This window comes from Amycolatopsis sp. NPDC041971 (genome assembly GCF_055588925.1).
Genome location: NZ_JBVJCE010000005.1, coordinates 113,440 through 288,458 on the forward strand (window position 1 = coordinate 113,440; position 175,019 = coordinate 288,458).

The window sequence follows — 175,019 nt, forward strand, 5'->3', positions numbered from 1 at the left end:
GACACCGGACTCGATCCGGCGCGCTGGCGGGACGCGGTGCTCGACCTCCCGCCGCTGGGGGAGCCGGTGGTGCTCTCGTGGGACGACGTCCCGAGAACGGGGACCGGGAAGGTGCGGCGACTGGAACTGCTGGCGCGGCTGACCGGGACGGCCGAAACGAACGGATCGGGAAGGTGGACGTGACAGACGTGTCGACGGCTTACGTATTCGACAACGACAGTGGACACGCCGTCGAACAGCATCGTTGTCTCTCCGAAGCGTACGACCCGGTCACGTTCGCACGGCTCGCGGAGACGGGCGTGGGAGAGGGCTGGTCCTGTCTCGAGGTCGGCGCGGGCGGCAGCGGCGTCGCACAGTGGCTCGCCGCCCGGGTGGCGCCGGCCGGGTCGGTGCTGGCGACCGACATCAAAACCGGCCATCTCGCCGCCGGGCCGGGGTTGACCGTGCTCAGGCACGACATCGTCCGCGATCCGTTGCCCCGCGGCGATTTCGACCTCATCCACGCGAGGTTGGTGTTGCAACATCTGCCTGAGCGGGAGGCCGTGCTTCGAAAGCTGGCGCGTGCCCTCAAACCGGGCGGCTGGATACAGATCGACGAGTTCGACATCTCCTACGGTCCGGTGTTGCTAGCCCCCGACGCGCGGGCCGCGGCACTCTACGAGAAATTCCTGGCGGCCAAGGAAAAGACGTTCACCATGGCGGGCGGGGACGGCACGTGGGGCCGCCGCGCCGCCGCGTCCATGGTCGCCGCGGGCCTGGTCGACGTCGATCCGGTGCCCGTGCTCTTCCCGTGGCGGGCGGGCTCACCCGGGCTCAGACTGCTGATCCATCACACTCATCACCTGCGGGACAAGCTGATCGCCGCGGGTATGACCGACGGCGAGCTCGCCGAGGTGCGCGCGGTCATGGCGGATCCGGGGTTCCGCGCGTCGTCGTGTGTCGTGTATTCCGTGCACGGCAGGCGCCCCTGATGAGCACCGCACTGGACACCGTGACCGTGGCGGGCCCCGTCGACCTGCCGCTGACCGGTGAGCTCGACGTGCAAGCCGCCTGCGGGATCATGCATGTACACGGCCGGAGGTCGGGCGGGCCGACCCGGCTGGGTCTCGACTACGCGTCCATCCTCGCGGCCGAACTCGCCGAACTGGGCGCCGTCGCGCTGAAGCTCGCCCACGGCCGGGGCATTCCGCTGCGCGGCGTGTCCACTTCACTGGCGCAGGCGGCTTTGCTGGCGATCTCGCAGTATCTCGCGGCGGCGACGACCGACGACGATCACCGGGAGCCGCTGGCGCCCGGCGGGCCGCCCTTCCGCTCGGCCGACGGGGTCTCCTTCGAGATCGAGACACTCGATCCGGCGGTGTGGCAACGGTTCTGGCCGAGTCTCGGCGTCGACGAGCGAACGACTTGCCTCGGCTGGCGGCCGTTCATGCACCGCTTCGCGACCGCGACCTGCCCCTTGCCGCCGCGGCTTCCGGAAGCCCTTGCCGCCCGGCCGATCACCGAGATCGAGGACGCCGCCGTGCGGGCGGGCATGACGCTGGTGCGAGTGGCGGACGGCCCGCTTGAGATCTCGCCCGCGTTCGTCGTGCGCGGCGAGGGCCGCGGGTACCGGCCGGTCCGGCCGGTGGAACCACTTCCGTTGTCCGGCTTGCTCGTGCTCGAATCCTGCCGCCGGGTCCAGGGCCCGTTGGCAGGACACCTGCTCCGGCTGCTCGGCGCGACAGTGCTGCGGATCGAACCACCGGGTGGTGATCCGATGCGGTGGGTTCCGCCGATCGCCGGGCGGACGTCGGCCAGGTTTCGCGCGCTCAACGACGGCAAGGAAGTCGTCGAAATCGACCTTGGCACACCGGACGGCAGGAACCACTTGCTCGAACTCGCCGCCGGGGCCGACGTGTTCCTGCACAACTGGGCACCGGGCAAGGCCGGGCAATGGTCGCTGCGCGCCCTCGATCTGGCGCGCGCCCGGCCGGGGATCCTGTACGCGCACGCGTCGGGATGGGGGACCGAACTGGGACCGGAACCACCGGTGGGCACGGATTTCGTCGTGCAGGCCCACGCGGGGGTCCCGTCGTCGCTGATGACGATCGTCGACGTGTTCGGCGGGGTCGTCTGCGCACACGGGATCGTGACGGGTCTGGCCCGTGGCGCCACCCGGGCCGACTCGTCGCTCCTGTCCGCGGCGGGCAGGCTCAACGCGGGCGCCCGGCGGTCCTGCGACCGCCCGTTGACCGTTCCGGTGTGCGACGACCTCGCCGCCCTCGCGGCGGATCCCCGCTTTTCCCGCGCGTTGATCCATGCCGACTGCGTACTCGTCGGATCGCCGTGGGAATTCAGGTCATGACCTGGGTGTCGGCGACCGGGGTGGTCCTGCGTGACCTCGTGCCCGCCGGGTTGCGCCGCGAATGGGTCCGATGTGGACACTGCCCGGATCGCGAGCTGTACTCGTTGTTCCGTGAGCGGGTGCGCGAGAATCCGCTTCGCCCGGCGGTGATCGACGACGAGGGCGCGCTCGATTACACGACGCTGGACGCGGCCGTGCGGAAGCTGGCGGCCCGGCTGTCGGTCGCCGGATGCGGTTCGACGGACATCGTCGCGGTGCGGGAACCCGACGGACGTGACGCGGTGATCGCCGAACTGGCCGTCCTCGCGCTCGGCGCCGTGGTCTTGCCACTGCCCTCCGGCTCGGACAGCCTCCTCGACCGCGCGGGTGTCCGGTTCGTCATCGAGAACGGGCGAGTGACGGGCTCGTCGGATCCGCGTCGCGCGGCTCACGTCCGTCCGCACCCGGACGCACCGGCCCGGATCCTGGTGTCGTCCGGCTCGGAGTCGGAACCGAAGATGGTCGCCTATTCGCACAACGCTTTCGCCGGCGGCCGGGCCAATTATCTCCGTGCCGTCCATGGCGGCACCGCGGTCCCCCGGGACCTGGTCCTCGTCTCGCTGACCTCGGGATTCGGCTCGTTCGGGGTGCCGGTGACGCTGTGCCGCGCCGGGGGCACGCTGCTCTTGACACGCCGGTTCGAGGCGGGCGCGGCGCTCCGGCTGATCACCGAGCACCGTCCGACACAGGTGTTCGCCGTACCCGCGATGTGGCGGCGCATGGTCGAGCACTCGCTAGACACAGTGGACACCTCCGGACTCGCGTCCATCGTGTCGAGCGGGGACACGCTGCCGCCTTCGACCCGCGACGCCTGCCGTCGGCGGTTCGGCGTCGGGATGATCGACATCTACGGCTCGTCCGACGGCGTCAACTGCCATACGACGCAACCCGAAAACGGTGTCGGCGTCCCGGACCCCGCCGTCTGCGAGATCCGCCTCGTCGACGGCGAGATCTGCGCACGAGGTCCCATGACACCGTTGTGCTACGTCGCCGCGCCGGAACTGGACGCCACGAACCGGCTCGACGGGGGCTGGGTGCGGACGGGCGACAACGGCCGCTTCGACGACCAGGGCAGGCTCCACGTCACCGGCAGGCGCAAACGCGTGGTGATCCGCGGTGGGTACACGATCAGCCCGGCCGAAGTGGAACTCGCGATCGGGGACCATCCCGCGATCAGCGAGGTCGCCTGCGTCCCGGTACCGGACACCGGCCTGGGCGAACGGCTCTGTGCCTGCGTGACCGTCCGTGGCGGACACTCGCCGACGTTGACCGAACTCACGGCGTTCCTCACCGCCGGGGGCCTCGCCGTCCGCAAACTGCCGGAGTTCCTGCTCACCCTTCCCGAACTTCCGCTGGGCCGGACCGGCAAGGTCTGCCATCGCACGCTGACCAAGGTCGCGGCCCGCCGCTGCCCGTCATGATTCGCCGGCGGCTCGCTCGCTTCCGCACCGGCTACGGCCTCACTTTCAAGCCGGCTGGGCGTCCGCCGATCGCTCGCTCAGGCCCCGCGTGGTGACGACGCGCGCGCTGCCGTCGGCCAGGTGATAGGACAGTCCGGCGACAGCGGCTTCCCCGGCGTCGATCTTGTCGGCGAGCACCCGTGAACGGTCGACCAGGAGGTCGACGGTGTGCCGGATGTGCTCGTCGATGATCTCGGCGTCGCCGGTGAGCCCGGCGGCGTGGGCGGCGAGGACGCTCGGGGTGACCCGTTCGATGACGTCGCGGACGAAGCCGTTGGTGCCGAGTCCTTCGGTCAGCGCCGCCCGAGTCGCGGCGACGGCGCCGCAGGAGTCATGGCCGAGCACGACGACCAAGGGACAGCCGAGGACGCTCACGGCGTACTCGATGCTGCCCAGCACCTCCGCACCGGCGACGTGACCGGCGGTGCGGACGACGAACAGATCGCCCAGCCCACGGTCGAAGATGATCTCGGCGGCGAGCCGCGAGTCGGAACAGCCGAAGAGGACAGCGAAAGGGCGCTGTCCAGGTGCTGTTTCGGCGCGGCGGGTGGCGTCCTGGTTCGGGTGCTCCGGGGTGCCGGCGATGAAACGCCGGTTACCGGCGAGCAGAAGGTCGAAGGCCTCGGAAGGGCTTGGCGGCGCGTCGCTCATGATCCGGACATTACCGGCTGCCGCCATGACCGGCAGCTCTGTTCCGCACGTGTGGTCCGCGTCATACGGTCGTGCCGGACAGGCAGGCGGCGCGTCACTGATCGAGGCGTCCGGCGACGGCGCGCATGGCGCGGCCGACGGCCTGGAGGTCTTCCGGCGCGATCACGTCCACGAAGTGTTCGCGGACGGTGCGGAGGTTGTCCGGTGCCGCGCGGCGCAGGGTGTCGTGCCCTTTGTCGGTGAGCCGGGCGCGGACGCCACGGCCGTCGTCGGCGGTCGATTCCCGCTGGACGAGGCCGCGGGTCTCCAGCCCGTTGACGCGATGCGAGAGCCGGCTGCGCGAGTAGTACGCCGATTTCGCGAGGTCCGCCATGCGCATCGACCGGCCGGTGGCTTCGGACAGTCGCACCAGGAGTTCGAACTCCGCCAGGGAAAGGCCGTGCTCCTCGCGCAGCCGCCGGTCGAGCAGGTCGATGAAGCGCACCGATCCTTCGATGAACGCCCGCCAGTCGCGCTGCTGTTCCGTGTCGAGCCAGTTGGTCACGGCCCACACAATAACAGTTGACGCCTTCAACCACTTCGGTCCAGCTTTGGTTGAAGACTTCAACTAGATAGGAGTGAGCACGATGGCGAACGAAGCGTGGGTGGTGCGCGAGGAAGACGCGGAGGTCATCGAGAAGCCCGCGTTGTGGTTGCTGGCCGACGGCGAGCACACGGGTGGGTTCCTCGGCGCGAACCGGTTGTCCCTGCGCGCCGGGGAACCCGGTACGAAACCGCACTATCACCGGAAATCCGCCGAAGCCTTCTACGTGCTGGAGGGAGCGCTGCGGATGCTGGTGGGCGCCGAGACGATCACGGTCGAGCGGGGTGGTTACGTGGTCGTCCCGCCGGGTGTCCGGCACGCGTTCGCCGCACCGCCGGACGTCGCCGCGGACGTCCTCATCACGCTGGCGCCCGGCGTCGAACGGTTCGGTTATTTCCGTGTCCTGCCCGAGATCCTGCGCGGGAACGTCGCGCCGGAGGAGGTCGAGCGCATTCACGAACGGTATGACGTCCACTTCGTCGACGCGCCGGAATGGGACGAACGCGGCCGTCGGCCGTTCGGTTCCGCCGGTTCGTACGGCGAACATGCTTCGATGTGAGCCCGGCGGGTTCCACGGGTGAGGAGGTCCATGGCGAGCGAAAGTGAGGTCCACCGGCACCCACTGACGAGTTACGTCAGCCGCGCGGACGACGAGAACGAGGTACGACGGCTGCTCGGCGCGGGACGCTTGGTCACCTTGACCGGGGCCGGCGGCGTCGGCAAGACACGGTTGGCCGCTCGGGTGGCCAGTTCGCTCACCCGGGCTTTCCCCGGTGGCGTGGCGGTCGCCGGATTGGGAGAACTGCGGGACGGACGCCTCGTCGCGCGCACGGTCGCCGACGGCTTGGGCCTGCACGACACGGCGGGGCGGACCGACCTGGAGGCGGTGGTGTCGTACCTGCGTCCCCGGCGGTCGTTGCTCGTGCTGGACAACTGCGAACATCTCCTCGCCGGAAGCGCGGAACTGGTGACGGCGTTACTGCGCGACTGCCGGGACCTCGTGGTCCTGGCCACCAGCCGCTGCTCGCTGGGGGTCCCCGGCGAGCACGTCCTGACGATCCCGCCCCTGGCCGTACCCGGCGAAGAGACCACGACATCCCAGGAGGCGCTCACGTTCGGCGCGGTGCGGCTGTTCGCGGAGCGGGCCGCCGACGTCGTGCCCTCGTTCGAGGTCACCGAAAGCAACGTCGCGGACGTCGTCCGCCTGTGCCGTCGGCTCGACGGCCTGCCGCTGGCGATCGAACTCGCGGCCGCCCGGATCCGTGTCCTGTCGCCTTCGCAGATCGCGGACCGGGTCGAGAACGACCCGGGTTTGCTCGCCACCGGCCTCCGGTCGCCGGTCGAGCGGCATCGGACGCTGCGCGCCACCCTCGACTGGAGCCACTCCCTGTGCACCGCGACCGAGCGGACCGTCTGGGCACGGTGTTCGGTGTTCGCCGGGCAGTTCGACCTGTCCGCGGCCGAGGACGTCTGCACCGGGGCCGGCGGGCTGGACGCCATGGCCGTGCTGGACGTGGTGGACGGCCTGGTCGACAAAGCGGTGCTGGCCCGCGTCGACGGCACGGACAGGGTGCACTACCGGATGCTCCGGCTCATCCGCGAATACGGCGGCGGGCGGCTCGCCGATTCCGGTGACGAGCTCGCCGTGGCGAGAAAGCACCGTGATCACTACGCCCGGTTGATCGAACAGGCCGCCGACATGTGGTTCGGGCCGGGGCAGGACGAGGCGTACGAGCGCCTGACCGCGGCGCACGCCGACCTCCGCGAGGCGCTGTCATGGTCGCTCCGCACCCCTGGGGAAGGCCTGGTGGCAGTGGAGATGGCCACTGGCGTGATCGAATACTGGGTGGCTCGCGGCGCGGCCTGGGAACTGCGTGACTGGATCGATCGTGCCCTCGAAACGGTGTCACCGGAAACCCCAGGCCGGGCCCGGGGCCTGGCGATCGCGGCCCTCTGCGCCGCGCTGCACGCGGATCTGCCCCGTGCCCGGAGGCGGCTGACCGCCGCCGAAGCGATCGAGGACGACGAAGCCGCGCCCTACATCGCCCACGCGAGTGCCTTCGTGAGGATGCTCTCCGCCGAGCCGAACACCATGGTCCGTGCGGCGGAGGCCGTCCGGATCTTCGGTGAGCGAGGCGACGTACGACGCCAGATGCACCCGATGTTCATCCAGGGGGTCGCTCTGGCCTACCGAGGGGATCTTCCCGGAGCGCGGGCGCTGCTGGGTTCGATGCGCCTGCTGTGCGAGGAAGCGGGGGAGTTCCGGTATCGCTCCATGGCCCTGTTCGGGCTGGGGGTCGCCGAGGTCTGCTTCGGCGGCGATCTCGACGACGGCGAACGATTCATCCGTTCCGCGCTGGAAATCGACCTCCGCACTTCCGACGTGCTGTCCGCGGCGTACCGGGTGGACGGTCTGGCCTGGGTTTCCGCGCGGCGCGGGGAATGGCTCCGGGCGGCGGAGCTGTTCGGAATCGCCGCCACGCTCTGGGACCGGTGCAACGCCGTGCCCGATGTGGCCGTCACCGCGACCCACACGGCGTTCTACGAGGCCACCCGGAAAGCCATGGGAGCCGAGAAGTTCGACGCCGCGTTCGCCGAGGGACGGCGGCGGAATCCGCATGAAGCCCTGACCGGACCGCAGGCACGCCCGGAAGTCCAGTCCGAAATGCTCGCACCGCTGACCCCGCGTGAGTCCGAGATCGCGCGGCTGGTCGCGGCGGGGCTGAGCAACCGGGAGATCGCGGCGAGACTGGTCATCGCGCGGCGCACGGTGGAGACCCATCTGCAGCACGTCGCGCACAAGCTCGACTTCGTCAACCGGACCCAGTTGGCCGTCTGGGTCGAGCAGCGAGACGCCGCCAACGGGCGGCCGTGATTCCGAAGCAGCCTCGGGGTCACGGCCGCCCACCGGACGGAGTGCTCAGCCGATCGGGCAAGTTCCCCGGTACACGGCGATCTTCGGATCGTTCGCCGGAAGCGGGCACAGGAATCGGTCGTACCTGGTGTCCTCGTCCACGAAGCGTTTCATCCACGAGATGCTGTACTTCGCGATGGTCACGTTCGGCTTCGTCGGCACCATATGGCCTGCCCCGGCCAAAAGCATGTACGCCTTGTCCAACGTCTCGGGAAGGCCTTGGTAGAACGGGCGGGAATAGGTGCCGTCCGGCGCGATGAAGTCGTTCTGGGCACTGACGACGAAGGTGGGGACCTTCAGATCGGAGAACGTCGTGCTCGGATTCCAGCCTGTCAAGGGGATCGCCGCCTTCAACGCCGGTGCCTTCTGTGACGCGATCAAGGCACCGCCACCGCCCATCGAATGCCCCATGACGGCGAGCCTGGTCCGGTCGACGCGGCTCTTGGCTTGACTCGTTTCGGTGACGTAGCGCAGTGCCGCGAGCAGTTGCTCGGACCGGTTGTCCGGGGTGTCCCAGTTGCTCTTCGTCGAGAACGTGATGACGACGAATCCCTGGGAGGCCAGGCGCGGGCCGTACCACGCGATCGCGGCCTCCGATTCCAGGAAACCGGGGGCGATCGCGATCGCGCCGAACGTGCCCTGACCGGTGTCGGTCGGATAGTGGATCGTCCCGGCGCCGAAACCCTGTCCGGCCGGGACCTTTTCGGAGGCGATCTCGAACGATCCGCGATCCGCTTCGATCGTGGCCGTGGTCGGCGCCGGGCCGCGGGCATAAGAGCTTTCCTCGGCCGCGGCCGGTACCGCCACCAGTAGTGCGGTCACCACGCCGACGACCGCGGCGGCCCACTGTGGTCCACGCTTCATTGCGCTTGTCCTCTCGGAAGAACCGTTCCGAGACTGGAACGGTTTCCCAGATATAGCGGGACCGCGGCCGGGCGCGCGTCGTGGAAACTACTGAGAGGTGACTGCCTCCTGAGCTCGCGTTCTCGGAATTGTCATGGGAAGGGGAGTCACGCGACGTGTGGGTGTCATGCCGGTGACATCGAGTTCAGGCTCCGGGCCGGTTCCCGGTGGGGATCGTGATGGGGGTCGTCGTCGGTGAAGTTCCCTTGTTGAGGAACAACATCGCCAGCGCGCGCACCAGTTGGTCGAACATGAGGAACCCGGCGGGCATGACGGGCAGCAACCCTTCCCGGAACGCGATGTAGGCGGGCCACGCGGTGCGGATGAGGGCGGTGGAAGCGTAGTCGCGGCGCAGTCCGAGCCAATCGCCGATCGCGTCGCTCAGCACGTAGCGCACGAACTCGTTGAGGAATCCGCGTGTGACGCCCAGGTCGACCTGTGCGGTCAGTCCGAGAAGTTCTTCGGCCAGTTCCTTGCCCTCGTGCGACGGGGAAAGGATCGGGGTGAGCACCTGCGCCGACTGCGCGTGCGCGGCGGCCCACGTCCGGGGGATGAACTCCTCCCGCACGCCGAGCAGATGGAGGGCGACCTGCCACAGGTGGAGGAAGGCGGCCTCGTCCGCGGCGGACATCGGGACCTTCCATTCGCGCAGCTTCCGGTGCACGAAGGTGCCGAGACTGTGGAAGGTGACCAGGATGTCGCCGTTGCTGATCGGGATGCGTTCGTCGGCGACGGCCTTCCACCGCGCCGACTGCGGCAGCAGATGACGTACCGCGGCGTGCACCAGCCGCGTCTTGGTGGCGGTGACCACGAACTGGCCGCCGGGTTCGAAAGCGTTGAGGTCGCTCAGGTCATAGCCGAAGGTGAAGGTCTTGGCGGCGCGGTCCCGCATGTCGGCCCCGCCCGCGGACCAGTAGACGGATTTGGCCTCGCGCGGGATCACCGTGCTCATGATGCCGCTGCCGAGCCCGTACAGCATGAACAGATAGGTGTCCTTGCGCCGGTTGAAATCGGCCGCGCGGCGCAGCTTCGCGGGATCGGCCCAGGACGGCAACTTGTCGACTCGTCGGAGGTACGCCGCCAGATCGGCGGGCAGGCCGCCGGGCAGCGGGTCGCCGTTGTCCACCCACGGACCCAGCGCGGCGTTGACCGCCGGAACCTGGCCGGACTCGAGGACCGCCGCCATGACGCGGTCGATTTCGTCGTCCCAGACCCACCAAGGATCGGCCGCCGACCCGGCCCGGGTCTCGCCCCAGGCGGGCGCGACACCCGCCGCGCCGACCAGGCCCAGTGCGACACCGAGGGACAGTGCACTCCTTCTGCTGAGATCGCTCATTTACTTACCTAGCTTCCTTGGTAGGTTCGGGACGCTTCCGTCGCGTCCGATGAGTGATTCCTGATTAACATAACGAAGCGGTCCGGTGGTCGGCAAGGGAAGCATCGAGCTGAATCGGTCCCCTTCGGCCGAGGTCAGGCGTGTTCCTCGTCCAGGTCCGGTTGAGAAGCGATGAGTCGATCGGGAATCACACCGTTGGCCGGTCATCGCCGGACAGTCCGGCCGTCGCTGATCCGGTTCGTGGTTGACTTCCCCGCATGGCCCTGTTCCCGCCCGCAGCCGTCCGGATCCGGCGATGAGCGCCGACTCGACCGCGGCCGTCCGACCCCGCAATCGCAAGCAACTGATCGTCGACGCGGCCGGGCGGATCTTCAGCGAACACGGGTACCACGCGGCGTCGATGGAGGAGATCGCCGCAGACGTCGGCATCACCGCGGCGGCCCTGTACCGGCACTTCCCGAACAAGTACGCGCTGTTCGCCGCGTGCGCGAACGTCATGGCGGACCGGCTCGCCGCCACCCTCGACGAGGTGCCGCCCGGTGCCCCGCTGGCGGACGTGCTCACCGCTGTCACCCAGGGCACGGTGACCCATCGCGCGTCGAGTGGCCTGTACCGCTGGGAATCCCGGTATCTCGACGGCGACGACAGGCACGCGCTGGGGGAGAAGTTCGGGAGAGTCGTCGACCACGTGACCGAGTCGGTGCGGCGGGAGTACCCGCTCCCCGATGCGGGACTGAGGGCGGTGGCGGCACTCGGGGTGATCGGGTCGATCACGATGCACCGGACCTCGATCGCCCAGCGCCGCGTCGAAGAGGTTCTGGTGGAGTCCGCCTTGCGGGTGGTCGCGACCGACCCGACGACGAGTGCCGCGGGCGCGGGCGCCGTCGAGTTGCCGTCCCGGCCCGTGCCGCGCACGCGACGTTCGGAGATTCTCGCGGCCGCCATCCCGCTGTTCGAGCGGGACGGCTTCGCCAACGTCACGAACGGCCGGATAGCCGAAGCCGTGGGGCTGGTCCCGTCCGCGCTCTACCGGTATTTCCCCGGCAAGGCCGACATTCTCGCCGCGGCCTGTCTCCAGGCCGCGGGGATACTGGCCCAAGCGGTGGAACAGAGCCTTCGCGGGGTCGACGGTCCGCGCGACGCTCTGCTCGCGTTGGCGCGGACCTATGTTGCCTACAGCTTCGAACACACCGCGCTCACCAGTGTCGCCAACGCCGAACTGGCGGGCCTGCCCGCCGCTCTGCGGCGGTCGTTGGTCGGCGCGCAGCGCGAGCACATCGCCGTCTGGGAGCAGCAACTGCGGTCGGCGCGGCCGGAACTCGATCAGCGGCAGGCGAGGGTGCTGGTGCACGCCGGTTTCGGCGTGGTGGTCGAAGCCGGCCGGAGGTTGCGGTGGGAGGACGTCCCCGCCAACCGTGACGCCGTCAGCGCGCTGCTCGTGGGCGCGCTGGGGGTTTGACGCCGGGCGGTCGGTGTTCGCGGTAGCCGCAGAGCGGCCGGCGGGCAGGTACGGCGGGTCGCCGAGACGCTGATGGCCCCGGCGATCGCACCGGTGGCGTCACCTGGTCGCCGGCACCGCGGCGGCCGCCACTCCGCTCGTCACCGAGGACAGCTTCGCCCTCGGCTTCGCCCACATGAGCGTGATCACGATCGCCGACCGCGGTGTGAGCAGTACTACACACATACCCCCTAGGGGTACTTGCGCCAGCCGCGTCCGGAGGTCTAGGTTCAGCTCCGTCAGATACCCCCTAGGGGTAAGTAAGTCTCGAAAGGACGGTCGTCATGGCGGAGACAACCCCGGACCCACGACGGTGGTGGGCGCTGGGACTCATCGCGTTGGCCCAGTTCATGGTCATCATGGACACCTCGATCATCGGCGTCGCTCTCCCCGCCATGCAGCAGGACCTCGGGTTCTCCCCGGGAGACCTGTCATGGGTGTTCAACGCCTACGTCATCGCGCTCGCCGGGCTGCTGCTGCTCGGCGGACGTCTCTCGGACCTGTTCGGCGCGCGGAAGATGTTCACCGCGGGCTGGGTGGTCACCCTCGGCGGTTCGGTGGTCGCCGCGGTCGCGGGCACCGCGTGGGTCGAACTGCTCGGCCGGGTACTGCAAGGCGCGGGAGCGGCCTTGATCGCGCCGTCCGCGCTGACCCTGCTGATGATGCTGTTCGGCGCGCGTCCCCGTGAGCTGACGAAGGCGCTCGCGCTTTACGGCGCGGCCGCTCCCGCTGGTGGTACCGCCGGGGTGTTCCTCGGCGGCGTGATCACCGAGTGGCTGTCGTGGCCGTGGATCTTCTGGCTCTACGTCCCGATTTCCCTGGTCGCCATCGCGGCGACGGGCAAGCTGATGCCGTCCGCTCCCACCCGGCGTGGTTCGGTCGACCTGGCCGGCGCCGTCGCGGCGACCGCGGGTCTCGGGCTGACCGTGTTCGGTGTCGTGCGGGCACCGGAAGCGGGCTGGGACGCGGCGGGCACCTGGGGCGCGCTGGCAGGCGGCATCGTGTTGCTCGCGGTGTTCGTGGTGATCCAGCGCAAACGGGAAGTTCCGTTGGTGCGGCTGGGTATTTTCCGGACGCCGAACCTCGGTGGCGCGAACCTGGCCCAGTTCCTGCTCGGTGCGGCGTGGATCCCGATGTGGTACTTCCTCAACCTGTACCTGCAGCAGGTCCTCGGATACGGGGCTTTCGCCAGTGGTGCGGCGTTGCTGCCGATGACGGTGCTGATCGTCGTGTTGATGGTTGCCGTCGCACCGAAACTGATCGGCCGGTTCGGGCCGAAGAAGATGATCATCGGTGGCTTGTGGGCGCTCGCGGCGGGTCTGGTGTGGCTGTCGTTCGTCAGCCCGACCGGCGACTTCGTCGTCGACGTCCTGCCCGCGTCGCTGGTCGCGGCACTCGGTCAGGCGCTGGCGTTCATCCCGTCGCTGGGCACCGCGATCTCGAGCGCGAAGCCGGAGGAAGGCGGTCTCGCGTCGGGCATCGTGAACACCTCGTACCAGATCGGGTCGGCGCTCGGTCTGGCCGCGATGACCGCGGTCGGCGTGTCCTTCGGCGCGGGGCGGATCGGTGACCCGGTCGCGCTGACCGGCGGGTACTCGGCGGCGTTCCTCGGGGCCGCGGGCATCGCGATCGCGGGTGGCTTCCTGGCCATGGCCACCCTGCGCGCTCCGAAGCCCGAGCCCAGTGATGTCGGCGGAGGTGAACCGGCGGTGCCGCGATGACCGGCACCCTTGGTCGCGTGCGCTGCCCCGGGTACGACGAGACACAGGTTCCCAATGTCGCATTGGAGACGCTGAGGGTCTCTGATGCGACATTGGGAACAGCGGACCGCGACGGTGCCGAGCCGACGTCGCGAGTGAGCGAAGTGAGACACATCTGGTCCACCTTTACGACAAACTCGGCGTCGACAAGCCGTGCCGTTGCGGTGGGCGTCGCCACGGAACGGAGGATCATCCGCAACCGAAGGAGCACCCATGTTCCAGCAGCAGTTCGTGGACGTCGACGACGTCACGCTCCACCTCCGGTCCGATGGGCCCGAAACCGGTCCGGCGGCCTTGTTCCTCCATGGCTGGCCCGACCTCTGGTTCACGTTCGAGCCGCAGATGACCGCGCTCGCCGAGCGGGGCTACCGGGTACTGGCACCGGATCAGCGGGGTTATGGCCTGTCGTCCAAACCCGGCCTGGTCGCCGACTACCGGATGCCCGAGCTGGTCAAGGACATCGTGCTGCTCATCGAAGGGCAGCAGGCGGAGCCGGTGCACCTGGTCGGGCACGACTGGGGCGGGGCGGTGGCCTGGATGGTGGCGATCGAGCGACCCGACCTGGTCCGTTCGCTGACCATCGTCAACTGTCCGCATCCGCATGTCTTCGCCGAAGCACTGATCCGCAGCCCCGCCCAGTTGCTGCGGAGCTGGTACATGGTGGCGTTCCAGATCCCCGGCCTCGCCGAAACGATCCTCGGTGCCCGTGACGGCGCGGTTCTCGCGGCGATGCTGAAACACGGCGCCCGGCTGAGCGACGCCGACGTCGACCGGCACCGCGCCGCCTGGCGCCGGTCAGGTGCGATCCAACGGCCCTTGTTCTGGTACCGCGCGCTGTTCCGGACGATCTCGCCGTTCGACCGCGCCGCGCGCGCCGAACTCGACCGGCCGGTCCGCGTGCCGACCCAGCTCATCTGGGGACGCCGGGACGGCGCGTTCAGCAGGCGTCTCGTCGAACCCAGTGCCGCCTTGTGCGAGGAATCCCAAGTGCACTGGTTCGACGCGAAGCACTGGCCGCATCACGAAGAGCCGGAACGTGTCACCGAGTTGCTGGACACCTGGTTCGCACGGCACGCGGACCGGACCTGATCCGGCCGGAGTTCCAGCGTGCAGCATTTGACGCTCCCGCCGCCCTTGAGCAGCTCCGAAAGATCGGCGCCGATCGGTTCGAAGCCGCGCTCGCGCAGCTGTGTGATCAACCCGGTCGCGGCCTGCGGCAGGATGACGTGCCGCCCGTCGGAGACCGCGTTCAAGCCGAACGCCGCGGCGTCGGCGGCCGAAGCGATGATGGCGTCCGGGTACAGCTGTTCGAGTTGCCGCCGGCTGTCTTCGGTGAAGGCCGGCGGGAAGTACATGATCAGGTCGTCGTCCAGGACGGTCAGGGCGGTGTCCAGATGGTAGTGACGCGGGTCGGTCAAGGTCAGTCCCACCACCGGCACCCCGAAGAACTCGGCGCCCTCGTCGTGTGCGCGGCGGTCGGTGCGGAAACCCGAACCCGCCAGGATCCGGGAGCCCGCGACCAGGAAATCGCCTTCGCCCTCGTTGTGCCACCGGGCCTGCCGCACGTCGCGGTAACCGTGCCCGGTGAACCAGTTCAGGTACGCCGCGGATTCCCGGCGGCGGTGCCGGTGGTGGAAGTGCGCGACCAGTACCTTGCCGTTCACCACGGTGGCACCGTTGGCCGCGTACACCATGTCCGGCAGACCCGGCACCGGGTCGAGCAGGTCCACCCGGTGGCCCAGTTCGACGTAAAGGTCACGTAGCCATTCCCACTGGGTGATCGCGAGCCGGGTGTCGGTGGGTTTGCTCGGATCCATCCACGGGTTGATCGAGTACTCGACGTCGAAGTACGCCGGCCGGACCATGAGGTAGTGCCGCATGAGTTGTTCTCCCCCGGGGGTGATCAGGCTGTCTGCAAAGATTTCTTGTTGCCCACCAGCCGGTTGACCAGCTGATCGCGGATGCGGGGCGGGATGTCCGGGGCGAACCGCCGGAGATAGCTCTCGGCGTGCACCGCGTCGTCCATCAGGAACGGCAGGTCGAAGACGACCAGTTTGCGGATGGCCAGCAACGGCACCGGCGCGCGCAGCGCCTTGAACTTCTCGTTCCACAGGCCGGGTTGTTCACAGACCGGATGGAACTGCCCGATCATCAAGCCGTCGTCGACGAACTTGTCCTTCGCCTCACGCTGCAGGTCGTCCAGTCCTGTCGCGTCCTGATAGTCCAGTTGCGGCAGGACGAGGAGAATCGTCAGCAGTTCCCGTTCGGCGGGCGAGGTCTTGGCGGAAAGCCTTTCGTACCAAGAACGCAGGCTCTCGATCGCGTCGCGGACGTCGGTCTCGCCGTTCGTGGCGGTCAGTGCCGCCAGATAAAAGAGTCCTTTGTGGATCGACGGTTGCGTGTAGGGGCACACCGGCCCGTTCCGGCCCAGTTCCGGATGCGGCGACACCAGGTAGCGGCCCGCCCAGGCCAGGATCTCCTGGGCGTAGGGTCGATGCTCCGCCGGCATGGCGCCGTTCTCGACCTCGGCCGCCGTCCAGATGAGGACCTTGTCGTCGCCGATCATGATCCGATGCTTTGCGAGAAGGTGAAGACGCCGTCGGGATCGACCCGATCCTTGATCGCCTTCAGTCGTGGGTAGTTGACGCCGTAATAGGCGGTGCGCCAGTCCTCGAGATCCGGGTCGATGAAGTTCTGGAAAGCGCCGTCGGACACGTATGGCGACAACGCGTCGCCCAGGTCCGCCAGCCAGCGGAGGTTGGCGTCGACCGCGGCGGGCTCGTCGTTCTCGGCCCACGAAGTGTCCATGGACAACAGGAAGAGCGCGTTCCGGTGGGCGAACGCGGTCTCCGTCGCGCCCACCCGGTTGATCGCGCCACCCCAGGAGAACAGGGCCGCGCCACCACCGTCCGGATTGCCGCTGGGAGGCAGCCGGTCGACGAACGACAGCATCGTGTCGATCGCCTCGTCCGGCAGTGGCTCGGTGACGATGTTGGTCCGCACCGAGAACGCGCCCTCCGCGGTCTCGTGCAGCAGATCGTCCTTGGCCTCCCAGAAGGTCCGGTCCGCGAGATCCATGCGGATCGGCCGGGCGACGGACAGTACGGGGTCGAGGATATCCCGCAACTCCTCGGCCGCGCCGAGATGCTGTCCGATGGCGGACACGACGGCGTCCGACCCACCCGGCTTGCTGACGCCGATCCTGACCGCGAATTCGTCCGGCGCTCGCCGTGCGACCTCCTGCAGCACCGAAAAGACCTTCGGCGCGTCGGCGCGGTCCCACAACAGCAGGTAGCTGGCACAGTCCGCCACCGGCCTCGCCTGAAAGGTGAAGGACACGTTGACGCCGAAGTTCCCGCCACCGCCACCGCGACAGGCCCAGAACAGGTCGGCGTTGTTCTCCGCGTCGCACCGCAGAACCTGACCGTCCGCGGTCACCAGCGTGGTCGCCACGAGCGCGTCCGCGGTCAGCCCGAGCGCACGGGAGGTGGCCCCGCAGCCGCCGCCCAGGGTGAGGCCGGCGATACCGACCGAGGCTCCGTTGCCCAGCGCGAAGGCCATTTCGTACGGCTGGATCGCGGCGTAGACGTCCGCCATCCGCGCGCCGCCCGCGACCGTCACGAGCCCTGTCGATCCGTCCGCGGACACGGTGTTCATCGGGCCGAGGTCGATGACCAGGCCGGTGTTGACCGAATGGCCCGCGTAACTGTGCCCGCCACAACGGGCGACGACGTCGACACCGGTGTCGCGCGCCCACTCGATGGCGGTTCGTACGTCCGCGGTGTTCGCCACGGAGACGACACCGCTGGGGGTGATCCCGGCGAACCGTTTGTTGAACGGCACGCTGGCGTCACGGAATCCGATTTCTCCGGGGCGCCGCACGCGGCCGGTCACGGCGTGGTCGAGGCGTCGCCAATCCGCCTCGGATGGGCTGCGGGACACTAGCTCACCTCGTCGAGGTAGGAAACGCCGGTGGCGGCGTGCGGGCCGTAGCGCTCCCACGCCTCACGCAGGCGGAGGTGGCCGTCTTCGGTCACCTCCGGGGTGTTCACCGTGTGCCCGCAGATCACCTCACCGGTGGCGAGCACCAGGGTGTACCCCAGATGCAGGACCCCGTTCTCCCGCTGGGCGCCGGTGATCGACCCTCGCCGCACCTCGCCCCCGGCGAACTCGGACCAGACGACGTCGCCTTCTTGCCGGTACACGGCGATCGCTTCGGCGTCCCCGCCCGCTTTGCGGAATTTCCGCCCGTCGTAATCAATCATGGGACTCGGCCCGGGAGATCTCGTGGGAGACGAACTCGTCCGACATCGCCCGGTCCCACCAGATCGCGTAGTAGGAGAAGTCCTCGTCGTGCTCGTTGACGAGGTTGTGTTCGATCCCCGGTTTCAGGAATACGAGGTCGCCCGCCATGAACTCGTGCCGCTTTTCACCGGCGATCACCGCGGCCCTTCCGGCCATTCCGATGAAGATCTCGTGTTCGTGATGGGCGTGGGACACCGATACGTCACCGGGGCGCAGGACACACCAAGCCCCTCGAAACGGTGCTGTCAAACCGTTCCACGGATAAAGCAGCTTCATCTCCAAGCCGTAGGCCCGCGTCAGGTCCTCGTGTTCCAGCCTGCGGATGTCCACGACAGCGAGGTCTTGGTCAGTCACATCCCACTCCGATCAGCGTGCTTTTTCCGGTCCGGCGTTCGGTGCTGATCGAGGCTATGTTCGGCCGTCTTCCCGGAGATAGGGGAACTATTCCCGATTGCCGGTGAATCATCCGCGCCCGAGACCCGCGTCCCGCGCCAGCACGATCGCCTGTGCGCGATCGGCCACCCCGAGTTTGCCGAAGACCGCGGAAACGCGATTGCTGATGGTCTTCTGCGCGAGCGCCAGTTCGCGCGCGATGGCGCCGTTCGACTTTCCCGCGGCGACGCGGTCGAGCACTTCCCGTTCTCTGGTCGTCAGCTGGGGAAAGGGGTACGGCTCCGGGCCGCCGGCCGACCACATCAAGGTGCTGAACCGGCCGGCGATCGCCTTGCCGACGATCGCCTCGCCCGCGGCCACGACCTGGACGCCGCGGACGACCTGATCCAGATCGGTGCCCTTGATCAGATACCCGCGCGCGCCCGCCTGGATCGCCGATCTGATGGCGGTGTCGTCATCGACCGTGCTCAGCACCAGGACCCGGGTGTCCGGTGCGACGCGCGACACCCGGCTCACCACGTCGATGGCCGCGGCCTCGCCGAGCTGCGGGTCGACGACCAGTACGTCAGGCCGGTGCCGGAAGGTTTCCGCGATCGTCGCGTTCGCCGTCGCCGCTTCACCGATGACGACGATGCCGTCGACGAGTTCGAGTGCGGAGCGAACCCGGTAACGAACGGCCGGTTGACTGTCGGCGAGGAATACCGTCACCCATTCGGTGTCGGTATTTTCTTCACCCCTGCTTTGTTCGGGCAGCAGGCGCGCGGTGCGCCGCTGGTCATGGAGTTCCGCCGGCCACAAACGGGCGGTGTTACCGACACTGACGTGATTGTTCATCATTTTCCCCTATGCCTGCCGCTACTGAGCCTGCCTGATCGGCTCCGTTCGGTGAAGTGCGATGAAGGTGCCTGGTCGACCATGACGGAGATGAGGCTCGTCGGCCGCGTGAAGAGTCTATGCACTAGGTATCGAACGGATCCATACGACCGTTATGAACAATTGATCGCAATCAATTCTTTCGCCGGTGCGGACCTGGTCGGTCAAGTGAGAAGAAGCGGCACGCTTTCCATGCTCGGCCGAATGCGGCAACGTGACGCTGCCTTACGGGGCAGGCGGCGGCGCCTCTTGGGGCAGCGGAGAGGCCAGTCAGGGGGCCTCCCTGGAAAAAGGGAAATCATCCCTTTCGCCGGGCGGCCAGGTGTGCAGAGGGGACGACCTCGTCGAGATTCCCGGTTCGGCGGGAAAATCGGCCCTGTCGCCGGGGAAATGCCGATCCTTAGTGTCGGCGACCTATTCTGGACGAACGGGGTGTATCTGTGACTGAAATACAGGTGGGTTTGCTGGCGATCGGAGCCGGACCGGCGAACCTGGCGCTCGCGGTGGCCATCGAGGAGTCCGGGAATCCGGAGCTCGCCGAGCAGACGCTGCTGCTGGAGCAGAGCCCGGACATCAAATGGCAACGTGATCTGCTGATGCCGTGGGCGCGCAGCCAGGTCTCCTTCCTCAAGGATCTGGTGACTCTGCGGAACCCGCGCAGCAAGTTCTCGTTCCTCAACTTCCTGTACCAGGAGAACCGGCTCGACGAGTTCGTCAACCTGGGCACCTTCCATCCGTTCCGCTGGGAGTTCTCCGACTACCTGCAGTGGGTCGCGAAGTCGCTGGACAAGGTCCGCATCCGGTACGACGCCAGGGTTCAGCGCATCGAACCCGTGCGCGGCACCGACGGTTCGATCACCGGCTGGACCGCGACGCTCGCCGGAGGGGACACGATCCACTGCCGTGACCTCGTCGTGGGCGGTGGCCGGGACGCGAACGTGCCGGACGTCTTCGCCGATCTCCCGGCCGACCGGATCATCCACAGTGCCCAGTACCGGCGCCGGATCGCGGAGCTGCCGCCGGACGCCCCGCTGCGCGCCGTCGTGGTGGGCGGGGCACAGAGCGCGGCCGAGATGTTCATGGCGCTGCACGACAATCTGCCCAACAGCACCCGCACCATGATCGTGCGTTCGATCGGCCCGCAGAACTACCAGACCAGCAAATTCGTCAACGAGCTGTTCTTCCCGTCGTTCGTCGACCGCTTCTACGACAGCCCGGCCGAAGTCCGGGAACAGATGCTGGACGAGATGCGCCTGACCAACTACGCCGCGGCGGCCCCGCCGTTCCTCGACCACATGTACACCACGCTGTACCAGCAGCGCGGTCTCGGCGTGCAGCGTTCGCACGTGCGCACCCTGACCGAGGTGGTCGGCGCCAGGATCGAAGACGACGAGATCGTCCTCGATCTGCGCGACCGGACCAGCGGCAAGGTCGAGGCGTTGCAGTGCGATCTGGTACTCCTCGGCACCGGCTACGACCAGCGGATGCCCGCGATGGTGCGTGACCTGGCCGACAGTGTCGGCCTCGCGGAGATCTCGGTCAGCCGGTGCTACCGGGTCGATCTCGGCGATTCCGCTTGGGGCGCGGTGTATCTGCAGGGCGTCAACGAGGCGACACACGGCATCGCCGACTCGTTGATCAGCGTGCTGGCCCACCGTTCCCGCGACATCGTCGGCGATCTGCTCGCCCGCCGTGGCGCCACCGAATCGAGGACCGCCTGATGAACCGGCTGGTGGTGATCTCGCCGGCCCCGACGGCGAACGGCGACCTGCACCTCGGCCATCTCGCCGGTCCGTTCCTCGCCGCCGACGTCTGCGCCCGGTACGCCCGCGCGACCGGCACGGAAACCCTCTACGGCACCGGCATGCATTTCACCCAGAATTACATCGTCACCGCCGCCGCGCGGCTGGGTGTGACCCCGGAAGACCTGCGGGAACGTTCGGCGGAGCAGGTGCGGCAGACATTGGCCGCGATGGGCATCGAGGTCGACGGCTTCGGCTGTATCGGTGACAGGTTCACCAAGCTGGTCATGGACTTCTACGATCGCCTGCACGGGATGGGCAGGCTCGAGTTGCGGACCGTGCGTTTCCCGTTCCTGCCGAGCACCGGCGAGTACTTGATGGACGCCTACGTCACCGGCGGCTGCCCGTTCTGCCTCGCCGACGGGTACGCCGGGATCTGCGAGAGCTGTGGGTTGCCGGTCGCCCCCGGCGAACTGATCGAGCCGCGTTCGACGCTGCGTCCGGACGAGCCGTTGGAGTACCGGGAGGCGGACATCCTCGTCTTCCCGGTGGAGCGGTACCGCGCGGAACTGGAGGCGTACTTCGCCCGGATCCCGATGCGGCCCGGCATGGCCCGGCTCATCGAGTCCGCGATGGCGGGGCCGCTGCCGGACTTCCCGATCACCCAGCCGACGTCGTGGGGTATCCCGGCGCCGTTCCCCGAGGTGGCAGGGCAGGTGATCTACCCGCATATGGAGGGCATGCCGTGGAGCATGTTCACCACCGCGCTGGCCGCCGAGAAACGCGGCGCGGTGCTGGCCGCCGATGACGAGCTGTGGCGGGCGGACTCCGGTTCGACCGTGGTGTACTTCCTCGGCCTGGACGCGACGTACCCGTTCGCGGTCGTGGGCACGGCGATGCTCACCGCGCTCGGCGGCCATGTGCTTCCGGCGCAGTACGTCACCAACGAGTTCTACGAGCTGGCCAACGAGAAGTTCTCCACCAGCCGCGGACATGTGGTGTCCGGCCGCGAACTGGCCACCGAGGTGCCGCGCGACCTCATCCGCTTCCACCTTTGCGCCACCAGCCCCGAATACCAGCGCACCGACTTCACCCACGAGGCGCTGCTCCGGGTCAGCGAGACGCGGTTGACCGGACCGTGGAACCGGATCGCGGCGGTGGTCGACGAGTGGGTGGACCGCGGTCCACTGCCGGTCTCCGGCGACGCCCGGCGGACGGCGAAGCGGATGACCGAGCGGTTCACCGACGGCTACGAGCTCGAGCGGTTCAGCCTGACCGCCGTCGCGTCGACGCTCGCCGAACAGCTGGGGCGGCTGGACCGGCTGGCCGCCGCGACGACCGCAGAGACCGCGGGCGACCTCTGCCACCAGGTTAACGTGTTCCTGCGCTGTGCCGCGCCGATCCTGATCGATCTCGCCGCGGCGGCGCTGCCCGACACGACGTTGCCCGGACCGGTGGACGCGGACACGGTCGTCGCCGAGAAGCTGCCGCGGCTGGCAGGCTGATGGCCTCGGTCGCCGTCGTCGGTGCGGGCGTCACCGGATTGGTGACCGCGATCGGCTGCGCGCGGGCGGGCCACCGCGTGACCGTGTTCGACCGCGGTCCCGTCCCGAATCCCGCGTCGGCGTCGTCCGACCAGCACCGCGCCCTGCGGGTGCTGCGTCCGGACGACGTCGACGGCACCCGGCGGATGGCCGAGGCCCGCCGTCGTTGGCTGGAGCTGGAATCGTTGCTGCGGACGGAGATCTTCCGGCCGGTCGGCGTGGTCACGGCGGGCACGCGGGACGAGCTCGCGTCGGCGTTCGACACGGCGGGCCGTCTCGGGCTTCCCGCGGTCGCCGTGTCGCCGGACGCCTTGGCGCCCGTGGTGTTCCCCGCCGGGACCGTCGGGGTGCTCGACCCGGGCGCCGGCGTGCTGCTGGCGGACCGGTTCCTGCGCGCGGCGGCCGAATGGCTCGCCGCGCATCCCGCGGTGACCTTGCGGCCGCGATGCGCCGTCGTCGATGTCGACGACCATCGGGTGTCCGCGGCCGACGGGACCGTGGTGGAGGCGGACCTCGTGCTGGTCGCGGCGGGACCGGGGAACACCGAATTGGTCGAGCGGCCCGCCACGCTGTACCGGCAGACCATGGTCTACCTGCGGCCGCCACGGGAGCTGGCGGGCTGGTGGACGTCGGCTCCCGGGGTCGGCCGGATCGGTGCGGGCCGTACGGCCTGGCTGCTGCCACCCGGCGGGGGCACCCTGCTCAAGATCAGCTCGGACGCGGTGTGCCGGGAGGTCGCGGCCACCACGGAGCGGGAACGCGGACCGTGGGCGGATCGGCTGCTCGCCGAGCCGATCCTCACCGACGCCGCGGACTACGCCGTCGTCGCCGTGCGGGACTGCCACTACGCGGCCGATCCCGTCGGCGGCGGACCGATGCTCGTCCGGATCCGTCCGTCAGTTTGGTCCCGTCCCGCCTGCGGCGGCACCGGTTTCGCCACCGCACCGCTCGTCGCCGAGGAGATCCTCGGCGCTGTCATGGAGGTCAAGGCTTGAACAAGGGGAGTGCATAGTGGAGTTCACGATTGTGGGCGCCGGGATGGCGGGTGCGTTCCTGGCGCTTTCGCTGGGCAGGCAAGGGCATGCGGTGACGGTGTACGACCGCAGGCCGGATCCCCGCGAGACCGCCAGCGCCGCGACGTCCATGAACCTCGGGCTGTCCCGGCGCGGCCTGGCGGCGCTGGATCGCCTGGGGTTGTCGGACGAGGTGAGACGGCTCGTCGTGCCGATGCGGGGGCGGATGCTGCACAACCCCGACGGCGGACTGCGGTTCTCGGCCTACGGCGAGGGCGGCATCCTGGCCATCCAGCGCCAGGACCTGAGCGCGGTCCTGGTGGACGCGGCCGGCCGGGTGCCCGGGGTGCGGTTCGTGTTCGACACGCGGTGCACCGGAGTGGACCGCGACCTGCCCTCGGTGTCCTTTGTGGACCCCGAGGGACGGGCACTCGTGGTGAAGCCGGATGTCGTGGTGGGCGCGGACGGCGCGTTCTCGGCCGTCCGTCGCTCCATGCACCACGAACAGCGTGCGGAGTTCTCGCAGCGCTATCTCGAATGGGGCTGGCGGGAACTGCACATCCCGGCGGCCGCGGACGGCGGCCATCGCATGGCCGACGACGTCTTCCATCTGTGGCCCCGCGGCGACATCATGATGTTCGCTCACCCCAACCGCGACGGCTCCTTCACCTGTTCCTGTGTCCTGCCGTTCCACGGTCCCCACGGTTTCGACTCGCTGAGGACCGCGGAGGACGTGGAATCTCTGTTCCGCCGCCATTTCCCGGACGTCCTGTCGCTGGTCCCCGACCTCGGCGAGGAATTCCTGCGGCGGCCCACCTTCAATCTCGTCACCGTCAGCACCGCTCCATGGATCCACGAGGGGAAAGTCGTGCTGATCGGGGACGCCTGCCACGCCGTCTATCCTTTCCTGGCCCAGGGAATGAACTCCGCCTTCGAGGACGCGCTGGAACTGACGGACAGCCTCGCCCATCACCCGGGCGACACGACGGCGGCGCTGACGAGGTACTACACCCGCCGCAAGCCGAACACCGACGCGCTGGCGGACATGTCCCACCGCAACTTCGCCGAACTCCGCGACACCGTGCGCTCGCCGGCGGTCCGCCTGGAACGAGCCTGCGACACGGTGCTGGAGAAACTTCTCCGGCACCGCTGGATGCCACTGCACGCGATGATCACCAACACCACCGTTCCCTACGCCGAGGCATCGCGGCGGGCGACCCGCCAGCACCGGATCCTGAAGTACTCGGGTGCCGCGATCGTCGCGGCCGGTGCCGCCGCGGTGGCCCGACGGCTTCGTCCCTGAGTCTGGGCTTGGTGCTGAGGTACATGAAGGCCCCCTTCCTTGCGCCTGACGCAAGGAAGGGGGCCTTCATGTACTTGTCTCAAGGCTCCGGGGTGACCTCGATACGGATCAGGCCGGCGGCCTTTTCCGCGCGCTGCAACGCTTCGGCGGGGCTGTCCGCGACGGCCATCACCAAACCCGTCCGGTCCCAGGAGCTGCGCAGCCCGGTGAACCGGTGACCCGGCTTGACCTGGATGTCCACCAGGAACACGCCTTCCACCCGCCGGGCCTGCTCGAGCCCGACGACGGCGTCGATGACGCCCGGCTCCATCGGCACGAAGCGGACAGCGGCGCCGCCCGTGGCGCGGCGAGGCAACTCGGGCAGCATTTCACCGCGCATCATCGCCACGTAGGAACGCAGCAGTTCCATCGAGTAGGCGCGGTCGATGGCCTCCATGATCCCGTCACCGGCGATCCGGCCGGCGCATTCCACCAGGTACGGCCGTCCGTCGGAGACGATCCACTCGCAATGCAGGATGCCGTCGGCGAATCCGACGGCCTCGACGACCTGGCAGGTCAGTTCCGCGAGTTCCTCGGTGAGGTCGCCGGGAATGTCGGCCGGCACGATATGGGCCAGCTCCACCGGCCGCGGGCCGGGGTAGAGCTGTTTGCCGGTGACATTGGCGAACAGCTGCCGCCCGTCGCGGACGAGCATCTCGACGCTGTACTCGGGGCCGGGCACGAACCGTTCGACCAGCATGGACAGTTCCATCGGCCGGTCGGGGACGAAGATGCCCTCGTCCTGTTCGACGCAGCTCGCCCAGGCCTGCTCGACCTCGCCGGGGTCACGGATGATCTGCGTGCCGACCGCGGCCTGCCGGTTCGCCGGTTTGAGCACCACCGGGCCGGGATGGGCGCGCAGGAACGCCAGCACGTCCGCCGGGGAGGTCACGGTGGCGCTCTCCGGGTTGGCCAGTCCGGCGGCCGCGCTGACCTTCCGCAGCATCGCCTTGTCCCGCAGGATCTGCGCGGCCCCCAGGGTCGCGCCCGGCAGGCCGTAGCGTTCGGCGAGCCGGGCGGCGAACGGGGTGGCGTACTCGATGAGCGGGATCACCGCGACCGGGTCCAGGTCCGGATGGGCGACGTAGAACTCGTCGGCCGAGCCGGGCCGGGCGTGTTCCCAGCCGATCAGTTCTCCGACCAGGGGAGATTCGGCCAGTCTGGTGCGCAGATCCCGTTTGCGGATGACGTCCGGCTCCTCGACGAGGACGACCGAACCGCCGGGTTCGGTGCCGGTCAGTGCCATCAGCACCGGCGTCACGAACCCGACGATCAGGATGGGCCGCTGCTCACGCATCGGACTCGGTCTTGGGCTTGTCGACGATGCCGAGCATGAACCGCATGGACGGCTTGGCGCCGACCAGATGCGCGCCGACCGTCTGGGTGACGCGGTCTCGCGCGGTCGGGTGCATGGCCATGGTCATCGAGTCCCGCAGCCACCGGTTCATCGGGTCGCCCGACCGGATGGCCGCGGTGCCGAGCAGATCACAGAGCCGCTGCACGACCCGCTTCGACATCTGGAAGGCCTGCCAGCCGGTCAGCGCCGGGGCGACCCGCTCGTCGGGGGTGAGATCGTCCAGCGTGCCGGTGCCGTCGGCGGTGACCTCCCATTGGCGCTCCAGCGCCTGGTACACGCCGGCCCGCGTCGTGCTGTAGTCGGCCTCGCATTCGGCCAATGTGATCTGGATGCGCTCGTTGTCCTTCCAAGCCAGGCCGCTCATCCGCCACGGCGAGCCCTTCAGCATGTCGACCCGTTCCATGGTGAGGCCGCGGACGTAGTCCAGCGCGGCCCTCGCCGTGCCGAGTGGGACGCCGCACATGCTGCGCTGGATCACGTCCGGCTGCACCAGCGGCCCGTTGGGCACCTTCGGATTGTCGAAGGTCAGGGTGTGGTTCTCCGGGACGAACACGTCCGTGATCGTGTAGTCGCTGCTGCCGGAGCCGCACAGGCCGAGGGTGTACCAGTTGTCGACGGATTCGATCTGGTCGCCGGGCACCATGAACAGCCGCGATTCGTGCGGGTTGCTGCCGTCCGGACTGGCGTAGGGCTCACCGTTTTCGAACACCATGGCCCCGGAGGCCACCCAATCGGCGTGTGTCGAGCCGCTGCCGAAACTCCAGCGGCCGGTGAGCCGGTAACCGCCGGGCACACGTTCCGCGTGTCCTGTCACGGGGAGCACCCCGGCGGAGTGCATGTCGATGCTGGTGAACATCCGGCGGGCTTCGTCCTGGTCGAGGAAGTTGGCGTGCAACCCGATGTCCGAGCCGAGTTTGGCGCACCAGCCGACGGACGCGTCGCCGTAGGAAAGCGCTTCGATCACCTCGGTCTGCTCCATCGAGGTCATCTCGGGACCGCCCCACTCCCGGCTGAAGCCGATCCGGAAGACACCGGCGTCGCGCAGCAACTCGACCACGTCCGCGGGCAGGCTCCGGTTCTTTTCGATTTCCGCCGCCCGCTCGCGCAGGATCGGCGCGAGCGCCTTCGCGTTCGCGAGGATCTGCGCGCCGGTCAGCGGCCTGTCGGTGCGGACGGGTTCGGTCATGGTCATGCGGAAACTCCCTCGTGTTCGTCGACGTCGAGCAGCCCGGCGGGCATCTCGAAGGCGGTACCGGGTGCTGGTGGGTCCACCGGATCGGCGTCGACCCGCACCAGGGCGGCGGCCGCTGCCAGTCGCTGGGCGCAGGTCTCCCGGTCATCGGCTTCGCACACCACGAACGAATGCCGGGCGATGTAGCCGCCGGGCGGCAGCCGCAGAGTGGTCCCCGGGTCGACCATCGGCGACGCGACGACCAGACCCGGCGTTTCGGCGGGGACCGTGACCTCGTGGACCAGGCAGTCGTGATCCGGGTAGCCGAACCGGATCCCGGCGACGGCGTGCCGGGTCGGAGCGATGACCGGCCGTTGCCCGGTCGCGACGGCGAACAGGATCTCGCCGGGGTCGAGACCGGTGGCGGTCCTGCCGAGGAACGGGATCAGGTCACCACCGAGGCGCCCGTTGATCTCGATGATCAGCGGGCCGCGGTCGGTCAGCCGGACCTCGGAATGGGTGATGCCGTCCTGCACACCGAGCGCGCGATGCGCCCGCGCCAGGACGTCCATCAGCTCGGTGTCGCGCAGCAGCGGATCGCCGGCGTCGACGACGTGCCCGATCTCCTCGAAGTACGGCTGATCACCGGTTTCCTTGCGGGCCACGAACATCGGCAGGTACTCGCCCTTGTGCACGGCGGCGTCGATGCTGATCTCGGGGCCGGAAACGTAGCCCTCCACGATCGCGCCGCCGCCGTAGCGGCTCTGGTCGACGGTGGCGGCGCCCATGGCGACCCCGAACGCGGCGTCCATTTCGGACTCGTCGGCGGCGTACACCACGCCGATGCTCGCGCCCATCGCCCTCGGCTTGAGCACCACCGGATACCCGATCCGGGCAGCCGCGGCACGGGCCTCGTCGAGACCGGTGGTCAGGGCGTATCCCGGCTGCGGCAATCCTTCCGCGGTCAGCACGGTGCGGGTGCGATTCTTGTCGCGGCAGCCGCGGACGCCGTCGACGCTCAATCCGGGGACCCCGAGCTCGGCGGCGAGTTCGCCCGCGGCGAGCACGACCGGTTCGTCCCAGCACATCAGGCCGGCGATCCGGTGCCGTCCGGCGACCTCGCGGGCGGCGGCGAGCATCTCGTCCGCGTCGAACACGTCGGTGTGGACGATCTCGTCGAAATACGCGTGCTGCCAGGTGGGTTTGAGATTGTTCAGCAGCACCAGGCCGAGTCCGGCCTCGCGGGCACACCGGTGGATGGACGAGACCAGATACTCGCGGTACAACTTCAGTCCGCTGCCGATGATCAGCAGGACACCGTTGGATTCGTTCATGGTCGCTCTCCCACGACTTCCGGCTCGGGTTCGGCCACCTTTTCCGCCACGGGTGGTTGTTTGAGGCCGTAGATGTGCATCGATCCGGCGATGACGGACAACACCGCGCAGAACCCCCAGAACCCCGGGCCGCCGAATTCGCTCCAGAGATACAGCCCCAGCACCGGCCCGATGGTCGCGGCCACCCCGGACAACGTCTCCTTCGTCGCGATGTAGCGGCTTCTCAGCTCAACCGGGAAAGTCGCCGGATGGGAGGCCGTGCTCGGTCCGTGGATCATCAACCCGGACACCGCCAGCAAGGCGCCGGCGATCACGAAGAACTGATGCTGCGCGATCAGCCCGTAGAGCGCGAATCCCAGCGCGCTCACCAGATTGCCGAACAGACCGGCGAGATTCTTCGGGATCCGGACGATGTAGGTGGTGATCTTCAGTTCACAGGTGATCAGCACGACCGAGGAGATCACCAGCACCGTGCTGTACAACCCCACCGGATAGCCGGCGTCGACGATGTTCAACGGCAGCACCGCGACCCAGCCGGCGTAGATCATCATGCCGAACAGGCCCGCCACCAGATAACACAGGAAACGGGTGTCCCGGATCATCGTCCCGTACACCGCGCGGGCGCTCAGCGCGGGAGGAGCGTCGGCTTTGGACTCGTGCGGGGTCTTGCTTCCCTTCGGCAGCAACACGAACGCCAGCAATGCCCACAGTGCCGCCGTCATACCGTCCAGCCAGAACAGCAGATCCCAGTTCACCTGGATGACCACGGCGGCGATCAGCGGTGCCACGGCCGCGCCGATGTTCAGCGCGATGCGCATCATCGAGAAGCCCATGACCTTGTGCTCTTCCGGCATGTACTCCGCGAGCAGCACCGCGGCCGCCGGCCGGTACGCCTGGATCGCCAGCCCGGACAGCGCGACCGCCGTGACCAGCGCCCAAGGCGTGCCCCGGACCAGCGGGATCGACGCGACGAGCGGCGCCGCGCACGTCATCGCCGTCACGATCGTCGCGCGGCCACCGAACCGGTGGGTCAGTTCGCCGCCGAGCATGGCGCCGAAGATCGCCCCCACGCTGTACGCGGCGAGGCAGACCCCGGCGAAACCGACCGAGGTACCCCGGAACGTCAGATACAGGATCAGGAACGTCTGGACGAACGCGCCCAGCTGGTTGACCAGCACGCCGCCGAGCAGATATCTGACGGGGGCCGGGGTGGATCGCAGTACCGCGAAGACGCCGGTCCTCGTGGCGCCGCTCATGCGGCCCAGCCCGGCTTCGCCCGGTCGCCGATCACCGATACGTCGACTTCTCGCTCAGTCACACATCCTCCAGAGTCGGATACCCGCGAAGTTCACGAGACGTACCGGCGCGGGTCCAGTCCATGAGGAGGTGGTGCCGACGTGGCCGACCGGTGACCGAAGGCTAATTTCGGATCTTGCCCGGGAGGTAGGGGAACTGTTCCCGTCGGTTCGGGAATCTGGAGCGCCTTAGGACACCTTCCCCAAGTACATGAAGGACCCCTTCCTGTACCTAGGCGCAAGGAAGGGGTCCTTCATGTACTTACGCGAGGACCCTTCCCTGCCCGCCGATGCGGTCCTGGGAACGCCGGGACAACGTCGTCAGCGGCGCGGTTCGATCGTCATGTCGCCGCGCGTCAGCGCGAGGGTCGTGTCACGGGCGAGCACGTCGTGCGGGAAGCCGAGTTCGATCGCACTGGCCTCGTCGAGGCGGGCCAATTGCGGGCCGGTGAACTCGACGTCCAGCGCGCCGAGGTTGTCCTCCAGCTGGGCGGGGGTGCGGGCGCCGATGATCGGTGCCGTCACGCCCGGGTTCCGCAGGGTCCACGCCAGCCCGATCTGGGCGGGTGTGCGGCCGAGTTCCGTGGCGACCTCCTGCACGACATCGGCGATGGCGAGGTTGCGTTCGGTGAGCGTGCCCCGGGCGAGGTTGAAGTTCCTGCGGGTGCCGTCTTCGGACGGCGCCAGGTTGTCGCGGCTGTACTTGCCGGTGAGCACTCCGCCGGCCAGCGGCGAGTACGGGATCACACCCAGTCCCATCTCGCGTGCCATGGGGATCAGGTCACGTTCCCCGGTGCGTTCGATCAGGTTGTACTCGATCTGCAGCGCCACCAGCGGCGACCAGCCGCGCAGGTCGGCGATCGCCTGCATCCGCGACACCTCCCAGGCCGGGACGTTGGACATCGCCACGTACAGGACCTTGCCCTGCCGGACCAGATCGTCCATCCCGCGCAGGATCTCCTCGACCGGTGTCGTGAAATCCCACACGTGCAGGTAAAGCAGATCGATGTAGTCGGTGTTCAGCCGCCGCAGGCTGGTTTCCACCGACGCGAACAGGCTTTTGCGCTGGCCGCCGCCGGAATTCGGGTCGCCGGGGCGGCGCAGTGTCGTGTACTTCGTCGCCAGCACGAGGCTTTCGCGGTTGTCGCGGGCGAATTCGCCCAGCAGCCGTTCGGAGCTGCCGTTGGTGTAGGTGTTGGCGGTGTCGACGAAGTTGCCGCCGCGTTCGACGTAGGTGTCGAACAGCTCGCGTGCCTCGTCCCGTTCGGTGCCCCAGCCCCACTCGGTGCCGAAGGTCGCCGCGCCCAGCGCCAGCGGGGAGACCCGCAGCCCGGACCGGCCCAGCAACCGGTAGGTGTCGAGGGTGAGCGTCATCGTGTCCTCCTGTGCTTGTGATCCGTGGTCGAAGACGAGTCTGCGACCACCGCGAGCAGGGGTTAAGGGAGAGGACTTCCTGGGAACACCGGTCCCACCCTGGCTGTTGGACCGGGCATGACGATCTCCACCGTGGACACGACGCGGGAGCTGGCCGCGTTTCTGCGAACCCGGCGTGAACGCCTGGACCCGGACGATTTCGGTTTGCCGTCACGCCACCGGTCCCGGCGGACCCCGGGGCTTCGCCGGGAGGAGGTCGCCGAACTGGCGGGGGTCAGCATCGACTACATCGTGCGGCTGGAACAGGCCCGCGGGCTGCGGCCCTCCGCGGACGTGGTGGAGGCCTTGGCGCGGGCACTGCGCCTGGCCCCCGACGAACGCGCCTACCTCTTCGATCTGGCCCGGCAGCGTCCCCGTAACGCCGACAAGCTCGCGACCACCGCGGCGCCGCCGCTGGCCCGGCTGGTCGCCGACCTGTCACCGCTGCCGGCCATGCTGATGAACCACCGCTACGACATCCTGGCCTGGAACGAGGAAATGGCGAGGCTGCTGGTGGACTTCGACACCTTGCCGCCCTCGCAACGCAATTCGATGTGGCTGTGCCTCAAACATCCCGAAATTCGCGAGTTCTACGCGGACCGTGAACGCGTCGTCCGGGAGGGGATCGCTCATCTGCGTGCCGCGTGGGCCGCGCATCCGGACGATCGGGCCTTGACCGAGCTCATCGTCGAATTCACCGCCGACGAGGAATTCGCGCGGTTGTGGGCAGAACGTGACGTGAAGGTCAGCGGCCGCGGGCGCAAGGTGATGCGGCATCCCGAAGCCGGTGTGCTCGAACTGCACTACGAAGTGCTCACGCCCTTGCAGGATTCGGACCAGCGGCTGGTGATCTACCGCGCACTGGCCGAAGAGAGCCGCTCGGCGCTGGACCGGTTGTTCACCACAGGCGGGCAAGAGCGTGACCTTCCACCGTCGAAACGGTGAAAGGCCACGGACGGTGAAACGTCAAGCGGTGACGAGCGACAGGCCGTAGGTCTGCAGGATCTCGTTCACCGGCTGGAACCAGGTTTCGCCGCCGGAACGACAGTTGCCCCAGCCGCCGGAGGTAACGCCTTGTGCCTGGTCGCCGGTGATGAAGGAGCCGCCGGAGTCGCCGGGTTCCGCGCAGACGTCGGTGCGGGTCATCTGGTGGACCGCGCCTTGGGAGTAGTTGACCGTCTCGTTGTGCCCGAGCACGGTGCCGCAGTGCCAGTGCGTCGTCGAACCGGACCGGCACACCGAGGTGCCGACCGGCGCGACCCACGAGCCGCGGACGAGCGCGTCGCTCACGGTGCCCCAGCCGAGTACGACCGGTGCGGTCCACCAGCCGTTGCCGATCCGGATGAACGCGTAGTCGTTGCCGGGGAAGGAGGAGCCGGCGAAGCTGCCCATCGCCGAGCGGTCCCAGCCGACGACCGAGCTGCCGTTGCCGCCGCAGTGGCCGGCGCTGACGAATCCGCCGTGGACGGAGAAGCCGATCGAGCAGCGGGTGTTCCCGTTGATGTAGTACGGGTCGCCGCCGACGGTGCCCGCCGCGAACGGTTCGGCCTTGGGTGCGGTGACCACCGTGACCGGACCGGCTTTCCTTGCCCGGGACAGGAATTCGTCGACGTCGGAACCGTGCGCCCCCGGGCGCACCGCGATCACGACGCTACCGCTGCGCGGGTCGGCACGCCAGCCGCTGACGGCGGCGGGGGCGGGCCGGGTCTTGGTCGAGGAGTCGATCTCGGCCTTCGCCGCGTCGAGCCGGGCCGCGCTGACCGCGACCGCGGTGGGTTCGGCGCCGGCCCGCCGGACGGCGGCGGCCGCCGCCGGGTCGGTCACCCCGACGACGAGTTTGCCTCGCGCCGGGTCGAACCAGGCGCCGCCGAACGCCGCACCGGCGGCCTGCTGGGCGCTGGGCAGCACCTGTGAGGCGGTCATTTCCTGGGTGAGCCGGGTCGAGGCCCGCGCGGCGGTGAGCCCCAGGTCCCGCTGCATGGCGGCGATCAGTCCGGGGGAAGCCTGCGCGGTCGGGGCGAGGGCGGCGGAAGCGAGACTCGCGGTCAGGACGGCGGCACCGCCGACTGCCAGGGCGATTCTTCGACGCATGGTCTAGTCCTCCAAGGTCGGGGGAAAGAAACACACTGCCGCCGAGTGTGCGGCCGGGACCGGGGAAAGGGCGAGGAATGTCCGGTCTTCTGTCCGGAATTCACAAGAGCGAACGCCGGCGGACGGGCCAAGCTTTGTCTACTTAGGACGGTTGTTCACGCGGGCCCTCCGAGCGTCCTCTCGGTGCGTTCCAGTACGTTGCCGGACATGACCGCGTCGCCGGAAGATGTGCCGGAACAGGTGTTGCGCACCTCGATCGTCGAGCGGCTGTTCGCTCGCGAAGCCGACCCGCGCTCGCTGTTCACGTATCAGGACCACGGCGCCGGTCTGGACCACACGGTGACCTGGACGGAGTTCGTCTCCCAGGTGCGGATGGTCGCTGGAGCACTGCGCCGGGTCACACGGCCGGGTGATCGCGCCGCCGTGCTCACCGGCCAGGACCTGAACTACCCCTTGGCGTTCTTCGGGGCGCTCGCCGCCGGACTGGTGGCCGTACCGCTGATGGCTCCGGGCAGCCCTGCCCAGCGAGGCAGGCTCACCGGTGTGCTGGCGGACTGCGACGCCCGGATCTGGCTGACCTCCTCCGCCGCCGCCGCGAAAGTGCGGAAGGCGGGGACGCCCGAACAGCTGGTCGTGGTCGACGAACTCTCCGGGCCGAGGGTCGATCCGCTTCCCGTCACCCCCGAGAGCCCCGCCTACCTGCAGTACACGTCCGGGTCGACACGGGAGCCCGCCGGTGCCGTCATCCCGCACCGGGCGGTCGCCGCGGCCTGCTGGCAGGCGAGCCGCGCCTACTCCGTCGACGAGAACACGACCTGCGCCGGCTGGATCCCGTTCTTCCACGACATGGGCTTGATCCAGCTGCTGTGCCTGCCGGTCCACGCGGGAGCGCGATCGGTGTTCATGTCGCCCGCCGAGTTCGTGCACCGGCCCGTGAGATGGCTCCGCCAGCTCGCCGATCACCCGGCCGTGTTCACCGCCGCGCCGAACTTCGCGTTCGACCTGGCCGTCGAAGCCGCCGAAGAGGCGGGGGACGAGCTCGACCTCTCCGACGTCCGAGTCGCGCTCAACGGCGCCGAGCCGATCCGGCCAAATACGGTCGCGCGTTTTCTGGAGGCCTTCGGCCCGCGCGGATTCCGGCCGGAAGCCCACCGTCCGTCCTATGGCCTGGCCGAGGCCACTGTGTACGTCGCGAGCGCGGGTGCCGAAGGTCCACGGGGCGCGGTGTTCGACAGGGACGCCCTCGCTCAGGGCCGGGCGGTCGAGGCGCCGGACGGCCAGGAACTCGTCTCGGTCGGCCGTCCGCTCGGGCAGCGGGTCCGGATCGTTCGAGACGGGGTGGCGCGGCCCGACGGAATGGCCGGGGAGATCTGGATCCACGGACCGAACGTCGCCGCGGGATACTGGGGCCGCGGCGACGCCGCCGCGTTCGCGGGCGAACTCGACGGCCTCGGTGGCTGGCTGCGCACCGGTGACCTCGGCGTGGTCCACCGCGGCGACCTCTACATCACCGGCAGGCTCAAGGATCTCATCGTCATCGACGGCCGCAATTTCCATCCGCAGGACATCGAAGCGGTGGCGGGGGAAGCGCATCCGGCGATCCGCCGCGATCGCGTCGCCGCCTTCGGAATCTCGGACGAAAGGGGCGAAGGGGCGATGTTGGTAGCCGAATGGGCAAAGAACGCCGAAGCCGATATCAAAGAAGTCATCAGAGTGGTATTGCGCGCGGTGTCACGGGAACATGATCTGACGTTGCGATCGGTACGTCTGGTTCCCTCCGGTGACCTTCCGCGCACTTCCAGTGGCAAGGTCGCGCGTGCGGCGGCGAAGGCGCGTTATAGTCGGCCCCGTGGGTGATCACCGCGCGGAGGTCGTGAAGGTCGTCAGCGAGACTTTTCGGCTTGATCCCGCCGAAATCGAGTTCGACGCACCACTCGAAGAGCTGGGCATCGACTCCAAGGGACGGATAAAACTCCTGTCGGCGCTGGAGATCTACCACGACGTGAGCATTGATCTGGACCAGCTGGACCGGTTCACCGACATCGGGTCGGTGGCCGAAGTCCTCGCAGAGGCACTCGGCGGTATTGCCGGCGGATCCGACGAAAGGCGCTGAAAAGAATGAGCGGGGGCTTCACCGCGGCGACCGATGCGCTTTCATCGGCGTCGAAGAACATCGGAAAGCTGACCGAGCAGTTGCTCGAGGACAATCCGGATCTGTCGAGCACGCCGGTGAACGCGGCGGGCTTCGGCCAGGCCCACGGCGACCACGCGAAGAAGTACACCGACGGGGTGGCGGCGTTGTGGGCGTCGGTCCAGGGGTACAGCACCACGCTCGGCTCGTTCGGCACGAACCTCGGCACCGCGGGCACCGCGTACGGCACCAATGAGGACGAGCAGAAGAACAAGATCACCAAGACGGGGATGCGCTAGTGGCCACCGAAACCACCTGGACCGATGTCAAGGCCGTCCTCGACGACCCGGCCGTTCCCGCCGACCAGAAGACCAAGCTCATCGGCTCGTGGATACGGACGCATCCGGCGCCCCCGCCGTGGGCGGACCAGGAGCCGGAGGAGATCAAGCAGAAGCGCAAGGAAGCCGAGAAATACGCGGCGTCCTACAACGCGCTTCCGTTCCTGCCCTACGACGACGACCTCGACAAGGTCTACAACGGCGCGAAGGGCGCGGGCGATCAGGCCAGCTTCAACCGGAAGGCGGATACGAAGGCCGTCGACGAGGGCAACAAGAAACTCGACGCCACCAAGGAACCCAGCGCCGAGGGCGCGGGGACCAAGACCTCGGACGAGATCTTCGACGCCGCCGCGCCCGCGCTCAAGGTCTTCGAAACCTTCGGCACCCTGCTGGGGAAGCTCCCGGAAGACTGCCGGGGCAACACTCGCGCGCTCGATTTCGAGAAGGACATCAAGAAGCCGTTCGACGAGCAGCGCGGCATCAGCTTCAAGAACTTCGTCGACGACGCCGCCCACTTCAAGACCGGTTCGAAGACCATCGACAAGGCCATCGACGACACCGGCTCCCAGCTGAACACCCTTTACGGGACCTGGACGGGAGAAGCCGCGGACGCCTCGTCGGAGAACTACAACGAGAAGATTCTTCCCAAGGCCAAGAAGCTTTCCCAGACACTGAACAACGCGAGCGAAGCGACGCTGCACACCACCGCCACGGTGTTCAAATTGTGCAAGGGCAAGGCCGACACGGTCATCGATCTCTACAAGGAGATCGTCGGCAAAGCGGACTTCCCGATGGCGCAGAAGGTCGTCGCCATCGCCGCCGGTGAGAAGAGCGGCGCGGAGGACCTCGGCGAGATCGCGGGCTGGATGGACGTCAACTTCGGCTCCAATCTGGTCCAGCAGCTGAACAACGACGGCTGCTGCGACGACGACGAGTTCAAGAAGGCGGGTCAGAACCTCGCCAAGCAGTGGATCCAGCGGCAGTTCATCCCCGAGATGTGGACCATCATCTACGAGGGCTTCGCCAAGTCCTGCAAGGAAACCAAGGATTTCGTCAACCAGGCCTACGACGAACTCGACAAGGTCATGGGCAAGGTGAAGAACGAGTTCGAAGGCGCCGGTGACGAGGGCGGTGCGGGCGGTCCTGACGGCACGGGTGGGGGACCTGACGGCACGGGTGGCGGACCCGGTGGCAGCGGCCAGGGTGGGCCGGACTTCACCGGTGGACAGGGCGGTCCGGGAGGAGGTCCCGGCGGCGGTACCGGTGGTGGCCCTGGTGGCGGACCCGGCGGTGGTCCGGGCACTGGTGGCGGTCCGGGCAACGGCTCGAACTTCACCGGTGGTCCGGAAGGTGGCCCTGGCGGTGGTCCGGAAGGCGGACCCGGCGGTGGTCCCGAAGGTGGCTCAGGGAGCGGACCCGGTGGCGGCTCGGAAGGTGGTGCAGGCAGCGGTCCGGGTGGTGGCCCTGGTAGTGGTCCGGAAGGCGGATCGGGCACCGGTCCGGGCGGTGGTGCTGGCCCGGGAGGCACCGGCCCGGCCGGTCAGGTCAAGCCTCCGCCGGTCCCCGAGGTGAACATCCCGGAGGGCGGCACGGGCGGAACGCCGGGCGGATCCGGCGGTGGCCCCGGTGGAGGTCTTGGCGGTGGGCCAGAGGCGAACAAGGACCAGACGTCGCCTTCGGGCTCGTCGCCGTCGAACGGCGACGAGCAGAAGGCCGCGGCCGAAGAGGCGAAGAAGCAGGCCGCCGCGGCGGCCGAAAACGCGAAGAAACAGGCTTCCGAAGCGCTGGGCAAGCTGGGTGACGGTCCCACCGGTGCCGACCTTGGCGGTTCCGGCGGCTCCGGTCCGGGTGGCGGCACCGGCGGTGGCCCTGGTGGCGGCGGCAACACGGACGCCGCTGCCGAGGCCAAAGCCGCGGCCGAGAAAGCCACTGAAGAAGCGAAGAAGCAGGCGTCCGACGCGCTGAACAAGATGGGCGACGCTCCCGGCGGTCTGGGCGACACCGATTCCAAGGACCCGGACTCCAAGGACACCGATTCCAAGGCCGCCGACGAAAAGGCCGCCGAAGAGGCGAAGAAGAAGGCCTCCGACGCCTTGGACAAGCTCGACGACGAGCTGTCCGGTAAAGACGGCGACAAGCTGACCGGTGACAAACCCGGTGAGGACGGCGACAAGGCCGAGGACGGCGAACGCGAGACTCTCAAGGTCAAGCAGGGTGACACGACCTTCGAGATGACCGAGCCGGACAAAGACGGCGAGATGGAGATCAAGGTCGGCGACGGTTCCGGGCCCGCCAAGGACTTCAAGCTCGACTGGACCGGCGACGGAGACGAGTCCGAACTGGGCTCCGCTCCCGGGTCGGACGACGGGAAACCGGACAAGGACGGCGTCCACCGCCCGGGTCCGGACGGCAAGATCCACATCCAGGACGGCGATGTGAAGATCACCGCCGAACGTCCCGACGGACCGTCCGGGCCGACGGTCGTCACCGTCGACGACGGCACCGGCAAGCCGACCACGTACACGCTCGGCGAGGAGAAATCGCTCGCGGACAAGGTGGCGCAGCCGCTCACTTCCGTCAGCGGCACCGCGCAGCCCGAGCCCCGTACGGCGTTCACCCCGCACCACGGTGGCGGCGGAACGGTCCCTGACGGCATCGCCGCCGGTGACGTCAGCGGCGAGGGTTCCGGCGGAGGTGGCGGGGGCGGTGGTTTCGGTGGCGGCGCCTCGTCGCCCGCGATGCCTTCCATGCCTTTCGAAACCGCGAGCCCCGCGACGGGCCAGTCGTTGTCCGAGGGCGTGCACACCGGCGGTGGCGCGACCCATCAGCCGCAACCCGTGGCTTCGGGTGCGCCGTCGGCCCCGATGGGCGGACCGGCAGGCCAGTCGTTCGGCGGCGCGATGCCGCCGGTGGGCGGCATGGGCGCCGGTGGAGCGGGCGGTGCGGGCGGTGCGGGCGGTGGCGACCAGGAACGGAGCAACCGCGCGTACCGGATCGAGGGCGAGGTGTTCGATCAGATCAACGAACCCACCGGCCGGATCACCGGCTCGTTGCTGGACGATGAGGATCAGTCGGTCACCCGTAAGCGGTGAGCCGGGTCAGGGGAGAACAGATGAGCGCCGATGACACCGCCGGTATGAAGGCGACCCTGGATGGTCTCGTCCGTGAACAGGCGGAGCGCCGGGCGCTGCGGGATCAGCGCGCCGGCGAGATCAAGGCCAGCGCGCAGGAGTTCATGACCAAACAGGTCCAGACCGCCCAGCGCTACGTCGAGCACCGGCGGGAATTGGGGCAGCGCAAGACGAAGTCCGGCTGGAGTACCGACCGGTCGCACGCGCAGCCGGGGGCGGGGTCGGCGTTCGGAGACGACCCGGTGGACATGGCGGCTCCGTTCGCGTCGGAGCCGCCACCTGCCCGCGCCGGGCGGGACACCCCCCGGCGTGCTCCCCGCGCGCGCCCGGCACCGGCGGACGACGAGGACGACGCCTTCCTCAACAACCGTTGGCGCGACTGACCCGTCCTCTCGGTCCGACGCCGCACCCGCTTCCCGAATCACCACTCAGACTTGGGTGGCGTTCGCCTGGATGGCCAGCCAGATCTCGTGTTGCTCTTGGGTCCTGGCCCACAGAGCCGCCAGCTCGTCAGTACCGAAGTCCTCCAGCGGGATACGGAATTCCCGCAGGGTCTCGGCGAATTCGTCGAGAGTGGACAGTGTGCGGCGGTCGGCGTCGCCACGTTTGACCGTGCGGGCGCGAAGGGCCAGCTCACGGCCGTCGCGATGATGTTGCGCCACGAGCACCCTGGCGAACGGGGAATCCGGCGACCTGGTCCGGGCCCGTTCGGCGAATTCGGCGAGGTCGCGGGGTTTCGTGCGGAAGTCGAAGGAGGCGGCCGTGCCGCCCGGATGGTGGTGCATCCGCCAGGTCCCGCCGTCGAGGCGTTCCATCCGGAACGGCAGTTCTCCTTGCCAGTGCGTGCCTTCCCGTAACGGCAGCGGCTCGAGGAAGGCGTCCCCGATCCCGGTGTCGGCGAGCCAGGTTTCACCGTCGACGTCGATCAGCAGGGCGATGTGGTTGCCCCACTGGCCCTCGCCGCGGGTCGCGCGCAGGACGGCGCCTTCCACGATGGTCACGGTGAACCCGGCCGCCCGCAGCAGAAGAGCGAGCGCGCCGTTCATTTCGTAGCAGAGCCCGCCCCGGCCGCGGCGCGCGAACTTGCCGGTCAGCGCGTCCGGGGTGAGCAGGATCGGCCTGCCCAGCTGGATGTCGAAGTTCTCGTACGGGACCCGCAGCCGCCACGCCCGGTGCAGCCTTCGCAACGTGGCGAGATTTGGCCGGACGGGATCGCGGTACTCCAACCGGTCGAGGAACGCGTCGATGGTCACGGGCCTCTCCTCCAGCTACAAGACTCACTCTAAAATTAGAGTAGCTCTAATTTTGGTTCGGCTCCAGTACGCTGTCGGCATGAGCGAACCGGTGGGCTTGCGGGAACGGAAGAAGTGGCGCACCCGGAAGGCGTTGATCGAGACGGCGTACCGGCTGTTCGAGCGGCAGGGTTACGACCGGACGACCACCGCCGAGATCGCCGCGGCCGCCGAGGTGTCGGCCGCGACGTTCTTCAACCACTTCGCGACGAAGGAAGACCTGGTCCTCACCGACGACGGTGAGCACATCCTGCGAGCGGGGCTGGACGTACTCGCGGCGCGCGAGGCGAGTGAGACGGCGTCCCGGCTTCTGCGGCGCGCGATGCTCAGGATGCTCGCCGAGGCGGGGACCGGGCCGCGCGATCCGGCGGCCGAGCCGGAGCGGATCCGGTTGGACTTGATCACGTCGGTGCCGTCATTGCGCGCGACGATGCTGCGGCGCGCGTTCGACGCTCAGCAGCGCCTTTCGGCCGCGCTGTGCCAAGCCTGCGAAGGCGAACTCGACGAGATCGACGCCGCGGCGGTCGTCGGCGCGGTCACCGGCGCGGTTTTCGCCGCCGGGCGAACGGCTCTCCTCCTCGGGACCCCGCTCGACGAGGCGATGCGGCGCGCGATCGACCTCGCGACCGCTTGACGCGCCGTCGAATCACGTGCGGTGCCAGGCGATCCCGCGATAAGCGGAGGTGTCCGCGGCGAAACCGTAGCCGGTGATGACGGTGCCGCTCGCGTTGATGTGCTGGGCCACGATCGCCGTGACGCCGCGAGGCGACGGGAGCGGGAACGGTATCGCGTCGGCGTCCCAGCGGACCGGGCGCACCGTTGCGTCGCTCCCGGATTCGCCGACGACCGTCCCGGCGTCGTCGATGTCGAAACACGTGCTGGCGAGGTCCGAGGGCAGGGGCCGGAGCACGGTGGGCCGTCCGTCGCGATCCCAGCGCGCGCAGGTGCCGTGCCGGTCCGGGGTCACGCCCCAGCCGATCGCGACACCGTGTCCGGTGATCCGGACGACCTGTCCGGCGCGGAACTCCGGTTCCCCGGTCAGCAGGACGGTGCCTCCGTCGCGGTTCCACACGACCCCGTCGCCGAGGATGGCGCCGGAGTCGGTGATACCGCAGGCCGTCGTGCGGCGGGGCGGGGGCAGTTTGCTGATCTTCCCCGCGGCCGTCCAGCGCACCGCGGTCCGGACTCCCTTGCCGTTCTTGGCCGATCCGACGACCTCGTCCAGCCCGTTCAGGTCGTGGCCCTGGGTCTCACCTCCCCCCGGCAGCGTGCCGAGTTCGACGGCTTCGCCGCCGGGCTCCCAGCGCAGCGCCCGCCAGCGGTAGCCCGGCCACATCGCGTTCCCCAGTATCGACCCGCGTTCGTTCACCCGGCACGTCGTACCGGAGAGCATGCCGGCGGGGAGTTCGAGCGCGTGCACCCGGCCGTCGGGTAGCCAGCACACTGGCAGGAGGTGTTCGCCGAGGTAGAGCGAGCCCGCGATGACGCCCGCGGCGTTGACGCTGACCGCGCGGCCACCGGAACAGCCGTCGAGGACCGGCAAGAGGGTCGGGCTTCCGTCGCGATCCCAGCGCACCGGCCGCGACCCCGACTCGCCCGCGATCGTCCCGGCGTCGTTCACGCAGTACGCGCCGGTGCCCTCGCCGTGGGAGAGCGGCCGCAGGTCGACAGCCGTGAACCCGGGTCTCTCGGTCTTGGGATCGGGCACGAGTGGGCAGCCTAGTGTGAGCGCGCACGCGATGGGGAAAAGTGCACTGACCGGGTGAACCTGTAGGCCTGTCCTCCACAAAGGACAGGTCTACAGGGTCAGCACGATCCTGCCGAACACTTCGCCGTCGTCCGTCTTCCGGTGCGTCAGCACGGCCTTCTCCAGCGGAAGCAGTTCGTGCACCACCGGGCGCAGTTCACCGCGTGCCGCCGCGGCGAACTGCGCCGCCTCCACCACGCGCCGATGCGCCTCCGGGATCGAATCCGCGCTGAAGGCCGCGAAGGAGAGGGGCTTGCGGAACGTCGCCATCAGCTTCGAGCCGAAGTCCGCCGGTGGCATACCCGCCACCACGCCGATGAGCACCAGCCGGCCGTTCGGAATCAGCCTGTCGAAGAAGGAGGGCATGTCCACACCGGACACGATGTCGCGCGCACACCACGGTCGACGGCGCGATCGTGGTGGCCATACTCGGCACCAGCGTGACGGCGCCTGGCCCGGCGACGACGGCGAGCTGGGTGCCGAATCCGCTGACGGTATGCCGTGCGACCGTCCATTTCGGACGGACTTCGTCAAATCGAGCCGGTGCGCAACGCGAAGGCGACGGCGTGCGTGCGATTGTGCAGGCCGTAACGCGACATCACCCGGTGGAGGACGTTCTTCACCGTGCTCTCCGAATAGGCGAGTTTGGTCGCGATCTCTTCCGTGCCATGGCCGTCCGCCAGCAGGCGGAGGACTTCGCGTTCCCGGTCGGACAATCCGGACAACGCGAGACCGTGGGGGACCAGCAGGTCCTCCTGTATCCGATCGAGCTGGGACAGCAGGCTGCCCTGCAAACGCGGCGGCAGGGCGCCGGCGCCCTGGCTGACCGCGAGAATCGTCCGAACCAGGTGCTCGCCGTCGAGGTCGCGCCTCGGCAGCAAAGCGGCCATGCCGCATTCGATCGCCGTCATCAGGACCTCGACCGGGAAATGGTCGGTGACGATCACGCATCTCGGTGGTGCCGGGAGTGACGACGCGGCGCGAACCTGGCGCAGGAAGGTGAAGACCCCGTCGCCGATCGAATCCCCGACCGTCACGATCACTTCGGCAGGCCCGAGGTCGGTTTCGGCAAGCACGTCCAGCCGTTCGCGGCACCGAGGATGCTCGTCGTGCCCAGCCCGGCCAATAGATCCGGCGCATGCACGGCGACTCTGACGCGATCGGTTCTCCTGCTGAGCTTCTCCCCGTGAATCATGATCGAAGTCCCCATCCGAAGCGCTCGGAAACCCTGAATCGGGCAGGCGGACCGGCCGCCGGCCGTCGGGTGCGCGGGCGGTCGATCCGCATCGTGAGTAGCTCTTGCTTTACTTATAAGCTATAACGTTACAACGTTGCATGTCAACCGTGGAAGCGTCGGCTTCCCATGGATGGCGGCAACGTCACAGGGCTAGACGCCTGGAAGGCGGGAAAGGTTCAGTGCGCGCGCGATCGGACTCGGGCGCACGCCGGTCACCGGGTCGTGAGGTCGTCCAGTTCGTCCGCGATCAACAGGTCGGGATCGAATTTCAGGCCGGTGAAATGGCCGGCGAGTTCGAGCGAGAGCACGCCGTGCAGGCGGGTCCAGAAGGCGAGCGCGCGATGCAGGGTCGCGGACGGGGCCGGATCGTCGCCCGCCCAGTCGCGATGGCCGTCCAGATGCTTGTCGAACGGGGTTTCCGGCTTGGCGGCGGTGATCGCGCGGCACGCTTCGAGCAGCACGGCCATGACTTCGCTCGAGATGGCGGTGGTGTCGTCGGGCGCGTGGTAGCCGGGGACGGGCGTGCCGTAGATGAGGAAGTAGCGCTGCGGGTCGCTCCGGGCCCAGTCCCGGATGGTGACGGCGAGCCCGGCGAGGTCGGCACCGGCGTCGAACGCGGTCCGGACCGTGTCGGCGAGGCTTCGGTAGGCGTCGCGGATGAGCGCGGTGATGAGGTCGTCGCGGCTGGCGAAATACCGGTACAGGGCGGGGCCGCTCATCCCCACCTGTTTGGCGATCGCGTTGAGCGACAGCGCGGGCACCCCGGCGGCGGCGATCTGCTCCCACGCGTGCTGCTTGATCTCCGCGCGCACCTGGTCGCGATAGCGCTCCCGCGGGCTCTGCCCGTCCGCGTCCGTCATCGGCCCTCCCGCTCCGTCGGCCCGCAGCTTAGTCGGCGCTTCGCCGTGCGCGGTCACTCGGGCAGGAGCGCCAGTTCGGCCAAAGCCTGTTCCCGACGGGCGGTGAACGACGGCTCGGGGGAGAGTTCGACGGCCAGGGTGAGGCACTCCCTGGCCTCTTCGAAAGCACCCGCTTCCCGCCAGGCCCGTCCTTCGCGGAACGCGCAGATCGCCTCCATCGCGTCGAAGCCGCCTTCCCACGAAAGCCACCGGCTGGTGCGGTAGTAGCCCGCCGCTTCCCGCCACTCGGCGAGGTCCCCGAGTACGTCGCCGATGGCGCGCAGGGACAGGGCCTCCAGCATCCGGCGGAGGCCGGGGTAGGTGTCGGCCGCCAGCCGTTCGGCGTCGGCGAGAACGCCACGGTGGACGGCGAGCGCTTCGGCGTGCTTCCCCGCCGCGCGCAACGCGTGCCCGTAGACGTTCCGGGCCGAGCTTTGCCCGTCCCAGAACGGTAATTCGTCCGCCAGCTCATAACCGCGTTTCGCGAAATCGAACGCTTCGGCGTCCTCCCCGACGTACCGCAGGACCTGGCCGAGGTAGATCGACGCCCAGGTCTGCTCGGTGCGGTCGCCGATCCGGACGGCGATGTCCAGCGCTCGGCGGTGCGCCTCGACGGCTCCTTCGGCGTCGTCGAGGCAGACACTGCACGCCCACCCGACGAAGTTGAGCAGTTTCGCCTCGTCCCGGGCGTTGCCGAGTTCCCTCGCCGCGGCCGCGCCGAGGGAGAAGATCTCCCACCACGGCCGCTGGGAGCTCCGCCCATCGGAGTACCAATGCAGCGCGATGGCGAGATCGCCGACTTCCCGGTGCCAGCCCCTCCGCGCCGCCATCCGGTGCGCGGCGATCCAGTTCCCGGCCTCGATGTCCAGCCAACGGGCGCTTTCGTCCCGCGAACCGAAGCGGCCGGTCTCGCTCGCCTTGGGGTAGAACAGCCTGGCCGCCTCGGCTGCCTTGTCGAGCAGGTGGGCGAGCACGACGTCTCGCGCGGCCGGGTCCTCCTCCGCCTCGAACCTTTCCTCGGCGAACAGGCGGATCAGGTCGTGGAACTGGTGCCGTTCCGGATCCGCCGTGGCCTGCAGGAGGCTGGCGTCGACGAGTTCGTCGAGCTGATCGCGGACGTCGGCGGGGGCCGCGCCGGACACGACGATCGCGAGTTCGAGGCCGAAGTCGGCGCCCGGCACGGTCGCCAGCCGCCGGAACAGCCGCCGCGCCCCTGCCGAGACCGCGCGATAGGACAGGTCGAACGCCGAGCGCAGCTGCAGGTCACCCACCGCGAGGGCGCGCAACCGGGTGCCTTCGTCGCGCAACCGGTCGGCCAGGTGAGCCAGTGACCACCGCGGCCGGGTCGCGAGCCGGTTGCCCGCGATCCGGACGGCGAGCGGCAGGTACCCGCACAGTTCGACGAGTTCCCGCGCCGCGGCCGGCTCCGCGTCGACCCGGTCGGCGCCGATGATCTTGGCGAGCAGGCCGCTCGCGCCGCCGTCCGAAAGCGGTTCGAGCCCCAGCCATCGGGCGCCTTCGAGCCCGGCGAGCGTGCGGCGGCAGGTGATCAGGGTGAGGGAGCGCGGCCCGGCGACCAGCAGCGGCCGGATCTGCGCCTCGTCGGCGGCGTTGTCGAGCAACAGCAGGACCTTCCGGCCTTCGAGCAGCATCCGCAGCAACGCCGACCGGTCGTCTTCGGCGGCGGGTACCTGTCCCGGCGCGACGTCCAGCGCGCGCAGCAGCCGGTCGAGCGCGGCACGGGCGCTCAGCGGTTCCTCGTCCATCCCGCGCAGGTCCATCGCGAAGACTCCGTCCGGGAATTCCGCGCGCCAGAGATCGGCCGCGGTCACCGCGAGCGCCGTCTTTCCGACCCCGGCCTGCCCGACGATCGCGACCACTCCACCACCCTCGGCGGCCTTCGCGGACAGCTGCGCCAGTTCGCGTTCCCGGCCGGACAGATCCGGCGGTGGGGTGGGCAGCGCGCAGGTCGCCGCGACCTGGGCGGCCAGCGCCGGGTTCCGGCGGCGTCCCTGTTTGGCGACGGTCAGGAAGAACTCCCGGTCACCGCCGGTCAGGCCGAGCGCGTCGGCCAGTACCTCGGCGGAGCGTTGCTGGGCGGCTCGCGCGCGGCCGCGTTCGAGCTCGCGCAGGGCACGGACGCTGATGCCGGAGGCCTCGGCCAGCCGCCCCTGCGTCCAGCCCGCGGCCCGCCGGTGTTCGAGCAGCAGCTTGCCGAACACCGACCGCGTCTCGCTCGCCTCCACCGGTTCCACCGCGGTCCATTCAACCGGCAGGCTTCCGCCGTCGAAAAGCTGCCCCCTGCTTCCGCTTGTCCCGGCTTCTCCGTGGCCGGTTACCTGGAACCCATGTCGACGATCATGACGACGCCCGTCCGCCCGGTCACCCGGACCGAAGGGCGCCGGGAGATCCTGGTCGCCGTGCACGCCGACGACCCGCTCGTCCGGGCGGGCCTGCGCAGCGCGCTCGGCGACGGCCCCGGCATCTCGTTGCGGGACGACCCGGCGCAAGCCGACGTCCTCGTGGCGGTCGCGGGTGACGAGCCACGCCGGATCCCCGCCGGGTCCACCCGGCTGGTACTGGTGGCCGATCAGCCCAACCAAGCCGAACTGTGGGCCGCGGTGGAACGCGGGCTCGCCGTCGTCGTCGCGCGTTCCGAGGCGACGCCGGGGCGGCTGCTGCGCGCGGTCGCCGACGCCTACGCCGGCCGCGGCGATCTGCCCGCCGATCAGCTCGGCAGCCTGTTGCGGGGGATTTCGCGGCTGCACAAGGAAGTTCTCAAGCCGCGTGAGCTCACCCTCAGCGGACTTTCGCCCCGGGAGACCGAAGTGCTCCGGTTGCTCGCGGACGGGTTCGACACCGGTGAGATCGCCCGGCGGGTGGCCTATTCCGACCGCACCGTGAAGAACATCCTGCACGGTCTGCTCAGCCGATTCGGTTTGCGCAACCGCACCCACGTCGTGGCGTACGCGCTTCGCGAAGGCCTCATCTGACGAGCGGCTTCAGATGACCCCTTCGCGGATCGCGTACGCCACCGCGTGCGACCGGTTCCGCAGGCGCAGTCTGTCGGTGACCGCGTAGATGACGTTCTTCACCGTTCGTTCCGAATAGGACAGTTCGGTGGCGATCTCCTGGGTGTCGAAGCCGTCGGCCATCAGCCGGAGGACGTCGATCTCCCGCGACGAGAGAGCCGATCCGGCGGGCCCGCTCGGCGCGAGCATCTCCCGGTGAAGCCGCTCGGCGTGTTCGGTCAGCCTGCCCAGCAGCGCCGACGGCGGGCTCACGGTGCCCGACGCGGCGACACGGACGCTGTCGGCCACGCGGGAATCGGTCATCGCCGACCTCGGCAGGATGGTGACCACCCGGCACGCCACCGCGGCCGCGAGCCCGCCCTCCTCGATCCGGTCGGTCACCAGCACGATCGGCTTGCCGACTTCGACGGCGACCTTTCGCAACGCGGTGATCGCGTCGGTCGCGAGCCGGTCGAAGGCCGCGACGACGACGTCGGTTTCGTCCCGTGTCCGGCCTTCGACCACCCTCACGGACGCGCGTGTGTCGAGGAGATCGACCATTCCGGCCTTCGTGATGGGGTCCAGGGCGCAGACGCTCACCCGAACTGCTCGCATGTGTTCCTCTTCTGCCGTGGACGGTCCGCTGTCCACTGTGGATCTTCGATTTGTCAAGGGCCGCCGGTACAGAAAGCGTTGCCCGCATGAGCGAGCGCACCTCTTGTACGGTGGGAATCGGGTGGCGGCCCGCCTCGGTGACCCCCACACCTGATGGTGGGTCGCTCCCTTTTTCCGCGCGGTTCGCGGCGATTCTCGTCGGCCGCGATGGGCCCCGGCAACGCAATCGGCCGCGTCGTGCTTCCCCCGCCAGCCGAGAATGGCCGAATGGGCATCCCCCCGCCGTGACCATGATCGGCGACTACGGAATTAAGCCTCCCACCTGCTGAAACGCCACTTTGACGCACTATGGCACCATCTCGCACTTGTCATGGCGCCAACATGGTGCCATGATGGCATCATGGATTTGACGCCCTTTGTGGACAACGTTCGCCGGGAGCTCGCCGTCGCCGCCGAGGTGGGGGGAGCCGAGGCGAGCGCGCTCGCCGAACGCCTGACCGCGCCGCTCGCGTCGGCCATCCGTCTCGCGCTGCTGGACGCGTTGTCCGCGGCGTCGGACGAGATCACCCGCGACCTCGCGCCCGGTTCGGTCGAAGTCCGGCTTCGCGCCGGGGAAGCCGGGTTCGCCGTCACGCTTCCCGCCGCCGAGCAGGACGGACCGGTCGCGGCCGCGACGCCGGAACCGCCGTCGCCCCCGCGGCAGCCGGTGCCGGATGAAGAAGGAGCCACGGCGCGGATCAACTTCCGGCTTCCGGAGCAGCTCAAGGCACGCGTCGAGGAAGCCGCCGCCGCCCAAGGCCGTTCGGTCAACGCGTGGCTCGTGCGAGCCGCGTCCGCCGCGCTCCAGCCGTCGGAACGGGTCGCACCGCCCGCCCCGCCGATCGGCGGCCACCGGGGAACACAGCGCTACACCGGCTGGGTCAGCTAGAACCCGCGTACCAGCACCAACATCGATCACACCACCTCTGAGGGGACAACCATGCCTTCTTTCGCTACCCCGGAACCCATTCTCGCGGACCTCGAACCGGTCGTCGGCAACGTCCGCATCGTCGCCGGCGACCGCGCCGACACGGTCGTCGAAGTCGCCCCGCTCGACGAGAACAACGCTTCCGACGTCGAGGCCGCGAAGCGGACTGTCGTCGAATTCTCCGGCGGCACGCTGACGGTCCGCGCGCCGAAGATGCGCCTGCTCGACTTCACCAATCAGACGAGGTCTATCGACGTCACGATCGAACTGCCCGCCGGTTCCCGGGTGCAGGGGAGTACCGGCCTCGGCGACCTGACCGCGACCGGGCGACTCGGTGCCTGCCGCTACAAATCCGGGACCGGGCACATCCGCCTCGACCACACCGGTGAGCTGAAACTGCACTCCGCGTCCGGGAACATCGTCGTCGAGCACGCCGACGGCAACGCCGACATCAGTACGAGCTCCGGCCGCGTGCACGTCGGCGGGATCGAGGGCACCGCGGTGGTCAAGAACTCCAACGGGTCCACCACGATCGGCGCCGCCGGTGACTCGATCCGCCTTCGTTCGGCCAATGGCGACATCACCGTGGAAAGGGCCGAAAGCGGCGTCGAAGCCAAGACCGCCAACGGTTCGGTCCGCGTGCTCGACGCCGCCAGGGGGACGCTCACGCTCGGAACGTCGATGGGGGACATCGAGATCGGCGTCCGCGAGGGCAGCGCGGCCTGGCTCGACGTGAACACCCGTTTCGGCCGGGTCCTCAACGACATGACCGCCGCCACCGCGCCCGACGACGCGACCGACAAGGTCGAAGTCCACGCCGGCACCTCCGTCGGCGACATCATCGTGCACCGTTCCTGACCCATCGGTCCTCACGCATCAGGGGAATCCACATGAGACACCCGGCCATCTCCGCGACCGGACTGCGCAAGTCCTACGGCGACAAGGTCGTCCTGGACGGCATCGACCTGCACGTCCCGACCGGCACCGTCTTCTCCTTGCTCGGCCCCAACGGCGCGGGCAAGACCACCACGGTCAACATCCTGTCCACTTTGATCGGTCCGGACGGCGGTGCCGCGACCATCGCCGGAGCCGACCTGGCCACCGATCCGGACGGGGTTCGCGCCGCCATCGGCCTCACCGGCCAGTTCTCCGCGGTCGACAATCTCCTCACCGGCGAGGAGAACCTGTTCCTCATGGCGGATCTGCACCATTTGCCCCGCCGCGCCGGGCGCAAGCGTGCCGCCGAACTGCTGGAACGGTTCGAGCTGACCGACGCCGCGAAGAAGACACCGGCCACGTTCTCGGGTGGCATGCGCCGCAAACTCGATCTGGCGATGACGCTGATCGGTGACCCCAAGGTCATCTTCCTCGACGAACCGACCACCGGTCTCGACCCGCGCAGCCGTCGCACGATGTGGCAGATCATCCGGGACCTCGTCGACGGCGGCGTGACGATCCTCCTCACCACGCAATACCTCGAGGAGGCCGACCAGCTCGCCGACCGGGTCGCCGTGCTCGACGGCGGCCGGATCGTCGCACTGGGCACCCCCGACGAGCTGAAGCGACGCGTGCCCGGCGGGCACATGCAGCTGAAGTTCCCTGACGCCGTCTCATTGCGCGACGCCACCCGCGTGCTTCAAGTGTCCACGTCGGACGAAGAAGCCCTGGCGCTCCGCGTGCCGACCGACGGCACTGTCACCGCCCTTCGCGCCGTGCTGGACCGGCTCGACGCCGAAGCGGTCGCCGTCGACAGCCTCACCGTGCACACCCCCGACCTCGACGATGTGTTCCTCAGCCTCACCGGTCACCGCACCGAACCGACCAAGGAGCCCGCCCGATGACCGCCCTGTCCCTCTCGATGCGCGACTCGGCGACCATGCTGCGCCGCAACATCCGGCATATGCAACGCTATCCGTCGCTCACCCTCATGCTGATCGGTCAGCCGATCGTGTTCCTGCTGCTGTTCGTCTACGTCTTCGGCGGCACGCTCGGGAACGGCCTCGGCGGCGGAGGCGGCAGAGCCGAGTACGTCGGCTACGTCACGCCCGCCATCCTGCTCGTCACCGTGTGCAGCGCCGCCCTCGGCACCGCCATTTCCGTGGCGACGGACATGACCGAGGGCATCATCGCCCGGTTCCGCACGATGGCGATCAGCAAGGCGTCGGTACTGACCGGACATGTCGTCGGCGCGCTCATCCAGACGGCGTTCGCCCTCGCCGTGGTCTTCGGCGTCACCCTGCTCATCGGTTTCTCGCCGACCGCGGGCGTCGGCGAATGGTTCGCCGCCGTCGGCACGCTGTTGCTGCTGACCGTCGCGCTCACCTGGCTGTCGGTCGCGCTGGGCCTGGCGGCCAAGAGTGTGGAGACGGCCAGCAACACGCCCATGGTCTTCATGCTGCTTCCCTTCCTCGGCAGCGGTTTCGTGCCCACCGACTCCATGCCCGCCTGGCTGCGCTGGTTCGCCGAGTACCAGCCGTTCACCCCGGTCATCGAGACCATCCGCGGCCTGCTGCTCGGCACCCCGATCGGCAGTAGTGGCTGGCTCGCGGTCGGTTGGTGCGTGCTGCTTTCGGCCGTGGGGTACGTGTGGTCGAAGTCTTTGTTCGCGAAGGAACGCGACCGCTGAGGTGGATCTGCCGCGTTTGAAGTACATGAAGGACCCCTTCCTTGCGCCTAGGTACAGGAAGGGGTCCTTCATGTACCCGGGAACGCCTTCACGCGCTGGCGGTGGCCCCAAAGAAAGCCCCCCAGCGGGCTAGAAGCATCCGACTCCAGACGGACGCCCGCACACCGGCCCCGCTCCTAACCTGAACCCACGATTACCGCTCGACAACAAGGAGCCCCGGATTGCCCAGCAAAACAGCTATCGTGGCGGCCCTCGTCCTGACCGCCGCGCTGACGACGGCGACGGCGACACCCGCCGCCGCGCTGACACCGTCGATCACCTGGCACGGCTGCACGATCGGTCCCGGCGACAGCCTGGGCGCCGAACTGGACAAGGCCGGTGCGCGATGTGGCGACGTCGTCGTGCCGGTCGACTACCGGCGCCCGCGGGGCCGCGTGATCACGGTCGCGCTGGCGCGGATCGAGGCCACCGATCCCGCCCGCCGCCGCGGCGCGGTGCTGCTCAATCCTGGCGGGCCGGGTGGTCCGGCGATGGAATTGGTCCTTGCCGGGTCGTCGATGCCGGAGATCGCGGCGCAGTACGACCTCGTGGGCATGGATCCCCGGTTCGTCGGGCGCAGTTCGCCGCTGCGGTGCGCTTGGAAGACCGATACGTTCGCGCGGTCGGCAGGGCCGGACGTCAGGTCGTTCGGCGAGAGTGTGGCCTTCGCGAAGGAGTTGGCGCGCGGATGTGCGGGGAACGATCACGAGCTTCTGCGGGCGGCCTCCACCCGTAACACCGCCAGGGACATGGACGTCGTGCGTGCCGCGCTCGGCGAGCGGAAGATCTCGTACATCGGCGCTTCCTATGGGACCTATCTCGGCGCGGTGTATCTCCAGATGTTCGGTTCGCGGGCGGATCGGTTCGTGCTCGACTCGTCGGTCGATCCTGAGGTGTTCGGGCCCGGCCTGCTCCGTCCGACCGCTCCGGCGCTCGACGCAGCGCTGAAGAATTGGGCGAAGTCCGCCGCGGGACGAGGTCTGGGTGAGCAGACCGTGCGGGACATCGCGCGAGTGGCGGATCAGCGGCCGCTCACCGTCGGGAAGTACACAGTGGACGGTCATCTGCTGCCGTATCTGTTCTTCGCGAACCTCTACGACGACCGTCCCGCGTCCCAGGCCGAGTTCGCCGCCACCGTGCGGACACTCCGCGATGCCGCGGCGGGGCTTCCCGTCGCGCCTTCGGAGTCGTTGAACGCGCTTCTGGACGGTCTGACGACCGGATCCGGCGCCGCCACCGACCGGGCCGGGACGCCGGTCGTCTGCGCGGATCGCGCGGCTTCCCGCAACCCCGCGACGTACTACCGGGACATCCAGGCGCATCGGTCAGCCGAGCCGTTGTTCGGTCCGCTGGCCCGCAACATCACGCCCTGCGCGTTCTGGCCCGTGGCCCCCGCCGAACCGGCCACCCGGATCCACAACAGCTCACCGGCCTTGCTCCTCGGCTCGACAGGTGACCCGGCGACGCCCTACGCGGGGCAACTCGCCATGCGCGGGGCGCTCGCCGGATCGCGCCTGGTAACGCTGGAAGGCGCCTACCGACACTCGGTGTTCCTGAAGGGCGACGCGTGCGTCGACGCGGCGGTGCGGGACTACCTGCTCGGCGGCGGGCTTCCCTCGGACCGCACCTGTCCCTGACTCCCACAGGCGAGATCGTGCCGCGGCCGCGCGCCGGTGACCAGGAAGTCCGTCGCGAGGTCGTTGGCGCACTTGTTGTCCTTGAACAGGTACGCCAGATGCCCACCCTGGTCGACGGTGACCATCCTGGCGCGGTCGCCGAAGGCCGCACGCAGTTTCCGCGCTCCCGCCAGCGGCGTGGCCGGGTCGCGGAGGTTCTGCACGATCAGCACGTTCGACGGGCCGCGGTCGGTGATCTTCACCGGCGGTTCGATCGGCTCTGACGGCCAGAACGCGCATGGTGTGATGTCCGCCGCCGCCGCGCCGAACTTCGGGTGCCGGAACCGGTCGGTCGCGACGTTGCGCCGGTACGTCCCGACGTCCTCCGGCCAGTCGGAGTCGTTGCAGATCACGTGCAGCTGGCTCGCGATGTAGTTGTCCGCCGGGTAGGCCGCGCCGGTGGACGACTGCCCGGCCGCGGCCGGCGGCACGGGTTTCCCGGTGTCGAGCGCGCGCCAGGTCTCGGCCAGATGCGGCAAGCTCTTGTCGTAGTAGAGATCGGCGAAGGTGACGTGACGGAACACCTGGCCGTTGTAGCCGTCCGGGCTCGGCGTCTTGTCCAGCCGCGCGGCGAGCTCGAAGTACTTCGCCGTCACCTGCGCAGGCGTCCGGCCCAGACCGAATTCGGGCTTCGAGGCGGCGAACTTCGCGAAGTCGGGGAATCGGTCTTCGACACCCCGCCCGAACAATCGGGAGAAGGAGGCGTCCCAGCCGCCGGGGCCGGTCGCGCTGTCGATCAGGAACCGGTCGCTGCGCCCGGGGAACAGCGAGGTGTACACCGAACCGAGGTAGGTGCCGTACGAGATGCCGAAGTAGTTCACCTTCCGCTCGCCGAGCGCTTCACGGACCCGGTCCATGTCCCGCGCGGTGTTGGCGGTGGTCATGTACGGCAGGAGCGGCGCGGTGGCCGAAGAACCGCATTTCGCGGCGACGGCGGCGACCCGCTGGGCCTCGGTCGTGACGTCGGCGGAGTCGCGGGCGTACCTCGGGATGTTGGTCGGATGCTCCGCGAGCGACAGTCCGCAGGTCACCGGCGTGCTGTTGTGGACGCCTCGCGGGTCCATCCCGATCACGTCGTAGGTGTCCAGCACCTCCTGCGGGATGTTCAGCTTCTTGAGGATGGACGGAAAGGCCAGCCCTTCGCCGCCGGGGCCGCCGGTGTTGGTCAGCAGCACGCCGCGGCGCTTTTCCGGCTTGGTGCTCGCGAGGCGCGAGATCGCGATCTCGATGGTCTTCCCGCCGGGGTCGCGGTAGTCCAGCGGCACATCGATGGTGCCGCACTCCAGTCCGAGGCCCGACGCCTCTTCCGGGCACGGCCCCCATTTCGGCGGGGGAGCGGTGGACGCGACGGCGGGGGTCGCGGCGGTCACCAAGGCGACCGCGAGAACGGGGAGAAGGGCTTTGCGCATGAGTGTTCCTCCACTTCGGATGGTCATCGGCGCGGTTCCCAGCGGAAGAGCCTGGAAGCCAGGACGGCGGCGACGACGACCCAGGCCAGCGTCGGGGCGAGCAGGAGCAGCGAATCGGCGACCGCGACGCCACCGTTCCAGGCGTTGACGGCGAGTTCGGTGGCCGAGCCACCGGGCAGCAGCCGCTTGAGCAGGGGCAGCTCGTCGGTGCCGGAGATGCCGACCCAGCTCGCCACGGCGAGGACGCCGAGGCTGACCGGCAGGGTGGTGACCTGGGCGTGTTCGGGGGAGTTGGTCAGGCCCGCGGTGGCGAGGCCGAGGCCGATCATCATGGCGACGGCGGCGAGCACCGCCACCACCAGCAGGCCGATGTTCGCGGGCCGTCCGGTGACCATGCCCAGCACGGTCATGATCACGGTCACCTGGACGAGCGCGATGACGGTGACCGGCAGTACCAGCCCGACCAGGATGGAGCCGTCACCGGCCGCGGTGGAGCGCAACCGCTTGAGGAACAGGTTCTGCCGTCGCGAGGCCAGCGTGGTCACCGAGCTGGCGTACAGACCGAACGCGCAGACGGTGAACATCACGATCGCCGCGATGTAACCGAGACTGCCGATCTTGGCGAACGTTTCGTGCTGGTAGATGAAGAACGCGGAGACGGCGACGGGCATCACGAAGCTGGTGATCAGGACCGAGCGGTTCCGGAAGATCTGGATCAGCTCGCCCCGGGCTATCGAAAACATGATTGAGTCCTTTGTGGAGGGATCGGCTAGTCGTTGTCGATGGCGCGGAACACGTCGTCGAGCCGGGTAGGTCCGGCTTCGAGGTCCTGCAACTCGATCGCGTGGTCCTGTGCCCACCGCAACAGGACGTGCAGGTCCTTCTGCAACCCGAAGGTCTCGATGACGAACTTCCCGTCATGTTCGCGCCTGCCTTGCAAAGGCAGCGCCGGAGCCGAGGGCGGCAGTGAGAACCGGATCACGGCAGGCAGCGTCCGCGTCAGTTCGGAGACCGTGCCCTCCTGGTGGAAGGTCCCACGGTGCATCAACCCGATGCGGTCGGCGCGCTGCTGCGCCTCCTCCAGGTAATGCGTGGTGAGCACGATCGTCGAACCGTCCTCGCGGAGTTTGTCGACGGCGTCCCACAGCGCGTCCCGCGACTGGATGTCCAGACCGGTCGTCGGCTCGTCCAGGAACACCAGCCGCGGTGAGCCGTACACCGCGGTCGCGAAGTCGAGCCGCCGCTTCTCACCACCGGAAAGCTGTGACACCTTCGTGCCGGCCTTGCGGGTCAGGTCCACGATGCCGAGTACGCGTTCGAGCCGGTCCGTGCGCCGGGTGAGCGTCCCGATCAGGCGGATCGACTCCTTGACCGTCAGATCCGGCGAGAATCCGCTCTCCTGCAGCATGATCCCCATCTCGGGGCGCACGGCGGCGCGGTCACGCGGGCTCTTGCCCAGCACCCGAACCGTGCCGGAGGTCGGGATCCGGTGTCCTTCCAGGGTTTCGAGGGTCGAGGTCTTCCCGGCCCCGTTCGTGCCGAGCAGGGCATAGAATTCGCCACGCCGGACCTGGAAGGACAGGTCCTTCACGGCGTGGAAGTCGCCGTATTTCAGATTCAGCCGCTCAACGTCGATCACTGGTGTCGAAGTCATACCCGAGATCTCACCCGCCGGGGCCCGGCCAGGGCAGTGCCGTCACGTCACGACCGACCCATGACGTGGTGTCACTGGTGCCCGCCGTCGCGGAGGGCCGATACTGGGCCCATGTCTGCTGTGGACACCGAGCCGGCGCAGGGAAAGCTGCGGAGGCTCAACCTCACCATGTTCTTCCCGCTGCTCGCCGTCGGCGGGATGATCGTGGTGGCGTCGGACGCGCGGACCTGGTGGCAGGCGATCGTCCTGGGCGTGGGCGTGGTGGCGGCCATGGTCGCCTTCGTGCGGTGGGCGGCGAGGGAGGTCTTGCGGGTCGCGATCCCGTGCCTGGTCCTCACGGCGGCCGTGTGGCCGTTCTCGGTGCTGGTGGTCGGCGGGAGCTCGTCGTTCTTCGGCGTCTTCTTCGTGGGCTCCCTGGTCGTTCCCCAATTGCCCCGTCACCGGGTCGCGGCGGCTGTCGCGCTCATCGCGTACATCGCGGCGGTGGGCGCCACGCGGCTACTGGTCTCCCACGAGGACGTCTCCGGCGAGCTGATCAGCTTCGTCTTCGTCCCGGCCGCGATCACCGCCGTGGTGCTCGGGCTCATGTTCCCCAACAAGCGGTTCTACGACGTCGTCAAGGAACTCGAGGAGTCGCGCGAGCGGGAAGCGGAGTTGGCGGTGATCCGCGAGCGTGTCCGGTTCGCCGGTGATCTGCACGACATCCAGGGGCACACGCTGCACGTGGTGAAGCTGAAGACCGCGCTCGCCAGGAAGCTGGTGGACATCGACGCCGAACGAGCCAAACAGGAACTGGGGGAGATCCACACGCTCGTGGCCGACACGATCACCCAGACGAAGGAACTCGCCTATGCCCAGCGCCGGCTCAACCTTTCCGCCGAACTGGAGAACGCGAGGAACCTTTTCGAGGCCGCGGGGATCCGCGTGCGCGTCAACCGAGAGGGCGACGTCGATCCGGAGGCGGGAAGGCTGCTCGGCCAGGTACTGCGTGAGACCACGACCAACATCCTCCGCCACGCGCAGGCGACCCGCGTGCGGATCACCCTGTCGGAATGGAGCATCGATATCGTCAACGACGGCGCCCAGCGAGGGCCGCTGCCCGAACTCCGGGGGCTGGCCGCGCTCCGGCAACGCGTCGCCGCGGACGGTGGCGAACTGAGAGTGGGGCAGGAAGACGGGCAGTTCGTGACGGCCGCGTCCTTCCCGGCCCGGGAGGAATCATGACCACGGTGGTGCTCGCCGACGACGAAGCCCTGCTGCGCAAGGCGATGGCCGCGTTGCTCCCGCTCGAAGGCGAGATCACCGTCCTGGCCGAAGCGGAGAACGGCGAGGAAGCCGTCGAGGCCACCCTGCGGCACGAGCCCGACGTCCTCGTGATCGACCTCGAAATGCCCGGCGTGGACGGCCTTGGCGCGGTCGCGGAGATCCGCCGCACCCGGCCGAACCAGGTCATCCTCATGCTGACCCGGCACGCGAAACCCGGCGTGCTCCGCAAAGCTCTCAAACTCGGGGTGCAGGGCTTCGTCAGCAAGGCGGCCGAACCCTCGCACATCACCTTCGTCATCGCCGCTCTGCATGAGGGCAAACGCTGGATCGACCCGGACGTCTCCGCACTCGCCGTCGTCGACGACTGCCCGCTCACCGAGCGGGAACTGGAGGTGCTGCGGGTGACCGGCGATGGCTATTCCGTCGCCGAGATCGCGGTCCGGCTCCACCTCGCGCAGGGCACGGTGCGGAACTATCTCTCGAACGCCATGCAGAAGACCCAGACGCAGACCAGGCACGAGGCGGCCAGGTACGCCCGCGAGCACGATTGGCTGTAAACGCTGTCCTGCGAGTCAGCTCGGCCGGACGTGGGCGCGCTCGCCCTGCGGTCCGAACAGGACGAGGGTTTCGACGGCGTGCCCGTCGGCCGAGCCGAGCCAATGCGGCAGCGCGGTGTCGAACTCGGCGGCCTCACCGGGCGGCAGCACGAGGTCGCGGTCGCCGACCACCAGCCGCAACCGTCCATTGAGGACATACACCCATTCGTAGCCGCCGTGCGTTTTCGGGCTGGGTTCCGCCGGTTCGTCGCGGCTGGGAATGAGCATTTTGAACGCCTGCACGCCGCCGGCCCGCCGGGTGAGCGGCAGGAACGTCATGCCGTGGCGGTGGATCGGCCGCAAATGGATCCGCGGGTCGCCGGTCCGGGGAGCGCCGACGAGGTCGTCGAGCGGCACGCCGTGCACGCGGGCCAGCGGGAGCAGCAGTTCCAGGGTCGGCCGCCGTCCGCCGCTTTCCAGGCGCGACAAGGTGCTCTCCGAGATCTCCGTCGCCGCCGACAATCCGGCCAGGGTCAGGCCTCGGTGTTTGCGCAGGGCGCGCAACCGGGGGCCCACCGAGTCCAGTACCTCGTCCGTCTCGTCCGCCATGCCGTCGATCTTGCCAGGTCGGCAAGTTTTCGTGCCAATTCGGATGCTCCGAGGCGAAGGTGGTGGTCATGAACGCGACGGACTTCTGGGACGAATTCTACGAACGGCGTGCCGCCGGAACGCCGAAGGTGAACGCGAGACTGGCGGAGATCGCCGGGCGGCTGCCGCCGGGAACCGTGCTCGACCTGGGCTGCGGAGGCGGGGGCGACGCGTTGTGGCTGGCCACCCGAGGCTGGCGGGTGACCGCGGTCGACATCTCCGGGGCGGCCGTGCGCGCGCTCCGGGAACGCGGTGAACCGATCACGGCACTCCGCGTCGATCTCGCCGAAGACTTCCCCGAGGGCACCTTCGATCTGGTGTCCGCGCAGTACTTCCACACCCCTTTCGAGCTGGATCGTGCCCGGGTGCTGCGCACCGCCGCGGGGGCGGTGAATCCCGGCGGGCGGCTGGTCGTCGTCGATCACGGCTCCGCCGCGCCGTGGTCGTGGGACCAGGACGCCGAGTACCCCACTCCCGGTGCCGTGGCGGCCGAACTGGATCTCGACCAGGCGAAGTGGTCGATCGACCGCGCGGAGGCGGCGGAACGCGTGGCCACCGGTCCGGCGGGCCGGACCGCGACCGTCGTCGACCACGTCCTGGTCCTCCGGCGGGCCGGGCGATGAGCCGCGAACGCGACGCCGGGCCCCCTTCGACCGGTTCTGGCGAAAAAGACGTACTCGCCGGGTTCCTCGGCTATCTCCGCACCGCCGTCATGGCCAAGGCGGAAGGGATACCGGAAGTGCAGGCCCGTGCTCCCGGCGTGCCGTCGGGGACGAACCTGCTGGGCCTGGTCAAGCACCTGACCCAAGTGGAACGGCATTGGCTGCTCGGCCATCGCGTCACCGACTGGAAGTCGACGTTCCAGCCGGGGCCGGAGGACATGACGGCGTCGATTCTCGCCGCCTATCGGGAAACCATCGCCGAGGCGAACGCCGAAATCGCGTCTTGGGACGACCTCGCCGCGACGGGGCCCCGCCGGGGATCGCGGCGCTGGACGCTGACCCATCTGATCGAGGAAACCGCACGGCACGCCGGGCACGCCGACATCCTGCGCGAACTGATCGACGGCGCCACCGGGCGCTGAAACGGAGACTTCCATGCTTCACCGAGCAGCCGCGTTAGTCGTGGCCCTCGTCCTGTCGGCCGCCTGCGGTTCGCCCTCGGCCGCCGTACGCCGCGCAGTTCCCCGGCGACCTGACCAAGCTCGCCTATCTCGACCTGCCGTTGCCGGGTCCCGCGCTCGACGCGACGGCCTACCGGAACCTGAGCTGGCACATCGCCTTCCACTCGCGGAAGACGGTTCCCGAAGCCGTCGTCGGCGACGACGGCCGCGAGTACCTGTCCCTGTTCTACCCCCAGGTCGCCTACTCGGGGACCGCGTTCGGTGGTCCTGGGGCGCCGTCACCCCTCGATGACGCCGAGATCGACGAGTACGCCCGCACCTACACCCGGCCGGAGGTTCTGCACGACGGCTTCGAGTTCTACCGCGCACTCGGCCAGGACGCGACCGCGAACGTCGGCGCGAAACCCATCACCACGCCCACCCTGGCGCCCCGTGTCGCCAACCTGGCCCGCGCGGTCGACGTGCCGCGGGCGGGGCATTGGCTCGCCGAGGAGAATCCGGAGTTCGTGAGCGCCGAACTGGTCAAGTTCCTGAAGTAGCGCATCTCGGTTGCCCGTGATCGAAGGCTTTTGAGATGCTTCGCCCGTGTCCTCTTCTCCGATGCCCTCGTTGGACGTCCTCAATCATCCCTTCCGCGAACAGTTCGAGGTGTTCCTCGACGAGCATCGCCAGGTGCTCGACGACTGCCTGGAGGGGCTGACCGAGGAGCAGGCGCGCCGGTCTCTCGTTCCCTCCCGTACGACCCTGCTCGGTCTGGTGAAGCACGCGACCTTCGTGGAGAAGGTGTGGTTCGACGAAGCCGTCACCTGCCGCCCGCGTGCCGAGATCGGCATCCCGGCCACCCCTGACGAATCGTTCATCCTCGACGAGGAGGACACGATCGCCACCGTGCGGCAGGCCTATCGCGAAGCCTGTGAGGCGTCGCGCAAGGCGTCGTCCGGCCTCGAGCTGGACGACCTGCTCCACGGCAACCGGCGTGGTCCGCTGCCGCTGCGCTGGGTGTACCTGCACATGCTGCGCGAGCTTGCCCAGCACGGCGGCCACGCGGACATCCTGCGGGAGCAGATCCTGAACGCGTGACAAAGCCCGATGGCGGGGAGCAGGCGCTCCCCGCCATCGGGCGTTCTTCGTCAGGAACGGGTCAGCGTGACCCCGTACTTGTTCGCCGCGTCCACGACCGGCTGGTAGTAGGAGTACGAACCGGTGGCGTTGGAGCCCTGGTTGTAGCCGCAGTCGTGCCCGTCGGCGGGGCCGCCGGAGGTCATGCCCTGAGCGGTGTTGCCCGCGATGTAGGCGCCGCCGCTGTCACCGCCCTCGGTGCAGACGGTCGACTTCGCCAGCCCGGAGGTGGCGACGCTTTCGCCGCTGTAGCGAACGGTCTGGTTGTAGGCGGTGATCTTGCCGCAGGTCCAGCCGGTGGTGTTGCCCGCCTTGCACAGCGTGGTGCCGACCGGCGCCTTCGAGCTGCCGGTGACCCGCACCGTGGTGCCCATGCGGGTGTCCACGTAGCCGCGGCCGGTGTCCTCGGCGTCGATGTCCATCAGGCCCATGTCGGCCGACGGGAACTGGGTGGCGACACCCCGTCCGATGTGGACGCCGTTGCGGTTCAGGATGTCCGGGTTGCCTTCGACGCAGTGCCCGGCGGTGAGCAGCACGTTGTTGCCGCTGCCGGTGGTGCCGGGGAAGCCGAGCGAACAGTTGGTGCCGGGGACGAGGTCCATGATCTGGCCGGGGATGACGTCGGCCTGCGTGGTGTTGCCGTTGGCGACACCGGTCTGGACCGACACCCCGGGCAGTGCCGTGAGCCGCCGGACGAGGGCGCTGTCGGCACCCGGCTGCACGGTGACGACGACCTGGTCGGCCGCGAGTTCCGGACCCCAGGCCTGCACCTGGCCGAGGTCCTTGCCGATCACCTCGCCGACGGTGGCGGCCAGGGCGTTCAGCGCGTTCTCGCCGCGGGCGCCGGTGCGCGGGGTCAGCCCGGCGGAGCGGAGCGCCTCGGCGGATCCGGCGTCGGCGGCGTTCACCACGAGGGCGCCGGCGTTGTCGAAGTACGCGCCGTCGGTGTGGAGACCGCGTGTTCTGATGCTCTCGAGCGAGGCGATCAGGTTTTTCTCGTGGTCCAGTTTCTGCGCGGCCTGAAGCGGGCTCACGCGCAGTTGGGCGGCGAGGGTCTCCAGCATCGTCTGGTCGTAGGCGGTGACCGGCGCGGCGGTCGCCGGGACGGCGAACGCGCCGATTCCGGCGCAGACGCTCAGCAGGGTGAGCATGACGGGTCCGCGAATTCGCATGCGAATTTCCTTCGATAAGGAGGGAACGACGAACCGCCGGAATATGGTTTAAAAGGCAGGGACCGGGCGGTTCATCTCGATGTGACGCACAGTACGAGCGCCCGTCTTCCTCGCCGTAGCGCCGAAAGTAGGTTCCGTGATCACGGTCCTACTTTCGTAGGCTCAAGGCGTGAATCGTCGCGAATTCAATTGCGCGGAAGTGTCATTGTCCCAAAAGTGTCAGCAGTCGAGGTAGGTGTTCAGCGCGGCGGCCCCGGAGAGCAGGGCCCGGCCCCTCGCCGAGAGCCGCGAGTGCCAGTCGCTCAGTGTCGACTCGAGCGGCACGACGCCGCCGGCCGAGCGGACCTGGTCGAGCAGCGGCGCTATCCGCTCCAGGAGGTAGCCGCCCCGCCGGAGCTGACGGGTCAGCTTGGCGTCGCGCACGTCGGCCGCGCTGTAGACGCGGTAACCGGTCCGCGGGTCGCGTTCGGGCCGGAGAAGGCCCGCACGCTCCCATTCGCGCAGCGTGGCGGGCCGGACGCCGAGTTTCCGGGCCAGCGGACCGACGAACATCTCGCCCCGCTCCTGCGGCACGGGTTCGAGATCGCGGAGTGCGTCCGCGACGGCTTGAAGGGTGCGGCGGTCTTCGAGCAATTGCGCGTGGCTCTCGTCGATGAGCCGGAACGCCTCTTCGACGGCGTCCCGGTTGACCGCCTCCATGATCGACGCCGCCGTCGCGTGGCCGTGCCCGGGCACGAGGGCCAGGAACGCGCGCAGGGCTTGGGCGTGCCGTGGCGTATAGGCGCGATAGCCGTGCGGACCGCGTTCGGCGGCGGGGAGGATGCCGTCCGCCTCGTAATTGCGGACGGCCTGCGTGGACAGGCCGTGCTCACGTGCCAGGTCGACCGGCCTGAGCCGCTCGCGGGTTTGAAGGTTTCGGCCCACCACCCCACGATATTCGTTCGCTAACCGCGCGAAGAATCCGCGCGTCGTTCGTACCGCGCGCGGGCGAGCCGGTAGGCCGTGCCGAGCAGCTCGCGGATGGCCGCTTCGCTCTTCGCCGCCGGGTTCACCACCGCCAGCCAGCCCGCGGTCCCGTACACGGGATGGGCGATCACGGTGTCTTCGACGGCTGGGTCGACGTCGGTTTCGGCCGCGTCCCGGGGAGCGCGGCCGAGCAGGCGGGCGAAGTCCTCCTTGCCCGCGTGGATGTTCACGCGGAACGCGCCCGGCCGGTCCAGCCGCGAGGTCTCGTCGCCGGGGTAGTTCTTGGTCACGACCGTCGCGAAGGGCTGGACGTTCGCCGGGACGACACCGTCGGGGGAGTAGTAGAAGAACGCGTCGCCCCAGCTGAGCTCCGGCCACTCGTCGCCCGGCCCCGGCGTGAGGGTCAGGACGCCGTCGAGGTCCGCTACGAGGCCGATGATGTCGTCGATGTTCATGTACTCAAGCGTCACATTAAAGTGCTTATGGAGGGTTCGGCCACGCTTTCGACGAGGTGAAGGTGTCAAGTCTCAAATCGATGCGTACGGCGGAGATCGCTCGCCGGGCGGGCTGCTCCGTGCAGCAGGTGCGCAATCTCGAACGTGACGGCGTACTGCCGGCGGCGACGCGGACGGCCTCGGGCTACCGGAGCTACGAGGAGATCCATCTCCGGTCCGCGCTCGCCTATCGCGCGCTCGCCGCCGGAGTGGGGCCGGTCGAGGCGAAGAAGATCGTCCGCGCTCTGCACCGGGACCCGCTCCCCGACGTGCTCGCGCTCCTCGACGCCGCCCACGCCGGGCTCGACGCCGAACGCGCGGACCTCAAGGAGGCCAGGGAAGCCGTCCGGGTGATCTCCCGCGAACCGCTCGAAGACGTCCGCGGCTCGGACTCGATGAGCGTCTCCGAACTCGCGTCGGCGCTCGGCGTGCGTCCTTCGACGCTGCGCCACTGGGACGCGGAACGGCTCGTCGTGCCCGGCCGCGATGAGCGGGGGACGCGGCGGTACACGCCGTCCCAGGTGCGGGACGCGCGAATCGTGCAGCAACTGCGGCTGGCCGGTTACCGCGTCGAGCCCCTTCGGGCACTGATGCCGGAGCTACGGCGATCCCGGCGGCTGGAGGATGTGGCGGCCGCGCTCTCCGTCCGGGACGCCGGGATCACGGCCCGCTCGCGAGCGCTTTTCGATGGCACCGCCGAGCTTTCCCGCGCGGTGGCCGTGAGTGGTTAGGCCGGGACACGCGTGATTGGCGGCGGAACACGCGTGATTGGCGGCGGAACACGCGTGATTGGCGGCGGGACACGCGTGATTGGACGGCGCCCGCTGACGACCGCGTCCGCTTCGGTGTACAGTCGTTCACTCAAACCGGGGTGAACGGGCGGGACACGGGTGCGACCAGACAACGACTCCACTGTTCGGGGCCGCGGGCAAGGGCCGTTCGGCTCCTGGCTGCTCGGTCCGCTCGATCAGGACGCGGCCGTGTTGCGGCGCCGCGTCCAGGGGCTGCTCACCGGGACGCTGATCGCGACCAACGTCATCGGCGCGCTGGTCGTGGTCGGGCTGGCGGCCCTGCTCATGCCCGCTCCCGGCATGTCCGGCGACCTCGTCCGGGTCACCGCGATCGCGGTCCCCGTCTACGTGGTCTCCGCCGTGGTCGTGGGCGCGTTGTGGGGCACCCGCGGCGCGTTGCGGACGTTGCGCTGGGCGGCCGACGGCCGGACGCCGACCGACGAGGAGCGCGCGGCGAGTCTTCGTGTCCCGTTGCGCCTGACGCTGGTCCAGGCGGTGCTGTGGGGCGTCGCGACCGCGGTCTTCGGCGTGCTGGCCGCGCTGGTGCAGCCGCGGGTCGTGCTCACCGAACTGCTCGTCGTCGCGTTCGCGGGCGTGGTGGTCTGCGCGATCGCCTACCTGGCGGGAGAGTTCATCCTGCGGCCGTACGCCGCCTTGGCGCTGACGGGCACCTCGCCGTCACGGCGGCTCAGCGGCGGGGTCAACCTTCGGATGCTGCTGTTCTGGTGCCTCGGCACCGGCGTGCCGGTGGCCGGACTGGTGGTCACGGCGGTGCTGGCGTGGGCGCGCGGCGACGTGTCGACCACGAAGCTCGCCGTCTCGGTCATCGTGCTCGGCCTGGTGGTGCTGGTCTTCGGTCTGCTGGTGACCGTGTTCACCGCCCGCGCCGTGGTGAACCCGATCCGGTCGGTGCAGCACGCGCTCGGCCGGGTGCGGGCCGGCGACTTCGCCGTGGAGATCCCGGTCTACGACGGTACCGAACTCGGTCTGCTGCAGGCGGGGTTCAACGGGATGGCCGCCGGTCTGGCCGAACGCGAACGTTTGCGCGACCTGTTCGGCAGGCACGTCGGCGAGGACGTCGCGATCGAGGCGATGCGCACGTCGGCCGAACTCGGTGGCACGGTGCGGACGGTGTCGGTGTTGTTCGTCGACCTGATCGGGTCGACCGCGCTGGCCGCGAGCCGTCCGCCCGAGGAGGTCGTCGGCCTGCTCAACCGGTTCTTCGCGGTGGTGGTCGACGAGGTCGACCGCAACCACGGGCTGGTCAACAAGTTCGTCGGTGACGCCGCGCTGGCGATCTTCGGCGCACCGGTCCGGCTGGCCGACCACGCCACTCTCGCGTTGTCCGCCGGCCGGGCCATCTCGCGCAGGTTGGCGGCCGAGGTGCCCGACTGCCCGGCCGGAATCGGCGTGGCGACGGGTGAGGTGGTCGCCGGGAACGTCGGCGACCCGCGGCGGTTCGAGTACACGGTGATCGGCGACCCGGTCAACGAAGCCGCCCGGCTGACCGAACTGGCGAAGAACGTCGAGGCCCGGCTGCTCGCTTCGTGGACGGCGATCGAGTCGGCGGCCGAGGACGAGGCCGCACAGTGGAAGGCGACGGTGGACGTCACCCTGCGGGGACGCACCCGGCCCACCACACTCGCGACACCCAAACGCATTTAGTCGACTAACTGCGGCACGTGCGAAGCGCCAGTTCTTGCCCGATTTCGGGCAAGAACTGGCGCTTCGGGACCTCGATGTGCATGATGGGCTCCGTGGAGGACGCGGACATCGTCGAGCAGGTGGCCTTGTCGACAGGTCTGTCGACGGCCATCGCCGCCCGTGTCGTCGAGGACGTCCTGGCGTTCTACCGGCAGCCGGTCGAGCAGTACGTCCGGGAGCGGCATGCCCGGTTGCAGGCCGAGGGCGGGAAGAACCCCGAGATCTTCCCCCGTATCGCCGGCGAACTGAGCCGCCGTCTCGTCGCGCCTCCCGATCTGTCCGAGCGGCAACTGCGCCGCATCGTCTACGGCTGACGGAGCACGCCCGTCTTCGCGTGCCCTGTCCGTTTTCTCTGTGAGGTTGACTCGTCATGTGCGGAATCGTCGGCTACATCGGTGGCCAGAACGCCGCCCCGATCCTGATCGAGGGGCTGACGCGGCTGGAGTACCGCGGCTACGACTCGGCCGGGATCTCCGTTCTGGGCGGTAAAGGCGCCCAGGTGCACCGGATCGTGGGCCGGGTGCGGAATCTGACGGCCGCCCTGCCCAAACGGCTCGCGGGCAAGGTCGGCATCGGGCACACGAGGTGGGCGACGCACGGTCCGGCGACCGAGGCCAACGCCCATCCGCACGTTTCCGAGAACGGCCGGATCTCCGTGGTGCACAACGGGATCATCGACAACGCCGACGCCCTGCGCGAGCAGCTCACGCAGGCCGGGGTGACGCTGACGTCGGAGACCGACACCGAGGTGCTCGCCCACCTCATCGCGAGGTCGGGTGCGAAGGCCCTTGAAGAAGCGGTCGTCGAGGCCGTTTCGCGGGTCACCGGTACCTACGCGATAGCCGTGACCGACACCGAACACCCCGACCGCGTCGTGGTCGCACGGAACGGTTCGCCGCTGATCATCGGCGTCGGCGACCGGGAGATGTTCGTGGCCAGCGACCTGTCCGCGCTGGTCCGGCACACCTCGCAGGTGGTGCACCTCGACGACGGCGAGTTCGCCAGCGTCTCGGCCACGGGCTACCGCACCTTCACCGTCGACGAGAGCGACACCGGCAAGGCCGCCACGGCGATCGACATCCAGGCCGACGACCTCGACCTCGGCGGGCACCGGCATTACATGTACAAGGAGATCCAGGAGCAGCCGGAATGCCTGGAGCGCATGATCCGGGGCCGTCTCGACGACCGGTTCGGTGTGTCCCGTTTGGACGGCCTGAACCTGAATCCCCGTGACCTGCGTGGTTTCGCGCGGGTGAAGATCCTCGGCTGCGGCTCGGCGTACTACGCGGGCCAGATCGGCGCGACCATGATCGAGGACCTGGCGAGGGTCCCGGCCGACGCGGAGGCCGCGTCCGAGTTCCGCTACCGCAACCCCATCATCGAGGCGGACACCCTCTACATCGCGGTCAGCCAGTCCGGCGAGACGGCGGACACCGCGTTCGCCGTCGAAGAGGTCAAACGCAAGGGCGGCCGGGTGGTCGGCCTCGTGAACGTCGTCGGCTCGACGATCGCGCGGGCCTGCGACGGCGGCCTGTACCTGCACGCCGGTCCGGAGATCGCCGTCGCTTCGACCAAGGCGCTCACCAACATGGCCGTCGGTTTCGCGATGATCGCGCTGGCGCTGGGCCGCGTCCGCGATCTGTCCAACGCGGACGGACAGCGGATCGTCGCGGCACTGCGCGCGTTGCCGAAGCAGGTCGCGGAGATCGTCGAGGCGGAGTCCCAGATCGCCGAGCACGCCAAGATCTGCGCGGACGCGCGGAGCCTGTTCTTCATCGGCCGGGTCCGCGGCTTCCCGGTGGCGCGGGAGGGCGCGCAGAAGTTCAAGGAGATCTCGTACCGGCACGCGGAGGCGTATCAGACCTCGGAGCTCAAGCACGGCCCGCTCGCGCTGATCGACGAAGAGCTGCCGACGGTCGCGATCGTGCCGTCCGACGACCTCGCCGACCGCAACCTGGCCGCGATGCAGCAGATCAAGGCACGCAAGGGCCAGGTACTGGCGATCACCCACGACGACGTGGACTTCGGCGATCTCGACGTGCCGCGGTTCGTGGTCCCGCGTTCGGAGCCGGAACTCGATCCGATCCTGCTCACGATCCCGTTGCAGCTGCTGGCTTATCACGCCGCGCTGATCCTCGGCCACGACATCGACAAGCCACGGAACCTCGCGAAGTCCGTCACCGTGGAATGATCTCCTGAGCCGTCGAAGGGGTCCGTCATGAAGCAGTACCTGCTCGCCGTCCAGCTCGACGAGAGCACACGGGACGCGCCCGAGGACGAGGTCCGGGCGATGATGACCAGGACGGGCGAGGTCACCGACGAGATGAAGGCCGCCGGGGCGTGGGTCTTCGTGGGCGGCCTGGAGCACTCGGACGTTTCCACGGTCGTCCGTCCCGAAGGCGGCACGACCACGATCACCGACGGGCCGTTCGCCGAGACGAAGGAACAGCTCGGCGGGTTCTGGGTGATTCAGGTCGACGACGTCGATCAGGCGCTGGTCTGGGCCGAGAAGTGCGCGCTCGCCTGCGGGCAGCCGATCGAAGTGCGGCCGTTCGGCGAACCGCCGCGTTGACGTCGATGGATTTCGACGGGATCTACCGGGCGGAGTACGGCCCGTGCGTGGCCACCCTGACCCGTCTCCTCGGCGACATCTCGCTCGCCGAGGAGGCGGTTCAGGACGCGTTCGCGACCGCGGTCGAGAAGTGGGCCGAGCCGCCGCCCAACCCGGGTGGGTGGATCGTCACCACCGCCCGCAACCGGGCGATCGACCGCCTGCGCCGGGAATCCACCCGCGAGGCCCGGCACGCGCAGGCACTGCTGCTGCACCAGCCGGACGAGCCGGCGGAGGTGGGGCCGGTGCGTGACGACCAGCTCCGCATGATCTTCACCTGCTGTCATCCGGCGCTTTCGCCGCTCGCGCGGACCGCGCTCACCTTGCGGTTGCTCGGCGGGCTGGAGGTGGGGGAGATCGCGCGGGCCTACCTCGTCCCGGAAGCGACCGTCTCCCAGCGGATCGTCCGCGCGAAGAAGAAGATCCGTGACGCGGGCGTTCCGTACCGGGTGCCGCGGGACGACGAACTCCCGGACCGGCTGGCTTCCGTTCTCACTGTGCTCTATCTCGTCTTCAACGAGGGGTACACGTCCACGTCGGGAGACCTGCTGCGGACGGACCTCTGCCTGGAGGCGATCCGCCTGGCGAGGGCGCTCGCCGAACTGATGCCCGACGAGCCGGAGGTGCTCGGGCTGCTGGCGTTGCTCCTGCTCACCGAAGCCCGGCGGCCTGCGCGGGTGGGACCTTCCGGTGACCTGGTGGTGCTCGCGGACCAGGACCGGTCCTTGTGGAACCGCGAACTGATCGCCGAGGGGCACGAACTGGTGCGGCGCTGCCTGCGCGTCGACCGGCCGGGCCCGTACCAGGTGCAGGCCGCGATCAACGCCGTGCACACGGACGGATCGTCGACCGACTGGACGCAGGTGCTGGCGCTCTACGACCGGCTGTGGCGGCTCACCCCGACGCCGGTCGTCGCGCTCAACCGCGCGGTCGCCGTCGCCGAGGTGCACGGCCCGGCGGCGGCGCTGGACGGGATCGCCGAGCTGGATCTGCCGGGCTACCACCATCTGCCCGCCACCCGGGCGAACCTGCTCGCCCGCCTCGGCCGGACTTCGGAAGCGATCGTCGCCTACGACAAGGCGATCGCCTTGGCCACCAACGACACGGAACGGGCCTTCCTGCAAGCGAAACGAGACAGCGCCTCGTGAGTGGTAAGGACGGTTATTGAGGAGAAGGTCGAACGTGTCGTGGTTGTGGGCGGGGGCGGAGGGGAGAGCGAAGGCGTAATTCGCGTGATCAGACACGTGACTCGCGTGTCTGGATGCCGCACTCGGGTGTTCGGCGGCTGATCACGCGAGATCCGTCTTCAAGCACGCGAGACTCGTGTCTGAGCACGCGAGTGCGGTGCCGCGTCACCCAGGTCATCTCGCCCGGGCCTTTTCCTCAATAGAACCGTCTTTACCACTCACGAGCTGTACTCGCTATTGTCGCGGTGATCGCTCATCCGCCAGGGCAGGAGGTGACCGTTGTCGCTCCACAGGTTGGCGATGAGATCACCGGGCAGGCGTCAAGGTGCTCACCGTTTGAAGCGTACGGGCGAGCGGCTCGCCGGATATCTGATGACAGCGCCGTTCTACGTCCTGTTCGGCGTGTTCGGTCTCTTCCCGTTGCTCTACACCGCCTGGGTGGCGCTGCACCACTGGCATTTGGTCAATGGCGACACCGGGTTCGCCGGTCTCGGCAACTTCGCCGTCCTGCTCCAGGATCCGAATTTCTACAACGCGCTCTTCAACACGGTCAGCATCTTCGTCCTGTCGACCGTTCCGCAACTGCTAACCGCTCTCGGGCTCGCCGCGCTCCTCGACCGCCCGTTGCGCGCGCGGACCCTGTGGCGGGCCAGTGTGCTGTTGCCCAACGTCGTCTCGGTGGTCGCGGTGGCGCTGGTGTTCAGCCAGCTCTTCGCCGAGGACTACGGCGTCGTCAACTGGGTGCTGGGCCTGGTGGGGCTCGACCCGGTGGACTGGCGGACGGACCGATTCGCCGCGCACGTCGCGATCAGCGTGATGGTCATGTGGCGCTGGACCGGCTACAACGCGCTGCTCTACCTCGCGGCCATGCAGTCCGTGCCGCAGGAACGCTACGACGCCGCCATGCTCGACGGCGCTTCGCGCTGGCGGACCTTCTGGTCGATCACCGTGCCCGCGATCCGCCCGACCATCGCCTTCACCGTCGTCGTCTCGACCATCGGCGGGTTGCAGCTGTTCGCCGAGCCGCAGTTGTTCGACGACACCGGGATTAACGGCACCGGCGGCGCCGACCGCCAGTTCCAGACGCTCGCCATGTACCTGTACGAGAAGGGGTTCGGCGAGTTCGACGCCGGATACGCGGCGGCCATCGCGTGGCTGCTCTTCCTGTTCTCGGCGGGCTTCGCGCTGGTCAATTTTTCGCTCGTGCGCCGGATGCGGGGCGGTGAGTGAGGCGTGGCGGCCAGGGAACGGACCGGATTCGTCGCCTACGGGCTGCTGCTCGCCGTCGCCGTCGCGTCGATCTTCCCGCTGTACTGGTCGTTCGTGGTGTCCTCGAAGGACAATTCCGCCCTCGGCGAGACGACTCCGCCGCTGCTGCCCGGCGGAAACCTGGTCGAGAACGTGGGCAAGGTCTTCGGGACCGTCGATTTCTGGCTCGCGATGCAGAACTCGCTGATCGTCGCCGGCACGGTGACCGTGTCGAACGTGCTGCTCTCCAGCATGGCCGGATTCGCCTTCGCACGCCTGCGTTTCCCCGGCCGCGACTCGCTCTTCCTGGTCGTCATCGGCACCGCGATGGTGCCCGCCCAGCTCGGGGTCATCCCGCTCTACCTGGTGGTCGGCGAACTCGGCTGGTACGGGCGGCTGGAGGCGGTGATCGTGCCGGGACTGGTCGGCGCCTTCAGCGTGTTCTGGATGCGGCAGGCGTGCGAGGAGGCGATCCCCGGCGAACTGCTCGACGCCGGCCGCGTCGACGGTTGTTCGACGGTGCGGCTGTTCTGGAATGTCGCCCTGCCCGCCATCCGTCCTCAGGCCGCGGTGCTCGCGATGCTGACGTTCATGACGGCGTGGAACGACTTCTTCTGGCCGTTGATCGTGCTCGACCCCAACGCGCATCCGACCGTCCAGGTGGCGCTGTCGCGGCTGGCCAGCGGTTACTTCACCGACTACTCGCTGATGCTCACCGCTGCCACGATCGGCGTGCTGCCCGTGATCGTGCTGTTCATCGTGCTGGCCAGGAAAGTGGTCGACGGCGTGATGCGGGGCGCGCCCCGGGCGTGATTGGACGGACGACTCACGTGATTTGATGGACGGCGTGAGACAAGCGGTAAGAGCGACTAGAGCCCGTTGCGCGCCACCACGTCCGCGTAGAAGCGGGCGCTGTCCTTAAGCACCCGTTCCTGCGTTTCGAAATCGACGTGCACGAGGCCGAACCGCTGTGTGTACCCCATGGCCCACTCGAAATTGTCCAGCAGCGACCAGGCCATGTAACCGCGGACGTCGGCGCCCTGTTCGATCGCGTCGTGCACGGCGGCGAGGTGCTCGGCGAAGTACCGCACGCGTTTCCCGTCGTGCACGCGCCCGTCGACGACCTCGTCCTCGAACGCGGCGCCGTTCTCGGCGATCACGAGCGGCAGACCGGGACAGTGTTCGCGCAGCCACAGCAGCAGATCGGTGAACGACGACGGCCGCTGCTCCCAGCCGAGCGAGGTCAGCTCGCCGCGCGGTCGCTGGACGTCCATCCCCCGCAGGCCGGGCAGCGGGCAGTTGCTGTCGCCTTCGGGGTCGTCGAGCGGCACGGCGCGGGCGGGCGCGTAGTAGTTGACGCCCAGGACGTCCAGCGGTTGCGCGATGACCTCGAGGTCGCCGTCGGCGATCGCCGGTTCCAGCGTGCCGAGATGCGCCAGATCCGCCAGCAGTTCGGGCGGATAGCCGCGGCCGAGCAGGGGATCGAGGAAGAACCTGTTGTGCAGGAAGTCGAATCGGCGCGCGGCCTCGCGGTGCGCGGCGTCGTCCACATCGGTCAGCACCGGGGCGAAGTTGAGCACGATGGACACTTCCTGCTCGCCGCCACCGGCGCGCAACGCCTGCGCGGCCCGGCCGTGCGCGAGCAGGAGGTTGTGCCCGGCGACCAGCGCCGCGCCCTCGTCTCGGAGTCCCGGCGCGTGGTCGCCGTTGCCGTAGCCGATGAAGGCGGCGCAGAACGGCTCGTTGATCGTGGTCCATTGCCGGACGCGGTCGCCGAGTGCTTTGTGGACGGTCAGCGTGTAGTCGGCGAACCGCTCCGCGAGATCGCGGTTGGGCCAGCCGCCTTCCGCTTGCAGCGCCTCGGGCAGATCCCAGTGATAGAGCGTCACCATCGGGTTGATGCCGTGCTCCAGCACCGTGTCGACAAGGCGATCGTAGAAGGCGAGGCCGCGGGGTTCGCTCGTGCGGCCGTCCGGCATGACCCGCGACCACGCGACGGAGAAGCGGTAGTAGGGCACGCCGAGTTCGGTCAGCAGGCCGATGTCCTCGCGATAGCGCCGGTAGTGGTCGCAGGCCGGTTCGCCGGTGGCGCCGTCGAGCACCCGGCCGGGCCGTGCGGTGAAAGTGTCCCAAATGGACGGTCCGCGGCCGTCGGCCGTCGTCGAACCCTCGATCTGGTACGCCGCCGTCGCCGTGCCCCAGCGGAACCCGGCCGGAAACCCGCGTGTCACGCCGCCCTCGCTCATTTGGCGGCCGCGGCGCGGCCCTCCGTCGAAGCCTGGTTCCAGGCCTCGTCGAGCGATTGCCTTCCCTCTTCGACGCGGCCGAGCGCGTGCCCGTACACGGGCCGCACCTCGCCGTCACGCAGCCCGCGGTAGTTCGGTCGCAGCGCTTCGGCGGAGGCGGCGAAGATCTTGCCGATCGGCGCGTCCCCGAAGTACTTGCTGGTGTGGGAGAGCACGGCGCTGTCCTGGTAGGCGCCGAGCGCGCTCGGCAGCAGGCCGCTTTCCAGGAAGATCCGTTTCTGCTGTTCGGGCGCGGTGAGCCAGACGGCAAGGTCGTAGGCCTCCTTGCGGTGCGCGCCCTGCTTCGGGACGGTCAGGAACGAACCGCCCCAGTTGCCCGCCTTGCCGGGAACCGAGGTGACGTCCCATTTGCCCGCCAATTCCGGTCCGCCCGCCTCTTCGATCTGGGTGAGCATCCACGCGGGACAGGTGATGGCGGCGAACCGGCTCTGCTTGATCGCCACCGTCCACGGCTGCGTGAACGTGGTGACCGCCGCCGTCTCCTTCTTCATCGCCATCCCACCTGCCAGCTCGAAAGCCTTGCGCACGTTGGGGTTCCTGTCCGCGACGAAGGTGTCGTCCTTGGCGAAGTAGTTCTCCTCCGCCTGGTTGAGCATCGCCGTGTAGATCGTGCCCGCCGAGTCGGCGAATTTGACGTCGTCCGGCGCCTTGGCGCTGAACCGCTCCCCGGTTTCGGCGAACTTCTCCCAGCTCGGCCACAGCGCGGCCACCTGATCGCGGTCGGTCGGCAGGCCGGCGTTCGCGAACAGGTCGCGGCGGTAGCAGAGGGCGAGGCTGCCCATGTCGGTGCCGAGGCCCATCACCAACTTTCCGCCGTCCGCGGTGCCCTGGTCCCATTTCCAGGCAGGCCAATTCGCCCGGAGGCCCTGCGCGCCGAATTCGGACAGATCGGTGAACTTGTCCGTGGATTGACGGAACTTGGGAAGGTACTGTTCCTCGATCGCGACGACGTCCGCGCTGCCGCGTCCGGCGCCGAGGCCGGTGGCGAGTTGCCGGTGGTGCGTCTCGAAGTCGGCCACCCGGTCCTCGACGGTGATGCCCGGATGCGCCTTCTCGTAGTCGTCGAAGAGTTTCTCGTACCCGAATTCGCCGAAGGTGGCGACGGTGAGCTTGATCGGGGCGCCGGATTCCGGCTCGCCCGAACAGCCGGTGAGCAGCAGCACGAAGGCCGTCAAGCCGGCCAGCACGCGGATCATGGTTCTCCTCGGTCGTACGGTGATGATGGCCTTCACGCGAGCCGTCTGTGTTATCGCCTTCACGCGAGCCGTCTGGGCAGCTGATCGCCGACGGTCAGCCGGGAATCCGCGTGCAGTTTGGTCAGCACCCTGGACACCAGCGACTGCACCGTCCTCCTCGGCAGGCTCAGCTCCGCGGCGATCTCGGGATTGGACAGTTTCGCCGCCACCAGCCGCGCGACCCGCAGTTCCAGCGGCGACAGCGCGCCGCTGTGCCGGGGTCCGCGCTCGGCGCGGCTCAGCACCCCGTAGCGGCGCAGCCGGTTTTCCGCCCGGCGGATGCTCCAGGCGGCGCCGACCGGCCCGAGCACCTCGCACGCCTCGGTGAGCGAGCGGGTGGCCGCCTCGAGGTAACCGGCGCGGCCGAGCAGTTCGGCGGCGTCCTCCAGCGCGGCGGCGAGCTCGATCGGCCGGCCGGCCTCGCGGTAATGATCGGCCGCGGCCAGCATGCCTTCGGGATCGCCGTCGATCAGCGCCCGGCATCGGGCGACGGCCGCGGTCGCCCTGGCGGGCACGGTCTCCTGGCTCGCCTCCTCGGCGCAGACGGCGAGCGCTTCCCGCGCGACGGCGTCGTTCCCGGCCGCGAGCGCGACGCGGACGACGTCGGGGAGCCATTGGTGGCGCAGCATCATCCTGGCGTAGTCGGGACGCAGCACCGGTGCGATCAACGTCAGCGCGTCGTCGAGTCCGCCGCGCTGTTCGGCGGCCATCGCCTGGGCCGCGAGGTAGAAGTCGCAGCTCTCCCGCTCGGACGAGTTCGACGGCGAATGCGCCTCGGCGGCTTCCAGATGGGCGCGGACCGAGACGCGTTCGCCCCGGTGGCCCGCGATGAGGGCGGCGACCCCGTGCAGCAACAGCGCGGCGGCGCCCGGCTCGCGCACCCCGTAGAAGGTGATCGCCGGGCCGTCTTCGGTGACCGAGTCCAGTTCGGCCAGTGCCTCGTCCCAGCGGCCGGTCCAGTAATAGTGCACGGCCGCCGAGACCTGCGGGCCGGTCGGCAGTCCGTGCCGGGCCGCCGTCTCGTACCCGGCGTGCAGCGTGGCGTCGGCCTCGTCGAGCCGGTCGAGGTTCTGCAGGGTGAAGAGGCGGTTGTCGAGCAGGTCGAAACGCAGGGTCGCCAGCTCGGCCTGATCACCGGTGGTCTCGAGCGCGGAGTCGATCGCGGTCAGCGCCCGGTCGTGCTCGCGGCGGATCGAATGCACGAGCCACAGCGTCTGCTGCGCGTGCGCGGCGGGATAGCGTTCGCCCGCTTCGACGGCTTCGGCGTGCAGGCCCCGGGCGATCCGTTCGGTCTCGTCGAGATCGTCGAGGGTGCCGCGCCGGAAGTTGGCGAGCAGGGTTCGGGTGCTGGTGCGCCACAGTTCCGGTATCGACGGGTCGTCCGCGGTGTCGGCGAGTGCCTCGATCGCGCCGGGCGTGTCGCCCCGGCGGTAGCGCAGCGCGGCGAGGAAATGCCGCATCTGCGCCAGATCCGCCTTGTCTTCGACCGTCTTCACCGCCTGCTCGGCTTCGGCCTCCGGTGCCTGTTCGAGGCGGAACAGCACCCGCACCAGCGCGGCGATCAGCGTCCCCCGCTGTTCGCGGGTGGGCACCCCGCCGTCGAGCGCGCCGCGGAGGAGATCGGCCGCGATATGCGGGGCGCGGTTGGACACCGCGACGTGGTTGGCGGTGAGCCAGCCCGCCAGCCACGGGTCGAACGGCACCGGCCCGGCCGCCAGCTGCTCGGCGACCCGTTTGATCGGCGCGCCCGCCCGCGCGAGCGACTCGGCGGCGCGCCGGTGCAGTGCGGCGCGGACCGGTTCGGCGATGCCGCCGTAGAGCGCCTGCCGCTGGAACGGATGGTGGAAGGCGAGTTTGTCGCCGGCGTACTCGATCACGCCCGCGGTGGTGGCCGGTTCCAGCTCCCGCAGGACCTCCAGCGGGCTCCTGCCCGCCAGTGTGGCGAGGTCCTCGACGGCGAATTCCGCACCCAGCAGCGAGGCGGTGCGCAGGATCTCGGTCGTGGCCGGGTCGAGGCATTCCAGCGTGCGGGCCACCGCCGCGAGCAGCGACCGGGGCGCGTTCTCGGTGCCGTCCAGCGTCACCTCGGCCACGCCCGCCTTGATCAGCAGAGCGCCGGTGCGCATCAGGTCGTGCGCGATTTCCCTGGCGTAGAGCGGGTTCCCGGCCGCGCGCCGGACCAGTGGGCGCAGGCTCGGCCCCAGCTTCGCCCCGAGTACCACCTCGAACACGGCGGCGATCTCGTCGTCGGTCAGCACCTCGACCGGCATGATCTCGCCGTCCCTCGCCTCGACCCCGCGACGCAGCCGGGCCAGGTCCGGGCGGCCGTGCCCGGTGCGCGTGGCGGCGACCAGCAGCAACGGCAGCTGGCGGCTGGCGGCGGCCAGCCGCTGCCACAGCAGCACACTGGCCTCGTCCGCCCAGTGGAGGTCGTCGATCACCAGCACCAGCGGGCCGGCCGCGCAGGTGTCGTCGACCAGTGCCAGCAGCTTGTCCACAGTGGACAGGATCGGGTCGGCGGGGCCCCAGTTCCCGTGCGCGGGCTCGGCGTGCAGCTCACCGGCCAGCTTGTCCTTGGCCGGATCCGCCGCGCCGTGGTGCACGCCGAGGCATTCCATGATCACCTGCAGCGGGAACCGTTGCTGGAGTTCGTCCGCCGCGGTCCAGGCGAGCTGGCAACCGCGGGCCGCGGCACCCGACAGCCCGGCGATCAACAGCTCCGATTTGCCGATGCCCGGTTCGCCTTCGAGCCAGACGGGACGCCCGCGGCCGGCGAGCACGTCGGTGACGAACCCGTCCAGCCGTTCGACCTGCCGGGTCCGGCCGGGCAGGTGGCTCTGGCCGCCGCGTTCGATCGCCTTGGCCACCGGCGGCGGCACGACCCGCACCGGGGGTGATTTCGAGTCGGTGACAGGCTTTTCAGTGCCGCTCAGGATGCGCTGGTGCAGGTCACGCAGCGGGGCTCCGGGTTCCACGCCGAGCTCGTCCCGGAGTATTCGCCTGGCCTCGCGGTAGGCGGCGAGAGCCTCGATCTGGCGTCCGCTGGCGTGCAGGGCACGCATGAGCGTCTCGTGCAGCGACTCGCGCAACGGATGTCGCCGCACCAGCGCGGTCAGCTCGGCCACCAGTTCACGGTGGTCACCGAGGCCGAGCAGCGCCGTGGCGCGCAGTTCGGTGCTGGTCAGCTGGAGTTCGGTGAGCCGGACGCGTTCCGCTTCGGCGAACGGACCCGGTACGCCGGAATAGGCCTCGCCGCGCCAGAGCCCGAGCGCCGTGGTGAGCCGCGCGGCCGCGCCACGCCGGTCGGCGTGGGCGAGCAGCCTCCTCGCCGCGGCGGCGTCCTGTTCGAACCGGTGGACGTCGAGCGACTCCCGGTCGAGCCGCAGCACGTAATTCGACCCGGACGAACGCAGCACCTCGTGCGCGTCGCCACCGGCCTTGCGGATCGCCCCGCGCAGACCGGAGACGTAGGTGTGAACACTGCCGGTGGCGCTGGCGGGCGCCGAGTAGCCCCAGACGTCCGAGATCAGCTCGCCGAGCGAGATCGCCTGTCCGCGGCGGGCGGCCAGGGTGGCGAAGACCGCGCGCTGACGGGCGGGCCCGAGCTTCAGTTCGACCTCGTCGAGCCAGGCACGAGGCGGCCCGAGCAGCTCGACGCGCAGCCCGTTCGTCACGCCGGCTCCATTTCTCGTCATGCACCGAAAGTGGCCGGATCACTACTGTGTCCCCGCAGTTTAGGACGTCCTCGGCGCGGTTCGGTCGCGCACCCGGGCGAGCGCGTGCAGCGGTGTGCACCAGGGCTGGGCGGGTGCGGCGTCCGTTTCGGGCAGCAGCAGCGCGGCGAGTTCGCCTGCCAGGTCCTGATGCTGTTCCTCGGTGAGATTCCGTTGGCGCGAAAGCAGATGGAGCAGTTCGACGGCGGGACCGTTGGGCAGCGCGCGAACGTTGTCGAGCACCCATCGCGGGATCCAGGGTGCTGTCAGTTCGTCACCGGACTGGAGCAGTTGCTCGGCGACGCGGTCCTCGGGCGCGCCGGAAGCCGCCATGGTCGCGGCGATCTCCTGGTGCAGTACGGCGCGGATGGCGGGCGGGGTGTTCGCGGCGAAGACCGAGGCCACCAGCGGAACACGGAACCGCAGGCGTTCTCCCTCGGATTCCAGCACACACGCGGCGAGCGCCTCTTCGACCGCTTCGCTGAGCGACGTCGGTTCGCGACCGGTGACGTCGGCAAGATCGGTGATCGTGAACGACGAGCCGAGCAACGCGGCCGAATGCAACGTTCGCTTGCACGCCGAGGAAAGCGTGGCGAGCTGGGCTTCCACCATGGAGGCGATCCGGCTGTGCGGCGCGGTGGTCGTCTCCCGGCCGTCCGCGAACTCGGCGAACAGTTCGCACAGGTAGCCGACGTTCCCGGCGGTGTACTCGGCGGCGAAGCCGAGGAAGTCCCGGCCGGGATCCCTGGCCAGTGTCTCTTCGGCGAGCGCGGCGACGGCCCGGGCGTCGAACGGCGGCAGCGAGACGATCTCACCGTCGAGGCGGGAGCGGAGGACGTCGAGCGGGTGGCGCCGGGGGAGCGGGCGCGCCGAGCCGATCAGCAGCAGCGGCAACCGCGCGGTGAGCCGGTGCAGCCGCTGCCAGGCGAGCAGGCTTTCCTCGTCGGCCCAGTGCAGATCTTCGAAGACGAGCACTCGCGGCCCGTCTTCGCACAGTTCGGTGACCGTTTTGCCGAGATCGTCGAGTGCCTCACCGCCGAGGCTGTCGGCGATGAGGTTCAGCGGGACCGCGCTGGTCAGTTCGTCGGCCGTGACCCAGCGCGTGCGGCTGGCCGCCGAGGCGAGGGCCTCCGACAGGAGCGTGCTCTTGCCGCTGCCCGCCTCGCCGTCCAGCCAGATCGTCCCGCCGCGGCCTTCGGTCAGCAGGGCGGACAGGTGCCGTCGCAGCCGGGCGAGTTCGAACTGGCGGCCGACGAAGATGGACGGCCGTCCGGGCAGCGTCGTCGTCGGCCGGTGCCGTTCGTCGCGGTGGTGCAGCGACGGATCGTCGTCCAGGACTCGCTGCCGCAGGGACAGCAGCTCCGGGCCCGGTTCGAGTCCGGACTGCTCGACGATCGTCTCGCGGGCGCGGTCGAACGCGGCCAGCGCCTCGGCCTGCCTGCCCGCCCGGAACAACGCGGTGACCAGCATGCGGTGCAGGCCTTCGCGCAGCGGATGGCGCTCGACCAGCACCGTGAGCTCGCCCACTAGTTCGCGGTAGCCGCCAAGGTGCAGCGCGACCTCGGCCTGGCGTTCGAGCGCGCTCATGCGCAGTTCGTCCAGCCGGGTGCGCTGGGTCTCGGCGAACGGGCCGGGGATCCCGTCCAGCGCTGACCCCCGCCACTGCCCGAGCGCGGAGCGCAGCGATTCCAGCTCCCGCTGACGCGCGCCGGTGAGCCGATGTGCGCGGGCGCGTTCCAGCTCGGCTTCGAAGACATGGACGTCGACCTGCTGCCTCGGCAGGTCGAGGCGGTAGCCGGCCCGGGTGGCGACGAGCGGTCCGCCCACCGGCTCCAACGCGCGGCGCAACGCGGAGATGTGGGTGTACACGATGCCGGTGGCGCTGTCCGGGGGCCGCTCACCCCAGACGGCGTCGATGATCTCCCGGCGGGAGACGAACTGACCGGCGTGCAGGGCGAGTGTGGCGAAGACCGCTTGCCGCTGAGCGGGCCCGAGGGCGATCTCGCCGGCGTCGGACCGGGCCGGGGGACCGCCCAGTAGCCGCACCGTCAGCGAGGAAACCTCGTCCATGACCTGCCGCCTGTGCGTCCGACTACCGAAAAAGGTCCTGCTCAGCGGAAAGCCTAGTGGCGCCGATGTGGGTTTCGCAATCAATCGGGCGGCCACCGTGTGGGTTTCGGCTGCCGGGCATTTACCGTTCTCGAATTTCGCCAATCTTGGACTGTCGGATGTCCGTTCATGTGCTTTTCACGGCCTGGACAGGTGACGGGCGAGCGGGCAGACCCGGACGTTCGCAGGGGCAAAGTGCCGTCCGGCGCTGGTGGAGGACATGCGCGGCTGTGCATGCTGTGCCGGTGAGTCAGGATCAGGAGCTGTTCGCCGGAGATGTCCTGCTCGGTCTCGCCCAGAACGGCAGGCTGGTGCTCGACGCCGACGAGGCCGAAGCGCGTATCACCGAGCTTCGGCGCACGCTGGCCTTCGGTCACGCCCTGCTCGCCGACCCGGACTACACCGGACCCGAGGCCAGGCTCCGCGAAATCCTCGACGAGCTGCCGAAGTACGTCCAGGCGTTTCAGCTGGCCACGAAGTCCTTCACGCCTCGTTGAGAACTCGTGGAGACTTCGTGAAGAGTTCCTTCGCAGACTGTGTCCCATCCGACTGGGGCCGCGGACAAGCGGAGGGGACGAAGTGGACACGGAAACCCGACAGATCACCGTGGCGGTGCACGCGCCCGACCCGATCACCACGGCGGGCGTGGCCAGCCAGCTGAGCACGCAGCAGGGGATCGGCATCCGGGACTGGGAGCGGCGCGCCGAGACCGACGTACTGGTGTTCGCCACCGAACGGCTGACGCCCGAGACCGTGCTCTGGTTGCGGCGGCTCGCCGCCGAGGACGGCAAACCGGTGGTGCTCGTGGTGAGCCAGATCGGCGAGGAGGAACTCGTACCCGCCATCGAATGCCGGGTGGTGGCGGTGCTGCCGCGTTCGGCCACGACCGGCGAACGGCTGGCGCACGCCGTCCGGGCCGCGGCCACCGGCGGTGGCGTACTCCCGCCGAGCCTGCTCGGCGAGCTGCTCAAACACGTCGAACGGCTCCAGCGCGAGGTGCTCGACCCGATGGGCGTCAACACCGCCGGGCTCACCACGCGGGAGATCGACGTGCTGCGGCTGATGGCCGAGGGTAAGGACACCGTCGAAATCGCCGGCGAGCTCAGCTACTCCGAACGCAGCGTGAAGCACATCATCCAGGGCATCACCGGACGGCTGAAGCTGAAGAACCGGCCGCACGCCGTCGCGTACGCGGTGCGGGCCGGGGTCATCTAAGGCCCTTACCTTCGTCAGCTGACGTGATTCGCGTGTCTGGAGACCGAACTCGTGTGATTGAAGACGGAACACGCGTGTTTGGCGAGCGAACACGTGTGTTCCGGCTGGAGACACGTGAGTTCCGGCTTCAAGCACGCGTCTTGCGGCGCCGTGCCGGTCCGGCGTTCGGTGACGACGGCCGGTTCGAGCGCGGGACACCGGCCCGAAAGCCGCGACGGTCAGGCCGCGAGTGGTCCGAAGACCAGGGTGCCCGGCGCCTCGGCGTCGTCACCTGCCCAGAACTCCAGCCACAGCGCGGCGAACTCGTCCCGGGACAGCATTCCGTCGCCGTCGGAATCCAGCAGCGGGAAGGTGGCTTCGGTGTCGGTGGGGCGGCCGTTCCACACTTCGATCAACTGGTGATATTCCGCCGCGGAGATCAGGTCGTCGCGGTTCTCGTCGACAGCCTCGAACATCGCGTCGGCGGTCGCGGTCACGGCCTCGGGCGTGTCCGGCAGCTGGTCCACCACCAGCAGGACCTCGTCGAGAGTCACCTTGTCGTCGCGGTTCAGATCCGAGGCCGCCAGCAACGTCGTCCACCAGCTCAGCATGATGCCGGTCAGGCGGCGCTCATCACCCGGCCCGCGCCGCCGCGCCCAGCGTTCGGCCAGCGCCTGGAAGTCCCGCTCCTGAAGGAAACCGTCGCCGTCGGCGTCCATCGCGGCGAAGACGCCCGAAATCTTGCGTCGTTGCAAGTCGCTAGCCATGCGTCCGAACGATAGAACCGGGCGCAGTAAGGCACATCGGCCATTCAGGGGCACGACGGGCCACGATCGGGGGAAGGCGAGGCCGAACGCCATTCGCGGCCGCTCATGCCCGGACCGCGTCGACATCGAAACTGCACCGGACGACGACGGTAAGTAAATGTGGTGGTAATGGCGAGGCAATTGCCGCGAGAAAGATGATCGATCCGCGTATTCGGGGAATCGAAATATGCGCCGCTGTGAATCGCGGAGCCGACAGGCGCGGCACACGCGGAACAAGTATCGCCGTACGCTGAACAGGGCCGAAAGTTCGTATAACGACCTACACCCGGAGGTGGCGGATGACAGCCGACATCGAGCGGGCGGCGCACGCCTACTGCCCCGTCTGCAACCCGGATCCCGGCATCGGCGAACGGGTCACCGCGCTCTGCGGGGCCGCCCATCCCTACTGGGGCCGTCGCGAACGGCCGGTGAACAACTGCCCGTCGTGCGAGGCCGTCGTCGCGAAGACGATGTACCCGTGCGGCCATACGGGTGGCGAGAGATGAGGGCCACAGTGAATACGCCGTTTCCGGAAGCGAAATCCGGGTACTCCGGAGGCAGCGGACAACGAAGGGAGGCCCTAGATGAACGACAAGGCCGAGAACAAGGTCGAAGAACTCAAGGGCAAGGCCAAGGAAGCCGTCGGGGACGCCACGGACAACGAGCAGTGGCAGGCCGAAGGCAAGGCTGAGCAGGGCAAAGCCAACGTCAAGCAGGCCGGCGAGAAGATCAAGGACGCCGTGAAGGGCGTCCGCGACTGACCTGCGGGCTGCTAGCGCGTGAAGGCCTCCTTCCCTCCGGCTCAGCCGAGGGAAGGAGGCCTTCACGCTGCGGTACCGTCCGGATCACGGACTTCCGGGATTTCGACGGCATCAAGGTGTCGCCCGGTCTAACGTCCTTCGCTGCCGGGCTCGGTTTCGCCTTGAGCGGAACGGCGTACGCGCGGCCCGGCGCGATGTCACGATGATCGTATGGCGGACATCCTCCCTTTCCAGCAGAAGCGCCCCGAACCGGAGCCGCTGTGGCGTGACGTCCTGGGCCGGAGCCTGCGCGCCGCCAGGGAGGAACAGGGCGGCCGCCTCGTCGACGTCGCGGAACGTGCCGGGATCTCGCCGCAATACCTCTCCGAAATCGAGCGCGGCCGCAAGGAACCGTCCAGCGAGATGATCGCCGCGGTCACCGGCGCCCTCGGACTCGATTTGGCGGACCTGCTCTTCGGTATCGCGGGCACGATCAGCCGGGGCGGCAGCACGGGCCTCGCGGTCGGCCGCCGCCCGCGAGGGCCCGTGCTCATGGCAGCTTGAGGCGCTAAGCACGTTCGTCGAGGACGCGGTCCGCGAGTCCGTAGGCGACGGCGCCCGCCGCGTCGAACACGCGGTCCCGGTCGGTGTCGTGCCGGAGATCCGAAACGGCACGGCCGGTGTGCGCGGAAAGGATCTCCTCCAGCTGCGTCCGCACCCGCACGACCTCGTCCGCTTGCAGGATGAGGTCCGGGATGGTGCCGCGACCCTGTGCGGCGGGCTGGTGCAGCACCACCCGGGTGTGGGGCAGCACGAACCGGTGCCCCGCCTCACCCGCGGCCAGCAGGATCGCGCCGGCCGCGACCGCCTGGCCGACACAGGTCGTCGCCACCGGCGCCTTGATGAAGCGCATCGTGTCGTACAGCGCGAGCATCGCCGACGGGTCGCCGCCCTCGGTGTTGATGTAGAGGTTGATCTCCTGCTCGGGGTTGTCCGCCTCCAGGTACAGCAGTTGCGTGATGAGGGCGTTCGCCACGCCGGAGTCGATCGCGGTCCCGAGATAGATGATCCGCTCGGACAGCAGATGCGAGTAGACGTCCATGATCCGCTCGCCGGCGGGACTGCGGGAGATGACGTTGGGGATGGTGTAGGTGCTCATGCGCCCGCACCCCTTTCCGTGCCGAGGCCGAGTTTGTGCGTGCGGACGGGGACGACCTGGTCGAGGCTCTCGACGATGTGGTCGATGAAGCCGTATTCGCGCGCCTGCTCGGTGGTGAACCAGCGATCGTGGAGGGAATCGGTGAAGAGCCGGTCGATGGGCTGCCCGGTGTCGTCGGCGATGAGGCCCAGCACCGTGTCCCGCGTGTAGCGGAGGTCGTCCGCCTGCACCTCCACCTCGACGGCCGAACCGCCGATACCCGCCGAACCCTGGTGCATCAGGATCCGCGCGTGCGGCAACGCGAACCGTTTACCCGGGGTGCCCGCGGAAAGCAGGAACTGCCCGGCACTGCACGCCAGCCCCAGCGCGAGGGTGGCGACGTCGCATGGCACGAGCCGCATCACGTCGCGGATGGCCAGCATCGAAGGGACCGAACCACCCGGCGAGTGGATCCACAACGCGATGTCCTTACGGGGATCCTCGCTCGCCAGTGACAGCAGCTGGGTGGTGAGGACCGTGCCGTTGTCGTCGTCGAGCGCGCCGTCGAGGACCAGTACACGCTGGCTGAAGAACCGTTCCCGGAGCCGTTGGTCGAAGAGTGGCTGTTTCTCGTAGTCGGTCATGCCCCGACCATGCCGCCGGGACGCGGGCGTCCGCCGGTTTCTCTGCTCTGAGCGGATCAGCCCACAGCAGGACGCTTGGCCGGGACCAACCAGACGACGCCCGCCAGGACGACGGCGAAGACGAGAACGAGGACATCGAGGGTGAGACCCGGCTGAACAGGAAGGCCGAGGTGATCCCGATCGTCGCCGAGGAAAGTCAGCAGACCCAGCGAGAGGAGCGTCAGCAGCGCGGAGACGCTGAGCATGAGCTGCCCCGCCCGGACCTTGGCGAGCAGGCTCGCGCCACCCGCCACCGCGGCCACGCCGGCGAGGACCAAGCAGATGTCTCCCAAAGAGATCAACGGATGCAAGAACTCGAAGAAGTAATACGCCTGATGCACCAGCATCGCGTTCGCGAGCAGTGCGAAGCCGAGCACCATGCCCGCCACCCCCGCCAGGACCGCGAACACGGAGGGCGTGGTCAGTCCGGGGCGCGGCGGCGCGGGCGGGATCGGCACGGGGGTTTCGATCCCGTTCGCGGCCTGGGCCAGCAGTGGGAGCGCGTGATCCGGCAGCATGCGCGCTTGCGGCGCCTTCGCCAGCAGCCCGCGGAGGACGTCCGCGAGCGGCCCGAACGTCCGGTCGAAGGACGGCTGCTCGTTGACGACGGCGTACAGCGTGGCCGCGACGTTCGCCCGTTGGAAAAAGTTCCTGCCCTCGCTCGCGCTGAGCAGGGTCACGCCGAGCGACCAGAGATCCGAGTAGGGAGTGCCTTCGTGTCCCGCGATCGTTTCGGGGGCGAGGAAGGCCGGGGTACCTGTCGGGTCGAGGGCCTTGGCGATCCCGAAGCCGGTCAGTTTCACCGCGCCGTCGGGCCCCACCAGGATGTTCGCGGGCCGCACGTCCCCGTGCACGATGCCCGCCGTATGCGCGGCGGCGAGCGCGCCGAGCACCCTTCCGCCGATTTCGGCCACGAACCTTGGCCGCATCGGACCCGAAGCCACCAGCTCCTCGAAGGTCCGTGCGTCCACCAGGTCCATCACGAGGAACGCCGTCCCGTCCGCCACCACGACATCGTGGACGGGCACCACCGACGGATGATCCACGACGACGCGGGCTTCTCGCTGGAGCCGCTCCACGAGGGCGGGCTCGTGGGTGGGAAGCGGCAGTTCCTTGATCGCGACCTGGCGGCCGTCCGGCCCGTCCTCGCCACGCCACAGCACGGCCGTCCCATCGCGACCCAGCTCCTCGAGCAGGGTGTAGCGCTCGGCGATCGTGCGTGAAACTGCCGTCACAGTGGCTCTCCTCGAAATTCCGCAGGGTCTTCGAGGCACGCTAACCAGCGCTCATGACAAAACGATGAAATGGCCGTTCATCCATTGAGGACGTACGCGGCTGGATATATTCACAGTCATGCTGACCCTGGTGGCCCTGGTCGACGACCCGGATCTCGAACTGCGGGTGGTCGTCCCCGGCCGCGACGGGGCGCTGACCGAGCAGGTGCTGTGGGTGCACAACACCGAGCTGCCCGATCCCGGTCCGTATGTGCGCGAGCACGAGGTCGTGCTGACCAACGGCCTGTGGCTGGACCGAGTCACCCCGGCGGAGTTCGTCGCACGAGTGGTCGGTGCCGGAGCGGCGGGGCTCATCTTCGGGCTGCGCGTGGAGCAACGCGACACCCCTCCGGAGCTCGCCGAGGCGTGCCGGGAAGCGGGGTTGCCGCTGCTGGAGATCTCGGTGGCGGTGCCGTTCACGGCGGTCACCCGCGCGGCGGCGGCGATCCAGGCCACGGACCGGCAGAACGCGCTGATGTCGCTGGTACGCCGAGGGGACGAGCTGACCTCGGCGCTGTCGAGGGGTGCGGGCACGTCCGGGGTGCTCGCGGTTCTCCGCCGTGAGCACGAACTGCCGTTGGCGGTCGTGGACCGGATGGGCCGGGAGCTGGCGTCCGCCGGCGCCGAACTGGACGCCGGCCAGTCGCGTGCCGCGGCGGAGGCCTTGGCCGGGCATCCGCCGCCGCTGGAGGCGGACCTCGGCGCGGGGACGCGGGCGGCGTTGTTCCCGGTGGGCGCGATCGGCGACGCGGACGCGGCGCTGCTGTGCCTGCGTCCCATGGCCGACCTGACGCGCGAGGAGCGGGACGCGCTGGAGCAGACCGCCCGCTACCTCAGCCTGGAGGTGGCCCGGCATCAGGCGGTGCAGGCGATCGAGATGCGGTTCGCCGTCGAACTGCTGGACATGGTGCTCTCCGGCGCGCAACGCGTCGCGGAGGTGCCCGGCAGGTTGCGTGCCTTCGGCGTCGACCCGGACGGGCCGCTGGCGGTGATCGCGCTGGCGTTCGCGGGTGACGACGCCGCGACCCCGCCGGGGATGGCGGAGGCCGTGACGGACTTCCTGCTGGCGGACGGGCTGCCCGCGGTCGTGGCGGCGGGCAGCCAGGACGTCGTCGCGGTGCTGCCGTTCCGGTCGGGAAGGCAGTCGCCCGCCGCGTTCGCGCCCCGGCTGGCGGCGGCGGTGTCGCACCGCCTCGACGGCGGGCGGGTGGTCGTCGGGCTCGCCGATCCCGTGTCCGGAGCGGCCGGACTGCGTGTGCCGTTGTCGCGCAGCCGCGAAGCCTGCCGCGTGCTCCGCGGCAGGCGTGGCGGGCCGGTGGCGGCGAGCTTCGCCGAGCTGGGCAGCTACCGGCTGCTGCTCGAGTCGCACGACGAGCAGTGGCGGCACACCTTCGCCGACGCCCTGCTCGGCCCGCTGCGCGAGCACGACCGCGTCCGCGACGGCGACCTGGAAACGACCCTCCGGGCGTTCCTCGATCACGACGGCCAGTGGGCGGCCACCGCCGCGGCGCTGTACGTGCACGTCAACACCTTGCGCAACCGGCTGGCCAAGGTCACCGAGCTGACCGGCCGTGACGTCGGGAGGACCGCCGACAGGGTCGACCTGTTCCTGGCGCTGGAGGCGGCTCAGTCCGGATAGACCGCCGGATCGATTTCGAGGCGCCGCAACGGTTCCACGGGCAAGGCGGGGTCGGCCAGCGCCGCGGCCGCCACGTCCCGGCACCGCGCGAACCGCACGTCGCCGAGGCCGAGCCCGAACTCGATGAGCGAACGCACCGCGGCCAGTCGTCCCGGCCTGCCTGACAGGAACGGATGCAGGCACAGGTTGAACAGGCAGCGATAGCGGCGCATCGCGTCCAGTTCCGCGCGCCACATCTCCAAAACCCGCACCGGGGAGGTGATCACCGAACCGATGTGCGGCGCGGGAAGGAACGCGTACTGCTCCCAGTCGTCGAGCGACCAGTGCACCGGCAGCTCCGCGATCCGGCCCGCCCCGGTGTCGATCAGGTACGGCCGGTCGTCGGCCATCAGCGACGAGTCGTAGCTCAACCCGTACTCGGCCACCAGCGCCGGAGTGTCCCAAGTGGACTCCCAGCCCGCCGCGCGATGCCCGCTGATCTCGATGCCCTGCGCGGCGAAGACCGCCATGCCCCGTTCGAAATCGGCGCGCTGCTCCGCGGCGGTCATCGCGGTCGGCGGCCGGTGGCTGTAGGAGTGGTGGGCCACCTCGTGCCCGCGCTCCACGATCGCCGCGGCGAGGCCGGGCCGCTGTTCGGCGACCCAGCCCGGTACGAAGAACGTCGCGGGCACGGCCAGTTCGTCGAGCAGGTCGAGGATGCGCGGCACCCCGACCCGGGGCCCGTACGCCTGGTGGGACATGGTCGAGAGGTGGTCGGCGTAGCCCCGCCCGCGCGCGAGGATCGGGGACTCCGCGTCCACGTCGAAGGTCAGGGTCGCCACCGCGGCCGCGCCGCCGTGCCAGCTTGGTTCCGTCACGCTTGCCGACTCTCCCGCCAGCGGCGCGCGTTCGCCACCGTGACCGTCGGGGAGACCATCGCCCGGTCGAACTCGGCCAAGGGTTCCGCCGCGGCGACGCGGGCGGGCAGATCGGGGTTGGCCAGCGCGCCGTGCCCGAGTGAGAGCAGGTCGGCGTGCCCGCCGACGAGGACCTCGTGCGCTTGGGTGAGGTCGTGCATCCCACCGTTGGCGATCACCGGCAGCCCGGTGACCTGCCGGGCGAATGCGGTGATGGTGCCGCCGTCGGCCAGCTTCGCCGTTTCGAGCCAGTTCCGGCCCTCGCTGGCGATGTGGAGATATTGCGCGCCCGCCTCGGCGACCGCGGCGAAGATCACCTCGGCGTCGTCCCGGCCGCCGGGCCAGCGGTAGGTGAAGTCGTTGACCTTCGTCTGCGACAACCGCACACCGGTCACCAGTTCGGGCACGGCCTCGGCGACGGCGGTCACGACACGGGCGGTCAGCCGGATCCGGTTCGCGACCGGTCCGCCGTAGGAGTCGGTGCGGTGGTTGGTGTAGCCGGTGAGGAACTGGTCGAGCAGATAACCGTTGGCCGCGTGCACCTCGACGCCGTCGAACCCGGCCTGGCGGGCACGCGCGGCCGCGGCCGCGAAGCCGTCGACGACGTCGTCGATCTCGGCGGTGGTCAGCTCACGGGGGACCGGCCACGGACCGGAGCCGCCGTACGCGCGCATCATCTCCCCGCGCGGCTGGACGGCCGAAGGAGCGACGGTGTGGTCTCGATGCGGATTTCCCTGGGAGATCGCCCCAGCGTGCATGAGCTGGGCGATCATCCGGCCGCCCGCCGCGCGTACTCCGGCGGTGACCACCCGCCAGCCCGCGACGTGCTCGTCCCGCGCGAGGCCCGGCTGGTTGAGGTAGCCCTGGCTGGCCGCGCTGTCGGGGTAGGTGCCCTCGCTGAAGACCAGTCCGAAGCCGCCGCGGGCGAATTCGGCGTAGTAGTCGGCCATCTCGCCGGTCGGGGTGCCGTCCGGGCTCGCCGAGACGCGGGTCATGGGGGCGACGGCGTACCGGTTGCGCAGCGCGAGGCCGCCGAGCGTGGTCGGGGCCAGCGCGGGATGGGCGTGTTCGACGGTCGTGGTCATGACGGGTTTCCTCCATTGTGGATGGTTTCGATGGCGAGCGGGGTGAGCCCGGCGTCGCTGATGCGCACGAGATCCTGCGGGCAGGCGGAGACCACGACGACGCAGTCCATCTCGGCGCGCAGGGTCACCGCGTCGCCGGGCCGCGAGTTCGCGGTCAGCCAGTTCAGGCGTCCGCCCTCGCCGACCGGGATACGCATGAAGACGTTGATCGGCTGCGGCGTCGGGCCCGTGAAGCTCAGGCCGGCCTCGTCCAGCGCCTCACGCAGGTTCGCGGCGCAGGACCGGTGACCCGGAGCGCCGAGCGCGGCGTACCGGGCGGGGTCGCAGGCCGGGATGAGCATGTCGTGCTCACCGGGTGAGGTGTCTTCGACCAGGGTCAGGATCGGGCGGCGCAGGTCGGTCAGGAAGGACTCGCCGACCGCGGGGAACAGCCGGTCGACCCCGGCGCGGGTGTGCGCCGCACTGTGGTGCTCGATCAGTTCGGCCCCGGTGTCGGTGAACGCGAACACGTCGCCGACCTGGCCCCCTTCGACGTCGACCACCCGGACGAGGTCTCCGGCGGCCACCCGGACGGCCTTGGCGGTGCCCGGTGGGACTTGCGTTCTGCTCATGCCACTAGCAAACCGGTGAGCGGGGGTTGCTCGCCATGGAGAAACCTCCATGGTTGCAAGTGACGGATGGAGAAATCTCCAGGTGAATGACTGTTCCTCGCTCGTCCATCGTCGACCAACGAGCTGGTCCGGAGCTTTCACAGATAGTTTCGACTTTGACCATTTTCGCGAAGCAGGGTTAGTGTTCGGCGATGGAAGACGTGGACGCGGCCGGGTTCGACTTCTGGTCGTTCGTGGCGCTGGCGAACCGGCGGCTCGCGCAGGAGTACGGCTTCCGGCACCAGTTGGCGACCGAGGTGCTACTGACCCTCAATCGCGCCTCCGACCTGGTGACCTACGACCTCGAAGCCGCGGTGCACCGGCCACGCGGCCGGTCGTGGTCGGCGTTCCGGCTGCTGTTCGTGGTCTGGCTCGCCGGGCCGCTCGAACCGACCGGCGCGGCCCGGCTGACCGGGATGAGCCGGGCGGCGGTGTCGAATCTGGTCAAGACGCTGGTCGCGGAGGGGATGCTCCACCGGGTCCCCGACGAGCGCGACGGCCGTTCGGTGCAGTTGTCGCTGACCGAGGCAGGGCACGAGGAGATGGTCTCGGTCTTCCGCGAGCACAACGAGCGCGAATTCGGCTGGACGAACGCGTTGACCGAGACCGAACAGCGCATCCTCGTCATGCTGCTGGGCAAGCTGATCACGAGCCGCGCCGAGTTCGGCACGCGAAGCCGCAAGTAGGCCTTCCCGTCGCGAAGACGACCGGACTACCCTGCCCGAAGGGTAGTCAAAGTGTGAACTAAATCGGCGAGGAGGAGACCATGGTGGACGGCGGACGGATTCCCGCGCTCTTCGCCGGGCTGTGCGACGACGCCGCGGTGTTCCCGCCGGGGCTGGCGCCGCTGCCGGACGCCGTCGCGGCGCACGACGAGCACATCTCCGCCTGGTACGCCGACCTCGTCGGGCCGCTGGTGGTCGCCGCCACTGCCCTCGGCGCCCTCGCCGAAGTCCTGGGTGATCGGGAGACCCCGCTGCCGGTCTCGGTGACCCTGCCAGGTGGGCCCGCCCAGCTCGACGGTGTGCTCGAAGCCGTCGCCTCGCTGCCGGTGAACCTCGACGCGCTCGAGATCGCAGTCCCGGAGGGAAGGGGACCGGAAGAGGTGCTCGCCGCGCTTTCCGGCGCCACCGCACCGGTTTTCGTCGAGATCCCGCGTGACGACCGGCGTCTCCCGCTGTTGACCGCCCTCTCCGGCACCGGCCACCGCGCGAAGTTCCGCACCGGTGGCGTCCGGGCCGACCTGTACCCCGGCGAAGCCGAACTCGCCGCCGCGGTCCGGGCGGCCGTCGGGGCGGGCGTTCCGTTCAAGGCCACCGCCGGGTTGCACCACGCCCTGCGCAACACCGATCCGGAGACCGGCTTCGAACAGCACGGCTTCCTCAACCTGATACTCGCCACCGACGCCGTCCTCACCGATGGTGACGCCGAGGCCGTTCTCGCCGAACGAGACGGCGCCGTCATCGCCGGACGGCTTCCGGCACTGGACGCGGATCGCGTCGCCGCCGTCCGCGCGGCGTTCACGTCGTTCGGCACCTGCAGCATCACCGACCCCCTGACCGAACTGGCCGGACTCGGCCTGCTCGAGGCACCCCGAGGAGAGGCATGACCACGATCGACATCCCCGCAGGCTCGCTGTTCGGGATCGACAACCTGCCGTACGGCGTGTTCTCCGTCGAGGGGGATTCCCCGCGCGTCGGCGTGCGCGTCGGTGACTCCGTTCTCGATCTGGCCACGGCGCTCGGCGAAGACGTCTTTGCCGCGCCGTCGCTGAATCCGTTCATGGCGCAGGGATACGACCGCTGGGTGGCGGTCCGGGAGCGGATCCGCGACCTGGTCAGCGGCGAAGTCCCCGACGGCGCGGTCCATCCCGTCGAACGGGTGACCCTCCACCTGCCGATCGAGGTCGCGGACTACGTCGACTTCTACGCCTCCGAGCAGCACGCCTCGAACGTCGGCAGGTTGTTCCGTCCGGACGCGGAACCGTTGCTGCCCAACTGGAAGCACCTCCCGGTCGGTTACCACGGGCGGTCCGGCACGGTCCTGGTCTCCGGTACGGACATCGTGCGCCCCAGCGGCCAGCGCAAGGCTCACGCCGACGCGGCGCCGGTGTTCGGTCCGAGCACGCGGCTGGACATCGAGGCCGAGATGGGCTTCGTCGTCGGCACCGGAACCCCGCTGAACACCCCGATCACCCCGGAGGCCTTCCCCCGCCACGTTTTCGGCGCCGTCCTGCTCAACGACTGGTCGGCCCGCGACATCCAGGCGTGGGAATACGTCCCGCTGGGCCCGCACCTCGGCAAGAGCTTCGCGACGTCGATCTCCCCTTGGGTGGTGCCGATCCTGGCACTGGAGGCCGCGCGGATCCCGCTGCCAGGCCAGACGGATCCGGAGCCGCTGCCGTACCTGCGGGAGAGCGACCCGTGGGGCCTCGACATCGACCTGGTCATCGAATGGAACGGCGAAGAGGTCAGCCGCCCGCCCTTCCGCGAGATGTACTGGTCGCCGGCGCAGATGCTCGCCCACCTGACGGTCAACGGCGCGTCGTCGCGCACGGGCGACCTCTACGGCTCCGGCACGATCTCCGGACCGGAGAAACACCAGCGCGGCGCGTTCCTCGAATTGTCCTGGGGTGGCAAGGAACCGCTCACGGTCAAGGGGGAGGAGCGCACCTTCCTGCTGGACGGCGACGAGGTCGTGATCACCGGGACCGCGCCCGGTGCGAACGGCTCGCGGATCGGGTTCGGCGAGGTGCGGGGACGGGTGCTACCCGCGAAGTGAGCTGAAGGTGCGTCGTCCTGTTGCGCTCTCGCGGCCGCAACAGGAAACCACTGCCGCACACCGCCTCAGGACGAGATCCTGGATGGGCCGGACCTCCCGGCACTCGTTCCCGGAAGGCGGACGCACCGTGAAACTCGTAGTCAGCGTGCTCGGCTTGGCCAAGTTCTTGTTCTGGCTCATAGCGATCGTCGTCGTGTGCGGCTTCGTCGCCGGCGCCGGTAGCGTCGGCGACGTTCACCCGGCGTCGTCCGACCGGCGTGCTGTTGTGCAGCCGACCTCCGGTTCCCCCTTCCCCCGTTAGCCGCGTGTCAGGAAGGCAGCGGTGCGAGCCGCACTCGAGGTCGCCACCCGGCGTCGTGAGGAAACCGTCGAGCGACTGGTCGTCGGTGGCAGAACGTGCCACAGCCAACGCTCAGTCACCTGGAATCCCGTTCGGCGGCGGCGCGTCGTTCGCCGCCGAGTCGTCCGCCTTGATGGGCGCGTCGCCGAGATCGGTCACCAGCACCGGCGTCAGATCCTTGCCGGCGCCGCCCTTGAGTTCGACCACCGACATACCGGAGATGCCCAGGTGGCTGTCGCCGGAGTAGCGGAACGGAGCCAATCCCGGTCCCTCGAACGTCTTGCCGGACTGCTGGATCACCTCGACGAGGCGCTCGCGCGTCAGGTCCTTTCCGGCCGCCTGCAACGTTTGGACGAACGTGTACGCCTGCGCCATCCCGTAGATGCGGTAGTTCGTCAGGTCGCCGCCCTTGCCGTGCGCCTTCCAGATGTTCTGCCACAGCTTGGTCCACGCGTTGTCCGGCGCGTCGACACCCGGCAGGTACTCGGTGGTGACCACGCCGTCGATGAGTGACGCGCCGTTGGTCACCTTGCCTTCGGAGAACCGCGCGAGCAGTGAGCCGACGAGCGCGGGATCGGAGCCGACGTTGCTGTAGAACCACTTCGGCTTGAACCCGATCTTCAGCGAAGCCAGCTGTGAAAGCGCGGTGTACGACGGAACGGTGAAGCCCAGCACCAGATCCACGCCCGCGGCCTTGAGTTTTGCGATCTGCGGCGCGATGTCGGTGTTGCCAGGGGAGTACTTCGCGACCTCCACGATCTGGTCGCCGAGATAACGCCGGGCGCCCTTCTCGCCGTCACGGCCGAAGTCGTCGTCCTGGAGGAACAGGCCGATCTTGGCGTTCGGCAGGTTCTTCCGCACCCAGTCGCCGACGATCTTGCCTTCGATCTCGTAGTCCGGCTGCCAGCCGAAGGTGACCGGCGCCTTCTTCGGATCGTCGCCCCAGCGCAGCGAACCCGACGACACGAACAGGTCCGGCACCTTCGAGGTGTTCAGGAACTCGACGACGGCGCTGTGCGTCGGCGTGCCGAGGCCGCCGACCATCGCGAAGATCTCGTCCTTGAGCACCAGTTCGTTGGTGACGGCGCTGGTGTTGGTCGGGTTGTAGCCGTCGTCCTTCACCACGAACTCGATCTTGCGGCCGTTGACGCCGCCGTTCGCGTTCACGTAGTCGTAGTAGGCCTGGTGCCCGCTCGGAATCTCGCTGTAGCCCGGCGCGGCGACGCCGGTCAGCGGGAAATGCGCGCCGATCTTGATGGTCGTGTCGGTGACGCCGACCGTCGAGCCCTTCTGTTCGCCCTCGGGTCTGCCGCCCGCGCCGCAGGCGGCGGTGACCGTGACGGCCAGGAAGACGGCCACGGCCCTGGTCCAGCGTTTCATGAACTTCTCCTCAAGTGGACGAGTTTCCGCAGCCCGCCGGCGAGACCGGCGGGGGCGAGCAGCACGATCAGGACGGTGACCAGGCCGTAGATCAACGGCGCCAGATGCGCGGCCTGCACGTCGGACAGGCCGAGATCCGTCCCCGCATCGGTCACCAGCGGTGGCAGGAAGGTCAGCAGCGCGGCCCCGGCGAGCGCTCCGGTGAGGCTGCCGAGACCGCCGAGCACCACCGCGGACACCAGCAGCAGCGACAACGTCAGCGCGAACCCGCTCGGCGCCGCGAGCCGTGCCGACAACGCCATCAGCGCTCCGGCCAGCCCCGCGCATCCCGAGCTGACGACGAACGCCCGCACCCGCGTGCGGCCGAGGTCGATCCCGGCCAGTTCGGCGGCCACGTCCTCGTCGCGCACCGCCCGCCAATCACGTCCGACCCGGCCGCGGGACAGGTTCGCCAGCAGTACGAACACGAGGATCACCGCGAGCCACGAAAGATAGGCGAGATAACGGATCGACGTGAGATCCTGGCCGGTGACGAAGTACGCGGCGTCGGCCAGCCGGCCGGGTATCTCCGGCATGCGCACGGGCAAGCCCTGCTCGCCGCCGAGCGCTTCGCCGAAGAACAACGGGATCCCAGGTACGGCGACAGCGAGCGCGAGCGTCGCCCCCGCGAGATACGGCCCGTGCAGCCTGGCCGCGGCGACCCCCACGAGCGCCCCGACGGCGAGCGTGATCACCATCGCCAGCAGCAGGATCACCGGCAGCGGCAAGATCGCCGACTTCAGCAGGAGCGCCGTCGAATACGCGCCGACGGCCATCAACGCGCCATGCCCGAGCGAGAGTTGCCCGTTGAGTCCGGTCAGGACGGTCAGGCCGCCCGCGGCGATCGCGAGGTACGCCATCGTGGTGAATTGCGCGGTGAGGAACGGTCCGGAGTTCTCCAGGACGAGTACGACGACGACCAGCGCGGCGAGCGCGCCCGGCAGATGACCGCGCAGCACGTCAGACCCTCCGTTCACGGACGCCGGCGAACAGACCACCGGGTTTGAGCAGCAGCACCGCCATGAGGAGCACGAGCGCGGCGAGTGGCACCAGTTCCGCGCCGACGTAACCGCTCACGAGGCTCAACGACAGGCCGAGGAAGACGCCGCCGACGACCGCGCCGACCGGGCTGTCCAGCCCGCCTAGCACGGCGGCGACGAAGCCGTACACCACCACACCGTCCATATAGGACGGATGGACGAGGCCGCCGCCGGCGATCAGCAGGCCCGACAGCGAACCGGCGAGAGCGGCCAGCGCCCAGCCGAGGGTGAGCATCCGCCCGACCCGCACACCGAGCAGGCGGGCCACCTCCCGGTCGAACGCCGCCGCCCGCATCCGCAGGCCCAGATCGGTACCGCGGAAGAGCACCACGAGCCCGATCAGCACCACGCCGACGGCGGCGATGGTGAACACGCCGAATCCGGTCAGCGCGATCGTCGTGTCGCCGACCCGGAACCCGGTGAGCCCGAACGGCGCCGGGAAAGACCGGTACCGCGAGCCGAACACCAGCGCAGCCAATGCGTGCAACACGATGAACAATCCCAGGGTGAGGATCACGGCGTTGATCTCGGCCTTGCCGTCGACGAAGCGGACGACGAAACGTTCCACCAGCGCGCCGAGCACGAGCCCCGAAAGCAGGGCCACGGCGAAACCGGCCCAGTACGACCAGCCCGCGTCGATCAGGACCAGCGCCACGTAGGTGGTGATCATCGCCATCGGCGCCTGCGCGAAATTGACGATCCGCGTCGCCCGCCAGATCAGCACCAGCGCCAGCGCGAACGCGGCGTACACCGCACCCAGCGTGAGGCCGGTGAGCGCGGTGGTGAGCAGTTGCTGCACAGGGCTCCCTTTCAGAATCCGAGGTAGGCGTGCCGGAGGCCGTCGTCCGCGACGAGCGCGGCCGCGTCCCGCCGGACGACGACCTCGCCGAGGTTGAGCACGACGCCGTGGTCGGCGATGGACAGCGCGCTGCGCGCGTTCTGCTCGACCAGGACGACGGCGAGTCCTTCGTCGTGGACGAGACCACGCAGCAGGCCGAAGATCCGCGCCACGATCCGGGGCGCGAGCCCCAAGGACGGCTCGTCGAGCAGCAGCACCTTCGGCCGGGAAAGCAGCGCGCGGCCGATGACCAGCATCTGCCGTTCCCCGCCGGAAAGGACGTGCGCGAGACCGTTCTTGCGGTCGGCGAGTACGGGAAAGAGGTCGTAGATCCGGCGGAGATCGGCCGCCGTCGCGCGGCCGTGTGCCCCGAGCGCGCCGAGTCGCAGGTTCTCCTCGACGGTCAGTTCGGCCAGCACGCCGCGGCCTTCGGGCACATGCGCGAGTCCGAGCGCGGGAAGGTCCTCTGTGGACACTCGGCGCAGATCGCGCCCCGCGAGCGAGACGCTGCCGCCCGTCGGCCGTACGAGTCCGGAGATGGTTCGCAGCAAGGTGGTCTTGCCCGCGCCGTTCGCGCCGAGCACCGCGGTGATCTCGCCCGCCGCGGCCGAAAGGCTCACGGAATCGAGCGCACGCACCGGGCCATAGCTCGCCGAAAGGTGCTCAACGGTCAGCATCGGCCACCTCCTCGCCGAGGTAGGCCGCCTGGACCGCAGGATCCGCGCGGATCTCGTCCGGTGTCCCGCGGGCGATGACCTTCCCGAAGTCCAGCACCACGATCTCGTCGCAGACACTCATCACCAGATCCATGTGGTGCTCCACAAGCATCACCGACATGCGTTCGGTCAGCCCGCGGACCAGTGCACCGACCTCGGCGATCTCCACCGCCGACAGGCCCCCCGCCGGTTCGTCCAGCAGCAGCAGATCCGGTTCGGCGGCCAACGCTCGCGCCAAGGCGACTCTTTTCCTTACCGGATAAGGCAGACCGGCGGGATAGCGATGTGCGAGGTCGGCGATGCCGAACTCCTCCAACCGTGCCATCGCCCGCTCGGCCAACGCCTTCTCGCTCTTCGTCATACCCAGCAACGAAGTCCAGAAACCGGACTTCGCATGTCTTCCCGCCCCCACGAGCACGTTCTCCAGTACCGTCATCCGGTCGAACAGGCCGAGTTCCTGCAGGCTGCGGGCGATGCCGAGACCGGCGAGGTGATGCGGACGCAGTCGCCGCAGTTCCTTATCGCGCCAGGTCAGGGTGCCGGTGTCCGGGCGGATGAAACCGCACGCGACGTTGAAGAGCGTGGTCTTGCCCGCCCCGTTCGGGCCGATCACGCCGAGCACCCGGCCTGACGCGACGCTCAGGGAGACGTCCGACAGCGCGACGAGACCACCGAAGGTCACCGACACGCCGGACATCTCGAAGGTCGACAGGGTCACGCAAGAACTCCCAACGGAGAGAGGAGGTCCCGGCGCGGGCGCGCCGGGAACCAAGACGCTCAGGCGTGCGGACACGTGTCCCGGTAGTCGCTGATCGTGCGGTCGTCCGGGGCGGGGCAGAGGAACTGCTCATAGCGCGTGTCGTTGTCCACGAACCGCTTCAGCCACGAGATCGTGTACTTGGCCATGGTCGTGTTCGCGGTGTTCGGGAAGAAATGGCTCGCGTTGTCCAGTTCCATGTACGCCTTCTCCGACGAAGCGGGAATGCTGGTGTAGAACGGGATCGAATGCGACGCGACCGGCGCGACCGAATCGGATTCGCCGCCGATGACGAACGTCGGCACCCGCAGTGAGGACCACGACTTCTGGGTGTTCCATGCCGCGAGCGGCACCGCCGCCTGCAGCGAAGGCCGGTCCTGTGCCGCTTCGAGCGAACCGCCGCCGCCCATCGAGTGGCCCGCCACCGCGAGCCGGGTGGTGTCGACGCGGGACCGGACCGTGCTGCGCTGGGTCAGGTAGTCGAGCGCGGCCAGCAGCTGGTCACCGCGGCTGTCGGGCTGGTCGTAGATCGTGTTGGTGTCGATCGTGAACACCACGAAGCCCTGCGACGCCAGCCGCGGGCCGATCCACGCGATACTCGACTGGGTCGCGGTGAATCCCGGCGAGATGGCGACCGCGCCGAACGTGCCCTGGGCGGTGCTGGTGGGGTAGTAGATGGTGCCGCCGCCGAACCCGGTGACGGCCAGACTCGAAACGGAGGTCTGCGACACCGCGAACGAGCCGCGGGAGGCTTCGATGCCGCTCTCCGTCGGGTCCGGGCCTCGTTCGTAGGGATTCTCGGCGGCGTAGGCCGTGGGAGCGATTGTGAGTGCCGCGACGGTGGCCAGTCCACAAAGGATCCGGGTCGTACTACGCATGGTGCCCTCTCCGTTCGCCGTTGAACACAGTCCTTGGTGATGGACTGTGGCAAACCGCCGGAGGAGGCTGCATCGGTGAAATCGCCAGTCTTGATCCGCGAGGAGTTCCCGCCGGGCGGTCGCCCGTACGATCGGTGATCGTGAACCCCTCAGCCGAGGACATAGTCCGCACAGCGGCGCGGTGGATCGATCGCGGCGTCCGCGTCGACACCTCCGCCTTCGCCCAGGACCTTGGCATCTCGCGCAGCACCCTGTTCCGCCGTGTCGGCAACCGGGAGGACCTGCTCGGTGATGCCCTCTATTACCTGTCCGAGCGCACCCTGACGACCGCCGTACGCACCTGGGAGCGCGAAGAGGGCGATGTGGTGCGCAACGCGGCCGGTGACCTGCGCTGTCTTTCGATCATGCGCGAGTACCGGTCCGTGCTGGCGGCGAGTGCCGGGTTCCGGCGCTTCCTGGACGACGAACCGGTGCTGGCGATCCGGCTGCTCACCGATCCGGACGGACGCGTCCAGCCGAGGGTGATCGCGGCACATGTCGAGTTGCTTCGCCGCGACGTCGAGGACGGCGGTTTCGTGCCCGCGGTCAGCCTGGACAGCCTTTGTTACGCGATCGTGCGGCTGGGGGAGGCGTTCCTGTACTCGGACGTCCTCGCCTCCAGGGCACCCGATCTCGACGCGGCGTCGACACTGCTCGGAGCCCTCGTGGAAGGACGGGTGCTGAGCAGGACCTTGTGAAACACTTGCTCCTGGTGTTTCATCGAGAGGGATCTCGAGGAGGCGCCGATGCCTGTGTACCCGCTGCGGGGCAGGGACGACCTCTTCGGCGGGTTGCGGTCGGTCGCCGGGCGTGCAGTGCTGGTCCACGGCACGGAGGGGCTAGGTAAATCGGCCCTGCTCACGGCGCTGCGCGCCACCCTCGGCGTCCGTCTCGTCGGGGTGCGGGGCCTGCGAGCCGAAAGCGCGCTGCCGTTCGGCGCCCTGCATCGGATGTTCGGCACGCCCGTCTCCAGCGGCGTGGAGGCCAGGGATCGGCTCGGCGCCGTTTCGGTACCGACGATCTGCTGGGTCGACGACGCGCACTGGGTCGATCCGGAATCGTTGGCGGCCCTGGGTTTCGCGGGCAGGCGGTTGGCCGGGGTCCCGGTCGGCGTGGTGCTCGCGTCACGAGCCGGGTCCGACGAGTTCGACTCCGTCGAGCTGCCGCCGTTGACCGAATCCGCCGCCGACCTGGTGCTGCGTGACCGCGGTGTACCGGCCGGGGTGCGCCCGCAGCTGGTCGAACTGGGCGACGGGAACCCCGCCGATCTGGTCGCGCTGGCGGCTTCGTTGACGCCCGCGCAGGCGGCGGGGCGGGAGCCGGTGTCGCCGATCCTCCGGGATCGCTTGCCTCGCTACGCGGCCGAGCTCGACGCGATGCCGTTCGACGAGCGTCTCCGGTTCCTCGCCACCTGCATGGACTCTTCCGCGAGGAAGGCGACGTGGTACGCGGCGGCGTCACCGGCCGACCGCAGGGCGGCGCACGCGCGGCTGGCCTCCGCCGAGGAGGGGCCCGACGCGCTCTGGCATCGCGCGATGGCGGCCGCCACGCCGTCCGCGCCACTCGCCGACGCGCTCGCCGCCGCACCGGCGGTGGATCGCGCGGCCGCGGCGCGGCAGCTCGAACGCGCCGCGGCCCTGACCGCCGATCCGGCCACGCGGGCGAACCGGTTGCTGGCCGCGGCGGATGCGGCCTGGCAGGCGGGAAGACCGGGGTGGGCACGGCTGTTGCTGTCCAAAGTAGACACCGAGCCGGGTGCGGTGGCGTTGCTGCACGGGGAGATCGAGCTGCGTGACGGCGATCCCGCCGTCGCGACCCACGAACTCGGCGCGGCGGCGGAACTGCTGACCGATCCGGCCGCCGCGCTCCTGCTGGCTGGTGAGGCGCGGCGGCTCGGCGGCGATCTGAGCGGCTATCGGGTGCTCGCGCGGACGGTTCCCGTCGGAGAGGGGCTGGCCTTCTCGCATTTCCGTGGTCTGACGTCGGTTTACGCCGGACGTCACGAAGACGCCGTCGTCCCGCTGAACGAGGCCGTCGGCCGGGGGATGGCCGGCGCGGACGTCGCCGGAGCCGTGTGGGCCGCCGAAGCCGCCTTCGCCCGCGGTCATGCCGAACGGGCGCACGAATACGCGGCCGCGGCCGTGAGCCGCGCGCGGCTCGGCGAACGGCACGTGGAACTGCCGTGGGCGTTGATCTATCTGTCGCTCTCGGCCATCGCGCTCGACCGGATCCCGTGCGCGCGAGCGGCGTCCCGCGACGGTCTGCACGCGCCCCACAACCTGCGGATGGAACATCTGACCTTGCTGGGGCTGGCCGCCGCGCTCCTCGGCGACCGCGTACCGGAACTGGACGAGGCGACCGAAGGCATCGCCGAACGCGGTCTCGGCAGGCCCGCCGCCGTCGCCTCGTGGGCGAACGCCTGCCTGGACCTGGCCGAAGGCCGGCCCGACGACGCCCTGAGCAGGCTCGAAGATCTCGCTTCCGGCGTCTCCGGCGACCAGCCGGTGATCCGGGTGCTGGCCACTCCACAACTCGTCGAGGCCGCTGTCGGCTCCGGCCGCACCGAACGGGCCTTGGCCGCGCTGGAGGTTTTCGACCGCTGGACCCTGGCTGGAGCGGAACCCTGCTGGCTCGCGCTGAGCCACCGCTGCCACGCGATGACCGCGCCGGATCCGCAGACGGCGGAACGGCGTTTCCGGCTGGCCATCGACGCGCACCGGCGGGCGGGCGGTGCGGTGGAACTCGCCAGGACCCGGTTCGCCTACGCCACCCTGCTGCGCCGTCACCGGCGCACCCGGGACGCGCGCGATCAGTTCCGTGATGCCTTGCGCGGCTTCGAAAACGTCGGCGCGAAGCGGTTCGCCGAACGGGCCCGCGCCGGACTGCGCGCCACCGGCGAGACCGTCGACGTGCCGCACCGATCACTCGCCGGACTCACCCCGCAGCAGGACGCCATCACCCGGCTGGTGGCGGCGGGGGAGACGAACAAGGAGATCGCGCGGCGGCTGGTGATCAGCCACCGGACGGTGGATCACCACCTGCGGAACATCTTCACGGCACTGGGTGTCCGGTCCCGCGTGGAACTCGCGCGCCGCGTCGCCGCCGGCGAATGACGAACTCACGTGCTCAAAGCCGTAACTCACGTGCTCAGAGCCGGAACTCGCGTGTTCCGTCTCTGAGCACGCGAGTTCGTCATTCGATCACGCGAGTTCCGTCTTCAAGCACGTGAGTCGCGGGCACGGTCTCGCGTCACCGGCAGGCGAGGACCGGGGCCTGCGGACGACCACCGCCCTGCAGGTCGCTCAGCGGAACCCTGGCCAGGCCGAGGATCGCCTGCGCGGTCGCGCGCGGGGCGGTCGCCGGGTTCAGGCCGGTGGCGTCGTAGGCGATCGCGCCGCGGTCCGCTTCGGCACCGGTGCAGCCGGTTTGCAGTGACCGCAGGAATTTCCGCGCCTTGACCGCGGCGGCGGGACGGTGACCGTCCAGCGCTTCGGCGGCGAGGCCGGTGCTGTTGGCGTTCGGCGCGTCGGTGCCGAAACCGAAGCCGCCGTTCGCGTGCTGTTCGGTGACGAGCCACGAAGTACCCTCGCCGGCGTTCACCGCGTCGCCGGTGGCACGCAACGCCTGCACGACCGTCGCGGTCGCGTCGACGTCGCTCGTGCACGTCGCTTCGCCGAAGTTCTGCGGGAAACCGCCGTCCGGGCACTGGCTGCCCGCGAGGAACGCCACGGCTTGCGCGGGGGCGCCGCCGGGGGTGCGGTCCAGCGCCAGCAACGCGAGCGACTGCGAGAGGGCGTTGGAGTAATCGCCGTATTCGGAGCGGTCGGAGAACCGGCCGGACGACGTGAGCAACGAGAGTAAACCCGCTTTCAGATCGACACCGCCGAACGACGCCGGGTCCTTGCCCCGGATCTGCGCGGCGAGCAGCAGTTTCGCGTGCGCCCCCGCGTAGGCCTCGGTGCCGCCGCCGACGTAGCCGGTGGTGATCTCCGGTTTCGCCAGCCACGCGATCGCCTTGCCCGCGTTCGTGTCCGACACCCCGGCCGCGGCGAACGCGAAGATCGCGTCGATCGTCAAACCCTGGTCGGGGAACTTCTGGCCGCCGAAGTCGGCCTCGAACCTTTCCCCGTCGGTCATCTGCCTGGCGAGCCAGCCCGCGGCGGCGTCCGCCTTGTTGTGAGTGGCCGCGGTCGCCGCCGGAGCGGCGACCAGCCCGACGCCGCACAGCATGGCGACAGCGAAAACCAAACGTCTCATGAGAACCCTTTCCCCCGACGACCGCGTGAACGACCCGAAGAGTCTCATCCCGGTCAAGCGCCGGGGTACCGCCGGGCGCGACGGGCCGATGTGATCCTGGCGACCGACCTGGTCAGCGGTGTCTGCCGGAGGTGATCGAGTGTTAACCTCGGCTGGCTCGACAACTGAACACCGCCGCCCGTGACGGGGAAGCCGGTCGAAATCCGGCGCTGTCGCGCAACCGTGGGCCCCTCACCAGGGCGAGCCGGGATACCGAACGGACGGATGAAACGAACCACTGTCGCGATCAACAGGGGTGACTGCGGCGTCCCGCGCCTGTCCTCCGTCATGCCGCAAGGAGGAGTCATGCGCCGCGGATACCTGGCCGCTGTGGCGTTCGCCGTCAGCGTCGGCGTGGTCGCCGCACTGCTCACCGGAACGGCCACAGCCGCGAACGACCCTGACGCGGCGAAGGCGAACTCCCGCTGGCTCGCGACGAAATTGCAGCCGGACGGCACGTTCGAGAACCCCGACGGTGGTGCGCTGCCCGACCACGGCCTGATGCTCGACGCGCTCTTCGCGATGTACGCCGCGGGCGAAGGTCAGCGCGCCGAGCCGATCGTGAAGTTCCTCGACGAGCAGGGCCACGCCACCGACTACTTCACCTGGGACAAGCTCGTTCCCGAGCCCGGATCCGACCAGGTCATCGTCGGCGGCTCGCTGGCCAAGACGCTGGTCGCCGCCCAGGTCTCCGGCCGGAATCCGCGGAACTTCGACGGCCACGACCTGGTCGCCGAGACCCAGGCCGCGATCATGCGCGAGGGGCCCGACAAGGGCCGTGTCAGCGACTATTCGAAGATCCCCGAGTTCGCCGACGCGGTGAGCAACAACGCGAACATGTTCGGCCAGGCGCTCGGCGTGATCGGGCTCGCAACGGCCGGTGTGAACGATCGCCTCGCCATCGACAAGCTGTTGACCCAGCAGTGTTCCGAGGGCTATTTCCGCGTTTTCTTCGGCTTCATCCAGACGACCGAGACGGGCGATCACGTCATCCCGGGCGGCTACAAGATCTCCTCGTGCGACGAAGGCAAGCCGATCGGCCAGTCGGCGCCCGACGGTGACGCCACCGGTCTCGCCCTTTCGGCGTTGCTGGCCGCGCGGAAGGCGGGCGCGACCGGCCTCGACGCCCCGATCACCAAGACGGTTTCGTGGCTCACCGCGAACCAGACCGCCGGTGGCGGCTGGGGCGGCGGCGTCGGCACCGAAGCGCCGAACAGCAACAGCACCGGGCTGATCGTCCAGGCGCTCGCCGAAGTCGGTGGAGCGACCGCGGCGGTGGACAAGGGCGTGCGGTACCTCAAATCCGCGCAGGCGAACGCCGCGGCCGACGCGGGCAACCGCCTCGCGGGCGACCTCGGCGCGATCGCCTACAACCCTGCCGCCTACGAGGCCGCCCGCACCTCGGGAATCAGGGGGCTCGACACCTGGATCCGCGCGGGCGCCCAGGCCTCGCTCGGGTTGGCGCAGGTCGGCTTCTCCACGCTCGCGAAGGGCGGCGGACTGCCACCGGCCAGCAGCGTCTCGACCACGCCGTCGGAAACGGGATCGCCCACCAGCACTCCGACTTCGACCACGAGTGATCCGGCACCGACCAGCACCACCGCGACGGCAACAACCACCACCACAACGACCACGACGACCACGACCACGACGACCTCGACCACCACGACGTCGGTGACGCCGACGCCCGGAACGTCCTCGACCGGCGCCCCCGCACCGAGCACGGTCACCGTCACGAGCCCCCCGCCCCCGGCCGGACCGCGGGAGACCAAGCCCGCTCCGAAAACCACGACGCCGAAGTCCAAGAAGGCCGTCACTCCCAGGGTGTCCACCGGTGCCCGGGTTCCGCCGCCGACCGCGATCGCCACCCCGGCCACGGCGCCACCGGCCTCCCGCCTCGGTGCCTACCTGACGAACCGGCTCGTCGGCGGCGACCACGTCGAGGTCACCGAGGACGGGAAGACCTACGTCGACTACGACGCCACCGCCGATCTGGTGCTGGCCCTGCGGGCGCTGGACCAGCGGCCGGACACGGTCGCCCGCGCGTCGAAGTTCCTGCTGGCACCGGAAGCCGTGCGGGCCTACGCCCACGGCGCGCCGTACGAACAGGGCGGCGCGTCCTACGCCGAACCGCTCGCGAAGCTCGTGCTCGTCGCCGAATTCGCCAAGGCGGACATCGCCGGGCAATTGCGTGCCGATCTGGTGAAGCTGCGCGACGCCGATGGCGAGTTCACCGACACCGGATCGTTCGCCGACGCCGACGAGACCGTGGAACGGCACGCTTGGGCGGTGCTCGCCACCGCGGCCGATCCCGGTCCCGCGGTCGAACTGCTCCTCTCGCGCCAGTGCGCCGACGGAACCTTCCCGAAGCATCTCGACACCGCGGAATGCGGTTCCGGGGACCTGGGGGCGACCGCCGCCGCGGTCACCGCGCTGGCCGCCCGTCCGCGCACCGACGCCGCGCCTTCGACCAGGCGCCCGGACGGCTGGAGCGAGCGGCGCGTGTCGGCGTTCGCCGCCGCGGTGGACGCGCTCGGCGTCCGGCCGACCGGCGAGGGCATGGTGACCGGCGAGGGCGGCGAGCCGGATGTCGTGCTGAGTGCCGCCGTCGCCGCCGCGCGGCAGGTCGCCGGTCTCGACGCGAGCGGAACCGCGCGTTCACTGGGCAACCTGGTCCAGGCCGACGGCGGGTTCGCCAAGGGACCCGTCGCGGCGAGCGACGGGAAGACCGATTTCCCGACCAGTCTGGCCGCCGCGCAAGGAGTCGCGGGCCGGTCGTGGCTCGCCGCCGCCGATTCACCGCTGTCGCCCGCGATCCGGCTTCCGCTGTCCGAGGCGAAGCCGGCCGATGCCGCCGCGTCCGGCACACCCACGCTGGCCGCGGCCCAGTCCGGCTCCCAGCCGTCGTGGCTGGTCTGGGGACTCCTCGGGTTCGCTGTCCTGCTGCTGACCGCCATCGCGTTCGTCCTATGCCGTTTCATCAAGAAAAAGGGGGCAACACCATGAAGAGACTGTTCGCCGTGACGTCCGTCCTCATCGGACTGATCGGGCTTTCCGCCGCACCCGCGAACGCGGTCGACACCACCAAGGGGTACGACGGCGTCTGCGCCGGGGCCGACGCGACCACCGGTGTCACCGTCGTGGTCGACTTCCAGGAACTGGACGGAAACGGCGGCACCGCCGCGCCGACGATCACCCGCTGTTCGCCCGACGCGGCCCCGGGCACCGCTCGCACGGGGATCAAGGCGTTGCAGGACGCGGGGATCGCGGTCGCCGGGACCGCCCGCTGGGGGCTCGGTTTCGTCTGCCGCCTGGAAGGCCGTCCGGCCGCGACGGAGACCCTCCCGCTCTCGACCAAGCCGAACTACAAGGAGCCGTGCGTCACCACCCCGCCCGCGGGCGCGTACTGGGGTTACTGGCACGCCGACGGTTCCGGTTCCACCTGGACCTACAGCAGCACAGGTGCCCTCAACCGCACTGTGACCCCCGGTGGTTTCGAGGGCTGGTCGTTCTCGCTGAACAAGTCGGCGGGCACCAATCCGCCGCCCCGTGTCACGCCGGCGGGTCCGACCGCCCCATGAAAAGGATCCTCGGCGTGGTGGCGGCGGTCTTCCTGATCGCCGCCACGGTGCCGTCCGCGCACGCCATCGACCAGGGCAAGGGGTATCCCGGGTTCTGCAAGGACGGCAACGGGGTCACCGTGGTGGTGGACTTCCAGCAGCTCGGCGGCACGACCATCGTGCGCTGCAATCCACAGACCACCCGCGGCACCGGGCTGGACGCGCTCAAGGGCGCCGGATTCCAGATCGCCGGGGTTCGGCGCTGGGGCGAGTCGTTCGTCTGCCGGGTCGAGAACCGCCCATCGGCGGCCGAAAACGTCCCGATCACCGGCCGCGACAAGTACCGGGAGCTGTGCGTGGACACACCCCCGGCGCAGGCTTACTGGTCCTACTGGCACGCCTCGAACAACTGCGCGTGGGACTACAGCCAGTGGGGCGTCAAGAACCGTGACTTCATCCCCGGTGGCTTCGAAGGCTGGTCGTTCTCCTTGAACGCCACAGCCGACGACAACTCGGCCCCGCGGATCTCCGCGGTACGGCCGGGCACGGAAAGCCGGCCGTGCGTGCCGCGTGAGGAAGCCGAGCCGGCCACCGGCGACCCCGGCGAGCGGCAGCAGCGACCGCAGCCCGGGAACGGTCAACCGGCCGAGGGTCCGCAAGCGACGACCGGCGCGGAACCCGGTGCGGGAGAGGTTCCGGCGGCGGGGCCGAGCTCCGGCGCGCTGCCGCCGCCCAAGCCACGTCCGAGCGCGTCGGCGCGGCCGAAGGCGAAGGACCCGTCGTCGAACGTCGCGTTCACCGGTGGGGAGAACGCCGAAGACGTCAACGCGGTGATCGAACGCGAGTCCGGGGCCAGCGACTGGGCGCCCTGGGCCGCCGGCGGCGCGGTACTGGCGTTGTGCGTGGCAGGATTCCTGGTGGCACGCAGACGCAAACGCGCACAAGGGGTTTGATGACGTCCTACTTCCTGCCGCGCGACCTGCATCCTGCCGCGTGGTGGGTGTGGGCGCTGGGGCTCGCCGTCGCGGCGACCCGCACGACGAACCCGTGGCTGCTGCTGACCATCGTGGCCGTCGCGGGGTACGTCGTCGCGGCCCGGCGCGGTGAAGCGCCGTGGGCGCTGGCCTTCCGGCTCTACCTGTACCTCGGCGCGTTCATCGTCGCGATCCGCGTGTTCTTCCGTGTCGTGTTCGGCGGTGCCGAGGGCTCCACGATCCTCCTGCGGCTGCCCGAGATCCCGCTGCCGGAATGGGCGGCGGGTATCCGGCTCTTCGGCGACGTGTCCGCGGAATCGTTGCTGGGCGGGCTTTACGACGGGATGCGGCTGGCGGCGATGGTGATCTGCCTCGGCGCGGCCAACGCGCTCGCGAACCCGAAACGGCTGCTCAAGGCGATGCCGCCGGCGTTGTACGAAGTGGGCACGGCGGTGATCGTCGCGCTGTCGGTGTTCCCGCAGCTCGCCGAAAGCGTGCTGCGGGTCCGGCGGGCACGCAAGCTGCGCGGTGGCTCGGGCAAGAAGAAGGTGAAGGTCCTGCACACCGTCCTCATCCCGGTGCTGGAGGACGCGCTTTCCCGTTCGCTGCAGCTAGCCGCGTCGATGGACTCACGCGGCTACGGTCGCGCCGGACTGGTCGAGGCGCGGGCGAGGCTGATCACGGGAACGCTGATGATCGTCGGCCTGATCGGCGTCTGCGTCGGTGTTTACGCCACTTTGGACGGTTCGACACCGCGATACCTCGCCGCACCGGTGCTTTCGGCGGGATCGGTGATCGGGTTGATCGGGTTCTGGTCGGCGGGCAAACGGGTGCGGCGCACCCGCTACCGGCCGGATCGCTGGCGGCTGCCGGAAATCGTCGTCGCCGTCAGCGGGATCGGCGTCGCGGCGATCCTGTTCGTGACGTCCAGCGTGAACCCGATGAACATGAACCCGTCGTTGATCGACCTGTCCTGGCCGGCGCTTTCGTGGGGGCCGCTGCTCGGAGTCCTGATCGGTGTGCTGCCCGCCTTCCTGACCCCGGTACCTGAACCTCCCTACGCCGCACTCGAAGAACCAGTGCTCGAAAAAGAAGTGCACGCATGATCGAACTCGACCACGTCTCCTTCACCTATCACGGCCGCTCCGAACCGGTGCTGGCCGACGTGACACTGTCCATCGGTGAAGGCGAACTCGTGCTGTTCGCGGGCCGCACGGGGGCGGGCAAGTCCACGCTGCTCGGCACGATCAACGGTCTCGTGCCGCATTTCACCGGCGGCCACCTCGAAGGGACGGTCTCCGTCGACGGTGTCACGACGCGATCCCGGCCGCCGCGCGAGTTCGCGCACCTCGTCGGCGTCGTCGGCCAGGACCCGCTCGCGGGTTTCGTCACCGACACGGTCGAGGACGAACTCGCCTACGGGATGGAACAACTCGGCCTGAGCCCGCAGGTGATGCGCCGCCGGGTGGAAGAGACCCTCGACCTCCTCGGCATCGCGGAACTGCGCAGGCGCGCGCTGCGGACGCTGTCCGGCGGGCAGCAGCAACGGGTGGCGATCGGCTCGGTGCTGACCACACATCCCAAGGTGCTGGTGCTGGACGAGCCGACGTCGGCGCTGGACCCGACCGCGGCCGAGGAGGTGCTGGCGACGCTGGCCAGGCTGGTCGAGGACCTCGGCACGACGGTGCTCATGGCCGAGCACCGGATGGAACGCGTGATCCCGTTCGCGGACCGGATGATCCATGTCCCGGGCACCGGGGAAGTGCTCGATGGAACGCCGCCGGAGGTGTTGCGGGACATGCCCATCGCGCCTCCCATCGTCCACTTGGGACGGTTGGCGGGCTGGGACCCGCTGCCGATGTCGGTGCGCGATGCCCGGCGGCGCGCGTCGACGCTGGCCCTCGGCACCCCGCCCGCGCGAAGCACGACGGACGGCGAAGAGTTGCTGACCGCGTCGGGGGTCGTCGTGCGGTACGGGCCGAAGGTCGCGGTGCGGGAGGTCGACCTGACCCTGCGCGCCGGCGAGGTGCTGGCGATGATGGGACGCAACGGTTCCGGCAAGTCGTCGCTGTTGTGGGCGGTGCAGGGTTCCGGTCCCCGCCAGGGTGGCGAGGTCACCGTGGAAGGCAAAGATCCGAAGACGTTGAGCAGCGCGGCGGCCCGTGCCCTCGTCGGCATGGTGCCGCAGACCGCGAGTGACCTGCTGTACCTCCAGACGGTCGCGGCGGAATGCGAGGCCGCCGACGCGGAATCGGGTGCCGAGCCGGGTCATTGCCGGGACTTGCTCGACAGGCTCGCCCCGGGCATCGATCCCGCGTCGCATCCGAGGGACCTTTCGGAGGGGCAGCGTCTCGCGCTCGTGCTCGCGGTGCAGTTGTCCGCCGCGCCGCGGATCATGCTGCTGGACGAACCGACCCGTGGCCTCGACTACACCGCGAAGTCGGCGCTGGCGCGGATGATCGCGTCGCTGACCGCCGAAGGCAGGGCGGTCGTCGTGGCCACCCACGACGTCGAGTTCGTCGCGACGATCGCGCACCGCGTACTAGTGATGGCGGAAGGGGAGGTCGTCTCCGACGGCCCGACCGGCGAGGTGCTCGGCGGTTCCCCGGCGTTCGCCACGCAGATCGCCAAGATCCTCGGGGAGCCTTGGCTCACCGTCGAAGACGTCCGATCAGCGCTGCCACGGGAGGTCTCGTGAGGACGGCGCCCGCGGTCCGGCTGGGTCCGCGCTCGGCGACGGTGCTCGGCCTCGCGTCGATCGCGGGGCTGATGATGTTCCTCTGGCCGCTTCTGGTCCGCGTCGAACCGCAGTCGATGCAGCACGGCCCGGACGCGCCTTTCGTGTTCCTCGGGATCCTGCCGATCCTGATCGTCATCGTGCTGGCCGAACTGTCCGAAGGGGGCATGGATTCCAAGGCCCTCGCGATGCTCGGCGTGCTTTCGGCGGTGAACGCCGCCCTGCGGCCCCTCGGCGCGGGGACCGCGGGCATCGAAACCGTGTTCTTCCTGCTGGTGCTGGCCGGGCGGGTGTTCGGGCCCGGCTTCGGTTTCGTGCTGGGCTGTACGTCGATGTTCGCCTCGGCGCTGCTGACCGCCGGGGTGGGACCGTGGCTGCCGTTCCAGATGATGTGCTCGGCGTGGATCGGGATGGTCGCGGGACTGCTGCCGCGCCGCGTCACCGGCAAGGCCGAGGTCGCGATGCTCGTCGCCTACGGGATCTTCGTCGCGTACGTGTTCGGATTCCTGATGAACCTGTGGTTCTGGCCGTTCATCACCGACGCCGAAGTGCCGTACCACGACGGGCACATCTCGTACGTGCCCGGCGCTCCGGTGCTGGAGAACCTGCACCGGTTCGCCGTGTTCACGCTGCTGACTTCGACGGCGGGATGGGACACGGGGCGCGCGATCACCAACGCGGTGGCGATCCTGGTGCTGGGACCGGCCGTACTCGCGACGTTGCGCCGGGCGTCGCGGAAGGCTTCCTTCGGGGTGATTCCGTCGTTCACCGATGGTCCGTCCCGCGTTTAGCCGGCTGAACGCGGGACGTGGTAGGCGGCGGTGAGCGCGATCGCGCCCCAGCGGGGTCGTGGTCAGCAGTGGGATTCGGCCGTGGCTTTGAGGTCCTTCAACCAGCCTTCGAGGCCCCAGCCGAGGAATTTGGTCGCGGTGGGCACATCGGCCTCGACCTGGGCGCCGGACCAGTTCTCCTCGGTGCGGACGAGGACACCGCCCTTGACCTCGGTGAAGTTCCAGACGTGGACGCCGTTGTCGATGCTGAGGCCCTCACCGATCGCGGGCCCGCTCCAGCGGAGGCACTTGCCTCGCTGGATCTGGTGGACGGTCGAGGTGATCGACAACGTGGTGGCGGGCGTCGTGGCCGTGGGCGGCACCGGGGTGGTCCAGTGGAACCGGGAGTTCTTCCGGAGTGGGCCCCAGTCCAGTCGCTCGTTGCTCAGCACCGGCTCCTGCCACGACGGCCAGCGTTCGACGTCGGTCTGGAGTCGCCAGATCTTGCTCAGGGGAGCGTTGATCAGGGTCTCGGTGCGGTAGTGGATCGGGGCCTTCGTGTCGATGGTCTTGCCCTGACAGGAAAGCGGCGCCGGGGAAGTGGTGGTGGTGGCCTGCGCGGGGGTCACGGCGCCGCCCAGCAGGCCGATCGCCAACGGGAGGGCGAGCGCGGCGGCCCTGGCGACGGTGCGGCGGCGGGTCTTGGTGTCCGTCATGTTCTTCTCCTTGTCCGGAGCGGCTGGTTATCGCCGCTTGCGATAGTTAGAGGCTATAACCAAGTGACGGTGAGTGTCAATAAGAAAAGTGATAACCTCTAACGCGGCAGGGCGGTGAGCCGGGAAGGAGCGGTCGATGGACACGGACGGGAAGACCTCGCGTGAGCGTTACCGTGCTCAGGTACGCGCGGAGATCAAGCAGTACGCGTGGGAGCAGCTGGCCACGGCGGGCGTGTCCGCGTTGTCCCTCAACGCGATCGCGAACCACGTGGGTATGAGCGGACCCGCGCTGTACCGGTACTTCGCCGGCCGCGACGAACTGATCACGGACCTCATCCGCGACGCCTATCGAAGCCTCGCCGACACCGTCCAGGCCGCCGCCGCGTCCGGCGGCGTGGCCGAAGTCGCTCGCGCCGTCAGGGAATGGGCACTGAAGGATCCGCAGCGATACCTGTTCGTCTACGGGACCCCGATCCCCGGCTATCGCGCGCCCGGCGACACGACGGAGATCTCGAACGAGATCATGGCCGCGCTGATCGAGGTCCACGCCGCTTGCCCGGACGACGGAAGGGCGACGCCGTTCGTCAGCCATCTCGAGGGCCATCTTGAATGGGCGGGTGATTCATCGGTGCCGTCCGCGGTTCTCCGCCGTGCCGTGACGTTCTGGACCCGGCTTCACGGTGTCCTGTCCCTCGAACTGGCAGGCCATTTCGACGGCATGGGATTCGACCCCGCCTTGTTGTTCGCGGCCGAGCTGGACGATTTGCTCGCCGGAGTGCCCCAACCCTCGTGATCGTTGTGCTAGCTTCCGGGGATGCGCGGAGGATCCAGGGTTCCTTTCGGTCGTACGCTCGCGGTGATCGCGTCGGTGCTCCTGGCTTCGCTGATCGGCCCCGGTGCCGTCGCGAACGCGTCGGGCGGGCATCCCTCGCGGCATGGCCGCGAATGCGCCACCCCTTCGATCGACCGGTTGCAGCATTGGCTCGCCTCCGGCGAGGGCACCACGATTCCGCCGGCCGGCAGCCTGCTCGTCCGCGAACGCGGCGGTTACGCGGCCAAGGTGACCTTCCTCAACGCCGAATGGCACGTGGTCGTGGTGTGGCTGGGGAATCAGTTCGAAGCGCAAGCGGATCTCTCGAAATCCGCCGGTTTCTGGATGACCTACAGCGCGACCGACGACCTCTACGTCCAGCTGCGCCCGGCCTCGCACTGGAGCGGCGGCGACAAGTGGCTCACGAAGGTGCCGTCGACCGGCGGGAAGATCGTGAAGAAGTTCTTCGGTTTCAAGGCTGACGCGTGGTCCACACTGCCCGAGCTGGGTACGCCCGCCTACTCCTTCGCCTCGGCGCTGACCGAGGCGCGCGGGCTGGTCTTCGTCGGCAAGACCCCGAACAAGCTCGACTTCCGCGGTCTCTCGATCGACCGCTACCGGCCGCCCTGCCGCTGAATTCCTCTCGGTATTCACCTGTCCGGAGTGGCGGCGGCAGCGCACCGTGACCGATTTGTCCTGTACGGTGAACCTTCAGCCGCCTTGCACGAACGATCCGAGGAGTACCCCAGATGAGCCTGTTCGACTCGCTGAAGGAAAAGGCCGCCGAACTCCTGGGTGGCGCGGGCGACAAGGTCAGCGAGTTGACCGGCGTCGACCTTTCCGGCGCCGCCGACCAGGCCACCCAGTCCGCCGGCGGACTGGCCGAGACCGGCCAGGGCCTCGCCGAGAACGCCACCACCGCGGGCCAGGGTCTCGCGGAGACCGGCCAAGGGTTCGCCGAGACCGGCCAGGGGTTCGCCGAGAACGCCACCACCGCGGGCCAAGGCGCCGTCGACTCGGCCACCGCGGCCGGTCAGGGCGTCGTCGACTCCACCGGTTCCCTCGGTGACACCGCCACCGGACTCGCCGGCGACGCGATCGACCCGAACGCCCGGCGCTGACCGCGGTCGTGAGTGTTTCGGTCGGTTAGCGCCGCCCGTATTCCCAGTACATGAAGGCCCCCTTCCTTGCGCCTAGGTACAGGAAGGGGGCCTGCATGTACCCTAACCGGCATTTCGGCGCTAACCTGAGGGAAACGACTTCATCTGCGGGGGAGCGGACATGGTCGGAATCTGGATAGCGCTCGGGGTACTCGTCCTGGTGATCGGCATCGCCGTCTTCACCGATCTGCGCGATCGCGGGCGCGGTGGGACCCGCGAGTTCATGTTGCCGGACTGGGCTTCCCGGCGTGCCGACTACACGGAGAACGACCTCGTCCACGGGCGCTGGGTGGAGAAGTCCCCGCGCGAGCGGGAAGAGGAGCTCCAGCGCCGGTACAAATCGGGCGAGGAGTGAGGGAAGGCCTCGTCGTCGGCCACGTGGCCGCGGATTCCCGTGCCGAATTCGATTCTTTCCGTGAATTCCGTGGAAAGAATGACGAAGCACCAATGCGGTGAAAAGGAGAAGGGGACTTCCCCCGCATCCGATGCGGGAAAAGTCCCCTTCACCCCGGCCCTGCTACGCCACCTACGACCAGTTCTGGAGCCTCACTCGCCCACGAGACCGGAGAACCGGCCCAGCGTCTCCTCGCGGCCCAGCGCCTGGGTGATCGAGTGCAGGTCCGGGCTCCGGGTCGAGCCTGTGATCGCGATGCGGATGATCTGCGAAGCCTCGCGAATGGAGCCGGGGAAGCCTTCGGGATTCTTCTTGAGTTCCTTGGCGTTCTTCGCGAAGCCGTGCTTCGCCGCGACCTCGCGGATCTGCTGGAACCATTCCTGGCCGTCGTCGAGCTGCCGGTAGTTCTCGACGAAGTCCCGCGCCACGGCCTGGACGACCGCGCGGTCGACGCCGAGGGCGGTGATCCGCTCGTCGTCGGGGCCCGCGACGGCGGCGTGCAGCCGCGGGAAGAAGAAGCCGTAGACGGCGCGGAACTCGCTCCACTTCTTCAGGTCCTTGCGCGGGTTCTCGGCGCCGTCGCGCTCGACGGCGAGGGCGCGGAGCGCGAGGTCCGGCTCGGCGTCGAGGACGGTCTTCAGCTCGGGGTCGAACCGCTCCGCCCAGGCACGGACCTCTTCGAGGATCTCGGCGCCGGACAGCGTGGCGATGTGGTCGGCCGAGATGTCGTCGAGTTTGACCAGGTCGACCAGCGGGCCGGCGACGCCGCATTCGTCCAGGTTGATCGGCTCGGCAAGGGCCTGGTCGAGCGGCATTTCGGCGAGCCGGCCGTTGGCGAGGCCGCGCAGGTAGTACAGGACGGCCTTGGGGGGGTAGCCGGACTCGATGTAGAAGTCGACGCTCGCTTCCGGGTCCTTGCGCTTCGACAGCTTGCGCTTGCTGCCGCCCTCCTGCTTCATCAGCGGGGCGATGTGCGCGTAGGTGATCGGGTCGAAGCCGAGCGCGTCGAACAGCTGCTGATGCACGGGCACCGACGAGATCCACTCGTCGCCGCGGATGACCAGGCTGACGCGCATGAGGTGGTCGTCGACGGCGTGTGCGAAGTGGTAGGTCGGCAGCCGCGGGCTCTGGTCGGAGCTCTTGAGGATGACGACGTCGTTGCGGTTGGCCTCGGCCTCCAGCGGGCCGCGGATGGCGTCGGTGAACCGGGCGCGGGCGCCGGTGTCGTCCGGCGCGCGGAACCGGACGACGTACGGGTCTCCGGCGTCGAGTTTGGCCTGGACGTCGGCGGGGTCGGCGTCGCGCCAGATGGCCCACGAGCCGTAGTAGCCGGTCGGCAGCTTCGTCGCCTGCTGCCGGGCGGTGATCGCCGCCAGTTCGTCCTTGGTGGCGAAGTCGAGGTACGCGCGGCCGGAGCGGAGCAGGTGACGGACGTAGGTCAGGTAGATCTGCTCGCGCTCGGACTGCTGGTACGGGCCGTAGTCGCCGCCGCGGTGGATGTCCTCGTCGGCGGCGAGACCGAAGTAGGCGAAGCCGCGCTCGAACTGGTCGATGGCGCCTTCGACCTCGCGGGAGCGGTCGGTGTCCTCGACCCGGACGAGGTAGCGGCCGCCGCCGCGGCGGGCGACGTCCTGGTCGATGGTGGCGACGTAGACGCCGCCGATGTGGACGAACCCGGTCGGCGAGGGGCCGAACCGGGTGACCTGGGCGCTCTCGGGGAGCTCGCGGGCGGGGTAACGCTGTTCCCAGTGCTCGGGCTCGGGCAGGTCGGCGGGGAAGAGGGCGTCGATGACTGCTCGGTCCAGCATGGCGGTTCAGATCTCCCGGCGTCGTGGTGCATGGCGGTTTTCGCCACCGAAGAGACTAACCGTCCGGCCTCCCGGCCTGGTGAGGGTGGGTCCCGAAGCCGGATCGAGACGTGCCTTTTCGTCGGTGCGTCCCGGTAAAATGGGCCTTGCCGGACATTCGGGGAGGAAATCGGTGACCACCGATAGCTCGCTTCGTGAAGAACCCCAGCTCACCATCCGACCAAAACCCTCGGCGTTCTTTCTTCGCCGTCGATTTCTCCGCACTTTCGGGCCCGCGCTCGCGCTGGCCGTGAGCGGCCTGGTCGCCCTGCTCCTGAGCGGGACGATCGTGGTGCCGTTCCAGCAGACCTTGGTTCTGCGCGGCAAGATGGGCTCCAAATCGGATCTCTTCGAGGACGCGAAGATCCAGGAAATCCTGATGCGTCACCACCTCCGCGTCCACGTGACCAGGGCGGGATCACGTGACGTCGCCACGCACGACCTCAGCCACTACGATTTCGTGTTCATGTCCGGCGAGCCGGCCGCGAGTCTTGTCCGGCGGTCGAGGGCGAACCAGTGGACGGGCAGCGCGCGACAGCCGTTCACCAGCCCGATCGTCCTCGCCACCTATCGTCGTTACGCGGAAACGCTGGCGAGCAACAAGATCGCCACGAAACCACCGGGACAGCAGAATCCGCTGTACTACACGCTGGACACCGAGAAGTTCATCCAGGCGATGCGGCAGGAGCGCACCTGGGACTCGCTGCGCGTCGGCGACTTCGGCGCGGGAAACGGGAACAGGGTGCTGGCGCAGACGTCGAACATCTGCGACTCCAACTCGGGCGCGACGTATCTGATCTTGGTGGCGTTCCTGGAGAACGGCCGTCAGGTCCCGGTCGTCGACCCGCGACCGGCGGGCGCGCCCGCCGGTCCGCCGAACCTGTCGAGCGCGAAAGCACTGGCCAACCGGGTGAAACCGCTCGTGGCGGCACAAGGCTTCCCGTCGGCGGATCTGTCCGAGTCCTACGCGAATCTGGCCGAGGGGGACAAGCCGATCGTCGTCATCTACGAGCATCAGTACCTCGCGATGCAGTTGCGCGCCAAGGCGCAGAGCGGGCAGCCGGACCACGACCGGGTCCTGCTGTACCCGAAGGACAACATCCTGACGAAACCGCAATTCCTGGCACTGAAACCGGAAGCGGAACGCCTGGGCGAACTGATCACCTTCGATCCCGAGTTGCAACGTCGCGCGATGGAGCTCGGGTTCGGCGTCGCGACTCCCGCGGGAAGCACGAAAAGCGCGCGGCTGTACGACTTCCTGCGCGAACAGGGGCTGGCGAGCCCCGAAATCGCGGACGACGACAGCACCACGCCGCTCCCGGACAATCCGGTGCTGGAAGAGATGATCAAGACCGTCGGGGACTGCCCGTGAAGCGGCTCCTCGCGGTCCTGTGCTGCCTGCTCCTGGTGGTCGCCGCCTGTACGAGCGGCGGGCAGAAGGTGAAACTGCGCGTGCTGGCCAGCTCCGAACTGGCCGATCTCGGACCGATTCTCGACGACCTTCGCGGGGAAACGGGAATCGAACTGGAAATGGATTTCCGGGGAACCGTCGACGCGAGCACTTCCCTCACGCCAGGGAAGGCCACGCACGATCTCGCCTGGCTTTCCACCGACCGGTATTTCCAGCTCAAGTACCGGCAGTCCGCGGACAAGGGGGAGCGGCCGCTCGCGACCAAGACCATGGTGTCACCGGTCATCGTCGGGATCACCCCGGCGAAGGCGGCGGAACTACGCCGCGGCAAGCCGGACGGGAAGCTCTCGTGGGCGGATCTGGCGGACGCGGCGGCCGGCGGCGGGTTCCGGTTCGCGATGGCGGATCCGGCCAAGTCGACCAGCGGGCTCACCTCGCTCGTCGGGGTGGCCACGGCCGCCTCGGGCACCGGAGCGGCGCTGCGGCTCCAGGACGTGAAATGCGACAAGCTGCAGGGCTTCCGCGCCGGGCACACGCTCACGGCGGACACCTCGGCCGCGGTGACCGACCGGTTCGCCGAGCGCCAGGACGTGGACGCGATCATCGGGTACGAGTCCACTTTGCTCACCCTCAACGCGAGCGGCAGGCTCAAGACGCCGTTGGAACTGGTGTACCCGAGGGACGGCATCGTCCAGTCCGACTACCCGCTCCTCCTGCTCGACCCGGCCAAACGGGAGGTGTACGACAAGGTCGTCTCCTGGCTGAGGAGCCCGGCGACGCAGAAAAAGCTGATGGAGCGGACTCTCCGGCGGCCCATCGCCGGGGACGTGGCGCTCGATCCGAGGCTGCCCGCCTCGATCGGGAACTCGCTGTACTTCCCCGACGAGCAGGCCGTCGTGGACAAACTGCTCGACGACTACGCGGCCCCCGCCGGCCGGACACCCGGACGCGTGATCTTCGTGCTCGACTTCTCCGGTTCGATGAAGGGGCCGCGGGTCGCCGCGCTCCGGGCGACCTTCACCGGGCTGAGCGGCGGCCCGGACGGGGGATTCGACCGCTTCTACCGCGGCGAGCGGCTCACGGTGCTCCGCTTCGGCGGGAAGATACTGGGGAACAAGGAGTTCACGATCGACGGACCCCGGGATCTCGACGCGCTGCGGGCCTTCATCGCCGCCGACGAGTTCGACGGCAACACGGCGGTCTGGTCGGCGCTCGGCGAGGCCTACGCGAAGGCCGGTGCCCATCGCCGCGCCGAGCCCGGCAGCGGCGTTTCGATCGTGCTGATGACCGACGGGGAGAGCAACACCGGCCAGGGCATCGAAGAATTCCTGCGCGCGCCAAGGGATCCCGGCGTGCACACGTACACGATCCGGTTCGGCGAGGCGAATCCCGCCGAACTCGATCGCGCGGCCGTGGCCACCGGTGGCCGGATGGTCGACGCGAACGCGACATCCCTGCTCGAGGCCTTCAAGGAGATCCGTGGCTGCCGATAATCTGTGGTGGGAAGTCTGGGGACTGTGGGTCGCGGTCTGGGTGCTGACCGTGGTCGCCTTCATCGTCGCGATCGTCGTTTTCGTGCGGCACTGGCGCCGTGCGCGCTCCGATGGTGACCAGGGGATGATCCGGGGCATCGGCTTCTACCTGCACACGAAGTCCGTCATGGGGCTGTACCAGTTGCATCGCTACAACGAGGCCCTGGAACAGGAGGTGGAGAAACGGAAGAGCCGGGGCTGGCGGTTCTGGGCATCGGGCGGGCTCGGTCCCCTCAGGGGGGAATCGGAACGCACGGACACCGACGAGGAGTTCCGGCGGTACATCCGCAAGGCCGAGCCGATCACGGTGATCGGCATCGTGACGAAGGTGCTGGAGAAGCACCACGACATCATCCACGTCGATCTGGCGAAGCAGGAACTCGTCCACAATCGCGCACTGGTGAAGGAACTCGGCTGGTCCGACGGTCCCGAAAACACCCGGCAGCTCAAGACCCGGCTGCGTGGTGTCGAGGCGTTCGTCTCCGTGAAGGGCCTGTTCCGGAAACGCTCCCAGACCGACACCGAGACGGTGTTCGTCGCGCCGTACGGCAATCCGGACGATCCGTCGAAGAGCAGGAGTATCCGCTTCACCTGTGTGACCGGCGACCTGCGGGACTCCGCCCCGGCCGGCGCCTTCCGGGCGCGGTGCCTCGGCAAGGTCGAGGATTGGGATCCCGAAACCGGGGAACTCGTCGTCCATCCCATCGCCATCTTCAAGTAACCTCCCGCGTTCGGCTGCTCCAGTCGCGCCACCCGGGTGAGGCGAGTGGAGCAGTCGAAAGCCACATGTCGTCCATGGCGCTTCGCACTGTCGGCCGATGGGGGTGAACCTGCACGATTTCGGTATCCAACACCGCAGGTTCGAGGGAGATTCTCCATGAAGAGCGCCGTTTCCGACGATATCCGCAGTTTCTTCGCCGACTCTGGCATCGATGTCACCGCGGCCGGACAGACCGACGTCGAGATCGTCATCGATCACTTCGACAACTGGAAGAACACGTCAAGCGGAGGCACCTTCGGCTGCTTCACCGGCGCCTGCTGCCTCATGGCCTGAGTGCTCGGCGCAGCGGCAACCGACGATGTCCAGCCCGGCGGCGGCAAGCCGTCGCAGCACTTCGATCCAGAGCCCGCTGATTCGCTCGTTCGTCCGGATCGCCGGAGCCGGGGTGTAGAAACACCGGCTCCGGGGAAGTCACCGGACATGCCGGACTCATCTCCAGAACCCGACGAGGCGACCGTCGATGCTGTCGGAAAGCTGGTCTTCGCGCTCGAAACGGTCGAACAGGCGCGCGGCCACCTGTACGCCTTCCATCACCTCACGGGAACCGCCGACTTCGCGCTCGGCGAGGCCGTCGAAGGGCTCCGGAAGGCCGGGCACGCCGACTGGGCCGAGCGGATCGAGACCGAACTGATCGGGCTCAACGTGCTGTCGGACCGGTGGACCTTCCAGGTGATCGAGGAGTACGACGACGGCTACTACCGGGCCTACCGCGATATGACCCGGGACGTCGCCGAAGACCTGACCGGAGGGCGGCGGCACCTGCACGAAGAACGGCTCAAGCGGCAACGGCGGACCGAGGGGCGGCCGGGACACGAGATGGGGCGGCCCAGCGCCTGAGCCGTCCCTCTTCGCTCACAACTTCTCCAGTGCCTCGGGCTTGTGCACCGCTTCGCCGCCGCTCTTGTCGCTGCGCACCAGGTACTGCGGCTCCTCTTTGGACGCGCGCACGGTGCGGCCACCCGCTTCGGTGTCGGAAGTGATCTTCTTCAGGACCTCACCTTCGGCGTGTCCGCCGTGGCTGTTCCAGCGGACCTTGTCACCTTTGCGAAAATGCTCGGTCATCGCACTCCTTCTAGTCGTGGACGGTCCGACGCCGGCCAGACGTAGGGCAGGTCGTCGGGGACGGCCGGGAACTTCGGGCGGTAGTGCTCGGGTTGTTTGCGGACGAGCGCGGACTGGTGGCTGCGGTGGAAGTCCGTGTCGCCAAGCCAGGGTGGAAGCTCTTTCGCGTCCGCGAGCCGGGCCTGGGTTCGGATCTCGTCCAGCCCGGTGGCGCGGAGCAGATCGAGCCGGAGCGTTTCGCGGCAGGTGTCCTGGCGGCCGGTCTCGCACCAGACCTCGCAGATGTCGAAGCCGTACCGGACCAGTGCCTCTTCGTAACCCGCCCACATCGCCGCGGCCGGGTGATGTCGCCAGCCGTACCCCGGCACCGTCAGCGCGCGCAGAACCTGAATCGTCTCCACGCGCTGCTTTCCGAGCCTCCGCTGGTCGAGCACGGAAGCGGAGGCCCGGAAATCAACACACGGAAGAAACGTCTGCACACCGACGGCTTCCCCGTCGTCGCGGGTTCAAACCGTTCAGAAGATCGACCAGCCGGTCAGGGTGGTGAATCTATCGAGCGCCGCGACGCCCGCGACGGAGTTGCCGCGCGGGTCCAGCCCGGGGCTCCACACGCAGATCGCGCACCGGCCGGGGACGATCGCGACGATGCCGCCGCCGACGCCGCTCTTGCCGGGAAGCCCGACCCGGTAGGCGAATTCGCCCGCCGCGTCGTAGGTGCCGCAGGTCAGCATCACCGCGTTGACCCGCTTGGCCGCGCTCCGCTCGAGCAACCTGGTGCCGTCGTTGCGAACGCCGTGGCGGGCGAGGAACACCGCCGCGCGCGCGACGTCGCCGCAGCTCATCGCGATCGAGCATTGGCGCACGTACTGATCGAGGACGGCGGGCACCGGATGACGCATGTTCCGGTACGACGCCATGAAATAGGCGAGCGCGCGGTTGCGATCGGCGTGCGCGGCCTCCGAAGCGGCCACCTCGTCGTCGATCCCGACGTCCGCGCGACCGCTTTCCTCACGGAAGAACCGGAGCAGTGTTTCCGCCGCGTCGCCGTGGTGCGCCAATTCGTCGGTCACCACCAGCGCGCCGGCGTTGATGAACGGATTGCGGGGGATCCCGTCCTCGTTCTCCAATTGCACGAGCGAGTTGAACGGGTTGCCGGACGGCTCACGGCCCACCCGTTCCCACACCCCGTCGCCATGGGAGAGCGCGAGCGCCAAGGTGAAGACCTTCGACATGCTTTGGACGGAGAACGGCACTTCCCAGTCGCCGACGCCGTGCACCCGGCCGTCCACTTCGGCCACCGCCATGCCGAACTGCCGGGAATCGACCCTGGCCAGGGCGGGGATGTAGGCCGCGACGGAGCCGCGGCCGATCTCCGGCGCGACGTCGTCGGCGATCCGGTCCAGCAGCGCTGCGAGGTCCACGGTCGTAGCGTAGAAGCGCGTCTTCTCGCGCGAGGATCGGGGTTCGCGGGTGAACTTGTCAAATCGGAACGGGAAATTCGGTTCAACCGCCGAAGTGACGTCCCGCACACGCTCTGGCGTCTGGCAACAATGGATCCTCGCTGCTCACTGAAAAAGGTGAAAGCTACTCAAAAGCGCTGGGCGACCGCCAGGTGCGGATGATCGCCATCGGCGTTGAGCTGTTCTTCGGTGCCGGTGGCAGGCTCCACCAGGGCTGACCACCCGCATTTCGTCCTCTCGATGCGCTGTCAACTGGACGTCGGGAAGTTGAACCCCGCCGCGCTGTGCGGCCACCGCGTCGTGACGACCTTCGCCCGCGTGTAGAACCGGACGCCTTCCCGGCCGTGGATCGGGCTGTCCCCGATGAGGGAGTCCTTCCACCCGCCGAAGGAGTAGTACGACATCGGCACCGGGATGGGCACGTTCACCCCGATCATCCCCACCTTCACCTCCCGCTGGAACCGCCGCGCCGCCTCACCGCTGCCGGTGAACACGGCGGTCCCGTTGCCGTAGGGATTCGCGTTGATCAGCGCGATCGCTTCGTCCAGAGTGGACACCCGGACGATCCCGAGCACCGGCCCGAAGATCTCCTCGCGGTAGGCGGACATCTCGGTGGTCACCTTGTCCAAAAGGGACGGGCCGACGAAGAAACCGTTCTCGTGGCCGGCGACGCTCAGTTCCCGGCCGTCGACCACCACGGTCGCGCCCTGCTCCGCCCCGAGGGCGACGGAGTCGATCACGCGCCGCCGTGCGGCCTCGGTGACCACCGGGCCCATGTCGTTGCCGGCTTCGTGCCCGGGACCGACCTTGATCTCGGCGGCCTTGCGCTCGAGGATCTCGACCAGCCTGTCACCCGCCGAACCGACGGCGACGCCGATGGAAATCGCCATGCAGCGCTGTCCGGCGGAACCGAACGCGGCGGCCGTGAGATGGTTCGCGGCGTACTCGAGGTCGGCGTCGGGCAGGACGACGGCGTGGTTCTTGGCCCCGCCGAGCGCCTGCACGCGTTTGCCGGTGGCGGTCGCGCGTTCGTGGACGTGCCGGGCGATCGGGGTCGACCCGACGAACGACACGGCGGCGATACCGGGATGCTCCAGGATCGCGTCGACCGTGACCTTGTCCCCGTTGACCACGTTGAACACGCCGTCGGGAAGACCCGCCTCGGCGTACAGTTCGGCGACCAGCCGGGACGCGGACGGGACCCGCTCGCTGGGTTTGAGCACGAACGTGTTGCCGGTCGCGATGGCGATCGGATGCATCCACAGCGGGACCATGATCGGGAAGTTGAACGGCGTGATCCCGGCGACGACCCCGAGCGGCTGCCGGAAGTCGTGCACGTCCACGTCGCGTGAGACCTGGTCGGAGAAGCCGCCCTTCAGCGCGTCGGCTATCCCGCAGGCGTACTCGACGATCTCGCGGCCGCGGACGATCTCGCCGCGCGCGTCGTCGATCACCTTGCCGTGCTCGGAGGAGATGATCCCGGCGAGTTCGTCCTCGTGTTCCACCAGCAACTCGCGGAAGGCGAACATCACCTTGGTCCGCTGAGAGAGCGACGAATCGCCCCATGTCTCGAAAGCCTTACCTGCGGCGGACACCGCCGTGTCCACATCGGACGGTTCCGCGAGGAGCACCTGTGCCTGCGGGCGCCCCGCGGCCGGGTCGAACACCGGCGCGGTGCGGGTGGAGCCCGCCGTGGCCGCGGTGCCGTTGATCCAGTGGTCGATGGTCTTCACGCGTTGTCCTCCACAGGTGTTCACAGCAGTCCGACGGCCGTGTCGACGGCCTTGGCGACGTCACCGTCGTGCGGGTAGAGCAGGGAGCGGCCGACCACGAGGCCTTGCACGGTCGGCAGCGCGAGCGCGCGTTGCCAGGCGGCGAACGCGGCGTCGGGGTCCTTGACCTCGCCGCCCAGCAGGACGGCGGGCAGCGTCGAGGCGGCCAGCACACGCTCCATGTCCTCCACCACCGGGAGTTTCAGCCAGGTGTAGGCCGACGAGCGGCCGAGCGCGGAGGCGATGGTGATCGACCGGATCACGGCGTCGGGGGAGAGGTCATTGCGAAGGCGTCCGTCGACCCACTCGGCGAGGAACGGCTCGACCATCGCGATCAGCTTCCGGTCGGCGAGGTCGTTGACCGCCTTCGCGGTGTTCTCGAGGACGCTGGGTGTCGCCGGGTCGCTCAGGCAGATCCTGGTGAGCGTCTTGCCGCCGTCGAACCGCATCCGCTCGATCGTTTCGGCGTCGTAGCAGGCGAACCGGTCGTCGATCTCGAAACTCGATCCCGCGAGGCCGGTGCGGTTCATCGACCCGATGACGGTCTTGCCATCGAGGGCGCCGAGGAGCAGCAGATCGTCGATGATGTCCGGCGTCGCCAGCACCCCCGTGACGCCGGGTCGTTCCAGCGCCAGGCCGAGGCGGTCCAGCAGTTCGCCGCGGTCGGCCATCGCGAGCGGTTCGGCGCCGACACCGTTCGCGCCGCGCGCCGGATGGTCCGCGGCGATGAGCATCACGGCGCCCTTGTCGTTGAACGGCGATTTCGCGCGGACCCGGGTGGCCGCGGCCACCGCGACGGCCCCCGGATCACGTACCCGCGCGGCGACTATCCGGCGCACTGTGTCCGACACTTTCGTTCCTCCCGGCTCGCGTGGTGCCTCGACCATGGCAAGCACTCGGAGACTTTGTCAAGACATATGGACATAAGGTCATAGTGGCTCGTCACGGTAGGCTCCGCGCATGAAACCCTGGGCACCCGGTGAGATCGTGGTGGATCCGAACGGCCCGGAGCCGCTGTACTCGCAGGTCGCCAGGCAGCTCGGTGCCGCGATCGAAGACGGCAGGCTGCCGAACGGCGCCAGGCTGGACAACGAGCTGGACCTGGCCGCACGGTTGCACCTGTCGCGGCCGACCATCCGCCAGGCGATCCAGTCACTGGTCAACCAAGGGTTGCTCGTCCGCAGACGCGGTGTCGGCACACAGGTCGTCCGCACCAAGGTCGCCCGCCCGCTGCGGTTGAGCAGCCTCTTCGACGACCTCAGCGAGCTCGGGGACAAGCCGGAGTCCGTGGTTCTCGTCAACCGGGTCGAGCCCGCGGGCGACGAGGCGGTCGAGCACCTCGAGGCACCGGCCCTGACCCACGTCCGGCGGCTGAAGCGAGTGCGCTCGACCGGTGGCGAACCGTTGGCGATCATGAACAACTACCTGCCTGACGGCCTCATCGACCCGGCCGACGATGAACTGCGGGACAAGGGGCTGTATCAGTTACTGCGCTCGGCGGGTGTCCGACTGCACGCCGCTCAGCAGAACGTCGGCGCCCGGCAGGCCACCGAGGAGGACGCCGAACTGCTGGACGAGGAGCCGGGCGCGGCGCTGCTCACCATGCGGCGCACCACCTACGACGATTCCGGCAAGGTCGTGGAATACGGCTGGCACGTCTACCGCGCCTCGCGCTATTCGTTCGACCTCTCACTGACCAACAGCCTCTGACGGTTCCGGCGCGGCATCGCGTTCCAGGTCGGTCTCCAGCGCCGCGTACACCGCAGGCCGGAACCGGCGCAGCCAGCCGGCGAGCGCCAGCCCGGCCAGTGCCACCACGAGAAGCAGCCACGGCAGATGCGGGACGACGCCGTTGCTCGACCCGGCGAGCGTCGGGAAGTTGAGGATCGCCAATGTCACGATGACCCCGAGCCCCACCGCGCCCAGCCCGGGGGCGATCAGCGTTTTCACTACCCGGCGGTCCCGTGCCCGGCGGAAATAGACCAGAATCGCGACCGCCGCGAACAGTTGCAGGGTGAGAATGCCCAACGTGCCGAAGCCGGTCATGCTCGCGGTGAGATCGGCGACCGGGTCGAGCCCGGCGAGCCGGAACGCCAGCGCCACCACCGAGCCGAAGACCACTTGGACGATCGAGGCGTAGCGCGGTGCTCCGTTGCGCGGGCTGGTCTTGCCCAGCAGCCGCGGCAGCACGCCGACCCGGCCCAGCGCGTACAGATACCGGGTCGCCGAATTGTGCAGCGCCAGCAACGCCGCGAACAGGCTGACCACCAGAAGCAGCAACATCACCTTGGTCAGCGGTTCGCCGAGGTACTCCTGGGCGACCGAGAGCACGAGATCCCCGCTCGAAAGGTGCGCGAGGGCCACGTCCTGCGCCTGTTCGGCGCCGATCGCGCTGACCACGGCCCAGGTCGTGAACGCGGCGAACACCCCGATGAACCCGATGGCGATGTAGGTCGCCCGCGGGATCGTCCGCTTGGGATCCTTGGCCTCCTCGCCGAACAGCGCCGTCGCCTCGAAACCGATGAAAGCGTTGGCGGCGAACAACAACGCCAGCCCGCCGGCACCCTGGAACAGCACGGAGGGGCTGAACGCGGCGAAGGAGAACCCGTGCCGGAACAGCACGCTGAAGTCCATGATCAGCAGGATCGAGACCTCAAGGATCAGCGAGACTCCCAGCACCTTCGCGCTCACCGCGATTCCCCGGCGGCTGAGCAGGAGGACCAGCACCACCGAAACCGCGCTCCAGAAGAGCCAATCGAGGTGGAGCCCGAAGACGTCGTCGATCGCCGTGGACGTGAAGAACCCGCTCGTGCCGATCGCGCCCGCGACGAAACAGTTGTAGCCCAGCATCGCGACGAAACCGGCGACGAGCCCCGGCGTCCTGCCCAACCCCTTGACCACGAAGGCGTAGAAGCCGCCCGCACTGGTGAGCACCCGCGACAGCTGCGCGTAGCCGACCGCGAACAGCAACAGGACGACCGTCGCCAGCAGGAAGGCCGCGACCATCCCGCCGCCGTTCCCGACCGCGATCCCGATGGCCGCGATCACGATCATCCCGGTCAGAGGCGCGACCGCGGCGAGCACGAGGAAGACGATGCCCGGCACGCCCAAGACGTTCTTCGCGAGCGACGTGTCGTCTCGGCTCATTCGCTGCTCCTCATCTTCGCTGGACGGCCAGTATGGGAGCGGCCGGGGGTGTGGGCTTTGCCTTTGCGTGCGCGGTACTTGTGTGCCTGTGCCTGGTCTTCGGTTGTGTGCGGTGGGTCGTGAGTGGGGATTCGTGCTCTAACCCGAATCGTCACTCACGACGCCTTCGCGCCCTTAAAGTTGCTTCGCTGCATGCGCATTCCGGTCACTTTGTTCGCTAGGCCGTTCGGGCTAGCACATCTGTTCGATTTGGAGTAGTGTGGGGTTGTGGCCAGCGATGACGCATCCCCGGAGACGTCCACCGAGTGGTGGCGCGTTGATACCGCGACGCTGCACGCTCGCAAACAGGAACTCGAGATTCAGAAGCGTCAGATCGACGCGGAACAAAACGCGATCCTGGCGGAAATCAATTCCCGTGGTGTTCGGGGGTGTTCGGGTCATTCGACGTTGGCTGCCCTGATTTTCGAGGACTTTCGTGTGACGGACAAGGAAGCCAGTGCCCGTGCCGACCGCGTGCTGGCCCTGCATCCTGGCCCGGCTATCGGCGGTGACCCCGAGCCACCCCTGGCGCCGTTGACCGCTCTGGCTGCTGTGGAAGGCGCGATCGGGGGTTCGCAGATCGATGCGATCATCCGTACGTTGGCCCGGATCCCGTCCACCGTTCCGGAAGAGGAGGTACGAGCTGGGGAGAAGATCCTGGTCGACTTGGCTCGGCATGCGGGGCCGCGGCAGATCGCCCGGGCTGGGCGCCGCCTGCTGGACAAGCTGGATCCGGACGGGAAAGAGCCCCGCACCGAGGACCCGAAAGACACCCGACCGGAGATGCGGTTCATCAAACACCGCGACGGCACCCTCGGCCTGAAAGCCACCCTGGACCTGGAAACGTATGCCCGGTTGAAGTCGGATCTGGATCCGATGGCCAAGCCGCACAAGGCCATCGACGGCGTGCGGGACTCCCGGACACAAGACGAACGCTACGGCGATGCGTTCACCGATTATGTGCGGTTGAAGACCACCAGCCGGAACCTTCCCGGCCAGGCGGGCGAAGCGACGCACATTTTGGTCACCATGTCCTACGACGGCCTCATGCGCGACATCGGCGAAGCACACTTAGATCTGGTCGGGCCGATCAGTGCGACCGACGCCCGGATCTTGGCCTGTGATGCCCGCGTGCGACCCGGAGTTCTCGGCACGGCAGGCGAACCGCTGGATATCGGCCGGTCGAAACGGACTGTGTCGCTGGCGCAGAAGTATGCGTTGACCATCCGCGATGGTGGCTGCGCGTTTCCGGGATGCGATATGCCTGTACCGCGCTGTACGGCACACCACATCGTTTTTTGGCGACACCACTGCGAAACGCAGATCGACAACCTCGTGCTGCTGTGCACCAAACACCACCGGCTCATCCACCACAGCCAATGGAAAGTCCAGATCGCCCAAGACGGCTTGCCGGAATTCACCGCACCCGCCTACCTCGACCCCACCGGAACACCGAGGCGTAACACCATGCATCTCAGGGTATAGGCCGATCCCGGTGCGTCGTTTATCCGGCGGCGAGTTCGCGATCTTGTTCGTGCGGATGGTTTTCGCCAGACGTTCGCTACGCCGGGCCCGTACAGGCATGCGCGGCTGTAGTGAGGATGGTTCAGGTTCAAGCGGGCCGCGAAGGTGCGGCTTTGCGAGATCGCCATCGCGATACCCGGCTGGACGTCGCACCACCCAGACCGCCCGACGAAGAACTGCCTGAAACGCTCTTCATGCGGTCACCACCGAGACGGCGCCCTCTCAAGACCTCCGCGGCGCCGGAAACGACGGCCACCCATGCGGCCGCTCCAGAATCTCGATGGTCGCCTGGTCGACCAGAAAGTACTGCCCGCCGTCCTCGCGCGGGTTCGTATAAGCCGCTGTCGCGACCAGACGGCCGAAGTCGGCCATCACCGCGATCGGGTATCCGCCGTCGAAGACCTCCCCGTGCGCGGCCGTCGCGACGGTCCCGGTCTCGTACCAGGTGACGAAGTACTGCGCCGGTCCGGTTTCGAAGACGCGCAGCGTCGCCTCCTTCTGCCGGACACCGGCGAAGTCGCCGGACACGCCCGTCCAGATCATCGTCGTCCGGTCCGCGTATTGCTGCTCCAGCACGTTCCCGGAGCCGTAGTGGAAGTTCGCGCGGAGCCCGACGAGGTCGGTGCTGAGCGGATGGGTCCCGGTCACGGGGAAGAAGCGGACGTCGAGTTGCACGGGCTGAACCTCCGGATCGTGTGTTTCCCCAGGTTTAGCAGCCCGTGGCAGCTCGATCGTTGTCCGGCGAAGCGATCCAGTTGTCGCTGAACGCGAGGATCAGTCGAACATGCCGGGCTGATAGTCGCCCGCCGGAGTCCTGGCGATGACGTTGAGCCGGTTGTACGCGTTGATCGCGGCGATCAACGCGATCAGGGCACCGATCTGCTCGTCGTCGTAGTGCTCGCGCACCTGCGCCCAGGTCTCATCGCTGACGCCGTGGTGCGCGTCGGCGATCCGGGTGCCCTCCTCGGTGAGCGCCAGCGCCGCGCGCTCGGGCTCGGTGAACACGTTCGCTTCCCGCCAGGCGGCGACCAGGTTGAGCCGCACCGAGGTCTCGCCGGCGTGCGCGGCGTCCTTGCTGTGCATGTCGGTGCAGAAGCCGCAGCCGTTGATCTGGCTGGCGCGCAGCTTCACCAGCTCCTGAGTCGCGTGCGGCAGCGAGGACTCTTCGATCGGCCGGTTCGCGGCGCCGAGACGCTTGACGTACTTGAGGATGACGTCGTTCTCGAACAGATTGATTCGCGGTTCCATGATCTTTCCTCTCCATCGGTTCTGCACATATGACGAGTGGGGTGGAGAGGTTGTGACAGCTTCGCACGTGACGCCGGTCACGGATGCAGGAGGTCGGCGAGGATCTCCACACCGTTGACGATGCGGGGTCCTGGCCGGTTGAAGCAGGCTGGCCCGTCCAGGATGTGCACGGCCGGGATGTCGTCCCAGCCCGGCAAGCCGGTCAGCAGGTGCAGTTCCGCCTCGGTCCGTTCAGACGGGAAGCCGCAGGGACGAGCAGTAGGACGCCGCCGCCGGCGGCGGCGATCTGCTCCGGGACACCCTGCGCCTCGCCGAGCATGGCCAAGCAGGTGAAGACGCCGTCGAGCGTTCTCGATTCGAGGCTGACCACCTAGGTATCACCGTCCAGCGTGCGCACGGTCTCCTAGACCTGCCGATGGGAGACCGCGCAGACGTCGCAGAGATCCTGCGCGTGAGCACGACGTCGGATTCGGCCGCCGAAATCTCCCGCTCGACAGCACGTCGTAGTCGGTCGCAGCGGTGAGCAGCGAGACGATCCGCATCCGTCCACGGTAGGCGACCGGCCCATCCTGCACATCTGCGCGGAGCAAATGCGTGAAAGTGCGCCAACAGAGCATTGACGTTGCACAAAACTGCACCTAACGTGACAGCTACTGCGCACAACTGGCACGGATGGGGAGTTCATGAGCGGGACCTTCATGGCGGCGGAGATCGCGAGTCAGCCCGGCTGCTGGCGGGAAGCGGCGGCGCTGGCCTCGGCGAACAGTGCTCTGCTGCCGCCGCCGGGCGCGCGGGTCGCGATCGTCGGCTGCGGCACGTCGTGGTTCATCGGCCAGGCGTACGCCGTCCTTCGCGAGTCCGCGGGGCTCGGCGAGACCGATGCCTTCGCCGCCTCCGAGTTCCCGGCGGGCCGTGGTTACGACCACGTCGTGGCGCTGACCCGGTCGGGTACGACGACCGAGGTCCACGCCCTGCTGGCGAAACTGCGGGGCAAGACCCCGACCATCGCGATCACCGGCGTGCCCCGCGAGATCGAGACCGCCGCGGACACGATCGTCGACCTGTCCGTCGTGGACGAACGCTCGGTCGTGCAGACCCGGTTCGCCACGACGGCGCTGGCGATGCTGCGCGCGCACCTCGGCGAGGACCTGACGGCGGTCGCCGACCAGGCCGAACGCGTGCTCGCCGAACCACTGCCCGACGAACTGGTCGCCGCGGAGCAGTTCAGCTTCCTCGGCACCGGCTGGTCGGTGGGCATCGCGAACGAAGCGGCGCTCAAGTTCCGCGAGGCGTGTCTGCTGTGGACGGAGTCGTACCCGGCGTGGGACTACCGGCACGGGCCGATCAGCATCAGCGAACCCGGCCGCGTGACCTGGATGTTCGGGCGGGCGCCGGAAGGGCTGGCCGACGACGTCGCCCGCGCGGGCGGTCTGTTCGTCGAGAGCGGCCTGGATCCGCTCGCCGACCTCGTCCGCGCCCAGCGTGTCGCCGGAGCCATCGCCGCCCGCAAGGGGCTAGACCCGGACAACCCCCGCAGCCTCACCCGTTCCGTCGTCCTGACCTGAGGCTGCCGTGATCGTCACCGTCACGCCCAACACCGCGCTGGACGTCACGTACACGGTGGACGGTCTGCGGCCCGGTGACGTGCACCGGGTGCGGGAAGTACGGCACCGGGCGGGTGGCAAGGGCGTCAACGTCGCTCGCGTGCTGCACACACTCGGCGCCGACGTCCGCGCGATCTTCACGGCCGGCGGCGCGACGGGGGCCGCCGTCGAGGGCGACCTCGCGGCAGCGGGTATCGCCGCGGATGTCGTCGAGATCGGCGGGGAGACCCGGCGCACCATCACGGTCCTCGCGGACGACGGCTCGGTCTCATTGCTGAACGAGCCCGGGCCGAGGCTCACCGAAGACGAATGGCAAGCGCTTGCGGCGACCGTCCGAGCCCGGAAACCGGATGTGCTCGTCTGCTCGGGCAGCCTGCCGCCGGGCGCCGGGGGATACGCCGGCCTCCTCGGCGAAGCACCGTCCATCTTGGACACTTCCGGCGAGGCGCTGCTCGCCGGACTGGCCGGACGGCCGTCCGTGGTCAAACCGAACGCCGACGAACTGCGCGAGGTCACCGGCCTGCGGGATCCGGTGGCCGCGGCGGCCGAACTGCGCAAGGCCGGGGCGGGCGCCGTCGTCGTCTCGCTGGGCCCGGAGGGACTGCTGGCGGTGACCGGATCCGGCAGCTGGCAGGCGGAACCCTCCACTGTGCTCAGTGGCAATACCACCGGCGCGGGCGATGCCGTCGTCGCGGCGCTGGCGTTGGGCCTGAGCCGCGCCGAACCGTGGCCGGACATCCTGCGCCGGGCCGTCGCGTTGTCCGGGGCGGCCGTGCTGGGACCGCTGGCCGGGGACGTCGACCTCGCGCACTACGAAGCCGAACAGGGCCTGGTCGCCTTACGCGCCCGCCCGGATTAGGAGACGTCATGCCTCTGGTGGGAACCGGGGAAATCGTCGGGGCCGCCGCGGCGGCCAGGTACGGCTGCGGCGCGTTCAACGCGATCCAGCTCGAACACATCACCGCGATCGTCGACGGCGCGGCCGCGGCGGAAGCGCCGGTGATCCTGCAACTGAGTCAGAACGCCGTGAAGTACCACGGTTCACTGGCGCCGGTGGGCATGGCGGCGCTGGCCGCGGCGAGAGGTGCCGTCACTCCGGTCGCGGTGCATCTCGACCACGCCGAATCGGCCGAGCTCGTCCGCGAGGCGGTCTCGCTCGGCTTCGGCTCCGTCATGTTCGACGCGTCCAAACTGGACTACACCGACAACGTGCGCGCGACCAGGGAAGTCGCCGCGTATTGCCACGACCGCGGGGTCTGGGTCGAGGCCGAACTCGGCGAGGTCGGGGGCAAGGACGGCGTCCACGCGCCCGGCGCGCGCACCGATCCGGACGAGGCGGCGAGGTTCGTGGCGGCCACCGGCATCGACGCGCTGGCGGTGGCGGTGGGCAGTTCGCACGCCATGCTCACCCGTGACGCCGCACTCGACTTCGAGCTGATCGCGCGGCTGCGGGAGCGGGTGCCGGTGCCGCTGGTGCTGCACGGTTCGTCGGGCGTGCCGGACGAGGGACTGGCCGAAGCGGTGCGCGCCGGGATGACGAAGATCAATATCGCCACTCAGCTCAACAAGGTGTTCACCGCCGCGGCCGCGGAAGACTGGCGCGCGCATCCGGAACGCGTCGACCCGCGAAAATATCTCGGAGCCGGAAGGGCGGCGGTCGCCGTCGAGGTGCGGCGGTTGCTGGGAGTGCTCAAGCTTGATCAGGTTGAACCGGTCAAGGTGACGATTGAGCAGACTTTGCGCAATTGAGTGTTGACATGTGCGCGAAACCTCACAAAACTGCGCAATAACAAGCAAAACTTGTGTGATCTTCGATCCAGGTGGTGGCGGATGCGGGTAGGCAGGCTGACGACATTGACGGCAGGGGCGGCGCTCCTGCTCGCGGGATGCGGCGGCGGGGACACGGCCGGTGGCACCGGTGAGAACGCGCTCCCGGGCGTCGACCAGTTCCTCAACGCGCCCTGTCCGGAGGCGGGAGTGAAACCCGCGACGGACAAGGAATTCACGTACTGGTCCATGTGGACGGCCGACGAGCCCCAGGGCAAGGTCCTCCAGAAGGCCCTCAAATGCTTCGAGGAGAAGACCGGCGTCAAGGTCGACGTGCAGTGGCTGGGCCGTAAGGCCTACACCCAGAACCTGGTGCCCGCGCTGAACACCGACGCCGTGCCGGATCTGTTCGACCAGGATGTCAGCAAGGTCGGCGCGGCGGTCATGACTCCGGGCGGCACGCAGAGCGTCGACGACGTGTTCGCGATGAAGGTCGGCGAGGGCGACAAGACCGTCAAGGACGTGCTTTCGCCCAGCTCGTACGACTTCCCGCAGAACAAGGACCGCGAAGGCCACAACTTCATGGTCCCGTACACGATCCAGTCGAGCGCCTGGTGGTTCAACAAGGACACCGCCGGCGACATCCAGCAGCCGAAGACGATGGACGAGCTGATCGGCCTGTTCGACAAGGCGAAGACCGACGGCAAGGCCGCCATCAGCCTCGACGGCGACATCCCGTTCTACAACATGTACTTCTACACCCAGCTGGCCGAGCGGTTCGTCGGCGCGGGCGGGCTGTACAAGGCGGCGACCGACAAGACCGGCCAGGCGTGGAAGACCGAGCCCGGTTTCCTCAAGGCCGCCGCCGAAACCGCGAAGCTGCCGAAGTACTTGATCGACGGCTGGGACGCGGCGAAGTTCCCGCAGGTGCAGCAGCGCTGGGCCGACGGCGACTCCCGTTTCCTCTACGTCGGCAGCTGGGCGCCGAGCGAGACCCGTGAGTACCTGGACAAGCAGGGCGCCGGAACGAAGATCAACTACGGCTCCTTCCAGTTCCCGATGCCCGCAGGCGCCACGCACGACACCGTCGAGCAGATGTCGATCGGGTTCTCGGTGACCAAGAAGGCCAAGCACGCCGAGGCGGCCAAGGCGTTCATCGCCTACTTCCTCAACAAGGACCTGCTCGCCGGGATCCCGATCGTGGCCGACAACCTCGTGCCGCGTGCCGACCTCGCCGTGCCGGACGACCTCAAGCAGGTCAAAGCCGCGCTGGACGACCCGAAGAAGGAGCACGTCCTGCAGTACGACGGGATCGACGGCATCGCCGGCGGCAAATGGCAGACCGACGTCTTCGACCCCGCCGACATCGCGCTGCTGAAGGGCCGGCTCACCCCGCAGCAGTTCGTGGACCAGCTCGCCGTCAAGAGCGCCGAGTTCTGGAAGAACCAGGGCTGATGGCCACGGTCACGACGCCGACGACACCGACGACGCCGACGACGCCGACGACACCGTCGGCGCGGGCGGTGAAGACCGGTGCGCACCTGCGCCGCAAGAAACGGCTGTTCTGGCCGTTCGCCGCACCGGCGCTGGTGCTGTACCTGGCCTTCCTGGTGCTGCCGACGATCGCGACCGTGGTGCTGAGCTTCACCAGCTGGGCGGGCGCCGGCGACACCCCCGAACCCAACGGGGTCACCAACTACACGCAGATGTGGACGAGCGACTCGTTCCAGTACGCCTTCCGCAACACGCTGATCTACGTGTTCCTCGGCGGGATCGGCACGTTCGCGCTGGCCTTCCTGTTCACCATGGTGCTGAGGGACATGAAGGGCGGCAAGATCGTCCGCGCCATCCTGTTCTTCCCGAACATCGTGGCGCCGGTGGCGCTCGGCATGTTCCTCGGCTTCGTGTTCAAGTACCAACCGGGGAAACAGGGGCTGGCGAACTACGTGCTGGAAAGCCTCGGCGCAGACGCGGTGAAGTTCCTCGCACCGTCCAATGTGACCGGTGTGGTGACGGCTTCGCTGATCTGGGCCAGTTCGGGCTTCTACATCACCATCCTGATGGCCGCGGTCGACCGCATCCCGCCGTATCTCTACGAGGACGCCGAACTGGGCGGCGCGTCGCCCTGGCAGAAGTTCAAGAACATCACGCTGCCGATGACCTGGGACGTCGTCGGCGTCGCCGGGGTGCTGTGGACGATCAACGCGCTCAAGATCTTCGAGCTGGTGTTCGTGCTGGCCGGTCCCGGCACCTACGCCCCGCCCAACGAGGCTTGGACGCTGGGGATCTACGTGTTCGACCGGACCTTCGGCTCGAACGGCACCCCGGACTTCGGTGCCGCCTGTGCCTGCGCGGTGGCGATGATCGCGCTGATGTCCGTGCTCGTCGTCCTGCTCCGCCGTCTGATGCGCCGTGACGCGATCCAGTTCTGAGGGAGACGAAATGTCCGTCACCGACGTCGAGGCGCCCGCGCGGCGACCGGCGAAACCGGTGCGCAAGCCGCCACGCAAACCGCGTCCGGCGCCCGGCTCCAAACGGTTCAGCCCGTTGCGGGTACTGGGTTCCACGATCGTGTGGCTGTTCACCGTCGGCAACATCCTGGTGCTGTACTGGCTGCTCACGGCGTCGTTCAAAACGCCGGTGGAGATCTTCACCAAGCCGTTCGCCCTGCCGTACCAGTGGTTCCAGAACGGCAAGCCGTTCCGGAACTTCGTCTACGCCTGGAACAACGCCGGTTTCGGCGACGCGGTGCTGACCACCGTGGTCCTGGTCGGGCTGGCGACGGTCGTGACCGTCGCCGTCTCGGCACCCTGCGCGTACGCCCTGACGAGGCTCGGCGTCCGCGGCGCCGGGCCGATGACGAACGTCGTCGCGATCGGCATGGGCGTGCCGTTCCAGACCGTGATCATCCCGCTGTTCGTGGTGCTCAGCAAAGTGCACATGGACAACGAGTACGGCCTGTTCGTGCTGTACGTGGCCCTGTCCATCCCGTTCACGGTGTTCCTGATGACCGGTTTCTTCCGGTCGCTGCCGGACGAGCTGGAGGAGGCGGCCGCGCTCGACGGCGCCTCGCCGACACGCACGTTCTTTTCGGTGATGCTGCCGCTGACCCGGGGCGGCATGATCACCGCGTTGACGCTGAACGCCATCGGACTGTGGAACGAGACGCTGCTGGCGATCGTCTTCCTCAAGGACCAAGCGCATTTCACGCTGTCCCGCGCGCTTTTCACCTTCTACGGGGCCGCGAGCTACCAATCGGAGTACGGCGGCCTGATCGCCGGTGTGGCGATCGTCGTGCTCCCGATGCTCGTGCTTTACCTCGTGCTCGCCCGCCGGATCATCACCGGCCTGACCCTCGGCGCCGGAAAGTAGGACCTGATGGCCACCGTGACCTTCTCCGACACCACCCGGTTCTACGCCGGAGTGGAACGTCCCGCGGTCGACGGACTCGACCTCGAGGTCGCCGACGGCGAGTTCCTGGTGCTGGTCGGCCCGTCCGGCTGCGGGAAGTCGACCACGTTGCGGATGCTCGCCGGGTTGGAAGGCGTCGACGACGGCTCCATTCACATCGGTGCCCGCGACGTCACCGAACTGCCGCCGAAGGACCGGGACATCGCGATGGTGTTCCAGAACTACGCGCTCTACCCGCATATGACGGTGGGGGAGAACATCGGCTTCCACCTGAAGCTGGCGAAGCTGGCCAAGGCCGAACGCGAACGCAAGGTACGCGAGGCCGCGGCCGTGCTCGACCTGACCGAGTACCTCGACCGCAAACCCGCGAACCTGTCCGGCGGCCAGCGGCAGCGGGTCGCGATGGGGCGGGCGATCGTGCGCGAGCCGAGTGTGTTCCTGATGGACGAACCACTGTCCAATCTGGACGCCAAACTCCGGGTGCAGACCCGGACGCAGATCGCGTCCCTGCAACGGCGGCTGGGCATCACGACGCTGTACGTCACGCACGACCAGGTCGAGGCGATGACCATGGGAGACCGGGTCGCCGTGCTGAAGGACGGGATCCTGCAACAGTGCGACACGCCCGTCGGGCTGTTCGCGAAGCCGGTCAACGTATTCGTCGCCGGGTTCATCGGCTCGCCCGCGATGAACCTGCTGGAGACCACTGTGGACAGCGGCGGTGCTGTCGCGGGCGGCACGCGGCTGCCGCTGACCCCGGCACAGCGTTCGGCGCTGACCGGCCCCGGCATCGTCGTCGGCGTCCGGCCCGAGAGCTGGACGATCGGGGACGGCGGTTTCGAAGCCGTCGTCGAGGTCGTCGAGGAACTGGGCAGCGACCAGTACCTCTACTGCCGGGACGGCGACCGCGTGCTGACCGTTCGCACCCCGGGCATGGCCCCGTGGCAGCGTGGCGAGCCGATCTCCCTGACGCCGCAACCGGGCGCGGTGCACCTGTTCGACGCCACGACCGGTGACAGGCTCCCGGACGCATGACCCGCCTGTACCGCACCGGGTTGCTGCTCCCGGCGGCTGTGCTGGGGCCGGAGAACCCGTTGCCGCCGCTCCGGAAACCCGAAGCGGTGGCGAAGGTGTCCAATGTGGACGAGCTGCCGCCGGACCTGGCGGAGAACATCGGCTACGGCCGTCTGGACACGCCGTTGCCGTGTCTGCTTCAGGACGGCTACACCCGGGAGCGCACGAAACGTGAGTTCCCGGCGTTGGTGCTGGAGAACGACAAGCTGCGCGCCACCGTGCTGCCTTCGCTGGGCGGGCGGCTGTACTCGCTGGTCCACAGGCCGTCCGGACGCGAACTGCTCTACCGCAATCCGGTGTTCCAGCCCGCGAACCTCGCGTTGCGGGACGCGTGGTTCGCCGGCGGCGTCGAATGGAACCTCGGGAGCACCGGGCATACGACGTTGACCTGCGAGCCGATGTTCGCGGCGGAGATCGAAGGGCCGGACGGCACACCGATACTGAGGTTGTGGGAGTGGGAACGCACCCGCGATCTGCCGTACCAGATCGATTTCTGGCTGCCCGACGGGTCGGATCGGCTGCTCGTGGCCGTGCGGGTGCGGAACCCGCATCCCTCCGACGTCCCGGTGTACTGGTGGTCGAACATCGCGGTGCCACAGAACGAAGGCACCCGCGTGCTGGCACCCGCGACCCAAGCTTGGCATTACGGCTATTCGGGACGGCTCGACCTGGTCGACGTCCCCGGCGAGCTGACCTATCCGGCCCGCGCCGAAACCGCGGCGGACTACTTCTTCGAGGTGACCGGAAGACCGTGGGTCGCGGCCGTCGAGGACGACGGGACGGGGCTGGTCCAGCTGTCCACCGGCCGGTTGCGCGGGCGCAAACTGTTCCTGTGGGGCGAGTCCACCGGTGGACGCCGCTGGCAGGAGTGGCTGGCTCCCGGAGCGGGCGGCTACCTGGAGATCCAGGCCGGTCTTACCCGCACCCAGCTGGAGCATCTGCGCTTGCCACCCGGGGAGAGCTGGGACTGGCTGGAGGCCTACGGCCCGGTCGCCGCCGATCCGGCCGCGGTGCACGGTGAAGACTGGGCGACGGCGCGCGAAGCCGTCGCCGCCGGTCTGCCGTCGGCGGAAGCCATGGACGAGTATCACGACGACTGGCGGAAGATCGCCGACGTCACCCCGGAATCCTTCCTGGCCACCGGCTCCGGCTGGGGTGCGCTGGAGCACCGGCGCACGCCGATGTCCCTGCCCGGCACGCCGTTCCCGGACGAATCGCTCGGGCCGGACCAGGAGCCCTGGCTCGCGTTGCTCGACGGGACGCCACCGGACGGGGCTCCACTCGCCGTGCCCCCACCGACGCTGGTGAACCGGTGCTGGACGGATCTCATGGAGTACGCCCCGAAGAATTGGCTGACCTGGTATCACCGCGGTGTCGCGCACTGGGCGGCCGGACGGCATTCGGACGCGGTCCGGGCCTGGCGCGAGTCCGTCTCGGCGGACGAGAACCCCTGGGCGCTGCGGAATCTGGCGGTCGCCACGGCGGGGCACGAGGCCGCCTGGCTGTACCGGCGGGCGGTCGCCCTCGCGCCGTCGATGCGGCCGCTGGTCGTCGAGGCGATCGCCGCGCAACTCGCGGCGGGGCTGCCGGAAGAGGCGAGCGCGCTGCTGGACGGGCTCCCCCGGGAAGGGCGGATCGCCTTGCTGACCGCCCGCACCCGGCTCGCCCAAGGCGACGTCGCCGGGGCCAAGGCCGTCTACGACACCGGTTTCGAGGTCGCGAACATCAGGGAAGGGGAAACGTCTCTATCGGACACTTGGGCGGCGGTTTCGGACGAACCGCTGCCGGAAGAACATGACTTCCGGATGAAGTGAGCGGCCGGGCCACTCGACCGGCGCGCCGCTCGCGGCGGACAACCGCGATGCAGCATACTGCTCGAAACAGTGGCCAACAGCGCAACGTCATGCGCGATAGGCCGCAGCGAGCTAGGAGTGGCGCCGATGGCCCGGCACGAACGGCTGAGCACCCTGCTGGACCTGCTGGGGCAGCGGGAAAAGATCGACGTCGAGGACGTGGCCGAGGAGTTGAACGTCTCCGCGGCCACGATCCGGCGCGACCTCGATCATCTGGCGGAACAGCAGTTGCTCACCCGTACCCGGGGTGGTGCGGTGGCCAACGATCTCGCCTACGACCTGCCGTTGCGCTACAAGACCGCGCGGCACGTGCCCGAGAAGCAGCGAATCAGCGTCGCGGCGGCGGCGCTCGTGGCGCAGGGCATGGTGGTCGGCCTCAACGGCGGGACGACCACCGCCGGGGTCGCGCGGTCGCTGGCCACCCGGTCCGATCTCGTCGGTCTCCGTGATTCGCCCGGCCTGACGGTGGTCACCAACGCGCTGAACATCGCGCACGAACTGGCGGTGCGGCCGCATGTGAAGATCGTGGTCACCGGCGGGGTCGCGCGTCCGCAGTCGTTCGAGCTCAGCGGTCCGCTGGCCACCCGCGTCCTCAGCGAACTGACGATCGACCTGCTGTTCCTCGGCGTCGACGCGTTCGACGCGGACGCCGGCGCCTTCGCGCACCACGAGGGCGAGGCGAGTATCAACCGGTTGATGGTCGAGCGCGCCGAACGTGTCGTCGCGGTCGCCGACGGTTCGAAGCTTGGCCGTCGCGCGTTCGCGCGGATCTGCGCGACCCCGCAGGTGCACGCCCTGGTCACCGATTCCAACGCCGATCCGAAGGTGCTGCGGGCGTTCGAGGCCGCGGGGGTCGAGGTCCAGGCCGTCTGACTCTTCGCGTTCAAGCACTTGAAGGCCCCCTTCCTCGCGCCCAGGTACAGGGTCCCGGCAAAGTCGCGTAACCACTGGTCAAGTGGGTGTTGCGGTGACAGGGGCGGGTTCGCCACAGTCGCCTGACATCTTTCTCGACTGTCCACGTAGGACGCTCCGGGGCTACAGTGCCCGATTTGGGCGTTTTTCGACCGGGTCGTGAGGGAAAAAGAGGGTTCTAGCCCTAAATTCCACTCACGACCCCAGTCGAAAAACGTACATAAACGCATCAAATGGACATCCAGCGGCCGAATCGTGTCCTTTGTGGACACTCGACGCTCAAGACATCCTGTCGTCCGCCCCCGTCGGAAGTCCAGTTCGAATCACCGAAGGCGCCACCGACCAGCGGCGATGCGACTTTGCCGGAACCCTGGCACCCAGGTATCGGAAGGGGGCCTTCATATACCTAGGTAGTCGTTGCCGCATAAGGATCTTCGTGCGACCCGACGAAAGTCGGCAGCACCGCTTCGGCGGATGACTTTGCGCGAACGGTGCGCTATACAGAGAACATCTTGCGTATTCATGCGCGAAAGGTGTCTCGAATGAGCAGAGTTGCGCAATCCCTGAGTTGTTTGGCCGCAGTGGCCTTACTCGGGCTTTCCCCGGTCGCCGCCCACGCCGATCCGGCCTCGGCGCCGTCCGGCAAACTGGGCGATCTCACCGGAATCTCCGGTGACGGCGCCACGGTCACCCTGAATTCGGGAAGCGCCGCCGTCCGCGTCAGCTTCCCGGCCGCGGGCGCCGTCCGTGTCTGGCTGGCGCCGGACGGCACGTTCACCGATCCGGCCGGAAGCAAGATCGTGCTGCCGCGCACCGGCGCCCCGGCGACACCGAAGAGGACCGACAAGGGGGACTACTGGGCGGTTTCCACACCCAAGGCCACGCTGCGGGCGTACAAGCACCCGTTGCGGCTCGCGTTGTACGACGGCGCGGACCGCGAGCGGCTCTGGGAGGAGTCGGCGCCGCTGTCCTGGACCGACAAGCAGACCACGCAGACCCTGGCGCGGACGGCGGCCGAGCAGTTCGTCGGCGGCGGTGAGCAGAACGGCAGGTTCAGCCACCGCGACCAGACGATCCGGATCTTCGCCGACTACAACTGGAACGACGGCGGGGCCCCGAACTCGCAGCCGTTCTACGCCTCATCGGCGGGATACGGCGTGCTGCGCAACACCTTCGCGCAAGGCACCTACGCCTTCACCGAGCCGGTGCGCACCACGCACGACGAGCGCCGCTTCGACGCGACGTACGTCGTCGGCAACGGGCTCAAGGACGTCATCACCGGCTACACCGATCTCGTCGGGAAGCCTTTCCTGCCACCGCTCTACGGTCTCGAACACGGTGACGCCGACTGCTACCTGCACAACGCCAACCGCGGTGAGCGGCACACGCTGGACGCGGTGAAGGTCGCGGAGGGGTACACCGAGCACGGGATGCCCAACGGCTGGATGCTGGTCAACGACGGCTACGGCTGCGGGTACGAGAACCTCCAGCAGACGGGCGAAGGCCTGCGCAAGAACGGCATGCAACTCGGACTGTGGACCGAGAACGGCGTGCCGAACCAGGTCGAGGAGGTCAAGGCCGGGGTCCGGGTCCGCAAACTCGACGTCGCGTGGGTCGGCCCGGGCTACGAGTTCGCGCTGGACGCCTGCGATACCGCGTACAAGGGCATCGAGGACAACAGCGACGCGCGTGGTTTCGTCTGGACGCCGGTCAGCTGGGCGGGCGCGCAACGCTGTGGCGTGCTGTGGAGCGGCGACCAGGCCGGTTCCTACGACTACATCAAGTGGCAGATCCCGACCTACGCCGGTGCCACGACCTCGGGAATCGCGTACAACACCGGCGACATCGACGGCATCTTCGGCGGCAGCCCGCAGACTTACGTCCGCGACCTGCAGTGGAAGGCGTTCCTGCCGGTCTCGATGACGATGGACGGCTGGGCCGCGTCGGACAAGCAGCCGTGGCGCTACGGCGAGCCGTACACCTCGATCAACCGCAAGTACCTGCTGCTCAAGGAGAGGCTGCTGCCCTACACCTACAGCCATTCGGTGGAGGCGCACAAAACCGGCGTCGGCCAGGTCCGCCCGCTGGCGCTCGAATACCCGGACGACCCGAACGTCTGGGGCGAGAAGGCGAAGTACGAGTTCCTGTCCGGCAAGGACTTCCTGGTCGCGCCGGTGTACGAGAACTCGACCGTGCGCAACGGCATCTACCTGCCGAAGGGCACCTGGGTCGACTACTGGAGCGGCAAGACCTACACCGGACCGACCACTGTGGACGGTTACGACGCGCCGCTCGACACGCTGCCGCTGTTCGTCCGCGCCGGGGCCGTGGTGCCGATGTGGGCCGAGGGCACGAAGTCGTGGCAGACCAGGGACAAGAACGTACTCGATCTCGACGTCTACCCGCAGGGCAAGGGCTCGTTCACGCTCACCGAGGACGACGGCGTGACTCGCGCCTACAAGAACGGCGACCAGGCGAAGCAGACGTTCACCGTCGACGCGCCGATGTCCGGCCTGGGCACGGTGACGGTCGGAATCGGTGCCAGTTCCGGTTTCTACGCCGGGAAGCCCGCGTCGCGGAACTACCAGCTCACCGTCCACACGGGAAGCAAGCCCGCGACCGTGCTGGCCGGGACCTCGATCCTGCGGCAGTACGGCAGCAAGGCCGAACTGGACGCGGCGTCGTCGGGCTGGTGGTTCGACCCCGCCGTCGGTGGGGTCGCGCGCGTCAAAACCGGCAAGGTCGGTGCCGGTGACCGTCAAGACGTCCGGCTGTTCGGCACGAGCGCGGTCGGTGGGATTTTCCCCGAAGACCGCAACGGCTCGGTCGCCCTGTCCCTGCCGGTGGTCGCCGGTCCCGGGCAGACCGCGACGGGCACGCTGAGCTTCACCAACGGCACGCCCCTGCCGGTCCGGAACGTCAAGTTCTCCTTGCCCGCAAACGGCTTCCGCGCCGAGGTGCCGGCCGGGCCGCGACTGGTGATGCCCGGCGAGACCGTGCGGGTGCCAGTGAAGGTGACTCCGGACGCGGGGATCGAACCGGACGATTACCAGCTCACCGCGTCGGCGTCGTACCAGGCGCGGCTCGGGGAGAACCGGGTCACCGACTCGGCGACGGTCACCGTGCCGCACGCTTCGCTGGCCGCGGCCTACGGCAACGTCGGCGTCACCGACGCGGCCCACGTCGCGGTGGGGGACATCGACGGCGGTGGCAGCAGTTTCCGCGCGGAAGGCCTCGCCGAAGCCGGCCTCAAGCCCGGTGCCGGCTTCTCCGCGCTGGGTGCTCAGCTGACCTGGCCGCAAACCGGAACGGGGCGGAAGGACAACGTCCTCGCGTCCGGACAGACCATCGCGGTGCGGGGAGCGGGCGCCAAACTGGTGCTGGCGGGAACCGGTACGGGCACGGCGAAGGGCGCTGTCGTCGTCCGCTACGCCGACGGCAGTACCAGTCAAGCCGAACTCGGTTTCCCCAATTGGTGCTGTGCCGATCCGGCCCAGTACGGCGCGACCACGGTGGCGACCGTGCTGGGCAAGAACACCCGCGCGGGGACGGCCTACCCGACCACGCCGTACCGGGTGTTCGCGAATTCCGTCCCGTTGACCGCGGGGAAGGAGGTCGTCGCGGTGACGCTTCCGTCCAACACCGCGATGCACGTCTTCGCCGCGGGCATCGGCTGACCTAGCGGTCCGTGAAGGCCTCCTTGAGGGACCCAGAGTCCTTCAAGGAGGCCTTCACGGCACGTTCGGGGTCACGACTACGCCCGGATACCCCCGCGACAGGCAGAATCGACGGGGTGCGCATCGGAATCGTTCGGGCTCTCGCGGCGGCCGCGCTCCTGCTCGCCGGCTGCTCCGGAGAACAACCACCAAAGACGCCCCCCAAACCCGTCTACGACCTGCCCGCACGGGAGGTCCGGCCGGACGAGACCGCGCTGCACCTGCCGCCGGTGCTCAACGGGGAGACCGAGTTCGCCGTCATCGGACTGGCCGCCGGGCTGCCCAGCCTCACCGGCAGCCACACCGAGTTCGACGCGAAAGGACGGTTCGTCCGGCTCCGGCTGGTGGTGACGGGGAAGGGCCTGTCCGGCATCCTCTTCGACACTCGCCGCCAGCAGCTCGTCACCGATTCCGGTGCGGTGATCGCGGTCGACAACCAGGCGATGACCATCAAGCGCCAGCCCGACAAGTTCGAGCTGGGACGCGGGGTGCGGGTCGAGTTCGACCTCTACTTCGACCTCCCCGAAGAGGCGAAGCCGGTGGTGCTCCGGGCTTTCGGTGGCCCAACGCTCACCGACATGAAGAACCTCACCGGCACCGACGTCAAGCTGACGTGAGCTGTGCGGGTAAGTCACTGCTCCTGCCGCTGATTCGACACACAAGAAAGGGCCCCGCCGCGAAAGCGACGGGGCCCTCTCGAAGGCGTCAGGCGCCCAGGTCGCCACCGAGGTAGGCGGCCCGCACCTGCGGGTCGTCCAGCAGCTCGGCGCCGCGGGCGCTCTTGACCACTTGACCGGTCTCCAGCACGTACGCACGGTCGGAGAGCTTCAGCGCCTGCTGCGCGTTCTGCTCCACCAGCAGGACCGTGGTCCCGCGCTTGTTGATCTCGCGGATGATGTCGAAGATCTGCGCGATCAGCATCGGCGCCAGGCCCATGGACGGCTCGTCGAGCAGCAGCACCTTGGGCTTGGTCATCAGCGCGCGGCCGATGGCGATCATCTGTTGTTCGCCACCGGACATCGTGCCGCCGAACTGGGTCTTGCGTTCGTTCAGCCGCGGGAACAGCTCGTAGACCTCGTCGAGGTCGGCTTTCAGATCGTCCTTGCGGGTGTAGGCACCCATCAGGAGGTTCTCCTGCACCGTCATACCGGGGAACACCCCCCGGCCTTCCGGCGACTGGCCGATCCCTAGTTCGACCCGTTTGTGACCGGGTGTCTTCGAGATGTCCTTGCCGTCGAAGAGGATCCGGCCACTGGTCAGCGGACGCAGACCCGAGATCGTCTTCAGCGTCGTGGTCTTGCCGGCGCCGTTGGCCCCGATGAGCGAAACGATCTCACCCTCGCCGACCTCGATGGTCATGCCTTTGAGCGCGGCGATCTTCCCGTAGTGGACGTTGATGTCCTGAACCTCAAGAAGCATCTTCCGCCACCCCCAGGTAAGCCTCGATCACCTTTTGGTTGTTCTGCACCTCGTGGGGGAGCCCTTCTGCGATCTTCTGGCCGAAGTCGAGCACGGCCAGCCGGTCGCTGATGTGCATGACCAGGCTCATGTCGTGCTCGATGAGCAGCACGGTCCGGCCGTCGTCACGGATCTTGCGGATCAGCTGCTGCAGCGAGTTCTTCTCCGCCGGGTTCATCCCGGCGGCGGGCTCGTCGAGCAGCAGCAGCTTCGGGTCGGTCGCGAGCGCACGCGCGATCTCCAGACGGCGCTGGTCGCCGTAGGAGAGGTTCTTCGCGGTGTTGTTCTCGACCCGGCCGATCCCGACGAAGTCCAGCAGTTCCCTCGCCAGCTCGCGGCCCCGCTTTTCCTCCTTGCGGTGCCGCGGCAGGCCGAGCGTCGCCGAAATCGCGCCGGTCTTGTGGTGCGAGTCGGCACCGACCATCACGTTTTCGAGCGCCGACATGTTGTGGAACAGCCGGATGTTCTGGAAGGTCCGCGCGATCCCGGCCTGGTTGATCTTGAACCGCTTCGTCCCGTCGACCCGGGTGTCGCCGAAGCGCACCTGGCCTTCGGACGGCCGGTAGACGCCGGTGACCACGTTGAACACGGTGGTCTTTCCCGCGCCGTTCGGGCCGATCAGGGCGAAGATCTCACCTTGGTTGATGGTGAGGTTGACTTCCTTCAAGGCCGTGACACCGCCGAAGCGCATCGTCACGTTGTCGAATTCGAGCAGTGCGCTCATTTCGTCACCTCCGCCGAAGCCTCGGAATCCGGACCCGCGACTTCGGCGCCCATGGCACCCATCCCGCCCGTTCCTTCGTGTAGTTCCGCCTTGCGCTGCCGCGAAGGCAGCAGACCCTCCGGCCGCAGCGCCATCATCAGCACCAGCACGCCACCGAAGATCAGGATGCGGTACTCGGACAGGAACCGGAACCGCTCCGGAAGCCAGGCGACCAGGAAAGCACCGAGAATGACGCCGGGCAGGTTGCCCGCTCCACCGAGCACCACGGCCGCGAGGATGGTCGCGGACAGGATGAACGGGAAGTTGTTCGGCTCGATGAAGACGGCCTTGCTGGCGTAGACCACGCCGGCCATACCGCCGAGCATCGCGCCGATGGCGAATGCCAGCAGCTTGAACTTGAAAGTCGGGACGCCCATCAGTTCGGCGGCGTCCTCGTCCTCCCGGATCGCCGCCCACGCCCGGCCGACGCGGCTTCGGTGCAGTCGCACCGAGAAGACGATCGCGACGACGATCGCCGCCAGGATGAGGTAGTAGTACGGCGCCGGATCGAGCAGGAACTCGGTCCCGAACATGGGCTCCGGGTGCGGGATGTTGGTGATACCGCGGGCGCCGCCGATGGCGTCGGTGTTCGTCGCGGTGATCCGGACGATCTCCCCGAAACCAAGGGTCACGATGGCCAGGTAGTCACCGCGCAGCCGCAGCGTCGGAGCGCCGAGGATCACCCCCGACATCGCCGCCAGGAAGATGCCGAGCACGAGCGTGCCCCAGAATCCCCAGCCGTGCTGGGTGCCCATCACGGCGAGCGTGTAGGCGCCGATCGCGAAGAACGCGACGAAACCGAGGTCGAGCATGCCCGCGTGACCGACGACGATGTTCAGGCCGATCGCCAGCAGGATGTAGACCCCGACCGGGAAGATCAGGACCGTGGTCCAGTCCGATTCCGGGGACATGAACGAACCGATCGCGGGCGCGGGCAGGATCAGCGCGCCGATGATCAGGGCGAGGTAAACGCCATAACGCTGCCAATGCGGGGCCCGAGCCCACCAGTCCCGCATACCGTCGACGGGGTGAAACCCGGCGCGCGCGGGCTTTCCGTTTTCTGTAGCCACTTCTTCGTTGCCCTTCATGCGCGTGCCCGCTGCAGCGATTCACCGAGGATGCCGGTGGGTCGGAACATCAGGACCAGCACCAGTACCACGAAGGCGGTGACGTCCTTCCATTGCGAACCGAAGAAGATCGAACTCCAGTTCTCCACCAGCCCGAGCACGATGCCACCGAGCAGAGCGCCGCGCAGGTTGCCGATACCTCCCAGCACGGCCGCGGTGAACGCCTTGATGCCCAGGAGGAACCCGATCCGGTAATCGGTGTTCTCGTACTCCATGACGTACAGCGCGGCGGCGACACCGGCCATCGCGCCACCGAGCAGGAACGTGAGGCGCACGATCTTGTCGATGCTGACGCCCATCAGCACGGCGGCTTCGGGATCCTGTGCCGTGGCACGGATACCGCGGCCGATGCGGGTGCGGCTCACCAGCTGGTCGAGGACGACCATCATGATCACGGCACCGACGATGACGAACACGTGGTCCGTGCGCACGACACCGTTGCCGATGCGGAAGAGCTCCTCGTGCGGGATGAACCGCGGCGCGTTCTGTTGCACACGGCCGGACTTGTCCGTGATCCATTCGATGACCTCGAGACCGAACAGCTCCTGCAGGAACAGCGAGGCGCCGATGGCGGAGATCAGGGCGGCAAGGCGGGTCGCGCCCTTCTTGCGGAGTGGCCGGTACGCCACTTGCTCCAGCAACACCGCCGCGCCGCCGGACACGGCGGCCGAAGCGATGATGATCAGCAGCAGCACGGCGATCATCCCGAACACGCCGAGCGTGATCGGGGCGGTGCCGCCCGCGATGGTGATCAGGACGAACAGGGACGTGATCGTCCCGATCATGAAGATCTCGGAATGTGCGAAGTTGATGAGCCGGAGCACGCCGTAGACCATTGTGTAGCCGAGGGCGATGAGCGCGTAGATGCTTCCGGCGACCAGTCCGCCGATGGTGCTACCGAGGAACTGGGCTTGCAGATCTTGAAGCATGACGTGGATGCCTTACGGGACGGGGCGGATTCTTTCGCCACATTTGCGGGAAGCGGGGGTGCCGTGTTCGCACAGCGCCCCCGCCTCCGTTAGGTGTTCCTACCTGCTCCGTCAGCCGTTGAGCTTGGCTTCGGTCGAGGCGCCGAGGTTCTTGATGACGCCGTTGGTGACCTGGTAGACGTAGATCGCGTTCGTCTGCGGCTCGCCGTTCTCCTTGAACTTGATCTGCTTCGAGACACCCTTGAAGTCGACCGTCTTCAGGAACTCGTTGATCTTCTCCGAAGTGGTGTTGCCCGCCTTGACCGCGTTGATGATGGCGGTCGCGGCGTCGTAGCCCTCGGTCGCGTAGATCGCCGGGTCGGCGTTGTACGCGGCCTTGTACTTGGTGACGAACTCGTCGCCCGTGCCGGCGTCCTTGATGTTGCAGGGGCAGCCGATGACGGCCTTCTCGGCGGCGGCGGTACCCGCGCCGCTCACGAGCTGGGCGTCGAGCGAACCGTCGCCGGTGGCGAAGATCGCGGTCACCTGGCTGTCACGCAGCTGCTTGAGCAGACGGCTGCCCTGGGCGTAGTAGCCACCGAAGAGGATGACGTCCGGGTTGGCGGCCTTGACCTTCTGCGCGGTCGAGGAGTAGTCCGACGCGTCCTTGGCGAACTTGTCGCGATCGACCGGGATGTTCTTTTCCTTGAAGGTCTTCTCGAAGGCGTCCGCCAGGCCGACGCTGTATTCCTGGTCGTCCGAGATGACGTAGGCCTTCTTCGGCGACTTCGCCGTGATGAGGAAGTTCGCGATGGCCGGGCCCTGGTCGTTGTCGTTCGCGACGACACGGTGCCAGTACTTCCAGCCGTTGGCGGCCAGACCCGGACCCGTCGCCGAGGGCGAGACACTCGGGATCTTGCTCTGCTCCAGCTGTCCGCCGATGGCCTTCGACTCACCGGAGAAGGCCGGGCCGATCAGCGCGGTGATCTTGTCCTGGCCGACGGCGGTCGCGATCAGCGACGTCGCCTGCTCGGGCTTGCCCTGACTGTCGTATTCCTTGAGCTCCAGCTTCGTCGCCGGGTTCGTCTTGTTGTACTCGTCGATAGCGAGCTTCGCGCCGTTGCGGGGCGGGATCACGATCCCGGAGTTCTCACCGGTGAGGTCACCCATGAACCCGATCTTCAGCGTGCTGCTGTCACCGCTGCCGGACGAGCTGCTGCCGCCTGCACAGCCCGCCAGCGCCAGCGACGCAGCCGCCGCGACGGCGAAAACCCGTCCAAAACGCACTCCTGACACCGACTACCTCCCATGACCAACCAGCCGCCGGTAGGCGTTGCCCCCGACACAGGGGCTAGGTTAGGGCAGGAAGATATCCCCCTACGCCATGATCTGCCCAGACGGCCATCACTCTGTGTCCACATCGTGACGGTCGAAACCAGAGCGAATTGCACGAAAAGGCGAATGTTGCCGGTTGGCGAGTCTCCGCTGGTCACGCTGGGGATTCACCGTTACCCCGTCGATCATGCTCGTGGGTGATGATCATGTTTCGGTCACGTATCTTGCGCCTTTTCAGTTCCTTGGTGGGCGGCCATTCGTCGTAGCAATGCTGCCCCAAAGGGCGTCCATCGTGCCCCCGCGTCTCTTGCGCGTGACAACCGATGGTTGTCGTCGCGGTCCGAACGGCTGTTGGATCCCGGCCCTGACCTCGCGCTTAGCTGTCCCCAGAGCCGAAAACGAGGACCTGGGAGAACATGACGATGAGCGTCGAAGCGATCGAAGGCGCAGCCGCGGGAGTTCCGTTCGTGGCGGTGCCGCCGTCGGACGAGAAGCACCCGGCGCCGTTGGTGCTGACCTGGCATTTGCTGGGTGCGCCGTTCAGTGAGGCGGCCATGGCGGCGGCGCTGCCCATGCGGGGACTGCACGCGTGGCGGGTGCACCTCGGGTTGCCACTGACCGGGAAACGGTTCCCCGAGGGCGGTTTCGAGGAGTTCTTCCGCCTCGCGAGCGAGGACAACGTGCTCAACGTCGTCGAACCGCTCACCAAGCAGGTCGAGGCGGAGTTCCCGGCGGCGGTGGCGGAGCTGCGCTCCCGCCTGTCCATTGAGGACGGACCGGTCGGGCTGGTCGGCGGTTCGCAGGGCGGCGGGGTCGCGTTGCAGATGCTGACCCATGCCGAGATCGAGGTGGCGGCGGCCGCGCTGGTGAACCCGGTGACGCAGCTGGCACCGGTGATCGCGGCGAACGAACGGGTGTACGACGTCACCTACCACTGGTCGGACCGGTCCCGCGCGGTCGCGAACGAGTACGACTACGTGCGGCGGGCCGGAGAACTGACCGCGCCGGTGCTGCTCGTCATCGGCGAGGAGGACGACGTCTCGATCACCGAACCGGCCGAGGCCCTGCACAAGGCGTTGGGGGAGCGGCGATCCGAACTCGTCACCATCCCGGGCATGGCGCATGGGTTCGCCGAGGAGCCCGGCCTCGAACCCGCTCCGCAGACGGAACACGCGAAGCTGGTCGACGCCGAGATCACGCGCTGGTTCGCCCGGCACCTAACTGCTTGAGGTCGTCGTCCGGCAGCCAGGACCGGGCGGGATCATAGGCGCACCAACCTTCTTCGTGGCTGGTCCGGCCGGCGAGCGCGAGCAGGCGCCGCAGGGCCGGGCCTTCGCCGCGCCGCCACACCACCGACCACGGGAACAGCGGCGACGGCTCGAAGGGCAGGACTCGCAGATTGAGGTCGGAGGCGAGATCCATGTCCGCACCGGCGAGGGTCACCCGCCGCTTCCCGTAACGGGTCTGTTCCAGTGTGTGCCGGAGGTCGTAACTGACCCCGGAGTCGTCGATCGGGACATCGAATTCTTTGCATAGGCGTTGCAAATAAGAAAGCCATTCCATCGGCCCGCCCAATTGCGGAATCCAGATGCCGTCGCTTCGCAGATCCGACAGTTTCAGCGTTTCGTTGCTCGCCAGCGGATGTTCCGGGGCGAGAAGGGCGACCAGCGGTTCGAGCCGGACCAGTCGGTGATCGAGTTCCGCGGGAATTTCGCGGCCGAGGTCCGCGACCCGGCCGAACGCGAGGTCGATTTCGCCGCGGACCAGCGGGTCGAGTGCGTTGGCCAGCCCGCGTCCGGCGACGCGTTCGACCGCCAGGGCCGGGTCGCGCTCGGCGATGCGCCGCAGCATGAACAAGGGGGACAGGCGCGGGTCGATGACGTCGAGGCGCGGAGGGCGGTCTCGCGGGCCCATCGCGGCGACGGCGGCGTCCGCGGCCCGGATCAGCTCGCGCGCGTGCGGGAGGAAGCGGTCGCCGTCGGTGGTCAGTTCGACGGACCGGTTGGTGCGCCGGAAGAGCTGGACCGCCAGGGCGTCCTCGAGCTTCCGGATCCGCTTCGACAGCGCCTGCTGGCTGAGGAACAAGGATTCTGCCGCGCGACCGAAATGGCCGTGGTCGGCGGCCGCGGCGAACGCCCGCACCTGAGCCGTGTCGAGATCCACGCCCGTCAAAGTACGTGAAGGCCCCCTTCATGTACCTAGGCACAAGGAAGGGGGCCCTCACGTACTTCAACCCAGACGGCTCAGGCGCCCGGCGGCCGTTCCCGCACCACGCACGTCAGCCGCGCCGTGCAGGACCGGCGCCCCTGGTCGTCGGTCAGCACGATCTCGGCGGTGACGGTCCCTCGTCCGACGTGCACCGGGGTCGCGACACCGGTCACCCGCCCGGATCGGACCGCCCGGTGATGGGTGCAGGAGAGTTCGAGGCCCATCGTCGCCTTGTCGGTGCCGGCGTTGAGGGCGCACACCATCGAGCCGAGAGCCTCGGCGACGACGGCGTTCGCTCCGCCGTGGAGGAGACCGTACGGCTGAAGGTTGCCCTCGACCGGGATGCTGCCCACGACGCGTTCGGGACCGAATTCGCTGATTTCGAGCCCGAGCTTGTCGTTGAGCTGCTGTCCGGCGAAGGCCGGGTCGATCCCGGCGAAGGATTCGAGGGCTTGTTCGGTCACGCAAAGCTCCTTACATTCGTGCACCCGCGACCACGATCGCGTCGCCAGGGCGCACGTTATCGAGTTTTTCTCACGTCCTGCCCAGAGGACGCCCTGCCACCCCGATCGCGGGGCCTCCGGCCTGGCGGGTTCCCGTGCCGAGGGGGCCGAGCAGCTCCGCCGACAGCCCGCAACCGACACGCAGGCAGAACTGTCAGACCCTCACCCTAGACTCGCTCCCGTGAGCCCGAGTGAGAACACGACCGTTGCCAACGCCACACCCGCCACCGCACAGGCCGAGCGGCCCAAACTGCTGCTGATCGACGGCCATTCGATGGCGTATCGCGCGTTCTACGCGCTGCCCGCGGAGAATTTCAAGACCAAGACCGGGCAGACGACGAACGCGGTATTCGGGTTCACCTCGATGCTCATCAACCTGCTGCGCGACGAGGCGCCGACCCACCTCGCCGTGGCGTTCGACCTCTCCCGCAAGACGTTCCGCTCGGAGACGTTCGCGGAGTACAAGGCCAACCGCAGCAGCACCCCGGACGAGTTCAAGGGCCAGGTCGGGCTGGTCGAGGACGTGCTGAAGGTCCTCGGCATCCCGGCGCTGACCAAGGAGAACTACGAGGCCGACGACATCATCGCCACGCTCACGACACAGGCGACCGCCGAAGGCTTCGACGTCCTCATCTGTACGGGTGACCGTGACGCGCTCCAGCTGGTGACCGACCAGGTCACCGTGCTGTACCCGAAGCGCGGCGTATCGGAGATGACCCGGTTCACCCCGGCGGCGGTCGAGGAGAAGTACGGCCTCACCCCGGCGCAGTACCCGGACTTCGCCGCGTTGCGCGGCGACCCCTCCGACAACCTGCCCAGCATCCCGGGCGTCGGCGAGAAGACGGCCGCGAAGTGGATCAGGCAGTTCGGCTCCTTCAACGAGCTGATCGACCGGGTCGACGAGGTCAAGGGCAAGGTCGGCGACGCCCTGCGCGAGCACCTCGGCGCGGTCATGCTGAACCGCCAGCTCACCGAGCTGATCCGCGACGTCGAGCTGGAGCTCGGCCCGACCATGCTCGAACTGCGTCCGTGGGACCGCGAGGCCGTGCACGCGCTGTTCGACGAACTCGAGTTCCGTGTCCTGCGGGACCGTCTCTTCGCCACCTTGCAGAGCGCCGAGCCCGAGGCCGAAGAGGGCTTCGAGGTCAGCGGCTCGAATCTCGCCCCGGGCGCGCTCACGGAATGGCTGTCCGCGCACACCGGCCAGGACCAGCCGGTCGGCCTGGCGTTCCGCGCCACCGGGACCTCCGTCCGCGCCGATCTGAGGGCCATCACCTTCGCGGCGGCGGACGGCGAAGGCGCGTACGTCGACGTCACCGCGATGGACGCCGAGGACGACAAGGCGCTCACGGCCTGGCTCGCCGACGAGAAGATCCAGAAGATCGGCCACGAGCTCAAGGTCCCGCTGCACGCCGTCCGGGCGCGCGGCTGGACGTTCGCCGGGCTCGTCATGGACACCGCGCTCGCGGCGTACCTGGTCCGCCCGGGCCAGCGCACCTTCGAGCTCGACGACCTGGTCCTGCGGTACCTGCACCGCGAGCTGCGTTCCGAGGCCGACACCGGGGACGGACAGCTTTCGCTGCTCGACGGTGGCGCCGAGGACATGGAGCAGAAGGAGATCCAGGCCGAGCTGGTCAAGGCTCGCGCGGTCGCCGAGCTCGCGGGCGCGCTGACCAAGGAGCTCGATGAACTCGGCGGCGCGCAGCTGCTCGCCGAGCTGGAACTGCCGCTGCTGCAGGTGATCACCGGGCTCGAAGCGGCGGGTATCGCGGTCGACATCGAACATCTCACGGATCTGGAAGCGCACTACCTCAACCGGGTCACGCAGGCCGCGGACGAGGCGTACGCGGTCATCGGCAAGCAGGTCAACCTCGGTTCGCCGAAGCAGCTGCAGGTCATCCTGTTCGACGAGCTCGGGATGCCGAAGACCAAGCGCACCAAGACCGGCTACACCACCGACGCCGAGGCTCTGCAGAGCCTGTTCGAAAAGACCGAGCACCCGTTCCTGCAGCATCTGCTGGAGCACCGGGACGCGACCCGGCTGCGCACCACGGTCGAGGGCCTGATCAAGTCGGTCGCCGACGACGGCCGCATCCACACGACGTTGCTGCAGACGATCGCCGCGACCGGACGGCTCTCCTCGATCGACCCGAACCTGCAGAACATCCCGATCCGCACCGAGGAAGGCCGCCGCATCCGCGACGCTTTCGTCGTCGGCGACGGATACGCCGAGCTGATGACGGCGGACTACAGCCAGATCGAAATGCGGATCATGGCGCACCTCTCGAAGGACGAGGGCCTGATCCAGGCCTTCAACAGCGGTGAGGACCTGCACACGTTCGTGGCGTCGCGCGCGTTCTCGCTGCCGCCGGAGGAGATCACGCCGGAACTGCGGTTCCGGGTCAAGGCGATGTCGTACGGCTTGGCGTACGGGCTTTCGGCGTACGGGCTTTCGCAGCAGCTGCGGATCTCGACCGAAGAGGCCAAGGAGCAGATGGAGGCGTACTTCTCCCGCTTCGGCGGCGTACGCGACTATCTTCACTCGGTCGTGGGTGACGCGGCGAAGGTCGGCTACACCGAGACGATCTTCGGCCGCCGTCGTTATCTGCCGGACCTCAACAGCGACAACCGGCAGCGCCGCGAGATGGCCGAGCGGATGGCGCTCAACGCCCCCATCCAGGGCAGCGCGGCGGACATCATCAAGGTCGCCATGCTCAACGTGCACAAGGCGCTGACCGAGGCGAAGCTGAAGAGCCGTGTGCTGCTGCAGGTCCACGACGAACTCGTCCTCGAGGTCGCCGATGGCGAGCGCGAGCAGCTGGAAACGTTGGTGCGCCAGGGAATGGGCTCGGCCTACGAATTGGCCGTGCCGCTGGAGGTCTCGGTCGGGTACGGGCGGTCCTGGAACGACGCCGCGCACTAGAGCCTGTTGGCGGAGCTGAAGACGGACCGTGAAACGGGACCGAACGCGTGAACCCGCCCCGGGTTCACCACCAGACAATTAGGCCTCGTGAGTGGTAATGACGGTGAGAACCGTCATTACCACTCACGATCGGTAAGGTCTTTCGCGTGACTTCCGAGCGCAGACGCTGGCGGGTGCGGCTGCGCGATCATCGTGGGCGGATCCTGGGCGCCGGGACCATGCTCGACGATGCACACCTCCTCACCTGCGCTCATGTGATCGATGGCCACAACGGCGTCGCGGTGGATTTCGTGGCGCTTCCCGGTGTGGAGGCGGGAATCGCCACGATCGTCGCGCAGGCGGCGCCCATCGGCGACGACGGCGGGGACATCGCGCTGCTCCGATTGCGTGACCCCGAGGAGCAGATCACCGGCGCCCCGCTCCACCGGACCGTTCTCGAAGACGGCCAGCGCGTTCGCGCGTACGGCTTCCCGTCGGGTTCGGATGGCATGTGGTCGCTGGCGACCGTCGTCGGCGACGGCGGGCACGGTCTCGAGCGGGTCCAGCTGCACCGCACTCCCGACACCGAGCCGATCACCCATGGATTCAGCGGTTCCGCGGTGATCGCCGACAAGTCGGGGCACGTCGTCGGCATGGTCGCGACCCGGTACGCGACCGAGGCCGCCCGCGTCTCCTGGATGATCCCGGTCGAGACCATGCTCGGTTACCTGCCGGAACTGCGCCGCTGGGCCGAGGGCAGCCCCGCGATCGACCCCGGCTTCGTGCAGTACCCGGAGCCGCCCGCGATGGACGTGCTGTTCGCCCGCGAATTCGCCCGCTGGCTCGGCGGCCACGGCCAGGCGGACGTCCGGGTGATCATCATGGGCGAGGACGATTCCGCCGTCGCAGCTTCCTTGCGGCGCGCGGTCGTGCTCGCCGATCGCGAGCACGGAGCCGGCCGGAGCGCGACCGGGCCCACGGTGCCGCCCGTGGGCAGTGTCGTGCTCGCCGTCGACGCGGTCGGCAAGACCGCCGACGAGGTCCGGCGCCGCATCTCCGACCGGCTCGACGTCGCCGCGGACTCGCCCGCCGGCCGTCACGGGTCCGGCCGCACCGTAGTCGTCTACGGGATCGACGAAGCGGCCGAGCCCGACGAGCTCGTCGGTGACGTGCTCGTGCCGCTGGCCCAGCGTGCGCACGAACTCGGGCTGCGGCTCGCGCTGGCCTTCCGCGAGGAGACCTCGCCGGGGGTGAGTGTGGTCCGGTCGAGCACGGACGTCCTGCCCGCCGGTGAGGAAGACATCGAGGGCCGTCTCGCCCTGCTGGAAATCCGGTTGGGTGAACTCGCCCGGCTGGAGAAGGACAATCTGGGTGACGCGCCCCGATTCACCGACGTCCCGCAAGTCCATACCAAGGCACGACGGCTGAGAGGCGCGTTGACGCAACTGCGGTCGGCGGAGCAGGACGGCGACTCCGAGTGGGTGAAGCGGCAGCTCCCGGTCTGCGAGCGAGCCGTGGCCAAGACCCTCGACCGCGTCCGCGACTTCCGGCACCTTCTCGACGAGAACCTCGCCCGGCGAGCGGAATTGCGCGCCCGGCTCGACGCCTACGGGGAGATGGCCCGTAACAGCGGCTTCGTCGAAGACGTCGAACTGGATGCCGCCTACGCCCCCGCGTGGCGGACGCTCTTCGAAGGACCCTGCGACCTCGCGGCGGCGGCGGCGGCCGTCGAGCGGTACGCGGACACCGTACGGAAACGGATCGGCGGATGACGGCCTGCGGACGGGACGGCTGCCCGGGCATGCTCGGCAAGACCGGCTTCTGCAAGATCTGCGGGTTGCCGCCCGGAACGCCGGAAGCGGCCGCGCCGCGGGAGAAGCCGACCCTGGTGATCCCCGGTCCCGGTGAGGCACCGACCAGGATCACCAGTACGGTGGTCACCCGTTCCCAGCAGATCGCGGGTCACGCGACTGCGGACGACCGGGTCCCGCTGCCGATCGTCGAACTCCCCGACGTCGCGGGCCGCCTGGTGACCGAACCTCATGTCCCGGAGGAGGAACGGTTCTGCGGCAAGCACGGGTGCACGGCCACCCCGGTCGGCCGCTCGATCGGCGGCGGTCCCGCGCCCACCGAAGGATTCTGCCCGGTCTGCCGGACGCCGTTCTCCTTCTCGCCGAAGCTCGCGGCGGGTGACGTGGTCGACGGCCGCTATCACGTACTCGGCTGCGTCGCGCGCGGCGGACTCGGTTTCGTCTACCTGGCAACGGATTCCGGGCTCGGCGACCGGTATGTCGCGCTCAAGGGCCTGATCAACACGAACAACACCGCCGCCGTGCGGATCGCGGAGACCGAGAGCCAGGTGCTCACCGCCCTGGAACATCCGAATATCGTCCGGATCCTCGACGTGGTCGAGCACGAGGACTTCCGCTACATCGTCATGGAGTTCATCGACGGGCTTTCCTTGCGGGAGATCAAGAACCGCGGCCGGGCCGGACTGGATTCGAGCGAGGGGCGGCTGCTGGTCGAGCACGTTGTCGCCTACGGGCGCGAGATCCTGACCGCGCTCGACTACCTGCACGGCGAAGGCCTGCTGTACTGCGACATGAAGCCGGACAACGTGATTCACGGCGAGAAGCGGATCAAGCTCATCGATTTCGGTGCCATCCGCAAGATCTCCGACGACGAGAGCCCGATCGTCGGGACCGAGCACTACCAGGTGACCCCGCGGGAACGGGCGAAACACGGCCTCACCGTCCGGTCCGACATCCACACCGTCGGAGTGACGCTGCGGGAGCTCTTCCAGGCCAGCGACGGCTGGTCGGTCACCACCGACGCGCGCGGCGTCCGGTTCGGCATCGAGTCGTTCATCCGTGTCCTCGACCGGGCGACCGGCCCGTTCGAGCAGCGCTTCGCGACCGCGCGCGAAATGCTGGTGCAGCTCGACGGTGTGCTCGGCGAAATCCTTTCCTTGCGGGACAAGCAATCCCGGCCCGCCGGATCAACGCTGTTCGCCGAAGGGGCGGTATTGCTCGACGCGGGGCTCGGCCAGGCGCCGCCGTTGGAACACTGGACGCGGGGGACCCCGGTCTCGCTCGGCGCGCGCCCGACCGCCGCGGAGATCGCCCTCGGCCTGCCGGTGCCGCGTGAGGATCCGGACGATCCGCAGGCGAACTTCCTCCGTGCCGTCCGGGCCCCCGACGCGGCGCGGCTGCTGAAGAAACTCGACAAGGTGCCTGGCTCGGTCGAGGTCGGATTCCGCCGGTGCCGGGCTCAGCTGGAACTCGGTGCGACCGTCGAAGGCGCGCTGGCGGTGGCGGAAGCCGAACGGCTGCTCGGCGAGCGCGCCGCCCACGACTGGCGGGTGGCGTGGCATCGGGGGCTGCTCGCGCTCGGTGCCGGCGATTTCGCCGCGGCCAAGGAGAAGTTCACCGCCGTGTACCGGGACATCCCCGGTGAGGAGCCGCCGAAACTCGCGCTGGGCCTCTGCGAAGAGCACCTCAACGGCGCGGCCGCCGCCGAGCGGTACTACGACGCCCTGTGGGCGCGGGACCGGTCCCAGGTCAGCGCGGCGTTCGGGCTCGCGCGGGTCCGGATGCAGCGGGGCAATCGGGCCGCCGCCGTCGAAATCCTCGACCAGGTCCCGGAGTTCTCGCGTTACGACGAGGCCGCGCGGATCGCCGGGGTGCGGGTGCTGTCCGCGCCGATGCCGGGCACGGCGGATCTCCCGGCGTCGGCCGAACTCGACGACGCCGTGGTCCGGCTGACCGCTTTGGACCTCGACGGCGACTCCCTCGACAGGCTGGTGACGTCCGTGCGTGAAAGGGGACTGGCGGCCGTGCTCCTCGGGCAGGACGGGATCACCGACGGGGAGATCTTGCGGGCGAGCGAAACGGGCGCCCGCACCGTGCTGGACAAGTCGTACCGGCGGCTCGCCCATCACGCGCCCTCGCCGGAAGCGCACGACGTGCTGATCGACCTCGCCAACTCGGTGAGGCCGGTGACGCTGGTGTGAGCGCCCTGCCTACGTCGATCGCGGTCGCGGGTTCACCTGGGAAGAAAGGGGAGCGATGAGCGGGGAGCCGAGTCTCGGCATCGAGGTGCACCAGAACAAGTTCCTGGCCGAGGGGGACCGGGCGATGACGGCGATCGTCCGGGTCGTCTCCCGCGGCGGTGCGGCGACCGTCGCCAGGACGGCCGCCGAGGTCCTGATGATCGACTGCTCCAGTTCGATGCGCTTCCCCAGCACCAAGATCGGCGAGGCCCGGCGGGCCGCGGCGGCGGCCATCGACGTCCTGCCCGACGGTGTGCGGTTCGCCGTCATCCAGGGCACCGACCGCGCGAAGGTGATCTACCCGGCCGAGGACGGCCTGGTGGCCGCTTCCGAGGCGACCCGTGCGGAGGCACGCGCCGCGGTCGAGCACCTCGCGGCCGTCGGCGGCACCGCGATGGGCGCCTGGCTCGCGAAGGCGCGCGACCTTTTCGAAGGTGTGCCCGACGCCGTCCGTCACGCGATCCTCCTCACCGACGGACGCAACGACTCGCAGACCAGGGCCGACCTGATGAGCGTGCTGAACAGCTGCGAGGGCCGGTTCGTCTGCGACGCCAGGGGGATCGGCGACGGCTGGGAACCCGCCGAACTCATCCAGATCGGCCGGGTGCTGCGCGGGAACGTCGACTCCATCGTCGAGGACGACAAGCTCGCGGAGGACTTCCGGCGGCTCGTCGAGAGCGCGATGACGAAGGTGCTGCCCGAGGTGCGGCTGCGCGTCGGCACCATGCCGTTCAGCAGGCTGCGGTCGATCAAGCAGGTGTTCCCCGACGAGTACGACCTCACCGACCGGTGCGACGAGGTCGCCGTCCGCGAACTGGAGCTCTCGCTCGGCTCGTTCGCGAGTGACGAAACGCGGGACTACCAGCTGATCCTGGATCTCGATCCGGACCTCGAACCCAGCCACGGGCAGGACCGTCAGCTGGCGTGGACGGAACTCGTCCCCGTTCCCGGCGCCACGATCGAGGAGGACGCGCTGGCCATCGCGGGGCGATGGACCCGCGACCCGATCCCGCCGACGCTGATTCACCCGATGGTCTCGAAGTACGCCGCGCAGGCCGATCTCGGTGAGGCGCTGACCGCGGGCGGCGACGCCTACGCGGCGGGCGACCGGGCCGGGGCCGAACGGGAGTGGGGCCGGGCGGTCGCGTTGGCCACCGCCGCGGGCGACGAAGAGACGCTCGCCCGTCTCGCGGGGGTCGTCGAGATCGTGGACACCGAGAACGGGCTCGTGCGCCTGCGCCCGGACGCGACCCGCAGCCACGCGTTGCACGTCGTCATCCCGTCGAGGGTTTCGGAAATCGCCCTTCCGCAGGAAGATCGGCCGATGCCCGACGCGTCACCGGTCGCCTGTGCCGACTGCCCCGCCCTTTCCCCGTCCGGGGCGAACTTCTGCGTCGGCTGCGGAAGGCCGTTCGGCGAGGCGGTGTCGTGACGGCGACCCGCGTACGGCTGGTCCGGCTCCGCACCGCCCTGCTGGCGCTCACCCTGGCGGTCCTGGTGGTCTCGCTGTGGGCGTTCCAGAACGTCCACAAGACGGCCGAGACCGTCCGCGACCGGACCGCACAGGCGGTGCTCGAAGTGACCGCCGCGCGCGCCGCGCTGGTGGCCGCCGACGCCGCCGCGATCACGAGTTTCGCCTCCGGCGAGGCGAGACTCGCCGGTCCGGGGCAGGAGTATTCGAATCAGCTGTCGCTGGCGAGCCAGAGCCTCGCGCGGGTCGCGGAGTTCAACCAGGCGGGTGCGGCGGGCGGTAACACGCTGCAGGTGGTGGAGGGCCAGGTCGCGGCCTATTCGGGCTCCATCGGGCAGGCCGACGTGCACTTCCGTCAGCCGGACGCCGCCGTGCTGGGCGCCGTAGACCTCTGGCACGCCTCACGGCTCCTGCACGCCGCGGGCGGTGTCCTTGAAGAACTGGAAGCGTTGCAGGGCAGGCAACGCGACGCGCTGAACCGGCAACTGTCCTCCACCGGGATGAGCCTCGCGCTGCTCCCGCTGTGGCTGCTGCCGGTGCTGGCCCTCCTGGTTTTGCTGGTCCTCACCCAGCTGTACCTGCGGAAACGGTTCCGCCGCGTGGCGAACGTCCCGCTGCTCGTGGCGACCGCGCTGATCGCCGCCATCGGGGTCGCCCTGGTGTTCACCCTGGTCAGCCGAGATCGGCTGGACTCGGTCAGGGAACGGCTCGACGGCGTCGCCGCCGCGCGGTCCGCGCAGATCAAGGCGGCCGACGACGCCGGCCAGCGACGGCTCGCCGACCTGCTGGCCGAGTACTGCGATGAGGGACAGGGGTGCGGAGTGACCGTCGACGAGTTCCAGGAGCGGGCACGGCAGACCACCACGGGGGCGACGGACAACACCCGGGTGGCCACCGCGGGGGTGAAGGCGGTGGCGGCCGACGCCTCCGCTGCGGCCGAATCGGGCGGGCGGGAGTTCCTGATCCCGGCGGGCACCCTGCTCGCGGGCGCGCTGGTCCTGCTCGGACTGCACGCCCGGATCGACGAATACCGGTACCGCCCGTGAACCGCCTGATGGCCGTGATGATGGCGCTCTCGCTGGTCGCGGGCGGCTGTTCGGTGTCGGCGGACGACGGGTCGGTCGTCGTCCTCGCGTCCTGGACAGGGCAGGAAGAGCAGGCGTTCCGCCAGGTGCTGGACGCGTTCAAGGCGGACACCGGGATCGGCTACTCCTACGAAGGCACCCGTGCCGTCGACCAGGTGCTCGCTTCGGACGTCCAACGCGGTACACCGCCGGACGTGGCCGTCCTGCCCAACGCCGGGGTGCTGGCCAAGTACCAGAAGTCGGGTGATCTGCTGCCGCTCGACGACCTCTCCGCCGCGGTGACGCGGTCGTTCAGCCAGCAATGGGTCACCCTGCAGCAGATCGGCACCCAGAAGTTGTACACGGTCGCCGTGAAGGCCGATCTCAAGAGCCTGATCTGGTACAACCCGGCGCGGTTGACCGGGATCCGCCCGACGACGTTCGAGGGGCTTCGCACGTATTCCGCCGGATTGACGGCGGCGGGCGGCACGCCCTGGTGCGTCGGGATGGGCGCCCCGCCCATCTCGGGCTGGCCGGGAACCGACTGGATCGAGGACATCCTGCTGCATTCGGCGGGGCCGGAGAAGTACTGGCAGTGGGCGTCCGGCGGTTTGCCGTGGACCTCGCCGGAGGTCGCACAGGCCTGGCGTGACTGGGGTTCCGTACTCGAGCCCGCCGCGATCCGCGGCGGCACCGCGGCCGCGCTGCTGACCGATTTCGGCGACGCGGGCAAGGCGATGTTCACCGAGCCACCGGGGTGCGCGCTCGAACACCAGGCGTCGTTCATCATGAGCCGCTACCAGAACTTCAAACGACCGGACGGGACGTTTCCCAAGCCCGGCACCGACTTCGACTTCCTGTCCTTCCCGGGACGCGATGTCTCCGAGGTCGCCGCCGACCTCGCCGGAATGTTCCAGGACACGCCTCAGGCACGGAAGCTGATCGAGTTCCTGGCCTCGGAGAAGGCACAGCGGATCTGGCCGTCGATTCCCCGCGCGAACGCGTTCTCCGCCAACCGGCAACTCGGCCTCGACGTCTATCCGGACCAGGTGAGCCGGAGGATCGCGGACAGGATCACCTCGGCGTCCGCCCTGTGCTTCGACGCCTCGGACCTGATGCCGGCGACGATGACCGGCGCCTTCCACCGCGCCGTCCTGGAGTACCTGAGCAACCGGGACCGGCTGGACATCCTGCTGAAACAACTCGACGACGTCCGGAAGAGCATCCAGCCGGGCGAATGGTTGAAAATCCCCTGTGGACAGTGAAGGAGTACCGGTGAACGACCTGGCTCGGTTCCCGCTCGAAGGCGGCGGTTCGGTGGTCGTCGAGATCGATCCCGTCCCCGGCACGTCCCGCGTCTCCCGGCGCGACGACCTGGTCGAGGACGCCAAGGGGTCGTTCGAGGCGGCGCTGGCGAACGTGAAGGAGGCGGCCACGGCGGCGCTGGACACCTTCCGGTCGATGTCCAGGGGACCGGACGAGGTCGAGCTCAAATTCGGCGTCAAGCTGACCGCTCAGGCGGGCGCGGTGATCGCGAAAACGGGTCTGGAAGGCAACTTCGAGGTCAAACTGAAGTGGGCCCGGAACACCGAACTCGCGTGATTGAACACCGAACACGCGTGATTGAAGGCCGAACTCGCTCCGCGCCGTGTCTTCCGGCCTGAATCACGCGTGTTCCGGCCGCGAGCACGCGAGATCCGCCTTGGATCACGCGAGATCCGGCTGGAAGCACGCGTGGTCCTGCCTAGCGCCCGAGGCCCCGGACCAGCACCATCACCGATTCCCGCACGTCCGTCCGCGTCCGTTTGGGCTGGAACACCTGCCAGTCGAGGGCGACCACCAGCATCGTGCCGAACAACCCGGCCGCGGCCGTCGGGATCTGGACGCCGTCCGGCAGCCGCCCGGCGGCGTCCAGCCGGTGGAGTTGGTCGCGCACGATCGAAATGATCTCCTCGCGCAGCAACGTCAGCGTCTCGTGCCAGGTCCCGGGCGTGCGCCACATCTCGCTCACCAGGATCTGCGAGAAACCGGGGTATTCGGCGATGAACTCCAGCGCACCGTCCACTTGCGACTCGATCACGTCCATCGGGTCGCCGTCGCCGGTGGCCGCGCGCAGCCGGTCCGCGAGCACGCCGACGCCGTAGCGCAGCAGTGCGTCGACGAGACCGTCTTTGCTGCCGAAGTTGTAGTAGACCGTGCCCTTGGCGACCTTCGCCTCGGCCGCGATGTCGTCCACCGTCAGTCCGACGAGGCCGCGGCTGGCGGACAGTCTCAGCGTCGCTTCGAACAACTTCTGCTTCGTCGCCTCACCCCGGGGACTCACAACGCCAGCTCGGGTTTCAGCGCCGACACCGTCCAGGTGCGCCGTTTCCGTGCCGCCAGCGTCGAGACCAGGATCCCGCCGACGAGATACGCGACCAGCACACCGATGTCACCGAGGATCTCCATCGAGGCGCCACTGTAGAGCAGGTGCCGGAACCCGTCGATCGCGTAACCCATCGGCAGCACGATGTGCAACGGGTACAACGCGTCCGGGATGGTCTGCCAGGGGAACGTGCCGCCCGCGCTGACCAGTTGCAGCACCAGCAGGACCAGGCCGAGGAACTTCCCGACGGCGCCGAAGAAGGCGTTGAGCGCGTGCACCACGGCGGTGAAGGTCAGCGAGACGAGGATGGCGAACCCGATCGCGCCGAGCGGATGCGCGACGTCGATGCCGACCAGCCAGGTCACCGCGCCGAAGAGCACGATCACCTGCGCGATCCCCAGCAGCGCCGAGGACAGCCAGCCGCCGAGCGCGACCTTGAACGGCGACGCGCCGGCGGTCAGCGCGCGGGTCGAGAGCGGGCGCAGCAACAGGAACAGCACGAACGCGCCGATCCAGGTCGCGAGCGAGATGAAGAACGGGGCGAGGCCCGCGCCGTAGGTGCCCGCCGAGGCGACGCCGGAGGAGTTGACCGCGACCGGGTCGGCGATGGTGTTGGCGGTCGCCGCGCGGGTGGGATCGTCGGGGTTCGGGATCTCCTTGAGCCCGGCGGCGAGTCCGTCACGCAGTTGCACGGCGCCGTCGGCGAGCTGGTTCGTGCCGGTCACCGCGGTCTTCTCGCCGTCGTTCAGCTTCGCGGCGCCGTCCCGGATCTGCGCCGAAGCGCCGGCGGCCTGCGCGATGCCGCTGGTGAGCTGTGGCGTGGCCGAGGCCAGCTGGTGCGCGCCGTCGGACACCTGCCGCGCGCCGGAGGCGAGCTGGACGAGCTGGCTGTTCGCGCCCTGGATCTTCGTGTTCGCCTGGTCGACCGGCGACCGGAGGGTGTCGAGGCGGCCGAGGATCTCCTGCACGTTCGTCTCGGGGACGCCGGCCTCGCGCAGGTCCTGCGCGAGCTGGGTGCGGTAGCCGTCGAGTTTGGCCTGGATGTCCCCCGAGGCCGTCGCCGCGAGTGAGGCCGCGTCGGCGACCTTCTGGTTCCCGTCGGCGACCTGACCGGCGCCGTCGGCGAGTTTCTTCGTCTGGGCCGGTAGCTGGGCGGTACTGGATTTCAGGGTGCCGAGCCCGGTCGCCAGCTGGGAGCTGCCGGAGGCGAGCTGGGAGGCGCCGTCGGCCAGCTGCTGCTGACCCGATTTGAGCTTGCCCGCGCCGTCGGCGAGCTGCGAAGCGCCCGTCGAGGCCTCTTCGATCTTGCCGTAGATCGTGGAGAAACCGAGCAGGAACTTGTCCGCCGCCTCGCTGCCGACCTTCTCCGCGATCGTCTTGCGGACCTGTTCGGCCACCTGTTTCGCGATGGTCCCCGACAGGTAGTTGTTGGCGTCGTTGGTGGTCAGCGTGATGGTCGCCTGATGGGGCTGGAAGTTGCCCGAGGACAGCAACGCCGCGGAGAAGTCACGCGGGATGCCGATGGCGAACGAGTACTCGTCGTCGCGGACGCCCTTGGCTGCCTCCTCGGGGGAGACCTCGTGCCACTGGAACGTGCCGGACTTGACCAGCTCGTCGGTCACCTCCCGGCCGACGTTGCGCTCCACGCCGGCGGAGTCCTTCGAACCGGCGTCCGAGGTGAAGACGGCGGCGGGCAGCTTGTCCAGACGAGAATACGGGTCGAAGTTCGCGTAGAGGTAGAAGGACGCGTACAGCAGCGGCACCAGGACGAGCGCGGCCATGGCGAGTTTCGGCAGGGTGCCGCTGCTCAGCCGGCGCAGCTCGTTGGCGGCGATCCGGACGGGGTTCATTCCTGGTCTCCTGAAGTCTTCGCGGTCTCTTCGGTTTCGTCCGGCTCGGTCTCCGGCTCGACGGGCGCGCAGCGCACGGGGTCGGGCTGCTCGAGGGCACCGCAGCGAGCGGGCTTCTCCGGCAGAGCCGAAACCGGGGTGGTGGCGGTCAGCACGATCACGGCGAGGCCGCGCTCGGCGTGCTCACGGGCGAGCCGCGCCCAGCTGCCGACGTCGCTGGTGTGCCTGTCCGGGGTGTCGAGCACCAGGACGCCGACGCCCTCGCGGCTCGCGGCGAGCGCGGTGAGCAGCCGGGTGCGCGTCACCGCTTCGAGGTTCTCGAAGCGGGTGGTGGCGAAGGCGGCGGCATCGTGTTCGGCCAGCCAGCTCGCGACGGCGGCCTTGTTCGCCGGGCGCTTCGCGAGTTCGAGTTCCTCCCCGACGACGACCTGCAGCGACAACGCGCCGTCCGGTTCGCTCACGCCGGGGGAGTCGACGACCGCGACGACCTTCCGCTGGTCGCCGCCCTCGACGGTCACCGTCCCGGTGGCGGGCTTCAGCCTGCCTGCCAGCGCCAGCCCGAAGGCGGTGACGCCGACTCCTGGTTCGCCGTGCACGATCGCCAGCTCACCGCCCGAAACCGTGAGCGAAGTAGGCGACAGCAACGTGCCGTGGGGCCCGGTCACGGACACCCTGTCGGCTTGAACCCGCACGAAGAACTCCCAGGTCGGTGACTCGTGGAACTTTTAAACTGACTGGTCAGTTCAAAAGTTAGCCCTGACCTGGGAGGTATACAACCGTGAGGGGCTTAAGTCACACGCAAGAGTGACGAAACCCCCGCAAACCGGACGACTGGCCCTGCTTTTCGTTCAGCGCAGGGCCGACGCCGGATGGACCTCCCAGGACGTCCACAGTGGACGATAACCCTGCCGGTGCCAGAACACCGAAGAGAGCGGGTTGGTCGGGTTGTAGTAGAGGTACGTGCCGTCCGCGCCGTCGCCTGCGAACTCTTGGTGCACCACGGACATCAGAGCGCGGCCGAGCCCGCTCCCGCGCAGGCCCACCACGGTGACGACGTTGTTGACGTATCCCCAGCGGCCGTGAGGGAGCAGTTCGGCCTCGGCCGACCCCGGCGACGAGATGACCCAGGCGGCGTGCGCGAAGGCGGCGACCGTGCCGTCCCGTTCGGCCAGCCACAGCAGTGGGGCGTCCTTGTCGAGCGCGCGTTCCAGGGCCGGGGCGAGCAGTTCGGCGGCGTTCGAGCGGTGCCGGGTGGCCACCTGGCCGATGTAGTCGTGGGTCGACACGGCCATCGCGAGCACGTCGTCGAAGTCTTCGTACCGGGCCCGGCGGACGGTCACCCCGTCGACGGCCGGGTCGTCGCGGCGGCTTCCGGTGCGTACGGCGAGCGCGGACATCGGCACCAGGCCGTGGTCGAGGAAGGCGCGGATCGCCTCGGCGTCCCGGCTCGGCCAGTTGACCACGCACGACGAATCCTCGCCGGGGGATTCGGCGTCCACCCACGTCCGCCACGCGCGCAGCAGCACGTCCATGCCCTCGGTGCCGGTGCCGCCGATGAACGGGAACAGCTGCCGCACGTCGGCGGCCGACCAGAGCAGGGGGATGTCGTCCGGCCCGTGCAACTGCCGCTGCACCACGCCGGTGACCTGGACGCCCGACGCCGTGGCGGCGTCCACGCGCTCGCCGACGACCGGGGGCGGGGCCGCTTCGGGCAGGAGCCTGTCGATCGCCGCGAACCGGGTGCGGTGCGCGTCGAGCAACGTCTTCTCGATTTCCATCCCGTCCCCAGGTCGACCGCGCCGGGCACCGCTAGCGCAGGGCCGCCGCGGGACCGGCCGCCCACGTCGTCCACAGTGGACGATAGCCCTGCCGGTGCCAGAACACCGGGGAAAGCGGATTGGCCGGATTGTACGAGACGAAGGTACCGCGCAGCGACGGCGAGAACAGCTCGTCGTGCGCGACGGCGGTCAGCGCGCGCCCGATGCCGCGGCCCCGCGCCGCGGCGGTGACCGCGAGCGTTCCGACGTAGCCCCACTCACCCGGCGGCAGCCGCCCGGCGAGCGCGTCACTGGGGATCGGGGAGCGCTTTCCGCTGGTCACCATCCCCACCGTGACCCCTTCCTCCTCGGCGATCCAGACGCGGCCGCCGAACTGGAGACCGCGCCGGACCTCCTCCGCGAGCAGGGTCTTGGCCCCCGGCCGGACCACACCGTGGCCGACGAACGAGGTGTAGCGAAGTTCTTCGAACCGGAGATCGACGATCTCCTCCAGGTCGCCGCCGGAGGACTCCCGGACGGTCACGCCGGGCACGGCGTACGCGTCGCCCTTGGCGGGCGCGCGGACGGCCAGCGCCAGCTGCGGCGCGAGCCCGTGGTCGAGCAGGGTCCGCATGACGGCGACGTCCCGGCTGGGCCAGGTGACCGTGCACGCCGAATCGGGTTCGGCGTCGGCGAGCGCGATCCGCTCGCGCCAGGCGGACAGCAGCGCGCTCATTCCCGCGCCGGCGTCGGCGGGGAGGACGGCCGACAGGATCTGGAGGTGCGCCGGGCCCCAGAGCCGTTGCCAGGAACCGGCCGCGAACCGCACGTGCGCGATCGTCCCGATGGCGCCGCCCGCCTCCAGGGGTTCGCCGGGCGGAAGCGGGGGCGGCGACGGAAGCAGCGGGTCGAGCGCGGCGAACCGCGCCCGTTGCCGCTCCGCCGCCGAGGTCATCCCCGTTGGGTGCAGAAGATCGCGGTGCCGGGGAAGAGCTTGCCGCGCAAGGGGCTCCACTGCCCCCAGGTGCGGGAGTGCCCCTCCGGCCAGGCGGGCTCGATGAGATCCGTCAGCGCGAAACCGGCGTCGGCGAGCGCGCGGACGTAGTCGCCGATGGTGTGGTGGTACTCGACGTAGGTCGCGACGCCCTCTTCGTCGACCTCGACGTACGGCGTGCGGTCGAAGTACGGCTGCGTGACCGTGAGGCCCTGCGGCCCGGGGTCGTCGGGGAAGATCCAGCGCATCGGATGGGTCACCGAGAACACCCAGCGGGCACCCGGCCGGAGCACCCGGTGCACTTCGGCGAACACGACGTCCACCGACGCCACGAACGGGACCGCGCCGAAGGCCGAGCAGGCCGCGTCGAAGCTCGCGTCGGCGAACGGGAGCGACTCCGCCGTCGCCTGCACGAGCGGGACGGACGTGCCGGTGCGCTCGTTGCCCTTCCTCGCGTGCCGCAGCATGCCCGCCGACAGATCGGTCGCCACCGCCTCGGCGCCCTGAGCGGCGAGCCAGCGCGAACACGCCGCCTGCCCGGAGCCGACCTCGAGGATCCGCTTGCCGCCGACTTCACCCAGAAGTGCCACGTCGGCCTCGCGGACGCCCTCCGGGCACCAGACGAAGTCCGCGTCGCCGAGGAAGCCGCCGTGGGTCGCCTGGTAGTCGTCCGCGTCGGCGTCCCACCACGCCAGGTTCGCGGCCGTCGCCTCGGGTGCGGAAACCGCCCGGTAGGCGACCCCCGCGGTGCCGAGCCGCTCCTCGGCTTCTGCGTGCCGTTCGGGCTCGGGGACGGACTGCTGGCTCAAACCGATATCCTTTCCCCAGGTCAGGGCTTCGCGGCACAGCTTATCCGCCCGCCGCGATCGTGGGAGCGACCCTGATTGTGCCGTGTACAGGGGGCCGCGTAGGATATCTGTTAGCGCAGTGGGTTCGCGCTACTCTTTCCCCCGGTTCGCTCAGCGTCCGGGTCAGGGGGTCGCGCACCGGATGCGGTGATGCTCGCGGTCGTTCCCTGTGGACGTTTGCAGATGTGGTCGCCTCATGCCGGAAGAGCCCATGGTGCCCTAACCGCAAACCCACTACTTCCCATCCACCGGAGCAACCCGCCTAATGACGACCGACACCGCCACCGCCCCGACCGCCCCCATTGGGGCCCCGCAGGTCGCTATCAACGACATCGGGTCGGAGGAAGATTTCCTCGCAGCGATCGACAAGACGATCAAGTACTTCAACGATGGCGACATCGTCGAAGGAACCATCGTCAAGGTTGACCGTGACGAGGTCCTGCTCGACATCGGCTACAAGACCGAGGGTGTCATCCCCTCGCGCGAGCTCTCCATCAAGCACGATGTCGACCCGGCTGAGGTTGTCACCGTCGGCGATGAGGTCGAAGCCCTGGTCCTCCAGAAGGAGGACAAGGAAGGCCGTCTGATCCTGTCCAAGAAGCGCGCGCAGTACGAGCGCGCCTGGGGCACGATCGAGGAGCTCAAGGAGAAGGACGAGCCCGTCAAGGGCACCGTCATCGAGGTCGTCAAGGGCGGCCTCATCCTGGACATCGGCCTGCGCGGCTTCCTGCCCGCGTCGCTGGTCGAGATGCGCCGCGTGCGCGACCTGCAGCCGTACGTCGGCCGCGAGCTCGAGGCGAAGATCATCGAGCTGGACAAGAACCGCAACAATGTGGTCCTGTCCCGCCGCGCCTACCTGGAGCAGACCCAGTCCGAGGTGCGCAGCGAGTTCCTCAACGCCCTCGCCAAGGGGCAGGTCCGCAAGGGTGTCGTGTCGTCCATCGTCAACTTCGGTGCCTTCGTGGACCTGGGTGGCGTCGACGGTCTGGTGCACGTCTCCGAGCTGTCCTGGAAGCACATCGACCACCCGTCCGAGGTCGTCGAGGTCGGCCAGGAGGTCACGGTCGAGGTTCTGGACGTCGACATGGACCGCGAGCGCGTCTCGCTGTCGCTGAAGGCGACCCAGGAAGACCCGTGGCGTCAGTTCGCCCGCACCCACGCGATCGGCCAGATCGTGCCGGGCAAGGTCACCAAGCTCGTTCCGTTCGGTGCGTTCGTGCGCGTCGAAGAGGGCATCGAGGGCCTGGTGCACATCTCCGAGCTGGCCGAGCGCCACGTGGAGATCCCGGAGCAGGTCGTCCAGGTCAACGGCGACGTGATGGTCAAGGTCATCGACATCGACCTCGAGCGTCGTCGCATCTCGCTGTCGCTGAAGCAGGCGAACGAGGGCGTCACGCCGGAGACCGAGTTCGACCCCACTCAGTACGGCATGGCCGCCGAGTACGACGCCGAGGGCAACTACATCTACCCCGAAGGCTTCGACCCGGACACCCAGGAGTGGCAGGAAGGCTTCGACAAGCAGCGTGAGGAGTGGGAGCGTCAGTACGCCGAGGCTCACACCCGCTACGAGGCGCACATGAAGCAGGTCGTCAAGGCCGCCGAGGCCGACGCCGAGGCCGCTGCGGACGCCGCGACCGGTGTCACCTCCTCGAGCAGCGACTCGGGCGAGCAGAGCTACACCTCCGCTCCGGCCGAGGCCAAGAGCGGTGGCACGCTCGCCAGCGACGAGCAGCTCGCGGCTCTCCGCGAGAAGCTCTCGGGCGGCGCTGCCTGATCCAGGCGCTCAGCCAGTAGCTGACAAGACAGCGGCCCCGGTCCAGTACGGACCGGGGCCGCTGTCTTGTCCGCGTTTCGTCCTCTGGATGCGTTCCTTGCACGCGCAACTACCGCATTCAGAGGACGAAATGCGGTAAAGGGAGAACGGGGCTCAGGAGGTGGCGGGCCGGACGGCCGGCACCCAGACGCGTTCGAGCGCGGCGGCGCGAGCCCTGCGACGGAGTCCGGCGAAGCTGTGCTTGGCCGGGACCAGGAGCGCGCTGAACCACGTGCGCCGATATTCGGCGAGAGCCTCGGCCACGGGACGATGGAGGACACAGTGCACCAGCCCCGGCGTTTCGAGCCGGTGCCTTCCGACGTGCTTGCCGTCTGCCATCTTTCCTCCGTGTAGGCCACCTTCGCCGCGCACGGTACGCAATCAAGGCTCCGAAGCGGCGTAACCACCCGGCGTGTCACCCGTAAAGGTCGCATCTCACGTGACGATGATCTTGCCTTTTACGGCTGTCTGTGCCGGACGTCCTCATCGCGCGACCCTGAGCCTTCGGCCCAGGCCATGCCACTAGGCTGAGCGGCATGCTGCGTGTGGGCCTGACCGGCGGAATCGGCGCCGGAAAATCGACGGTGGCCAACCGGCTTTCCGAGCACGGCGCCGTCCTCGTCGATTCCGACAAGATCGCCAGAGAAGTCGTCGAGCCGGGGACGCCGGGGCTCGCCGAGCTCGTCGAGACATTCGGTGAAGACATCCTCGCCGCCGACGGTTCGCTCGACCGGGCCGCGCTCGCCGCCAAGGCGTTCGCCGACGAGGACTCCCGCAAGCGGCTGAACTCGATCGTCCATCCGAGGGTCGGCGCCAGGACCGCGGAGTTGATGGCGGCCGCGGCGCCGGACGCGATCATCGTCCACGACATCCCGCTGCTGGTCGAAGGCGGGCTCGCGCCGATGTACCACCTCGTCGTCATGGTGGACGCGCCGGAGGAGGTCCGCGTCCGCCGTCTGGTCGAGGCGCGGGGCATGGCCGAGACCGACGCGCGTGCCCGGATCAAAGCACAGGCCACGACCGATCAACGCCGGGCCGTGGCCGACGTCTGGCTCGACAACAGCGGAGCGCCCGACATCGTGCTCGCCGACGTCGACGCGTTGTGGGCGGACAGGCTGACGCCGTTCGAGGCGAACGTGCGGCTCCGCAAGCCGCGTGCGCCGATGTCGCCGAAGATCGCGTTGTACGACGAGACCTGGCCCGCGCAGGCCGAACGGGCGCTCGCGCGGATCCGCGTGGTGGCGGGTGAGGACGCCGTGCGGGTCGATCACATCGGTTCGACCTCCGTGCCGGGGCTGCCCGCCAAGGACATCCTCGACCTCCAGCTGACGGCGTCCACTTTGGACGAGGCCGACGAGCTGGCCGAACGGCTTTCCGACGCCGGGTTCCCGCGCGCGGAAGGCGAATGGTTCGACGACGCGCAGGGCGAAGAGGGGACTTGGCCCAAGCGGTTCCACTTCGGCGGTGATCCGCGCCGCCCGGTCAACCTGCACGTCCGCTCCCAGGAGACACCGGCCTGGCGGCTCGCGCTGCTGTTCCCGGAATGGCTGCGGCAGAACCCGGACGAACGCGACGCCTACGCGGCGGTCAAGAACGCCATGGCCGCGAAGCACGCCGGCGACGGGACGGTCGAGCAGTACACCGATGAGAAGCAGTTCTGGGTCGACGCGGCCTTCACCCGGGCCGATGCCTGGGCCAGGTCGACCGGCTGGACCCCGTAAGCCCGGTCATCCCCGGGATTCCCTAAGCCCGGACCACGCCGTCGCCCAGGATTCGGCGGAGGTCAGAAGCCCCAATTCGCGAGTTTCGGCCATACCGTGTCCCAGCTCCCGTTCCGGCCGGTGGCCAGCCAGATCTTCATGCCCTGACTCACGTTCTGGATCCCGGCCCGGTTGTCGAGCGCGCCGACCTCGCGCACTCGCGTGAAGTACGGCACAAGCCCGGAAGGGTCGTTCCCGACGAACAGGATGTCCCGTGCCGATTCCGGCGGCCTCGGCAGCGTCACGTAGCCGCGGTTGGGACTCGACGGCGACGGAAGTCCGAGCTCCGGGCCATAACGGTCGATCGCGCTCGCCTGCCAGTACTTCGCCGCGATGATGCCCGTATGGGGTGGATCGGGAACGGCCCGATACGCCTGAGCCACCGACTCCGTGATCTCGCGCCAGCCGATCTCTTCGTCGGCGAAGATCGGCCGCGCCCAGGCCGGGGTGCTCGCCATGGCCGACCGGGGGAGGACCGGAAGCGCCTGCGGGATCGCGATCAGCGCGGCCACCAGGTACACCGGCCAGGTGGCGATCCAGCGCCAGTACTTCGACGCCTGGCCCGCTTCGATCTCCACCGCGGCGGCGGCGAACAGCGGGGCGAACATCCCCGCCGCGTAGTAGTAGCGGCCGTTCGCCAGCAGGAACACGGCGAGCACGCCGAGCGCCGTCCACCCCAGGAACCGGTACGGCCGCAGGCGTTCGGATCGCAGCAGCCGCCACAGCCCGTAGCAGACCAGGATCATCCCGATCGGCACGCCCGCGCTCATCACCAGGGTCGGGACGAAGGTGGCCCGCCCACCCCAGCCGGCCGAGACCTCTCGAGAGATCGCCGCGCCCATCGTCAGCTGTGGCCATCCGTTGGCCGCCTGCCAGACGAGGGTCGGGGGGGGGGGGGGGGGGGGGGGGGGGGGGGGGGGGGAGGGGGGGGGGGGGAGGGGGGGGGGGGGGGGGGGGAGGAAGAACAGAAATGACACAAAATAAAAAACC

At 68.9% G+C, this 175,019-nt stretch carries 163 protein-coding genes, 2 pseudogenes and 1 riboswitch (1 of these 166 running past the window's edge); of the genes and pseudogenes, 90 read left to right on the plus strand and 75 right to left on the minus strand.

The window, feature by feature from the left end:
- The 4 genes in view from ACZ6DT_RS13270 to ACZ6DT_RS13285 are tightly spaced (each overlapping or abutting the next) and all read left to right on the plus strand, a layout consistent with a single transcriptional unit that may run on beyond the window.
- Window positions 1-183, plus strand: the end of a protein-coding gene (locus ACZ6DT_RS13270) for a class I adenylate-forming enzyme family protein (protein WP_465593299.1). 1,311 nt of this gene lie to the left of the window's left edge; only the last 183 of its 1,494 coding nucleotides appear in the window; its start codon lies off the left edge, out of view; the stop codon is at window positions 181-183.
- Entirely contained in the window at window positions 180-971 is a 792-nt protein-coding gene (locus ACZ6DT_RS13275) for a class I SAM-dependent methyltransferase (RefSeq protein WP_465593302.1), read from the plus strand. The genes ACZ6DT_RS13270 and ACZ6DT_RS13275 overlap by 4 nt, the downstream gene beginning before the upstream one ends.
- Complete coding sequence (locus ACZ6DT_RS13280; RefSeq protein ID WP_465593304.1) at window positions 971-2,344, plus strand: CoA transferase; 1,374 nt, start codon at window positions 971-973, stop codon at window positions 2,342-2,344. Before ACZ6DT_RS13275 ends, ACZ6DT_RS13280 begins: the two co-directional genes overlap by 1 nt.
- Window positions 2,341-3,804 (plus strand): class I adenylate-forming enzyme family protein, encoded by a 1,464-nt coding sequence (locus ACZ6DT_RS13285; protein WP_465593307.1) that lies wholly within the window; start codon window positions 2,341-2,343, stop codon window positions 3,802-3,804. The genes ACZ6DT_RS13280 and ACZ6DT_RS13285 overlap by 4 nt, the downstream gene beginning before the upstream one ends.
- A gap of 45 nt (window positions 3,805-3,849) precedes the next feature.
- Here the strand turns inward: ACZ6DT_RS13285 and ACZ6DT_RS13290 are convergent, their stop codons facing one another.
- Both ACZ6DT_RS13290 and ACZ6DT_RS13295 read right to left on the minus strand, forming a co-directional pair.
- Window positions 3,850-4,494: a carbonic anhydrase gene (locus tag ACZ6DT_RS13290; RefSeq protein WP_465593310.1), complete on the minus strand. Its 645-nt coding sequence runs from the start codon at window positions 4,492-4,494 to the stop codon at window positions 3,850-3,852.
- A 94-nt stretch (window positions 4,495-4,588) separates the two neighbouring features.
- Entirely contained in the window at window positions 4,589-5,038 is a 450-nt protein-coding gene (locus ACZ6DT_RS13295; protein ID WP_465593313.1) for a MarR family winged helix-turn-helix transcriptional regulator, read from the minus strand.
- A gap of 82 nt (window positions 5,039-5,120) precedes the next feature.
- Here ACZ6DT_RS13295 and ACZ6DT_RS13300 point away from each other — a divergent pair, with 82 nt between their 5' ends.
- Window positions 5,121-5,636: a cupin domain-containing protein gene (locus tag ACZ6DT_RS13300; RefSeq protein WP_465593316.1), complete on the plus strand. Its 516-nt coding sequence runs from the start codon at window positions 5,121-5,123 to the stop codon at window positions 5,634-5,636.
- Between the two features lie 30 nt (window positions 5,637-5,666).
- Window positions 5,667-7,952 (plus strand): ATP-binding protein, encoded by a 2,286-nt coding sequence (locus ACZ6DT_RS13305; protein WP_465593319.1) that lies wholly within the window; start codon window positions 5,667-5,669, stop codon window positions 7,950-7,952.
- A gap of 45 nt (window positions 7,953-7,997) precedes the next feature.
- On the opposite strand, the gene ACZ6DT_RS13310 is transcribed toward ACZ6DT_RS13305, so the two are convergent.
- Entirely contained in the window at window positions 7,998-8,855 is an 858-nt protein-coding gene (locus ACZ6DT_RS13310) for a poly(ethylene terephthalate) hydrolase family protein (RefSeq protein ID WP_465593322.1), read from the minus strand.
- A gap of 184 nt (window positions 8,856-9,039) precedes the next feature.
- Complete coding sequence (locus ACZ6DT_RS13315) at window positions 9,040-10,230, minus strand: oxygenase MpaB family protein (RefSeq protein WP_465593325.1); 1,191 nt, start codon at window positions 10,228-10,230, stop codon at window positions 9,040-9,042.
- Between the two features lie 295 nt (window positions 10,231-10,525).
- Between ACZ6DT_RS13315 and ACZ6DT_RS13320 the strand changes: the two genes are divergently transcribed.
- A complete protein-coding gene (locus tag ACZ6DT_RS13320; RefSeq protein ID WP_465593328.1) occupies window positions 10,526-11,689 on the plus strand; it encodes a TetR/AcrR family transcriptional regulator in 1,164 nt (387 codons plus the stop codon).
- A gap of 99 nt (window positions 11,690-11,788) precedes the next feature.
- On the opposite strand, the gene ACZ6DT_RS13325 is transcribed toward ACZ6DT_RS13320, so the two are convergent.
- Window positions 11,789-11,914: a hypothetical protein gene (locus tag ACZ6DT_RS13325; protein WP_465593330.1), complete on the minus strand. Its 126-nt coding sequence runs from the start codon at window positions 11,912-11,914 to the stop codon at window positions 11,789-11,791.
- A 98-nt stretch (window positions 11,915-12,012) separates the two neighbouring features.
- Here ACZ6DT_RS13325 and ACZ6DT_RS13330 point away from each other — a divergent pair, with 98 nt between their 5' ends.
- Both ACZ6DT_RS13330 and ACZ6DT_RS13335 read left to right on the plus strand, forming a co-directional pair.
- Window positions 12,013-13,449, plus strand: a complete 1,437-nt coding sequence (locus tag ACZ6DT_RS13330; RefSeq protein WP_465593333.1) for an MFS transporter — start codon at window positions 12,013-12,015, stop codon at window positions 13,447-13,449.
- 252 nt (window positions 13,450-13,701) lie between these two features.
- Complete coding sequence (locus tag ACZ6DT_RS13335; RefSeq protein ID WP_465593336.1) at window positions 13,702-14,577, plus strand: alpha/beta fold hydrolase; 876 nt, start codon at window positions 13,702-13,704, stop codon at window positions 14,575-14,577.
- Here ACZ6DT_RS13335 and ddaH read toward each other — a convergent pair.
- From ddaH to ACZ6DT_RS13365, 6 genes are all read right to left on the minus strand, one after another.
- Window positions 14,508-15,368: a dimethylargininase gene (gene ddaH, locus ACZ6DT_RS13340; RefSeq protein ID WP_465593339.1), complete on the minus strand. Its 861-nt coding sequence runs from the start codon at window positions 15,366-15,368 to the stop codon at window positions 14,508-14,510. The two genes, ACZ6DT_RS13335 and ddaH, sit on opposite strands and share 70 nt — an antisense overlap.
- Before the next feature lie 23 nt (window positions 15,369-15,391).
- The gene (locus ACZ6DT_RS13345) at window positions 15,392-16,054 is read right to left on the minus strand and encodes a DUF6875 domain-containing protein (protein ID WP_465593342.1); all 663 of its coding nucleotides are present in this window, start codon (window positions 16,052-16,054) and stop codon (window positions 15,392-15,394) included.
- Entirely contained in the window at window positions 16,051-17,430 is a 1,380-nt protein-coding gene (locus ACZ6DT_RS13350) for an FAD-binding oxidoreductase (RefSeq protein ID WP_465593345.1), read from the minus strand. Before ACZ6DT_RS13350 ends, ACZ6DT_RS13345 begins: the two co-directional genes overlap by 4 nt.
- Window positions 17,430-17,753 (minus strand): avidin-fold protein, encoded by a 324-nt coding sequence (locus ACZ6DT_RS13355; RefSeq protein ID WP_465593348.1) that lies wholly within the window; start codon window positions 17,751-17,753, stop codon window positions 17,430-17,432. Before ACZ6DT_RS13355 ends, ACZ6DT_RS13350 begins: the two co-directional genes overlap by 1 nt.
- On the minus strand, window positions 17,746-18,147 hold the full coding sequence (locus ACZ6DT_RS13360; protein ID WP_465593351.1) for a cupin domain-containing protein: 402 nt from the start codon (window positions 18,145-18,147) through the stop codon (window positions 17,746-17,748). The genes ACZ6DT_RS13355 and ACZ6DT_RS13360 overlap by 8 nt, the downstream gene beginning before the upstream one ends.
- Before the next feature lie 108 nt (window positions 18,148-18,255).
- Window positions 18,256-19,020 carry a LuxR C-terminal-related transcriptional regulator gene (locus tag ACZ6DT_RS13365; protein ID WP_465593354.1) on the minus strand — a complete coding sequence of 255 codons (765 nt, stop codon included), beginning with the start codon at window positions 19,018-19,020 and terminating at the stop codon, window positions 18,256-18,258.
- A gap of 479 nt (window positions 19,021-19,499) precedes the next feature.
- Between ACZ6DT_RS13365 and ACZ6DT_RS13370 the strand changes: the two genes are divergently transcribed.
- The 4 genes from ACZ6DT_RS13370 to ACZ6DT_RS13385 are packed head-to-tail and all read left to right on the plus strand — an operon-like array spanning window position 19,500 to window position 24,661.
- Complete coding sequence (locus tag ACZ6DT_RS13370) at window positions 19,500-20,780, plus strand: SidA/IucD/PvdA family monooxygenase (RefSeq protein ID WP_465593356.1); 1,281 nt, start codon at window positions 19,500-19,502, stop codon at window positions 20,778-20,780.
- Window positions 20,780-22,306, plus strand: a complete 1,527-nt coding sequence (locus tag ACZ6DT_RS13375) for a class I tRNA ligase family protein (RefSeq protein WP_465593359.1) — start codon at window positions 20,780-20,782, stop codon at window positions 22,304-22,306. Before ACZ6DT_RS13370 ends, ACZ6DT_RS13375 begins: the two co-directional genes overlap by 1 nt.
- Window positions 22,306-23,340, plus strand: a complete 1,035-nt coding sequence (locus ACZ6DT_RS13380; RefSeq protein WP_465593362.1) for an NAD(P)/FAD-dependent oxidoreductase — start codon at window positions 22,306-22,308, stop codon at window positions 23,338-23,340. Before ACZ6DT_RS13375 ends, ACZ6DT_RS13380 begins: the two co-directional genes overlap by 1 nt.
- Before the next feature lie 16 nt (window positions 23,341-23,356).
- Window positions 23,357-24,661: an FAD-dependent oxidoreductase gene (locus ACZ6DT_RS13385; RefSeq protein ID WP_465593365.1), complete on the plus strand. Its 1,305-nt coding sequence runs from the start codon at window positions 23,357-23,359 to the stop codon at window positions 24,659-24,661.
- A 79-nt stretch (window positions 24,662-24,740) separates the two neighbouring features.
- On the opposite strand, the gene ACZ6DT_RS13390 is transcribed toward ACZ6DT_RS13385, so the two are convergent.
- From ACZ6DT_RS13390 to ACZ6DT_RS13410, 5 genes are all read right to left on the minus strand, one after another.
- Window positions 24,741-25,997: an ATP-grasp domain-containing protein gene (locus ACZ6DT_RS13390; RefSeq protein ID WP_465593367.1), complete on the minus strand. Its 1,257-nt coding sequence runs from the start codon at window positions 25,995-25,997 to the stop codon at window positions 24,741-24,743.
- Window positions 25,990-27,249, minus strand: a complete 1,260-nt coding sequence (locus ACZ6DT_RS13395) for an acyl-CoA dehydrogenase family protein (protein WP_465593369.1) — start codon at window positions 27,247-27,249, stop codon at window positions 25,990-25,992. Before ACZ6DT_RS13395 ends, ACZ6DT_RS13390 begins: the two co-directional genes overlap by 8 nt.
- Entirely contained in the window at window positions 27,246-28,562 is a 1,317-nt protein-coding gene (locus tag ACZ6DT_RS13400; RefSeq protein WP_465593371.1) for an ATP-grasp domain-containing protein, read from the minus strand. Before ACZ6DT_RS13400 ends, ACZ6DT_RS13395 begins: the two co-directional genes overlap by 4 nt.
- Complete coding sequence (locus ACZ6DT_RS13405) at window positions 28,559-29,818, minus strand: MFS transporter (protein WP_465593374.1); 1,260 nt, start codon at window positions 29,816-29,818, stop codon at window positions 28,559-28,561. The genes ACZ6DT_RS13400 and ACZ6DT_RS13405 overlap by 4 nt, the downstream gene beginning before the upstream one ends.
- A 360-nt stretch (window positions 29,819-30,178) precedes the next feature.
- Window positions 30,179-31,231, minus strand: a complete 1,053-nt coding sequence (locus ACZ6DT_RS13410; RefSeq protein ID WP_465593377.1) for an aldo/keto reductase — start codon at window positions 31,229-31,231, stop codon at window positions 30,179-30,181.
- A gap of 117 nt (window positions 31,232-31,348) precedes the next feature.
- Here ACZ6DT_RS13410 and ACZ6DT_RS13415 point away from each other — a divergent pair, with 117 nt between their 5' ends.
- Window positions 31,349-32,215, plus strand: a complete 867-nt coding sequence (locus ACZ6DT_RS13415) for a helix-turn-helix transcriptional regulator (protein WP_465593380.1) — start codon at window positions 31,349-31,351, stop codon at window positions 32,213-32,215.
- A 21-nt stretch (window positions 32,216-32,236) separates the two neighbouring features.
- On the opposite strand, the gene ACZ6DT_RS13420 is transcribed toward ACZ6DT_RS13415, so the two are convergent.
- Window positions 32,237-33,361, minus strand: coding sequence for a S1 family peptidase (locus ACZ6DT_RS13420; protein ID WP_465593383.1), 1,125 nt, complete (start codon window positions 33,359-33,361; stop codon window positions 32,237-32,239).
- 207 nt (window positions 33,362-33,568) lie between these two features.
- Between ACZ6DT_RS13420 and ACZ6DT_RS13425 the strand changes: the two genes are divergently transcribed.
- The 5 genes from ACZ6DT_RS13425 to ACZ6DT_RS13445 are packed head-to-tail and all read left to right on the plus strand — an operon-like array spanning window position 33,569 to window position 39,344.
- On the plus strand, window positions 33,569-35,218 hold the full coding sequence (locus ACZ6DT_RS13425; RefSeq protein ID WP_465593386.1) for a fatty acyl-AMP ligase: 1,650 nt from the start codon (window positions 33,569-33,571) through the stop codon (window positions 35,216-35,218).
- The gene (locus ACZ6DT_RS13430; protein WP_465593389.1) at window positions 35,211-35,474 is read left to right on the plus strand and encodes an acyl carrier protein; all 264 of its coding nucleotides are present in this window, start codon (window positions 35,211-35,213) and stop codon (window positions 35,472-35,474) included. Before ACZ6DT_RS13425 ends, ACZ6DT_RS13430 begins: the two co-directional genes overlap by 8 nt.
- A gap of 5 nt (window positions 35,475-35,479) precedes the next feature.
- On the plus strand, window positions 35,480-35,791 hold the full coding sequence (locus ACZ6DT_RS13435; RefSeq protein WP_016333370.1) for a hypothetical protein: 312 nt from the start codon (window positions 35,480-35,482) through the stop codon (window positions 35,789-35,791).
- A complete protein-coding gene (locus ACZ6DT_RS13440; protein WP_465593392.1) occupies window positions 35,791-38,922 on the plus strand; it encodes a WXG100 family type VII secretion target in 3,132 nt (1,043 codons plus the stop codon). Before ACZ6DT_RS13435 ends, ACZ6DT_RS13440 begins: the two co-directional genes overlap by 1 nt.
- A 20-nt stretch (window positions 38,923-38,942) precedes the next feature.
- Entirely contained in the window at window positions 38,943-39,344 is a 402-nt protein-coding gene (locus ACZ6DT_RS13445) for a hypothetical protein (protein WP_465593395.1), read from the plus strand.
- A 45-nt stretch (window positions 39,345-39,389) separates the two neighbouring features.
- Here the strand turns inward: ACZ6DT_RS13445 and ACZ6DT_RS13450 are convergent, their stop codons facing one another.
- Window positions 39,390-40,214: an arylamine N-acetyltransferase family protein gene (locus ACZ6DT_RS13450; RefSeq protein ID WP_465593398.1), complete on the minus strand. Its 825-nt coding sequence runs from the start codon at window positions 40,212-40,214 to the stop codon at window positions 39,390-39,392.
- Window positions 40,215-40,293: 79 nt separating this feature from the next.
- Between ACZ6DT_RS13450 and ACZ6DT_RS13455 the strand changes: the two genes are divergently transcribed.
- On the plus strand, window positions 40,294-40,887 hold the full coding sequence (locus tag ACZ6DT_RS13455) for a TetR/AcrR family transcriptional regulator (protein ID WP_465593401.1): 594 nt from the start codon (window positions 40,294-40,296) through the stop codon (window positions 40,885-40,887).
- Between the two features lie 12 nt (window positions 40,888-40,899).
- Here ACZ6DT_RS13455 and ACZ6DT_RS13460 read toward each other — a convergent pair whose 3' ends face one another.
- The 5 genes and pseudogenes from ACZ6DT_RS13460 to ACZ6DT_RS13480 form a co-directional block, all read right to left on the minus strand.
- Window positions 40,900-41,961 carry a hypothetical protein gene (locus tag ACZ6DT_RS13460; protein ID WP_465593404.1) on the minus strand — a complete coding sequence of 354 codons (1,062 nt, stop codon included), beginning with the start codon at window positions 41,959-41,961 and terminating at the stop codon, window positions 40,900-40,902.
- A 90-nt stretch (window positions 41,962-42,051) separates the two neighbouring features.
- Window positions 42,052-42,387 (minus strand): annotated as a pseudogene (locus ACZ6DT_RS13465) (zinc-binding dehydrogenase); the annotation flags it as partial.
- 143 nt (window positions 42,388-42,530) lie between these two features.
- Window positions 42,531-43,076, minus strand: a complete 546-nt coding sequence (locus ACZ6DT_RS13470; RefSeq protein WP_465593407.1) for a helix-turn-helix transcriptional regulator — start codon at window positions 43,074-43,076, stop codon at window positions 42,531-42,533.
- Between the two features lie 373 nt (window positions 43,077-43,449).
- Window positions 43,450-44,097 (minus strand): TetR/AcrR family transcriptional regulator, encoded by a 648-nt coding sequence (locus tag ACZ6DT_RS13475; RefSeq protein ID WP_465593410.1) that lies wholly within the window; start codon window positions 44,095-44,097, stop codon window positions 43,450-43,452.
- Window positions 44,098-44,150: 53 nt separating this feature from the next.
- Window positions 44,151-46,391, minus strand: a complete 2,241-nt coding sequence (locus ACZ6DT_RS13480) for an ATP-binding protein (protein ID WP_465593413.1) — start codon at window positions 46,389-46,391, stop codon at window positions 44,151-44,153.
- 93 nt (window positions 46,392-46,484) lie between these two features.
- Between ACZ6DT_RS13480 and ACZ6DT_RS13485 the strand changes: the two genes are divergently transcribed.
- Window positions 46,485-47,129, plus strand: coding sequence for a helix-turn-helix transcriptional regulator (locus ACZ6DT_RS13485; RefSeq protein ID WP_465593416.1), 645 nt, complete (start codon window positions 46,485-46,487; stop codon window positions 47,127-47,129).
- A 9-nt stretch (window positions 47,130-47,138) separates the two neighbouring features.
- On the opposite strand, the gene ACZ6DT_RS13490 is transcribed toward ACZ6DT_RS13485, so the two are convergent.
- Entirely contained in the window at window positions 47,139-47,708 is a 570-nt protein-coding gene (locus ACZ6DT_RS13490) for a helix-turn-helix transcriptional regulator (protein WP_465593977.1), read from the minus strand.
- 454 nt (window positions 47,709-48,162) lie between these two features.
- Between ACZ6DT_RS13490 and ACZ6DT_RS13495 the strand changes: the two genes are divergently transcribed.
- The 5 genes from ACZ6DT_RS13495 (at window position 48,163) to ACZ6DT_RS13515 (ending at window position 53,031) form a co-directional block, all read left to right on the plus strand.
- Complete coding sequence (locus ACZ6DT_RS13495; protein ID WP_465593419.1) at window positions 48,163-48,690, plus strand: toxin-antitoxin system HicB family antitoxin; 528 nt, start codon at window positions 48,163-48,165, stop codon at window positions 48,688-48,690.
- Between the two features lie 51 nt (window positions 48,691-48,741).
- Window positions 48,742-49,587: a DUF4097 family beta strand repeat-containing protein gene (locus ACZ6DT_RS13500; protein WP_465593422.1), complete on the plus strand. Its 846-nt coding sequence runs from the start codon at window positions 48,742-48,744 to the stop codon at window positions 49,585-49,587.
- A 32-nt stretch (window positions 49,588-49,619) separates the two neighbouring features.
- Window positions 49,620-50,570 (plus strand): ATP-binding cassette domain-containing protein, encoded by a 951-nt coding sequence (locus ACZ6DT_RS13505; protein ID WP_465593425.1) that lies wholly within the window; start codon window positions 49,620-49,622, stop codon window positions 50,568-50,570.
- On the plus strand, window positions 50,567-51,355 hold the full coding sequence (locus ACZ6DT_RS13510) for an ABC transporter permease (RefSeq protein ID WP_465593428.1): 789 nt from the start codon (window positions 50,567-50,569) through the stop codon (window positions 51,353-51,355). Before ACZ6DT_RS13505 ends, ACZ6DT_RS13510 begins: the two co-directional genes overlap by 4 nt.
- Before the next feature lie 221 nt (window positions 51,356-51,576).
- The gene (locus ACZ6DT_RS13515) at window positions 51,577-53,031 is read left to right on the plus strand and encodes an alpha/beta hydrolase (protein WP_465593431.1); all 1,455 of its coding nucleotides are present in this window, start codon (window positions 51,577-51,579) and stop codon (window positions 53,029-53,031) included.
- Here the strand turns inward: ACZ6DT_RS13515 and ACZ6DT_RS13520 are convergent.
- Genes ACZ6DT_RS13520 through ACZ6DT_RS13530 form a run of 3 tightly spaced genes read right to left on the minus strand, consistent with a single transcriptional unit; the run spans window position 52,986 to window position 56,133 of the window.
- A complete protein-coding gene (locus tag ACZ6DT_RS13520) occupies window positions 52,986-54,479 on the minus strand; it encodes an alpha/beta hydrolase (protein WP_465593434.1) in 1,494 nt (497 codons plus the stop codon). The two genes, ACZ6DT_RS13515 and ACZ6DT_RS13520, sit on opposite strands and share 46 nt — an antisense overlap.
- A 23-nt stretch (window positions 54,480-54,502) precedes the next feature.
- A complete protein-coding gene (locus ACZ6DT_RS13525; protein WP_465593437.1) occupies window positions 54,503-55,222 on the minus strand; it encodes an ABC transporter permease in 720 nt (239 codons plus the stop codon).
- 26 nt (window positions 55,223-55,248) lie between these two features.
- Complete coding sequence (locus ACZ6DT_RS13530; protein ID WP_465593440.1) at window positions 55,249-56,133, minus strand: ABC transporter ATP-binding protein; 885 nt, start codon at window positions 56,131-56,133, stop codon at window positions 55,249-55,251.
- Between the two features lie 120 nt (window positions 56,134-56,253).
- Here ACZ6DT_RS13530 and ACZ6DT_RS13535 point away from each other — a divergent pair, with 120 nt between their 5' ends.
- A complete protein-coding gene (locus ACZ6DT_RS13535) occupies window positions 56,254-57,357 on the plus strand; it encodes a sensor histidine kinase (RefSeq protein ID WP_465593980.1) in 1,104 nt (367 codons plus the stop codon).
- Complete coding sequence (locus tag ACZ6DT_RS13540; RefSeq protein ID WP_465593443.1) at window positions 57,354-57,956, plus strand: response regulator; 603 nt, start codon at window positions 57,354-57,356, stop codon at window positions 57,954-57,956. The genes ACZ6DT_RS13535 and ACZ6DT_RS13540 overlap by 4 nt, the downstream gene beginning before the upstream one ends.
- A gap of 15 nt (window positions 57,957-57,971) precedes the next feature.
- On the opposite strand, the gene ACZ6DT_RS13545 is transcribed toward ACZ6DT_RS13540, so the two are convergent.
- A complete protein-coding gene (locus ACZ6DT_RS13545; RefSeq protein ID WP_465593446.1) occupies window positions 57,972-58,544 on the minus strand; it encodes a helix-turn-helix domain-containing protein in 573 nt (190 codons plus the stop codon).
- A gap of 68 nt (window positions 58,545-58,612) precedes the next feature.
- Between ACZ6DT_RS13545 and ACZ6DT_RS13550 the strand changes: the two genes are divergently transcribed.
- The 4 genes and pseudogenes from ACZ6DT_RS13550 (at window position 58,613) to ACZ6DT_RS13565 (ending at window position 60,786) form a co-directional block, all read left to right on the plus strand.
- Window positions 58,613-59,206, plus strand: coding sequence for a class I SAM-dependent methyltransferase (locus ACZ6DT_RS13550; RefSeq protein ID WP_465593449.1), 594 nt, complete (start codon window positions 58,613-58,615; stop codon window positions 59,204-59,206).
- A complete protein-coding gene (locus ACZ6DT_RS13555; protein WP_465593452.1) occupies window positions 59,203-59,667 on the plus strand; it encodes a DinB family protein in 465 nt (154 codons plus the stop codon). The genes ACZ6DT_RS13550 and ACZ6DT_RS13555 overlap by 4 nt, the downstream gene beginning before the upstream one ends.
- Before the next feature lie 86 nt (window positions 59,668-59,753).
- Window positions 59,754-60,245, plus strand: a pseudogene (locus ACZ6DT_RS13560) (alpha/beta fold hydrolase); the annotation flags it as partial.
- 61 nt (window positions 60,246-60,306) lie between these two features.
- Entirely contained in the window at window positions 60,307-60,786 is a 480-nt protein-coding gene (locus ACZ6DT_RS13565; RefSeq protein ID WP_465593455.1) for a DinB family protein, read from the plus strand.
- Between the two features lie 50 nt (window positions 60,787-60,836).
- On the opposite strand, the gene ACZ6DT_RS13570 is transcribed toward ACZ6DT_RS13565, so the two are convergent.
- The 3 genes from ACZ6DT_RS13570 to ACZ6DT_RS13580 all read right to left on the minus strand — a co-directional run bounded on the left by ACZ6DT_RS13570 (window position 60,837) and on the right by ACZ6DT_RS13580 (window position 63,418).
- Window positions 60,837-61,997, minus strand: coding sequence for a S1 family peptidase (locus ACZ6DT_RS13570; protein ID WP_465593458.1), 1,161 nt, complete (start codon window positions 61,995-61,997; stop codon window positions 60,837-60,839).
- Window positions 61,998-62,216: 219 nt separating this feature from the next.
- Window positions 62,217-62,921: a TioE family transcriptional regulator gene (locus tag ACZ6DT_RS13575; RefSeq protein ID WP_465593461.1), complete on the minus strand. Its 705-nt coding sequence runs from the start codon at window positions 62,919-62,921 to the stop codon at window positions 62,217-62,219.
- Between the two features lie 20 nt (window positions 62,922-62,941).
- Window positions 62,942-63,418 carry a DUF6194 family protein gene (locus tag ACZ6DT_RS13580; protein ID WP_465593464.1) on the minus strand — a complete coding sequence of 159 codons (477 nt, stop codon included), beginning with the start codon at window positions 63,416-63,418 and terminating at the stop codon, window positions 62,942-62,944.
- An 80-nt stretch (window positions 63,419-63,498) separates the two neighbouring features.
- On the opposite strand from ACZ6DT_RS13580, the gene ACZ6DT_RS13585 reads away from it, so the two are divergent.
- From ACZ6DT_RS13585 to ACZ6DT_RS13620, 8 genes are all read left to right on the plus strand, one after another.
- Window positions 63,499-64,188: a MerR family transcriptional regulator gene (locus ACZ6DT_RS13585; protein ID WP_465593467.1), complete on the plus strand. Its 690-nt coding sequence runs from the start codon at window positions 63,499-63,501 to the stop codon at window positions 64,186-64,188.
- Between the two features lie 159 nt (window positions 64,189-64,347).
- Complete coding sequence (locus tag ACZ6DT_RS13590) at window positions 64,348-65,913, plus strand: adenylate/guanylate cyclase domain-containing protein (RefSeq protein WP_465593470.1); 1,566 nt, start codon at window positions 64,348-64,350, stop codon at window positions 65,911-65,913.
- Window positions 65,914-65,993: 80 nt separating this feature from the next.
- On the plus strand, window positions 65,994-66,266 hold the full coding sequence (locus tag ACZ6DT_RS13595; RefSeq protein ID WP_378342058.1) for an HU family DNA-binding protein: 273 nt from the start codon (window positions 65,994-65,996) through the stop codon (window positions 66,264-66,266).
- Between the two features lie 56 nt (window positions 66,267-66,322).
- A complete protein-coding gene (gene glmS / locus ACZ6DT_RS13600; RefSeq protein WP_465593473.1) occupies window positions 66,323-68,143 on the plus strand; it encodes a glutamine--fructose-6-phosphate transaminase (isomerizing) in 1,821 nt (606 codons plus the stop codon).
- Window positions 68,144-68,170: 27 nt separating this feature from the next.
- Window positions 68,171-68,524 carry a YciI family protein gene (locus ACZ6DT_RS13605; protein ID WP_465593474.1) on the plus strand — a complete coding sequence of 118 codons (354 nt, stop codon included), beginning with the start codon at window positions 68,171-68,173 and terminating at the stop codon, window positions 68,522-68,524.
- 5 nt (window positions 68,525-68,529) lie between these two features.
- A complete protein-coding gene (locus tag ACZ6DT_RS13610) occupies window positions 68,530-69,711 on the plus strand; it encodes an RNA polymerase sigma factor (RefSeq protein WP_465593477.1) in 1,182 nt (393 codons plus the stop codon).
- A gap of 375 nt (window positions 69,712-70,086) precedes the next feature.
- A complete protein-coding gene (locus ACZ6DT_RS13615) occupies window positions 70,087-70,980 on the plus strand; it encodes a carbohydrate ABC transporter permease (RefSeq protein WP_465593480.1) in 894 nt (297 codons plus the stop codon).
- Between the two features lie 3 nt (window positions 70,981-70,983).
- A complete protein-coding gene (locus ACZ6DT_RS13620; protein ID WP_465593483.1) occupies window positions 70,984-71,811 on the plus strand; it encodes a carbohydrate ABC transporter permease in 828 nt (275 codons plus the stop codon).
- 56 nt (window positions 71,812-71,867) lie between these two features.
- Here ACZ6DT_RS13620 and ACZ6DT_RS13625 read toward each other — a convergent pair whose 3' ends face one another.
- The 4 genes from ACZ6DT_RS13625 to ACZ6DT_RS13640 are packed head-to-tail and all read right to left on the minus strand — an operon-like array spanning window position 71,868 to window position 80,322.
- Entirely contained in the window at window positions 71,868-73,229 is a 1,362-nt protein-coding gene (locus ACZ6DT_RS13625) for a GH1 family beta-glucosidase (RefSeq protein WP_465593486.1), read from the minus strand.
- An 11-nt stretch (window positions 73,230-73,240) separates the two neighbouring features.
- Window positions 73,241-74,500: an ABC transporter substrate-binding protein gene (locus tag ACZ6DT_RS13630; RefSeq protein WP_465593489.1), complete on the minus strand. Its 1,260-nt coding sequence runs from the start codon at window positions 74,498-74,500 to the stop codon at window positions 73,241-73,243.
- A 59-nt stretch (window positions 74,501-74,559) separates the two neighbouring features.
- Window positions 74,560-78,213, minus strand: coding sequence for a BTAD domain-containing putative transcriptional regulator (locus tag ACZ6DT_RS13635; RefSeq protein WP_465593983.1), 3,654 nt, complete (start codon window positions 78,211-78,213; stop codon window positions 74,560-74,562).
- A gap of 60 nt (window positions 78,214-78,273) precedes the next feature.
- Window positions 78,274-80,322 carry a BTAD domain-containing putative transcriptional regulator gene (locus tag ACZ6DT_RS13640; RefSeq protein ID WP_465593492.1) on the minus strand — a complete coding sequence of 683 codons (2,049 nt, stop codon included), beginning with the start codon at window positions 80,320-80,322 and terminating at the stop codon, window positions 78,274-78,276.
- 284 nt (window positions 80,323-80,606) lie between these two features.
- Between ACZ6DT_RS13640 and ACZ6DT_RS13645 the strand changes: the two genes are divergently transcribed.
- Window positions 80,607-80,858, plus strand: coding sequence for a hypothetical protein (locus ACZ6DT_RS13645; RefSeq protein ID WP_465593495.1), 252 nt, complete (start codon window positions 80,607-80,609; stop codon window positions 80,856-80,858).
- A gap of 82 nt (window positions 80,859-80,940) precedes the next feature.
- Window positions 80,941-81,576 carry a helix-turn-helix transcriptional regulator gene (locus tag ACZ6DT_RS13650; RefSeq protein ID WP_465593498.1) on the plus strand — a complete coding sequence of 212 codons (636 nt, stop codon included), beginning with the start codon at window positions 80,941-80,943 and terminating at the stop codon, window positions 81,574-81,576.
- Window positions 81,577-81,794: 218 nt separating this feature from the next.
- On the opposite strand, the gene ACZ6DT_RS13655 is transcribed toward ACZ6DT_RS13650, so the two are convergent.
- Complete coding sequence (locus ACZ6DT_RS13655; protein WP_465593501.1) at window positions 81,795-82,322, minus strand: EF-hand domain-containing protein; 528 nt, start codon at window positions 82,320-82,322, stop codon at window positions 81,795-81,797.
- 338 nt (window positions 82,323-82,660) lie between these two features.
- Here ACZ6DT_RS13655 and ACZ6DT_RS13660 point away from each other — a divergent pair, with 338 nt between their 5' ends.
- From ACZ6DT_RS13660 to ACZ6DT_RS13670, 3 genes are all read left to right on the plus strand, one after another.
- The gene (locus ACZ6DT_RS13660; protein ID WP_465593504.1) at window positions 82,661-82,867 is read left to right on the plus strand and encodes a hypothetical protein; all 207 of its coding nucleotides are present in this window, start codon (window positions 82,661-82,663) and stop codon (window positions 82,865-82,867) included.
- Window positions 82,868-82,945: 78 nt separating this feature from the next.
- Complete coding sequence (locus ACZ6DT_RS13665) at window positions 82,946-83,122, plus strand: CsbD family protein (protein ID WP_076157481.1); 177 nt, start codon at window positions 82,946-82,948, stop codon at window positions 83,120-83,122.
- 210 nt (window positions 83,123-83,332) lie between these two features.
- Window positions 83,333-83,665, plus strand: a complete 333-nt coding sequence (locus ACZ6DT_RS13670) for a helix-turn-helix domain-containing protein (RefSeq protein ID WP_037345333.1) — start codon at window positions 83,333-83,335, stop codon at window positions 83,663-83,665.
- A 4-nt stretch (window positions 83,666-83,669) separates the two neighbouring features.
- On the opposite strand, the gene ACZ6DT_RS13675 is transcribed toward ACZ6DT_RS13670, so the two are convergent.
- The 3 genes from ACZ6DT_RS13675 to ACZ6DT_RS13685 are packed head-to-tail and all read right to left on the minus strand — an operon-like array spanning window position 83,670 to window position 86,157.
- Entirely contained in the window at window positions 83,670-84,260 is a 591-nt protein-coding gene (locus ACZ6DT_RS13675) for a ClpP family protease (protein WP_016335566.1), read from the minus strand.
- Window positions 84,257-84,883, minus strand: coding sequence for a ClpP family protease (locus tag ACZ6DT_RS13680; RefSeq protein WP_465593507.1), 627 nt, complete (start codon window positions 84,881-84,883; stop codon window positions 84,257-84,259). Before ACZ6DT_RS13680 ends, ACZ6DT_RS13675 begins: the two co-directional genes overlap by 4 nt.
- A 56-nt stretch (window positions 84,884-84,939) precedes the next feature.
- Entirely contained in the window at window positions 84,940-86,157 is a 1,218-nt protein-coding gene (locus ACZ6DT_RS13685) for a serine/threonine-protein kinase (protein ID WP_465593510.1), read from the minus strand.
- 118 nt (window positions 86,158-86,275) lie between these two features.
- Here ACZ6DT_RS13685 and ACZ6DT_RS13690 point away from each other — a divergent pair, with 118 nt between their 5' ends.
- Entirely contained in the window at window positions 86,276-87,835 is a 1,560-nt protein-coding gene (locus ACZ6DT_RS13690; protein WP_465593513.1) for a PucR family transcriptional regulator, read from the plus strand.
- On the opposite strand, the gene ACZ6DT_RS13695 is transcribed toward ACZ6DT_RS13690, so the two are convergent.
- From ACZ6DT_RS13695 to ACZ6DT_RS13705, 3 genes are read right to left on the minus strand one after another with little or no spacing between them, the layout of a single operon-like run.
- Entirely contained in the window at window positions 87,823-88,692 is an 870-nt protein-coding gene (locus ACZ6DT_RS13695; RefSeq protein ID WP_465593515.1) for a polysaccharide deacetylase family protein, read from the minus strand. The two genes, ACZ6DT_RS13690 and ACZ6DT_RS13695, sit on opposite strands and share 13 nt — an antisense overlap.
- Window positions 88,689-89,816: an oxidoreductase gene (locus tag ACZ6DT_RS13700; protein WP_465593518.1), complete on the minus strand. Its 1,128-nt coding sequence runs from the start codon at window positions 89,814-89,816 to the stop codon at window positions 88,689-88,691. Before ACZ6DT_RS13700 ends, ACZ6DT_RS13695 begins: the two co-directional genes overlap by 4 nt.
- A complete protein-coding gene (locus tag ACZ6DT_RS13705) occupies window positions 89,813-90,427 on the minus strand; it encodes a DUF1989 domain-containing protein (RefSeq protein WP_465593521.1) in 615 nt (204 codons plus the stop codon). The genes ACZ6DT_RS13700 and ACZ6DT_RS13705 overlap by 4 nt, the downstream gene beginning before the upstream one ends.
- 191 nt (window positions 90,428-90,618) lie before the next feature.
- Between ACZ6DT_RS13705 and ACZ6DT_RS13710 the strand changes: the two genes are divergently transcribed.
- The 4 genes from ACZ6DT_RS13710 (at window position 90,619) to ACZ6DT_RS13725 (ending at window position 93,548) form a co-directional block, all read left to right on the plus strand.
- The gene (locus ACZ6DT_RS13710) at window positions 90,619-91,152 is read left to right on the plus strand and encodes a MarR family winged helix-turn-helix transcriptional regulator (protein WP_465593524.1); all 534 of its coding nucleotides are present in this window, start codon (window positions 90,619-90,621) and stop codon (window positions 91,150-91,152) included.
- A gap of 80 nt (window positions 91,153-91,232) precedes the next feature.
- Window positions 91,233-92,075, plus strand: coding sequence for a hypothetical protein (locus tag ACZ6DT_RS13715; RefSeq protein ID WP_465593527.1), 843 nt, complete (start codon window positions 91,233-91,235; stop codon window positions 92,073-92,075).
- Window positions 92,072-93,247 carry a fumarylacetoacetase gene (gene fahA / locus ACZ6DT_RS13720; protein WP_465593530.1) on the plus strand — a complete coding sequence of 392 codons (1,176 nt, stop codon included), beginning with the start codon at window positions 92,072-92,074 and terminating at the stop codon, window positions 93,245-93,247. Before ACZ6DT_RS13715 ends, fahA begins: the two co-directional genes overlap by 4 nt.
- Window positions 93,248-93,329: 82 nt before the next feature.
- Entirely contained in the window at window positions 93,330-93,548 is a 219-nt protein-coding gene (locus tag ACZ6DT_RS13725; RefSeq protein WP_465593533.1) for a hypothetical protein, read from the plus strand.
- A 111-nt stretch (window positions 93,549-93,659) separates the two neighbouring features.
- Here ACZ6DT_RS13725 and ACZ6DT_RS13730 read toward each other — a convergent pair whose 3' ends face one another.
- From ACZ6DT_RS13730 to bdeA, 6 genes are all read right to left on the minus strand, one after another.
- Complete coding sequence (locus tag ACZ6DT_RS13730) at window positions 93,660-94,967, minus strand: ABC transporter substrate-binding protein (RefSeq protein ID WP_465593536.1); 1,308 nt, start codon at window positions 94,965-94,967, stop codon at window positions 93,660-93,662.
- Window positions 94,964-95,965 carry a branched-chain amino acid ABC transporter permease gene (locus ACZ6DT_RS13735; protein WP_465593539.1) on the minus strand — a complete coding sequence of 334 codons (1,002 nt, stop codon included), beginning with the start codon at window positions 95,963-95,965 and terminating at the stop codon, window positions 94,964-94,966. The genes ACZ6DT_RS13730 and ACZ6DT_RS13735 overlap by 4 nt, the downstream gene beginning before the upstream one ends.
- Window position 95,966: 1 nt before the next feature.
- Window positions 95,967-96,845 carry a branched-chain amino acid ABC transporter permease gene (locus ACZ6DT_RS13740; protein WP_465593541.1) on the minus strand — a complete coding sequence of 293 codons (879 nt, stop codon included), beginning with the start codon at window positions 96,843-96,845 and terminating at the stop codon, window positions 95,967-95,969.
- Window positions 96,846-96,856: 11 nt separating this feature from the next.
- A complete protein-coding gene (locus ACZ6DT_RS13745) occupies window positions 96,857-97,561 on the minus strand; it encodes an ABC transporter ATP-binding protein (protein WP_465593544.1) in 705 nt (234 codons plus the stop codon).
- The gene (locus ACZ6DT_RS13750) at window positions 97,548-98,297 is read right to left on the minus strand and encodes an ABC transporter ATP-binding protein (protein WP_465593986.1); all 750 of its coding nucleotides are present in this window, start codon (window positions 98,295-98,297) and stop codon (window positions 97,548-97,550) included. Before ACZ6DT_RS13750 ends, ACZ6DT_RS13745 begins: the two co-directional genes overlap by 14 nt.
- Before the next feature lie 80 nt (window positions 98,298-98,377).
- Window positions 98,378-99,235 (minus strand): bis(hydroxyethyl) terephthalate hydrolase, encoded by an 858-nt coding sequence (gene bdeA / locus ACZ6DT_RS13755; RefSeq protein ID WP_465593547.1) that lies wholly within the window; start codon window positions 99,233-99,235, stop codon window positions 98,378-98,380.
- A 140-nt stretch (window positions 99,236-99,375) separates the two neighbouring features.
- Between bdeA and ACZ6DT_RS13760 the strand changes: the two genes are divergently transcribed.
- The gene (locus ACZ6DT_RS13760) at window positions 99,376-99,972 is read left to right on the plus strand and encodes a QsdR family transcriptional regulator (protein WP_465593550.1); all 597 of its coding nucleotides are present in this window, start codon (window positions 99,376-99,378) and stop codon (window positions 99,970-99,972) included.
- A 48-nt stretch (window positions 99,973-100,020) separates the two neighbouring features.
- Window positions 100,021-102,387: a helix-turn-helix transcriptional regulator gene (locus tag ACZ6DT_RS13765; protein WP_465593553.1), complete on the plus strand. Its 2,367-nt coding sequence runs from the start codon at window positions 100,021-100,023 to the stop codon at window positions 102,385-102,387.
- A 136-nt stretch (window positions 102,388-102,523) separates the two neighbouring features.
- On the opposite strand, the gene ACZ6DT_RS13770 is transcribed toward ACZ6DT_RS13765, so the two are convergent.
- Complete coding sequence (locus ACZ6DT_RS13770) at window positions 102,524-103,531, minus strand: peptidase (RefSeq protein ID WP_465593556.1); 1,008 nt, start codon at window positions 103,529-103,531, stop codon at window positions 102,524-102,526.
- A gap of 186 nt (window positions 103,532-103,717) precedes the next feature.
- Window positions 103,718-103,785: riboswitch (cobalamin riboswitch) on the plus strand.
- 91 nt (window positions 103,786-103,876) lie between these two features.
- Between ACZ6DT_RS13770 and ACZ6DT_RS13775 the strand changes: the two genes are divergently transcribed.
- The 6 genes from ACZ6DT_RS13775 to ACZ6DT_RS13800 are packed head-to-tail and all read left to right on the plus strand — an operon-like array spanning window position 103,877 to window position 111,632.
- The gene (locus ACZ6DT_RS13775) at window positions 103,877-106,576 is read left to right on the plus strand and encodes a hypothetical protein (RefSeq protein WP_465593559.1); all 2,700 of its coding nucleotides are present in this window, start codon (window positions 103,877-103,879) and stop codon (window positions 106,574-106,576) included.
- Window positions 106,573-107,151 carry a flagellar hook-length control protein FliK gene (locus tag ACZ6DT_RS13780; RefSeq protein WP_465593562.1) on the plus strand — a complete coding sequence of 193 codons (579 nt, stop codon included), beginning with the start codon at window positions 106,573-106,575 and terminating at the stop codon, window positions 107,149-107,151. Before ACZ6DT_RS13775 ends, ACZ6DT_RS13780 begins: the two co-directional genes overlap by 4 nt.
- Window positions 107,148-108,083: an ABC transporter substrate-binding protein gene (locus tag ACZ6DT_RS13785; protein WP_465593564.1), complete on the plus strand. Its 936-nt coding sequence runs from the start codon at window positions 107,148-107,150 to the stop codon at window positions 108,081-108,083. Before ACZ6DT_RS13780 ends, ACZ6DT_RS13785 begins: the two co-directional genes overlap by 4 nt.
- Entirely contained in the window at window positions 108,083-109,210 is a 1,128-nt protein-coding gene (locus tag ACZ6DT_RS13790) for an energy-coupling factor transporter transmembrane component T (protein WP_465593567.1), read from the plus strand. The genes ACZ6DT_RS13785 and ACZ6DT_RS13790 overlap by 1 nt, the downstream gene beginning before the upstream one ends.
- On the plus strand, window positions 109,207-110,802 hold the full coding sequence (locus ACZ6DT_RS13795; RefSeq protein WP_465593570.1) for an ABC transporter ATP-binding protein: 1,596 nt from the start codon (window positions 109,207-109,209) through the stop codon (window positions 110,800-110,802). Before ACZ6DT_RS13790 ends, ACZ6DT_RS13795 begins: the two co-directional genes overlap by 4 nt.
- Entirely contained in the window at window positions 110,799-111,632 is an 834-nt protein-coding gene (locus tag ACZ6DT_RS13800) for an ECF transporter S component (protein WP_465593573.1), read from the plus strand. Before ACZ6DT_RS13795 ends, ACZ6DT_RS13800 begins: the two co-directional genes overlap by 4 nt.
- 62 nt (window positions 111,633-111,694) lie before the next feature.
- Here ACZ6DT_RS13800 and ACZ6DT_RS13805 read toward each other — a convergent pair whose 3' ends face one another.
- Window positions 111,695-112,327 carry an SRPBCC family protein gene (locus ACZ6DT_RS13805; protein WP_465593577.1) on the minus strand — a complete coding sequence of 211 codons (633 nt, stop codon included), beginning with the start codon at window positions 112,325-112,327 and terminating at the stop codon, window positions 111,695-111,697.
- A 136-nt stretch (window positions 112,328-112,463) separates the two neighbouring features.
- On the opposite strand from ACZ6DT_RS13805, the gene ACZ6DT_RS13810 reads away from it, so the two are divergent.
- From ACZ6DT_RS13810 to ACZ6DT_RS13825, 4 genes are all read left to right on the plus strand, one after another.
- On the plus strand, window positions 112,464-113,120 hold the full coding sequence (locus tag ACZ6DT_RS13810; RefSeq protein ID WP_465593580.1) for a TetR/AcrR family transcriptional regulator: 657 nt from the start codon (window positions 112,464-112,466) through the stop codon (window positions 113,118-113,120).
- A 63-nt stretch (window positions 113,121-113,183) separates the two neighbouring features.
- The gene (locus tag ACZ6DT_RS13815; protein ID WP_465593989.1) at window positions 113,184-113,774 is read left to right on the plus strand and encodes a hypothetical protein; all 591 of its coding nucleotides are present in this window, start codon (window positions 113,184-113,186) and stop codon (window positions 113,772-113,774) included.
- 113 nt (window positions 113,775-113,887) lie between these two features.
- Entirely contained in the window at window positions 113,888-114,259 is a 372-nt protein-coding gene (locus tag ACZ6DT_RS13820) for a hypothetical protein (RefSeq protein ID WP_465593583.1), read from the plus strand.
- A 160-nt stretch (window positions 114,260-114,419) separates the two neighbouring features.
- A complete protein-coding gene (locus ACZ6DT_RS13825; protein ID WP_465593586.1) occupies window positions 114,420-114,653 on the plus strand; it encodes a hypothetical protein in 234 nt (77 codons plus the stop codon).
- 191 nt (window positions 114,654-114,844) lie between these two features.
- On the opposite strand, the gene ACZ6DT_RS13830 is transcribed toward ACZ6DT_RS13825, so the two are convergent.
- The gene (locus ACZ6DT_RS13830; protein WP_465593589.1) at window positions 114,845-116,500 is read right to left on the minus strand and encodes a glutamate--tRNA ligase; all 1,656 of its coding nucleotides are present in this window, start codon (window positions 116,498-116,500) and stop codon (window positions 114,845-114,847) included.
- 172 nt (window positions 116,501-116,672) lie between these two features.
- Between ACZ6DT_RS13830 and ACZ6DT_RS13835 the strand changes: the two genes are divergently transcribed.
- The 5 genes from ACZ6DT_RS13835 to ACZ6DT_RS13855 all read left to right on the plus strand — a co-directional run bounded on the left by ACZ6DT_RS13835 (window position 116,673) and on the right by ACZ6DT_RS13855 (window position 121,100).
- Window positions 116,673-117,911 carry a hypothetical protein gene (locus tag ACZ6DT_RS13835; RefSeq protein ID WP_465593592.1) on the plus strand — a complete coding sequence of 413 codons (1,239 nt, stop codon included), beginning with the start codon at window positions 116,673-116,675 and terminating at the stop codon, window positions 117,909-117,911.
- The gene (locus ACZ6DT_RS13840; protein ID WP_465593595.1) at window positions 117,908-119,443 is read left to right on the plus strand and encodes a vWA domain-containing protein; all 1,536 of its coding nucleotides are present in this window, start codon (window positions 117,908-117,910) and stop codon (window positions 119,441-119,443) included. The genes ACZ6DT_RS13835 and ACZ6DT_RS13840 overlap by 4 nt, the downstream gene beginning before the upstream one ends.
- Window positions 119,430-120,203, plus strand: coding sequence for a hypothetical protein (locus ACZ6DT_RS13845; RefSeq protein ID WP_465593598.1), 774 nt, complete (start codon window positions 119,430-119,432; stop codon window positions 120,201-120,203). The genes ACZ6DT_RS13840 and ACZ6DT_RS13845 overlap by 14 nt, the downstream gene beginning before the upstream one ends.
- 156 nt (window positions 120,204-120,359) lie before the next feature.
- A complete protein-coding gene (locus ACZ6DT_RS13850; RefSeq protein WP_199749064.1) occupies window positions 120,360-120,536 on the plus strand; it encodes a hypothetical protein in 177 nt (58 codons plus the stop codon).
- A gap of 147 nt (window positions 120,537-120,683) precedes the next feature.
- A complete protein-coding gene (locus ACZ6DT_RS13855; RefSeq protein ID WP_465593602.1) occupies window positions 120,684-121,100 on the plus strand; it encodes a hypothetical protein in 417 nt (138 codons plus the stop codon).
- Between the two features lie 15 nt (window positions 121,101-121,115).
- Here the strand turns inward: ACZ6DT_RS13855 and ACZ6DT_RS13860 are convergent, their stop codons facing one another.
- From ACZ6DT_RS13860 to ACZ6DT_RS13880, 5 genes are all read right to left on the minus strand, one after another.
- Window positions 121,116-121,325, minus strand: a complete 210-nt coding sequence (locus ACZ6DT_RS13860; RefSeq protein WP_465593605.1) for a hypervirulence associated TUDOR domain-containing protein — start codon at window positions 121,323-121,325, stop codon at window positions 121,116-121,118.
- Entirely contained in the window at window positions 121,322-121,804 is a 483-nt protein-coding gene (locus ACZ6DT_RS13865) for an MSMEG_6728 family protein (RefSeq protein ID WP_465593608.1), read from the minus strand. The genes ACZ6DT_RS13860 and ACZ6DT_RS13865 overlap by 4 nt, the downstream gene beginning before the upstream one ends.
- A gap of 36 nt (window positions 121,805-121,840) precedes the next feature.
- Window positions 121,841-122,746, minus strand: a complete 906-nt coding sequence (locus ACZ6DT_RS13870) for a glutaminase (RefSeq protein WP_465593611.1) — start codon at window positions 122,744-122,746, stop codon at window positions 121,841-121,843.
- 287 nt (window positions 122,747-123,033) lie between these two features.
- Window positions 123,034-124,518, minus strand: coding sequence for a CoA-acylating methylmalonate-semialdehyde dehydrogenase (locus ACZ6DT_RS13875; protein WP_465593614.1), 1,485 nt, complete (start codon window positions 124,516-124,518; stop codon window positions 123,034-123,036).
- Window positions 124,519-124,538: 20 nt separating this feature from the next.
- Window positions 124,539-125,408, minus strand: coding sequence for a Cgl0159 family (beta/alpha)8-fold protein (locus tag ACZ6DT_RS13880; protein WP_465593617.1), 870 nt, complete (start codon window positions 125,406-125,408; stop codon window positions 124,539-124,541).
- Between the two features lie 109 nt (window positions 125,409-125,517).
- Between ACZ6DT_RS13880 and ACZ6DT_RS13885 the strand changes: the two genes are divergently transcribed.
- Window positions 125,518-126,267 (plus strand): GntR family transcriptional regulator, encoded by a 750-nt coding sequence (locus tag ACZ6DT_RS13885; protein ID WP_465593620.1) that lies wholly within the window; start codon window positions 125,518-125,520, stop codon window positions 126,265-126,267.
- On the opposite strand, the gene ACZ6DT_RS13890 is transcribed toward ACZ6DT_RS13885, so the two are convergent.
- Complete coding sequence (locus ACZ6DT_RS13890; RefSeq protein WP_465593623.1) at window positions 126,247-127,704, minus strand: APC family permease; 1,458 nt, start codon at window positions 127,702-127,704, stop codon at window positions 126,247-126,249. The two genes, ACZ6DT_RS13885 and ACZ6DT_RS13890, sit on opposite strands and share 21 nt — an antisense overlap.
- A gap of 267 nt (window positions 127,705-127,971) precedes the next feature.
- Here ACZ6DT_RS13890 and ACZ6DT_RS13895 point away from each other — a divergent pair, with 267 nt between their 5' ends.
- Window positions 127,972-129,228: an HNH endonuclease signature motif containing protein gene (locus tag ACZ6DT_RS13895; RefSeq protein ID WP_465593625.1), complete on the plus strand. Its 1,257-nt coding sequence runs from the start codon at window positions 127,972-127,974 to the stop codon at window positions 129,226-129,228.
- 261 nt (window positions 129,229-129,489) lie between these two features.
- On the opposite strand, the gene ACZ6DT_RS13900 is transcribed toward ACZ6DT_RS13895, so the two are convergent.
- The 3 genes from ACZ6DT_RS13900 to ACZ6DT_RS13910 all read right to left on the minus strand — a co-directional run bounded on the left by ACZ6DT_RS13900 (window position 129,490) and on the right by ACZ6DT_RS13910 (window position 130,885).
- On the minus strand, window positions 129,490-129,942 hold the full coding sequence (locus tag ACZ6DT_RS13900; protein WP_465593628.1) for a MoaF C-terminal domain-containing protein: 453 nt from the start codon (window positions 129,940-129,942) through the stop codon (window positions 129,490-129,492).
- Window positions 129,943-130,041: 99 nt separating this feature from the next.
- Entirely contained in the window at window positions 130,042-130,515 is a 474-nt protein-coding gene (locus ACZ6DT_RS13905) for a carboxymuconolactone decarboxylase family protein (RefSeq protein WP_465593631.1), read from the minus strand.
- 202 nt (window positions 130,516-130,717) lie between these two features.
- Window positions 130,718-130,885: a hypothetical protein gene (locus ACZ6DT_RS13910; RefSeq protein WP_465593634.1), complete on the minus strand. Its 168-nt coding sequence runs from the start codon at window positions 130,883-130,885 to the stop codon at window positions 130,718-130,720.
- Window positions 130,886-131,198: 313 nt separating this feature from the next.
- Between ACZ6DT_RS13910 and ACZ6DT_RS13915 the strand changes: the two genes are divergently transcribed.
- From ACZ6DT_RS13915 to ACZ6DT_RS13965, 11 genes are all read left to right on the plus strand, one after another.
- A complete protein-coding gene (locus ACZ6DT_RS13915) occupies window positions 131,199-132,080 on the plus strand; it encodes an SIS domain-containing protein (protein ID WP_465593637.1) in 882 nt (293 codons plus the stop codon).
- Window positions 132,081-132,087: 7 nt separating this feature from the next.
- Complete coding sequence (locus ACZ6DT_RS13920; RefSeq protein ID WP_465593639.1) at window positions 132,088-132,978, plus strand: 1-phosphofructokinase family hexose kinase; 891 nt, start codon at window positions 132,088-132,090, stop codon at window positions 132,976-132,978.
- 8 nt (window positions 132,979-132,986) lie between these two features.
- Entirely contained in the window at window positions 132,987-133,868 is an 882-nt protein-coding gene (locus tag ACZ6DT_RS13925) for a class II fructose-bisphosphate aldolase (RefSeq protein ID WP_465593642.1), read from the plus strand.
- Between the two features lie 81 nt (window positions 133,869-133,949).
- Window positions 133,950-135,341 (plus strand): ABC transporter substrate-binding protein, encoded by a 1,392-nt coding sequence (locus ACZ6DT_RS13930; RefSeq protein WP_465593645.1) that lies wholly within the window; start codon window positions 133,950-133,952, stop codon window positions 135,339-135,341.
- The gene (locus tag ACZ6DT_RS13935) at window positions 135,341-136,318 is read left to right on the plus strand and encodes a carbohydrate ABC transporter permease (RefSeq protein ID WP_465593648.1); all 978 of its coding nucleotides are present in this window, start codon (window positions 135,341-135,343) and stop codon (window positions 136,316-136,318) included. Before ACZ6DT_RS13930 ends, ACZ6DT_RS13935 begins: the two co-directional genes overlap by 1 nt.
- Before the next feature lie 10 nt (window positions 136,319-136,328).
- Entirely contained in the window at window positions 136,329-137,258 is a 930-nt protein-coding gene (locus ACZ6DT_RS13940) for a carbohydrate ABC transporter permease (protein WP_465593651.1), read from the plus strand.
- A gap of 6 nt (window positions 137,259-137,264) precedes the next feature.
- On the plus strand, window positions 137,265-138,332 hold the full coding sequence (locus tag ACZ6DT_RS13945; protein ID WP_465593654.1) for an ABC transporter ATP-binding protein: 1,068 nt from the start codon (window positions 137,265-137,267) through the stop codon (window positions 138,330-138,332).
- On the plus strand, window positions 138,329-140,185 hold the full coding sequence (locus ACZ6DT_RS13950) for a DUF5107 domain-containing protein (protein WP_465593656.1): 1,857 nt from the start codon (window positions 138,329-138,331) through the stop codon (window positions 140,183-140,185). Before ACZ6DT_RS13945 ends, ACZ6DT_RS13950 begins: the two co-directional genes overlap by 4 nt.
- Window positions 140,186-140,311: 126 nt before the next feature.
- Window positions 140,312-141,097: a DeoR/GlpR family DNA-binding transcription regulator gene (locus ACZ6DT_RS13955; RefSeq protein ID WP_465593659.1), complete on the plus strand. Its 786-nt coding sequence runs from the start codon at window positions 140,312-140,314 to the stop codon at window positions 141,095-141,097.
- 581 nt (window positions 141,098-141,678) lie between these two features.
- Complete coding sequence (locus ACZ6DT_RS13960) at window positions 141,679-144,813, plus strand: TIM-barrel domain-containing protein (RefSeq protein ID WP_465593661.1); 3,135 nt, start codon at window positions 141,679-141,681, stop codon at window positions 144,811-144,813.
- 116 nt (window positions 144,814-144,929) lie between these two features.
- The gene (locus tag ACZ6DT_RS13965) at window positions 144,930-145,469 is read left to right on the plus strand and encodes a hypothetical protein (protein ID WP_465593664.1); all 540 of its coding nucleotides are present in this window, start codon (window positions 144,930-144,932) and stop codon (window positions 145,467-145,469) included.
- Window positions 145,470-145,557: 88 nt separating this feature from the next.
- On the opposite strand, the gene ACZ6DT_RS13970 is transcribed toward ACZ6DT_RS13965, so the two are convergent.
- From ACZ6DT_RS13970 to ACZ6DT_RS13990, 5 genes are all read right to left on the minus strand, one after another.
- Entirely contained in the window at window positions 145,558-146,271 is a 714-nt protein-coding gene (locus tag ACZ6DT_RS13970) for an ABC transporter ATP-binding protein (protein ID WP_465593667.1), read from the minus strand.
- Entirely contained in the window at window positions 146,261-147,034 is a 774-nt protein-coding gene (locus ACZ6DT_RS13975; RefSeq protein WP_465593670.1) for an ABC transporter ATP-binding protein, read from the minus strand. Before ACZ6DT_RS13975 ends, ACZ6DT_RS13970 begins: the two co-directional genes overlap by 11 nt.
- Window positions 147,031-148,161, minus strand: coding sequence for a branched-chain amino acid ABC transporter permease (locus ACZ6DT_RS13980; protein WP_465593673.1), 1,131 nt, complete (start codon window positions 148,159-148,161; stop codon window positions 147,031-147,033). The genes ACZ6DT_RS13975 and ACZ6DT_RS13980 overlap by 4 nt, the downstream gene beginning before the upstream one ends.
- The gene (locus tag ACZ6DT_RS13985; RefSeq protein ID WP_465593676.1) at window positions 148,158-149,129 is read right to left on the minus strand and encodes a branched-chain amino acid ABC transporter permease; all 972 of its coding nucleotides are present in this window, start codon (window positions 149,127-149,129) and stop codon (window positions 148,158-148,160) included. The genes ACZ6DT_RS13980 and ACZ6DT_RS13985 overlap by 4 nt, the downstream gene beginning before the upstream one ends.
- 111 nt (window positions 149,130-149,240) lie before the next feature.
- The gene (locus ACZ6DT_RS13990) at window positions 149,241-150,395 is read right to left on the minus strand and encodes a branched-chain amino acid ABC transporter substrate-binding protein (protein ID WP_465593679.1); all 1,155 of its coding nucleotides are present in this window, start codon (window positions 150,393-150,395) and stop codon (window positions 149,241-149,243) included.
- Between the two features lie 464 nt (window positions 150,396-150,859).
- On the opposite strand from ACZ6DT_RS13990, the gene ACZ6DT_RS13995 reads away from it, so the two are divergent.
- A complete protein-coding gene (locus tag ACZ6DT_RS13995; protein ID WP_465593682.1) occupies window positions 150,860-151,672 on the plus strand; it encodes an alpha/beta hydrolase family protein in 813 nt (270 codons plus the stop codon).
- Here the strand turns inward: ACZ6DT_RS13995 and ACZ6DT_RS14000 are convergent.
- Together ACZ6DT_RS14000 and ACZ6DT_RS14005 are read right to left on the minus strand one after the other, a co-directional pair.
- On the minus strand, window positions 151,638-152,606 hold the full coding sequence (locus tag ACZ6DT_RS14000; RefSeq protein WP_465593685.1) for a LysR family transcriptional regulator: 969 nt from the start codon (window positions 152,604-152,606) through the stop codon (window positions 151,638-151,640). The genes ACZ6DT_RS13995 and ACZ6DT_RS14000 overlap by 35 nt on opposite strands.
- Before the next feature lie 80 nt (window positions 152,607-152,686).
- On the minus strand, window positions 152,687-153,115 hold the full coding sequence (locus ACZ6DT_RS14005; protein WP_038511292.1) for a PaaI family thioesterase: 429 nt from the start codon (window positions 153,113-153,115) through the stop codon (window positions 152,687-152,689).
- 220 nt (window positions 153,116-153,335) lie between these two features.
- On the opposite strand from ACZ6DT_RS14005, the gene polA reads away from it, so the two are divergent.
- The 7 genes from polA to ACZ6DT_RS14040 all read left to right on the plus strand — a co-directional run bounded on the left by polA (window position 153,336) and on the right by ACZ6DT_RS14040 (window position 164,244).
- Complete coding sequence (gene polA, locus ACZ6DT_RS14010) at window positions 153,336-156,077, plus strand: DNA polymerase I (protein WP_465593688.1); 2,742 nt, start codon at window positions 153,336-153,338, stop codon at window positions 156,075-156,077.
- A gap of 146 nt (window positions 156,078-156,223) precedes the next feature.
- Window positions 156,224-157,828 carry a S1 family peptidase gene (locus ACZ6DT_RS14015; protein WP_465593691.1) on the plus strand — a complete coding sequence of 535 codons (1,605 nt, stop codon included), beginning with the start codon at window positions 156,224-156,226 and terminating at the stop codon, window positions 157,826-157,828.
- Window positions 157,825-160,068 carry a serine/threonine-protein kinase gene (locus tag ACZ6DT_RS14020; protein ID WP_465593694.1) on the plus strand — a complete coding sequence of 748 codons (2,244 nt, stop codon included), beginning with the start codon at window positions 157,825-157,827 and terminating at the stop codon, window positions 160,066-160,068. The genes ACZ6DT_RS14015 and ACZ6DT_RS14020 overlap by 4 nt, the downstream gene beginning before the upstream one ends.
- A gap of 55 nt (window positions 160,069-160,123) precedes the next feature.
- Window positions 160,124-161,539, plus strand: coding sequence for a VWA domain-containing protein (locus ACZ6DT_RS14025; RefSeq protein ID WP_465593697.1), 1,416 nt, complete (start codon window positions 160,124-160,126; stop codon window positions 161,537-161,539).
- Window positions 161,536-162,624, plus strand: a complete 1,089-nt coding sequence (locus ACZ6DT_RS14030) for a hypothetical protein (RefSeq protein ID WP_465593700.1) — start codon at window positions 161,536-161,538, stop codon at window positions 162,622-162,624. Before ACZ6DT_RS14025 ends, ACZ6DT_RS14030 begins: the two co-directional genes overlap by 4 nt.
- Window positions 162,621-163,907, plus strand: coding sequence for an ABC transporter substrate-binding protein (locus ACZ6DT_RS14035; RefSeq protein WP_465593703.1), 1,287 nt, complete (start codon window positions 162,621-162,623; stop codon window positions 163,905-163,907). Before ACZ6DT_RS14030 ends, ACZ6DT_RS14035 begins: the two co-directional genes overlap by 4 nt.
- 10 nt (window positions 163,908-163,917) lie before the next feature.
- On the plus strand, window positions 163,918-164,244 hold the full coding sequence (locus ACZ6DT_RS14040; protein WP_465593706.1) for a CU044_2847 family protein: 327 nt from the start codon (window positions 163,918-163,920) through the stop codon (window positions 164,242-164,244).
- 142 nt (window positions 164,245-164,386) lie between these two features.
- On the opposite strand, the gene ACZ6DT_RS14045 is transcribed toward ACZ6DT_RS14040, so the two are convergent.
- The 6 genes from ACZ6DT_RS14045 to ACZ6DT_RS14070 form a co-directional block, all read right to left on the minus strand.
- The gene (locus ACZ6DT_RS14045; RefSeq protein ID WP_465593709.1) at window positions 164,387-164,965 is read right to left on the minus strand and encodes a TetR/AcrR family transcriptional regulator; all 579 of its coding nucleotides are present in this window, start codon (window positions 164,963-164,965) and stop codon (window positions 164,387-164,389) included.
- A complete protein-coding gene (locus ACZ6DT_RS14050) occupies window positions 164,962-166,857 on the minus strand; it encodes a YhgE/Pip family protein (protein WP_465593712.1) in 1,896 nt (631 codons plus the stop codon). Before ACZ6DT_RS14050 ends, ACZ6DT_RS14045 begins: the two co-directional genes overlap by 4 nt.
- Window positions 166,854-167,549 (minus strand): ABC transporter ATP-binding protein, encoded by a 696-nt coding sequence (locus ACZ6DT_RS14055; protein WP_465593715.1) that lies wholly within the window; start codon window positions 167,547-167,549, stop codon window positions 166,854-166,856. Before ACZ6DT_RS14055 ends, ACZ6DT_RS14050 begins: the two co-directional genes overlap by 4 nt.
- A gap of 156 nt (window positions 167,550-167,705) precedes the next feature.
- Window positions 167,706-168,635 carry a GNAT family N-acetyltransferase gene (locus ACZ6DT_RS14060; protein ID WP_465593717.1) on the minus strand — a complete coding sequence of 310 codons (930 nt, stop codon included), beginning with the start codon at window positions 168,633-168,635 and terminating at the stop codon, window positions 167,706-167,708.
- A 31-nt stretch (window positions 168,636-168,666) separates the two neighbouring features.
- Window positions 168,667-169,569 (minus strand): GNAT family N-acetyltransferase, encoded by a 903-nt coding sequence (locus ACZ6DT_RS14065; protein WP_465593720.1) that lies wholly within the window; start codon window positions 169,567-169,569, stop codon window positions 168,667-168,669.
- On the minus strand, window positions 169,566-170,417 hold the full coding sequence (locus ACZ6DT_RS14070; RefSeq protein ID WP_465593723.1) for a class I SAM-dependent methyltransferase: 852 nt from the start codon (window positions 170,415-170,417) through the stop codon (window positions 169,566-169,568). Before ACZ6DT_RS14070 ends, ACZ6DT_RS14065 begins: the two co-directional genes overlap by 4 nt.
- A 304-nt stretch (window positions 170,418-170,721) precedes the next feature.
- On the opposite strand from ACZ6DT_RS14070, the gene rpsA reads away from it, so the two are divergent.
- Window positions 170,722-172,230 carry a 30S ribosomal protein S1 gene (gene rpsA / locus ACZ6DT_RS14075; RefSeq protein ID WP_125783201.1) on the plus strand — a complete coding sequence of 503 codons (1,509 nt, stop codon included), beginning with the start codon at window positions 170,722-170,724 and terminating at the stop codon, window positions 172,228-172,230.
- Between the two features lie 153 nt (window positions 172,231-172,383).
- Here rpsA and ACZ6DT_RS14080 read toward each other — a convergent pair whose 3' ends face one another.
- The gene (locus tag ACZ6DT_RS14080) at window positions 172,384-172,608 is read right to left on the minus strand and encodes a hypothetical protein (RefSeq protein WP_465593726.1); all 225 of its coding nucleotides are present in this window, start codon (window positions 172,606-172,608) and stop codon (window positions 172,384-172,386) included.
- A gap of 197 nt (window positions 172,609-172,805) precedes the next feature.
- On the opposite strand from ACZ6DT_RS14080, the gene coaE reads away from it, so the two are divergent.
- Window positions 172,806-173,990: a dephospho-CoA kinase gene (coaE, locus tag ACZ6DT_RS14085; RefSeq protein WP_465593729.1), complete on the plus strand. Its 1,185-nt coding sequence runs from the start codon at window positions 172,806-172,808 to the stop codon at window positions 173,988-173,990.
- Between the two features lie 62 nt (window positions 173,991-174,052).
- On the opposite strand, the gene ACZ6DT_RS14090 is transcribed toward coaE, so the two are convergent.
- Complete coding sequence (locus ACZ6DT_RS14090; RefSeq protein WP_465593731.1) at window positions 174,053-174,871, minus strand: hypothetical protein; 819 nt, start codon at window positions 174,869-174,871, stop codon at window positions 174,053-174,055.
- Window positions 174,872-175,019: the final 148 nt, after the last annotated feature.

What these genes read in the sequence shown, in the direction of transcription:
- ACZ6DT_RS13280 (WP_465593304.1), top strand. Translation starts at nt 971, where the DNA reads ATGAGCACCGCACTGGACACCGTGACCGTGGCGGGCCCCGTCGACCTG.
- ACZ6DT_RS13285 (WP_465593307.1), top strand. Translation starts at nt 2,341, where the DNA reads ATGACCTGGGTGTCGGCGACCGGGGTGGTCCTGCGTGACCTCGTGCCC.
- ACZ6DT_RS13290 (WP_465593310.1), bottom strand. Translation starts at nt 4,494, where the DNA reads ATGAGCGACGCGCCGCCAAGCCCTTCCGAGGCCTTCGACCTTCTGCTC.
- ACZ6DT_RS13300 (WP_465593316.1), top strand. Translation starts at nt 5,121, where the DNA reads ATGGCGAACGAAGCGTGGGTGGTGCGCGAGGAAGACGCGGAGGTCATC.
- ACZ6DT_RS13305 (WP_465593319.1), top strand. Translation starts at nt 5,667, where the DNA reads ATGGCGAGCGAAAGTGAGGTCCACCGGCACCCACTGACGAGTTACGTC.
- ACZ6DT_RS13310 (WP_465593322.1), bottom strand. Translation starts at nt 8,855, where the DNA reads ATGAAGCGTGGACCACAGTGGGCCGCCGCGGTCGTCGGCGTGGTGACC.
- ACZ6DT_RS13315 (WP_465593325.1), bottom strand. Translation starts at nt 10,230, where the DNA reads ATGAGCGATCTCAGCAGAAGGAGTGCACTGTCCCTCGGTGTCGCACTG.
- ACZ6DT_RS13320 (WP_465593328.1), top strand. Translation starts at nt 10,526, where the DNA reads ATGAGCGCCGACTCGACCGCGGCCGTCCGACCCCGCAATCGCAAGCAA.
- ACZ6DT_RS13325 (WP_465593330.1), bottom strand. Translation starts at nt 11,914, where the DNA reads ATGTGTGTAGTACTGCTCACACCGCGGTCGGCGATCGTGATCACGCTC.
- ACZ6DT_RS13330 (WP_465593333.1), top strand. Translation starts at nt 12,013, where the DNA reads ATGGCGGAGACAACCCCGGACCCACGACGGTGGTGGGCGCTGGGACTC.
- ACZ6DT_RS13335 (WP_465593336.1), top strand. Translation starts at nt 13,702, where the DNA reads ATGTTCCAGCAGCAGTTCGTGGACGTCGACGACGTCACGCTCCACCTC.
- ddaH (WP_465593339.1), bottom strand. Translation starts at nt 15,368, where the DNA reads ATGCGGCACTACCTCATGGTCCGGCCGGCGTACTTCGACGTCGAGTAC.
- ACZ6DT_RS13345 (WP_465593342.1), bottom strand. Translation starts at nt 16,054, where the DNA reads ATGATCGGCGACGACAAGGTCCTCATCTGGACGGCGGCCGAGGTCGAG.
- ACZ6DT_RS13355 (WP_465593348.1), bottom strand. Translation starts at nt 17,753, where the DNA reads ATGATTGATTACGACGGGCGGAAATTCCGCAAAGCGGGCGGGGACGCC.
- ACZ6DT_RS13365 (WP_465593354.1), bottom strand. Translation starts at nt 19,020, where the DNA reads ATGAACAATCACGTCAGTGTCGGTAACACCGCCCGTTTGTGGCCGGCG.
- ACZ6DT_RS13375 (WP_465593359.1), top strand. Translation starts at nt 20,780, where the DNA reads ATGAACCGGCTGGTGGTGATCTCGCCGGCCCCGACGGCGAACGGCGAC.
- ACZ6DT_RS13380 (WP_465593362.1), top strand. Translation starts at nt 22,306, where the DNA reads ATGGCCTCGGTCGCCGTCGTCGGTGCGGGCGTCACCGGATTGGTGACC.
- ACZ6DT_RS13390 (WP_465593367.1), bottom strand. Translation starts at nt 25,997, where the DNA reads ATGCGTGAGCAGCGGCCCATCCTGATCGTCGGGTTCGTGACGCCGGTG.
- ACZ6DT_RS13395 (WP_465593369.1), bottom strand. Translation starts at nt 27,249, where the DNA reads ATGACCATGACCGAACCCGTCCGCACCGACAGGCCGCTGACCGGCGCG.
- ACZ6DT_RS13400 (WP_465593371.1), bottom strand. Translation starts at nt 28,562, where the DNA reads ATGAACGAATCCAACGGTGTCCTGCTGATCATCGGCAGCGGACTGAAG.
- ACZ6DT_RS13405 (WP_465593374.1), bottom strand. Translation starts at nt 29,818, where the DNA reads ATGAGCGGCGCCACGAGGACCGGCGTCTTCGCGGTACTGCGATCCACC.
- ACZ6DT_RS13410 (WP_465593377.1), bottom strand. Translation starts at nt 31,231, where the DNA reads ATGACGCTCACCCTCGACACCTACCGGTTGCTGGGCCGGTCCGGGCTG.
- ACZ6DT_RS13415 (WP_465593380.1), top strand. Translation starts at nt 31,349, where the DNA reads ATGACGATCTCCACCGTGGACACGACGCGGGAGCTGGCCGCGTTTCTG.
- ACZ6DT_RS13420 (WP_465593383.1), bottom strand. Translation starts at nt 33,361, where the DNA reads ATGCGTCGAAGAATCGCCCTGGCAGTCGGCGGTGCCGCCGTCCTGACC.
- ACZ6DT_RS13425 (WP_465593386.1), top strand. Translation starts at nt 33,569, where the DNA reads ATGACCGCGTCGCCGGAAGATGTGCCGGAACAGGTGTTGCGCACCTCG.
- ACZ6DT_RS13435 (WP_016333370.1), top strand. Translation starts at nt 35,480, where the DNA reads ATGAGCGGGGGCTTCACCGCGGCGACCGATGCGCTTTCATCGGCGTCG.
- ACZ6DT_RS13445 (WP_465593395.1), top strand. Translation starts at nt 38,943, where the DNA reads ATGAGCGCCGATGACACCGCCGGTATGAAGGCGACCCTGGATGGTCTC.
- ACZ6DT_RS13455 (WP_465593401.1), top strand. Translation starts at nt 40,294, where the DNA reads ATGAGCGAACCGGTGGGCTTGCGGGAACGGAAGAAGTGGCGCACCCGG.
- ACZ6DT_RS13475 (WP_465593410.1), bottom strand. Translation starts at nt 44,097, where the DNA reads ATGACGGACGCGGACGGGCAGAGCCCGCGGGAGCGCTATCGCGACCAG.
- ACZ6DT_RS13485 (WP_465593416.1), top strand. Translation starts at nt 46,485, where the DNA reads ATGTCGACGATCATGACGACGCCCGTCCGCCCGGTCACCCGGACCGAA.
- ACZ6DT_RS13490 (WP_465593977.1), bottom strand. Translation starts at nt 47,708, where the DNA reads ATGGTCGATCTCCTCGACACACGCGCGTCCGTGAGGGTGGTCGAAGGC.
- ACZ6DT_RS13495 (WP_465593419.1), top strand. Translation starts at nt 48,163, where the DNA reads ATGGATTTGACGCCCTTTGTGGACAACGTTCGCCGGGAGCTCGCCGTC.
- ACZ6DT_RS13500 (WP_465593422.1), top strand. Translation starts at nt 48,742, where the DNA reads ATGCCTTCTTTCGCTACCCCGGAACCCATTCTCGCGGACCTCGAACCG.
- ACZ6DT_RS13505 (WP_465593425.1), top strand. Translation starts at nt 49,620, where the DNA reads ATGAGACACCCGGCCATCTCCGCGACCGGACTGCGCAAGTCCTACGGC.
- ACZ6DT_RS13510 (WP_465593428.1), top strand. Translation starts at nt 50,567, where the DNA reads ATGACCGCCCTGTCCCTCTCGATGCGCGACTCGGCGACCATGCTGCGC.
- ACZ6DT_RS13520 (WP_465593434.1), bottom strand. Translation starts at nt 54,479, where the DNA reads ATGCGCAAAGCCCTTCTCCCCGTTCTCGCGGTCGCCTTGGTGACCGCC.
- ACZ6DT_RS13525 (WP_465593437.1), bottom strand. Translation starts at nt 55,222, where the DNA reads ATGTTTTCGATAGCCCGGGGCGAGCTGATCCAGATCTTCCGGAACCGC.
- ACZ6DT_RS13530 (WP_465593440.1), bottom strand. Translation starts at nt 56,133, where the DNA reads ATGACTTCGACACCAGTGATCGACGTTGAGCGGCTGAATCTGAAATAC.
- ACZ6DT_RS13540 (WP_465593443.1), top strand. Translation starts at nt 57,354, where the DNA reads ATGACCACGGTGGTGCTCGCCGACGACGAAGCCCTGCTGCGCAAGGCG.
- ACZ6DT_RS13545 (WP_465593446.1), bottom strand. Translation starts at nt 58,544, where the DNA reads ATGGCGGACGAGACGGACGAGGTACTGGACTCGGTGGGCCCCCGGTTG.
- ACZ6DT_RS13550 (WP_465593449.1), top strand. Translation starts at nt 58,613, where the DNA reads ATGAACGCGACGGACTTCTGGGACGAATTCTACGAACGGCGTGCCGCC.
- ACZ6DT_RS13555 (WP_465593452.1), top strand. Translation starts at nt 59,203, where the DNA reads ATGAGCCGCGAACGCGACGCCGGGCCCCCTTCGACCGGTTCTGGCGAA.
- ACZ6DT_RS13565 (WP_465593455.1), top strand. Translation starts at nt 60,307, where the DNA reads ATGCCCTCGTTGGACGTCCTCAATCATCCCTTCCGCGAACAGTTCGAG.
- ACZ6DT_RS13570 (WP_465593458.1), bottom strand. Translation starts at nt 61,997, where the DNA reads ATGCGAATTCGCGGACCCGTCATGCTCACCCTGCTGAGCGTCTGCGCC.
- ACZ6DT_RS13580 (WP_465593464.1), bottom strand. Translation starts at nt 63,418, where the DNA reads ATGAACATCGACGACATCATCGGCCTCGTAGCGGACCTCGACGGCGTC.
- ACZ6DT_RS13585 (WP_465593467.1), top strand. Translation starts at nt 63,499, where the DNA reads ATGCGTACGGCGGAGATCGCTCGCCGGGCGGGCTGCTCCGTGCAGCAG.
- ACZ6DT_RS13595 (WP_378342058.1), top strand. Translation starts at nt 65,994, where the DNA reads ATGATGGGCTCCGTGGAGGACGCGGACATCGTCGAGCAGGTGGCCTTG.
- glmS (WP_465593473.1), top strand. Translation starts at nt 66,323, where the DNA reads ATGTGCGGAATCGTCGGCTACATCGGTGGCCAGAACGCCGCCCCGATC.
- ACZ6DT_RS13605 (WP_465593474.1), top strand. Translation starts at nt 68,171, where the DNA reads ATGAAGCAGTACCTGCTCGCCGTCCAGCTCGACGAGAGCACACGGGAC.
- ACZ6DT_RS13610 (WP_465593477.1), top strand. Translation starts at nt 68,530, where the DNA reads ATGGATTTCGACGGGATCTACCGGGCGGAGTACGGCCCGTGCGTGGCC.
- ACZ6DT_RS13630 (WP_465593489.1), bottom strand. Translation starts at nt 74,500, where the DNA reads ATGATCCGCGTGCTGGCCGGCTTGACGGCCTTCGTGCTGCTGCTCACC.
- ACZ6DT_RS13640 (WP_465593492.1), bottom strand. Translation starts at nt 80,322, where the DNA reads ATGGACGAGGTTTCCTCGCTGACGGTGCGGCTACTGGGCGGTCCCCCG.
- ACZ6DT_RS13655 (WP_465593501.1), bottom strand. Translation starts at nt 82,322, where the DNA reads ATGGCTAGCGACTTGCAACGACGCAAGATTTCGGGCGTCTTCGCCGCG.
- ACZ6DT_RS13660 (WP_465593504.1), top strand. Translation starts at nt 82,661, where the DNA reads ATGACAGCCGACATCGAGCGGGCGGCGCACGCCTACTGCCCCGTCTGC.
- ACZ6DT_RS13665 (WP_076157481.1), top strand. Translation starts at nt 82,946, where the DNA reads ATGAACGACAAGGCCGAGAACAAGGTCGAAGAACTCAAGGGCAAGGCC.
- ACZ6DT_RS13670 (WP_037345333.1), top strand. Translation starts at nt 83,333, where the DNA reads ATGGCGGACATCCTCCCTTTCCAGCAGAAGCGCCCCGAACCGGAGCCG.
- ACZ6DT_RS13675 (WP_016335566.1), bottom strand. Translation starts at nt 84,260, where the DNA reads ATGAGCACCTACACCATCCCCAACGTCATCTCCCGCAGTCCCGCCGGC.
- ACZ6DT_RS13680 (WP_465593507.1), bottom strand. Translation starts at nt 84,883, where the DNA reads ATGACCGACTACGAGAAACAGCCACTCTTCGACCAACGGCTCCGGGAA.
- ACZ6DT_RS13690 (WP_465593513.1), top strand. Translation starts at nt 86,276, where the DNA reads ATGCTGACCCTGGTGGCCCTGGTCGACGACCCGGATCTCGAACTGCGG.
- ACZ6DT_RS13700 (WP_465593518.1), bottom strand. Translation starts at nt 89,816, where the DNA reads ATGACCACGACCGTCGAACACGCCCATCCCGCGCTGGCCCCGACCACG.
- ACZ6DT_RS13705 (WP_465593521.1), bottom strand. Translation starts at nt 90,427, where the DNA reads ATGAGCAGAACGCAAGTCCCACCGGGCACCGCCAAGGCCGTCCGGGTG.
- ACZ6DT_RS13710 (WP_465593524.1), top strand. Translation starts at nt 90,619, where the DNA reads ATGGAAGACGTGGACGCGGCCGGGTTCGACTTCTGGTCGTTCGTGGCG.
- ACZ6DT_RS13715 (WP_465593527.1), top strand. Translation starts at nt 91,233, where the DNA reads ATGGTGGACGGCGGACGGATTCCCGCGCTCTTCGCCGGGCTGTGCGAC.
- fahA (WP_465593530.1), top strand. Translation starts at nt 92,072, where the DNA reads ATGACCACGATCGACATCCCCGCAGGCTCGCTGTTCGGGATCGACAAC.
- ACZ6DT_RS13725 (WP_465593533.1), top strand. Translation starts at nt 93,330, where the DNA reads ATGGGCCGGACCTCCCGGCACTCGTTCCCGGAAGGCGGACGCACCGTG.
- ACZ6DT_RS13730 (WP_465593536.1), bottom strand. Translation starts at nt 94,967, where the DNA reads ATGAAACGCTGGACCAGGGCCGTGGCCGTCTTCCTGGCCGTCACGGTC.
- ACZ6DT_RS13745 (WP_465593544.1), bottom strand. Translation starts at nt 97,561, where the DNA reads ATGCTGACCGTTGAGCACCTTTCGGCGAGCTATGGCCCGGTGCGTGCG.
- ACZ6DT_RS13750 (WP_465593986.1), bottom strand. Translation starts at nt 98,297, where the DNA reads ATGTCCGGCGTGTCGGTGACCTTCGGTGGTCTCGTCGCGCTGTCGGAC.
- bdeA (WP_465593547.1), bottom strand. Translation starts at nt 99,235, where the DNA reads ATGCGTAGTACGACCCGGATCCTTTGTGGACTGGCCACCGTCGCGGCA.
- ACZ6DT_RS13765 (WP_465593553.1), top strand. Translation starts at nt 100,021, where the DNA reads ATGCCTGTGTACCCGCTGCGGGGCAGGGACGACCTCTTCGGCGGGTTG.
- ACZ6DT_RS13770 (WP_465593556.1), bottom strand. Translation starts at nt 103,531, where the DNA reads ATGAGACGTTTGGTTTTCGCTGTCGCCATGCTGTGCGGCGTCGGGCTG.
- ACZ6DT_RS13775 (WP_465593559.1), top strand. Translation starts at nt 103,877, where the DNA reads ATGCGCCGCGGATACCTGGCCGCTGTGGCGTTCGCCGTCAGCGTCGGC.
- ACZ6DT_RS13780 (WP_465593562.1), top strand. Translation starts at nt 106,573, where the DNA reads ATGAAGAGACTGTTCGCCGTGACGTCCGTCCTCATCGGACTGATCGGG.
- ACZ6DT_RS13785 (WP_465593564.1), top strand. Translation starts at nt 107,148, where the DNA reads ATGAAAAGGATCCTCGGCGTGGTGGCGGCGGTCTTCCTGATCGCCGCC.
- ACZ6DT_RS13790 (WP_465593567.1), top strand. Translation starts at nt 108,083, where the DNA reads ATGACGTCCTACTTCCTGCCGCGCGACCTGCATCCTGCCGCGTGGTGG.
- ACZ6DT_RS13795 (WP_465593570.1), top strand. Translation starts at nt 109,207, where the DNA reads ATGATCGAACTCGACCACGTCTCCTTCACCTATCACGGCCGCTCCGAA.
- ACZ6DT_RS13805 (WP_465593577.1), bottom strand. Translation starts at nt 112,327, where the DNA reads ATGACGGACACCAAGACCCGCCGCCGCACCGTCGCCAGGGCCGCCGCG.
- ACZ6DT_RS13810 (WP_465593580.1), top strand. Translation starts at nt 112,464, where the DNA reads ATGGACACGGACGGGAAGACCTCGCGTGAGCGTTACCGTGCTCAGGTA.
- ACZ6DT_RS13820 (WP_465593583.1), top strand. Translation starts at nt 113,888, where the DNA reads ATGAGCCTGTTCGACTCGCTGAAGGAAAAGGCCGCCGAACTCCTGGGT.
- ACZ6DT_RS13825 (WP_465593586.1), top strand. Translation starts at nt 114,420, where the DNA reads ATGGTCGGAATCTGGATAGCGCTCGGGGTACTCGTCCTGGTGATCGGC.
- ACZ6DT_RS13830 (WP_465593589.1), bottom strand. Translation starts at nt 116,500, where the DNA reads ATGCTGGACCGAGCAGTCATCGACGCCCTCTTCCCCGCCGACCTGCCC.
- ACZ6DT_RS13850 (WP_199749064.1), top strand. Translation starts at nt 120,360, where the DNA reads ATGAAGAGCGCCGTTTCCGACGATATCCGCAGTTTCTTCGCCGACTCT.
- ACZ6DT_RS13855 (WP_465593602.1), top strand. Translation starts at nt 120,684, where the DNA reads ATGCCGGACTCATCTCCAGAACCCGACGAGGCGACCGTCGATGCTGTC.
- ACZ6DT_RS13860 (WP_465593605.1), bottom strand. Translation starts at nt 121,325, where the DNA reads ATGACCGAGCATTTTCGCAAAGGTGACAAGGTCCGCTGGAACAGCCAC.
- ACZ6DT_RS13885 (WP_465593620.1), top strand. Translation starts at nt 125,518, where the DNA reads ATGAAACCCTGGGCACCCGGTGAGATCGTGGTGGATCCGAACGGCCCG.
- ACZ6DT_RS13890 (WP_465593623.1), bottom strand. Translation starts at nt 127,704, where the DNA reads ATGAGCCGAGACGACACGTCGCTCGCGAAGAACGTCTTGGGCGTGCCG.
- ACZ6DT_RS13905 (WP_465593631.1), bottom strand. Translation starts at nt 130,515, where the DNA reads ATGGAACCGCGAATCAATCTGTTCGAGAACGACGTCATCCTCAAGTAC.
- ACZ6DT_RS13915 (WP_465593637.1), top strand. Translation starts at nt 131,199, where the DNA reads ATGAGCGGGACCTTCATGGCGGCGGAGATCGCGAGTCAGCCCGGCTGC.
- ACZ6DT_RS13925 (WP_465593642.1), top strand. Translation starts at nt 132,987, where the DNA reads ATGCCTCTGGTGGGAACCGGGGAAATCGTCGGGGCCGCCGCGGCGGCC.
- ACZ6DT_RS13930 (WP_465593645.1), top strand. Translation starts at nt 133,950, where the DNA reads ATGCGGGTAGGCAGGCTGACGACATTGACGGCAGGGGCGGCGCTCCTG.
- ACZ6DT_RS13935 (WP_465593648.1), top strand. Translation starts at nt 135,341, where the DNA reads ATGGCCACGGTCACGACGCCGACGACACCGACGACGCCGACGACGCCG.
- ACZ6DT_RS13940 (WP_465593651.1), top strand. Translation starts at nt 136,329, where the DNA reads ATGTCCGTCACCGACGTCGAGGCGCCCGCGCGGCGACCGGCGAAACCG.
- ACZ6DT_RS13945 (WP_465593654.1), top strand. Translation starts at nt 137,265, where the DNA reads ATGGCCACCGTGACCTTCTCCGACACCACCCGGTTCTACGCCGGAGTG.
- ACZ6DT_RS13950 (WP_465593656.1), top strand. Translation starts at nt 138,329, where the DNA reads ATGACCCGCCTGTACCGCACCGGGTTGCTGCTCCCGGCGGCTGTGCTG.
- ACZ6DT_RS13955 (WP_465593659.1), top strand. Translation starts at nt 140,312, where the DNA reads ATGGCCCGGCACGAACGGCTGAGCACCCTGCTGGACCTGCTGGGGCAG.
- ACZ6DT_RS13960 (WP_465593661.1), top strand. Translation starts at nt 141,679, where the DNA reads ATGAGCAGAGTTGCGCAATCCCTGAGTTGTTTGGCCGCAGTGGCCTTA.
- ACZ6DT_RS13970 (WP_465593667.1), bottom strand. Translation starts at nt 146,271, where the DNA reads ATGCTTCTTGAGGTTCAGGACATCAACGTCCACTACGGGAAGATCGCC.
- ACZ6DT_RS13975 (WP_465593670.1), bottom strand. Translation starts at nt 147,034, where the DNA reads ATGAGCGCACTGCTCGAATTCGACAACGTGACGATGCGCTTCGGCGGT.
- ACZ6DT_RS13980 (WP_465593673.1), bottom strand. Translation starts at nt 148,161, where the DNA reads ATGAAGGGCAACGAAGAAGTGGCTACAGAAAACGGAAAGCCCGCGCGC.
- ACZ6DT_RS13985 (WP_465593676.1), bottom strand. Translation starts at nt 149,129, where the DNA reads ATGCTTCAAGATCTGCAAGCCCAGTTCCTCGGTAGCACCATCGGCGGA.
- ACZ6DT_RS13995 (WP_465593682.1), top strand. Translation starts at nt 150,860, where the DNA reads ATGACGATGAGCGTCGAAGCGATCGAAGGCGCAGCCGCGGGAGTTCCG.
- ACZ6DT_RS14020 (WP_465593694.1), top strand. Translation starts at nt 157,825, where the DNA reads ATGACGGCCTGCGGACGGGACGGCTGCCCGGGCATGCTCGGCAAGACC.
- ACZ6DT_RS14025 (WP_465593697.1), top strand. Translation starts at nt 160,124, where the DNA reads ATGAGCGGGGAGCCGAGTCTCGGCATCGAGGTGCACCAGAACAAGTTC.
- ACZ6DT_RS14050 (WP_465593712.1), bottom strand. Translation starts at nt 166,857, where the DNA reads ATGAACCCCGTCCGGATCGCCGCCAACGAGCTGCGCCGGCTGAGCAGC.
- ACZ6DT_RS14060 (WP_465593717.1), bottom strand. Translation starts at nt 168,635, where the DNA reads ATGGAAATCGAGAAGACGTTGCTCGACGCGCACCGCACCCGGTTCGCG.
- ACZ6DT_RS14065 (WP_465593720.1), bottom strand. Translation starts at nt 169,569, where the DNA reads ATGACCTCGGCGGCGGAGCGGCAACGGGCGCGGTTCGCCGCGCTCGAC.
- rpsA (WP_125783201.1), top strand. Translation starts at nt 170,722, where the DNA reads ATGACGACCGACACCGCCACCGCCCCGACCGCCCCCATTGGGGCCCCG.
- ACZ6DT_RS14080 (WP_465593726.1), bottom strand. Translation starts at nt 172,608, where the DNA reads ATGGCAGACGGCAAGCACGTCGGAAGGCACCGGCTCGAAACGCCGGGG.
- coaE (WP_465593729.1), top strand. Translation starts at nt 172,806, where the DNA reads ATGCTGCGTGTGGGCCTGACCGGCGGAATCGGCGCCGGAAAATCGACG.
- ACZ6DT_RS14090 (WP_465593731.1), bottom strand. Translation starts at nt 174,871, where the DNA reads ATGGGCGCGGCGATCTCTCGAGAGGTCTCGGCCGGCTGGGGTGGGCGG.